The 176,271-nt window shown below is 69.5% G+C and carries 145 protein-coding genes and 20 pseudogenes; 88 read left to right on the plus strand and 77 right to left on the minus strand.

Features of this window, described 5'->3' with window-relative positions; genetic code table 11:
• The 9 genes from ABZ490_RS22110 to ABZ490_RS22150 form a co-directional block, all read left to right on the plus strand.
• Positions 1-169, plus strand: a 169-nt coding sequence (locus ABZ490_RS22110) for a glutamine amidotransferase (protein ID WP_358992809.1), incomplete at its 5' end; no start/stop codon positions are given.
• Positions 169-894, plus strand: a complete 726-nt coding sequence (gene deoD, locus ABZ490_RS22115) for a purine-nucleoside phosphorylase (protein WP_358992534.1) — start codon at positions 169-171, stop codon at positions 892-894. The genes ABZ490_RS22110 and deoD, both read left to right, overlap by 1 nt.
• 109 nt (positions 895-1,003) lie before the next feature.
• Positions 1,004-2,098 (plus strand): BMP family ABC transporter substrate-binding protein, encoded by a 1,095-nt coding sequence (locus ABZ490_RS22120; protein ID WP_358992536.1) that lies wholly within the window; start codon positions 1,004-1,006, stop codon positions 2,096-2,098.
• Positions 2,099-2,124: 26 nt separating this feature from the next.
• Positions 2,125-3,699, plus strand: a complete 1,575-nt coding sequence (locus ABZ490_RS22125; protein WP_358992538.1) for an ABC transporter ATP-binding protein — start codon at positions 2,125-2,127, stop codon at positions 3,697-3,699.
• Positions 3,696-4,886, plus strand: a complete 1,191-nt coding sequence (locus ABZ490_RS22130) for an ABC transporter permease (protein WP_358992540.1) — start codon at positions 3,696-3,698, stop codon at positions 4,884-4,886. Before ABZ490_RS22125 ends, ABZ490_RS22130 begins: the two co-directional genes overlap by 4 nt.
• Complete coding sequence (locus ABZ490_RS22135; protein WP_358992542.1) at positions 4,886-5,821, plus strand: ABC transporter permease; 936 nt, start codon at positions 4,886-4,888, stop codon at positions 5,819-5,821. The genes ABZ490_RS22130 and ABZ490_RS22135 overlap by 1 nt, the downstream gene beginning before the upstream one ends.
• Positions 5,822-5,876: 55 nt before the next feature.
• Positions 5,877-7,046 (plus strand): esterase-like activity of phytase family protein, encoded by a 1,170-nt coding sequence (locus ABZ490_RS22140; protein ID WP_358992544.1) that lies wholly within the window; start codon positions 5,877-5,879, stop codon positions 7,044-7,046.
• A gap of 60 nt (positions 7,047-7,106) precedes the next feature.
• Positions 7,107-9,473: a WD40 repeat domain-containing protein gene (locus tag ABZ490_RS22145; RefSeq protein WP_358992546.1), complete on the plus strand. Its 2,367-nt coding sequence runs from the start codon at positions 7,107-7,109 to the stop codon at positions 9,471-9,473.
• 21 nt (positions 9,474-9,494) lie between these two features.
• Entirely contained in the window at positions 9,495-9,914 is a 420-nt protein-coding gene (locus tag ABZ490_RS22150) for a hypothetical protein (protein ID WP_358992548.1), read from the plus strand.
• A gap of 56 nt (positions 9,915-9,970) precedes the next feature.
• Here ABZ490_RS22150 and ABZ490_RS22155 read toward each other — a convergent pair whose 3' ends face one another.
• A complete protein-coding gene (locus tag ABZ490_RS22155) occupies positions 9,971-10,354 on the minus strand; it encodes a hypothetical protein (RefSeq protein ID WP_358992550.1) in 384 nt (127 codons plus the stop codon).
• 101 nt (positions 10,355-10,455) lie between these two features.
• Positions 10,456-11,010: a hypothetical protein gene (locus ABZ490_RS22160; RefSeq protein WP_358992552.1), complete on the minus strand. Its 555-nt coding sequence runs from the start codon at positions 11,008-11,010 to the stop codon at positions 10,456-10,458.
• Between the two features lie 180 nt (positions 11,011-11,190).
• Between ABZ490_RS22160 and ABZ490_RS22165 the strand changes: the two genes are divergently transcribed.
• Positions 11,191-11,598: a hypothetical protein gene (locus ABZ490_RS22165; RefSeq protein WP_358992554.1), complete on the plus strand. Its 408-nt coding sequence runs from the start codon at positions 11,191-11,193 to the stop codon at positions 11,596-11,598.
• Between the two features lie 174 nt (positions 11,599-11,772).
• On the opposite strand, the gene ABZ490_RS22170 is transcribed toward ABZ490_RS22165, so the two are convergent.
• On the minus strand, positions 11,773-12,723 hold the full coding sequence (locus tag ABZ490_RS22170) for a nitrilase-related carbon-nitrogen hydrolase (protein ID WP_358992556.1): 951 nt from the start codon (positions 12,721-12,723) through the stop codon (positions 11,773-11,775).
• 50 nt (positions 12,724-12,773) lie between these two features.
• Here ABZ490_RS22170 and ABZ490_RS22175 point away from each other — a divergent pair, with 50 nt between their 5' ends.
• A complete protein-coding gene (locus tag ABZ490_RS22175; protein ID WP_358992558.1) occupies positions 12,774-13,787 on the plus strand; it encodes a LysR family transcriptional regulator in 1,014 nt (337 codons plus the stop codon).
• 82 nt (positions 13,788-13,869) lie between these two features.
• A complete protein-coding gene (locus ABZ490_RS22180; RefSeq protein ID WP_358992560.1) occupies positions 13,870-14,388 on the plus strand; it encodes a DUF2716 domain-containing protein in 519 nt (172 codons plus the stop codon).
• A gap of 9 nt (positions 14,389-14,397) precedes the next feature.
• Here the strand turns inward: ABZ490_RS22180 and ABZ490_RS22185 are convergent, their stop codons facing one another.
• The 8 genes and pseudogenes from ABZ490_RS22185 to ABZ490_RS22220 all read right to left on the minus strand — a co-directional run bounded on the left by ABZ490_RS22185 (position 14,398) and on the right by ABZ490_RS22220 (position 22,101).
• Positions 14,398-14,763, minus strand: coding sequence for a transposase (locus ABZ490_RS22185; RefSeq protein WP_358992561.1), 366 nt, complete (start codon positions 14,761-14,763; stop codon positions 14,398-14,400).
• Entirely contained in the window at positions 14,723-16,018 is a 1,296-nt protein-coding gene (locus ABZ490_RS22190) for an ISL3 family transposase (protein ID WP_358992563.1), read from the minus strand. The genes ABZ490_RS22185 and ABZ490_RS22190 overlap by 41 nt, the downstream gene beginning before the upstream one ends.
• 246 nt (positions 16,019-16,264) lie before the next feature.
• Entirely contained in the window at positions 16,265-16,867 is a 603-nt protein-coding gene (locus tag ABZ490_RS22195) for a hypothetical protein (RefSeq protein ID WP_358992565.1), read from the minus strand.
• Entirely contained in the window at positions 16,854-18,437 is a 1,584-nt protein-coding gene (locus ABZ490_RS22200) for a VWA domain-containing protein (protein WP_358992567.1), read from the minus strand. The genes ABZ490_RS22195 and ABZ490_RS22200 overlap by 14 nt, the downstream gene beginning before the upstream one ends.
• Complete coding sequence (locus ABZ490_RS22205; RefSeq protein WP_358992569.1) at positions 18,434-19,609, minus strand: toxic anion resistance protein; 1,176 nt, start codon at positions 19,607-19,609, stop codon at positions 18,434-18,436. Before ABZ490_RS22205 ends, ABZ490_RS22200 begins: the two co-directional genes overlap by 4 nt.
• Positions 19,610-19,624: 15 nt before the next feature.
• On the minus strand, positions 19,625-20,689 hold the full coding sequence (locus ABZ490_RS22210; RefSeq protein WP_358992571.1) for a hypothetical protein: 1,065 nt from the start codon (positions 20,687-20,689) through the stop codon (positions 19,625-19,627).
• Between the two features lie 185 nt (positions 20,690-20,874).
• Positions 20,875-21,231: pseudogene (locus ABZ490_RS22215) on the minus strand (hypothetical protein).
• Positions 21,232-21,456: 225 nt separating this feature from the next.
• Positions 21,457-22,101: a hypothetical protein gene (locus tag ABZ490_RS22220; RefSeq protein ID WP_358992573.1), complete on the minus strand. Its 645-nt coding sequence runs from the start codon at positions 22,099-22,101 to the stop codon at positions 21,457-21,459.
• A gap of 359 nt (positions 22,102-22,460) precedes the next feature.
• Between ABZ490_RS22220 and ABZ490_RS22225 the strand changes: the two genes are divergently transcribed.
• Both ABZ490_RS22225 and ABZ490_RS22230 read left to right on the plus strand, forming a co-directional pair.
• On the plus strand, positions 22,461-23,276 hold the full coding sequence (locus tag ABZ490_RS22225; RefSeq protein ID WP_358992576.1) for a hypothetical protein: 816 nt from the start codon (positions 22,461-22,463) through the stop codon (positions 23,274-23,276).
• A 91-nt stretch (positions 23,277-23,367) separates the two neighbouring features.
• A complete protein-coding gene (locus ABZ490_RS22230) occupies positions 23,368-23,550 on the plus strand; it encodes a hypothetical protein (protein ID WP_358992577.1) in 183 nt (60 codons plus the stop codon).
• A 223-nt stretch (positions 23,551-23,773) separates the two neighbouring features.
• Here the strand turns inward: ABZ490_RS22230 and ABZ490_RS22235 are convergent, their stop codons facing one another.
• Positions 23,774-27,100, minus strand: a complete 3,327-nt coding sequence (locus ABZ490_RS22235; protein ID WP_358992579.1) for a S8 family serine peptidase — start codon at positions 27,098-27,100, stop codon at positions 23,774-23,776.
• 84 nt (positions 27,101-27,184) lie between these two features.
• Between ABZ490_RS22235 and ABZ490_RS22240 the strand changes: the two genes are divergently transcribed.
• On the plus strand, positions 27,185-28,135 hold the full coding sequence (locus tag ABZ490_RS22240) for a LysR family transcriptional regulator (RefSeq protein ID WP_358992581.1): 951 nt from the start codon (positions 27,185-27,187) through the stop codon (positions 28,133-28,135).
• Positions 28,136-28,752: 617 nt separating this feature from the next.
• On the opposite strand, the pseudogene ABZ490_RS22245 reads toward ABZ490_RS22240, so the two are convergent.
• Positions 28,753-28,851, minus strand: a pseudogene (locus ABZ490_RS22245) (helix-turn-helix domain-containing protein); the annotation flags it as partial.
• Between the two features lie 41 nt (positions 28,852-28,892).
• On the opposite strand from ABZ490_RS22245, the gene ABZ490_RS22250 reads away from it, so the two are divergent.
• Positions 28,893-29,825: a LysR family transcriptional regulator gene (locus ABZ490_RS22250; protein WP_358992583.1), complete on the plus strand. Its 933-nt coding sequence runs from the start codon at positions 28,893-28,895 to the stop codon at positions 29,823-29,825.
• 105 nt (positions 29,826-29,930) lie between these two features.
• Positions 29,931-31,091, plus strand: a complete 1,161-nt coding sequence (locus tag ABZ490_RS22255; protein WP_358992585.1) for an NAD-dependent formate dehydrogenase — start codon at positions 29,931-29,933, stop codon at positions 31,089-31,091.
• 745 nt (positions 31,092-31,836) lie between these two features.
• Here the strand turns inward: ABZ490_RS22255 and ABZ490_RS22260 are convergent.
• Complete coding sequence (locus ABZ490_RS22260; protein ID WP_358992587.1) at positions 31,837-32,499, minus strand: TetR-like C-terminal domain-containing protein; 663 nt, start codon at positions 32,497-32,499, stop codon at positions 31,837-31,839.
• Between the two features lie 68 nt (positions 32,500-32,567).
• Here ABZ490_RS22260 and ABZ490_RS22265 point away from each other — a divergent pair, with 68 nt between their 5' ends.
• The 6 genes and pseudogenes from ABZ490_RS22265 to ABZ490_RS22290 all read left to right on the plus strand — a co-directional run bounded on the left by ABZ490_RS22265 (position 32,568) and on the right by ABZ490_RS22290 (position 38,717).
• On the plus strand, positions 32,568-33,902 hold the full coding sequence (locus tag ABZ490_RS22265) for an alpha/beta fold hydrolase (protein ID WP_358992589.1): 1,335 nt from the start codon (positions 32,568-32,570) through the stop codon (positions 33,900-33,902).
• Between the two features lie 102 nt (positions 33,903-34,004).
• A pseudogene (locus ABZ490_RS22270) lies at positions 34,005-34,733 on the plus strand (IS5 family transposase); the annotation flags it as partial.
• 1,250 nt (positions 34,734-35,983) lie between these two features.
• Entirely contained in the window at positions 35,984-36,175 is a 192-nt protein-coding gene (locus ABZ490_RS22275; protein ID WP_358992591.1) for a hypothetical protein, read from the plus strand.
• Positions 36,176-36,208: 33 nt separating this feature from the next.
• A complete protein-coding gene (locus ABZ490_RS22280) occupies positions 36,209-36,799 on the plus strand; it encodes an ATP-binding cassette domain-containing protein (protein ID WP_358992593.1) in 591 nt (196 codons plus the stop codon).
• Positions 36,796-38,106 carry a hypothetical protein gene (locus tag ABZ490_RS22285; protein ID WP_358992595.1) on the plus strand — a complete coding sequence of 437 codons (1,311 nt, stop codon included), beginning with the start codon at positions 36,796-36,798 and terminating at the stop codon, positions 38,104-38,106. The genes ABZ490_RS22280 and ABZ490_RS22285 overlap by 4 nt, the downstream gene beginning before the upstream one ends.
• Positions 38,103-38,717 carry a hypothetical protein gene (locus tag ABZ490_RS22290; RefSeq protein WP_358992597.1) on the plus strand — a complete coding sequence of 205 codons (615 nt, stop codon included), beginning with the start codon at positions 38,103-38,105 and terminating at the stop codon, positions 38,715-38,717. The genes ABZ490_RS22285 and ABZ490_RS22290 overlap by 4 nt, the downstream gene beginning before the upstream one ends.
• A 642-nt stretch (positions 38,718-39,359) precedes the next feature.
• On the opposite strand, the gene ABZ490_RS22295 is transcribed toward ABZ490_RS22290, so the two are convergent.
• Positions 39,360-39,824 carry a hypothetical protein gene (locus ABZ490_RS22295; protein ID WP_358992599.1) on the minus strand — a complete coding sequence of 155 codons (465 nt, stop codon included), beginning with the start codon at positions 39,822-39,824 and terminating at the stop codon, positions 39,360-39,362.
• A gap of 451 nt (positions 39,825-40,275) precedes the next feature.
• Between ABZ490_RS22295 and ABZ490_RS22300 the strand changes: the two genes are divergently transcribed.
• Entirely contained in the window at positions 40,276-40,665 is a 390-nt protein-coding gene (locus tag ABZ490_RS22300; protein ID WP_358992601.1) for a hypothetical protein, read from the plus strand.
• A gap of 806 nt (positions 40,666-41,471) precedes the next feature.
• On the opposite strand, the gene ABZ490_RS22305 is transcribed toward ABZ490_RS22300, so the two are convergent.
• Positions 41,472-42,380: a LysR family transcriptional regulator gene (locus ABZ490_RS22305; protein WP_358992603.1), complete on the minus strand. Its 909-nt coding sequence runs from the start codon at positions 42,378-42,380 to the stop codon at positions 41,472-41,474.
• A 185-nt stretch (positions 42,381-42,565) separates the two neighbouring features.
• Here ABZ490_RS22305 and ABZ490_RS22310 point away from each other — a divergent pair, with 185 nt between their 5' ends.
• Both ABZ490_RS22310 and ABZ490_RS22315 read left to right on the plus strand, forming a co-directional pair.
• Positions 42,566-43,990 carry an amidohydrolase family protein gene (locus tag ABZ490_RS22310; RefSeq protein WP_358992605.1) on the plus strand — a complete coding sequence of 475 codons (1,425 nt, stop codon included), beginning with the start codon at positions 42,566-42,568 and terminating at the stop codon, positions 43,988-43,990.
• A gap of 309 nt (positions 43,991-44,299) precedes the next feature.
• Positions 44,300-44,998, plus strand: coding sequence for a fumarylacetoacetate hydrolase family protein (locus ABZ490_RS22315; protein ID WP_358992606.1), 699 nt, complete (start codon positions 44,300-44,302; stop codon positions 44,996-44,998).
• Between the two features lie 91 nt (positions 44,999-45,089).
• Here ABZ490_RS22315 and ABZ490_RS22320 read toward each other — a convergent pair.
• From ABZ490_RS22320 to ABZ490_RS22380, 13 genes and pseudogenes are all read right to left on the minus strand, one after another.
• A pseudogene (locus ABZ490_RS22320) lies at positions 45,090-45,290 on the minus strand (IS5/IS1182 family transposase); the annotation flags it as partial.
• A 155-nt stretch (positions 45,291-45,445) separates the two neighbouring features.
• Positions 45,446-46,168: a FadR/GntR family transcriptional regulator gene (locus tag ABZ490_RS22325; RefSeq protein ID WP_358992608.1), complete on the minus strand. Its 723-nt coding sequence runs from the start codon at positions 46,166-46,168 to the stop codon at positions 45,446-45,448.
• Complete coding sequence (locus ABZ490_RS22330) at positions 46,159-47,172, minus strand: aldo/keto reductase (RefSeq protein ID WP_358992811.1); 1,014 nt, start codon at positions 47,170-47,172, stop codon at positions 46,159-46,161. The genes ABZ490_RS22325 and ABZ490_RS22330 overlap by 10 nt, the downstream gene beginning before the upstream one ends.
• 69 nt (positions 47,173-47,241) lie before the next feature.
• Positions 47,242-48,312 carry a sugar kinase gene (locus ABZ490_RS22335; RefSeq protein ID WP_358992610.1) on the minus strand — a complete coding sequence of 357 codons (1,071 nt, stop codon included), beginning with the start codon at positions 48,310-48,312 and terminating at the stop codon, positions 47,242-47,244.
• A complete protein-coding gene (eda, locus tag ABZ490_RS22340; RefSeq protein ID WP_358992612.1) occupies positions 48,309-48,938 on the minus strand; it encodes a bifunctional 4-hydroxy-2-oxoglutarate aldolase/2-dehydro-3-deoxy-phosphogluconate aldolase in 630 nt (209 codons plus the stop codon). The genes ABZ490_RS22335 and eda overlap by 4 nt, the downstream gene beginning before the upstream one ends.
• Positions 48,935-49,696 (minus strand): SDR family NAD(P)-dependent oxidoreductase, encoded by a 762-nt coding sequence (locus ABZ490_RS22345; RefSeq protein WP_358992614.1) that lies wholly within the window; start codon positions 49,694-49,696, stop codon positions 48,935-48,937. The genes eda and ABZ490_RS22345 overlap by 4 nt, the downstream gene beginning before the upstream one ends.
• Entirely contained in the window at positions 49,693-50,736 is a 1,044-nt protein-coding gene (locus tag ABZ490_RS22350) for an alcohol dehydrogenase catalytic domain-containing protein (protein ID WP_358992616.1), read from the minus strand. The genes ABZ490_RS22345 and ABZ490_RS22350 overlap by 4 nt, the downstream gene beginning before the upstream one ends.
• A complete protein-coding gene (locus ABZ490_RS22355) occupies positions 50,733-51,170 on the minus strand; it encodes an RbsD/FucU domain-containing protein (RefSeq protein ID WP_358992618.1) in 438 nt (145 codons plus the stop codon). The genes ABZ490_RS22350 and ABZ490_RS22355 overlap by 4 nt, the downstream gene beginning before the upstream one ends.
• A complete protein-coding gene (locus ABZ490_RS22360; RefSeq protein ID WP_358992620.1) occupies positions 51,161-52,048 on the minus strand; it encodes an amidohydrolase family protein in 888 nt (295 codons plus the stop codon). The genes ABZ490_RS22355 and ABZ490_RS22360 overlap by 10 nt, the downstream gene beginning before the upstream one ends.
• Complete coding sequence (locus ABZ490_RS22365) at positions 52,041-53,354, minus strand: L-fuconate dehydratase (protein ID WP_358992622.1); 1,314 nt, start codon at positions 53,352-53,354, stop codon at positions 52,041-52,043. Before ABZ490_RS22365 ends, ABZ490_RS22360 begins: the two co-directional genes overlap by 8 nt.
• Positions 53,355-53,449: 95 nt before the next feature.
• Positions 53,450-54,490 carry an ABC transporter permease gene (locus tag ABZ490_RS22370; RefSeq protein WP_358992624.1) on the minus strand — a complete coding sequence of 347 codons (1,041 nt, stop codon included), beginning with the start codon at positions 54,488-54,490 and terminating at the stop codon, positions 53,450-53,452.
• Complete coding sequence (locus tag ABZ490_RS22375; RefSeq protein ID WP_358992626.1) at positions 54,483-56,045, minus strand: sugar ABC transporter ATP-binding protein; 1,563 nt, start codon at positions 56,043-56,045, stop codon at positions 54,483-54,485. Before ABZ490_RS22375 ends, ABZ490_RS22370 begins: the two co-directional genes overlap by 8 nt.
• A 45-nt stretch (positions 56,046-56,090) precedes the next feature.
• Positions 56,091-57,155, minus strand: coding sequence for a sugar ABC transporter substrate-binding protein (locus ABZ490_RS22380; protein ID WP_358992628.1), 1,065 nt, complete (start codon positions 57,153-57,155; stop codon positions 56,091-56,093).
• A 461-nt stretch (positions 57,156-57,616) separates the two neighbouring features.
• On the opposite strand from ABZ490_RS22380, the gene ABZ490_RS22385 reads away from it, so the two are divergent.
• Complete coding sequence (locus ABZ490_RS22385) at positions 57,617-59,848, plus strand: alpha-L-fucosidase (protein WP_358992630.1); 2,232 nt, start codon at positions 57,617-57,619, stop codon at positions 59,846-59,848.
• A 536-nt stretch (positions 59,849-60,384) separates the two neighbouring features.
• Here ABZ490_RS22385 and ABZ490_RS22390 read toward each other — a convergent pair.
• Genes ABZ490_RS22390 through ABZ490_RS22415 form a run of 6 tightly spaced genes read right to left on the minus strand, consistent with a single transcriptional unit; the run spans position 60,385 to position 66,683 of the window.
• The gene (locus ABZ490_RS22390; protein WP_358992632.1) at positions 60,385-61,887 is read right to left on the minus strand and encodes an aldehyde dehydrogenase family protein; all 1,503 of its coding nucleotides are present in this window, start codon (positions 61,885-61,887) and stop codon (positions 60,385-60,387) included.
• Between the two features lie 4 nt (positions 61,888-61,891).
• Positions 61,892-62,938: a branched-chain amino acid ABC transporter permease gene (locus tag ABZ490_RS22395; protein WP_358992634.1), complete on the minus strand. Its 1,047-nt coding sequence runs from the start codon at positions 62,936-62,938 to the stop codon at positions 61,892-61,894.
• Positions 62,935-63,813, minus strand: a complete 879-nt coding sequence (locus ABZ490_RS22400; RefSeq protein ID WP_358992637.1) for a branched-chain amino acid ABC transporter permease — start codon at positions 63,811-63,813, stop codon at positions 62,935-62,937. Before ABZ490_RS22400 ends, ABZ490_RS22395 begins: the two co-directional genes overlap by 4 nt.
• Complete coding sequence (locus tag ABZ490_RS22405; RefSeq protein WP_358992639.1) at positions 63,810-64,577, minus strand: ABC transporter ATP-binding protein; 768 nt, start codon at positions 64,575-64,577, stop codon at positions 63,810-63,812. The genes ABZ490_RS22400 and ABZ490_RS22405 overlap by 4 nt, the downstream gene beginning before the upstream one ends.
• Complete coding sequence (locus ABZ490_RS22410; protein ID WP_358992641.1) at positions 64,570-65,346, minus strand: ABC transporter ATP-binding protein; 777 nt, start codon at positions 65,344-65,346, stop codon at positions 64,570-64,572. Before ABZ490_RS22410 ends, ABZ490_RS22405 begins: the two co-directional genes overlap by 8 nt.
• The gene (locus ABZ490_RS22415) at positions 65,343-66,683 is read right to left on the minus strand and encodes an ABC transporter substrate-binding protein (protein WP_358992643.1); all 1,341 of its coding nucleotides are present in this window, start codon (positions 66,681-66,683) and stop codon (positions 65,343-65,345) included. The genes ABZ490_RS22410 and ABZ490_RS22415 overlap by 4 nt, the downstream gene beginning before the upstream one ends.
• Before the next feature lie 143 nt (positions 66,684-66,826).
• On the opposite strand from ABZ490_RS22415, the gene ABZ490_RS22420 reads away from it, so the two are divergent.
• From ABZ490_RS22420 to ABZ490_RS22430, 3 genes are all read left to right on the plus strand, one after another.
• On the plus strand, positions 66,827-67,672 hold the full coding sequence (locus ABZ490_RS22420) for an IclR family transcriptional regulator (RefSeq protein WP_358992645.1): 846 nt from the start codon (positions 66,827-66,829) through the stop codon (positions 67,670-67,672).
• A gap of 177 nt (positions 67,673-67,849) precedes the next feature.
• Positions 67,850-68,956 (plus strand): NAD(P)-dependent alcohol dehydrogenase, encoded by a 1,107-nt coding sequence (locus ABZ490_RS22425; RefSeq protein WP_358992647.1) that lies wholly within the window; start codon positions 67,850-67,852, stop codon positions 68,954-68,956.
• A gap of 81 nt (positions 68,957-69,037) precedes the next feature.
• On the plus strand, positions 69,038-70,498 hold the full coding sequence (locus tag ABZ490_RS22430; protein ID WP_358992649.1) for an aldehyde dehydrogenase family protein: 1,461 nt from the start codon (positions 69,038-69,040) through the stop codon (positions 70,496-70,498).
• A gap of 119 nt (positions 70,499-70,617) precedes the next feature.
• On the opposite strand, the pseudogene ABZ490_RS22435 reads toward ABZ490_RS22430, so the two are convergent.
• Positions 70,618-70,971 (minus strand): annotated as a pseudogene (locus ABZ490_RS22435) (transposase); the annotation flags it as partial.
• Positions 70,972-71,057: 86 nt separating this feature from the next.
• On the opposite strand from ABZ490_RS22435, the gene ABZ490_RS22440 reads away from it, so the two are divergent.
• Positions 71,058-72,035: a hypothetical protein gene (locus ABZ490_RS22440; RefSeq protein ID WP_358992651.1), complete on the plus strand. Its 978-nt coding sequence runs from the start codon at positions 71,058-71,060 to the stop codon at positions 72,033-72,035.
• Between the two features lie 210 nt (positions 72,036-72,245).
• A complete protein-coding gene (locus tag ABZ490_RS22445) occupies positions 72,246-72,533 on the plus strand; it encodes a DsbA family protein (RefSeq protein ID WP_358992653.1) in 288 nt (95 codons plus the stop codon).
• Here the strand turns inward: ABZ490_RS22445 and ABZ490_RS22450 are convergent.
• Positions 72,532-72,891 (minus strand): annotated as a pseudogene (locus tag ABZ490_RS22450) (ISL3 family transposase); the annotation flags it as partial. The gene ABZ490_RS22445 and the pseudogene ABZ490_RS22450 sit on opposite strands and share 2 nt — an antisense overlap.
• A 712-nt stretch (positions 72,892-73,603) precedes the next feature.
• On the opposite strand from ABZ490_RS22450, the gene ABZ490_RS22455 reads away from it, so the two are divergent.
• Positions 73,604-74,293 carry a LuxR C-terminal-related transcriptional regulator gene (locus ABZ490_RS22455; RefSeq protein ID WP_358992655.1) on the plus strand — a complete coding sequence of 230 codons (690 nt, stop codon included), beginning with the start codon at positions 73,604-73,606 and terminating at the stop codon, positions 74,291-74,293.
• A gap of 414 nt (positions 74,294-74,707) precedes the next feature.
• Here ABZ490_RS22455 and ABZ490_RS22460 read toward each other — a convergent pair whose 3' ends face one another.
• The 6 genes from ABZ490_RS22460 to ABZ490_RS22485 all read right to left on the minus strand — a co-directional run bounded on the left by ABZ490_RS22460 (position 74,708) and on the right by ABZ490_RS22485 (position 81,111).
• Positions 74,708-77,524: a SpoIIE family protein phosphatase gene (locus ABZ490_RS22460; RefSeq protein WP_358992657.1), complete on the minus strand. Its 2,817-nt coding sequence runs from the start codon at positions 77,522-77,524 to the stop codon at positions 74,708-74,710.
• A gap of 598 nt (positions 77,525-78,122) precedes the next feature.
• Complete coding sequence (locus ABZ490_RS22465; RefSeq protein WP_358992659.1) at positions 78,123-78,344, minus strand: hypothetical protein; 222 nt, start codon at positions 78,342-78,344, stop codon at positions 78,123-78,125.
• Complete coding sequence (locus tag ABZ490_RS22470) at positions 78,341-78,625, minus strand: transposase (protein WP_358992661.1); 285 nt, start codon at positions 78,623-78,625, stop codon at positions 78,341-78,343. Before ABZ490_RS22470 ends, ABZ490_RS22465 begins: the two co-directional genes overlap by 4 nt.
• A gap of 81 nt (positions 78,626-78,706) precedes the next feature.
• Positions 78,707-78,970, minus strand: coding sequence for a hypothetical protein (locus tag ABZ490_RS22475; protein ID WP_358992663.1), 264 nt, complete (start codon positions 78,968-78,970; stop codon positions 78,707-78,709).
• Between the two features lie 38 nt (positions 78,971-79,008).
• Positions 79,009-79,722 carry a type 1 glutamine amidotransferase domain-containing protein gene (locus ABZ490_RS22480; RefSeq protein WP_358992665.1) on the minus strand — a complete coding sequence of 238 codons (714 nt, stop codon included), beginning with the start codon at positions 79,720-79,722 and terminating at the stop codon, positions 79,009-79,011.
• Between the two features lie 816 nt (positions 79,723-80,538).
• A complete protein-coding gene (locus tag ABZ490_RS22485) occupies positions 80,539-81,111 on the minus strand; it encodes an ROK family protein (protein ID WP_358992666.1) in 573 nt (190 codons plus the stop codon).
• A gap of 247 nt (positions 81,112-81,358) precedes the next feature.
• Here ABZ490_RS22485 and ABZ490_RS22490 point away from each other — a divergent pair, with 247 nt between their 5' ends.
• From ABZ490_RS22490 to araD, 4 genes are all read left to right on the plus strand, one after another.
• A complete protein-coding gene (locus tag ABZ490_RS22490; RefSeq protein WP_358992668.1) occupies positions 81,359-83,095 on the plus strand; it encodes a ricin-type beta-trefoil lectin domain protein in 1,737 nt (578 codons plus the stop codon).
• A 1,480-nt stretch (positions 83,096-84,575) separates the two neighbouring features.
• Entirely contained in the window at positions 84,576-86,255 is a 1,680-nt protein-coding gene (araB, locus tag ABZ490_RS22495) for a ribulokinase (RefSeq protein WP_358992670.1), read from the plus strand.
• A gap of 61 nt (positions 86,256-86,316) precedes the next feature.
• Positions 86,317-87,834 carry an L-arabinose isomerase gene (gene araA / locus ABZ490_RS22500; protein WP_358992671.1) on the plus strand — a complete coding sequence of 506 codons (1,518 nt, stop codon included), beginning with the start codon at positions 86,317-86,319 and terminating at the stop codon, positions 87,832-87,834.
• 25 nt (positions 87,835-87,859) lie between these two features.
• Positions 87,860-88,591 (plus strand): L-ribulose-5-phosphate 4-epimerase AraD, encoded by a 732-nt coding sequence (gene araD / locus ABZ490_RS22505; protein WP_358992673.1) that lies wholly within the window; start codon positions 87,860-87,862, stop codon positions 88,589-88,591.
• Between the two features lie 395 nt (positions 88,592-88,986).
• Here araD and ABZ490_RS22510 read toward each other — a convergent pair whose 3' ends face one another.
• Positions 88,987-90,006, minus strand: coding sequence for a LacI family DNA-binding transcriptional regulator (locus ABZ490_RS22510; protein WP_358992675.1), 1,020 nt, complete (start codon positions 90,004-90,006; stop codon positions 88,987-88,989).
• A gap of 328 nt (positions 90,007-90,334) precedes the next feature.
• Between ABZ490_RS22510 and ABZ490_RS22515 the strand changes: the two genes are divergently transcribed.
• The 19 genes and pseudogenes from ABZ490_RS22515 to ABZ490_RS22605 all read left to right on the plus strand — a co-directional run.
• The gene (locus tag ABZ490_RS22515) at positions 90,335-92,239 is read left to right on the plus strand and encodes a beta-L-arabinofuranosidase domain-containing protein (protein WP_358992677.1); all 1,905 of its coding nucleotides are present in this window, start codon (positions 90,335-90,337) and stop codon (positions 92,237-92,239) included.
• A 79-nt stretch (positions 92,240-92,318) separates the two neighbouring features.
• Positions 92,319-93,578 (plus strand): extracellular solute-binding protein, encoded by a 1,260-nt coding sequence (locus tag ABZ490_RS22520; RefSeq protein WP_358992679.1) that lies wholly within the window; start codon positions 92,319-92,321, stop codon positions 93,576-93,578.
• Between the two features lie 115 nt (positions 93,579-93,693).
• Positions 93,694-94,677: a sugar ABC transporter permease gene (locus ABZ490_RS22525; RefSeq protein WP_358992680.1), complete on the plus strand. Its 984-nt coding sequence runs from the start codon at positions 93,694-93,696 to the stop codon at positions 94,675-94,677.
• 53 nt (positions 94,678-94,730) lie between these two features.
• On the plus strand, positions 94,731-95,492 hold the full coding sequence (locus ABZ490_RS22530) for a carbohydrate ABC transporter permease (protein ID WP_358992813.1): 762 nt from the start codon (positions 94,731-94,733) through the stop codon (positions 95,490-95,492).
• Between the two features lie 194 nt (positions 95,493-95,686).
• Entirely contained in the window at positions 95,687-97,456 is a 1,770-nt protein-coding gene (locus ABZ490_RS22535; RefSeq protein ID WP_358992682.1) for an RICIN domain-containing protein, read from the plus strand.
• A 1,203-nt stretch (positions 97,457-98,659) separates the two neighbouring features.
• On the plus strand, positions 98,660-98,809 hold the full coding sequence (locus ABZ490_RS22540; RefSeq protein ID WP_358992684.1) for a hypothetical protein: 150 nt from the start codon (positions 98,660-98,662) through the stop codon (positions 98,807-98,809).
• A gap of 43 nt (positions 98,810-98,852) precedes the next feature.
• Positions 98,853-99,110 carry a hypothetical protein gene (locus ABZ490_RS22545; RefSeq protein ID WP_358992686.1) on the plus strand — a complete coding sequence of 86 codons (258 nt, stop codon included), beginning with the start codon at positions 98,853-98,855 and terminating at the stop codon, positions 99,108-99,110.
• A 1,356-nt stretch (positions 99,111-100,466) separates the two neighbouring features.
• Positions 100,467-101,459 (plus strand): LacI family DNA-binding transcriptional regulator, encoded by a 993-nt coding sequence (locus ABZ490_RS22550; RefSeq protein WP_358992688.1) that lies wholly within the window; start codon positions 100,467-100,469, stop codon positions 101,457-101,459.
• Positions 101,460-101,767: 308 nt separating this feature from the next.
• Positions 101,768-102,934 (plus strand): extracellular solute-binding protein, encoded by a 1,167-nt coding sequence (locus ABZ490_RS22555; protein ID WP_358992690.1) that lies wholly within the window; start codon positions 101,768-101,770, stop codon positions 102,932-102,934.
• A gap of 15 nt (positions 102,935-102,949) precedes the next feature.
• Entirely contained in the window at positions 102,950-104,065 is a 1,116-nt protein-coding gene (locus ABZ490_RS22560; RefSeq protein WP_358992692.1) for an ABC transporter ATP-binding protein, read from the plus strand.
• Positions 104,058-104,972 (plus strand): ABC transporter permease subunit, encoded by a 915-nt coding sequence (locus tag ABZ490_RS22565; RefSeq protein WP_358992694.1) that lies wholly within the window; start codon positions 104,058-104,060, stop codon positions 104,970-104,972. The genes ABZ490_RS22560 and ABZ490_RS22565 overlap by 8 nt, the downstream gene beginning before the upstream one ends.
• Positions 104,972-105,865, plus strand: a complete 894-nt coding sequence (locus tag ABZ490_RS22570; protein ID WP_358992696.1) for an ABC transporter permease subunit — start codon at positions 104,972-104,974, stop codon at positions 105,863-105,865. The genes ABZ490_RS22565 and ABZ490_RS22570 overlap by 1 nt, the downstream gene beginning before the upstream one ends.
• Before the next feature lie 20 nt (positions 105,866-105,885).
• Positions 105,886-107,013 (plus strand): Gfo/Idh/MocA family oxidoreductase, encoded by a 1,128-nt coding sequence (locus tag ABZ490_RS22575; protein ID WP_358992698.1) that lies wholly within the window; start codon positions 105,886-105,888, stop codon positions 107,011-107,013.
• A complete protein-coding gene (locus ABZ490_RS22580) occupies positions 107,006-107,929 on the plus strand; it encodes a PmoA family protein (protein WP_358992700.1) in 924 nt (307 codons plus the stop codon). Before ABZ490_RS22575 ends, ABZ490_RS22580 begins: the two co-directional genes overlap by 8 nt.
• Positions 107,926-108,657, plus strand: a complete 732-nt coding sequence (locus tag ABZ490_RS22585; protein ID WP_358992702.1) for a cupin domain-containing protein — start codon at positions 107,926-107,928, stop codon at positions 108,655-108,657. Before ABZ490_RS22580 ends, ABZ490_RS22585 begins: the two co-directional genes overlap by 4 nt.
• Positions 108,658-108,715: 58 nt before the next feature.
• Positions 108,716-110,140, plus strand: a complete 1,425-nt coding sequence (locus tag ABZ490_RS22590; RefSeq protein ID WP_358992704.1) for an SGNH/GDSL hydrolase family protein — start codon at positions 108,716-108,718, stop codon at positions 110,138-110,140.
• A gap of 235 nt (positions 110,141-110,375) precedes the next feature.
• Complete coding sequence (locus ABZ490_RS22595; protein ID WP_358992706.1) at positions 110,376-112,007, plus strand: right-handed parallel beta-helix repeat-containing protein; 1,632 nt, start codon at positions 110,376-110,378, stop codon at positions 112,005-112,007.
• 528 nt (positions 112,008-112,535) lie between these two features.
• Entirely contained in the window at positions 112,536-115,685 is a 3,150-nt protein-coding gene (locus ABZ490_RS22600; RefSeq protein WP_358992707.1) for a S8 family serine peptidase, read from the plus strand.
• A gap of 786 nt (positions 115,686-116,471) precedes the next feature.
• Positions 116,472-117,265: pseudogene (locus tag ABZ490_RS22605) on the plus strand (hypothetical protein); the annotation flags it as partial.
• Positions 117,266-117,589: 324 nt separating this feature from the next.
• On the opposite strand, the gene ABZ490_RS22610 reads toward ABZ490_RS22605, so the two are convergent.
• The 3 genes and pseudogenes from ABZ490_RS22610 to ABZ490_RS22620 form a co-directional block, all read right to left on the minus strand.
• Entirely contained in the window at positions 117,590-120,103 is a 2,514-nt protein-coding gene (locus ABZ490_RS22610) for an ABC transporter permease (protein WP_358992709.1), read from the minus strand.
• Between the two features lie 145 nt (positions 120,104-120,248).
• Positions 120,249-120,869 carry an SDR family NAD(P)-dependent oxidoreductase gene (locus ABZ490_RS22615; RefSeq protein ID WP_358992711.1) on the minus strand — a complete coding sequence of 207 codons (621 nt, stop codon included), beginning with the start codon at positions 120,867-120,869 and terminating at the stop codon, positions 120,249-120,251.
• A 228-nt stretch (positions 120,870-121,097) separates the two neighbouring features.
• Positions 121,098-121,939 (minus strand): annotated as a pseudogene (locus tag ABZ490_RS22620) (MFS transporter); the annotation flags it as partial.
• A 37-nt stretch (positions 121,940-121,976) separates the two neighbouring features.
• Here ABZ490_RS22620 and ABZ490_RS22625 point away from each other — a divergent pair.
• Positions 121,977-122,111 (plus strand): annotated as a pseudogene (locus ABZ490_RS22625) (IS3 family transposase); the annotation flags it as partial.
• Between the two features lie 235 nt (positions 122,112-122,346).
• Here the strand turns inward: ABZ490_RS22625 and ABZ490_RS22630 are convergent.
• Positions 122,347-122,493, minus strand: a pseudogene (locus ABZ490_RS22630) (IS110 family transposase); the annotation flags it as partial.
• 575 nt (positions 122,494-123,068) lie between these two features.
• Between ABZ490_RS22630 and ABZ490_RS22635 the strand changes: the two are divergent.
• The gene (locus tag ABZ490_RS22635; RefSeq protein WP_358992713.1) at positions 123,069-123,890 is read left to right on the plus strand and encodes a hypothetical protein; all 822 of its coding nucleotides are present in this window, start codon (positions 123,069-123,071) and stop codon (positions 123,888-123,890) included.
• Between the two features lie 304 nt (positions 123,891-124,194).
• On the opposite strand, the gene ABZ490_RS22640 is transcribed toward ABZ490_RS22635, so the two are convergent.
• Together ABZ490_RS22640 and ABZ490_RS22645 are read right to left on the minus strand one after the other, a co-directional pair.
• Positions 124,195-124,389, minus strand: a complete 195-nt coding sequence (locus ABZ490_RS22640; RefSeq protein WP_358992715.1) for a sugar-binding domain-containing protein — start codon at positions 124,387-124,389, stop codon at positions 124,195-124,197.
• A pseudogene (locus ABZ490_RS22645) lies at positions 124,358-124,708 on the minus strand (sugar-binding domain-containing protein); the annotation flags it as partial. The gene ABZ490_RS22640 and the pseudogene ABZ490_RS22645, both read right to left, overlap by 32 nt.
• A gap of 621 nt (positions 124,709-125,329) precedes the next feature.
• Here ABZ490_RS22645 and ABZ490_RS22650 point away from each other — a divergent pair.
• A complete protein-coding gene (locus ABZ490_RS22650; RefSeq protein ID WP_358992717.1) occupies positions 125,330-126,946 on the plus strand; it encodes a GMC family oxidoreductase N-terminal domain-containing protein in 1,617 nt (538 codons plus the stop codon).
• Between the two features lie 306 nt (positions 126,947-127,252).
• On the opposite strand, the gene ABZ490_RS22655 is transcribed toward ABZ490_RS22650, so the two are convergent.
• The 3 genes and pseudogenes from ABZ490_RS22655 to ABZ490_RS22665 all read right to left on the minus strand — a co-directional run bounded on the left by ABZ490_RS22655 (position 127,253) and on the right by ABZ490_RS22665 (position 129,791).
• Positions 127,253-127,639 carry a nuclear transport factor 2 family protein gene (locus ABZ490_RS22655; RefSeq protein WP_358992719.1) on the minus strand — a complete coding sequence of 129 codons (387 nt, stop codon included), beginning with the start codon at positions 127,637-127,639 and terminating at the stop codon, positions 127,253-127,255.
• A 220-nt stretch (positions 127,640-127,859) separates the two neighbouring features.
• Positions 127,860-128,090, minus strand: coding sequence for a hypothetical protein (locus ABZ490_RS22660; RefSeq protein WP_358992721.1), 231 nt, complete (start codon positions 128,088-128,090; stop codon positions 127,860-127,862).
• A 236-nt stretch (positions 128,091-128,326) separates the two neighbouring features.
• Positions 128,327-129,791: pseudogene (locus tag ABZ490_RS22665) on the minus strand (ISL3 family transposase).
• Positions 129,792-130,049: 258 nt separating this feature from the next.
• Here ABZ490_RS22665 and ABZ490_RS22670 point away from each other — a divergent pair.
• The 3 genes from ABZ490_RS22670 (at position 130,050) to ABZ490_RS22680 (ending at position 134,414) form a co-directional block, all read left to right on the plus strand.
• Entirely contained in the window at positions 130,050-132,308 is a 2,259-nt protein-coding gene (locus ABZ490_RS22670) for an MMPL family transporter (protein WP_358992723.1), read from the plus strand.
• Positions 132,309-132,441: 133 nt separating this feature from the next.
• Entirely contained in the window at positions 132,442-133,761 is a 1,320-nt protein-coding gene (locus tag ABZ490_RS22675; protein WP_358992725.1) for a histidine kinase, read from the plus strand.
• Positions 133,758-134,414, plus strand: a complete 657-nt coding sequence (locus ABZ490_RS22680; RefSeq protein WP_358992727.1) for a response regulator transcription factor — start codon at positions 133,758-133,760, stop codon at positions 134,412-134,414. Before ABZ490_RS22675 ends, ABZ490_RS22680 begins: the two co-directional genes overlap by 4 nt.
• A gap of 264 nt (positions 134,415-134,678) precedes the next feature.
• On the opposite strand, the gene ABZ490_RS22685 is transcribed toward ABZ490_RS22680, so the two are convergent.
• Entirely contained in the window at positions 134,679-135,608 is a 930-nt protein-coding gene (locus tag ABZ490_RS22685; protein ID WP_358992729.1) for an alpha/beta hydrolase fold domain-containing protein, read from the minus strand.
• A gap of 481 nt (positions 135,609-136,089) precedes the next feature.
• Between ABZ490_RS22685 and ABZ490_RS22690 the strand changes: the two genes are divergently transcribed.
• Positions 136,090-137,403: a histidine kinase gene (locus ABZ490_RS22690; RefSeq protein ID WP_358992731.1), complete on the plus strand. Its 1,314-nt coding sequence runs from the start codon at positions 136,090-136,092 to the stop codon at positions 137,401-137,403.
• A gap of 235 nt (positions 137,404-137,638) precedes the next feature.
• Here ABZ490_RS22690 and ABZ490_RS22695 read toward each other — a convergent pair whose 3' ends face one another.
• From ABZ490_RS22695 to ABZ490_RS22715, 5 genes and pseudogenes are all read right to left on the minus strand, one after another.
• Positions 137,639-137,860, minus strand: coding sequence for a hypothetical protein (locus ABZ490_RS22695; RefSeq protein WP_358992733.1), 222 nt, complete (start codon positions 137,858-137,860; stop codon positions 137,639-137,641).
• A gap of 108 nt (positions 137,861-137,968) precedes the next feature.
• Positions 137,969-138,175: pseudogene (locus ABZ490_RS22700) on the minus strand (two-component sensor histidine kinase); the annotation flags it as partial.
• A gap of 123 nt (positions 138,176-138,298) precedes the next feature.
• A pseudogene (locus tag ABZ490_RS22705) lies at positions 138,299-138,685 on the minus strand (response regulator transcription factor); the annotation flags it as partial.
• A 537-nt stretch (positions 138,686-139,222) separates the two neighbouring features.
• Positions 139,223-139,567: pseudogene (locus ABZ490_RS22710) on the minus strand (histidine kinase); the annotation flags it as partial.
• A 564-nt stretch (positions 139,568-140,131) separates the two neighbouring features.
• Positions 140,132-140,799 (minus strand): annotated as a pseudogene (locus ABZ490_RS22715) (MMPL family transporter); the annotation flags it as partial.
• A 276-nt stretch (positions 140,800-141,075) separates the two neighbouring features.
• On the opposite strand from ABZ490_RS22715, the gene ABZ490_RS22720 reads away from it, so the two are divergent.
• From ABZ490_RS22720 to ABZ490_RS22740, 5 genes are all read left to right on the plus strand, one after another.
• Positions 141,076-143,340: a LuxR C-terminal-related transcriptional regulator gene (locus tag ABZ490_RS22720; protein WP_358992735.1), complete on the plus strand. Its 2,265-nt coding sequence runs from the start codon at positions 141,076-141,078 to the stop codon at positions 143,338-143,340.
• 371 nt (positions 143,341-143,711) lie between these two features.
• A complete protein-coding gene (locus tag ABZ490_RS22725) occupies positions 143,712-144,629 on the plus strand; it encodes a hypothetical protein (RefSeq protein ID WP_358992737.1) in 918 nt (305 codons plus the stop codon).
• A 71-nt stretch (positions 144,630-144,700) separates the two neighbouring features.
• A complete protein-coding gene (locus ABZ490_RS22730; RefSeq protein ID WP_358992739.1) occupies positions 144,701-145,732 on the plus strand; it encodes a hypothetical protein in 1,032 nt (343 codons plus the stop codon).
• Between the two features lie 380 nt (positions 145,733-146,112).
• Complete coding sequence (locus ABZ490_RS22735; RefSeq protein WP_358992741.1) at positions 146,113-146,679, plus strand: hypothetical protein; 567 nt, start codon at positions 146,113-146,115, stop codon at positions 146,677-146,679.
• A gap of 59 nt (positions 146,680-146,738) precedes the next feature.
• The gene (locus tag ABZ490_RS22740) at positions 146,739-147,416 is read left to right on the plus strand and encodes a class I SAM-dependent methyltransferase (RefSeq protein WP_358992743.1); all 678 of its coding nucleotides are present in this window, start codon (positions 146,739-146,741) and stop codon (positions 147,414-147,416) included.
• Positions 147,417-147,596: 180 nt separating this feature from the next.
• Here the strand turns inward: ABZ490_RS22740 and ABZ490_RS22745 are convergent.
• From ABZ490_RS22745 to ABZ490_RS22755, 3 genes and pseudogenes are all read right to left on the minus strand, one after another.
• A pseudogene (locus tag ABZ490_RS22745) lies at positions 147,597-148,079 on the minus strand (FAD-dependent oxidoreductase); the annotation flags it as partial.
• Between the two features lie 69 nt (positions 148,080-148,148).
• Positions 148,149-148,880 (minus strand): cation transporter, encoded by a 732-nt coding sequence (locus ABZ490_RS22750; protein ID WP_358992745.1) that lies wholly within the window; start codon positions 148,878-148,880, stop codon positions 148,149-148,151.
• On the minus strand, positions 148,880-149,215 hold the full coding sequence (locus tag ABZ490_RS22755) for a metalloregulator ArsR/SmtB family transcription factor (protein ID WP_358992747.1): 336 nt from the start codon (positions 149,213-149,215) through the stop codon (positions 148,880-148,882). The genes ABZ490_RS22750 and ABZ490_RS22755 overlap by 1 nt, the downstream gene beginning before the upstream one ends.
• 111 nt (positions 149,216-149,326) lie before the next feature.
• Here ABZ490_RS22755 and ABZ490_RS22760 point away from each other — a divergent pair, with 111 nt between their 5' ends.
• From ABZ490_RS22760 to ABZ490_RS22770, 3 genes are all read left to right on the plus strand, one after another.
• The gene (locus ABZ490_RS22760) at positions 149,327-149,536 is read left to right on the plus strand and encodes a hypothetical protein (RefSeq protein ID WP_358992749.1); all 210 of its coding nucleotides are present in this window, start codon (positions 149,327-149,329) and stop codon (positions 149,534-149,536) included.
• Positions 149,537-149,632: 96 nt separating this feature from the next.
• On the plus strand, positions 149,633-149,887 hold the full coding sequence (locus ABZ490_RS22765; RefSeq protein WP_358992751.1) for a DUF305 domain-containing protein: 255 nt from the start codon (positions 149,633-149,635) through the stop codon (positions 149,885-149,887).
• A 94-nt stretch (positions 149,888-149,981) separates the two neighbouring features.
• Positions 149,982-150,371: a phosphotyrosine protein phosphatase gene (locus ABZ490_RS22770; RefSeq protein WP_358992753.1), complete on the plus strand. Its 390-nt coding sequence runs from the start codon at positions 149,982-149,984 to the stop codon at positions 150,369-150,371.
• Positions 150,372-150,475: 104 nt separating this feature from the next.
• Here the strand turns inward: ABZ490_RS22770 and ABZ490_RS22775 are convergent.
• The 5 genes and pseudogenes from ABZ490_RS22775 to ABZ490_RS22795 form a co-directional block, all read right to left on the minus strand.
• Positions 150,476-151,360: pseudogene (locus ABZ490_RS22775) on the minus strand (arsenic resistance protein).
• Between the two features lie 205 nt (positions 151,361-151,565).
• On the minus strand, positions 151,566-152,171 hold the full coding sequence (locus tag ABZ490_RS22780; protein WP_358992755.1) for a cadmium resistance transporter: 606 nt from the start codon (positions 152,169-152,171) through the stop codon (positions 151,566-151,568).
• A gap of 98 nt (positions 152,172-152,269) precedes the next feature.
• A complete protein-coding gene (locus ABZ490_RS22785; RefSeq protein ID WP_358992815.1) occupies positions 152,270-152,380 on the minus strand; it encodes a MerR family DNA-binding transcriptional regulator in 111 nt (36 codons plus the stop codon).
• A 250-nt stretch (positions 152,381-152,630) separates the two neighbouring features.
• Positions 152,631-152,867 (minus strand): hypothetical protein, encoded by a 237-nt coding sequence (locus ABZ490_RS22790; RefSeq protein ID WP_358992757.1) that lies wholly within the window; start codon positions 152,865-152,867, stop codon positions 152,631-152,633.
• 51 nt (positions 152,868-152,918) lie between these two features.
• A complete protein-coding gene (locus tag ABZ490_RS22795) occupies positions 152,919-153,080 on the minus strand; it encodes a MerR family DNA-binding transcriptional regulator (protein WP_358992759.1) in 162 nt (53 codons plus the stop codon).
• A 536-nt stretch (positions 153,081-153,616) separates the two neighbouring features.
• Here ABZ490_RS22795 and ABZ490_RS22800 point away from each other — a divergent pair.
• Positions 153,617-153,742, plus strand: a pseudogene (locus ABZ490_RS22800) (DUF305 domain-containing protein); the annotation flags it as partial.
• 19 nt (positions 153,743-153,761) lie between these two features.
• Positions 153,762-153,956 (plus strand): hypothetical protein, encoded by a 195-nt coding sequence (locus ABZ490_RS22805; RefSeq protein WP_358992761.1) that lies wholly within the window; start codon positions 153,762-153,764, stop codon positions 153,954-153,956.
• A 5-nt stretch (positions 153,957-153,961) separates the two neighbouring features.
• On the opposite strand, the gene ABZ490_RS22810 is transcribed toward ABZ490_RS22805, so the two are convergent.
• Positions 153,962-155,902: a copper resistance protein CopC gene (locus tag ABZ490_RS22810; protein WP_358992763.1), complete on the minus strand. Its 1,941-nt coding sequence runs from the start codon at positions 155,900-155,902 to the stop codon at positions 153,962-153,964.
• Positions 155,903-156,016: 114 nt separating this feature from the next.
• Complete coding sequence (locus ABZ490_RS22815) at positions 156,017-157,039, minus strand: cation diffusion facilitator family transporter (RefSeq protein ID WP_358992765.1); 1,023 nt, start codon at positions 157,037-157,039, stop codon at positions 156,017-156,019.
• Positions 157,040-157,300: 261 nt separating this feature from the next.
• Here ABZ490_RS22815 and ABZ490_RS22820 point away from each other — a divergent pair, with 261 nt between their 5' ends.
• The 10 genes from ABZ490_RS22820 (at position 157,301) to ABZ490_RS22865 (ending at position 165,126) form a co-directional block, all read left to right on the plus strand.
• Positions 157,301-157,972 carry a hypothetical protein gene (locus tag ABZ490_RS22820; protein ID WP_358992767.1) on the plus strand — a complete coding sequence of 224 codons (672 nt, stop codon included), beginning with the start codon at positions 157,301-157,303 and terminating at the stop codon, positions 157,970-157,972.
• 87 nt (positions 157,973-158,059) lie between these two features.
• Entirely contained in the window at positions 158,060-158,635 is a 576-nt protein-coding gene (locus ABZ490_RS22825) for a copper resistance CopC family protein (RefSeq protein ID WP_358992769.1), read from the plus strand.
• On the plus strand, positions 158,625-160,703 hold the full coding sequence (locus ABZ490_RS22830; protein WP_358992771.1) for a cytochrome c oxidase assembly protein: 2,079 nt from the start codon (positions 158,625-158,627) through the stop codon (positions 160,701-160,703). The genes ABZ490_RS22825 and ABZ490_RS22830 overlap by 11 nt, the downstream gene beginning before the upstream one ends.
• Positions 160,700-161,368, plus strand: a complete 669-nt coding sequence (locus ABZ490_RS22835; protein WP_358992773.1) for a thioredoxin domain-containing protein — start codon at positions 160,700-160,702, stop codon at positions 161,366-161,368. The genes ABZ490_RS22830 and ABZ490_RS22835 overlap by 4 nt, the downstream gene beginning before the upstream one ends.
• An 18-nt stretch (positions 161,369-161,386) precedes the next feature.
• The gene (locus tag ABZ490_RS22840; protein WP_358992775.1) at positions 161,387-161,911 is read left to right on the plus strand and encodes a carbonic anhydrase; all 525 of its coding nucleotides are present in this window, start codon (positions 161,387-161,389) and stop codon (positions 161,909-161,911) included.
• Positions 161,912-161,931: 20 nt separating this feature from the next.
• Positions 161,932-162,408, plus strand: a complete 477-nt coding sequence (locus ABZ490_RS22845; protein WP_358992777.1) for a DUF3093 domain-containing protein — start codon at positions 161,932-161,934, stop codon at positions 162,406-162,408.
• A 108-nt stretch (positions 162,409-162,516) separates the two neighbouring features.
• A complete protein-coding gene (locus tag ABZ490_RS22850; protein WP_358992779.1) occupies positions 162,517-163,233 on the plus strand; it encodes a hypothetical protein in 717 nt (238 codons plus the stop codon).
• Positions 163,170-163,910: a DUF1775 domain-containing protein gene (locus ABZ490_RS22855; RefSeq protein ID WP_358992781.1), complete on the plus strand. Its 741-nt coding sequence runs from the start codon at positions 163,170-163,172 to the stop codon at positions 163,908-163,910. The genes ABZ490_RS22850 and ABZ490_RS22855 overlap by 64 nt, the downstream gene beginning before the upstream one ends.
• A 225-nt stretch (positions 163,911-164,135) precedes the next feature.
• Entirely contained in the window at positions 164,136-164,366 is a 231-nt protein-coding gene (locus tag ABZ490_RS22860) for a CbtB-domain containing protein (RefSeq protein ID WP_358992783.1), read from the plus strand.
• Between the two features lie 16 nt (positions 164,367-164,382).
• Positions 164,383-165,126, plus strand: coding sequence for a CbtA family protein (locus ABZ490_RS22865; RefSeq protein WP_358992785.1), 744 nt, complete (start codon positions 164,383-164,385; stop codon positions 165,124-165,126).
• A gap of 72 nt (positions 165,127-165,198) precedes the next feature.
• Here the strand turns inward: ABZ490_RS22865 and ABZ490_RS22870 are convergent, their stop codons facing one another.
• Together ABZ490_RS22870 and ABZ490_RS22875 are read right to left on the minus strand one after the other, a co-directional pair.
• A complete protein-coding gene (locus ABZ490_RS22870) occupies positions 165,199-165,630 on the minus strand; it encodes a hypothetical protein (RefSeq protein ID WP_358992787.1) in 432 nt (143 codons plus the stop codon).
• A gap of 247 nt (positions 165,631-165,877) precedes the next feature.
• The gene (locus ABZ490_RS22875) at positions 165,878-166,228 is read right to left on the minus strand and encodes a helix-turn-helix domain-containing protein (protein ID WP_358992789.1); all 351 of its coding nucleotides are present in this window, start codon (positions 166,226-166,228) and stop codon (positions 165,878-165,880) included.
• A gap of 86 nt (positions 166,229-166,314) precedes the next feature.
• Between ABZ490_RS22875 and ABZ490_RS22880 the strand changes: the two genes are divergently transcribed.
• Positions 166,315-166,782, plus strand: coding sequence for an ester cyclase (locus ABZ490_RS22880; RefSeq protein ID WP_358992791.1), 468 nt, complete (start codon positions 166,315-166,317; stop codon positions 166,780-166,782).
• Here ABZ490_RS22880 and ABZ490_RS22885 read toward each other — a convergent pair.
• The 3 genes from ABZ490_RS22885 to ABZ490_RS22895 all read right to left on the minus strand — a co-directional run bounded on the left by ABZ490_RS22885 (position 166,757) and on the right by ABZ490_RS22895 (position 169,734).
• Entirely contained in the window at positions 166,757-167,581 is an 825-nt protein-coding gene (locus ABZ490_RS22885; RefSeq protein ID WP_358992792.1) for a transposase family protein, read from the minus strand. The two genes, ABZ490_RS22880 and ABZ490_RS22885, sit on opposite strands and share 26 nt — an antisense overlap.
• A gap of 431 nt (positions 167,582-168,012) precedes the next feature.
• A complete protein-coding gene (locus tag ABZ490_RS22890) occupies positions 168,013-168,876 on the minus strand; it encodes a MerR family transcriptional regulator (RefSeq protein ID WP_358992794.1) in 864 nt (287 codons plus the stop codon).
• A gap of 102 nt (positions 168,877-168,978) precedes the next feature.
• Positions 168,979-169,734 (minus strand): replication-relaxation family protein, encoded by a 756-nt coding sequence (locus ABZ490_RS22895; protein WP_358992796.1) that lies wholly within the window; start codon positions 169,732-169,734, stop codon positions 168,979-168,981.
• Positions 169,735-171,148: 1,414 nt separating this feature from the next.
• Here ABZ490_RS22895 and ABZ490_RS22900 point away from each other — a divergent pair.
• Positions 171,149-171,544, plus strand: a complete 396-nt coding sequence (locus tag ABZ490_RS22900; protein ID WP_358992798.1) for a peptidoglycan-binding domain-containing protein — start codon at positions 171,149-171,151, stop codon at positions 171,542-171,544.
• A gap of 272 nt (positions 171,545-171,816) precedes the next feature.
• On the opposite strand, the pseudogene ABZ490_RS22905 reads toward ABZ490_RS22900, so the two are convergent.
• From ABZ490_RS22905 to ABZ490_RS22915, 3 genes and pseudogenes are all read right to left on the minus strand, one after another.
• Positions 171,817-172,020: pseudogene (locus ABZ490_RS22905) on the minus strand (hypothetical protein); the annotation flags it as partial.
• A gap of 25 nt (positions 172,021-172,045) precedes the next feature.
• Positions 172,046-172,855, minus strand: coding sequence for a DUF5959 family protein (locus ABZ490_RS22910; protein WP_358992799.1), 810 nt, complete (start codon positions 172,853-172,855; stop codon positions 172,046-172,048).
• Positions 172,756-173,181, minus strand: a complete 426-nt coding sequence (locus tag ABZ490_RS22915) for a DUF4259 domain-containing protein (RefSeq protein WP_358992801.1) — start codon at positions 173,179-173,181, stop codon at positions 172,756-172,758. Before ABZ490_RS22915 ends, ABZ490_RS22910 begins: the two co-directional genes overlap by 100 nt.
• A 166-nt stretch (positions 173,182-173,347) precedes the next feature.
• Here ABZ490_RS22915 and ABZ490_RS22920 point away from each other — a divergent pair, with 166 nt between their 5' ends.
• The 3 genes from ABZ490_RS22920 to ABZ490_RS22930 form a co-directional block, all read left to right on the plus strand.
• Positions 173,348-173,542 carry a hypothetical protein gene (locus ABZ490_RS22920; protein WP_358992803.1) on the plus strand — a complete coding sequence of 65 codons (195 nt, stop codon included), beginning with the start codon at positions 173,348-173,350 and terminating at the stop codon, positions 173,540-173,542.
• Between the two features lie 395 nt (positions 173,543-173,937).
• A complete protein-coding gene (locus tag ABZ490_RS22925; RefSeq protein ID WP_358992804.1) occupies positions 173,938-175,173 on the plus strand; it encodes an IS701 family transposase in 1,236 nt (411 codons plus the stop codon).
• A 170-nt stretch (positions 175,174-175,343) separates the two neighbouring features.
• A partial coding sequence (locus tag ABZ490_RS22930) for an IS701 family transposase (protein ID WP_358992806.1) occupies positions 175,344-176,271 on the plus strand: 928 nt, incomplete at its 3' end.

The raw sequence follows: 176,271 nt of genomic DNA on the forward strand, positions 1-176,271 counted from the left end.
CGGGGCGGGGAGATCCGCGGCCTTCACCTCCGACCTGGCGCCCCACTGGGCCCCGCCGGGCTTCCTCGCGTGGGACTGCTATCCGGTGCTGTGGGACCGGCTGGTCCGCTGGCTGAGCGGAGAGACCCTTCCCGCGGCCGTCTCCGTGCAGGAGAGGCGGGAAGTCTGATGGCCACTCCCCACATCTCCGCCGCCCCGGGCGACTTCGCGCCCCAGGTCCTCATGCCGGGCGATCCGCGCCGGGCCCGTCGCATCGCGCGGGACTTCCTCCAGGATGCCCGGCTGGTCACGGAGGTGCGGGGCATCGAGGGATACACCGGCACCTGGCGAGGGCGGCCACTGTCCGTGCTGGCCTCGGGCATGGGCATGCCCTCCATCACCATCTACGCCACCGAGCTCTTCCGCGTCTACGGCGTGCGTGCCATCGCCCGCGTCGGCACCTGCGGCGGGATCCCGTCCTCGGTGGCACTGCGGGACGTGGTCGTGGCCACCGCCGCACACACCGACTCCGCGATGAGCGCGCAGCGGATCCCCGGTGTGCAACTGAGCCACACGGCGACGTTCGAGCTGGCCGCGGCGGCGAGCCAGGCCGCTGCGGGGCAGGGCGCGGGCGTGCACGTCGGCCCCGTCCTCACCAGCGACCACTTCTATCTCCAGCGACCCGATCTGTTCGAGCGGCTCGCCGCGCACGGGACGCTGGCCGTCGAGATGGAGGCGGCCGGCCTCTACGCGGCCGCTGCCGCCGAGGGCGGCCGGGCCCTGGCCGTGCTGACGGTGACCGACCACGTCCGCCACGAGGAGACGCTCACACCGGAGGAGCGCGAGGCGGAATTCGACCGCGCCCTCGTCATCGCCGCGACGGCACTGACCGCCGCGGCCGAAACAAACTCGTAGCACCGACACGCATAGCCAAAACGTTTTGCATTGCATAGTTTTCGGCCAGCCCCACGCAATTTCCGAAAGTCCCCTCGAAGTCCCCTGGATGAGCAAGGAGTACCGGAACATGAACAAGATCAGAATTCTGGGGGCCGTGACGGCTCTGTCCGTCGTTCTCGTCGGATGCGGTTCCTCCGGCGGATCCGACACCGCGTCGAGCGGCTCGGATTCCGGGAAGCCGAGAATCAAGTTCGTGATCAACGGAACCCTCGGCGACCGCTCCTTCTTCGATTCCGCGTACGCGGGCCTGAAGAAGGCGGAGAGCCTCGGCTACTCACTGAAGGTGGTGGAGCTGGGCAGCGACCGTACGAAGTGGCAGTCCGGGTTCGAGGACGCCGCGTCCGGCGATGACTACGACGTCCTGGCGGCGGGCACCGTGGACACGGCCGGCTTCATATCCAAACTGGCCCCGGAGTACCCGGACAAGAAGTTCTGGCTTTTCGACTCGACCGTGGACTACACGGGCAAGAACGGCTGTTCCAACAAGTGCGCCAATGTGTACTCGGTCACGTTCAAGCAGAACGAGGCCGCCTATCTGGCAGGATTCATCGCCGAGAAGCTCGTGGCCGGGAAATCCCTTCCCGGGGCCGCCGGTGACACCAAGGTCGGTGTGATGGGTGGGGTGAAGATCCCGGTCATCGAGGATTTCGTGGTGGGCTTCAAGGCCGGCTTCCAGGCGGCCGGCGGAAATCCGTCCTCCGGAGTCCTGGTCCAGTACGTCGGCGGTCAGAACCCCTTCGGCGACCCCGCCAAGGGCAAGGAGATCGCCTCGTCCATGTACGAGCAGGGCGCCGCCCTGGTGTGGCCGGTGGCCGGATCCTCGGGCCTGGGCGTGTTCGAGTCCGCCGTGGCCGCCAAGCGGTACACCTTCGGTGTCGACTCCGACCAGTACAAGACCCTCACCGACCCCGCCCAGCAGCAGACCGTGGTCACCTCCATCCTCAAGAACGCGGGCAACGCCCTGTACCTGGCGGCCGAGCAGAACAAGTCGGGCAGCCTCGCCTACGGCAAGCCGGCCGCGGTCGGTCTCACCGAGAACGGCGTGGGCTACGTGGACAACCCCAACTTCGAGAAGTTGGTGCCGGCGGCTCTGCGGACCGAGCTCAAGAACCAGGCGGCGAAGATCGCGTCCGGCGCGGTCACGGTCCCGTCGGCCTTCTGAGAACGACTCCGGCCGGAAGGAGCCTCGTGGACCAGCAGCAACCCCCTCTCGCCCTGGACGTCAGGGGCCTGGGCAAGACGTACCCCAACGGCACCCGGGCCGCGCAGGACATCGACCTGCGGGTGGCCGGGGGCGAGATACGGGCGATCGTCGGACAGAACGGCGCCGGCAAGTCGACGCTGATGAAACTGCTGTACGGGCTGGAACAGCCGTCGAGCGGTGAGATCCGGGTCCGCGGTGAGCGGGTCAGGCTCTCCACTCCCCAGGACGCCATCGCGCTGGGCATCGGCATGGTGCACCAGAACCTGATGCTGGTGCCGTCGTTCACCATCGCCGAGAACGTCGTCCTGGGCGTCGAGCCGGGCCCGGCGGCCCGCGTCGACCGCGCTGCCGCCGCCGAGCGCACCGCGGCCCTCGCCGAGGAGGCCGGACTGTCGGTCGATCCGTACGCCAGGGCCGAGGCGGTGAGCGTCGGCATGCGGCAGCGGGCCGAGATCCTCAAGGCCCTGCACCGGGGCGCCCGGATCCTCATCCTCGACGAGCCCACGGCGGTGCTCACCCCGCAGGAGACCACCGACCTGTTCGAGGCCGTACGCCGGCTCCGTGACGGCGGCATGACCGTGCTGTTCATCTCCCACAAGCTCAAAGAGGTACGGGAGATCAGCGACCGGGTCACCATCATGCGCGCGGGCCGCGTGACCGGCACCGTACGCACGGAGGAGTCCACGCCCGCCCAGCTGGCGTCGATGATGGTGGGCCGCGAGCTGTCCCTGGAGGTCTCCAAGCCGGCTGCCCGTCCCGGCGCGCCGGTGCTGCGGGTGCGCTCCCTCCACTCCGGGCCGGAAGGCGGGCAGCCCCTGCACGACGTCTCCTTCGACGTCGCCGCGGGCGAGATCGTCGGCCTGGCCGGGGTCGAGGGCAACGGGCAGACCGAACTCGTCGAGATCCTCGCCGGACTGCGGCAGCCCACCACCGGATCCGTGACCGTCGAGGACACCGACGTCACCCGGCTCGACGCGGCGGCCCACCGCGCGGCCGGCGTCGCCCACGTCCCCGAGGACCGCCTCGCCAACGGCGCGGCCCTGGACCAGTCCGTCACCGACAACCTGATCGTCGACCGCCACGACCGCCCCCCGCTCGCCCGGCACGGCCGGCTGCACACACGCGGGGCACGGCGGCTGGCCGAGCAGCTGATCCAGCGCTACGCGATCCGGGTCCCGCACCCCGCCGTACCGGTCGGCGCGCTGTCCGGGGGCAACCTGCAGAAGGTGATCGTGGCCCGCGAACTGTCCGCCGGGCCCCGGGTGCTGCTGGCCGCCCAGCTCACGCGGGGCGTCGACATCGGCGCCATGCACTTCATGTACGAACGGCTCATCGAGGCCCGTGACGCGGGCGCGGCGGTGTTCCTCGTCTCCGCCGACCTCGGCGAACTGCTCGCGCTCTCGGACCGGCTCCTGGTCATCAAGGACGGCCGCCTGACCGCCCGGTTCGACGACCCCGCCGACCTCACCGAGGAGCAGGCAGGCCTGTACATGCTCGGCGTCGAACACCATCCGGCCGGGCGGATCGCCCACGGACTCACCCCGGCAGGCACCCCATGACCACCCTTCCCCACAACGCCCCCGACGGCCGGCGCGCCGTCGCCGGGACTCCGCCCGCCGCAGAGCCCCACACGGAGTCCGCCACGGAGTCCGTCGCGGAGCAGGAGGGCCGCCGCGACTTCCTCACCGCCAGGCGGCGCTCGGCGGTGGTGGAGCTGTCGATGACCGTGCTCACCGTCGTCGCGGCCGTCCTGATCGCCTTCCTGGTGGTCCTGGCCACCGGCAAGGACGCCTCCGGCGCCATGAACGCACTGCTCACCGGCCCGCTGGAGCGGACGCCCCGGATCGGCCGCTGGCTGGCCGACGCCACCACCCTCGCCCTGCTCGGCCTGTCCGTCGCCATCCCCTTCCGCGCCCGGCAGATCAGCCTCGGCGCGGAGGCCCAGGTGTACACCGGCGCGCTGGCGGCGGCCCTGGTGGCCATCAACCTCCACCTCCCGCCGGTCCTCGCGGTCCTCGTCCCGCTCGCGGCGGCCGCCCTCGTCGGCGGCGCGCTCGGTGCGGTCCCCGGAGTGATGAAGGCACGGCTCGGAGCCAACGAGATCGTGGCCACCCTCATGCTCAACGCCGTCGTCGTACGCGTCTTCGACTGGCTGCTGACGGACCATCTGAAGGCGCCGTCCAGCGCGGCCGTCCAGTCCGACCCGATCCGCCCCGACTCGGCCCTCCCTCTCCTCACGAACATCTTCGGCGTCCCGCTCGACCAGGCCAACGTCGGCCTGTTCGGCATGCTGGCGATCGCCGCCGCCGTATGGTTCCTGCTCGCCAGGACACCCCTGGGCTACCGCATCCGGATGACCGGCTCGAACCCGTCCTTCGCCCGGTACGGCGGCATCGACGTGCCCCGGACCATCGAGTGGAGCTTCGTCCTCGGCGGCGCCCTGGCCGGGCTCGCGGGTGCGCACCTGGTCCTCGGGATCTACGGCGGCCTGCAGCCGGACATGGCCGGCGGCCTCGCCTTCGAGGGCATCGTCGTCGCCCTGCTCGCCCGCAACAACCCGATCGCCGTGGTCGGCGCCGCGCTCCTGTACTCGTATCTGCGCGTCGGCGGTGACGTCATGGAACAGCAGACGGACGTCGGTTCCGAGACGGTGATCATCATCCAGGCCGTCATCGTCCTCCTGGTCACGGCGCGTGCGCTGCCCGACCTGGTCGAGCGGTACCTCGCGCGGAAGGGGGCCCGCTGATGGGTCCGGTTCTCGACGTCGTGTTCAGCGCCGGGTTCCTCGCCGCGGTGCTGCGCGTCTGCACACCGTACGTCCTGGCCGTTCTGGGCGGTCTGATCGCCGAACGGGCCGGCGTACCCAACATCGCGCTGGAGGGCTCGATGCTGTCGGCCGCCTGCACCGGCGCGCTCGTCGCCGGCTACAGCGGCTCGGTGTGGGCCGGCGCCGCGTGCGGGATCGCGGCGGGCTGCCTGCTCGCACTGCTCCTGGGCGTACTGCACCTGCACCTGGGCGCGGACGCCATCATCGCGGGCATCGGCATCAACCTGCTGGCGTCCGGCGCCACCGCGTACGCCGTGTACGCGCTGCTCGGTGACAAGGGCGGCACCAGCCGGCTGCGCAGCGGCACACTGCCCACGGTCGACCTGCCGCTGCTCGGCGACATCCCGGGCCTCGGCACCGTGATCGGCGGCCAGAACCTCATGACCTGGATCGCCGTCGCGGCGGCCCCGGCGGTCGCATGGCTGCTGCTGCGGACCCGGTTCGGCTTCCATCTTCGCGCGGTCGGCGAGTTCCCGGACGCGGCACGGTCCGTCGGCATCCGCGTCGGCCGGGTGCGGTTCGTGGCGCTGGCGCTCAGCGGCGCCCTCGCCGGAGCGGCCGGGGTGTTCCTCAGCATGGGGGCGGTCTCCTTCTTCGTCACCGACATGACCGCCGGCCGCGGCTACATCGCGCTGGCCGCCGTGTACCTCGGCATGCTCCGCCCCTGGGGCGTGTTCCTGGCCGCACTCGGCTTCGGCGCCGCCGAAGCCCTCGCCGTCCAGCTCGGCAACCTCTCCGTGCCGTCGCAGCTGGTCTCGGCACTCCCGTACGCCTTCACCCTGCTGGCACTTGCGGTATTCGCCCGGCGCCGCCGACGACCTGTCCCCGTGCAGGTGTCTCCCTCCGAAGCCTGACCACACACCGACACCGATGGGGGCCTCGAGGCCCCGTCAAGGAGTACTCACCCTCATGCGCCTGCGCACCGCCCGCGGCCGGTTCGTCGCGTCCCTGCTCGCCCTCGCCACCCTGCCGGCCCTCACCGCGGCCGCACCCGACACCACCGCTCACCTGCCCCGCCTGGACTTCATCGGCGAACAGGATCTGCCGAACGCGCTGTCCTTCCAGGGCACCACCGTCGGCGGACTGTCCGCCATCAGCTACGACGCCACCACCCGCTCCTACTACCTGATCAGCGACGACCGGTCGGCGACCGGCCCGGCCCGCTTCTACACCGCCCGGGCGGACTTCGCGCACGGCCGCCTCAGCGGAGTCGAACTCACCGGCACCCACCCCTGGCTGCGCCCCGACGGCACCGTCTACCCGCCCACCTCCACCCCCGCCGGACAGCCCGCGACCATCGCCCCCGACCCCGAGGGCATCGCCGTCGATCCGCGCGGCGGCGGTCTGGTCTGGACGAGCGAAGGCGAACGTGTCGTCCCGGCCAACGGCCCGGCCGTGCTCGGGGACCCGTCGGTCAGACGGGCGACCGTGACCGGCCAGGACACCGGCGCGCTCCCCCTGCCACCGCAACTGCACATGAACGCGCAGCCCGTCGGCCCCCGCCGCAACCAGACCCTCGAAGGGGTCACCTTCACTCCGGACGGCCGCCGGATCGTCACCGCCATGGAAGATCCCCTCTACCAGGACGGCGACGACCCCACCCCCTCCCACGGCGCCCTGACCCGCCTCACCGTCCACGACGCCCGCACAGGCCGACCGGTGGCGCAGTACGCCTACCCCCTCGAACCGCTCTTCGCCACGCCTCCCACGGGCAGCACCGACACCAACGGAGTCAGCGATCTCGTCGCGCTGGGCCACGACCGTTTCCTGCTGCTGGAACGCGCCTCGATCTTCAGCGCCAACGACTGGAAGGTCCGGATCTACCTCGTCGACCTGCACGGAGCCACCGACGTCCTCGGCCGCGACTCCCTGACGGACGGCCCGGTGACACCGGTCCGCAAGACGCTCGTCACGGACCTGTCCGACGTGCCCGGCCTGCGGCGCGTCGACAACGTCGAAGGCATCACCCTGGGCCCGCGCCTGCCGGACGGCCGTCGCACGGTGCTCCTGGTCTCCGACGACAACTTCTCCTCCCTCCAGACGACCCAGTTCCTCGCCTTCGCCGCCACGGGCATCTGACACAGCACCTCACATGGGTCCGTCGGAACGCGTGTCAGTGCGCCTCTCTACAGTGCTGCCATGTCTGAAGGTCCGACCCCTGATGTCTCCGAGGCTGATTCCGTGGTGATGGATGTGGGGTCGGCCGATCCCGGGTTCTTGGTGCACGCCGATCCAGCGCGGGTGCAGGCGTTGCTGGACGGGGCCCCGGGGCCGACCGGCCGGTTGACGGCGGCGGTGTACCGGGAGTCGGCGCATCTGCACCGGGACGCCGACGCCCGGGTACGCCGCGATCTGCTGGCCCTCGACGCCGCCCGCCACGGGGCGCCCGGGTTGGCGGCTCGCATCGCCTCCGTACCACTGCCGGGCGACGGCGGCCACGAGTGGAAGGTGGCGTGGGCGACCGGTTCGGAGACATCACCCCGCCTCCTCGCCACGCTGACCGGTCACGAGGAAGGGCTGTCGGCCGTGGCGACCGCGACGACGCGGGACGGCCGTGCCGTCGCGGTGACCGGCGGCTACGGGGAGTCCTCCGTGCGGGCCTGGGACCTCGCGACCGGTGAGCAGATCCATGTGTGGTCGCCCCTCGCGGAGGACGTGTGGGTGCTCACCACGACCGAACTGGACGGCTGCCCCGTCGTGGTCGCCGGCACCTACGGAAACACCATCCAGGTAGGCGACTTGGCGGGAGGTCGACCGATCCGCCGGATCGACACCGCGCCCTGTCCCGGGATCCTCTCCGGTCTCGAGAGCCTCCCCGAAGGGATGTGGTACCCGGGAGGGATCTACCTGAACTCCCTGGCCTGCGCGGTGCTCGACGGACGGCCGGTCGTGGTGTCCACCGTCCAGACCGACGACAGCGACACCGACGTCTGCCAGGACTTCCCCGTCGCGGCGGTCCACGACCTGGCGACGGGCCGTCACGTCACTTCGATCCCCACCGGTCACACGGGGGCCGTGCATCTGGCGACGACGATGCTGGAGGGCCGCCCGGTGCTGGTCACCGGGAGCAGCGGCGACACGGAGGCACGGCTGTGGGACCTCGCCACAGGGCGCCCCGCCGGAGAGCCGCTCACCGGTCACACCGAGGGCCTGACCGTGATGGCGACCACGACTCTCGACGGCCGCCCGGTCGCCGTCACCGGCAGTTACGACGGCACCGTGCGGCGCTGGGATCTCGGCACCCGGAAACCCATCGGGGAGGTACTGACAGGACGTACCCGGCACTGGGTCGCGGACCTCGACGTGACGATGCTGGACGGCCGTCCGGTCGTGTGCGCCCTCCTCGACGGAGGCACGGTGTGCGGATGGGACCTGGCCACCGGGCGCCCCGTGGTGGAACCGTTCACCGCCCGCGACGCGGGCGCGCTCGCCGCGACCGTCGTCGAGGGACGTCCTGTCGCGGTCACCGCCATGGAGGACGGGACGGTGCGCTTGTGGGATCTGTCGCCCCAGCCGCCTGCGGGGACCCCGGTCGGCGGACACTTCGGCACGATCAGGAGCACGGCGATCACAAAGGTCGCCGGCCGCCCGGTCGCCCTCACGGGTTGTGCCCACGGGGAGATGCACCGCTGGGACCTGACCACCGGACAGCCGAACGGAACCCCGCTCGTCACGGACGCAGAAAGTGAGGCGGCTGTCCACGCCGTCGCCACGGCAACCGTGAACGGACACCCGACAGCGGTCACCGTCGGCCAGCGATCGGTTCCGTGGGGGGCGCCCAGCGGGACCGTACGCCGATGGGACCTGAACACCGGTGAACCGGTCGGTGCGGCTCCGGTCGCCATCCCGCAGGCGCACACGGTGGCCACCGCGGTCCTCGACGGCCGCCCGCTCGCCGTCACCGGCGGCTTCGACGACGGCTACTCCGGTGAGCTGCGGCGCTGGGACCTGGCGACAGGTCACCAGATCGGTGATCCCCTCGCCGGACACGACGGGTTCGTGCAGGCGGTGGCCACCACGATGCTCGACGGCGGGCCGGTCGCCGTCTCCGGCGGTCAGGACAGCACCGTACGGATATGGGACGTGAGGACCGGCCAACAGATCGGAGCGCCTCTGACCGGTCACACGGGCCGGGTCGAGGCAGTGGCCGCCGCCGTTGTCGCCGGCCGGACGGTCGCCCTCAGCGGCGGTGAGGACAGCAGGGTACGGATGTGGGATCTCGCCGACGGCACGGAACTCCTCCCCGCTCTGACCGGACACACCGGCACCGTGACCGTACTCGCCACCGGCCTGGTCGACGGCCGGCCCGTCGCGGTCAGCGGCGGCGACGACCGCACGGTACGGCTGTGGGACCTCATCACCCGCGAGGAGACCGGCGTCCCGCTCACGTTCCCTGAAACCATCGGCGCCCTGGCGGTGGCACCAGACGGATTGATGGTGTGCTTCGGTTTCGAGGCCGCGTTCCTCACCGGACCGATCTCCCCGCTTGAATCCCCGCTGCAGTGAGATGTCACCAGAAGAAAGGGCATGGCAATGGACGAGGACGAGTGCCTTCACCGCTACGGTCTGCACCCTGTCGGCGTGGGCCTCGACGAGGTGCGCGGGCTGCTCGGAGTGCATATCGGGCTGGAACGGCAGGCTCAAGGCTACGGCGACACCGAGTTGATGAAGTTGTGCTGTGTTCAGCTGTTCAACGCCGGCAGTCTCGACGACGTACTGCTCATCTGGAAGGCCAAGTCCGCCGGCATGGACGCCGACTGCTCGATCGACATCCAGCTGCTGTGCGGAAGGGGACTGGCCAGAACCAAGGCGTACCTCTTGTCGCAGCGCCAACCCGAAGCCGAAGCAGCGCTTCAGCGATTGCTCGACTGCGAGAAGGCCGGCGACTTCGAGGACTTCTCCGTCGAGGCACACTCCGCCCAGTACGCCGACTACTACATGGAGTGAAGATGACGGACGGCGGAATCCCGCGCAGCGGCGGATGCTGATCGGCGCGGCGGCTGTCAGCAAAAGGGGGTGGAACAAAGCGATTCGATCCAGGACACGAAGTCCACGGACTCGACTTCGAAGTCTTCAGGACCCAGGTCGCCCAGATCTGAGGCGAACACGGCGGAGCCCGGACCGTCGGCACGCAGGAGAAACCCGCGGCCACCACTGTCGTCGCCGATGAGAAGGAAACCCGGTGCGTACTGCGCGACTTCGTAGGTGGCATTGCGTTCGCCGATGCACCTGGCCGAGTACACGGTCACACCGGCATCAGTCATCAAGCCGTCCGTCACGTTCCACAACGCCACCAGCGGAGCCGGAAGGCTCAGCGCAATCTCCGCCCGAGCTCGCGCCACATCAGCCGATGCGGTCGCCGTCGACCCGGGAACCGACTCTGTCATGTCGACGTCGCTCCTCCACCCTGGCAGATGCGCAGTTCCCAACCTCGAAGCCCCGGCTGCCACAACAAGCACCGGAACGGACACCCTGCTGGCGACACTGCCTAGGAAGAACGCACGGTGGACATGTCCCCGTCTTCGCGGGCCTCACGGGCCTTGATGTCGGTGGCGAGCCGGGCAGACCACTCGTGTTCAGCGATGACGAGGGCGCCCTCCAGCGCCTCGACGAGCACCGTCCTGCTCACCGACACCACCGTCGGCTCACACCTGGCCTCCGTGCCCCAGGTAACACCGCCTCCATCGCGTACCCGGCAGGCGAGGTGCACCTGGTCCCCATCGGGGAACGCGAACGCGAGCACCTCATCGGTGCACTCGCCCCAATCCAGGAAACGGTAGCTCTCGAGCTCCGCCCCGGCCGCGGATGCCGTTCCCGAACCGGCGTCGTCGGACCACCGGTCCTCGACAAGGCGAAACGCCTTGAGCGGCGAGGTGAACCCCGCCGGCGGCGCGGTCGGCGTGCGAAAGCGACTGAGCTCGTCCTTGAGTTTCTTGACCAGCAGCGGCGGATAGAACGCGTTGTCCCACGTGTTCACATGGAGCCCGCCGACGAAGACGTCGACGCACAGCAGGTACGGTTCGCGTTCGACGTGGAACTCCAAACCGAATCCGGTCCGCGACCCGAACAACGTGGCGACCTCCCCAGCACTGGTGCTACTGCCCCTCTCGCCCAACCCTAGCGATCCACTCCGATACAGGCTGGCCCATGGGGAGACATCACATGTGGTGCGGTGACCTGCCGAGAATGCTCTGTGATCTCTTACTGAGTGGACCGGTGGCCGGTGCTTACTTCGGAATGCAGCGGTCCGCGGGAGGGCCGGCCGATCGACGCGGCGCCCGCCCGGCTCGGTGTGGCGTCGGCCGGCCCTGGCGCGCCGGACTACCGCGCCCTTTTCGTGGAAGTGGGCCTCGGCCAGGGGCGGGACGAGGGGGACTGGCGCCGGGCCGCTCTGCAGGCCTGCGACGCGGCCGACCACGACGAGTGGCACGCGAGAGAACAGGCCCAGCGCGAGTCCGAGGAGCGTGCCGCAGCCGAGCGTGCCGTCTCTGAGCGGCTGCCCGGCATCCTGGTGCCCCTTGACGGCAAGGAGATCATCACCCTGCTCGGCGTGCCTCAAGGTCGCACGATAGGGGCGTCCATGAGCAAGCCGAAGCCGCACTGCGCGCCTGGTCAGCAGAGCAAGGCTTGACCCCCGCCACCGCAGGGCGGGCGGACACTACGTCGCCGGGCGTCCGCCGCACGGCTTTTGCCAGCCGCCACGCCGGCCAGTAGTCATCCCCTTCGGGCGGCTTGCCGATCAGCGAAGTGGACCGTGTGACCGCCCGGCGTGGAGAGCGGAGCCGTCGCGGTTCTGCCGGTGCGGTCAACCGGCGGTGACGGTGGGGTGGGGGGACTCATCGACATGGAGGGTGAAGACGTCGGGGCGGGCGTAGTGGCCGGTGGTGTCGAGGTCGAAGCGGGCGCGGGTGAGGTCGTCGAGGTCGAGTTCCGCGGTCAGGATTCCCTCGCCGTCGCGCAGCGGCCCGGCCAGGACCTCGCCGAGCGGGGAGACGATGACAGAGCCGCCGCCGATCAGGACGGTGTCCGGTTCGTCGCCCTGGACGGGGTGGAGATCGGCCGGCAGGGCGTCGCGCCGCAGGTACTGATTGGCGCTGAGGACGAAACAGCGGCCTTCCAGGGCGATGTGCCGCATGGTGGCCTGCCAGGCGTCGCGGTCGTCGACGGTCGGCGCGCACCACAGATCCACGCCCTTGGCATACATCGCGGTGCGCAGCAGCGGCATGTAGTTCTCCCAGCAGATCGTCGCGCCGATACGGGCGGTGCCGGTGTCGATGACGGGGAGAGTGGATCCGTCGCCCTGCCCCCACAGGTAACGCTCGGCGGCGGTGGGCATCAGCTTGCGGTGCAGGCCCAGGTAGCCGTCGGGGCCGAAGAAGAGCGCGACGCAGTACAGGGTGCCGCCCTGACGTTCGACCGCGCCGACCACGGCGTGGCACCCGAGTTCCCGGGTGAGCGCGGCCAGGGTTTCGATCTCCGGACCGGGGACCTCGATGGCGGCTTGGTGGTAGCGGCGGAAAAGATCGCGGCCGTCCGGGGTGCGGCTGCCGACCGTGATGCCGAAGTCCAGTCCCTTCGGGTAGCCCCCGAGGAACGCCTCGGGAAGGACGACGACTTCGGCACCCCGGCGGGCGGCCTCGCGGATGAGTTCTTCCGCCCGGGCCATTGCGGCCGGAGTGTCGAACAACGGGGCGGCCGCCTGGGCGACGGCGACGGTCACGGTGCGGCGGGACCCATGAGGAGAGGCAGAAGTCATGGCGTCGACGGTAGGAACCCCACATACCATCTGGCAAACTAATCTTTGCGATGATCAACATTTATGAAACCGAATTCAGGAAGGCCGACCTCAACCTGCTGGTCGTCTTCGCCGCCCTGATGCGCGAGCGCAGCGTCACCCGCGCGGCCGCCGCCCTGCACCTGAGCCAGGGCGCCACCAGCGCCGCCCTCGGCCGACTGCGCGGACTCTTCGGTGACGAGCTGTTCACCCGCACCCGCAGCGGCATCGTGCCCACACCGCGCGCCGTCGAACTCGCCCGCCGCATCGAGCCGGCCCTCGGGCTGATCCACGGCGCGGTGACCGACCGGGACCGATTCGACGCGGCCACCGCCCAGCGCACCTTCACTCTGGGCATGTCCGATGATCTGGAAGCGGCGCTGCTGCCTCGCCTGCTGGCCGCCACCGCGGGGCTGCCGGGCATCCGGCTCGCCGTACGGCAGGCCAGCCGCAACACCGTCGCCGACATGATCGACCGCGGTGAGGTCGATCTCGGGGTGGCCGCGGCCCCCGCGCACGGTGCCGACCACCGCAGCCGTGAGCTGTTCGTCTCCGGCTACACCTGCGTGTTCAACCCCCGTCTGCTACCGCTGCAGACCCCGATCACCTGGGACGACTACCTGGCCCACCCGCACCTTCTGATCTCCTACGAGGGCCGGCGCGGCATCGTCGACGACCTCCTCGAAGCACAGGGACTCCACCGCCGGGTGATCGCCTCCACCACCCACTTCGCCGGAGCCGCCCTCCAGCTCGCCACACTGCCCGCCCTGGCCACACTCCCCACCCATGCGGCCACCGTCTATGCCGACACCTTGGGCCTGACAGCCACCGCACCTCCCCTGAAGATGCCCCAGTACACCGTCAGCGCGATCTGGCACGGAACCGCCACCGACGATCCCGCTCACGTCTGGCTCCGCCGCCTCGTCGACGAGGCCACTCGCAGAAACACGCGTTCCGAGGAAGAAGTACACCAGCGCCCCCACGACTGGCGGGCGAGCCTCCCCTCGCTCAACGAGCAACAGAGCGAGGAAGACGAGCGCGCCTGAGGACCTTCAAGGTTCTGTCAGCGATCTCGTGATGCATGCGCATCGAAGGGATCACGCTGGGCCGGCTCGATAGTCTCTGCGGGTGAAGAGCGAGCCTGTAACCGAGCTGCTGGAAGCGGAGTACCGAAGCGTTTGGGACCGCTTCTACGCGGAGTTCGCGTTCCGTCCGAGCGTGAACCCAGCCAAGTGGCCTGCCATCAAGGAGCCGGCGGACTCCGTCACATGGAGTCTCGCGTCGCTGGACGAAGACCCGGGCTATGTGCGTCTGGACCGCCTTGTCGCGGCTGTCGAGCAGGGGCTGACTGCCTGCGTCGAGCCGGAGGCCAGGCTGTTCGCGCTCGACTGGCAGCACATCTCCTTCTCCTTTGCTCCACATCGCGTCGGCGGGCATGGCCAGGAACCATGGCCGCTGAGCCCCTACCCCGACGGCGACTACTACGTCTACCTCTCGGAGGACTTCCGGCTTGGCAGCTTCGGGCACCCCTGGGAGTCGTCGGTGTGCCTGTTCGGCCAGGAGTTTCTGGAGATGGTGGCCGCCGAGGTTGAAGATGTCCTGGGACCACCGCTACGCCGTGGTGGTCGCAGGTTGCCTGGAACGTGATGTCCATTCCTACCCGTGATGCGTGAGAATCCGCGCTCGCAGGAGGGTGAAGGACGCCCGGCCGTACATACTCCTCTTCAGGAGCTTGACTCTGCAGACGTGGCCTTCGACGACTCCGGAGCTGTAGACGAGAGTGAGGCCGGCGGTGACGGCATCGAAGTCCTGTCGGAGAAAGCTGGCGAAGGACCGGATCGGTGCTTGATCACACCGTTCCGCCTGGCGGATCCATTCGCCGAGCAGGTGGCCGCGGCGGTGTCGAACCATATCGGTGAAGGCGCGTGCGAGGTTGCATGCCTGGGTGATATCCGGGCATGCGAGGCGGGCTTGTTCCAGGTCAGCGGATTGGCGAGGCGACAGCGCGTCGCGCCGGCGCATGATCGCTGATGGTCCGCGGATTCGGGATGGGGTTTGGGGTTGGGACGGCCGTGCCGTCGCGCAGGGTCCGTACGTAGCGGGAGAGCGTCGAGTAGCCGCCGCGGAAGTCTTGCTCGCGAATCTGCTGGTACAGCTCTGTGGCGTTGGTGCAGCCGGCTGCGAACTGGGCCTGGAGGTAGGGCTTGAATCGGTCCAGGGGTACGTTGCGCCGGTCGCGGGCGGATGCGAGGAGGACGTCGAGGTCGGTGTCGCGGTAGCGGCGGACGGTCTTGCGGTCCAGGCCGAGACGACGGGCGATCTCACTGATCGGGTAGCCGGTCTGGACCATGCGGCTGATTTCCTCGTGGCGTCGTCGGATGCGGTCCACGATCAGTGTGGCGGGCAGGAGATCGAGGGTGGGCTGCCGCGTCTGCGTGCGCTGTTGGTGTTCGGCGTGTTTGCGCAGGCAGGTTCGGTGCTGATGGCAGACATGTTCGACGGCGAGGGAGAGATTGCGGAGCAGGTGCCACCGGTCGGCCACCTGAGTGGCGTCAGGGGCGGCTTCCTTGATGGCGCGGGTGTATGCGCTGGCTCGGTCTCGGCACACGACCTGGGCGCCGGCATGTCGGCGCAGCCATGCGGCCAGGGTCTCGGAGGTTCGGTCCGGCAGCACGTCGACGACCTGGTGCGTTTCGACGTCGACCAGGATGGTTCCGTAGCGACGGCCCCGGCGGAAGGCGAACTCGTCGACGCCCAGTACTCGCGGGGCCTGGTCCGCGACTGTCGGGGCGCGCAGGTGCCGCAGCAGTCTCATCCGCCCGGCGGGGACGGAGAGTGTCCGGCACAGCCGTGCCCCGGGCCGTCCGCCCAGCTCGGCCGCGATGGCGTGCAGCCAGCGGCGCAGGCCGGTGCTGGCCCGCTGATAAGGCTCGGTCACACCGTCGATCTGCTCAACGAACGTCCGTCGGACGCAGGTTGAGGCATCGCAGAAGAAGCGGCGCACAGTCAGCAGGGCCACTGTCCGTTGACCTGCGACGGGTCGATCGTCCAACCGCCGGTCGTAGCGGCTGTGAACTCGGCGCGACGGGAGACCGCAGTCCGGGCACGATCTCGACAGATGCGTACTGGAGACCTGGAGCAACGTGCGGTCTGCCAGCACCTCCACACGCTCCACTCTCACCCCCGCAGCCCCGGGAAAGAACACGCTCTCGACCGATAAGCACCCATCCCCCATGACCAGGACATTCCCGGCTGAGCGGTGACCGCACCTCGGCATTCACGTGATCGCGGACAGAACCACTTTCAAGAATCGCCATCATCGGCACGGGCCTGCGCGTGTCGGGGCGGAGTGGGTCGGTGTGGTCTTGTCTTGTCTGGGCTGCTGCTGCTGTTCGGGCGGTGCCGCGGCTGCTTGCGGCTGTGGGTCTGTCGTGGTGTTCCCCGTCCGTCCCGACGGGAACCCCGGCCACGTAGGACGGTCCTTCGCCGGTGATCGATACGGCCCCGCGGTCTCCCGGGGCGGCTACTGCGAGCGGTCCTCCAGATAACGCGTGTGGGTTTCCTGGCGTCTGGCCTCTGTTTCCCGCAGCGCGCCCGCCAGTTGCTCCGCCTCCTCCTGGAGCAGGGTCAGCTGGCGTTCCAGATGGCGCTCCGGGGGGTCCTGGCCCGGTGCCAAACGTGTCCACCACCTCGTTCGTACGAAGGTGTCGACCGCCTCGGGAACGTCGTGGCGCACCGCTCTCGACAGGGTGTGGACGCCCTCCGGGTCCTGGGCCAGGATCTCCGCGACCCAGCCGGGCTCGAGGAGGGCGGTCAGCAGGCCGGTGAGTTCGGCGAGGCGGCCCGCGGCGGCCGGGGGCAGGTCGACCTCCGCGAGGTAGGCGCCGAGGCGTTCGAAGTCGCCGCGCACTTCGTCGAGCTGCGCGGACGGGTCCGGGAAGTCGGGCAGCGGGGGCCGCTCCGGCGGGGCGATCAGCGCGCCCGCGCCGTAGAGACCGACGACCACGACCGGCCAGTACGGGCCCGCGACGCCCGTGAAGGTCAGGACCAGGCCGGCCAGTCCCGCCGCGCTGCCGGCGATGTTCTTGCGGGACTCCAGGTATCCGACGAACCTACTGGTAGCCACGGATCTCCTCGAAGGCGCCGTCCAGCGAGCCCTTCTGGGCGTCGAAGAGGCGGCCGCCGGTCAGTTCGGCGATGTGTTCCAGTTCCGCCCGGTCGGAGTCGCCGAAGAGGATGGGGAAGACGGGGATGTCCTGCCGATCGGCGCTGAGGCTCTTGTAGAAGCCGTCGAAGGCGGCGGCCTTCGCGCCCGCCGTGTTCTCGCCGTCCGTCATCAGTACGATCGACGTGAACGCGTCCCGGTCGGCGCCGAGGTGGTCGTACGCCTTCTCCAGCGACGTGTAGATGGCCGTGTCCCCGTCGGCCGACAGCTCCTTGGTGTCCTTGCGGATCGCGGCGAGCCCGGCGTCGGGGTCGGTGGGGCTGACGACGTGCGTCCGTACGCTCTTCACGTCCGATCCGAACGGCATCAGCGTCACCTCCTCGCGGTCCCGGAAGTCGCCGGTCAGGTCGGTGAGGGCGGTCTTGAGGCGGCGCAGCCGGTCGCCCTGCATCGAGCCGGAGGTGTCGAGGACGTACGCCGTCCGGGAGGGGCGGCGCAGGTCGTTCTCATAGGCGTCGAGGAGCCCGTCGGCGACGGACCGGGTCCCGGGGAAGGGCAGTTCGCGCCGACGGGCGGTGTCGAGTCCGGCCGCGGGCGGCACCGAGGCGACGACCGGCCGGCGGTGCGTCTTGGCGGTGATCAGCCGCTGGACGGCCTCCGTGCGCAGCGCGTCGGTCACCCGCTTGACGTTGTCGCGGGTCGTCGCGTCGGTCGCGGCGAGGGAGGAGAGCGGGTAGTCGGCGGTGACGACGCCGTCGGTGGGGCGGATCACGGTCAGCCCGGGGATGCCCTTGAGTACGGACTCGTAGTTGAGGAGCGCGTCGACGTCGCCGCGCCGGGCGTACGCGCTCGCCAGCCAGCCGGACGAACCCGAGGTCAGCTGCTGCCCCTTGAAGAACTCCTTCAGTCTCGGGGTCGCCTTCGCGACATCCGCGTCGGTGAGCGCGGACTGGGCTCCGGAGAGCGCCGAGGCGACCGAGACGAGCGTGGAGAAACCGGAGTTGGAGCGCGCCGGGTCGGTCATGCCGTAGGTGAGTTCGCCGTCCTGGACCGCCTGTTCGATCTGCGACCAGGTGACGTGCTCGGGCTTCCAGCCGAGGGAGCCGACGGTCGCCGTCCGCACGCCGATGGCCACCGGGCTGGACATGATCGGCGTCTCCGACACGATCTTCTTCGCCGCGTCGGGGCGCAACCGCAGATAGTCGTCGGAGGACAGCCACACGGCGTCGTACCTGCCGTCCGTGCCGGGCTTCGCCAGCAGGTTCACGGCGTCGAGGGTGCCCATGTAGGTGGGCCGGATCGTGACGCCGGTGTCCTTGCGGACCTGTTCCAGCACGGGGGTCATGTCGCTCAGCTCGCTGGAGGCGAGGATGCGGAGGGTGCCGGGCCGGGGCGCGGCGGGGTCCTTCTCGTCCCCGTCGGCCACCGCCGAGCAGGCGGTGAGCAGGACGGCGAGGGCGGTCAGCGCGAGGAGGGGCCGAAGGGGCCGAAGGGGACCAAGGGGCCGTAGGGGCCTGGGGGGTCGTCTCATGAGAGGCCGCCTTCCAGCGCGCTGCGGGAGCGGCTGCGGTCCAGGTAGGTGCCGGCCTGCTGGAGTTCGGCCGTCAGGTTCTCGACGGTCACCGCCATGGCCTCGGTCGCCTGCACCTTGTAGGTGTCGATGGCGTCGAGGGTGCGGTAGATCTGCTGGAAGGCGGAGCGCAGGGTCTCGACGCCGACGGCCGGGTCGGCGGCGATGCGCTGGATCTCCCCGCTCTGCGTCGCCAGCATCTCCGCGTTGCCCCGGATGAGGTCCTCGGTGGTGCCGCGCAGGGCGTTGACCTGCTCGATGACCTTCTTCTGGGTGTCGAGCGCGGAGGCCAGCATGACCGAGATGCGCAACGCCGAGACGGTGGTCGTGGCGGCCCGGTCGACGCCCTTGATCAGCTCGTCGTTGTTGCGGCGGACGACGTCCATGGCGAGGTAGCCCTGTGCGCACACCGCGAGCTGGGTGAGCAGGTCCTGGTGCTTCTGCCGGACCGGGAAGAGGACGTCGGCGCGCAGGCTGTCGGCCCGCTCGGGGTCGGTGAGCTCGGTGCCGGAGATCTGCTGCTCGACGGCGGAGTCCAGGGCGTCGGTCAGGACGATGTATTCCTGGAGCTTGCCCATGGTCTCCCAGAGCCGGACCCGCTCGGTCTGCAACGCGGCGTTGTCGCGCCGCAGTTCGTCCTGGCCGCCGCGCAGCGAGCCCACGATCTTGTTCAACGTGCCCTGTGCGGAGGCGTACTTGGCGACGTGGTCGCGGAGCTTGTTGCCGCCGGGGAGCTTGGAGAGGAACCTGCGGCCCTTGCTCGCCGACAGGTCCCGCGGGTCCAGGTCCTCGACCACGCGCCGGAGTTCGACCAGCGAGCCGGCCACCTTCGACTGGGCGTCGCCGCCCTTGTCGGGCAGGCTGCGGACGGTCCGCTCCAGCATGCGGTTGGACTGTGCGGCGGCCGTGCGCATCTCGCCCGCGCCGAGCGCGGTGATCTCGCCGACCTTGCCGACGAACTCGGGCGAGCGGGCGTCGAGGGCGGCGAGTCCGTCGACGTAGGTGGCTGCCTTGGCCGCCATGTCGGTGCGGACGCCGTCGTCCACGGGGACGAGTCCGCCGGCCCGCTCGCGCGGAACGGCGGCGACGGGCTCGGGCGGGGTGAGGGTGAAGTCGTTGTCGGTGCTGCTCATTTGCTGCTGTCCCCCTTATCCGCGCGCCCGTCGCGCCAGCTCGTGCAGCACCGCGGAGGTGGGCACGGGCGCCTGGCGGACGCCGGTCAGTTGCTGCTTGAGGTAGGTGCCGGCCGAGGCGAACTCGGCGGCGACGCCCTGCGGGCGGAACCCGTGCCTGATCTCCAACTTGCGCAACCCCGGGTCGGTGGACAGGAGCTGGGCGAGTCCGGAGCCGTTCTCGGTGAGCGGCACGGCGGTGTGGTCGCTGTTGACGGTGGTGTCCGGGTAGAGGACCACCAGGTCGTCGGGCTGCTGCCCGTCCGCGAGGAGGGAGGCGACCTGCGACTCGTAGACCAGGACGAGCGGGTTGCCGGCGCCGCTGACGAAGTCCCGGAAAGCCGCGTCCGTGCTGGACTGCTGGGCGCCCTGGACGCTGACCAGCTTGTGCAGCAGCGGCGCGGTCCTGTCGACCTCGGCGGTGCTCGCGACGACCTTGCCGCCGTTGGCGACGTAGGAGGCGGCGGCGAGATAGAGCGCGCCGGAGTTGGAGGTCTCCGGGTCGGTGCTGGAGAGGTAGAGGGTGCCGGTCAGCTCCCCGTACCTCCCGGCGCCCTTGAGCTGCTGCCAGGTCCGGTCGGCGCGGGCCGCGTCCAGATAGGCGGCCATCTTCAGGGTGCCGCGGTGCGCGGCGTCCAGGGTGGCCAGGCCGTTGGCCGCGAGCACTCCGGCGGCGCTCTTGTGCGCCACGACGACGAGGGGCGAGTAGAAGGGGCGGGGGAGGGTCCCCTGCACCTTGTACTTGGCCGCGAGCTCGACGGCGGGCGCCTGGCTGCTGGGGAACGCGAGGTCGTAGCCCTTGAGGTTCAACCCTTCCATGGCCCAGGACCCGGAGGTCTCGGCCTTGACGGTGTAGCCCTTGGCGGCGAGGGCCTTCACCACGTCCGGATCCGCGAAGAACTCCGCCTTCTCCGACCCGATCACCGTCCGCACGGTCTTCGTTGCCGTGCCCTTGTCCTCATCGCTGCGACCCGCGACGACGGCGACCACCACACCCGCCATCAGCAGTACCGCGAGGACGATTCCCATGATTCGTCTCACAGGTGGAGCCTGCTCCCGGAACCCCACATTCCCGGGTGTTCCTGGTGAACGGACGGCGACACACCAGCCCCGGCCCTGCAACGCCCCTGCGTAACTCCCCCTGAGGGGCGGGAAGCCGCCGCGGTGCCTGGCGGCCGGTCCGCGCGTCGCTGCGGGTGCACGCGGACCGGGTCCGTTCGGGGGGTTCAGCCGGCCGTGCTCAGTTCCTTCGGTCCCGTCAGGGGGGCCGTGTGCGCTGCCGTGCGCCGGGCCGCCAGGATCGCCGCCGTGGTGTCCGCGCGGGACGCGGCGACCAGGAGGACGCGGCCCGCCAGGGCGATCGCCCGCTCGTGCAACACGGTGAGGCGCGGCTCGGCGGCGGCGGCCGGGCGGACCGGCGTCCGTCCTCCCCGCGCGAGACCTGCTGCGCGAGCCGGGCGGCCGCGGTGTCCAGGTCGGCGGAGGGCGCGGTGGCGGGCAGCGCCGCGAGACGACCTGCGAGCTGGAGGTCCAGCTCCTCCTCGCGAGAACGGTTGGGGGAAGTCCAAGGGCGCGCCGGCCATCGTGGGCAGTGCCCCCCGACCTGCCTGATAAACGCTGCTCTTCCGCCTGCCTCCCTGAGGCTGCCTGGGCCGTCTCCGCGGCGGCGGGCCCGGGCCAGAGCGCTGCCGCCCAGGGCGTAATGAGGCCGGCACAGGTGCCGGACCGCGACGGGTATGCGGCCCGGCACTTGAGTCCCGGAGGGGTGCCGCACCGCAGAGGTGGCACTCAACCGGGGGCACGGGGTGTCAGAAGTGCCGCAGGCGCAGCAGGAACTGGCAGCCGCCGGAGCGTCCGTCGGTGTCGATCTTCACTGTGACCGGAGAGCCGACGAAGGCCGAGTGGGTCACGGGCGAGGCGTCCGAGCACTGGCCTGCCTCACCGTCGGCATAGAGCTGAACGTCGAGGACGATCCTGCCCGTCACGGCGAAAGTGAGGTTGCACCAGCCCGGCTGGCTGTCGGTGTCGATCCTGACCGGTGTCCCGAACACCGGGATCGGCAGCATCGGCACCGGGTTGACACCCAGGTTGTCCCCGCACTGGCCTACGCCGCCGGCGCTCCGGGTGAGTTGATAGCTGATGGAGGAGCCCGCGAGGGTGCCGTCCGGGTCGGTGACGCCGAACGCCAGCTGACAGCCGCCGGGACGGTTGTCGGTGTCGAAGCGGATGGCCTCCGTCCAGTTCGGCGAGGTGGCCCACTGCTCCCCGGTCCTCCCTTCGCACTGACCCGTGCCGTCGGGGTTGAACTGGATGCCGAGCTGCGGTTCGGCGCTCAGCGGGGCGGATTCCGACGCGTACGCCGCGGTACTGGACAGGCCGCCGACCATGAATGCGCCTGCGGCCAGGACGAGGGCCAGCGATCGGAGGCGTCCGGTCATCCGTAATCCGCTCATGCGGGAGTCTCTTCGGAATGTGTGGGCGCGAGGGCTGGGCCCGGCACGCCGCTGTCTGTGCCGGCCGGACGGCACGCCCGGCTGGTCCAGACCACAGTATGGGCTGCTGACACCCCGTCCCCGTCTGCGTGAACACGCCAATCTGCGACGGAAGGCGGGGAACTGCTGTGGGTGGTTGACCAGCGACTCTCCCACCCTGGCCGACCCGCTGGTGGTGGGCAGGCCGGGGCGATTTCCGGGTTCCTCATGATGATCGCTCCCAAGGACCAGAGGCTCGGTGACGACGGGCTGACTCCCGGTCAGTGCAATTTCCGTTATGCCAATTGACACAACATCAAGTCGGCTTCTAGGCTCACGGCATGGAAGAAGAGGTCAGACGCCGGGGCCGGCCGCGGAAGGATCCGGAGCGGCTGGCGCGCTGGATCCCGCCGGACGGCTGGTCGCGGCTGGTCGCCTGGGTCTCGCCGGAGGAGAAGAAGGCGCTGAAGCACGTCGCGGTGGACGCCGGGGTCTCCGTCGCGGACCTGGTGCGGTCGTTGGCGAGTGGCCTGGCCGCGGGGGCGATCACGCACGAGGAACTGGTCGGACAGGTCAGGAGAGGCAGGCGGGTCATGGAGAAGATCCCCACGATGTTCGAGCGGGGCGGCGACTTTCGCGTCGTGGACCGCGCGCGCCCCGAGTGCGCCTGGGTGTTCGCGGGGGAGGGCGCGCCCACCGAGAAGCTGGACGGCACCAATGTCCGCCTGACCATCCGCGGGGGCCACCTGGTTCGGGTGGAGAAGCGGCGCAACCCGGACAAGGCGCAGAAGCAGCAGGGCATCGTCGACGGCTGGTACGTCGACACCGACGAGCACGGCCCCGAGGACAAGTGGATCCTGGCCGCGGCCCGCAGCACCGACGTGACCACCTGGCCGGATGGCGAGCACGCCTGTGAGGCTCTCGGTCCGCGCATCCAGGGCAACCCGCTGAAGCTGGACGGCTGGCTCTGTGTCCCGTTCAACCTGGAGGTGCCGGTCTACGAGGCGGCGCCGCGCAGCTACGAGGGCCTGCGGGAGTTCCTCGCCGAGCTGGAGAGCCGCTACGCGCCGGGCAGCCTGGCGGAGGGGATCGTGTTCCACCACCCCGACGGCCGCCGTGCCAAGATCAAGCGCAAGGACTTCCCCAAGGCGGCCTGACGCCCGCCCGGCCGGTCCACGCGTGCCCGCCCGGGTCTGCGAATCCCCGGCGGGAGGTGACCGGCTTGGCTCGACCCTCGACCCTCGACCCTTGACCGCCGAATCGACGGGTCGGCCATACCTTGTGGCACAGATCCGGGAGAATGAGGATCATGTGGACGGAGATCTGACGACTCGTGGAGACGGCTGCCTGAATGTCGGCTGCGGACTCGCAGCCATCTTCGACCTGCTCATGCTCGGCTGGATCGTGGTGCTCCTGATCCAGCGGATCTGACCGCCGCGGAACGGCTTGATGCGCGGTCCAGCCACTGCCGGCGGATCGCCGACGCGCCGGGGCCTGGACCCATGTGCCGGTGCGCCTCCATGACTTCTGCTCAGCCCGCAGCTCAGGAGTCCATCAGGAGTTCCTGGCGGCGGTCGCGAGCAACTGCTCCACCGCCCGGCCGTACAGATGCCATGGGCGCCCGCTGGGGGGGGCGCCCATGGCACACACGGTCTCAGCGCAGGCTGTACGCGCGGATCACGGTGTAGTCGACCGTGCCCCCGTCGGCCCGGACCGCGCTGGCCCGGAAGGAGACCGAACCCTTGGCGGGGTGGTGCAGCGCCGCCAGCCAGGTGCTGGTTCCGGTTCGGTGGAGGGTGGCCCGATGCCAGGTGGCGCCCTCGTCGTAGGAGACGTCCACGCTGATCCGGCGGGTGGCGGACGGTGTCGAACCCGGCTGGGGCTCGAGGCTGACCGGCACCAGGTACGGCCTGCCGCCGGGCGCGCTGTTGGCCAGGTCGACCGTCGGGGTGAACGAGAACGACGACAGTGGCAGATAGGTCCACTGGTCGGTGCCGACCTCGCCGGACTTGAAGGTCCACGAACCGCTGATCCGCGTCGACGCGTCGAAACCGGTGGCGCGGTCGACGTCATACTCCAGACGGTACGACGACTCGGCAGCAGGGACCGGCCCGCTGGCGTCGTAGAAGTACTTCGGGATCTCCGCCAGTTTCACGCCGTCCCGGTAGAAGCCGACCCGGCCCCTGTCCAGCAGCGAGTAGCCGGTGTGGCCGGAGTCGTCGCCGAACGGTGGGACGTTGAGGAGGACGGTGTTGCCGACCCGGGCGACATAGGTGCGGGCGTTGAACTTCGGTCCCGCCGGGCCGCGTTGCCAGTCGACCGTGTAGCGCTTGCCGGGCCGCCAGGTCGTGTCGTCGTACCAGAACTGGGTTTGGCTCGCGCCGATGATGTCCCAACGGTTGTTCCAGGTCACGCCGCTCGCGCTGTAGTAGATGGTCCGCACGCCGGGCACGTGGTACTGGATCGCCGCCGAGATGGCGCTGCCGCCCTCGGCGGGGAAGCCCCAGTTGTGCATGTAGCCCGTCTGCCCGGTCGGCCACACGCTGTGGTTGCGGGTGGTCACGGTGGCCAGTTCGCTCCGCCGGACGGTGTGCCGGTAGTCGGTGAGGAACCGGCCGCGGACGAAGCCGACGATGTCGTACTCGTACGGCGAGTCGAAGAACGTGCCGTCCGAAGTCGGCTCGGCCCAGCGGCTGGTGACGTCGGAGACCATCGTGCCCTCGTCCGCGGTCACCTCGTCGCCGAGGTCGGCCGTGTACAGCTTGGCGAAGTCGGAGCCGATGATCCTGGTGTCGACCGAGTAGCCGCGAGGCAGCCTGCGGGTCAGTCCGACCGCGGCCAGCTTGGTCCGCGCGGAGGACCTGGGCACGGTGACCGACACCGGGGTGCCCGCGCGAGCGTCCAGGGCGAGGACGCCGTCGTCGTCGTGGCCGACGGTGAACGACGGCTGGACCAGCAGGGTCGAGCTGCCGTCCGGGCTGACCACCTGCGCCTGGATGTGGTAGCGGCCCGGCCGGACCTTCACGGACACGGTTCCCGAGGCGTCGTACGGGAACTGGATGACGTCGAGGTCCAGTCCGACGGCCCAGAGCGCGTAGTCGCTCGCCGGTGCGCCGGTGCGGTCGGTGAGCCTGAAGGTGAGCGTGCGGGTCTCGTGGCCCTTGGTGATGGTCAGGGGTGTCCGGACCGAGACGCCGTCCGCGCCGGACGCCTGGAGGACCCCGGTGAAGGTGCCGGTCGCCGACTGCACGGAGGTGTCCGCGGTCAGTACGGCGTCCGCCGTCGACCCGGCCGGGACGAGCAGCCGTGCCGGGCTGACCGTGAACAGGCCGGCCGGACCGGCCGTCCCGTCCGGGGCCACGGCGGTGGTCGACAGGTCGAGGGTGACCGGCGTGGAGCCGTCGTTGCGGTAGGTGACGGTTCTGGTGACGGGGGTGTCGTCGTCGGCAGGCCAGGCCTGGGTGCCCAGGGCCAGGCTCGACACGCCGGGCACGATGCTCTGCCGTACGGCACGGGCGACGTCGACACGCCCGGCGCCCTGCTGGAACACGGTGAGCGCCGGATTGGGCTGTGCGGCCGACATCAGCGCGGCCTTAAGGTCGGAGCCCGACCAGGTGGGGTGCTGCTGTTTGAGCAGGGCCGCCGCGCCGGCCACGTGCGGGGTGGCCATCGAGGTTCCGCTGAGCTGGGTGTAGCCGGGGGAGTACTGCGGATAGTCCGAGTTCTTGGAGAGCGCCGCGACGATGCCGACGCCCGGTGCGGTGACGTCCGGTTTGATCGCGCCGTCGACGCGCGGGCCGCGGTTGGAGAAGTCGGCCAGGTTGTCCTGCTTGTCGACCGCACCGACCGCGAGGGCCGCGTCGGCCGTGGCCGGGGAGGAGACGGCGCCGTCCTGGCCGTTGTTGCCCGCGGCGACGACGAACAGGGCGCCCGTCTGGGCGGTCAGTCGGTTCACGGCCTCTTCGAGGACGTCGACCCCCGGGAAGTCGGTGCCGCCGAGGCTCATGTTGATCACGTCGGCCTTCGGCGCGGCCCACTCCATGCCGGCCAGGATGGCGGACTCGGCGCAGGTCCGGGTGGAGCAGACCTTCCCGATCAGCAGCTTCGCCCTGGGCGCGACACCCTTGTACTTCCCGTCCGACGCGGCTCCGCTGCCGACGATGGTGGAGGCGACGTGCGTGCCGTGTCCGACCTCGTCGGTGGTGTCGGCCGCGTCGCTGAAGTTCCGCTCCTCAAGGATCCGGTCGGCGACGTCCGGGTGGGTGTCGTCGATCCCGGTGTCCAGGACGGCCACCTTCACGCCGTTTCCGTCGTACCCGGCAGCCCAGGCGGTGGGGGCGCCGATCTGCGGGACGCTCTGGTCGAGTTGGACCTCGCGTCTGCCGTCGAGCCAGACGTGCCGGACGCCGTCGGCCGCCTTGATCTCCTTCCAGAAGGCGCCCGCTTCAGCCTTGCGGACCTCGACGGCCGCCGCGCGCAGAGCGGGCAGCGCGCGGGTGATCCGGGCGGACCGGATCTTCGGCGCGGCCTTCGCCGAGCCGTACGAGACGATCGTGGGAAGCTCGGCGGCGTGCGCGTCGTCGTACCTGTCCCGCACCAGCCCGGTGACGTCGAACAGCCGCAGGTCGACCTGCTTGCTGGAGACCAGGCGGAGGGCGTCGTTGGGGATGACGTACTGGTGGCCGTCGCGCGTGCTCTGGCTGAACCCGATCCGCTCGCGGCCGGGCGCCGGGTCGAGCGAGACGCGGTCGCCGTCGACGTAGACCCGGTCGCCGGTCAGCAGGGTGACCCAGCTGCCCTTCGACGACGTGGCGGGTAACCCAGAGGTCGGCACGGCCGGTGACCCGCCGACGGTCCAGTCGGCCGGGCCAGGGCCGGGCGCGGGGCCCGCTGTCGCGGTGGAGGTCAGGCTGCCGGTCAGGCCTCCGGCCAGCAGGGTGACGGTGAGCGCCGGACCGGTCAGGCGCCGAAGTCTGGACATGAATCTCCCCTCGCAGATGCGTCAGCGAAAGTCTGTGATCCGAACAGCCGTGCAGGTACTCCGAGTTGGCCATAGCATCGCGTTATGGATCTGGAGATCCGCCACCTCCGCGTCGTCTCGGCGATCGCCGAGACGGGAAGCATCAGCCGCGCCTCGGTGCTGCTCGGCCACAGCCAGCCGGCCGTCACCGGGCAGCTGCAACGGATCGAGCGCCTGCTCGGCGGTCCGCTCTTCACCCGCGACGGAAGCGGGGCGACACCGACCGCGCTCGGCGCGATCGTGCTGTCCCACGCGCAACTGATCACCGGCCTCCATGACGACCTGATGCGTGACGTACGACGCCGGGACGCCGACGAGACCGGCCTGACCACGCTCCGCCTCGGTGCCACCGCCGGTCCGATGGCCGCGGCGCTGGTGACGGTCAGCAGACAGCTGCTGCCGGACGCCGAGGTGTCCCTGCACCTCAGCGACTCGGACGAGGCGCTGCTCGAACTGCTGGCCGAATCGCGACTGGAGATCGGGCTGAGCGCCGACTACCCCGGCTACGAGCTGCCCGCGCCGGACGGGCTGACCGAGGCCGTGCTGGTGGTCGAGCCCGTGTTCGTCCTGCTGGCCAAGGACCACCCGCTGGCGGACCGGACCGAGATCCCGCTGGCCGCGCTGGCGGGCGAGCAGTGGCTGCCCGGGGACGGCAAGGACATACGGATGCGGGCGATGTTCCGCGACGCCTGCCGCCGGGCAGGGTTCGCACCCAGGCGGATCCAGCAGACCCACGCCAGCGTGGTCTTCTCACTGATCAGCCAGGGGTACGGGGTCTCGCTCTGCCGCGCGATCACGGTGGAACGCGAGAACGCCGTGGTCCGCCCGCTCGCCGGAGACCCGATGTGGGTCCGCGAACGCCTCCTCTGGTCCGACACCGAACCGGTGGCCCAGCGCGCCCCACGCATCCGCGACGCCCTCCTCGCCGCGTACCGGACCCAGGCCGACGCCGTACCCGCCTACCGCGCTTGGCGCGACCGGCGCGGTCCGTCGTGAGCTTCTTCGCGGCGAAACCCGAGTTGGGGCTGTGTACCGCGCGGCACTCCGACGGGGGGCGGGGGATGGGAGGCGCGCCACAGAGGACCGGGGCGAGGCGCTGTCCGTGCGGGAGCCTGCGGCGGCGGTGGGGATGAGCAGCACCGCGTCGGCCTCTGAACAGGGCCGGCTGTCCGGGTGATCCGCACGGCCTCGTCCGTCGCCGTCCTCGGTGGCCGGAGTCCCGTCCGGCCGCCGCGGCAGGACCAGGGCGGCGAGGCCGGTGACGAACGCCGCCCGTACCGGCCCGGACGCCATGGTCACTCCCGCCGCCGAAGAAGCCCGAGAAACCCCTGACCGCGGTCAGTCTCCGGTGCCGTCCTCGTCGAGCTCTGCGGCGTCCGGGGCACGCGGCGTTCCCGGGCCGCCGCCGGCCGGGACGGAGGCGGTGAAGCTGTACCGAGCGGCGCCGCGCGATCAGATCCCGCTCGAGGCCGTCCAGGAAGAAGAACCGCTCCAGTTCGGGGCGGGTCGGCTCCTCCGTGAACTTCCCGTACGCCTCGGCCTGCTCATCAGTCAGAGGGCTGAAATGCGGTGCCCCGAGGCCGTGCGCCGCCGGAGGACCCTGACCGACCGTCCCGGGTCATCGCCAGCCGCCCGGCATCGGCCCAGCGGCGCACGGTCTCCGGACTCACCCTCAGCAGGCGCGCGGCCTGGCCCATGCTGGACATCGGCACCCTCGAACCCTATCCGTGCCCTCGCCCCTCGGAGGCCGCGCATGCTGCTGCGCCAGCTGGAGTACCTCGTCGCGCTCGCCCGCGAACGCCACTTCGCCCGCGCGGCAGCGGCCTGCTACGTCTCGCAGCCCTCACTGTCCGCCGCGATACGGCGCCTGGAACACGAGCTGGACGTGTCGATCGTGCGACGGGGCAGGAAGTACGAGGGACTGACCCCCGAGGGCGAGGTGGTCCTGGCGTGGGCGCACCGCATTCTCGCCGAACGCGACTCCCTGCAACAGGAGCTGTCCACCCTGAGAGGCGGCCTGACCGGCACGGTGCGCCTCGGCGTCGTACCGACCGCGCTGCCCGTCGCCTCCCTGCTGACGACCCCGTTCTGCGAACGCCATCCATGCGCCGGCGTGACGCTGGAGTCACTGTCGTCGGAAGAGATCAGACACGGCCTCGCCGAGTTCGAGCTGGACGCGGCGATGACCTACCTGGACGACGACACCCTGCGCCAGGTGCGCCGCTTCCCGCTGTACGAGGAGCGGTACGTCCTGCTCACTCCCGTCGACGGCCCGCTCGGCGACTGCGGCACGGCGAGCTGGTCCCAGGCCGCCACGCTGCCCCTGTGCCTGCTCAACTCCCGGATGCGCAACCGGCGCATCATCGACGAGTGCTTCGCCGCCGACGGCGCCACGGCCGCCCCGGCGATCGAGTCGGACAGCGTCGCCGGACTCTACGCCCACCTCCCCGGCGGACGCTGGTCCTGCGTCATCTCGCACGCGTGGCTCCACCTGTTCGGCGTCCCCGACGGGATGCGCGTGGTCCCGCTCGAGGGACCCGCACACGGCCCCCGAGTCGGACTGGTCATCGCCCGCACCGAGCCCACCTCGGTCCTCGCCGACGCCCTGGTGACGGTGGCCCGCGAGGCAGGGGTACGCGACGCCCTGGACGAACTGCTCCACTCCTACCTGGGCGGACGCGGCTGATAGAGGCGGTCTATCCGCCCATAGCGAAGAACGCTTTGACCAGGGCGAACGACCCCGAGGATCGTGAACGGCACCTTCCCGCAACGCCAGTTGAGGAGCCGCGACATGGCCAAGGTGCTCTGCGTCCTGTACGACGACCCCACCGACGGATACCCCACCGAGTACGCCCGCGACGACCTCCCCGCCATCGACCACTACCCCGGCGGCCAGGCCACCCCGACCCCCGAGGCCGTCGACTTCACCCCGGGCCACCTCCTCGGCAGCGTCTCCGGCGAACTCGGCCTGCGCACCTACCTGGAGAAGGCCGGCCACACCCTCGTCGTCACCTCCGACAAGGACGGCGACGGGTCCGTCTTCGACCGCGAGCTGGCCGACGCGGACATCGTCATCTCGCAGCCGTTCTGGCCGGCGTACCTCACGCCGGAGCGCATCGCCGCCGCGAAGAACCTGAAGCTCGCGGTCACGGCGGGCATCGGCTCCGACCACGTCGACCTGGACGCGGCCATCGCCCACGGAGTGACGGTCGCCGAGGTCACGTACTGCAACAGCATCAGCGTCGCCGAACACGTGGTGATGATGACGCTCTCCCTGGTCCGCAACTACCTGCCCTCGCATCAGGTGGTGCTCGACGGCGGCTGGAACATCGCGGACTGCGTGGCCCGCTCGTACGACCTCGAAGGCATGCACGTCGGCACGGTGGCCGCCGGCCGCATCGGCCTCGCCGTGCTGCGGCGCCTCGCGCCCTTCGACGTGAAGCTGCACTACACCGACCGGCACCGGCTGGCAGAGGACGTCGAGCGGGAGCTGGGCCTTGTCTGGCACGAGAGCGCGGCCGACATGGTCCCGCACTGCGACGTCGTCACCATCAACGCGCCCCTCCACCCGGAGACCGAGGGTCTGTTCGGCGACGAGCTGCTCGCGACGATGAAGCGCGGCACCTACCTCATCAACACCGCCCGGGCGAAGATCGCCGACCGGGACGCCATCGACCGCGCCCTGCGCAGCGGCCAGCTCGCCGGGTACGCGGGCGATGTCTGGTATCCGCAGCCCGCCCTTGCCGACCACCCCTGGCGCACCATGCCCCACCACGGCATGACCCCGCACATCTCGGGCTCCTCCCTCTCCGCTCAGGCGCGGTACGCGGCCGGCACCCGGGAGATTCTGGAGTCCTGGTTCGCGGGCCGTCCGATCCGCGACGAGTACCTGATCATCGACGGGGGAGCCCTGGCCGGGACCGGCGCGCACTCGTACTCGGTCACGAAGTGACGGGCTCTACAGCCCTGGCTTGACCGGCAGGGGCCACCCCCGGGCTGTTCTCAGGTCCGGTCGACGTGCACGTTCGTCGGCTTCACCCGGGCTGTGGCCTCCCCCGACCTTGACCAACTCCTGCAGGCTCTCGCACGTCACTTTCGACGCCAGCCGGCGCGCCTCGACAAGGACCTCCATCCGGCGAGGCCATGGTGCTGTGCTTCAGTACGGGGATCGCTGTGGTCCTGGGCCACGTGCGCAGCCGGCCATCGGCACCTGTGGGATGGGGGATCTGGCGCTGGCCGTCGTGGTGACGGTCATCATCGTGCCCGTTCCGGGCTGCTTTCTTCTGGATGCCGGTAGCAAGGTCCCCGGTTCCGACCGGCCTTGGTTCGGTGGTTGCCGTCGTCCCCCGTCACATCTGCGCGCCGGTGAATCTCGCCGATGAGCTGCTGGTCGTCCGAGACGGCGAGGTGATCGACCGCCGACAGGTAACGGCGCGAGGCGCCAATACCTGAGCGAGTTGCGGCTATCCCGGCCAGGTGGTCGATGTTCCGTGGAACCAGGCGCGCCCTCCGCCGAAGGTCGGGACTTCGCGCTGTGGCTTGGGGGCGGCGGTCAAGGTCCCGAATGCTGCGCGAACGGTGTCCGGCTTGACTATGGGCACCATCAATCCGATCACCAGGAAGCCCCGTCTGGCCCATCGCTGCAAGCCCCTGGTTGCCGTTGGCATGCCGGTCCTCACCGACCACGCACCCATGCTTCAGCCAAGATCGGCAGAGTGCGGATATCGGTCCTGATCCTGTCGCCGAGCGAGTTCGGCCTGGCGAACGCTGCGGAACACCTCGGGGGTCGTCCATCCGCGCAGCGTGGCGTGAATCGTCGAGCGGAATGCGGCCTCGGCCGTGGTGGCGTCGAGGGCTCCGGCCAGTTCGAGGGTCACGAGCCCGTGCATGGTTGCCCACATCGACAGGGCGATCGAGGTTGCGTCGCCGGCGAGGACGGACGCCGTCAAGGCGCGATCGATCGCCGCGAGGAGCGGACGGATCGGGTCACTGGCACCGACCTCTCCTGACGGGGCGAAGGGCTGCACACCACCGAACAGGACCGTGTACAGGTGGCTGTGTCCGCGCCCCCAACGACGGTAGGCGACGGCCAGTGCGTAGAGGTCGGCGAGCGGGTCCGCCGCGGAGGTCTGCACCGCCGACAGGTCCTGGAACAGGCCGGCGACGGCTTTGTCGCGCACGGCACCGATCAGCCCGTCCTTGCCGCCGAACAAGGAGTACACCGCCGTCGTCGACGCCTCGGCAGCGGCGGCCACGGCGCGGACCGTGACCGACTCTCGCGGACGGGTGGCGAGCATCTCCGTCGCGCACTCCACGAGCCGTTCTTTGACGACCTCGTCGTTTGTTCTCGGCCTACCCACGGCCAGCAGCCTACCCCCTCTGATAACGTCGTTTTGAAACAGCGTTTTAAAACTGTCGGAGGTCCGCCGTGCCCAAGTCCGCCATACGCCCGGTCCGCTTCACCGGGCGCTTACTGGTGGCCCTGGCCGCCGTCGCGACGCTGGTCGTCTTCTTCCTCGCACTGATCTCCCTCACGGACGGGGCAGGTTCGGGGCTCGCCGCGTGGCTGACGACCCTCGGGGCCGGGACTGTCCTCGCGCTGTGGCGGGGCCGGCGCCGCACCTGGCCGGCGCGACTCGTGCCGTTCCTGCCGGTGGTCGTCGCCGCGGCCCTGACAGCGACGGTCTGCATCCCGACCGTGCCGACGGCCCGGCAGTACCCGCCCGCTCTACCGTTCGTGGCCACGCAGCACTGGAGTCTGGCCACAGGCAGCCGGGTAGCGGTCTACCACTACCCGCCCGCGAACCCCGGCGCCCGGCACCCGATCCCGCTCGTGTACCTCAACGGCGGACCGGTCCGCGGCATCTCACTGCTCGACCACCGGTTCCTGCGACTCCTGGCACGCCAGGGCTACGACATCTACGCCTACGAACAGGCCGGTGGCGGACGAAGCGACCTGCTCCCCATGAGCCAGTACACGATCACCAGGTCGGTCCGCGACCTCGCCGCCTTCGTCGACCGTCTGAACAAGGGCGAGGTCGACATCCTCGGATTCTCCTCAGGCGGGGCCGTGCTCACCCGAGCCCTGGCCGACCCGCGCGTTGCCGCACGCCTGCACCGGGCGATCATCGCTGAGCCCGGCCCCATGGACGGCCCCACCGCACACATCGCCGGGCACAAGGGCCGCGCATCCGCACGGGGGCTCGCGCCGGTCCTGACCGGACCGCGATCGACGCACGTCCCCCGGTACGCCGTGGCGTTCGGCCTCATGCGACTCGGACTCCTCACCCCCGACACCGGACTGATCGGACAGGCCGAGGGCGACAACGCCTTCACCGCTGCAGACCTCGGCACCGACACCGCATCCGCCTACTGCGCGCGCGACGCTCACCGCATCCCCGCCGAGGACACCGCACAGAACTTCTCCTTCAGCCCCGCCGCCAGCCTCCGCATCCAGCGGACGGTCAAGGACTCGCCCTCCATCGCCCCCCAACTGAGGCGCTCCCGGACCCCCGCGATGCTGATGATCGCCGAGTGCTCCTCCCAGGTCCGTCAATGGGAGACCACCGTCCTTGCCAATGACCCCGCCATCCAGCGCACGCAGTACATGCCCGGAGTCGGACACCACATGTGGAACGGCCTCGACGACAACAACGACCGGGCCGTCGCCGTCATCACCGCGTTCCTCCAGGACAAGCCGGCACCCCTGCCGGACTACCCGACCCGCGACGAGATCCCTGCCTTCCTGCGCGACCAAAAGTGAAGACGGTTCAGCCCGTAACCGGCAACGGCGGGCGAAACCTCGAAGCCGCTCCGGCCCTGCGGCAGGTACAGCCAAGCGCGGTCTCTTACAACGTGGTCGCTCATCGAGCCGTTGCTGCCCGAGCCGGCACCGAAGCTGGTCGAGGGGCGGCCGCGGGTGCCGGACCGGCAGGCGCTGTGCGGGATCCGGTTCGTGCGGCACACCGGCATCCAGTGGGCGTACTTGCCCCAGGCGCTGGGCTTCGGTTCGGGGATGACCTGCTGGTGGCGTCTGGCCGCCTGGAACGAGGCCGGCGTCTGGGACCAGCAGCACATGCTGCTGCCGGAGAAGCTGCGGTCGAGGGACGAACTGGACTGGTCCCGGGCGGTGATCGACTCCTCTCACGTCAGGGCTGCCCGGCGGGGCCCAAAGGTGGACCCAGACCGGTCGACCGCGCACGGCTGGGCAGCAAGCACCACCTCATCGTCGACGGGCAGGGCATCCCGCTCGCGGTCTCGCTGAAGGCAACCGCAACGACGTGACCCAGCCTCTGCCCTTGCTCGAAAGATCCCGGCCGTCGCCGGTCGGGCCGGCAGACCGCGCCGACGCTCTGACGCGCTGCTGGCGGGCCGCGGCTACGACCACGACAAGTACCGCCGCCTGCTCTGGCAGCGCGGGATGCGTCCCGTGATCGCGAAGCGAGGTGAACCGCACGGCACTGGCCTGGGCATCTTGCGTTATGTCGTCGAGCTCACGATCGCCTGCCCCCACGGATTCCGCCGCTTGCGCATCCGCTGGGAACGACGCGACGACATCCACGAAGCGTTCCTTGGACTCGGAATCTGCGTGATCACCCACCGCCACGTCCGACAGCTTTGTCAGGGACAGTTATCGCGTTTTGCGTGCCGGGTATCTGCGCAGACCGTCTGGGCTCACGCGGTGCGTTGTGGTCGGTTTGGGCATCCCGGTCCGGGGCGGTCAGGCAAGACGGCGCTGTCAGTGGTGCGCCGTAGGGTGCCGGCATGACGACAGACGGCATGTCCGCGGCTCTGAATCCCATCTACGTCCGGCTCGTTGCGGAGCGCGGAGATGTCCTTGCGCAGGCCCGTGGGGAGGCGGATCGGGTGGGCCGTCTGCTGGAGCAGCTCTACCACCCCTCCGGCATCGCTGAGGTCCAGGACGTCGAGCCAGGCTTCTTCTCTCGTCCTGCCTCACGTCAGGGCCGCCCCCGAGGGTGAGGGCAGGGTTCTTGTCCGGCGGACGGCCGCCTGCGGGGTTGCATGTGCGGCCCCGCGGGGTTCCCCTCTGACCAACAGCTGCAGCGGGACAGGTCCGTCCCACGGCGCGGTTGCCCGAACCCCTGGTGAGCTGTGGGCCGTCGGCTGCCCTGTAGAGAGGGGGAGTGGGCCGCCGCCCCAGGGTTCCGCGCCGGGCCGCGAGAGCGTCCCGGAGTTCCTGTACAGCGCGCTCGTGGTGGTGCTGGGCGGGGATCGCCTGGTACAGGTCCAGGGCGCGGCGGCGGATCAGGCCGGTGCGGTAGTCCGCGGGCAGCGCGGTCAAGGCGGCGACCGTACGGCGGCACGCCTCTTCGCTGTCGCCGTCGTGACGGGTACAGACGGTGCCGCCGATGTTCAGCAGGGTGCGGGTCATGGTGCTGCTCGGCTCGGACTGCGGACAGCGCACCGCGTCTTGGCCCGCAGCGCCAGTCCCGCTGGAGGAGGCACGTACATGCGCGATGGGCGCGGGACCGACCTCGTCTTGCTGACGTCGAGGCCGACGATTCGGCGAACCCCTGCACAGTGAGGGTCGACTTGGCGCCGGATAACGACGCCGACAGCGAGCGCGGGGCCCCGTACGCGAGGCGATGCAGGGCAGTTGCCCACGGTGCGATTCGGGCCGGTCGGCGATTTGGGCGAGCTCGCGCCCGGCGTAAAGCGCTGTTGCTTTCGGCAGCCGCTGAAGCGTCCGAGAACCTGAAGGGACGGTCGCTTCGTCTTCCTGATCGTGAAAGGCATGACAGACCTCGACGAGGCAGAACTCGTGCGTCACGCCGCTGGTGGTGACCAGGCGGCGTTCGACGAGTTGTATCGGAGTACTTCGCCGTGGTCGGCGCCGACGTGCTCCAGGAGACCTACCTGGCGGTCTGGCGTGTGGTGTCGAGTGCGGCGGCCCAGTCCCTGTCCCCGGCACTGCAACGGGGCAGCACTGCCGATTGGGTGGTGGCGGCCGTGGCCCTTGCCGCGATCACACCGCTCGCCGCCGTGCACTTCCGTCGCCTGACCAGTGGCAACTGACCCCCCATCAACAGGATCAACAGGAGAGAACCCATGCGAGCGGTGTGTGCCGCCGAAACGGCTCCAAGCCTTCATCCCCGGCTCGTCCACGCAAGAGGACCGCGTGTCCCGGGCGGCCGGCACCTGGCCGTCGACGGACTCGACTTGACACCGACTGCCGACCTGCGCGAGGTGCGTCGCAAACGGGGGTGTCTGCCGCAGCAGTTCGGCTTTCACCCGCGGTTCACCGTCCGCGAGTTCGTCGCGTACATGGCCTGGCTCAGGGAAATGCCCAGAACCGCGATACCCGACGCCGTGCAACGCGCGATCGATCGGGTGGGTCTCACCACCAGGGCCGACGCCAAGATGAAGACGCTGTCCGGTGGCATGCTGCGCCGGGCCGGCATCGCCCAGGCGATCGTGAACGACCGCGAACAACGTCTCGACTTCCGCGACCTGCTGCGTGACCTCGGCGCCGACAGCTGTGCGCCGGTCTCCACCCACCTCGTCGAGGATGACGTCGCTGCCCGCACCGACGTCATCCTCATGAACGAAGGCCCACGCGTCTTCCGGGGCACCCCCGACTACAGCCCGGCGAAGCGTGGCTACTCCGCACCCCTGCGCCAGCATCGGAGCAACTCATGAACCGCATCGTCGGCATCGAGATCCGGCGCTCAGCCGCCCTCGGCGCCGCGCTCCTGATCACCATCGCCGGCACGATCGTCCTCCAGGCCACCGCGGGACGATGGTCCACAGGGTGGATGGCGCTGGCCATGACGCAGCGCGAATACCTCGCGGTCCTCTCGCCCCTTGCGATGGCCGCCGGCGCCTGGCAGTCCTATCGCGAGCACCGGGCGGACGTCGCCGAACTGCTCGCCGCCGTGCCCCGCCCGAGAGCGCAGCGCATGCTGCCGATCCTGGCCACGATGGCCCTGGCGGTGCTCGTCGCCTACCTGGTCACGCTCCTCGCGGCGGCACCACGGATTGCCGACACGGCGCGCTACCTGCCGCCGGCCGCGTTTGTCGTCGTGGCCGTCGGGCTGGTCGCGATGATCGCCTCGGTCTGGCTCGGGTTGGCCGTCGGACGCCTGGTGCCGGAGCTCGCCACCGCGCCTGCGCTGGCCGTGATCGGCTTCGCGCTACTGATACTCGCGCCCCACGCCCTTCCGGACCGCGGATTCACGGCGGCGTTCTCCCCGGCCATGGGGATGAGCGTGTTCAGCGACTACGACACCGTCGACGGCGGAGTCAGCGCCGCCCAGGCGCTCTGGATGGCCGCGGTCGCGGTGGCCGGCGTCGTGCTCTTCGCCGTCCAAAACCGCAAGTTCGCGTTCGCCGCGCTGGTGCCGCTGGTCATCGGGGCCACGGGCACGGCCCTGGTGGTGCCGACCGGTGATGCCTACGACCGAGGGACGCTCGACCCGGTCGCCCAGGAACTGGTGTGCACCGACGACACCCCGCGGGTCTGCGTCAGCCGGGCGCACGAAGGGCTGCTGCCCGAGGTGACCCCCAAGGCCCGGCAGGCATTGGAACTCCTGACGAAAACATCAGTCGTCGAGGCGCATGAGGACACCTCCACGTTCTCTCCCCCTACGTCACCGAGGTCGAGGGCCGACACCGCGCTGATGGGGATCACGGTCGACAAGCACGGTCACCTCGCCCACCCGGGGCGGCTCGAACCGAACATGCTCACGAGAGTGTTCACCGGCCCTCTCAGCTGCGGAGACAACCGGAACTTCTCGGTTGCCACCGCTGCGGCCTACTGGCTGCTCGACCGGGAGCCGACCGCAGGTCCCGATGGCCTCGAATTCGATGCCCCCGATGCCGTCAAGCTCTGGAAGGAATTGCAGGCACTGCCGCGAGCCGAGGCCGAGGCCCGGGTTGTCGCCGTCTATCAAGCCGCCCAGAAGTGCCAGGACACCACCGACCTCCTGAGCCGAGGTGCCCGATGACAGGGCTGATGCTCTACGTCCGCTCGCGCCAGATGCCGGCGGCGCTCGGCGCGGCCGTCGCGGGCACTGCCGTCGCGTGGCTGCTGGCGACGGCTTTCAGTGGTGAAGGCGAGGTGAGCAGCACCGTGCTCGCCTTGACGGTCCTGGTCCTGGTGGCCGTCGCCACCACCACGCTCGGAGGCCCCGACGACACTCTGGACCGCACGGCGGCGAGGCCGTGGGGATGGCTGCGGATGTCCCACCTGGCCACGGTCCTGGGATGCATACTCATGCTGCTGCTGGCCACTCTGCTCACCGGCACGCGGTTCGGGCCGTTCGGATGTGTCGTCCGCGACGCGGCCGGCCTGCTGGGCCTGACCGCCCTGGGGACGGCCATGGTCGGCACCGCTCGGTCATGGTTCCTGCCTCTCGCGTGGACGCTCGGCGCGGTGGCGTTCCCGGGCATGGGCACCGCGGGGGAGGCGCTGACCTGGCAGACACAGGCCTCCGACAGCCGACCCGCGGCCGTGGTCGCAGCGGTACTCACCGCAGCCGGAACCGCCGCCTACGTCAGCCGAGGCCCACGTACTACAGCAGGAGATCTTGTGACGGAGCCTGTGTGGTGTCGTTGACCGGGCATGATGCTGGGTGTGACGGCTGAGCAGATAGCCGAGTGGGATGCCGAACCATCCGTGTTGAGCGGTTCGTTGGGGATCTTGTTCAGCCGGCCTGAGCCTCGGGTGGTGCTCGCGCTGTTCAGCCGCCCCGGGCTCCAGGTGCGCGCGTCCACGAGCTCGAACAGCTCGTCCCCACGCGCGGTCAGGCAGTCGAATAGGTTCTCCCGGAAACGTGACGCTTGCGCGAACGCTTCCCCGGGGCCGGCGTCAGGTAGCAGAGTCACCTTCACGGCCTTCGTCTCGATCGGTGCACCTTGGCCGGAGCACATGATGAAAAGAAGGCTGCCCCAGCGTCCGGCGAACGCCCAGGTGAGCGGCCTATTTCGAGGCCTATTTCGACCTCGGACCATAGGGCACAAGTTGAGAAGCTGTTTTGAGATGCTGCGCTCTGTGACTGGCGGACCTGCTGATCCCGCGTGCACAGCAGGTCCGCCAGCAGTGCGGTGTGCTCGGTACCGAAGGCGGACGCCCGTAACCACCCGAGTTTGATCCGTACGGGCTACCGATCGTGCCGGGGACGATCCGTACTCATGACTGCAGCGCCCTTGACGGGGCCGAGCCGACTTGCCCGACGCCAACGGCCTCGAGCGACGTGGTTCAGTGGTTTGTGCCCGATGCCCAGACGGCCTGACTGCCGTCGTAGACAACCACGTTGCCGTCGTCTTGGACGACCAGGCGGGAGCCCGGGTGACCGGCTGTGTTGGAGGCCCATACCGGCGTGAGGGAGGCCGTGTAGACGACGAAGTTGCCGTCGCCCTGAAGGGTCGCCGACCAGCCCCGGTTGACGGTATTTGAGGCCCAGCGGGCCCGGTTGAACTCGTCGTAGATGACGAGGTTGCCGTCCGTCTGCATGGTTAACCGCGCCGTGTTGGAGCTGAGCGACTGGCCCCGGCTCAGGGTGAACGGCGCATAGCGAGTCTGGTTTGCCAGTATGGACCGCACCGCTGCCGTACCAGCGGCAGCCGCTTGAGCGTCGTCCGAGGGTGCCGCGCCGGCCTGGCTGCCGAGCGTCAGGGTGGCGATGACGGCGGTTGCGAGAAGTGTGACGACTCTCTTTCTCACGAGCGAACTCCTTGAGTCAGATAGTTCAGCCAACAGTGCCCGGGCTGGGCACCGCCACCGAACTTTGACACCACCGCCGAGCGGAAGAAGTCGCTCCGCACACGGATGACGTGTTTGCATCCCCGCTTTGACCTGAACACCAGAGCCAGCGGGGGGCTTCCACGCAGGCCGGAGCCGCTTCTTCTGGGGCCCGCGCCTGCACCTGGTCCACGCCCTTCAGAGCGGGCCCATCGCCTGCGCCCCGACCGGGGCCAAGGACGACGAACGCGAGACCCTGTAATACGGAGCGGCGGACTCCACGGCGCCACGTCGGGATGCTCCCGCACCATGCCGTCGGTCGTCGCGTAGCGCTGCCGCGAGGGTGCCCACGTCGCTCGTCACAATTCGATCCTGGATACCCTCGCTCTCGTCTCCACAGGCACCCCTTGGACCGCACCACCAGGAGGAACCGGTGTCGTACCCGCAACGGCTCACCCCCGAGGAGAAACTCGCCGACGCGAAGAAGCTGTTGAGCCTCCCGCGTATCGTCGTGATCTGCGGCTCCACCCGCTTCATGGCCGAGATGAACGAGGCCGATCTGCGGGAGACCAAGGCCGGAAGGATTGTTGTCAAACCGGTCTGTGAGATGAAGTCGCCGCACGAACCCTGGTCCGATCCTGTCGAGGCCGAGGCGCTGAAGGTTCGACTCGGCGATCTGCACCGGGCGAAGATCCTGCTCGCTGATGAGGTGCTCGTAGTCGGCGACTACGTCGGAGACAGCACCCGAGCCGAAATCGCCTACGCCCGGTCGCTGGGCAAGCCCGTGCGGTTCACGCACCCCGACGTCGACCCTCACGCCTGACCGCCCGCTGCGGTGGCTTCGGCCGCCACCCACCCCACGCCCTCCGCAGGCATCCCTTGGAGATGATCATCTAGGCCATCGACGTACTCGACCTGCTGGCACGTCCCACCCGTGCGTGCGAAGGACTCCCGCCTACGCGCCGAAGCCTCCTTCATCGTCGGTAACCGCCCAACCTTCGCGACAGCGTGAGACGAGCGATGATGACCGATGGCGAGCTCGGCGCGGCTCTCGCCATCCCACGCTCGACCATGGAATGCCGGCCGAGCGAGCGTGACTGGAACTTGCCGACGCTCGCCCAGCTGGTGACAGCGACGAAGGGGGTGGTGGACGCCCTATGAACGCGGTCATCGTGCGCAGATGTCGTACCGACTCAACGCTGCCATAGGCGACGTCGACCGCCCGCGAGGCTGGGCCCAGAGGTGCCGTGGGCGGCGGTTGCCCCGCCCGCGCAGCCCATGGGTCTGCTGGTGCTGCCGACCGAGCTCCGCGGTGATCCGGCGGGAACTCTGAACGACCTCTCTCGGGCGGACCGGTCGCCCTTGCGGCCCGGTGCGTTGGGTCCGACCGCGGTCCACTCCGCCGCCCGGAAACCGCCTCTCAGGAGACGCGTCGCACAGTGCGTTCTGCTCGGGCCGAACGACTTCCAGCCACTGAACCGGCGCACCCCAAACGTCACATCGGACGTGCCTGCCCCGCCGGGGCCTCAAGAGGCAGTCAGCCCGGACTGTGTCTGTCAGGCCCCCCGCAATCCTCCACCCCGTGGCGACCGGCGACCTGTTGTCCCTGCCCCGGCTCCTCGAAACCGGCTATACCGCCGGTTGCTCCAGGCCCTGCTGTGTGAGGCGGCGGTCAGGCTGCGCGCCCAGGAAGCGGGCGGCCTTCCGGACGGCGGTGACGGCGGGCCGGTCGTCGGCGGCGCGGGTGGCGAGTGCGATCTGCACGGGTGGCCCGTCGAGGGGGACGAAGCGGACGCCGGGGTGCGGGTAGAAGCGCCCGGCGGCATCCGCGTGCAGCGCGAGTCTGCCGGTTGTCGCGACGGCCGCGGGGATGGCGGCGGGGCTGCGCAGGGCGTCGCGGTGGTGGGATCCGTCGGCGGCGGGCCCTGACCAGGCCGCGGTGGCGGAGTTGGGGAAGGCGGTGGGCAGCCAGGCGCTGTCGGTGACGTCGGCCTCGGTCAGGTGGTCCGCTTCGGCGAGCGCGGAGCGGGCGGGGACGACGGCGACCCGCGGCATGGTCAGCGCCTGCTGGAAGACGAGGCCGTCGACGGGGCCGACGTACTGGACGATGCCGACATCGACCTGGTGGCCGCGGATCGCGTCGTACTGGTCGGCGAGGTCCAGCTCGGCGTAGGAGAAGGCGATGCCGGGATCGAGATCGTGCACGGCCCGGAGGAGGTCCGTGCCGCGTTCGGCCAGGCCGAAGCCCAGGACACCGAGCGTGAGGTGCTGAGGGTCGGACGGGCCGTCCGCGTTCCGGTTCGTGAGTGAGTCCAGGGCCGTCAGCAGGGTGCGGGCCTGGGCGATGAGCCGCTCTCCGTCAGGGGTGAGTGTGACGCGGCGGCTGGTGCGGTCGAAGAGCCTGGCACCCAGGTCCTGTTCCAGGCGCTGGATGTGGCGGCCGAAGGGCTGGGGGCTGATGTAGTGGCGCTGGGCCGCCCGGCCGAAGTGCAGTTCCTCGGCCAGGGTCACCGCATAACGCAGGGCCCGGATGTCCATCGCGTACCTCCATGCCTCCCGCTCCGTTTACGTGATCGCGGTGGCCTGCGTCAACCCATTGGCCACGGCCGGTTCAGAACTGATGTGGCTGATGATCCCGGCCCGGACTCTCTGGTGAGGTGAGGCCACGGGAGGCGCGGCCCCCGTGGTTCACACGACGTTCGGATGACAAGGGAGTCACCAGCATGGCCCAGGACCGCATTCTGCTGCGCGGCGGCACCGTCCTCACCATGGACCCGCGACGGGGGACCCTGACGCGAGGCGACGTGCTGATCGAGGACGGGGTGATCGCCGCGGTCGCGCCGGAGCTGGCCGTCGACGAGGCGGAGGTCGTGGACGTGACGGGGCACGTCGTGGCCCCCGGCATGATCGACACCCACCGCCACACCTGGCAGACGCCGCTGCGGGCGCTGTGTGCCGACTGGACCCTGATCGACTACCTCTTCGGCGTCCGGCTCGGTGTCTCGCCCGCCTTCGATCCCGAGGACGTACGCCTGGGCAACCGGCTGGGCGCCCTGGACGCGCTGAACTCGGGCGTCACCACGATCCTGGACTTCTCGCACTGCAACAACACCCCGGAGCACGCCGACGCGGCGATCGCCGGCCTGCGCGAGAGCGGTATCCGCGCGGTCTTCGGCTACGGCTTCTTCGAGTCCAACCCCGCCAAGCCGCCGCACTTCGCCGACCACGCCTCCCGGCTCGCCGATTTCGGGCGCGTCGCCGACACGCACTTCTCCAGCCGTGACGCGCTGGTGACCCTGGGGGCCGCGCTCACCGAGTACGGCACGCTGCCCTTCGACACCACCCGTGCCGAGATCATGGCCGCTCGGGAGCGGGACGCGCTGATCGTCATGCACACCGGCTGTGTATGGTCCCTGCCCGCCGGGGTGGGCGAGCTCGCCGCCGCGGGGCTGCTCGGCCCGGACCAGGTCCACGTGCACTGCAACACCCTCAGCGACCACGAGTGGCAGCTGCTGGCCGACCACGGCGCCAAGCTGTCGATCTCGGTGGAGACCGAACTCAACATGGGCATGGGCCGCCCCGCGTTCGCCGCGGCCCGCCGTCACGGCATCGAGCCGACCCTGTCCTGCGACATCGTCTCCCTCAACACCGGCGACCTGTTCACCCAGACCCGGATGGGACTGGCCTTCCAGCGCTGGGCCGACACCGAGGCGCTCAACCTCGGCGGCGGCGACCCCACCACCGTCTCGATCACCGCCCACGACGCGCTGCGCTGGTCCACCGTCAACGCGGCCGACGCGGTCGGGATGGCGGACCGTATCGGCAGCCTCACACCGGGCAAGCAGGCCGACGTCATCGTGACCGGCGGCCCGGGTCTCTCCCAGCACCCGCACCTGGACCCGGCCGGGACCCTCGTCTTCCAGACCACCCCCGACGACGTACGTCACGTCCTGGTCGCCGGCCGCTTCGCCAAACGCGACGGCCACCTCACCGGCGCCGACCTGCCCGGCCTGCTCACCCAGGCCGACGCCTGCGCCGAGCGCGTCCTCAGCCGTATCGCCGCCTCCGGCAGGCCCCTGCCGGGTACGCCACCGCAGGACTGGGGCGCCATCGTCGCGGCCTCGGCCGAACTGCACCAGGCCCCCTAGCACCGTCACCGACCCCCCGCTCCGGAAAACCCCTCATGCGTTTCGTCACCTACGCCGCTCCCGATGGCGACCGCGTCGGTGTGCTCGATGCCGACGACCTCGTCCACCCGCTGCCACCGGGCGTGCGGCTGATCGACCTGATCGACACCCGCGGCACCTGCGCGGCGCCGCAGAGCACGCCCTCCGCACGCCTCATGTCCCGCTCCCGTACGGCCAGTTGCGGGCTTCGCGCGCTGATCCCGCAACCGCCGACCGTGCGGGACTTCATGACCTTCGAACGGCACGTCGAGAGCGTCGCCCGCCCGCACGGTGGTACGAGGCTCCGGCCTCGACTTCGAGCTGGAGGCCGCCGTCGTCGTCGGACGCGGCGGCCGCGATGTGAGCGTCGACGAGGCCGAGCCGCATATCGCCGGATACGTCCTCATGAACGACTGGTCCGCGCGCGATCCGCAGTTCGCCGAGATGCACGTACGCCTGGGCCCGGCCAAGGGCAAGGACAGCGCGGGCAACGCCTTCGACCTGCGGATGACCGCAGCCGTCGACGGCCGTGTCGTGGGCGAGGACCGGTGGAGCAACATGGCCTTCAGCTACGCCCAGATGATCGCCCACGTCTCACGCGGCACCGAGGTCCGCAACGGCGACATCCTCGGCTCGGGCACCTGCGGCGGCGGCTGCCTCGCCGAACTGTGGGGCCGCGAAGGGCTCGACGCCCACCCGCCGCTCGCCCCCCGGCGACACCGTCACCCTCACCGTCGAACACCCCGGCACCCAGAGCATCCGCGTGACCGAGCAGTCCGCGCGCGCCGTCGGCGACCTGCGGGCCGTCTCCCACCCCGACCACCGAGCACCCCGGACCGGACACCGATGACCACACCGCACCCCACCGCCCCCGGCAGCGTTCAACGGGGCAGCGGGCTGCGAGACTCCCTCACGCCGCAGCTGGCGATGGATCCCGCGGGCGCCGCAAGTCTCGCCCGAGACGGCGTGAACAGCGCGTATCCTCGCTAGGAGCTGCTCGTCGCGCAGGCGCCGGGCGGACCTCGGCCGCCTCGACGCATCTTCCTTGATCAGGAGTTACGCCGATCGTTCTGCCGTCCCCGACAACCCATCGGACCTTGCCCAGGCCCGAGCCGTGCGGCCGGCCGTGTCGGGCGGGATCTTCGGTGTGATGCCGCGCTCGTGCAATCGGCGGCGGTAGAGGTCGTGGTAGTAGCCGCGTCGGCGTAAAACGTGCGGGCTTGGGCCGTGGCCGGCCCCGCTTGCCCCGCACCTGCCCGAGTCTGTCGGTCAGGGGCAGGAGCCGTGGCTGGATCACCTGCTGCTTGGTGCCGGGCCATGCACCGGACCACAACCCCGTCGAGGGCTTTTGGTCACTGTTGTGGTGCAGGGGCGGGGTCGTGTCCGAGGATACCGGCGGCGCAACTGCGCACGGCCCCTCGCGTTGGGCGCGGTGCCTCATCCGCGGGCCATGGCCGTGAGGGGGAGGGTGCCGCCTGAGCGCAGGGTTTCTCTGAGTCCTCGTTCGGTGTTGCTCACATGGAGGAGTGCGGCGGCCTGGCTGAGGGCGGCGTCGCGGGTGGAGAGGGCCCGGAAGATCGCCTCGTGTTCGGCGAGGGTGCGGTCTGCGGCCTGGGCGTCGATCAGTCCGCGCCAGATGCGGGCGCGCAGGGTACGGCCGGAGATGCCTTCCAGGAAGGTGAGGAGTGTTTCGTTGCCGGTGGCGGTGATGACGGCGCGGTGGAAGGCGGCGTCGTGGGTGTTGAGTTGTTCGACGTCGTCGCAGGCCTCGCGCATGGCGTCCAGGTGCCGTTTCACCTCGGCGAGTTGGGCGTCCGAGATTCGGGTGGCGGCCAGGGCTGTCGCCGCCGGTTCCAGCAATCGCCGTACCTCCATGAGGTCCTGCACGGCGGCCGCGTCGCCCTGGAGCAGCTCCACCGCTCCGCCCAGTCCTTCCAGGAGCAGGTGTGGCTGCAGGCTGGTCACGTAGGTGCCGGCGCCTCGCCGGACCTCCAGGACCCGGGCGACGGCCAGCGCCTTGACCGCTTCGCGGGCCAGGTTGCGGGACAGGCCCAGCTGGGCGGCCAGGTCCGGTTCCGGCGGGAGCTTCGAGCCCGGAGGCAGGGTGCCGGTGCGGATCAGTTCACGGATCTGTTCTATGGCCTTGTCCGTCAGAGACACCGTGAATACCTCCCGCCGGCGTGACCTTCGGGCATGTCCGACCTGATCAGGCCCTGAGCGCGGAGGTCGTCCCAGAGATCCTGGGGGATGTGCTGATCTTGGAGTTCCACGTTTCGCACGACTTGCTCCGGAGTCCGCATGCCGAGGGTGACGTTGATGACGGTGGGATGTGTGTGGGGGAAGGCGATCGCGGCTGCGGGCAGGGTGGTCCCGTGTGCCGCGCACACGTCGGCGATGGCCTGGGCGCGGGCGACCAGAGCGGGTGGGGCGTCCTGGTAGTCGTACTTCATGCCCTCGGCGGGCCGGTCCCGGGAGAGCAGCCCTGAGTTGAACACTCCCACCGCCACCACGCTCTTGCCGAGTTCCTGCGCGGCGGGCAGGACGTCGTCCAGCGCCGACTGGTCCAGCAGGGTGTAGCGTCCGGCGAGCATCACGAGGTCGGCGGCGGTCTCGCGCAGGAAGCGGGCGAGCATGGCGGACTGGTTCATGCCGGCGCCGATCGCGCCGATCACGCCCTGGTCGCGCAGCTCGGCCAGGGCGGGCATGGCCTCCTCGGAGGCCTGCCTCCAATGGGCGTCGGGATCGTGCAGATAGACGATGTCAAGGCGGTCAAGGCCGGTGCGTTCCAGGGTGGTCTCGATTGAGCGGAGCACGCCGTCGCGGCTGAAGTCCCACTGTCTGCGCAGGTCGTCGCGGACGACGAAGCCCTCTGGGTCGATTCCGGCCGGCCGCTCGTTGGGGACGAGCAGGCGGCCCACCTTCGAGGAGATGACGTAGGTGTCGCGCGGGCGGTCGCGCAGGGCTGCCCCCAGGCGCCGTTCGGAGAGGCCGAGTCCGTAGTGGGGCGCGGTGTCGAAGTAGCGGATGCCGGCGTCCCAGGCCGTCTCGATCGCGGCCTGCGCGTCGTGCGCGGGGGTGACTCTGTAGAGGTTGCCGATGACGGAGGCCCCGAAGCCGAGTTCGGTCAGCTCGACGGGGGTGTCTCCGATCTTCCGGTGCCCCATGCTGCGATGTCTCAACTGTGCTCCTCGGGACTCTGGGTGGTACGGGTGTCGGGGCCGGGCAGCGGCCGGTCAGCGACGGACGGCGGCCGAACTGCCCGCCATGAGTGCCTCGACCTCGGTGAGTGTGGCCATGGAGACGTCGCCCGGGGTGGTCATGGTGAGTGCCCCGTGAGCTGTCCCGAAGGCGAGGGCCCGTTCCAGGTGCGAGGCCGTCAGCGGGTGCTCTGGCCACGGGGCGCTGCCCGCCAGGAGGCCGTGGATCAGACCGGCGGCGAAGCCGTCGCCGGAGCCGACGCGGTCCAGGACGTGCAGTCCGGGCATGTGGCGGCCGCTGACATATCCGGTTTCGGGCGACCAGGCGGCCGAGGACCAGTCGTTGACGCCCGCCGACGGTACCTCCCGCAGCGTCGTCGACAGCACCGACGCCGAGGGGGCCAGGCCGGCCGCCTGCGCCAGGGCGTCCGGTACCTGGTCGGCACGGACTCGCACCTCACCCGGACGCGCGCCGACCAGGCCGAGGGCGCCCACGACGACGTCGGCGTGGCGGGCGAGCCGGAGGTCGACCTCGCGGGCCCGGTCGGCGCCGCCGCGGTCGGCCCAGAGGCTGGGCCGGTAGTTGGGGTCGTAGGAGACGGTCACACCGTGTCGCCGGGCGGCTGCCATGGCCTCGTCGGCGACATCCACCGTGGTGTCGGACAGGCCGGCGAAGATGCCGCCGGTGTGGAACCAGCGCGGACCCGAGGAGAAGACCGCGTCCCAGTCGACGTCTCCCTTGCGCAGCTGGGACACGGCGGTGTGGGCGCGGTCGCTGACGCCGAGCGCGCCGCGGATGCCGTAGCCGCGCTCGACGAAGTTGAGGCCGTTGCGGGAGGTGCGGCCGATGCCGTCGTCGGGCACCCAGCGGATCAGGGAGGTGTCGACCCCGCCCTGGAGGATCAGGTCCTCGACGAGCCGGCCCACCGGATTGTCGGCGAGGGCGGTCACCACGGCCGTGCGCAGTCCGAAGCAGCGGCGCAGTCCGCGTACGACGTTGTACTCGCCCCCGCCCTCCCAGACCCGGAAGGTGCGGGTGGTGCTGATCCTGCCCTCGCCCGGGTCGAAGCGGAGCATCACCTCGCCCAGGGCCACCACGTCGATCACGGCGTGCTCCTTTCAACGGCCTCAGCGGTGAGCCGACGGATCTCCGCGTACTCGCCCCGCTCCAGGTGCGCGGGCGTGGCCATCCAGCTGCCGCCGACGGCGAGGACCGCCGGGTCGGTGAGGTAGGAGGGCAGCCGCGAGGCGTCGATCCCGCCGGTCGGCACGAACCGCATCCCCGGGAAGGGAGCCGCGAGCGCTCGGAGCGTCCGCAGACCACCCAGCGGCTCGGCGGGAAAGAGCTTGACGGTGTCGAGGCCGGCGCGCAGGGCGCGGATCAGCTCGGTGGCGGTGGCGACACCGGGCACCACGGGCACTCCCAGCGCCCGGCACCGCGCGACGACCTCCTCGTCGTATCCGGGGGAAACGACGAAGGCGGCTCCGGCGTCCACCGCCCGCTCCGCCTGCTCGGTGGTGACGACCGTGCCGGCGCCGACGGTCAGCCCGCCGTGGGCGGCCATCGCCTGGAGTACCTGCTCGGCGTCCGGGGTGCGGAAGGTTACCTCGGCGCACTGGGCGCCGCCCGCCGCGAGCGCATCGGCCAGCGGACCGGCCGTGGCCGGATCGGGAACGGTCAGCACCGGCAGGATCCGGGCGCCGTTCAACACGGAGTCGAAGCCGGCGGTCATCTGCCCAGCCATCCGCCGTCGACGGGCAGGACGGTTCCGTGGACGTAAGCGGCGGCGGCCGAGGCGAGGAAGACGGTGGCGCCCCCGAGGTCGTCGGCGCTGCCCCAGCGTGCGGCCGGAATGCGGTCCAGGATCGCCTTGCTGCGCACGGGGTCGTCCCGCAGCGCCTGGGTGTTGTCGGTGGCGATGTAGCCCGGCGCGATGGCGTTGACGTTGACGCCGTGCGGAGCCCACTCGTTGGCCAGGGCTTTGGTGAGACCCGCGATGCCGTGCTTGGCGGCGGTGTAGCCGGGGACGGTGATGCCGCCCTGGAAGCTGAGCAACGACGCCGTAAAAATGATCTTCCCCTGGCCGCGGGCCACCATTGCCGCGCCCACCGCCCGGGTGAGCGCGAACTGGGCGCCCAGGTTGACCTGCAGGACCAGGTCCCAGTCGTCGTCGGGGTGTTCGGCGGCAGGCGCACGCCGGATCGTCCCCGCGTTGTTGACCAGGATGTCCACCGGCCGCTCGCGTCCGGCGAGGTCCGCGCCCAAGGCCCGTACGGCGTCGGGGTCGGCGAAGTCGGTGCGGACGGCCTCGAAGCTGCGTCCCGCGGCGACGACGTCCTGCTCGACGTCGCTGGCGGACTCCTCCAGCGTGGCGCTGACGCCGATCACGTCCGCGCCGGCCTCGGCGAGTGCACGGGCCATGGCCCGGCCGATGCCCCGTCGAGCGCCGGTGACGACGGCCAGCCGCCCGGTCAGGTCGAAGGGGGTCATGCGAGGGCTCCCGTCGGGTCGTTGCCGCAGTCCACGAGGATCTTCATGACGTCGCCGCCGCCCTGCAGCGCCTCGAAGGCCAAGGGCGCCTCGGCCAGTGGGACGACCTTGCTGATCAGCCGGTCTGCGGGGATCGTCCCGTCGGCGACCAAGGCGACGGCCTTCTCGAAGTCGGCGCGATCGTACAACCGGGCACCGATCAGGGTCAGTTCGCGCCAGAAGAAGCGGTGCAGGTTCACTTCCCGGGGCCGGGGATGGATGGCGACCAGACACAACCGGCCGCGCACCCCCAGCACATCGACCGCCGTGTCCACACCGCCCGCCGCGCCGGAGACCTCAAAGGCGACGTCCGCGCCCGCGTCGCCGGTCCACTCGCCGACCAGCGCGGGCACGTCGTCGTCGGCCGGGTTCCAGGCCGTCAGCCCCAACTCCGCCGCCAGCAGCCTGCGGTGGGCGCTCAGTTCCACGACCCGGACCTCCGCGCCCGCGCCCCGCGCGACCAGCGCGATGAGGATGCCGACGGGGCCGCCGCCGACCACGACGGCCTTCTCGCCGACGCGCACCTGGGCCCGGCCGACGTCGTGCACGGCGACCGCCGTCGGCTCGACGAGGGCGGCCCGGTCCAGAGCGAGGGACTCGGGCAGCCGGACGAGCGTGGCGGCGGGCACGTTCCAGCGCTGCTGCATCGCGCCGGGGGAGTCGATGCCGATGAAATCGAGGTGCTGGCAGATGTATTGATGGCCCTTCAGACACGCCGGGCAGCTGTCGTCCCAGCGCAGGGGCATCACGGTGACCGCGTCCCCGGGCTGCCATCCCTCGACGCCCGGTCCGACGCGGACGATCCGGCCGGACATCTCGTGCCCGAGGACGGCGGGCGTGGTGACCCGGGCGTCCATGTCGCCGTGGAAGATGTGCAGGTCGGTGCCGCAGATGCCGACATATGCGGGGGCCAGCTGCACCTCGCCGGGGCCGGGCGGGGAGGGCTCGGCGGGCGCGGTGTCCAGGGTTCGGGCGGCGAGGTAGTGGACTGCGAGTGTCATCGTGTGGTCAGGGTCCCTTCAGCGCGGACGCCGATGGTCAGCAGCAGGTTGGCGTAGGTGCGGGTGTCGGCGGTGACGACGGCCAGTGCCACGTCGGGCGAGCGGGCGGCGTCGTAGAACGCGAAGCGGCCGAGCATCTCGACGGGGAGGGGCGCCAGCATCGAGCGGTACTCGGCGATGGCGGGCGGCTCCGGCTCGCCCTCGGGCGGCACCATCACGTGAGCCGACTCGACGGGCAGGGCCCGCAGTAGGACGTCGAGCACGGTGGTGACGTCCAGCAGGCCCGGTGCCAGGTTGAGATGGACGGTTCTGGTGCGCGGGCCGGTGGCCGTGCTCGCCGGATAGTGGCCGTCGGCGAGCAGGACGCGGGCGCCGTGACCGGCGCCGGCCAGGGATTGCAGGATGCCGGGGTGGAGCAGTTCGGTCAGGAGCATGACGTCCCCATCCTCAGGCGATAGAAGTCGGTCGCGGTCCCGGCGAGGACCGCTGCGGCTTCGTCGGCCGAGCAGTCGGCCAGGAGCTCCTCGACGGCGGCGGCCCACCGGTTCCAGCCGCCCGCGAGGACACAGACGGGCCAGTCGGAGCCGAACATCAGCCGGTCGGGGCCGAAGGCGGAGAGCAGGACGTCCCACACCGGGCGGATGTCGTCGAGGGACCAGGTCTCCCAGTCGGCCTCGGTGATCAGCCCGGAGACCTTGCAGCGCACCTGCGGGCAACCGGCGAGCGCGCGTACCGCCCGCTCCCAGTCGGTCAGATCGTGTCCGGCGACGGGCGGCTTCCCGGCGTGGTCAAGGACAAGCGGGAGTCCGGGGAAGCGTTGCGCGAGACGGATGGCCTGCGGGAACTGGTGGGCGCGGATGAGCAGGTCGTAGCCGAGCCCGAGTCCCTGCATCACCCCCAATCCCCGCTCGACGTCCGGTCGTTGCAGCCACTCGGGGTCCGATTCGCCCTGGACGATGTGGCGTACCGCCCGCAGGTAACGCCCGCCCGGCCCCGACCGCAGGTCGTCGAGTATGTCCCCCACCGCGGGGGAGGTGAGGTCGGCCCAGCCGACGACCGCGCCGATCAGGGGGTCTTCGGCAGCCAGGGCGAGCAGTTCCTGGGTCTCGGGAACCGAGGTGACGCACTGGACGACCACCGTGCGGGTCAGGGTCCGTCCGGCGACGGTCCGGGTCGCGGAGCTGCGCAGGTCTTCGGGGCCGAAGGTGCGGCGGATGGGCTCGTGGCCGGGTTCGTCCAGCCAGGGCTGGGGACGGTGGCCCAGGTCCCACACATGATGGTGGGAATCGACGAGTCCCGGGGTGTCAGACACGGGCGGACCAGACCGGGCCGTCGGGGTACACGTATTCCTTGATGGAGTCGGGGTGCATCTGGGCACTGAGTCCGGGGAGGGTGGGGGCGAGGTAGTGGCCGTCGGCGATGCGGACGGGGTCGATGAAGTGTTCGTGGAGGTGGTCGACGTATTCGATGACGCGGTCCTCCAGCGTTCCGGAGACGGCGATGTAGTCGAACATCGACAGGTGCTGGACCATCTCGCACAGGCCGACGCCGCCGGCGTGGGGGCAGACCGGGGTGCCGAATTTGGCGGCGAGCAGCAGGATGGCGATGTTCTCGTTGACGCCGCCGACGCGTGCGGAGTCGATCTGGACGATGTCCACCGCGCCGGCCTGGAGGAGTTGCTTGAAGACGACCCGGTTGGCGACGTGTTCGCCGGTGGCGACCTTGATGGGTGTGAGGGCCCGGCGGACGGCGGCGTGGCCGAGGATGTCGTCGGGGGAGGTGGGTTCCTCGATCCAGTACGGGTCGTAGGGGGCGAGGGCGCGCATCCAGTCGATGGCGGGCTGGACGTCCCATCTCTGGTTGGCGTCGACGGCGATGCGGATGGCGTCGCCGACGGTTTCGCGGGCGGTGCGCATGCGCCGTATGTCGTCGTCCAGGTCGGCGCCGACCTTGAGTTTGATCTGGGTGAAGCCGTCGGTGACGGCCTCGCGGGCCAGGCGGGCCAGTTTCTCGTCGGAGTAGCCGAGCCAGCCGGGGGTGGTGGTGTAGGCGGGGTAGCCGTGCTGGAGGAGGTGGGCGATGCGTTCGTTGCGGCCGGGTTCGGCGCGGCGCAGGATCTGCAGCGCGTCCGCGGGGGTGAGGGCGTCGGACAGCCAGCGGAAGTCGACCTGCGCGACCAGTTCCTCGGGGCTCATGTCGGCGAGGAAGCGCCAGACGGGCTTGCCCGCGCGTTTGGCGGCGAGGTCCCAGGCCGCGTTGACGACGGCCCCGGTGGCCATGTGGATGGCGCCCTTCTCCGGTCCCAGCCAGCGCAGTTGGGGGTCGTGGACGAGGGTGCGGGCGAAGTTGCCGAGGTCGCCGCAGACCTCCTCGACGGTCAGACCCACGACGTGGGGGGCGAGGGTGGCGATGGCGGCGGCCTGGGCGTCGTTGCCGCGTCCCGTGGTGAAGGCGAGGGCGTGGCCCTCCAGTCCGTCGGTGGCGTCGGTGCGCAGGACGACGTAGGCGGCGGAGTAGTCGGGCTCGGGGTTCATCGCGTCCGAGCCGTCCAGGTGTTCCGACGTCGGGAACCGCACGTCGAGGACGTCCAGGGCGGTGATGCGGGCAGCAGAGGACATGGCAGCAACTCCTGTGCAGGCAGGGGAGAGCACAGCCCCTGCGACGTGATGGGGGAACGGCGGAGAATCAGCGGCGGCCTCGACGGCCACAGTGTTCACTCCTGGACCTTGCCGCCCGTGATGCGTGAGATGGCCAGGGCGACCAGGATGATGAGGCCGTTCAGGGCGCCGATCCACTGGGCGGGGACTCCGGCCAGGGTGAGCACGTTCTGGATCATGAAGAGCAGGAGGATGCCGCAGAACGCCCCGAACATGGTGCCCTTGCCGCCGTTGAGGCTGATGCCGCCGATGACGGCCGCGGCGAAGACGGTGAAGATGTAGCCGTTGCCCTGCGCGGAGGCGACCGAGGCGAGCCGCCCGGAGAGCAGCAGCCCGGCGACCGCGGCGAGGACACTGCCGGCGACGATGACGATCCACAGCACCCGGTCGGTGCGGATGCCGGCCGCCCTGGCCGCGTCGACGTTGCCGCCGATGGCGTAGAGCGAGCGGCCGAAGCTGGTCCAGCCGAGCACCACGATCGCGATCGCGAACAGCGTCAGGCAGATCCAGATCGAGGCGGGCATGCCGAACCATTCGGTGGTGCCGAGGTAGAGCATCGAGGGCGGGAGCTGGAAGAAGGTCTGGCCGCCGGAGATGCCGGTGAGGATGCCGCGCAGCACGATCAGCATGCCCAGGGTGACGATGAAGCCGTTGAGGCCGAACCGGATGATCAGCAGCGAGTTGACCACGCCGACGAGCGCGCCGACGGCGAGGGTGAGGGGGACGGACCAGGCGCCGGGGAGCAGGCCGAGGCCGTGGCCGGCGCTGCCGATGGTCAGCCAGGCCGCGACACCGGGGGCGAGGCCCATGGTGGACTCCAGCGAGAGGTCCATCTTCTTGACGATCAGGATCATCGTCTGGGCGAGGACCAGCAGCGCCATCTCGGACATGGTCTGCAGGACGTTGATGAGGTTGTCCGTCTGCAGGAACACCGGGTTGACGATCTGCCCGACGACCGCGATCGCGATGATCGCCGGTACGAGGGCGAGGTCACGCAGCCGGGCCAGGGGTATCCGGCCACCGAGCAACGCGGTCCGCTTGGCCTGAGGCTCTGAGGCCTTGGGTGCGGGCGCCTCCGCGAGGGCGGATTCAGGCATGGAGGTCCACTCCTTCCATCGCGGCCACGAGCTCGTGGTCGTGCCAGCCGCGGGCTATCTCTGTCGTCACGCGGCCCTGGAACATCACCAGGACGCGGTCGCACATGCGCAGGTCGTCGAGTTCGTCGGAGGCGATGAGCACTCCGGTCCCGGTGTCCGCGGTCTCCTCGACCTTGCCGAGGAGGAACTCCTTGGAGCGCACGTCCACGCCCGCGGTGGGGTTGATCAGGATCAGCAGCCGGGGGTCGTCGGCCAGGGCGCGGGCCATGACGACCTTCTGCTGGTTGCCGCCGGAGAGGGCGGAGACGGGCAGCTCGGGTCCCGGCGTCTTGATCGCCAGGTTCTCGATCATGCCCTCGGCGAGCCGGTCCCGGCGGCTGCGGCTCAGGAACCCGTTGGGGCCGAGGCGCTTCGGCACCGACAGCGTGGCGTTGTCGGCGATCGACATGTCGGGCACGAAGCCCTGGTGGTGCCGGTCCTGCGGGACGAACCCGGCACCGGCGGCGAGCGCGGCCGGCACACTCCCGGGCCGGGGCCTCCGCCCGGCGATCTCCACGTCTCCGGACGCGGCCGCGCGCAGTCCTACGACGGTCTCGGCGACCTCCGTACGACCACTGCCCGCAGCACCCGCAAGGCCAACGATCTCCCCGGCGCACACCTGGAATGTGACGTCCTCGTAGGAGGCACCGCTCAACCCCGTCAGGGTGAGCGCCGCCGTGGTACCGGTATCGAGAGTGCTCGCCCGTTCCGAGCGCCGGTCGGCCGCCGCCTCGCCGGTCATCGACGCGACGAGCTCCGTGCGAGGCAGTTCGGCAACCGGTGCGGTCACGATGTGCCGGGCGTCGCGGAACACCGTCACCATGTCGCAGATCTCGTAGACCTCCTGCAGATGGTGGCTGATGAACAGGAAGGTCACGCCCTGGCGCTGAAGGTCGCGGATCCGGTCGAAGAGCCGGTTGATCGCAGCACCGTCGAGTTGGGCGGTCGGTTCGTCGAGGATGATGAACCGCGCCCCGAAGGACAGCGCCCGGGCGATCTCCACGAACTGGCGCTGCTCGACGTTGAGATCACCCGCCGAGGTCTGCGGGTCGACGTCGACCGACCAGGTCGCCAGCAGCTCCTGAGCCCGGCGGCGTACGCCCGGCCAGCTGATCAGTCGGTTGCCGCCGCGCTCGTGCCGGTTGAGGAAGAGGTTCTCGGCGACCGTCAGGGTCGGGATGATCGTCGACTTCTGGTAGACACAGGCGACGCGTTGGCGCCAGGCATCCCGGTCCGTAAGCCGTGGGGTGGGCTCGCCACCGAAGGTGACCGTTCCCTGGTCAGGAGCCTGAAGGCCCGTCAGGACCGACACCAGCGTCGATTTGCCGGCCCCGTTGCGGCCGACGAGCGCGTGGGTCTCGCCGGCTCGGATGGTGATCCTGGCACCGTTCAACGCCACCGTCGGACCGAATCGTTTGACTATGCCCGTCGCTTCGACGACGGGCGGGTCCACCAGGACCCGCCCACCGTCCGTCGGGGCGGATGCGGGGGTCACTGCTCGCTCCCCGTCGCTCATCTCAACCGCCTTGTGTTCGTGAGCTGTTGCATTCTGAATGAGGGATCAGCCGAGGTTGTTGCCCCACAGGGAGGTGTCGTCGCTCTTGACGCTGGGCACGCCGCCGTAGGTGCCGCCGTCGGCGGTGACGAGCGGAGCGGAGAGCTGGTCCTCGAGCAGACCCGGACGGACCTGGATGATGGTGCTGTCGTGGTCGGTCCTGCCGGGCTTGAACGTCTTCCCGTCGATCGCGGCCTTGAGGTAGTACAGGGCGTACTTGGCATAGAGGTCAGCAGGCTGCGACACCGTGGCATCGATCTTGCCCTCGGCGATGGACTTCAGCTCCTCGGGGATGCCGTCGTTGGACACGATGAAGACGTGCTTCTCGTCTTTCGGGTCGACCAGCAGGCCCTTCTGCTTGAGCACCTGGAGCGTGCCGGACAGGGCGAAGCTGGACTCCATGTAGACGCCCTTGATGTCCGGGTTGGCGGTCAGGTCGGTCTGGAGCTTCTGCGCGGCGACCGCGCCGTCCCAGTTGGTGGCCTCACCGAGCACCTTGATGTCCGGGTAGTTCTTCTTCATGCAGTCGTTGAACGCCTCGGTGCGGTCCCGGCCGTTGATGGAGTCGAGGCCGCCCTCGAGCATGACGACCTTGCCCTTGCCGTTCAGCTTCGTGCCGAGGAACTGGCAGGCCTTCTCGCCGTAGGCGCGGTTGTCGGCGCGGACGACCATGTAGACCTTGCCGCTGTCGGGGCGGGTGTCGACGGTGACGACCGGGATCTTCTTCGCCTCCAGCTGCGCCAGCGTCGGTGCGATGGCGGCGGTGTCCTGCGGAGCCATCGCGAGGCCCTTGACGCCCTGGCTGATGAACGTCTGCGCGTTGGCGGTCAGCTTGGCGACGTCGTTCTGCGAGTTGGTGGTCTTGAGGGAGAGGCCGAGCTCCTTGGCGTACTCGGGCGTGTACTTGATGTACGAGTTCCAGAAGTCGGTGTCGGAGCGCGGGTAGTCGACGCCGACCAGCGGCGTGCCCGTCGACGATGCCGAGGTGCTGGAGCCGCCGCCGCACGCGCTGAGCAGCGCCAGTGCGGACAGGGCTGAGGCGGTGGAACAGAGGACGGTTCTGAGTCTCATCGGTACTTCCTCGCGCTGGTCCCGTAGCGGGAGACGATTCGCCCCGGCGACATCTGTGCGTCGCCGCGCTGTAGAGATGGGATGTTTATAGCCATGTCTCGGGTTCACCGTCTAGTCCCTCGCTCGACCTTTGATAAAGATGCAGGTAGCGACATGCCCGGGAGTGAGGGGGTGGCGTCACGGGAGGGGAAGCATCCCATCAATCATGTCCATGTCGCGGTGAGTGTTAGCTGTATGGATCGCCGTAGACATGGCATGTCTGAGTGAGTGCAATGCGGATGAAAGGTATGATAAGCGACAAAGTGACGCCCCGTCGGATGTATTCATCCCCGTACACCCGTTGACATCTCCGGGTCACATGGCAGACCTTCATGCGTAACAACCGGCGCTCTGGGCTCCGAGAGCCGCGCCGACCCCTCTCTCCCTGCCTTTCCCCTCTCCTTCCGCATCAGGGATGTCCCATGTCGAGTTCGATCAACAGACGCCACTTCCTGGCCGGTGCCACCTTCGTGGCCGCGGCGGCCGTCGCCGGAGGACTGTTCGGCGCGGGCGGCGCTCAGGCGGCTCCCAGCACCTACACGCCCGACTGGAACTCGGTGGACCAGCACCCGCCGGCCCCGGAGTGGTTCCAGGACGCCAAGTTCGGCATCTACTTCCACTGGGGTGTCTTCAGCGTCCCCGCCTACGAGAGCGAGTGGTACCCGCGCAACATGTACGCGGGCGGCAGCAACGCCAACAAGCACCACATCGCGACCTACGGTCAGCCCTCGGCATGGCCGTACCACAACTTCATCAACGGAGCGCAGGACCTCGCGGGCAACACGGTCAAGTTCGCCCCGAAGCTGAAGTCGGCGGGCGGCAACTTCGACCCCGACGAGTGGGCCCAGCTGTTCGTCGACGCGGGCGCGAAGTTCGCCGGGCCGGTCGCCGAGCACCACGACGGCTTCTCCATGTGGGACAGCCAGGTCAACGAGTGGAACGCGGTCGACAAGGGCCCGGGCCTGAACCTGCTGCAGCTCTTCACCACGGCCATCCGCGCCAAGAACCTCAAGCTGCTCGTGGCCATGCACCACGCCTACAACTACAACGGCTTCTACCAGTACGCACCCGCCCAGACGGACCCCAGCCTCAAGAAGCTCTACGGCCAGCTGGGCGCCACGGCGGAGAACCAGCTCTGGTACGACAAGCTCAAGGAGGTCATCGACCTGGCCCAGCCCGACATCCTCTGGCAGGACTTCAAGCTGGACGCCGTCGACGAGGCACAGCGTCTGAACTTCCTCTCCTACTACTACAACCAGGCCAACAGCTGGGGCAAAGAGGTCGTCGCCACCTACAAGGACGGCATGGACGCCAAGGGCGAGGTCTTCGACTTCGAGCGCGGCGGCCCGGCGGACCTCACCGCCCCGTACTGGCTGACCGACGACAGCATCTCCAGCAGCAGCTGGTGCTACACACAGGGCATCGGCTACTACAGCACCCAGCAGATGCTGCACTCATTCATCGACCGGGTGAGCAAGAACGGCAACGTGCTGCTCAACATCGCGCCGATGGCCGACGGCACCATCCCCCAGGCGCAGAAGGACATCCTGCTCGGCATAGGGGACTACCTGCAGCGCTTCGGTGAGTCGGTGTACTCGACCCGCGCGTGGACCGCGTACGGCGAAGGCCCGACCAAGATGGGCGGCGGCACGTTCACCAACCCGACGGCCGGCACGGCACAGGACATCCGCTTCACCCGCAACAAGGCGAACAACGTCCTGTACGCCACCGTCCTGGGCTGGCCCGGCAGCTCCCTGACGATCAAGACCCTCAGCTCGGACCGGATCAACCTCTCCACGTTGACCTCGGTGAAGCTGCTCGACTCGACCGCCGGTAGCTACATCAGCCTGGCCACACCGACGCAGACCTCCACCGGCCTCACGGTGGCCCTGCCGTCCTCGGCGCCGTTCAGCGCCAACGCCTACGTGCTGAAGCTGACCTTCTCCGGCGAGATCCCCGGCCTCCGCCCCCTCGCCGGTGCCGTGGCCTACCGGGACGTGAACTACGCCGGCGTCAGTGCCGTGCTCACCGTCGGCGACTACACCGCGGACGGACTGACCGCGGCGGGACTGGGCACCCTCGCCCTCTCCTCCCTGCGGCTGGCCCCCGGCTACCAGGTCATCGGCTACTCGGGCGACAACTTCACCGGCACGTCCTGGACGTTCACCGCCGACAACTCGGACCTGCGGGTCACCGGCAACAACGACCAGATCACCTCGCTGAAGGTGCAGTTCAACCCGTCGACCTACGTCCGGATCACGAACGTCACGGACGGCCTGGCCCTGGACAGCGGCGGCAACGTCGCCTCGGGATCCAACCTCAAGCAGTGGACCTGGGACGGCAGCAACAACCTCCAGTGGCAGGCCGTGGAGGTCGGCGGCGGCTACTACAAGCTGGTCAACCGCACCAACGGCATGGTCGCCGACGGCTGGGGCGCCACCGGTAACGGCTCCGCCGCACGTCAGGCAGCCTGGAACGGCGGCACCAACCAGCAGTGGAAGATCACCCACCGGGGCGACGGCCGCTTCTCGATCGCCAACCGCACCACCGGCCTGGTCCTCGACGGCGGCGGCAACGTGGCCTCGGGCTCCATCACCAAGCAGTGGACCTACGGCAGCAGCACCAACCTGCTGTGGACCTTCACCGCTCTCTGATCCTCACACCGGCGCAACCAGCGGCTGCGGTGGTGCGATCCCCATGCACCCCGCAGTCGCCGTACGGCCATGGTCCGGAACCGTCTTCCGCGGGGGAGTCGGGCGGGGACGAACTGTTGATCCGCAGTTCGTCGGACGTGCGCTGGAGGTCATGCAGAACTCGCCACAGGACGAAGAACCGCTGGGGAGGCAACCGGACGCCACGTGTCGCGCGCTCGGACTACCGGGAACGCTTCCCGGACAGCGAATACTTCCGCGCCCTCGACGCCGCCGATGTCCCTGATCAGCACCAGGCCGTACGCCGAGTTGTGCGTACGGAAGCAGACGTAATCCAGAGCGCGCTGACCCGCCGGGTGGTCGTGGATTCGAGCGTAGCCATTCCTTTTGCGGGCCTGCGCAGCCAGTTTTTCAATGTTCGTCGTTCCCGGCGCGACGCGCATCGGCTACAACGACGGCTGGCGGCTCCAGCCGGAAGCGGACCTTCCAACGGCAGCGGCCAACGGTTCCGAGGTCCAGCTGTGGAACTACCGGTCCCGTCAGAACGGGAATTCGCGAGGTTCCCCGCGCAGCGTGATCCAGCGCAGCTCGGTGAATTCCTGCGCCGCGAAACCCGCGCCGAAGCGGCCCCAGCCGCTCTCCTTCACCCCGCCGAAGGGCATGTTCGGCTCGTCGTTGACGGGTTGGTCGTTGACGTGCACGATCCCCGCCTCGAGACGGCGGGCGATGTCCAGTCCACGATGGGCGCTGCTGGTCAGGACGCCCGCGGTGAGCCCGTAGCGGGAGGAGTTGGCGCGCTCCACCGCGTGGTCGGCGTCGTCGACCGTCTCCAGGATCACGACCGGACCGAAGGTCTCATCGAAGGCGAGTTCAGCATCCTCGGGGACGTCGGTCAGGACGGTGGGCGGGTAACACGGGGGCTCGGCCGTGCCCCCGGTCAGCAGGCGGGCGCCCATCGAGACGGCCTCCTCGACGCGGCGGTCCAGGAGGGACAGCGCCCATTTGTTGATCACCGGTCCGACCACGGTGCGTGGATCGCGAGGGTCACCGACGGGCAGCGCCGCCGCCTTCTCGGTGAACAGGCGGGTGAACTCCTCCGCGACCGGCCGCTCGACGTAGATACGGCGGGCGCACATGCACACCTGCCCCTGGTGCACGAACGCGCCGTAGATCGCGGCGTCGACCGCATAGGCCAGGTCGGCGTCGGCGAGGACGAGGAGGGGGTTCTGGCCGCTGAGCTGAAGGACGACGCGCTTGAGGTGGCGGCCGGCCGTCTCGGCGAGGCGGCGGCCGGTGGGTGTGGAGCCGGTGAAATTGACGCGGCGCACCGCGGGATGGGAAAGGAGCGCGTCCGCCATGGCGCCGGCGTCGCCGGGGGCGTGGGTGATCACGTTGAGAACGCCCGGAGGAAGCCCGGCCTCGGCGAAGATTTCCGCCCAGAGAGTGCCGCCGGTGAGGGGGGACTCCTCGGACGGCTTGAGCACGACCGTGTTGCCGAGGGCGATCGGGCCGACGATGCTGCGGCCGGACAGCACCAGGGAGGCGTTCCACGGAGCGATGGCCGCGACGACTCCGACCGGTTGACAGACGGCGAGCGCCCGGGTGCCGGGGATGTCGGAGGGCAGCACCTGTCCGACTGCGGTGTAGGGGAGTCCGGCGGCCTGGCGGAGCAGCGAGACGCTGAAGTTCAGCTGGACCGTCCCGTAGTGGCGGCCGCATCCCGTCTCCCTCGTCAGCAGGCCGATGACTTCCTCGCGACGGCGTTCGAGGATGTCAGCCGCCCGCAGCAGGATCCGCTGTCGCTCGGCCGGCGGCGCTTCGGCCCACCCGGCGAAGGCCGCCTGGGCGGCGTCCACCGCCCGGCGGGCGTCCTCGGCGTCGCCCGCGGCGACCGTCGCCATGACGGACCCTGTCCAGGGGTCGTGGTCGGGGTAGGTTCCTCCGCCCAGCGGCTCGGTCCATTCGCCGCCGATGTGGTGGCGTACCGTGACCGGGAGATCCGGTCGGGCGGCGTCCGCGGCCGTGGGGTCAGGAACGTTCACCTGGTCAAGTCTCCCTTTTCGACGACTGTGGACGGGCTCCCTGTCGCCGCAGATGGTAACCGACGGGTAGCAACTGGACATGGAACCGGTCGTTGAGCAGACTCCACAACCCGCGGGGGAGGAAGAGAGCGAAGGCGACGGCAGTCAGGCCGAGCCCGATGAGGTACCAGGCCCCCTGGTCGGCGAAGAAGTACTGCACGGCGAAGAAGAGGACGGCGCCGATGATCGGTCCCTCGAAGGTGCCGATGCCGCCGACCAGCACCATGAAGATCATGTACGCCGACCACTGCACCCCGAAGATCGACTGGGGTTGGATGAAGAGCGTGTTGGCGAGCGTCAGGGCGCCCGCGGCACCGCATCCGAAGCCGGCCAGGACGAACAGCATGAGCTTGAGCGGCCGGACCCGCACGCCGAGTGAGGCGGCGGCGTCCTCGTCGTCCCGGATCGCCTGCAGTGCCGCTCCGGTGCGGTGGCGCAGCAGAAGGAAGAGCAGGACGAGGAGGAGGACGGCGAAGCCGAGGGTGAGCCAGTAGGTGAAGGCGCGGCGCACCTCGGGGGCGTAGCCGCTCAGCCCTTGGAGGGAGATTCCGGTTCCGCCTCCGAGGCTCTGGTCGAGCATGACGCACAGGGCGATCGCCTCGGCGACGACCCAGGTGCCCACGGCGAACTGGCCGCCGCGCAGTCTCAGGACGAGCGGGGAGAGGAGCGCCGCGAGCACGGCGGAGGCGAGGGCGGCGAGGACGACGGCGAGGTACGGCTGTATGCCGCGCTGGGTGAGGTAGACCGTGCCGTAGGCGCCGAACCCGATGAACGCCTGCTGGCCGACCGAGACGAGCCCGGCGTAACCGGCCAGGGCGTTCCACATGACGGCGAGGATGAGGAAGACCAGCAGGCTGGTGAGCTGCTGGACGACGTTCGCGCCGAGCACCTGGGGAACGGCGAAGAGGGCGATCGCGACGAGGACCAGGGCACTCGAACCTATGCGGGACGCCAGGCCGGCGCGCTGGACGGACCATGCGACGGGCGGGGCGGGGGCGGCTGCTGTGGTCATGCGTGAGCTCTCCGGGTGGCGATGAACCGGCCGCGGGGGCCGGCCAGGATGACGAGGAACACCAGGTGCCCCGCGAGGATCGCGTATTGCGGGTCGATCTGGGCGCCGAGGGTCTGGGCGATGCCGAGGACGACGCCGCCGGTGAGCGTGCCCCACAGGGATCCCAGGCCGCCGATGACGACCGCTTCGAAGGCGAAGACGAGCTGGGTGGGGCCGCTGGAGGCGTCGAAGGTGGAGTGGACGGCGAGGAAGGTGCCGGCCAGGGCGGCGACCGCGACGGCGATCGCGGCGGCTCGGGCGTAGACGGACGCCGCCGGAACGCCCACGAGCGCGGCGGTGTCGGGGTCCTGGGCGGTGGCGCGCATCTCCCGGCCGAGTCCGGTGTGCTGCAGCAGGAACTGCAGTGCGCCGAGGACGGCGACGGCGACGGCGAGGATCAGCACGCCGAGGTAGGGGACGGACAGCTGGTCGGTGATCTTCCAGCTGCCGGTCGACAGCGAGCCCACGGACGGGCCCAGGGAGCGCACGTCCGGGGAGAAGAGCTGCAGCAGGACGTTCTGCAGGACGATGGCGAGTCCGAACGTCGTCAGCAGGGGGGTGAGTTCTCCGCCGCGCAGGCTGCGGGCCAGGACGGTGCGCTGGAGGACGTAGCCGAGGGCGAGCATCAGCGGGAGCACCGCGAGCAGTGCCAGGAACGGTGAGACGCCGGCCCGGTCGGAGATCCACCACACCCCGAACGCACCGAGGACGGCCAGGTCGCCGTGGGCGAGGTTGATGATGCGCATGACGCCGAACAGAAGGGACAGGCCGCAGGCGAAGAGGGCGTACAGGCCGCCGAGGAAGAGGCCTTGGACGAGGGCGTTGATCCAGCTCATGTCCGCTCCGGGGTGGGGTGGGCCGCCGGTGTGCCGACCGGGGCGGAGGCGGCGCCGGGGCGGCCGAGGCCGAAGTAGGCGTCGGTGACCTGATCGCGGGTGGTCTCGCCGACGGAGGCGTCGAGGACGACGCGGCCCTCGAGCATGCAGACCACGCGGTCGGCGACCGCCATCGCGCGGCTGAGGTCCTGCTCGACCAGGACGACGGTGGCGCCGTCGGTGATGAGGGCTGTGAGTGACTGGTAGACGGAGTCGACGGCGACCGGTGCGAGGCCGAGGGAGACCTCATCGACCAGCAGCAGTCTGGGGTTGGTCATCAGGGCGCGGCCTATGGATGTGGCCTGCTGCTGGCCGCCGGACAGGCTGCCCGCCCTTCTGCGGCGGATCGGCCGCAGGAGCGGGAAGGCGTCCAGGACGGTGTCGACGCTCCATGGCCCGGGCCTGGCGCGCCGGCCGGCGACGAGCAGGTTCTCCTCGACGGTGAGGTCGGGGAAGAGCTTGCGGCCCTCGGGAACGAGGGACAGGCCACGCGCCACGCGTCGGTGCGCGGGCAGGCCGGTGATGTCGTTCCCGTCGAAGGTGACGTTTCCCCCGGCGGCCGGATGGGCCCCGGCCACGGTGCGCAACAAGGTCGACTTTCCGGCCCCGTTGGCGCCCACCAGGGCGACGGCCTCCCCGTCGGACACCGTCAGCGACAGGTCCCGTACCGCCGGCAGGAGTCCGTGGCGGGCGTCGAGGTGGGCGACGTGCAGCAGGTCAGCCATGGCTGCCCCTTCCCAGGTAGGCGTCAACGACATGCGCGTCGCGCAGAACCGCCTCGGGCTCGCCCTCGGCGAGGACCCTTCCGGCGTCCATGCACACCAGGCGGTCGATGACCTGCACCAGTACGTGGACGATGTGCTCGATCCACACGATGCTGACGCCTAGCGTCCGCAACTGCTTGATGGTGCCGACGAGTTCGGCCGCCTCGGCGTCGGTGAGGCCGCCGCCGATCTCGTCGAGGAGCAAGACGCTCGGGTCGGTCGCCAGGGAGCGGGCGAGTTCGAGGCGTTTGCGGTGCAGCAGGCCGAGGTTCTCGGCCCGCCGGTTGGCGAGGTTGATCAGACCGCAGAGTTCCAGGACCTCTACACACCGCTGGTGGGCCGCGCGCCGCGGCAGCCGGGTGCCGTACGAGGCGCCCACCAGGACGTTCTCCAGAACGGTCATCCCGCCGAAGGGGCGCGGGATCTGGAACGCCCGCCCGATCCCCTGACGGCACCGCAACTCCGGTCGCATCGACGTGATGTCGTGGCCCTCGAGGTGGATGGTGCCCCGGTCTGGTGTGACCGATCCGGCCAGAGCGTTCAACAGGGTTGTCTTGCCGGCGCCGTTGGGGCCGACGATGCCGACCGCCTCGCCGACACCGACGCGGAAGTCGACGCCGTCCAGGACCCGCAGGTCACCGTAGTTCAGGGTCAGGCCGGCCCCTACGAGGACGGGCTCAGGCCCCTCCGTCCTCATGGGGCCGGCGGCCCGGGTGCCCACGGCGCTCATGAGGTGTAGGGGCGCAGCCGCGCGGCGACGGGCACGTTGGGGTCGCACGAGTTCTCGCACAGGACGAAGTCCAGCTTGTAGGGACTGCCCTTGGCCGCCTGCACCCATTGGCCGCCGAGGATGGGGGTGGCGACGACGTTGGCGTTGGGCCCCTTGCCCCACTGGAGCCTGCCGACCGGGGTCTGCACGTCGAGACCGGCGATGGCCTTGGCGACGGCCTTCTTGTCCCGGGGATCGGTAGCGGCCTGGAGGGCGGCCGCGGCGGCGTCGAACAGGGCGAGGCTGGGGCCGAGTTGCTGGGTCCACTGCTTGCCGGACGACTTCTGGTAGCCGTCGGCGAGGTCCTTGGAGGAGATCTTGGTGAGGGAGGAGCTGTAGGGGAAGGTCGGGGTCCAGTAGGCGCCGCCCGCGATACCGATGCCTATCGAACCGAGGGCCTCGACCTGCGAGGGGAACAGGCCCGTCTTGGCGACCTGCACGATCTTGGGCTTGTAGCCCTGCTGCGCCGCCTGCCGCCAGAAGGTGGCGAAGTCGGAGGGGATGGGGAAGGTGTTGAAGATCTCGCAGTTGTCGGACTTGAACCGGGCGATCTGCGACGAGTAGTCGTTGGTGCCGTCGGTGTAGGCGCCGGGGTCGACGATGTCGTAGCCGTCCTTGCGCAGCAGCGGCCCGAGTGCCTGGCGGATGGCGTTGCCATCGGAGTCGTTGGGCCACATGACGCCGGTCTTCCTGTTCGTCTTCACCTGCGGCCACAGATGCGTGTACGCCTGGTGGAACTGCTCGACGCCGAAGCAGAAGTGGAAGGTGTACCGGAAGGCCTGCTTCTGGGCCGGCTCGGCTCCGCGGCCGAAGTACCAGGCTTCCCAGGGGACGACGGTGGAGATGCACGGGACGCCGGCGGCCTCGCACGCGTCGGAGACCGGGTTGACCGTCTCCGGTGTCGACGTGGTGAGCATCAGATCGATGCCCTCTGCGTTGATCAGGTCGTTGGCCACCTGGGATCCGCGTTGCGGATTGGACTGGCCGTCCTTGTCGATGATCTTGACCGCGTACTTCTTGCCGCCGATGGTCAGGCCGTCGGCGAGCGCTTTGCGGGCCAGGCTGAGCACGTACGCGTCCGGCTCGCCGAAACCGGCCGCGGGGCCGGTGCGCGGGCTGACGAAACCGATCTTCAGTGTGGCCGATCCGCCGCTGTCGCCCTGGTCGCCGCTGCCGACCTTGCAGGCGGCGAGCAGCGGACTTGCCAGGGCGAGTCCGGACATACCGAGTCCCGCCGTGCGCAGAATCTGGCGTCTGCTGGGTTCGGGAGACGGTTCGGACATAGGAGACTTAGGCATGTTTGCCCTCCTGGTGAACCAAAGGTGGGGGGAACGTAGGAGCGGCCGTCACGAAAGTCAACGCGGCGTTCTAATAGCTGAAACATGCGGCGCTACCATGCGGCATGACTTCACGGACACCGTCGTCGGGATCCGACGAGCCCATGACCCCCCTGGCGGCCGAGGACGCCGAGGACCCGGCGAGGCCCCCGAAGGCGGCCGCCGCAGGGTTCTCCCAGTCCCTGGAACGCGGGCTGCTGATCCTCTCGTCGTTCAGCGAGAGCCGCCCCGTACTGGGCATTTCCGACCTGGGCCGGGCGGTCGGCCTGAACCGCAGCACCACCTACCGGTACGTGGCGACGCTCGCCAAGCTCGGCTACCTGCAGCAGGATCCGGAGTCGCGCAAGTACTCCCTCGGGCCCCGGGTCGTCGACCTCGGCTTCGCGGCGATCAACTCCATGGAGATCACCCGTGTCGCCGGACCGTTCCTGCAGGCCCTGTCGGACGAGACCGGCTACACCGTGAGCATGGCCGTGCTCGACGGCCCGGACATCGTGTACGTCGACCGGCGGCGCAGCGGCCGCGCGGGCACCTTCGCCATGGGCCTGCATCTGCACGTCGGCTCACGCCTGCCGGCGTACTGCACCTCGATGGGCAAGGTCCTGCTCGCCCACCAGGAGCCGGCCGTACTGCGCGACCTGGTGGACCGCACGGACCTCGCCCGGCGGGGACCGAAGACGATCACCGCCCGGGAGCAGCTCATGGTGGCGCTGGCCCGGGTCCGGCGCACCGGGTTCGCGCTCAACGACGAGGAACTCGCGCCCGGGCTGCGCTCCCTTGCCGCGCCGGTGCGCGACCGGTCCGGCGCCGTGGTGGCCGCGGTCAATGTCGCGGTGCACCTCACGGTGTGGAACACCTCGGTGGAATCGGTGATGTCGCGACTGGAGGCTCCCCTGCGGCGCACCACGGCGGAGATCTCCACCCGTCTCGGGCACCGGCCGCAGGCCTGACCCGAGAAGTCCAGGCGACTATGTTCGAAATACTGGAACGGTAGTCGCCGCATGTGGAACATCGGACACGCGCTTCATTGACACCGACTCCGGACGGGCGCAAACTCGCGCCGTCGCAGTTTGTGGAATTTTCTTCACCAGGCGAACAGAGTTGTTCCCTGTGCCCAGGAGGCCGCCATGCGTATCCAAGCCGCCGTGTTCGAAAAGCAGGACGGCCCGATCCAGCTCCAGGAGGCCGAGCTGGAAGAGCCGCAGGTGGGTGAGGTCCTCGTACGGATCGTGGCTACCGGCGTCTGCCACACCGACGGCCTGGCGCGTCACGGTGATCTGCCTTTCCCCGCCCCCGGGGTGCTCGGCCACGAAGGTGCCGGTGTCGTGGCGGCGGTGGGTCCGGGCGTCACATCGGTACGGGAGGGCGACCATGTCGTCATTGGCTGGCCCTGGTGCGGCGAGTGCCGCAACTGTCTCGCCGGTGAGCCCCGTTACTGCGCCCGGCTCGGCGAGCTGCTCGTCGGCGGAGTCCGGCCGGGGACCGGGGCCTCGGCCCTGCGCCGCCCGGACGGCAGCCCCGTGCACGGACACTTCTTCGGCCAGTCGTCTTTCGCCACGCACGCGCTGACCCGGGCCAACAGCCTGGTCAAGGCACCGCACGACGTCCCGCTCGACCTGCTCGGCCCCCTCGCCTGCGGGTTGTCCACCGGGGCGGGTGCCGTACTGAACACCCTGCGCCCGCAGACCGGCTCCAGCCTCGTGATCTACGGCACCGGCTCGGTGGGACTGGCCGCCGTCATGGCCGCCCGCAACAGCGGCGCCACGACGATCATCGCGGTCGACCGGCACGCCTCCCGCCTGGAACTGGCGGCCCGGCTCGGCGCCACCCACGCCGTGAACGCCACCGACACCGACCCCGTCGCCGCCGTGCACGACATCTGCGGCGGGCCCGCCGACAACGCCCTGGAGTGCACCGGCATCATCTCCGTCGTACGCCAGGCCGCCGACTCCGTCGGCATGCTCGGCACCTGCGCACTCATCGGCGGCGCCCCGGCCGGAGCCGAATTCACCCTCGACCACCTCACCACCCTGTGGGGCAAGCGGATCGTCGGAGTCCTCGGCGGTGGTGGCCGCAGCACCCCACTCATCGGCGCCCTCATCGAGTTGTACCGCCAGGGCCGCTTCCCCATGGAACGCCTCGTCACCTGGTTCGACTTCGACCAGATCGAGCAGGCGCTGGTGGCCTCGTACGCCGGAGACGTCATCAAGCCGATCGTCCGCATGCCCGCCTGAGACCCGCAGCGCCCCGGTCCGCCGTGCGACCGCAGGTCTCCTGGTCCGCCCTGACTGCTCCGTACCGAAAGTAGCCCTTTCATGTCTCTCACCCGTGAACTCTTCATCGGCGGCAAGGACGTACCCGCCCTCTCCGGCCGCACCGCCGAGGACATCAACCCCTACACCGGCGAGGTCTACGCGACCGTCGCCGCGGCCGGGCCGGAGGACGTGACCCTGGCGGTGGACGCCGCCGACGCGGCGTTCCCCGCATGGGCCGCGCTCGCGCCCTTCGCCCGTCGCGCGATCTTCCTCAAGGCGGCGGATCTGCTGGACGCCCGTGCCGAGCAGGTGGCCGAGATCATGGCCCACGAGGCCGGTGGCACCCGCCCCTGGGCATTCTTCAACGTGGCACTGGCAGCCAACATCCTGCGGGAGGCGGCCGCCGCGATCACCGCTCCGCGCGGTGAGGTGCTCAGCGCGCAGGAGGAAGGCTCGCTGGGCCTGGCCGTGCGGGAACCGCTGGGCGTGGTCGCGGCGTTCGCGCCGTGGAACGCTCCGGTCATCCTCGGTGTCCGGGCCGTGGCCGCGCCGCTCGCCGCCGGCAACACGCTCGTCGTCAAGGCCAGCGAGGACGCGCCGATCGCCTGCGGACTGCTCGTCGCGGACGTGCTGCGTAAGGCGGGACTGCCCGACGGGGTACTCAACGTGGTCACCAACGCCCGCGAGGACGCGGCCGAGATCGCCGAAGCGCTGATCGCCGACCCCCGGGTGCGCGCCGTGAACTTCACCGGTTCCACCGGGGTGGGCCGGATCATCGGCACCCATGCCGCGAACCACCTCAAGCCGGCCGTGCTCGAACTGGGCGGCAAGAACGCGGTGATCGTCCTGGATGACGCGGACGTCGACTACGCCGTCGGCGCCGTCACCTTCAGCGTGTTCATGAACTCCGGGCAGATCTGTATGTCCGGCGACCGCATCCTCGTACACGAATCGCTGGCCGAGGAGTTCACCCGGAAGTTCACCGCCAAGGTCGCCTCCCTCCAGGCCGGGGACCCCACCCATCCGCACACCGTGGTGGGCCCGCTGGTCACGGCCTCCGCCGCACAGCGCGTCGCTGCCTTGGTGCAGGACGCGGTTACCAAGGGCGCCACAGTGCTGACGGGCGGCGGGCGGCCGGAAGGCGCGGTGCACGCGGCGACCGTGCTCACCGGCGTCCCCAAGGAAGCGGACCTGTACTACGCGGAGGCCTTCGGACCGGTCTGCGTCATCGAGACGTTCGGCGACGACGACATGGCCGTGGCCCTCGCCAACGACACCGACCATGGTCTGACCTGCGGCATCATCACCGAGAACGCCACCCACGGGCTGAGCGTCGCCCGTCGCGTCCGGACGGGTATCGTCCACATCAACGACCAGTCCGTGGCCGACGAGCCCCAGGCGCCCTTCGGCGGCGTGAAGGCCTCCGGATACGGTCGGTTCGGCGGACGGTGGGGCATCGAGGCGTTCTCCGACACCCGCTGGGTGACCATCGCGACCCAGCAGGCCCACTATCCTTTCTGATCCGTCCGCCCCGGCACCGGACACAACGCCCGCACCTCACCCCTAGAGGGACGGGCGTTGTCGTGGTCCTGACGGGTCAGACCTGCGGGTTGAAGGTGTCCACCTCGACCGTGCCTCCGTAGGTAAACGGCGACCTGGGCGTTCTCGATCCGGCCGGCGGTGCCGGTGTACTGACGCTGGACTCCGACCGTTCTCATGCCCTTCTTCACGTCCCCGGTCTCGTCGACGACCAGCACCGCATGGTCGTCGTGGAGGTGTTCCACCACGTACTTGCGCACGTCATCGCGTACCTGGTCGGCCTCCCATTTGGCCCGGCCGAGCAGGTGCTGCATACCGTCCGGGGTGGCATCCCCGGCCCACTCGGCGATGGTCCAGCAGTTCTTGCACGGCAGATCCGCCAGCAGACCGAGCACCAGCCGCCCCGCCCGCCGACGGGGCTCGACCCGGCTGAAGCGGCCCGCGATGCGGCCCATCAGACCCGCGAACGCAACCCGCCAACGGGCAGGATCCATGTCGTGGCCCGCGGCAACCGTCTCTACGTTGGTCCACACAGCTCACGATGATCGACAGTGACCGCACACACGCCCGTACCGGCCCCGGTCTGCAATGGTTTCCAGGTTGCCGGAAGTGGCAGCAGGGCAATGCAGTTGCTGCTCTGGGCATGACCGCAGTCATGGACATACTGAGTTCCACGGCTACGGATGGGGGACAGTCGATGGCGGCCCGTGACAGCGAGTGGACGGTACGACGGCTCACCGCGGACTACACCATCGAGTACCAGGGCTCCCACAGCGGCCGAACGTTCCGGCTGCTGCACCGCGTGCGGTCGAACCAGCCCATCGAGGTGCATGAAACCCACGACGGCGAACACTTCTGCGCGGTGCTGGCCCAAAGCGCTCTCCGGCGCCGGTGGCGGCGTGCCGTCCCGGGCTCCTGGCTGGTGACGCGTCAGGTCGACAGAGACGGGCGTCTGGCCAATTCACGGTATCGCCACGAAGCGACGAAGCTCGGCGCAGCCACGGAGTACCTGTTCTTGCGACCGCATTCCACTCTCTCGCAAGAACTCGACGAAGCCGAGGCCCGCCCGATGCCGGAGCAACTGTCGGCCTGTGGATGGACGATGGCTGCTCGTACACCCGATGGCTGGGCGGAGATCTACGAGGGTGACGGGCTGCCTGTCGTCCTTCACCTCGTGGAGGACGGGACTGCCTGGCTGCCGAGAGGGGGGTGGAAACTGGTGGTGTGGGATACAAAGACGAGGGAGCTCGTGTACGAGAAGGGCGGGATGGTGCCGGTGCCGCTTGGGTTGAACAGTCACTCGTACTACTCCGGCGGTCTCGACGACCTGTTGGAGTTGCACCGGCAAGACCGGCCGGACGAGGGCGGATGCACCGGCTCGTACACCTGGCGAATGCCCGACTTTCACTACCACACCTCGGACGGCGCTGTGGTCTGCACCGAATCTGACGGTATGTCTGCGGACAGACGGAACGATCCGTGGCCGTACACGGACGAACCCCTCGGCCCCGGCGACTGACGACGGCAGCCCCGGGTTCGGAAGTGTCGCCCATCCCATTATCTGTGAGTGTCCGCGCGAACAGGCCCGCTTCGAGCCGGCTCTCGCGGCCTTCCGGCACCGCGCTGCCGTCACGGTCGTCTACCGGTTCTGCGAACCGGAGCCGGAGCAAGCCGAAGACAACGTGGGAGCCTTCCTGACCATGCTCAGCAAGAAGTACGGGGTGGCAAGGTGCGGGCCCAGACCGTCGAGGACAACATCCACGCACAGGCCGCTGCCGAAGGTCTCGAGTACCGCGCTCAGGGCCGCGACCACGGCAGCACCTTCAACATGCACCGCCTGCTCCACTTCGCCAAGGAGCACGGCAAGCAGGCAGCTCTGAACGATCGCCTCTATCACGCGAACTACGCCAAGAAGCGTTCCGTCTTCAACGACGCCGAACGGCTCAGGGAACTGGCCTCCGCCGTCGGCCTCGCTGCCGCTGCCGCAGGTGACGTGTTCGCCGACACCTCAGCGTAAGCGGGATGCGCAACAGGGTACGCGGAGCCGTGTGACGCGAGATGCCGCCGCGAGTATCGCCGGCAAGCGTGCCCCGGCCCGGGCAGCTAACTCCTCCAGTAGGGCCTTGACTTGACGCCGCACCCGGCACACGGGCCACCACCCGCCGCCCGTCCATCGGTACGTCGGCCACGGTCCGTCAGTGATAGCCATGCACCCGTCCCGACGGCACCTCGCACACCGGACACGGCGCCATGTCCTGCGGCGCCCTCGCCCGCACCGCGATCCGCTCACCCTCGTCGACCACGTCGTCCATGACCAGCGGGAGCAGGCCCGAAAACACCATCTGGACAAGCTCGTTGACATCCTTTCCACGAATGCCAACGACGCGCCACGACACTCCGGCACCACCGAAAGTGACACAGGACCGAACGGTTGACAGATCCCCCAGTCGTCACCGGACACGAGTTGCGGCTGGGGAAGTGGTGGATCCTGCAGCCGGAGCTCCGTTCTCGGGGCCGCGGAGCTTGCAAGGGTTTTGCCGCTCGTGCGGGGTGGGGCGAGGGGATGTTCGGGCGGGGGGGAAAGAGAGACACACGACGTGCCCGCTCCAGGCAGAGGTAGAGGTAGGACGGTTCGGGCCGCGAGGCCACGGGAGGGACGGAATCGGTCGGGAGCTCAGAACCTCACCCGCTCGGCAGTCTCGATCATCTGCCGGGCGAAATCGCCGGAGCCGAGCGGCTCGACGCCCAGCGTCGCTGCGATGCTCCTGGCTAGATCGCCGATGGGCAGCCGACCGGCGGCCCGGCCTCAGGGCCAGCGGCGCCACATCCAAGCTGTCGGTCCTGTCGGCGTTGCGCAGTGACCTGCCGAACTGTCCGGAGGCAGGGGGTTCCACCGTGAAGCGCACAGCCGAGGGCCGCTGCAGGTCAGGTGAAGACGGACTACTACTTTCGTAGCAAACGGTGCGGTGGTTTTTAGTTCTTTGGTCGCATGGCCGCAAGGCGGGAATGCCATAACTTCTTGGCTACGGCGGAGTGAGTCATCCTGTAAGGCCCCGCCTGTCCCCCCTTCACGCACGTGGAGCTGCAGTGCCCCCTCGCATCGTCACTGGATCGAGTGCTTCTCCAATCACCTTGTCAATCGCGGTGGTCAGTTCTAGTGGTCTTATTCCGCATCACCTTTCGGGGGCTCGTGCCCGACTGGTCACCAATTCGTCCGCGATTCGCACGAACGACGATGTCATTCTTTTTTATGGAAAGGGAATGGCGCGGGAGTTGATGCGCTTCTCCGTCGAACTGGAAGGCATGCTGCCGCCGCTCGCTGTACTGGCGCACTCGTTGGACTGGGGCGATGTGTCCTTGGCTCTCGAGCAAGGGGCCACCACCTATCTGCTGGAGAATCGATATGATTTCCTCCTCGTGGAAGCGCTCCTGTGCACCTCCCGTGGCGCTGGGTTTCTGGACCCTGTGATCGCAGCCTCATTAGTGAGGGCATTTTGCCGTTCATCAAGCGTGACACTGGGTATGGCAAGGTCACGGATCGTGCCCGCGATCGGCCTGGATCACCGCTCGATACTTTCGCCGCGGGAACGCCAGGCCATGGATCTGCTTGCCTCCGGCATGAAAGTTCGCGAGGTCGCGCAGCGGATGTTCCTCACAGAGAAGTCGGTCCGAAACTATCTGAGCCGCATCTACCGCAAGCTGCATGTACGCGGTCAGTCCGAGGCGATTCTGTGCTGGCTGGGATGCCTGGAGGCTCCGATTCCTACTCGTAGGTAGGGTTCAGTCGAAAGGAGCGCCGAGTCGATTGCCGTCCGGGCAGGCTGCTGGCACGACCAGCCGGGCCGCTTGAGCAGCGCGCGGCCACCGTTTCGGGCGAGTGTCGATGGTGGGCATGACCTGCTACAAGCCTGGTGAGCGGCCCCAGTGGGGTCTATGCGGTCCGGGAGTACGCCGGGCGCAAGGACCAGCCGAAGGGTTTCGGCCGGCGCGATTTCCGTAATCTGATCGTCGGGCCCGCATCCAGGTGCAATCACCCCCGGTCACGCCCGGCAGCGGCTCCTTTGGGGAGCTGCTCTTCCAGGTCCCGGCAAGCCTACCGGCCGGCAGGCGCGAGGGCGGGCACGAGGTGTCTCGGGGCGTGGGGCAGCCCCCTTCCTTGCGGCACGACAGCCATGGCCCCGGTGCTCTTGCTCACTCGCCGGGTATCGGAAGGTCCTGTTCGGCCCAGATGCACTTGCCATCCTCAAGGTAACGCGCGCCCCAGCGCCGGGAGAGGGTGGCTATCAGGTGGAGGCCGCGGCCGCCTTCGTCGGTCGATGCGGCCCGGCGGATGCGTGGGGTGGTCAGACTGCCGTCGTACACCTCGCAGATCAGTGATCGGCTGCGCAACAGGCGCAGGGCGATGGGACCTTTGGCATGCCTGATGACGTTGCCGACCATTTCGCTGACGATCAGTTCCGTGGTCATTACCAGATCATCCAGTTCCCATGCGGCCAGTTGCTGGCGGACGTACTCCCGAGCTTGGCCGGCTGCCCGTGGATCGTTGGGAAGGCCGTGGGCGGCGATGTCGTGGGCGGCGGTGCACCGGGCGTGGACGATGAGCAGGGCGGCGTCGTCCTTCGTGTGTTCCTGGAGGGGGAGAAGGGCGGAGACGATTCTGTCGCAAAGATCTTCCAGGCGCTCGTGGCCGCCGTCCTCGCGGCTCGAGTCGAAGTACCTCATCCCTGTCGTCGCCCTGCTCAGAGTCCGCCTGAGTTCGGCAAGCCCTTGATCGATGTCCCGGGCGGCGGACTCCACCAGACCATCGGTCCAGAGCACCACCAGGCTCTCCGCGGGCAGACTCAACAGGTGAGTGCCGAAAGGCGGATTCGCGGCGCCCAGAGGCGGATCGCCGTCCACATCGGGGGAGTGCAGCGTACCGTCGGGATGGGCGATGAGTGGCGGGGGATGGCCAGCCAGTGAGTACGTCAGGGTTCGGGCGACGGGGTCGAACACGGAGTACAGACAGGTCGCATAGGAGTCCTCGCCGAGGTCGCTGACGATGTCGTTGAGGTGGTGGAGAAGTTCGTCCGGGGCGATTTCGAGGTCGGCGAGGGTGCGAACCGCCGTGCGGAGTCGGCCCATGGTGGCGGCTTCGGTGATCCCGTGGCCCATGACGTCGCCGATCACCATGGCGACACGGTCGGCGGACAGCGGGATCACGTCGTACCAGTCCCCGCCCACTTCCGCACCGTGGCCGGCCGGCAGGTAGCGGGCAGCTGCCTGGACGGACGCGAGTCGGGGCAGCTCACGGGGCAGCAGACCGCGCTGGAGTTCCTGTGCGCGGGTGTGCTCCACGTCATACAGCCGGGCCCGCTCGAGAGCCTGGGCGACCAGACCGCTCAGCGCCGTCAGCAGGGTGCGTTCGTCATCAGAGAAGGAGCGTGACCGGGAGAAGGCGACAAAGCAGCAGCCTATGTCCCGACCTGTTGCGATGAGCGGGAGAAGAGCCCAGGCGTTGTTCATCGAGGCGGCAGCCAGGCTGCTCAGCTGGGGAAAGGAATCGATGAATTCCGCGGTCGACTCAAGGAACCGAGGCATGCGCGTGCTGAGCGTCTCGGCGGCGACAAGGTCGATCGCCCTCTTCTCGGTGGCTGCCAGCCGCAAGGCTTCCGGATATCCCGCCGCGCCCGCGATGTGCAGATGGTCGCCGCCGAGGACCTCCACCAACAGCCTGTCGGCCCCGAGTGGTGGCAGAACCCGCTCGGCGACGACCCGCACCACGTCCTCGGAGGTGACGGCTTCGGACAAGGCCGCGGTCAGTTCTTCCATCCGGACGGACCGTTCGGCGGCCCGCGCGGCACCGGAGACATCGCCACCCTCGCGCGGCGCCTCGCCCGCCGCTCCACCCGTGTCCTGAAGGTCCTCGTTCGTCACGTCGACGAGGTGGATGGCCATGCCCCGGCTGGCCCGTGCGGGGACGCAGCGCAGGCGGAAACGCCGGCGTCCGCTCGGCCAAGGCAGCGCGATGCTGAGGGGCCTGCCCTCTTGGGCCGCGCGTCGGCATACGCTTTCCAGGCCGGGTACGGCCCCGACGGGACCGTCCCACAGAACGCCGCCGATCAGTCGGTGGTCCATGCCGAGGACCCGTTCCGCCTCCTCGTTGACGAAGGTGGTGCGCCAGTCCTCGGAGACGGTCAGGAGCCCCTCGCGCATGCTTTGCAGGGTCTGCATTCCGTGGCTGCGCGGGTCCGGGATCCGGCCGGCCCACCACAACGCGCCCACCACCAGGTCAGACGAACCCTGCTTGCCTGGCACAAGGCGTCCGCGTGCCCGTGCCCGGAAGAGCGTGCCGTCGTCCTGCCGCAGAAGGTACTCGGTGTCGTAGCGGGCCCCGAGAGCGATCGCCTTACGGATGTCGGTGATGACCCTCAGCCAGTCGGCGGGGTGACCCCGTGCGCGCGGACCGTGGTCTGCCGGGTCCGCGATCAGTTCGCCGAAGGTGATGGAGCCGCTGCCGACGTCGAATTCCCAGGCGCGGAAGGGAACCGTCCGCAGCAGGCGGTCGAGGGAAGAGGCGAATAAGGGCGGCGCATCGGCCAGCTGTCCCTCGGGCGCTGGGCCGTGTCCGTTCTCCAGTTGCAGAGCGGCCCAGTCCGCCACCTCCTGAAGACTGGCGCGGTGCGGCGGGTCCGGTTCACCTGGCGTCGTAGTGAGGACGGAGAGTGCCCCGATGGGGCCGTCGGAACTGAGCAACGGCACGGAAGCCAGCCCGGAGACCGTGCTCCCCAGCCCGCTGTCGGCTGCCCAGGCGAAGGACCCTGTCCGCATCGCCCGGGTGAACGCCCCGTCCTTGGACAGAGTTGTCCGTGATCCGACGCCCTGCCCGCAAGCGGCCACCACGCGCGGTCGGTCGGCTTCAGGGCCGCGCCAGTGGACGAGACCTCCGGCGCCATCGAGGAAGGTGGCGGCTCGGCGCATGGCGAGACGCAGCACCTGGGCTCCGTCAAGTTCCTCGTCCTGGGCCACGGGCAGACCCAGCCGCACCGGTTTGGTGCCTTCGGTGTGGTTCCCGGGCCCGGTAGCTGTACCCGACACCTTGCCTCCTGCTGTGTCGGTTGCGACCGCGGAGCGGTACCGATCCGAAAGCTGCGGGGAACCCGTCCGCATGTGCCGCTGGCCTTCACCGTAACGCCTGAGGGAACGCCGCGCTGGCCGGGACCGGTCAGCCGATCCTGACACACGGGACACGAGCGCCTCCACGCGGTGAAGGACCCAGTGCGTCGTGCCTTGCACACCAGGGCTCGCGCAGCTCCCGCTTCGCGTTGCTGACCTGCGGCAGCGCGGCCGCCTGGCTCAGGGCGGCGTCGCGGGTGGAGAGGGGCGAAGAGGTGGAAGGCCGCGTCATGGGCATTCAGCGCCTCGACGTTTTCGCTGGCGTCGTGCATGCCATCGAGGCGCCTTTCACTCGGGCCGGCTGTTCGCGAAGAGTGAGACCGCACGGGTTCCGGCGGAAGCCGCGCCGGTCCGGATCAGCTCACGGAACCGATCCAGGCCTCCGCCAGGGACACGACTGGAGCCTGTCCGGCGGATCTTGCTGGTCACGTGGTCGGGGCGGAGAGTGACGTCAACGATACGGGGGTGGGTGAAGGGAAACGCCATCCCCGCGGAGGGTGGGCGGGCTGGTGCCGCGCTGTTGGTAGCTGTACTGCATGCCATTGTGTTCCAGCACTGCGGGGAAGACGTTGTTCAGCGCCGACTCGTGCAGCAGGGCTGGGGTACTAGGCAGCGCCATCACATCGGCGGCGGTCTCGCGCAGGAACCGTGCGAGCATGGCCGACTGGTTCATGCCGGCGCCGAGGGCTTCGACGACTGCCGCTGCCGGACCGTGGCGGGCAGGCGGCGGGCGAGGACATCGGCGCAGAGGGGAATGCGGCCGTGGTTGTTGCGGACCCGGGTGGAGCAGGCGACGGCCGGCGCGTAGCCGATGCCGCGCGCTTCCAGGGCAGTCCGCAACTGCGGATCCTGGCCGTGTGCTTCGTCGCCGGTCACCCAGGAGGCGGTGATGTCGGCGTCCAGCGCGGCGGCGATCATCTCCCAGGCCAGGCAGGGCTTGGTCGCGAACTCCACTCAACTCGGCTACCCCCGCCGCATGGCAATGCTCGGTATCGGTGCACCAAGAGTGCTCGGGCAGGTAGAGGCGGTGGTCGATCAGGGACCGTCCTGGGCGGGTGGCCAGAGCGGAGTCACGACGTCCGGTCGGCCAAGGCCGGTGCCCTCGAGCATGTCCGCGCCATAGCGGAAGAACCCGTCGGGGCTGAAGTCCCACCGTCGGCGCAGCGGCCCGTACGGCACAGCCCTCGCCCTCGACATCTTGCGGTCGGACGTGGGCTGAGCCTGTGGATGCTCAGCTTCCCGGACCTCGTCGCGCGCGACCGGCGCCACGCGGATGCCGACCGGGCTGTCGCCGGTCACGCCGCCCTTCTCGCCGTCCCATATCCCTGCAGGAAGCGTCACGTAGCGGTGGGGTGTCGGACAAGGTGCTGGACCACCGCCTCAGCGACCGCCTTCGCACTGCTTGGGTTCTGTCCGGTGATGAGGCGGCCGTCCTCGACGACGTGGGGGGCGAACGATGTCTCCGCCGTGCTGTAGTGGGCTCCGAGCTCCTTGAGCCGGTCCTCCAGGCTGTACGGGACGGCGTGCGCCCGTTGCGCCAGTTCTTCCTCGCGCCAAGAGAAGCCGGTGACATCCTTGCCCTTTACCAGGGATTCACCGTTGCTCAGTGTGACGTCGAGCAGGCCGCATGCTCCGTGGCAGACGCTCGAGACGATCCGGCCGGTCTCGTGGAACTGCGCGATCAGTGTTTCCAGCGTCCGGCTTTGGTGGAAGTCGAACATCACGCCGTGACCGCCGGTGAGGTAGATGGCGTCGTAGTCGTCGACGCGGACCTGCGTTACGGCGAGGGTGTCCTTGAGCTTGTCCATGAACCGTCGGTCGGTGTACCGCTTGTCGGCGCCCAGCTCGGCGAGCACGTTGTGGGCGAGGCTCTCCGGGTCGAGTGGCACCGGTCCGCCCTCGATGCTGGCGATGGTGAGTTCGAAACCGGCCTGCTCTGCGACGTCGTAGAAGTGGGTCAGTTCACCGAGCCAGAGACCGGTGCGGTACCCGACCTTCTCGTACTCGCCGACGCTGGTGACGATGACGAGAATGCGGTTCGTACGGGCCATGGAGTTCCTCTGTGACGTATGAGTGGCGATGAAAGCAGGGCCTCTCGGCAGGGAACACCTTTCCGGCGTGACCGAGTGAGGGCGCCGACGATGATGCCGCTGGCTGCAGTAACCGCAGCCAGGCCTGCGATGAGCCGCTTGAAGAAGTGCGATTCATCGTTTCGAGGAGAGTTCATGTGAACGTCCTTGGCCGGCAACGGTGTGCATCGAGCCCAGAATGCGTGAGCGTGCTCGGGGACCCGACCTCAATGTAGGGGTGGGTTTCACTGTGCACCCGGTACTCAGGAAGTGAATCGGGGAGCGGCGATTGCTACTGGAGTACTACAGCCCCTCGTCCGGAAGACCCAAGGCCATGCTTGCCGACAACGGCCCGGGGCGGCCTGGTCGAACGCGCGGTCGGCCGCCGCGAGATGGGCGACCTGGTACTTCTACGTCCTCGGCGTCTCCCACACCGAGTGCAGACCGGGCAGGGCGTCCGCCGCCGTACTCGCTCCTGAGGAAGGGCTTGCCGAACGTCTCCGCCCAGCGGCCTGGTTCGCCTTCCAGGAACGCCGCGGCGGTGATGAGCTCGCAGCCGGCGACGTACCAGCTGTAGTGGCGGTTGAGGTAGACGACGTCGAACAGTTCTGTGATGCCCTCGGGGAGAGCGCGGCCCCTTGGCGAGGCACCACATCACCACACAAGTGGTGCACTGCCTTCAGCGCCTGCCACCGCTGCCAGGTCCCCGCGCGCCCCCGCTGCTCCGCCTGGGAGGACGTTCGGGGCCGGGTGCTGGCGGCGTTCACGACGTTCCCCGCGGCGCCGGGGAGCCACCGACTACGTGTTGGCCTGGGCCAGTGTCTCCATCGGGTTCGCGAGGATGGCGGAGAAGGCGAGTTCTGCGGCACCGATGAGAACCGCGTTGTCGCCGAGTACGCCGACGCGGAGCCGCAGGTTCTGGCGGCAGGCTGCGAGAGCATGACTGTTGACGCGGCTGCGGATGTGCGCGGCCGAGGCGAGGAAGACCTCGCGGAGCCTCCCGCCGAAGACCACGGTGCGTGGGTTGAGGATGTTGACCAGGGTGGCGACGCCGATGCCGTGCCAGTCGCCTATGCACTGCAGGGCGGCACGGGCCGTGACGTCGCCCCGGCAGGCCGCTTCGACGACTGCGCGTACGGCTTCGCGGCCGGTTGTCGACGGGTCGCGCTGCGCGGCCTCGAGCAGGGCGCGCTCGCCGCCGAACTTCCGCGGTCCGTATCCGCTCCGGCGACGAAAGTGAAGTGATGTCAGGCGCGCCGGATCGGTGCAGGTGGCGCAAGGTGAGGGAGCGCCGTGACCGGTGCAGTTCGATGCTGGAGGCCGTCGCGCCGGGTATGTGAGCGGCTTTGCCTCGAAGGTCATCATCTGCATCGCAGGTCTTGACTTCGGCCACTTCGGGTCTCAATAGTGTGGGCCAATTAATCAACGGCCCTGACAAATGTCCGGCTTCTGGACGGAGGCCGATGGGGCCAAGGCGGGAAGAGGGACTGCTTCCATGCTTCTCAGACACAGACTCCGCAGCGCAGGTGCGCAGGTCACGGCGCTGACGGTGGCCGCCGTAGGCGGGATGGCGGTTCTCGGGCCGACTCAGGCCCATGCCGCGAGCACGGTGATCGGCGTGACCCTGACGACGTCCGACCTGAGCCAGGCGCTCACCCCGCAGCCGGGCATCACGCTCGGACCGGTGTCCTCGGGAACCGTGAACCTGACGGTGGACGACACCAAGAGCTTCCAGACCATCGACGGCTTCGGCGCCGCCTTCACCGACACCTCGGCGTACCTGCTGCAGAGCAAGCTCAGCGCGGCCACCCGGGACCAGGTGATGCGCGACCTGTTCACCCGCGGCCCGGGCATCGGACTGTCGCTGATGCGGACGCCGATGGGCTCGTCCGACTACACCGCCACGCCCGTGAGCAGTCCCGGCACGTACTCCTACGACGACAACGGCGGCGTCGCCGACCCCACCCTGGCGAACTTCTCCACGGCTCACGACGACGCGTACATCATCCCGATCATCAAGCAGGCCCAGGCGCTCAACCCGTCGATGAAGCTCTTCGCCAACGACTGGAGCCCGCCGGCCTGGATGAAGACGACCAACACCATGTTGGGTACGGGCAACGGCACCCTGCGCTCCGACATGTACGACCCGCTGGCGCAGTACTACGTGAAGTACCTCCAGGAGTACAAGGCGAAGGGCGTCAACGTCTGGGGCATCACCCCGCAGAACGAGCCGACGATCTCCCCCTCGACCTACTCCGCCATGCTGTGGCCCGCGGGGAACGAGGCGACGTTCATCGCCAACAACCTCGCTCCCGCACTGCAGCAGGCCGGGCTCGGTGACACGAAGATCCTCGGTGGGGACGCCGACCACGTGGACGTCAACTACGCCAACACGTTGCTGAACAACCAACCGACCCGCGACGCGATGTACGGCACGGCGTGGCACTGTTACCGCAACGACCTGGGCGGCATGACCACCATCCACAACGCAGCCCCGGACAAGCGGATCTACGAGAGCGAGTGCTCCACCGGGCCGGGCATCGCCCCGATGAACGCAGCTCAGCTCGCCCTGGAGTCCACCTTCAACTGGGCCAACGGCGCCCTGCTGTGGAACCTGGCGCTCGACACAAACGGCGGTCCGAAGATGGGCGTCGGTTGTGACAACTGCACCGGCCTGGTGACCGTCGACCAGGCCACCGGCAAGGCCACGTACACCAACAACTACTACCAGCTGGGCCAGTTCTCGAAGTTCGTCGTCCCCGGCGCGACTCGGATCGGCTACAGCGACGGCGGTGGCATCTGGGCCCAGGCCTACAAGAACCCCGACGGCGGCGAGGTGCTGGCCGCCTACAACAACAACTCGTCCGCCACCACCTTCACCACGACCTGGAACAACGCCGGATCCTTCTCCTACACCCTCCCCTCGCACGCCACGGTCACCTTTACCCAGGGCGCACAGACGGCCGCCGCGCAGATCGTCGGCCAGGGCTCGAACCGCTGCCTCGACGACCGCGGCACCCCGGCCAACGGAGTGCAGCAGTACATCTGGGACTGCGTCTCCGGCAACGCCGGCCAGCAGTACCTGTACTCCGGAAGCCGGGAGTTGCAGATCGCGGGCAAGTGCCTGGGCGCGTACGGCAACGGCACCACGAACGGCACGAAGGTCGTCACCTGGGACTGCAACGGCGGCAGCAGCCAGAAGTGGACGTTCCGCGCGGACGGCAGCGTCGCCAACGACCTGTCCGGTCTCTGCCTTGATGTGACCAACAACGGTACGGCGAACGGGTCCCCCGCGCAGCTGTGGAGCTGCACCGGCAACCCCAACCAGAAGTGGTCCATGGCCTCGGCCGGCTGACGAGGGGCGCGGGTGGGTACCTCCCCGCTCGCCCGCGCCCTCCCTCCGGTTACGAGGATTTTCTGGGCGCGCCAGGCCTCCGAGCCGACGAGGTGGGCCTGCTGAGGGGCGTCCACCCGGGCCTGCTCGTCGAAGCTGGTCAGCTGGTACACGTGCGGCAGATGGCCGGCCAGGCGGATGAGCTTGAGGACGACCAGCAGTTGCTCGGCGCGCAGGTCCCGATCGTCCATGACCACCAGAACCAGCGGGGCCTCCTGCCGCAGGACCGTCGCGGCGATGCGTTGCCGGCCGTGGCGCTGGTGTCCCCGGACGAGCTTGATCAGCTCCGAGGAGTTCAGGTCGAGCAGCCCCGTGAGCTCTCACAGCGCACTGACCGACTGGCTGAGCGCGACCCGAGGAATTGCCTGATCTGGACGGACTTGTTGCAGGCCGGTTGTCGGGACGGGCCCCGTTGCCGGCGACTCCGCCCGCCATCTGCAGGCCGCGGGCGACTGGTCCGAGGGCACCCAGCCGCTCGCTGAGCCTGACACTCGACGGCCGGGCGGCCATCATCGAGGAGCTGCTGTCTACCTTCCCCGCCAGGGCGGACGAGAGTGAGCTCGCGCCGGCATGTATGTGCGATCGCTGGTCTTTGCCGGCTCCGCGTGGAGGAGGCGTCCGCCCTTGTGAAGACCGCACGGAAGTGTGCCAATGCCAGGCCGCCGGATGCCCGAGGTCGTCTGCCTGTTGCGATCGCCTCCCCTGGGTACCTGCCGGCCGGGCTGCGCGGTCATCTGGAAGGTGTGCTCGAGCCGTTGGAGATGCTGCCGACGCCCGGGACAGGCAGGACCGGCGTCCGACATCGTCCTTCGGAGTGATCTGCGTGCCCTCGCGCTGATCAACTCGGGTCGCCGAAGCGTGGCCGCTGCGGTTGTCCGACAGCGAGCGCCTTCTCGAGGAGGGCGCCGCTCTCGCACGTGCCATCGAGCGGCCTGAGGAGGAGATCTCCAGGCCGGCCCAGCTCGGTGGATGGCCGCGATCGCGCGTGTCGTCGCTCGATTGGGTATGACCCGCAGGGCTCTCACCCGCTCATGAGAAAAGGCTTTCTCATTGAGCTGTCAAAGCTGCGTGTTGACGTGGCCGACGCGGGATCCGTGCGGCTGGATCAACTGCCCGGAAAGGACAGTGTGACGGGTGTCACATATCTACTGTTTGTCCAGCTTGCAAGCATCTTATTCTTCCGGAGGGGTCCCGTTGGGGGGCTTGTTCGCAGAGGTGGAGCGTTGGGGGTTTACGTGCAGGGTTTGGCGGGTCAAGATGGCGCAACGACCTGAGCAATCATTTTCTCAACGATGTCGCGCGGCGAGGGTCCGCGCGGCCCTGATGGGGATGTTCGAGGAGGGATGAGCCGCACCGCGGAGCGTTCCGAACGATGGTCGATAGATCGAACAAATGGGTTGCCCGTCGCCTCACAATCATCCGAACACGCTAAGGACGGCCGGTGCACGCAGAGCATGATGAATCGACGAGCCGCGACCTCTGTGTCGTCGGGGTGGACTTCGGCACGCTGTCAGGGCGGGCTGTGGTGGTCCGCGTCCGGGACGGCGCCGAGCTGGGCGTGGCGGAGCACCCGTACCAGCACGCTGTTCTCGACCGGGAACTGCCCGACGGTACGCCGCTGCCCCCCGACTGGGCCCTGCAGGTGCCCTCGGATTACACCGACGTCCTGCGCACCGCCGTACCCGAGGCTGTCGCCCGTGCCGGAGTGCGGCCGGAACAGGTGATCGGCATCGGCACCGACTTCACCGCCTGCACCGTCCTGCCGGCACTCGCCGACGGCACCCCCCTGTGCGAACTCCCCGAGTACACCACCCGCCCGCACGCCTACGTCAAGCTGTGGCGCCACCACGCCGCGCAGGGCCAGGCCGACCGGATCAACGCGCTGGCCGCCGAGCGGAAGGAACCGTGGCTGGGGCGGTACGGCGGAAAGGTCTCCTCGGAATGGGAGTTCGCCAAGGCGCTGCAGGTCCTGGAGGAGGATCCGGAGATCTACCGGCGCACCGAGCGCTGGGTGGAGGCGGCGGACTGGATCGTGTGGCGGCTGTGCGGTGCGTATGTCCGCAACGCCTGCACGGCCGGCTACAAGGGCCTGTACCAGGAGGGGAGTTACCCGTCATCCGACTACCTGGCCGCCCTCCACCCGGACTTCGCCGCCTTCGTCACCGACAAGCTGGACCAGGCTATCGGTCAACTCGGTGAGAAGGCCGGACGGTTGACGGCCGAGGCCGCCGCCTGGACGGGTCTGCCGGAGGGCATCGCAGTCTGCGTGGGCAACGTCGACGCGCATGTGACGGCCCCTGCGGCGGTCGCCGTGGAGCCCGGCCAGATGGTCGCCATCATGGGCACCTCCACCTGCCATGTGATGAGCTCCGACCAGCGCGGTACGGTCCCCGGGATGTGCGGTGTCGTCGATGGCGGCATCCTGCCCGGACTGTGGGGCTACGAGGCCGGACAGAGCGGAGTCGGAGACATCTTCGCCTGGTTCATCCGCACCAGCCTGCCCGCTGAGTACGCCGAGCGCGCTGCGGCCGCCGGCCAGAGCCCGCACGAGTACCTGACGGAACTCGCGGCCGGGCAGCGCGTCGGCGAGCACGGCCTGATCGCCCTGGACTGGCACAGCGGCAACCGGTCGATCCTGGTCGACCACGACCTCAGCGGCGTTCTCTTGGGCCAGAGCCTGTCCACTCGCCCCGAGGACGTCTACCGCGCCCTGCTGGAGGCGACCGCCTTCGGCACCCGCACCATCATCGACGCCTTCGAAACCGCTGCCGTACCGGTACGGGAACTGATCATCGCGGGCGGCCTGACGAAGAACGCCCTGCTCATGCAGATCTATGCCGATGTGACGCGCCGCCCGCTGGGCGTCATCGGCTCCGCACAGGGACCGGCGCTCGGGGCCGCCATGCACGCGGCGGTCGCCGCCGGGGCGTACCCCGACATCCGCGCCGCCGCGCGCGCCATGGGCAAGGTCCGGCGCGGGGTCTACCAGCCCGACCCCGAGCGTGCTGCGTCCTACGAGCGTATGTACGCGGAGTACCGGGTGCTGCACGACTACTTCGGCCGCGGCACCAACGAGGTCATGCACCGTCTGCGCCGTATGCGAGCCGAGGCCTCCTCCTGAGCCTTCGCGCCCGGCAATGCCCTGCCGGCGCGGAACACTTGAACGTCCGAAAGGAATGATGATGAGCACATCAGCCAAGCCGTACGCCGACCAGGAGGTCTGGTTTCTCACCGGCAGCCAGGGCCTGTACGGCGACGACGTCCTGCGTCAGGTGGCCGAGCAGTCGCGGAGCATCGCCAGGATTCTCGGCGACCCCGGAAAGATCCCGGTCCGGATCGTGTGGAAGCCGGTCCTCACCGACGCCGAGTCGATCCGCCGGATGTGCCAGGAGGCGAGTGTCTCCGATGCCTGCGTGGGCGTGATCGCCTGGATGCACACCTTCTCGCCCGCGAAGATGTGGATCGCCGGGCTCGGCGCCCTGGACCGGCCCCTGCTGCACCTGCACACGCAGTACAACCTGTCGCTGCCCTGGCCGAGCATCGACATGGACTTCATGAACCTCAACCAGGCCGCCCACGGCGACCGCGAGTTCGGCCACATCGAGTCCCGCGTCGGCATCGACCGCAAAATTGTCGCAGGTCACGCGACCGACCCGCGCGTCATCCGACGCGTCGCGGCCTGGGCCAGGGCCGCCGCAGGCCGCCACACCTCGCGCAGCCTGCGCCTGGCACGCTTCGGCGACAACATGCGCGACGTCGCCGTTACCGAGGGCGACAAGGTGGAAGCCCAACTGCGGTTCGGGTTCTCCGTCAACACTTACGCCGTCAACGACCTGGTTGCCGTCGTGGACCAAGTCGAGGACAAGGCCGCCACCGCACTCGCCGCAGAGTACGTCGAGTCGTACGACGTCGTCCCGGCACTGCGCCCCGGCGGCGTCCGCCACGACTCGCTGCTCTACGCCGCCCGCCTCGAACTGGGCCTGCGCGCTTTCCTCACCGAGGGCGGCTTCACCGCCTTCACCACCAACTTCGAGGATCTCGGCGGACTGCGCCAACTGCCCGGCATCGCGGTGCAGCGCCTGATGGCCGACGGGTACGGCTTCGGCGGCGAGGGCGACTGGAAGACCTCGGCACTGCTGCGCACGATGAAGGTCATGGGCGCCGACCGTCCCGGTGGCACCAGCTTCATGGAGGACTACACCTACCACCTCGGCCCCGGCACCCCCCGCGTCCTGGGTGCCCACATGCTGGAGGTCTGCCCCTCCATCGCGGCCGACCGCCCCAGCTGCCAGATCCACCCGCTGTCCATCGGCGGCCGCGAGGACCCCGTTCGCCTGGTCTTCGACGCCGCACCCGGCCCCGCGGTCGTCGTCGGCCTCTCCGACCTCGGCGACCGCTTCCGCCTCACCGCCAACGCCGTCGACGTCATCGCCCTCAGCGAGCCGCTGCGCCGCCTGCCGGTCGCCCGGGCCGTCTGGAAGCCGCGCCCGTCCCTGGCGGAGTCCGCGGAGAGCTGGCTGCTCGCCGGCGCCCCGCACCACACCGTCCTCAGCTCGGCCGTCGACATCGAGACACTCACCGACTACGCGGCCATGACCCGCGTCGAACTCCTCAGCATCGACGAGAACACCAGCACCGAGCATTTCGCCAGGGAAGTCCGCTGGAACGCTGCCTACCACCGCCTTGCGCAGGCCCTGTGACCCCCCGCGCCGAAGGAGACGACCGATGAACATGCGCGTCCGCGACGGGCTGCGGCAGGAGGTCCTGGCGGCGAACCTCGCCATCCCGCAGGCCGGCTTGGGGACCCTGACCTGGGGAAACGTCAGCGGGGTCGACCGGAAGGCCGGGGTGTTCGTCATCAAGCCCTCTGGCGTCCGCTACGAGGATCTGACCCTCGACGACCTGGTGACCGTCCGTCTCTCCGACGGCGCGATCGTCGACGGCCATCTGCGCCCCTCCACCGACACCGAGACCCACCGCTGCCTCTACCTGGCATTCCCGTCCATCGGCGGGATCACCCACACCCACTCCACCCACGCCGTCGCCTTCGCCCAGGCCCGCCGTGACCTCCCCGTCCTCGGCACCACACACGCCGACACCTTCAACGGCCCTGTGCCCTGCACGCCTGACCTGACCGCCGAACAGTGCGCGAAGGACTACGAGTACAACACCGGCCACGTCATCGTGGAGATGCTGGAGAGAGACGATCGCAGGGCGAGCCAGGTCCCTGGTGCCCTGGTCGCCAACCACGGCCCCTTCACCTGGGGTCCGTCGGCCCGCAAGTCCCTGGAACACGCGATCATCTGCGAGGCCGTCGCCGACATCGCCCTGCACACGCTGTCCCTCTTCCCGACGGCTCCGCCACCTCCGCACCTCCTGGCCCGGCACTACGACCGCAAACACGGCCCAGACGCCTACTACGGCAACCCGGACCCAGGGCTCACCGCCTCGGTATGACCGGTCGTACCCGCAGCCCCTCCGGGGGTGGGCTTCATCCGACTGGTCGAGGCCTGAAACAGTCCGCCCTTCGTGTGCTCGCGCGTTGCCGGCAGCAGGTCGGACCCGTGGTGGCGACGGGCGGAGGGATCATGACGCCGGACCGCGGGCTGTGTCCCGTTCACGCTCCCGGGGCATGTTCGGGCAGCGCTCCGGAACCCCTGGGCTCTGGCCCTTGCCACGGCGGAAACCACGCCGGAACGGCTCCCGGCAGCGTACGTACGGAAGCAGCCGCGTGGCGTCTCTCGGAAGGACTCACGGATCGGTCGACGGACGCCGGACACGTCTTCCTGCCGTCGGCGTGCGGACCCGCAAACCGGTGTGCCTGCCCGGCCCCGCGGGCTCCTCGCCGCGGCTCAGCTCGATTCGCGTACGACGAGGCGGCAGGGAACCGTGTGCAGCCCCGGTTCCGGTGCGGAGCCGATGGCGTCCAGGAGTCGGAGCGCGGCCTGCCGACCGATCTCGGCGAGGTCCGTGTCAATCGTGGTGAGGGGCGGACGGGAGGCCAGCGCCATGATGTCCCAGTTGTCGTAGCCGACGATGGCCACCTGGCCGGGGACGTTAATGCCGTTCTCGCGCAGGCTGTCGGCGACGCCCCTGGCGATCTGATCGTTGCCGCAGAAGAAGGCGTCCGTGTCCGGCGCGGTACGCAGGACCGCCTCGGCGGCGCGGCGACCCCAGGCCTCGCTCCACTCGCCGAAGTGGACCCGACCGGTCGCGAGCTCCAGCGAGGAGCGTTCGAGCATGTCGACGGTGTGCCGGGCGCGGTCCCGGGAGGCTGCGTGGTGTGCCGGGCCGGTCACATGCGCGATGCGGGTGCGGCCCGTCGCGAGCAGATGCTCGATGGCCAGCTGCGCTCCGCTCCGGTCGTCGGACACGATGGACATGTCGTCCGGGTTGGTGGACGGAGAGAGCGCGTAGACCGTCGGTATCGGATCGATCCCTTTCAGGGGCGGACGTGGGTCGGTGCGGCGGCCGGTGACGATGATGCCGTCCACCCGCCGGTCCACCAGGTTGCTCAGGTGGTGCTGCTCGCGGATGGCGTCGCCACGGGTGTCGCACAGCAGCACGGAGATCTTCCCGGCGCCGAGCGCGTCCTCGGCGCCCAGCAACACAGGAGTGCTGAAGCGGCCGATGCCATCGGTCGTCATCAGCCCGACGGTCCAGCTGCGGCCCGTATGCAGGCTCTGCGCATGCTGGTTGGGTCGGAAGTCGAGCGCCTCGACGGCGGCCAGGACACGCTGGCGCGTCTCGGGCCGCATCCTGCCGCTGCCGTTCAGAGCTTTCGAGGCCGTCCCCACACTGACGCCGGCCAGCTTGGCAACATCGGCGAGCTTCGCCCGCCCGGCTGGGGGAGAACCTGGTACGCCGGTCACGCGCAATCCTTTTCCTAGACGGGGTCGGCATGCCCATCCTGGCACCGTTCGATGCAGCTGACCAGGTCTGACAGTAATTCGGCAAAAACTTGTCGCGAACCCCTTGACTCGCGCCCTCCCGCTACCTACTTTTCCCGGCAGAAAAACGTTTTCTCAAACGGGTTCCAGGGGTGGAACACCGCCAGTGCGCTTCCAGGACGCATGACATCCAACGTGCGCCGGACCTTACCCGTTTCCCCATCTACCTCTTCGGAGAGCCATGCCCCGCCCACGTTTCGCCGTGCCTTCCTCCACGTCCTCGGCCTCGCCCGAAGCGGGGCGCGCCCCCATGGGCCCGGTTCGCCTCGGTCCGGGTGCCAAGGCCGTGCTGGCCCCCGCCGTCGTCGAGGTGAGCGCCGGCTTCTGGGGCACCAGGCGGGAAGTGAACGCGCGCACCTCCATCCCGCAGGGCCCCGGCTTGCTGGAGTCGGCGGGGAACCTGCACAACCTGCGGCTGGTGGCGGGCACCGCCGAGGGCGAGTTCCAGGGCGGGTACCCGTTCGTAGACTCGGACGTCTACAAGTGGCTGGAGGCCGCGGCCTGGCAACTCGCCCAGGGGACTCCTGATGCCGACGGCCCGCTCGCGGCCGAGGTGGAGCGGATCGTCTCCCTCGTCGCGCAGGCGCAGCAGCCCGACGGCTACCTGAACACGTGGTTCCAGTTGCTCAGAGGCGGCGAGCGGTACAAGGACCTGCGCTGGGGCCACGAGCTGTACTGCGCCGGGCACCTGATCCAGGCCGCGGTAGCCCACCACCGGGCCACCGGACGCCCTGAACTCCTCGACGTGGCCGTGAGGTTCGCGGACCATATCGGCAGCGTCTTCGGCCCTGCGGACAGCGGAAAGCCACTCGACGGCATCGACGGTCACCCCGAGGTGGAGACCGCCCTGGTGGAGCTGTACCGGGAGACCGGGGAGCGCCGCTACCTGGACCTGGCCGGCTACTTCGTCGACCGCTTCGGCCATGGACTGCTCGGCGGTGAGGCCTACTGCCAGGACCGCGTCCCGCTGCGCGACGCGAGCAACGTCGAAGGACACGCCGTACGCCAGTTGTACCTGCTGGCCGCCGCGACCGACCTGGCGACCGAGACCGGGGACACGGAACTGCGTGCCGCCGCGGAACGGTTGTGGTCGGCGATGACCGCGACCAAGACCCACCTCACCGGCGGTCTCGGCGCCCATCACGACGAGGAGGACTTCGGCGATCCGTACGAGCTGCCCAACGAGCGGGCGTACTGCGAGACCTGCGCCGCCATCGCTTCGGTCCAGTGGAGTTGGCGTATGGCCCTGCTGACCGGCGAGGCCCGCTACTCGGACCTCATCGAGCGCACCCTGTACAACGGCTTCCTGGCGGGCGTCTCGCTGGACGGCGAGCGCTGGCTGTACGTCAACCCGCTCCAGGTCCGCGACGGGCACACCGATACCGGAGGCGACCAGTCCGCCCGCCGCACCCGCTGGTTCCGCTGCGCCTGCTGCCCGCCCAACGTGATGCGCCTGCTGGCCTCCCTGGAGCACTACCTCGCCAGCGGTGACGCGGGCGGCCTGCAGATCCACCAGTACGTCACGGGCCGCTACACCGCCGACGGCATCACCGTCCGCTGCGAGACCGACTATCCCTGGCAGGGCGTGATCGGACTGACGGTGGAGGATGCCCCGGCGGACCGACCCTGGACCCTCTCGCTGCGCATCCCGCAGTGGGGCGGCGAGTTCCGCGTCCGGTGCGGGGACACGGTGTACGACCAGACGGACACGCCGGTCGGCGACGGCTGGCTGCGGCTCGAGCGCACCTGGGCACCCGGCGACGAGGTCGTCCTCGAACTCGGTCTGGAACCGCGCCTCACGGCCGCCGATCCGCGAGTGGACGCCGTACGCGGCTGCGTGGCGATCGAGTGCGGCCCGCTCGTGTACTGCCTCGAGCAGGTGGACCACCCCGGCGGTGGCCTGGACGACATCGTCCTCGACACCACCCGCTCTCTTGCGGTGCAGCACCGTCCGGACCTGCTCGGCGGAGTCACCACTGTCGTGGCCGCAGGACACCGTCGGCAGATCCCCGACGTCGACTGGTGGCCGTACCGGAACGCGGAGGCCACCGAGGCGCCGCCGGCCGCCGAGCCCCTCGAACTGACCGCGATCCCCTACTTCGCGTGGGCCAACCGTCAGGACGGCAGCATGCGCGTCTGGCTGCCCACCTTCTGAACCCCACGGCTGTCCCCGCACCGCCCTCCTCCCGTTCCGCCCCGCACTCCGTGAAACACCCCAAGACAACGAGGTCATCGTGAGAAACACCCGCCGCACCCTGATCGCCGCCGTCGCCACGATCGGCGCCCTCACCTCCGTCGCCGCCTGCGGCGGCGGTTCCGACTCGTCAGCTTCCGGTTCCGGCTCCGGCAACTCCGGCGGGACGTACACGTTCTGGGACCCGTACCCGCAGTTCGACGCCTCCTCGCCGTGGGTCGAGCTCGTCGCCAAGTGCGGCACCGACGCCGGTGTCACGGTCAAGCGCACCGCCATGGACACCACGGACCTGGGCAACAAGGCGCTGCTCGCCGCCCAGCAGGGCAACGCCCCCGACGTGATGCTCGTCGACAACCCGGTCGTCTCCACGCTGGTGGAGGCCGGGATCCTCAACAAGACCGGCGACCTCGGCCTGAACACCTCGGCGATCCAGAAGAACATCCTCGGCGCGGGCGAGATCGACGGCGCACCCTACGGTGTGCCGATCGGCGCCAACACACTCGCCCTCTACTACAACAAGCAGGTCCTGTCCAAGGCGGGCGTCGACCCCGCGTCGGTCAAGGACTGGGCGTCGCTGACGGCGGCCCTGGAGAAGGTGAAGGCGGCCGGGAAGAAGGGCATCACGTTCTCCGCGATCAACACCGAGGAGGGCAGCTTCCAGTTCCTGCCCTGGTTCTGGGGCGCCGGCGGTGACCTGACCAAGCTGAACTCGGCGAAGGGCGTGGCCGCCCTCGCCCTGTGGAAGCAGTGGGTCGACGAGGGCTACGCTCCCAAGGACGTCCTGCAGAACACCCAGACCACCAGCTGGCAGGAGTTCGCCACCGGCGACTACGCGTTCGGTGAGAACGGCACCTGGCAGCTCGGCAACGCGGACAAGGCCGGTTTCCCGTACGGTGTCATCAGCATCCCGGCGCAGAGCGGCGGCGCGGCGCCGGTGCCGACCGGCGGTGAGTTCGTCACCGTCCCGGTCCAGAAGGACTCCTCCCGGTACGACGTCACCAAGAAGATCGTGACCTGTCTGACCAGTTCCGCCAACCTGCTGTCGACGGACACCACGCTGGCGTACGTCGCCCCCACCGCGGCGGTCCAGGGGGAGCAGGTCAAGGCGAACCCCGAGCTGAAGCCGTGGGTCGACGCGGTGGCCGCGGCGCGCGGTCGCACCAGCGGTGGTCTGGGCACCAAGTACCCGACCATCTCCCAGCCGATGTGGACCGCGGTGCAGTCCGCGCTGTCCGGCGGAAAGAGCCCGCAGACCGCACTGGACGCGGCACAGACGGCCGCCGACAAGGGCGGCAACTGACGCTGGACGCCCTCACGGCACGTCTCGGGGCCCTTCCTTCGAGAACCGCATGGCACTCGCAACCGCCCGGACACCACCACGGCCCCGGGCAGGCCACCCGCATCCAGGAGTTCGCATGACCACCGCCCGCGTCGATCACCGCTCACCGCGGTCACCGATCAAGTTCGCGGCGACCGGCACCGATGACCGGACGGACACGTCGGCACTGCGGCGCGGCCGGCGCCGCAGGAGCCGGCTGACCGCACTGGCGTTCCTCGCGCCGCTGGCCGTCTACCTCGCTGCGTTCTACGTCTATCCGCTGTACCGCAACCTCGACCTGAGCCTGCGCGACTACACCGTCCGGTCGTTCGTGGCGGGCGACGCGCCCTTCTCCGGCCTGGACAACTTCAGAACCGTCCTCGACGATCCCACGTTCGGCCCGGCGATGCGCCACACCCTGGTCTTCACCTTCGTGTCGATCGCGTTCCAGTACGCCGCCGGACTCGCCCTCGCGGTCTTCTTCAACCGCCACTTCCGGCTGGCCGGCACGCTCAGGGCGCTGTTCCTGATCCCCTGGCTGCTGCCGCTGATCGTGTCGGCCTCCACCTGGTCATGGATGTTCAACAGCGAGTCCGGCGTCATCAACTACGCCCTCCACCTGGCGGGCGCGAACTCGGTGAACTGGCTCGACTCCCCGAACTGGGCACTGACCTCGGTGATCATCGCCAACGTCTGGATCGGCATCCCCTTCAACCTGGTCATCCTCTACAGCGGTCTGCAGAACATCCCCGGTGAGCTGTACGAGGCCGCCGCCCTGGACGGGGCGAGCGCCTGGCAGCAGTTCCGCCGGATCACCTTCCCGCTGCTGCGCCCGGTCTCGGCGATCACCCTGCTGCTCGGCCTGGTCTACACCCTCAAGGTCTTCGATCTGATATGGATCATGACCAAGGGCGGCCCCGGTGACGCCTCCTCCACCCTCGCGACCTGGTCCTACCAACTCGGCTTCGGCACCCTGTTGCCCAAGTTCGGCCCCGGTGCGGCGGTCGGCAACATCCTCATCCTCATCGCCCTGGCCTTCGGCCTGCTGTACATCCGCGTCCAGAGGAGGCAGGAAGCGTGAACTCGCCGAAGTCGCGCACCTACACGTTCATCGGTGTGCTGCTCACCGCGCTGATGCTGTTCCCGGTGTACTGGATGCTCAACGTGTCCCTCACCCCGCAGCAGGACATGCGCAAGAGCCCGCCCGACCTGCTCCCCCTGCATCCCACGTTCGAGGGCTATCGAGCCGTGCTGAACGACCAGATGCCCTACCTCGGCACCAGCCTGCTCATCGGCCTGGGCACGGTCGCCCTCACCCTGCTCCTCGCCGCCCCGGCCGGCTTCGCACTGGCCAAGCTCAAGCCCTACGGCGGGGGAGCCCTCCGCCTCGCCCTGCTGGTCGCCCAGATGATCCCCGGCATCGTGATGGCGATGGGCTTCTACGGCATCTTCCTCGACCTCGGTCTGCTGAACTCCTGGTGGGGACTGATCGTCGCGGACTCCACCATCGCCGTGCCGTTCGGCGTCATGATCTTCACGGCGTTCATGTCCGGCATCCCCGGCGAGCTGATCGCCGCGGCCCGTATCGACGGCGCCGGGACCTTCCGCATCTTCTGGTCGGTCGTGGTGCCGGTGAGCCGCAACGCGCTCGTCACGGTCTCGCTCTTCAGCTTCCTGTGGGCCTGGTCGGACTTCGTCTTCGCCAACACGCTCGACGGCGGCGGCGACTGGCGGCCGATCACCCTCGGCATCTACCACTACATCGGCAACAACAACCAGGAATGGAACGCGATCATGGCCACCGCCGTCGTCGCGTCGATCCCCGCGGCGGTCCTGCTCGTCCTCGCACAGAGGTACGTGGCCGCCGGCGTCACCGCGGGCGCGGTCAAGGACTGACCCCCGGTGCCCGCCGCCCGCGGCCCACCGACCCGGCGGGACCGCGCTTTGCCCCTGTCTTGCCCGCACACCACTCAGAGCTGTCACCCGTCATGAGGGCCCGGTTCCCACGTGACCGGTCGGCCCCCGAGCCGCCGCCTCGCCGCACCGTGGCGCGCCACCTGCAAGTCCCCTCCAGCCCAGGAGAGCCGCTGATGTCATACCTGAGCTCCCGCCACCGCCACAGAGGAACCCTCGGCCGCGCGAGCGCCGCCGCCCTCGCCACAGTCCTGGCCACCACCGCCGTCGCTCTCGCGGGTGCGTCCGCACAGGCCACCCCCTCCTCCTCCACCACCCTGGTCGTCAACGCCAACCAGACCCTGCGGCCGGTCACGCACGTCGGCACGGGCAGCCTCTATGGCCTCGCAGACGACAGCACGCCCGCCGACAGCCTGGTCAGCGCGCTGAAGCCGAACACCTTCGTACAGATGGCACCTGGCGGCCACCAGCTGCCCAACGGCGAGCCCGCCCCGGCCGGTGACGCCCTTGTGGTGGCGCCGAAGGCGGCCCGCGCCGGCGCCAAGGTGGTCGCACGAATGCCGGACTGGTACCCGGACTTCCCCTACAAGTGGGTCAGCATGAGCGACTGGCTGTCCGCCGTAGACCAGCAGATCGCCGCAGTGAAGGCATCCGGTGTCACCAACATCTCCGCGTGGGCCATCTGGAACGAGCCCGATCTGAACTGGGACACCACCCACGCCGGCCCCTTCGACGCCGCCTGGAACACGACGTACAAGGAGATCCGCTCCAAGGACACGACCACGCCCATCCAGGGGCCGAGCTTCGGTTCCTACACGCGTGCCAAGATGCAGACGTTCCTCCAGGACGCCATCGCCAACAACGCCGTCCCCGACGTCATGGCCTGGCACGAGCTGCAGACCAGCGCGAGCATCGCCTCGCACATCTCCGACTACCGTGACCTCGAGTCCAGCCTCGGCCTGAGCCCCCGCCCGATCGACATCGAGGAGTACGGTACGCCCGCCCAGATGGGGAACTCCGGGGCCCTCATCGGCTACGCGGCGAAGTTCGAGCGTGCAGGCGTCCGGGACGCCGAACTGGCCTTCTGGAACCACTACGGCACCCTGGGCGACACCCTGACCGACACCGGCGGCTCGCCCAACGGCTCGTACTGGACGTACAAGTGGTACGGCGACATGTCCGGGAGCATGCTCGTGACCACGCCCCCCGCCCAGACCGGCATCGACGGCATGGCCTCCCTCAACGGGCCCGGAAACCAGATCAGCGTCATAGCGGGCGGCTGCGCCGGCTCCTGCGCGGTCACCGTCAACGGGCTGTCGTCACTGTCGGCCTTCGGAAGCACGGTCCACGTGAAGCTGGAGTACAGCCCCGACACCGGCCGCCTCAACGCCTCCTCCGGCCCGATCACCATCTCCGACGCCAGCTACACGGTCTCGAACGGTTCGATCACGGTTCCGGTGACGATGAACGCCTCCGACGGCTACCACCTGGTCATCACCCCCGGCGGCACCAACACCACGCTGGCCGGCCGCTACCAGATCATCAACAAGAACAGCGGCCTCGCCCTGGACACCGTCAACGCGGGCACGGCGCAAGGCACTTCGGTGGTCCAGGCGACGTCGACCACCGGCACCGACCAGAACTGGACCCTCGTGGCCGCCGGCAACGGCCTGTACAAGATCCAGCAGCAGTCCAGCGGTCTGCTCCTGGGCATCACCAACGCGAGCACGGCCGACGGCGGTACGGCCCTGATCTGGGGTGACAACGGTACGGCCGACCACCTCTGGCAGGTCATCCCGGCCCCGGGCGGCTACTACAAGATCGCCAATTACAACAGTGGTCGCCTGCTGGGTGTCAGTAACATGAGCACATCCTCCAACGCCCAGGTCCTGCAGTGGTCGGACAACGGCACCGCCGACCACCTGTGGAGACTCACGTCCCGCTGAGGCGCCAAACCAACGGCCCGGCGTTCGCCCTTCCGGCGGGCGCGGGGCCGCGGTCCCTCCAGCCGGGTGCCTTCGGGCTCGGGCGGGCCCGTGCGCATCCGGCCGCAGGAGGAGTGAGCTGTGGGACAGGCCGAGACGTGCCTCCCGATCGCGGGCCGATAGCCGGCGAAGGGCTTCGTCGTCGGTCGACTCGGCGCTCGCGAGGTTCGCCTGCAGATCCTCGTGCTCGAAGCGGCCGCCGGGGTGACGGCGGCCGAAGTCATCGAGCTCGGTTGAGACACGACAGTAATCATCCGATGTACCTCTTGCCATGACTGGCAGTGCGGCCGTAACGTGCCCGCCACGTCACTGATAGATCCGATGAATGCCTTCAATGGCGAGGAGTGTCATGGTGATGGGGTTTTGCTCCGTGTTCTCGCCGTGGCCTCTGCGCCGGAGCCGTCACTGCATGCAACCGGGACACCTGCGCCTCGGAATCCGCCGGCTCCACTACCTGGACGAGGGTCAACGGCGGGGCCGGTCCATGGTGCTCGCTGCCGGAGTGAAGCGCTACTGGCATCTCCCTGCCGACAGGTGTGTCCCGCAGGAGCTCGATGCGATCCGCGCGGACCAGATCAACGCCACCGTCTCCCCGCCGGGGAGGTGTACGCGAACGTCCACGTCGCTTTGTCACGGCGGCGAGGGCAGTCGGTCCTTCGGTCTGTGGGGCAATGGCGGCTCCAGTGACCTGGTCCGCAGCCGCCTGACCTTGTAGCCAGTCCGTCCGGTGCTCTCCGTGCGGCTGCAGGTGACAGGGCCCGGGCCGCGCGCGGGCGGCATGTTCGGTATGCCGTCCTGCTTCGGCCGACGGTCAGTCGATTGCGCTGAACCCCCTCCACCACCTGGGACGCCTCGTCCCACGACTCCAGGAGTGCTCATGTTCCTTCGTCGGCGCAGAGCCGTCGCCGCCGCGGGGACCGCGCTCGGTGCGCTACTGCTTGCAGTGGTGACTCCGGTGCGCGCGTTCGCCGCATCCCCCACGGTGCTGTACGCCTCCCCTGGTGGAAAGCCTCGCGTCGTCGATGTGCGCCGATATCGACGTCATGCTCCGCGGCGGTACCTTCGCGTTGTCCATCACGTTCGCCCTTGGACCGGCCGACTCCGGGCGGAACGGCCACCGGGTGGTGTGGCAGGCCTTTCCGGGTGAGAAGCCGGTGTCCAGCGGTGCCCAACCAGGCGACCATCGTCAGCGGCGGTGCCTGGCCCAGCGCGGCCCTGTCCATCATCACCACCACCGGGCCCGACGCCGCCTACCAGCCCCTCACCGGCCGGATCGACGACGACAGTCCCGCCGTCACCTACACCGGCTCCTGAGAAGAACAGCGACCAGGGCAACGTGGAGCTCTACATCGATGGCATGGACCAGGGCTCCGTCAGCACCTCGGCCACCGGCCGCCAGGTACAGCAGGTCATCTACAGCGTCCAGAACCTGGCCCCCGGCACCCACACCGTCAAGATCGTCAAGAACAGCGGCACTTACGCCACGCTGGACGCGTTCGAGGTCAGCGGCACCTACAACGACAGCATCGGTGCTATCACCTACACCGGCTCGTGGGGCTACAGCAGCAACCGCGGCTTCGGCGACGACGTCCCTCTGCGAGACCAACTCCGATGAAGGCACCGTCAACGCCTCACCCTCACCAAGGCAGGCGGCACGTATCTGGTCGTCGACCGGTTCGACGTCAGCTGACTACCCCTGGGGACGCCAGGCCCGCTCCGGCCGGCGCGTGCTGTGCCCCGACCGGAGGGGGCCTGGATCCGCGACCGGCCGTAGGGGATCCGCGGCGAAGGCAACGGGCGGAGCGTCCCGCTGGACGGGTCGCAGGCTCGACTCCCGGCAAAAACTTCGGGAGAGCCCCAGCCGTCGACGATGGGAATGGCCGGGCCCGTGAGATACCAGGAGCCCTGACACCCGACGCCTCGTCTCGGGCAGGAGGGCGGCCCTCGGTGACCCCGCAGATGTGGCCACGATTGTTGGAACAACTGACCAGGCGCGCCTGGTCGCGCCGCACGGTGAGACAGCGAACCGCTCTCGGTTGCCTTCGCACCGCCGGCTGACCGAGGCGGCTCGTATCCGGCAGGAACTCGACTGCGACCTCGGAGTGCTGTGCAGGGGGCTCCCGCCTCGCCGCGGCCGAAGAAGCGTTCGCGGCAGGGGCGCAACGGGCCGCCTTCATCCCGGCCGCCGAACATGAGCGTAGGTCGGCAGCCCGCACCGCCAGCCGGACCCCGTCTTCGTCGTCGTACTCCTGACCCTCGCCGCCTCAAGACCGCGGGGGAGCCTTATCGCCGACTGGGCGGCCACCACCGGCAACGGAATAGGCGTCTTCGACGTGGTCTCGGGCAGGGAGCACACCACCGTCGAGCAACGGGGCCTCACCATGACGTCATGCACGCCGGATGGTCGGTTCCTCGTCGTGTCCGACGGCAGCGAGGTGTTTGTGCGGCGACTCGTCGACCGGCGTGCGAGTCCGCTCCGATACGTGGCGGGTGGTCCGACCATCGCGGTGTGGTCGCTCTCTGCCGGTGACGCTCCTCCGGCCGGATCACCGACGGGACGTCACCACGAAGGCCGCGTTCAGTCCCGCAGCCGCCTGCTCGCCGTGGCACGGCAGCCGGGTGGCAGCCACCGCCCACGGCTGCTGGATCGCCGTACACGACACAGTCCTGGCCGACCGCCTGCCGACGGTCCGGTCCCCTGGACACGGGGCCGTACGAACACCGTGACGTCCCCCTCGACGGCCGCAGCCTCGTCCATGAATGTGTGCCATGTGTCCGTTCCGTGAGGTGAACGGCCCGGTTCGAACCGTACCCTCGCTGCAGCAGTAGTCGTGCCTGGGCCGGCGGTGCGTGGGGACCGCCCTATGCTCGGGGCGAGCGGCTGGGCCGAAGCAGGTTCAGCTTCACGCTCAGCGGTGGGAGAAGGGGTTGAAGCGGTGGCATGGCTGGTGGCGCCGAGAAGGCAGGTCCGATGAAGAAGCGGGCAACGATCTGGGAAGTCGCGCAGCGTGCGGGGGTGTCCCATCAGACGGTATCCCGTTACCTGAAGCAGAACGGGGGACTGAGACCGGCGACCAAGGCGAAGATCGACAAGGCTGTAGCCGAGCTCGACTACCGGCCGAACCTCATAGCCCGAACGATGCGCACCAAGCGGTCGGACCGGATCGCGATCGTTCTGCCGGAGCTGACCACTTTCGTACCTGTTCCGCTTCTGCAGGGAGCCTCCGCGGCGGCACATGAAGCCGGCTACACGACCGATGTCGTCGGCCTCGCGGGCGGCGAGGAGCGGCGCGCAGAGGGGGTGCAGGCCCTGCTGGACTCCGGACAAGCCGAGGGCGTGCTCTCGTTCGCCCCGCTGAGTGGTGCCGCGGGCGTGCCGAACCATGAGCGCATCATGGTCGTAGGGGAGTACGACGATCAGATGCACGCGCAGGGCACCTTGGCCGACGGCAGGCCGGCGGAGGCCATCCTGCGCCACCTCGCAGACCTGGGGCATCGCCGGTTCCTGCATGTCGCGGGCTCGCAGGACTGGGCTTCCGCACGCAACCGGCGCGCTGTGTACCTGGAAACACTGGACGAGCTGGGCCTCGAGTCGTATGGAGTGGTGGACGGTGACTGGTCGGTGCGTTCCGGCTATGAAGCCGCCCGGGACCTGCCGCCCGATTCCGGTGTGACGGCGGTGCTGGCCGCGAACGACTACGTCGCCATGGGGGTCATTCGCGGGTTCCAGGACCGCGGTCTTCGCGTGCCCGAGGACGTGAGCGTCTTCGGCTGGGACAACGAGCAGTTCACCGAGTATTTCCGGCCCACGATGTCAACGGTGAAGCTGGACCGGGACACCCTTGGACGCCAGGCCATGCAGGCACTGCTCGCCCGCATCGAGAACCGGTCGGCACCGGATGTTGCCTATGGCAAAGCCTTTGAGCTCGTGCCTCGCGAATCCAGTGGGCCGGCACCTCAATAGCAGCACTTATTCGGCGGAGCGGCTGTGCGGCTGACTTTCCAACAGTATTTGCAATAGCAATAGTGATCGATCATATGCAAGGGGATTGACGCTAAAGGTGATCGATCACTATGTTCGCTTTGCTGCCACGTCACGTCGGCGGGCACCACATTCATCTTCTGATCCCATTCCGTCGGCCGCACAACGTGCGCCGACGCCTTGGTGGCACGTCGACGTGCCGGGGAAGGACAGGCATGAGAAAGCCACGCGCCGGGTCGGGAAGACGCGCTTCGGCCCTGACGGGAGCCGCGGTCGCTGCCCTGACGGCCATGTCGCTCGCATCGTGCAGCGCTCCGGGCCGGTCTTCGTCTTCCTCGTCGGAGTCGCTGACGCCGAAGAAGCCGGCGAAGCCGATCGTCCTGACGATCCTGGACGGCGGCGGTGACCTCACGGGTGGCGGAAAAGCCGCCATCGACGCCTTCGCCAAAGCCAACCCCGACCTCGTCTCGAAGGTCACCTACCAGACCGCCGCAGCCCCGGACGTGGCCGGCAAGGTCAAGGCACAGCAGATCGGTGGTGCTGTGGACATCTCGCTTCTGCTCGGCGGCCCTGACGTGCTGGGGGCGGCCGAGCAGCAGAGCCTGCTGCTGAAGCAGATCCCGACGAACTCCTTATCCCTCCCTGACCTGTCCAGCATCCAGGACACCGCACGGGCCGGCCTGCAGCAGTCGGCCGACGGATACGGCCTGCTGGTCAACTACGACCCCAACGGGCCGTTCATCGACTACAACTCCCGCACGGTCAAGGCCTCCCAGGCCCCCACCACGCCCGAGGCCCTGCTGGCCTGGGCCAAGTCGCACAAGGGCAAGTTCGGGTACGCCCAGCCCGCGGGCTCGGGTTCCGGGCGGGCGTTCATCCAGGCGCTGCCCTACATGCTGGGCGACTCCGACCCCTCGGACCCGGTCAAGGGATGGGACAAGACCTGGAAGTACCTTCAGGGACTCGGCAAGTACGTCACGAGCTACCCGGCCAGCTCCACCCTGCTGGCCCAGCAGTTCGGCACAGGCCAGCTGGACGTCATCCCGACGATCATCGCCCACGACGTCGCCAACCGTAAGACCGGCACCTGGCCCAAGGACACCGGCATCGCCTTGTTCCAGAACCCGAACTGGATCAGCGACGGGCACTTCGCGATGATCCCCAAGGGGGTCGGCGCCGAGACGCTGTACGTCGCCCTCGAGCTGGAGTCCTTCATGGTCCAGCCGGAAGCCCAACGCCGGCGCCTGACGACGGGTGTGCTGACCACGGCCAACAAGGATGTCACGACCGACAATTCCGGTGCCGCGGTCAAGGAGTTCACGCAGAAGTGGGGCCGGCCCGACTTCTTCCCTGAAGCCCTCGGCACCGGCAAGGTGCAGGTGCCGCTGACGCCGGAGAAGATGCAGAAGGCGTTCGACCTGTGGCAGCGCAACGTCGGTTCCAAGGCCGGCGGCTGAACCATGACCATGACGGTGAGCAAGCCCGCCGTGGGTTTCGAGAAGCTCTCGATGCGCGGCGTCACCCGCAGCTACACCAGGTCCGCAGTCCCGGCCCTGTCCCGCCTGGACCTGGATCTGGCGCGCGGCGAGTTCGTCGCCCTGCTGGGGCCCTCGGGGTGTGGCAAGTCGACCGCACTCGCCTGCCTGGCCGGACTGCAGCCCCTGACCAGTGGCTCCATCTGGTGCGACGACGTCCGCCTGGACACCCTGCCGCCGGAGAAGCGCGGTTTCGGCATGGTCTTCCAGAACTACGCCCTGTTCCCTCACATGAGCGTGCAGAAGAACGTCGAGTTCGGGCTGAGCATGCGCCGCGTCCCCAAGTCGCAGCGTCGGGAACGCGCGTTACACGCTCTGAAGCTGGTGCAACTGCATGAGCACGCGGGCAAGTTGCCTTCCCAGCTGTCCGGCGGACAGCAGCAACGCGTCGCCATCGCCCGAGCGCTGGCGATCGAGCCGGAGATCGTCCTCATGGATGAGCCGCTGTCCAATCTGGACGCCGCCTTGCGTATCGAGATGCGCACCGAGATCAAGCGCCTCTATCAGGAACGCGGGCTGACCGTCCTGTATGTGACGCATGACCAGGAGGAGGCTCTTTCGTTGGCCACCCGCCTGGTGGTCCTGCGCAAGGGGGTCCTGGAGCAGACCGGCACCCCGCAAGAGGTCTACACCAATCCTGCCAGCGCGTACGTGGCCGGCTTCATGGGCTACCGCAACCTGTTCTCCGCGAAAGTGGAGAGCGTAGGCCCAGGCAACGACACCAGCGTCCTCGCCCACGGCACGGTTGTGCACGGCACCCGCCGGGCGGCGTCCGGTGTGGCAGCGGGGGCCGAGGTCACCGTGGCCATCCGGCCCGAGGACCTGATCGTGGGGCCCGGCTCGACCGGAAACTCCATCAAGGCCGTGGCCGAAGTCGTGGAGTACCACGGGCGGGAACTGTCGGTGCGGGCACGTACCACCGACAACGACGTGCTGCACCTGAAGACGAACGAGCCGGTCGTCGCCGGGGCCGTCCTCGATCTGGGCGTGGCCCCCGAGCGGGTCCTGGTCTACCCGGGCGACACGGAGCGGACGGTCGCGTCTCATGGCTGATACGTTCCAACAGCCGTTCGGCACCGACACCTCCGGCCATCCGCTCCGGCACCGGCTGGCCGAACGAGGTGTCGACTGGTCGCTGCTCCTGCTCCTGCCGGCCGTGGCGGTCATCGCCGGACTGTTCCTCTACCCGTTCGTCTACGGGGTGATGATCTCCTTCCAGCCGGTGAACGGCGGAGGAGCGTTCGCCAACTACCGCGCCTTCTTCACCGACTCCTACCAGGCCGGGGCGATCGTGAAGACCCTGCGGCTCGCGGTGCCGGTGGCGGTGGTCAGCGTCGGCCTCGCCGCGCCGATCGCCTACCAGAGCCGGCGCGAATTCCGCGGCCGCAAGGTCGTCACGCTGGTACTGATGCTGCCCATCACCTTCGGGAGCATCCTCATCGCCCAGGGCATGATGCGGGTCTTCTCACCCCATGGCTGGGTCAACCTCACCCTCGAAAGGATCGGCCTGCCGCGGGGCACGTTCCTGTTCAACTACCAGGGCACCTTCATCGCCGCGGTCCTGACCACCCTGCCGCTGTCGTTCCTGCTGCTGACAGGGTTCTTCGGAGGCATCGACCCGGCACTGGAGAACGCCGCCGCCACACTGGGCGCCTCGCGTGCCACCCGCTTCTGGAAGATCATCATGCCGTTGGCCATGCCCGGCATCCTCACGGCGCTGATGCTGGCCCTGGTCGAAGCCTTCGCGATCTTCCCCTCGGCGATTCTGATCGGCCAGCCCGACAACGCCACCCACGTCCTGACCATCCCCATCTACCAAGCCGCCTCACAGCGCTCCGACTACACCCAGGCCTCCGCCATCGCCATCGTGCTCACGGCGATCGAGTTGCTCATTCTCGGGCTGATGGTCCTGCTTCGGAACAGCCTGTACAAGGGGCCCGCGGTGGGAGGAAAGGGCTGATGAGCACATTCACCGCCCCCCAGGCGACCGGCCTCGCCGAGCCCGCCGCGTCGACCGATCGCGCCGTCCGGCCCCGTCCCACCGTCACCGCCGTCATCAGCTGGATCGTCGCGGGCCTGTTCATCACTGTCCTTCTCGCCGTGCTCGGCGCGGTCATCGTCGCCGCGCTGGGCAGCAGCTGGGGAGGCAGCTGGCTGCCCCGTGGGTGGACGCTCGACTGGTTCCGGCAGGCCTGGGACACCCCCGGGCTGGCCGACTCCATCAGCGTCACCTTCCAGGTGGCCATCGCCGACGTGCTGTTGGCCCTGGCCATCGGCGTGCCCGCGGGCTACGTCCTGGCCCGCACGTCCTTCCCGGGCCGCTCGGCCGTCACGCTGCTCCTGCTGTTCCCGGCGATCCTGCCGCCCCTGACGTACGCAGTCCAACTCGCGGCGCTGATGTACCGGCTCGGCCTCGGCGGCACGATGACGGCCGTGGTCCTCGTCAACCTGGTACCGATCCTGCCCCTGGTCATCCTGGTCACCGTGCCGTTCGTCGAGCAGATCTCGCCCGACGTGGAGAACGCGGCCAGGGTCTTCGGAGCCGACAATCTGCGGCTCTTCGTGCGCGTGCTCGTGCCTCTGCTGATGCCCGGCATCGTGGCCGCCGGCGTGCTCAGTCTGGTCCGCGTCCTCGGGTCGTTCGAACTGACCTTCTTCGTCAGCAGCGCCAGGACCCAGACGCTGGTGGTCACCATCTTCGGTGCCATGTCCGACCCCGGCGGCCCGCCCGCGGCCCTCACCGCGGCCATGACCGTCTTCTACATGGCCATCGCCCTGGTCGGCGTCGCCATCAGTCTGCGTTTCTCCAACCCCGCTCAAGCCCTGTCCGGCCGCGCGCACGGCGCCGCCTGAGCCTTCGCGAAAGAGCCTTCATGACGCAGCACCACCACCCCACTCGAGTGGCGATCGTCGGCGCCGGGAACATCGCCGAGAGCAGCCACATGCCCGCCATCCAGGCGCAAAACGGCCAGGCCACCGCCGTGGCGGTCGTCGACGTCGACCACCGGCGTGCCGGTGACTTCGCCGCCCGGTGGGACATCCCTGCCGCCTATGTCGAACTGGAACAGATGCTACGGGTGTCGCGCCCCGACCTCGTCATCGTGTGCACACCCCCGGTCGCCCACCGCGAAGCCATCATCACCTGCCTCGACGCCGGCGTCTCCGTGTGGTGCGAGAAGCCCCCCACCCTGTCGGTCGCCGCATACGACGCCATCAGCGCCCACGAACGCGAGGGCGGCCCCTACGTCTCCTACGTCTTCCAGCACCGCTTCGGCTCCTCGGCACGCGCCCTGCGCGAGCACATACGCACCGGCACCCTCGGAGCCCCCCTGGTCGGGATCTGCCACACCCTGTGGTACCGGGACGCCCAGTACTTCGCCGTCCCCTGGCGCGGCAAGTGGGACACCGAGGGCGGCGGCCCCAGCATGGGGCACGGCATCCACCAGATGGACCTCATGCTGTCCCTGATGGGGGAGTGGACGGAGGTCCGCGCCGACATGGGCACGCTCGCCCGCGACGTGGAGACCGAGGACGTCTCCATGGCCGTCGTGCGGTTCGCCAACGGCGCCATGGTGTCCATGGTCAACAGCGTCCTCTCCCCGCGGGAGACCAGCTACCTGCGCTTCGACTTCCCCGAGGCCACGGTCGAGCTCTCGCACCTCTACGGCTACGACAACTCGCACTGGACCTGGACCCCGGCTCCCCACCTGCCCGGCGCCACCGCCGCGGACCTGGGAGCCCCCCTCGACGACGAACCCAGTTCCCACGCCGCCCAGCTGCGCGCGCTGCTGCAGGCCCTGCGCACCGGTCGCCGCCCGGAGGCCGGCGGCCCCGACGGCCGTCGCGTGCTGGCTTTCCTGGCCGCCCTCTACGAATCGGCGGCCACCGGACGCCCCGTCACCCCCGACATGCTCACTCCCGGCAACCCCTTCTACCACTCCATGAGTGGCAGGCCCACGAACACCCGGGACAACGCCGACAAGGAGCAGATCGGTGTCTGACACGCCCTTCCAGATCCGTCACGACGACGCCGCGACCCAGCTGGTCGTCTCCGTGGCGGGCACCGACATCGCCACGTACGTCTACCACCCCGACACCCCCCTCGAGGAATCTCCCAAGCCCTACCTCTACCCGCTCAGGACCCTGTCCGGCGCACCCATGGGCGTGTACCGCCCATGGGACCACCGCTGGCACAAGGGACTGCAGATGACCTGGTCCCACCTGTGTGGAGACAACTTCTGGGGCGGACCCACCTTCGAGCAGGGCGCCCCCGGCCACGGCTACCTCTGGCGCAGCAACCACGGCCGACAACTGCACCGCGGCTTCGACAGAGAGGATCGCAGCGGCGGCGAGGTGTCTGTGGCGGAGGTCCTGGACTGGGTCGCCTCCACGGACGAGGTCTGGATCGGTGAGAAGCGCACTCTGCGCTTCCACAGCGCCGACACCGCGGAGGGGATCTGGGCGCTGGACTTCGCCACCGACCTGACCAACGTCCACCGCGAGTCCTTGGAACTCGGAAGCCCCACCACACACGGGCGCCCCAATGCCGGCTACACGGGCCTGTTCTGGCGCGGCCCGCGCGCCTGGACCGGTGCTGACGTCGTTGCCGCCAACGGCCGCCGCGGTGACGCCGTGATGGGCACGCAGGCGGCGTGGGCGGCTGTCACCAGCGAGCACGACGAGATCGACGGCGGCGCCACGGTACTCGCTTATGCAGGAACGAGCACGGCCGAGATCCCCTTGAAGTGGTTCGCCCGCAGCAGCGTTTTCGCCTGCCTCAACCCGTCTCCCGCCTTCGACACGGAGCTCGAGCTCGAGCCGGGGGAGACGCTCCGCCTCAGCCACTGCTTCGTGTTCATCGACCGCCAGATGGAACGCCGTGAGCTCGAATCGATCGCCGAGAGGTACACGCCGTGAGTGCCCTTCCTGACTTCCCCGGAGCGGTGGGGCTGAGCCGGCTGGAGGTGTATCCGTGGCCCACCGCGGACGCCGAACACGGCGGATCGCCGCACATGCACCTCACCTGCTCGGAGTGCTATGTCGTCGTCAGTGGCCGAGGCCGACTGGAAACACTTGATCACAAAGGCCTTACGAGCACCGCTCTCAGTCCCGGCGACGTCGTCTGGTTCACTCCCGGCACCATCCACCGGGCCATCAACGACGGCGACCTGCGTGTGGTCGTCGTCATGCAGAACAGCGGCCTGCCCGAAGCGGGTGACGCGGTCCTGACGTTCCCGACCGAGTACCTCACTCCCGAGCGTTATCCGAGTGCTGCTTCCCTCCTCGATGCCGACGGCAGGCCCAGCAAGGAACGCGCCCGGACACGCAGAGACCTGGCCATCGACGGGTTCACCGAGCTGGCCCGCCAGTGGCAGCGCGGCAACCGCTCGGCCTTCGAGGACTTCTGCGAGCAGGCCACCCGCATCGTCCGACCCCGCCTTCGATCCTGGGCGGAAACGGTCAACCGCGGCGCCCTGGCAGCCGCTCACGCCACACTCCGGCAGATCGACGCACTGCGCGACGGCGACCACAGTCACCTGCTCAACGCGACCGTCACCGGCATCGCTGAGCCTCCCGAGCAGTCCCTGGGCATGTGCGGCTTCCTGCGCGCATACGACCCGATCCGGCGGGCCACCGACCTGTGACGTCAGTGTTCACCCGCACGGAGGTCCGCGCACATCACCATGAGATGGAGGAGGTCAGATGCATCTGACCGGAGTAGGCGGAAGCACCGGGTTCCATGGACGAACCGGCTTCCTGGCCCTCGGGTTGGCGCTGGTGACGGCCTTCGCTGCGCCGCGTCCCGCGACGGCGGCGGCCGCCGATGGCTCAGACGTGACGCTGGTCAGTGAGACGTTCGACGCTCAGACCGACCCCGCCAACTTCGGGTTTCCCACCGGAGCCGACGTCAACGACGGGGTTCTGAACGTCACGCAGGGCATGAGCAACTACACCACCTCGGTCAAACAGTTCCCGCCATCCGTCCAGAGTGAGAAGACACTCGATCTGCGCTTTGACTGGAAGACGGCGATAGCCGGCAAAGCGATGAAGACGGGCCTCGAAATGCGTGACAATGGCGGACGCCTCGTCTTCGCGATCGCCGCTACCGCCTCCGAACTCCGATACGCGGTGGAGGGGCCCTTGTCGGATTCAGCCTCCGCCGCGGACTCTCTGAACCCTACGTGGATCAAGACCGGCTTCGATCCGAGCAAGTGGTACACCGTGTATCTGCACATGGACTTCAGTCTGGGTAAAGTCCAGTATTCGATCACCAGCAAGGAACCGGCGCCGACAGTGATGGCTTCCGGGACGCGAAGCATCACCGCGACGAATCTCTCCCGGCTCGTCGCCTGCAACTACTACGGAACAGGCCCACAATCGATCGACGGCTTCCGTCTCGTCCGCCCTGCGTATGCCGCCGAGGGGGCTCTTGCCGGCTCGACCGTCTACGCCTTCGGCGACAGCATCGTTTACGGGCACCAATACCCACGCGGCTTCGTCGACTTCGTCGCCGAGCGGGAAGCGATGACGCTGACGAAGTACGCGAAGAACGGTGCCACCGTGGGCCCGGCAGCCGATGCCATCGGCGGGCAGATCATCTCCCAGGTGCAGTCGGCCGGCGCCCAAGCACCTGATTTCGTCGTCTTCGACGGAGGCACGAACGACGAACAGGAAATCCACGACGAGCAGTCGTACGAACTCGGCGCCGTCGGAGGCTCCCACAACCCCGAGACCTTCGACACCAGTACCTACGCGGGGTCGCTGGAAGCCACCATCTACGCCATGAAAGACAAGTGGCCATCCGCCCAGATCGTCTATGTGGCCGTGCACAAGTTGGGCTCACGGGACTGGGACACCCAACTGGCTGTGCGTCAGGTAACCCTCGCGGCAGCTCGCAAGTGGGGGATTGCGGTCGCGGACGTTTTCGCGGACACGGCCCTTGACACGCGTATCGATGGGCAACGTGTGGCCTACACGTTCAACGGACTCGTCAACCGCTACCCCGGCAGCGGGGGTAGCGGCACTCACCCGAACATCGCCGGAATCACCCAGTACTACGTGCCGGTGCTCACTGCCGAACTGGTCCAACTCGAGGACCACCACGCTTCGCCGCACGCGTGGAAGTAGTTGTGGCGCAGGGGTCCTTTCCCGGGCTCCTCGCCCCGCGGACCGGAGCCACCCGCCGGGGTTTCCACGGCACACGTATTCCGCGCCTCCCGCGAACGATCGCGGGGAAGCCGCTGCCTTCTCCACACGAACGACCCGGTCCGCCGGGCCGTCGGAACCGTGACGCAACACCCTCGCTGAAAGGGACGACACGATGAAGATGATCTCAGCACACGCGACACCACTCCAACCGGGGGTGAGAACGCTCTGTGCCCTGACCGGTTTCCTGGCGATCGCCGGAGCGGGAGCGGTCGTTCTGGCCCCCCCTGCTGCGGCCACGGACGGCACCACCTATTACGTGGACTCGACCGCGGGCCACGACGGCGACGACGGCACGACGGAGAACACCGCCTGGAAGACCCTGGAGAAGGTGGGCTCGACGGACTTCACGGCAGGTGACCGCATCCTGCTGAAGGCCGGCTCCACCTGGACCGGGCAGCTGTGGCCCAAGGGATCGGGAACCGCGGCCCAGCCCATCACCATCGCCGCATACGGCTCGGGCCCAAAGCCGGCTATTCAGGGCAACGGCACCGTGCCCGACGCAGTGAAGCTGTGGAACCAGCAGTACTGGGAGATCCGGGACCTCGACGTCAGCAACGAGGCTCCGCCCACCGGGACACCGGGCGCGAAACTCGGGGACTTCCGGGGCATCCGCATCGGCGGCGACAACGGCAGCCAGCTCCGTCACTTCAAGCTTGACGCGCTCGACGTGCACGACGTGACCGGCGAAGTGAACTGGATCGGCGGCAACTCGCCCGACAAGCCCGGCATCCACTACAAGACCGGATGGGACCGCTCGAAGAACACCGGCGGCATCGTCTTCGAGCCGTCCGTCACGGATCAGGCGAACCCGGGCTCCACGGCGACCACTCTGCACGACATCACCCTGCAGAACTCGACGATCAAGAACACCTCGTTCGCAGGCATCGTCGTCAAGCAGTACACCGGCAACGCCGACGGTGCCGTCGAGACCGGCTGGGGCACCCGCACCGGGGTCGATGACCCGAACTTCGCGCCGCACACCGACATCCGGATCAGGAACAACTACATCACCCAGACCGGTACTCCGTACGGCGCGAACGGCATGTACCTCACCGGGGCCCGAGACGTGGTTGTGGAGAACAACGTCGTCGACCACGTAGGCACGTCCGGCATCGAGTCGTACTACACCGACCAGGTGACCATCCAGCGCAACGAGGTCTTCGGCACCTCGGTCAAGGCCGGCGGTCAGGACTCCAACGCCATTGACACCGACTTCGGCACGACCAGGCAGACCGTCCAGTACAACTACGTGGCGGACAACGGCGAAGGCTTCCTCATCTACCAACAGCAATTCGGCGACTCGGTGTTCCGCTACAACATCGCCGTCAACAGTTCCAGGAACCCACTGCACATCGACAGCTCCTCAACGGCCACCGGCCAGGTCTACAACAACGTGTTCTACGACACAGTCGGCTCTGCCGTGTATGCGTCAACGGACGACAAGTACACCCTCACCAACAACATCTTCTACAGCACCAACGGCGCGGCGACGGTGCGCAAGGGAGCCCTTACCTTCGACGGCAACCTGTACTACGGGGTCACGGCACCGAGCGCCGACACGCATGCCATAGTGGGAGACCCCAGGTTCGTCACCGCCGCACCGGGAACGGACGTCACCGGTACGCCACGCACCACCCCCGACCTGTCCCTCGGCTACCGTTACGCCCTGAAGCCGGGTTCGCCGGCCTTGGACACGGGCGCGGCCATCACGAACAACGGCGGCCGCGATTACCGGGGCAACGAGCTGTACAGGCAGGCACCGGACATCGGTGCTCTCGAGCAGTAAGGGCTCGTCCAGGAACAACAGGGAACCGTCTGAGAGTTCCGGCGTGACAAGGCCGGCGGCAGTCGCTCCTTCCACAGGCTGACAGGGCAGCCTACCCGGCGAGAAGCGGACGAGGCCCGGTTCCGCGACCACCGAGTCATCGACCTGATCACCCCGCATGCGTGGCCTGGCGTCGTCCTCGGCGCCGAGTTCCCGGTCGCCACCGGCGGCGACATGACGCCCTTCGGCACCGCGGGACTCACGTCCTCTGGGCGCTTTGGCAGTTGGAGATGTTGAGGCCAAATGCCTCTAGTTCTGTTCAGTTCCGGAAGACAGATTTGACGCGCTCCCCCCACACTCCAAAGAGCTGGTGCCATGCCGATGTTCATGTCACCCGTCGCAAGTTCAGCTCGTGGGCCTGTATGCGAGTCGCGTCGGCCACGGTGCTGTCCGCGACCGTGACGGGGGAGTGGTCCGAGGCACCAAGTCGACCAAAATGGACAAGAGTTGAAACACGGCAACAGGCACGGCAGGTCAACCATCAGGTCCTTGACGGCTCTTCTGACCGTATCCCTGGCTGTCGTCGGCATGGTGGCGCCTGCCCACGCCGACCTCACCGGCAAGACCGCCGACGCAGGCACCCGCATGTACGTGGTGAAGCTCGCCGACCCGCCGGTCGCCACCTACCAGGGCGGCCTGAAGGGTCTGGCGCGCACCGCCCCCTCCCCCGGAGACCGGCTCAAGACGGGCACGAACGCCGTCCGAGCGTATCTGCGGCACTTGGACACCCGCCGCGACGAGATACTCGACGACATCTCCGGCATCAAGAAGGTCTACGACTACAACTACGTCTTCAACGGCTTCGCGGCGCTTCTCACCGCACGTCAGGCGGCGGAATTGTCCGCCACTCCCGGCGTGGTCTCACTGACCCGGGACAAGGCCGATCCCCTGCCCCCGGCACCCGTGCAGTCCACCGCGCAGGAAGCTTCTGGGGGCGCCCGTCACCCGGCAGCCGCCGACGGCGACCGGCCCCGACAGGAGCCATTCGCACGCGACGACGAGAGCCGCCCGGCCCGCGCTACCGGGTTCACCAGTGCGGCCGAAGGCGCGGCGAATGCCGATGCTCCTCCTCCCGACGTCCCGCGCTTCCTGGGACTGAACGGTGAGAACGGTCTCTGGTCCGAACTCGGTGGCCCGGACCGCGCAGGTGAAGGCATCATCATCGGCGTCGTGGACACGGGAGTCGACCCGACGAATCCGATGCTAGCCCCCCTCCACGCGCCCCGCCCCGACGCCGAGGTCATCGCCAAGAAGTGGCACGGCACCTGCGACGAGGGGGACGACCCCGCCCACAAGGTCACCTGCAACAACAAGCTCATCGGCGCCCAGTGGTTCCACAAGGGGGACCGGGAGTTCAGCCAGGGGGACGTACCGTCCCCCTGGGATACGAACAGCCACGGCACGCACACCGCCACCACCGCCGCCGGCAACCACGACACCCCGGTGCAGCTACCCGGATCCGGCGTGCGCGGGAAGGCCGGCGGCATGGCCCCGACCGCCCGGGTGGCCGTATACAAAGCCTGCTGGAACGCCGACGGCTGCTGGTACTCGGACACCACCGCGGCGATCGACAAGGCCGTGGCAGACGGTGTGGACGTCATCAACTACTCCGTCGGCGGATCGCTCGCCAGCTCGACTTCCATGGAGGCGATGTTCAACGCCGCGAAGGCGGGCGTCTTCATCTCCTCGGCAGCCGGCAACGACGGGCCCGACACGGTGGACCAGACCGCGCCGTGGATCACCACCGTCGCCGCCGAGACCCATGACACCGACTACACCTCGACGCTGCTCCTGGGCGACGGCCGCCGCTTCACCAACGTCAGGATGCAGTCCTCGATCCCCGCCGCTCCGTTGGCCAGCGCCGTGGACGCGCGCGAACCGAACGTGGACCCCGCGCGGGCCACGCTGTGCGAGCCGGGCACACTTGACCCCGCCAAGGTGAAGGGCCGGATCGTGATCTGCGACCGGGGCGGGGTGGCCATCTGGGACAAGGGCCGGGAGATCGCCGACGGCGGCGGCGTGGGCATGGCCGTGGCGAACACGCCGACCAGCGCTCAGGAATTCTTCCCGAACGACTACGTCGTGCCCACGGTCCACTTGACCCAGCAGGACGGGAAGAGCGTCAGGGAGTACGCTTCCGAGCCGGGGGCCACCGGCGAGTTCGTCCCCGGCACCACCCGCGTCCGTGCTCCGCAGGTGACCTCGTTCTCCTCCAGCGGCCCCGACCGCTACAGCGGAGGTGACCTGGTCAAGCCGGACATCGCCGCCCCTGGCCGCCTCATCCTGGCAGGTGTCGTGCCTGACGACGAATCAGGGTCCTTTGAACGCTTCCGTTTCCTCGAGGGGACGTCGATGGCGGCCCCGCACATAGCCGGCCTCGCCGCCCTGCTGAAGCAACTGCACCCCGGCTGGTCGCCCATGGAGGTCAAGTCTGCGCTGATGACCACGGCGACGATCACCGACAACGAGAGCAAACCCATCAGCCGGGAGAACGCCGGGACCGCGACCCCGCTCGACTACGGCGCCGGCTCTCCGAGGGCCGCCCTTGCCGCCGACCCGGGCCTGGTCTACGACTCCACGTCCACGGACTGGACCTCGTACCTCTGCGGGCTGAGGCTGCGGCCGACCACGGGGGACGGCGCCGATGCCTGCGCGACCACCCGGCCCATCGACCCCAGCGACCTGAACTACCCGTCCATCGCGGTCGGCGACCTGGCCGCGCGGCAGACGGTCACCCGCACCGTCACCAACGTCGGCACGGACACCGCCACCTACCGCGCGACGCTCCGGACACCGCCCGGCTACAAGGCCCAGGTCACCCCGCAGCGCCTGACCGTGGCCCCGGGTGGCTCGGCGACGTACCGGGTCACCTTCACACGCACCGACGCCGCCTATGGCACCTTCTCCTACGGTTCCCTGACCTGGAGCGACGCCCACAGCCGGCACCGGGTCACCAGCCCGATCGCGCTGCGGTCCGCGCACATCGCCGCACCGTTCGAGATCGCCCTCGAAGGTGAGCGGTCCACGACGCTGACCGTGCGGGCGGACTGGAAGGGCGAACTGACCGCGCGGGCGGAGCTGTACACGTCCGAGACGATCACCGGCACCCTCACCGGCGAGGACCCGTCGAACTTCGCAGCGGACCCGCACACCGGTGACGCCGTGGCGAAGGTCCCGGTCCACGTCCCGGACGGTGCCCCCTTCACCCGGGTCGGGGTCTACGCGGCGGACCACGTGCCCGGCAGCAAGATGTCCCTCTACGCCTTCGACGGGAACGGAGTCAGGATCTTCCCCGGGCCGCAGACCGGCTCGGACGACTACCTCGATCTGCTCCCCGGTGACTATGACGTCTATGTGGTGCAGGAGGACATGCCCAAGGGCATCGACAGCCAGCAGTACACGCTGCGCTTGTGGAAGGTGGGCCAGGAACTCCCGGCCGTTCGCCCCACCGTCGGACCCGCCACAAGTCCCGTCACCCCGGCCACCCTGCGTGGACTGACGGTGACGTTGCCGGATGCGGCGCGAGGTGAGCAGTATGTCGGCATCGTCGAGTACGGCGACGGGTCCCGTCGCGTGGGCTTGACGAGGCTGGCCATCACGGCGTGGCACCCGACGACAGCGGCGAAGGACCGCTCGTGAACCCGGCACGGTTCACGAGCGGTTCGGGTTCAGAGGGCAGGAAAGTCTCCGTGAACGATCAGGATCGTCGTTCCGGGGCGAGCCGACCTCGGCCGTTGACCGATCAGTCGGCGGACCTTCCTGAGCCTCGGCTCATCGGCCCGTCTGTGCCCGGTGGGTGCCGGACCGGCCTGGGCCGCCGTGTCCGCAGCCGGAGTCTGCTGCACGAACTGGTCACCACCGCCCGGTTGCCGGCCCTGGCCCCGCTCAGCACGCCACCATCAAGGTTCTTGCAGAGGCATCAAGTGGGACACACGTCGTGGCACGCACCACGTCCCCGACGTCCCCGGATCCAGGTCGAAGCGCAACGCGCCGCCGACACCCGCCACCGGAGAAACCTCCGTTGTGACGGCATCACGATCGAGGGGACGCCGGGAGAGACACTCGGGCCGGCGGGCGTACGGCCCATGCCCGGCCATGTCCGCTGCGGCTGCAGGATGAGCAGTGGTGCAGAGGTCACTGCACACCTTGTTTCGGCTGACGCGGCCCCGGGGGTTACGGACCCCCCTCTGGGATGTGAGCCGATCAGTGTCCTCAGGCAGGCGGTGCCATGACGGTGACCTTGCCGGGCTAGGTGTTCAGAAGTGGATCGGTGAGGGAGGTCGGGGCTTCGGTGGACAGGATCATCCGGTCGCTCGGGCCGTCGTAGAACGTGTACACGTCGTAGGTCGGCGTCGGGCGCGAGCCGCGTGAGATTGCCCCGGTAGGCTCGCGCAGTGAGCGTGTAGACGCGAACACCGACGATCGCGTAGTTCGTGGACCGGTAGACGCACCCTGGCTATCGCGATCTGGAGTTCGTCCAGCGGTCTGGGTGCGGCCGTCGGCCCGGTCGTCGGCGGGGTGCTGCTCCGTCACTTCCTGGTCAACGTGCCGATCGTGGCGCTCTGCCTGGCGGGGTGGTGGTGCCCGCCCTGAAGGGCATCGCCCGGTCGGTCCTCGGCCTCGGCGGGTGTGGTCTACGGCATCATCGAAGTCGGCAACGGACAGCGGCTCTTCCGGCAGCCCGGGTTCACGGCCGGGAGCATGGTCCTGCTGATCTCGTCCGGGGCGCTGGCCGGACATCTGTTGCGGACCCCGATCCCTCTGGTCGTCGCCCTGCTGTGGGTACAGGGCTTCGGCACGGGCCTGGTGGGGACACCGGTCACCGCCGTGATGATGAGCGGTGTGCCACCGAAACTGTCCGGTGCCGGATCGGCTGTCATCAGCGTCACCCGGCAGGTGGGAGGCACGCTCGGATGGCGATGGCCGGCTCGGTCCTTTCGGCGGTGTACCGGGATCGCATGGCGAACACCCAGCTTCCCGGCACCGCGCGGGGACTGCCGGCGGACGCGGAGGAGCGGGCCCGAACATCGGCCGAGGCGGCCCGCTCCCTGGCCGGATCACTGCGGCTGCCGGAGTTGGCGGCCGCGGCCGACGGCGCCTTCCTGCAAGCGATGTACACGGCCACGGCCTGGAGCGCCGTACTGGCTTTCGCCGGGTGTGTGGTGGCCGCAGTGGGCCTGCGTGCCTGGAACGTCAAGAGCACAAAGGGAGAGGACTGAGGTGACCGACACCCGAGCGGCATCGCCCGAAGCGGCGTGGTCGGTCCTCGTGACCGGCGGGAACAGAGGGACCGGTTGGGCCATGGCCCGCCGCTTCGCCGCGTCGGGAGACCTACCGCGATGACAAGCCACCGGACGGCGACAGCCTCCTCGCGGCCCGGCGCGAAGTGGGGGACTGGGAGCAGGTGCACCGGGCCTTCACGGAGGCGGAGGCCGCGCACGGCCCGGTCACCGTCCTGGTCGCCGACGCGGGCGCCACCAACGACCGGCTGCTGCTGACCATGCGCGAGCAGTGCCGCAGTACACCGAGGAACGCGGGCCCTGTCAGGAACGTGTGCGCGTGGTCCGCCTCCGTGCGCGGCGGGAGGGTTCGGCGGTGTCCCCGGCTCCCGTCAGGTCCAGGACGGCTCCCTGACCGGCCACGGGAGTTCCGGAGCCGCCGCCCTCGTCCGTGTCGGGCTTGAGGTCACGGCGGGCCAGCCACCGGTCGATACCCACGTTGATCAACAGGCACACGGCGCCCCAGCCGACGATCGTCGCCAGGTGGCCGCCGATGCCTGCGCCGTCGAAGTAGACCGCGGCGCGGACCAGGTCGACCGCGGCGGGCAGGGGCAGCACGTCGTTCAGGCCGCGGAAGAACTCGGGGACCATGTAGAGGGAGATGGCCCCGCCGGAGGCAGGGACCCCCATCATCAGGGCGATCACCAGCACGGGAATGACACCGGCGATACCAAGGGTGCGAGTGAACACCGCGGTGAAAAGCGAGATGCTGAAGATCGTCAGTGCTCCGAAGCCGACCATCGCCCAGCCGTGGCCGTTGATCGCGCCGATCAGGACGTCGAACAGCACCCACAGCCACACGGCCATGCCCACCGCCCAGCCTGCGATCATCGGCAGGAGCTGACGCAGCCGCTTGATCTCTGGCGCGCCGCCGCGCAGCGCCGCCATGACCACGAAGCCGGACATGACCCACGACATGGCCGCGTACATGCTGTTGCTGCCGTTGGAGTCGGAGGCGTTCAGCGGCTTGATATCGGTCGTTTCCAGCTGGGTTTTCTGGCTCTGGGCGATCTGCTGGAACATCGCCCGCAGTGCGTTGTGCTGGCCGACTCCCGCCGCCGACGAGGTGTAGAGCTTCGGCTCACCGCCCTTGGCGGTGGGCAGCACGTACACGCCGACGACCTCGCGCTCGCGGATCTGGTCGGTCGCGCGGGCGAGGGAGGTGCTGGTGGTCAGGGAAACCAGGTCGCCCAGGCCCTTCTGAAGACCCTCGGTCGCCTGCTCGGCTTGCTCCTGAGAAGCGCCGACGACCACGACGGGCATGTCGCGAATCTCCGGCTGGTGCAGGGAGGCGCTCATCATGCCGACGACGACGGTGAGGATGGCCAGCGGGAAAGCGGCCACCGCGAAGTACCGGAGCCGCTTGGGGCGCACCGGGCCACCGGACATGGCGGGCCGAGGGGCGTCGGGGTTGTCGGACTCCTGGGCGTCCGCGAGGGCGGCCCCCTTGCGGCGCCCCAGCAGGAGGGTGATTGCGAGGGCGGCGACCATCCAGATGGCGAGTGTCAGCAGGTGCTTGCCCACTCCCCGGCCGTCGAAGTAGATGACCGACCGAAGTGCCTCACCCGCGGCCGGCAACGGCAGCACGTCGTGCAGGAAGCCGAAGAAATCGGGCATCGCGTGGATCGGCATGGCGAGGTTCGAGGAGGGCACGCCGAAGACGACCCACAGCAGCATGCCGGGCAGCAGCGCGAGCCCGCCCAGGACCCTGGCGAACAGCAGCTGACCGATACCCACGGCTCCTGTCGCCAGCATGCCGATCCCGACGAACGCCAAATAGTGACCGTCGACTGCCCCCACGATCGGCCCCAGGATCAGCCATGTCACTGTGCTGGTCAACACTGCCCAGCCGGCCAGCAGCGGCAGGAATCTGCGCAGGGCGAGCAACTGGGGTGCCGCCGTCATCATCCCGCTCAGCGGTACGTACCCGACCATGATCATGCCGATCGCAGCGAGCAGCACGGCGATGCCCGCGCTGTCCCCTGAGGGCAGCGGCGCGACGTCCTGGGCCTTGGCCGTCCAGCCGTGGCCCGCCGCCACCGGGGCCAGGATCTGTCTGACCGCTCCCGCCTGCGAGGCACCGGCTGCCTGGGCGGTGTAGACGGTCGCCTCGGTGGAGCCGTCCGCGGGAATCAGCAGTACACCGGCGACGTCGCGGTCCTTGAGCAGGTTGAGCGCCTCCCTGCGGTCGCCGACCAGTCGGGGGTCGGCGGCGCCGTCCTGAACGGACTTCAGCTCGTTGACGACGGACTCGGCCACGGCCCCCGAGCCGACCACGCCGACTGGCATGTCCCGGGTCTTCGGTGAGTGCATCGTGCCCATGTAGGTCGCGTACATCATCGTGACCATGAGAAAGGGGATGAGGAAGAGAAAAACCCGCTTCGCGATCTCCCGTTTCCGGTCCGCGTCGGGTGAATCCGGCTCGCGCCCGCTCACCTCGGCGACGGGGGTCGGCGTTTCCATGATGTGCTCCTGACGGGCGTGGTCGAGCGCAAGGCGCAGTTGTTGATGCAGGTTGATGCACAGAGAAAGCCGCGTCCGGGTGAGCGTCGTGTCGCTCATGTCGGCCACGGAGGATGGAGGAGCTGCCGCCGGTGGACACGCAGCAGGCACAGCAAGAAATTGTGGTGAGGGCCAAAGGTCGATTCCCGAACTCGTCGAGGCGTTCGGTCTCGCGTCCGTTTCAGGAACGGCCAGCCACTGGGCGCCGGAGCGGTGGAACGCGTCATGGACGATCTGAAGCAGTTGAACTCCGACATGGCAGGGATGACCGGTCACCCGTGGCCCCGGGTTCGCCGGGTTCCCGTGCGCTGAGCGGACCCGCTGGGCGTCATCGTGCTGATTGGTCCGAAGGCGGTTCCTTGGACGCCGTGGGGAATCGCGGTCACTTCCGGAGTCCACCGGAAACGGCCGACAGGCGTCGTCATCCGGGGCACTGAGCCTGCGGGCAGTTGGTCGCGATACATGCCGCGTCAGCACTCGGCGATGACGGCGAGCAGGGCCTTGACGCGGGCCTGCGCTCGCTCGGCGACGTCGCCGCCGAGGGCGACATGGACCGGTCGGCCTCGATGGCGCCGATCGCCGGCTCCGCGACCTCGCGCGGAGTGAGTTTCGCGCCGCAGCGTACGGCGACGTTCTGCACCGATGCGGGAGCGCCGCCCCGCAGATCGATATCGAGCGTCTCGGTCAGCCCCACGACCGCGTGCATGGTGGTGGTGTACGGCGTGAGGTCGGGAAGGGGAGCGGGACCTCCGGAGGATGCGGTGTTGAGGAAATGGCCCGTGCCCTGCTCGATGAGCAGGGGAGCGAAGGCCTTGACACCGTGGACGACTCCGAGCACCTTGACGCCGATCATCAACTCCCAAGTGCGCGCCTCTTGTTCCCGGACGGGAGCAGGAGTGGAGACGACGCCGGCGTTGTTGCAGACCAGGTCCGCTCGCCCGTACGCGGCGATGGTCCGGTCGGCGAGGGCTTCGGCGAGGCCGTAGCCTGTTCTGCTGGCCCCTCCGGTGATGACGGCGACCTGCCCATTCTTGATGCGCATGCGTGCTCCTGTCTTAATCTGGGGCTGGCAAAACCGCGGTGATGAGCGCTTCGAATTCGGGCATCACAACGGATTGCAAACCACTCTGTCGCTTCGCGGGTGGCGCGCAACGGAGCGCATCGAGCTACGAGTGGGAGTCTTTCGGGGTCCATCCCACTATAGGAATGGTTTGCCGGTTTCCCCCGTTCTCCAGAGGTGAATCGGAAGACGGCGATTGCTACTGCAGTACTACTGGCCCTCATCCGAAAGATTGGGGTCCGAAAGCCGAATACCTGCACCAGGCGTCATGAGGTGGTCTTTGCGGGCTTCGACGGTTTGGCCGGTGCGTGTGCCGGGCTGCTGGCGGGGCAGGAAGGCGGCGAGCGCGCAGCACAGCGCGCCGGGCGCCGGCGCCGATGGCCAGGACGGTCCTGAAGCCGTTCTCCGACGGAAGGGCGCGGCCCGCGAAGGCGGTGGGCATCTGCGCCAGGACCACGCCGACGACAGCGCCGGAGAAAGAGGTGCCGAGGGAACGCATCAGGGTGTTGAGGCTGTTGGCGGCGGCGGTCTCGGACACCGGTACGGCGCCCATGATGAGCGCGGGCATGGCGCCGTACGCCAGCCCCATCCCTTCGCCGACCATGCAACCGACCACGACCAGCTGCCAATCTCGGACATCGGCACGATGCCGATCCCGTAGCCGGCGGCCACGGCCAGCGCGCCGATCACCAGAGTGACCTTGGGGCCGCGTGTCTTGGTGATGCGCGCGGAGAGCGGGGCCGTGGCCATCATCACCAGGCCCGTCGGCGCCGTGGCCAGACCGACGGTCAACAGGTCCTTGACCATGCCGTAGCCGGTCTGCTCAGGCAGTTGCAGCAGCTGCGGCATGACCAGGGACAGCGCGAGCATCGAGAAGCCGATGGCGACGGACACGAGGTTGGCGAACAGCAGCTGGGGACGGGCGGTGGTACGCAGATCGACCAGCGGCACGCTGACGCGCAGTTCGAAACGTCCCCGCAGGAGCAGCACGATCGCCGCGGCGACGAACAGGCCTAGGGGGCAGTGCTGCTCCAGCCCCAGTCGGCTCCCTTGGGTCCGCCAGGCCGAGGCCGACCATGGCCAACGCGACACCACAGCGACATGGGGTCGCAATATGTGTCGATTCGCTACACCGACCGGTCGGCCGACATCGGCGCCTCCGCATCTGCCGGTTCCGTCGCGGACTCGCATGACAACGCCATGGCCGAGGCGCTGAACGGCATTGAAACAAGATCGCCGGACTCTACGAAACTCGGGGCAGCTCAAACTGTGGTCGGCCATCAAAGCATGCGAGCTCGCCAACTTTGCCGCAGGCCACCTCGCCGACGTCGCCGATGCAGCCGAGCGCGGCATCCACCGAATCTGCTCCAGCGAACAACTCGCATGGTCCTTCCTCACCCACACCGACCCAACAATCCACCTCCAAGCATCACAGAACCAGCGAAAAACGCAGTAGGCACGGGATCACGACGTCGAGGGTGCCGGCGCCCGGGACCGCGACGGTCTGCTCGTCGAGCGCGTCGAAGACCTCGTCGATCAGCCGCTGGGCCATGCGCGGAGCCTTGGGTCGGATCACCTCAGCGAGCGTGCGGCGACCGGCTTTCCGGTGCGGGGTCGGCTCGACACCGGTCGTGGAAACAGAACCGCGTCGTGATCCACCTCAGTTCCTGAACACAGACCGAACGGAGTGGTCAGGCTGAAAGTCGTCCGTCGGCCCTGGATGAACATCAGGAGCTCGGCCGACAACGGCCACGGAACGGCGACGCGACACTTCTCCCGCACATTACATCCCATGTTTGCGACGTGAAGATCCTCGTGTCGACCTTCGGGTCCACCCTGCTGCGAGCCGCCTGATGGCTTTTCACCTGCTCGAATCCGACATGCAGGCGACCGTGATTGACTGTTTTGCGGCATATCGTCCGATCTGCTGCCGTCGCGTGGTGGTACCCAGCGCGTCGCAATGGCGAATGATTGATCCCATGAATCGGCATTGCTGATCAATCGTTTCGCTCTCTAGTATCGCCGGTGCCCAGAGGCGATGAACCTGTCCTACGCGGCGCACAACCGTACAGGCGGCGCTCCGACCTCACGCGGCCGCGGCGCGGGGTAGATCACCGACGCGACACTGACGTCGCGTTCACTTTTCCTGGACGAGCACTGGAAGAGCAGGGGAATCCGTACGTGATTTCACGCACCACCATCAAACGCGCCGCAGTGGCGGGAGCGACGAGCCTGGCGTCGGTCCTGGCGTTCGTGTCGCCGGCCGACGCCGCGACCAACCTCAGAGGCATCGAACCGTTCAACACCGACAAACTCCTCATGACCATCTGCAACGGCCGGAACGACTGGCCCACCTACTGGTGGCTCAACATCCAGACGGGTGAGGTCATGGAGGACGGCCTCCATGGCATCCCGGGCGAGAGCATCCCGTACCCCTGGGAACGCTTCGAGGGCTACTGCAGCTACCCGCAGTCGTCCAGCTGGACCTGGACCGGAGCCGAGAAGCAGGTCAGCAACACCCTGGTCAACTGCAGCTCCGGTTCCCAACTGAGCCAGAACCTTCAGCTCAATGGCAGTACGACCAGCACGACCACCAACAGCGTCACCGGCTCGGCGAAGATCGAGTGGGGCATCATCGAGAAGGTCCTCTCGGTCGAGGCCGGTGCCAGCTACACCCGTAGCTGGTCGTACGCGAAGTCCTCGGGCTGGTCCACGACCACCGGCATCACCGTCCCGCCGAAGCGGGTGGGCTGGATGGCGCTCCGCCCGCTCATGCGCACCGTGCGCAGCAACCCCGTCTTCCACGTCACCCGCTACTCGTGGGGTGCGCCGGGTACCCACAAGCAGGTCGACTCCTACTCCTGGCGCGGCCGTGGCTACAACGAGATCACGTCCTACGGCGCCTACTACGACGCTGTGGGCAACGTGCTCAACCCCGACGGCACGCCGAAGGGCCAATACGTGGCCCGCGATCGTGCGGTGAACAGCTCCGACCGCTGCTGACACCGCCTGACGAACCCGGGCCGTTCCCGGCGAGCGGATCTCGCCGGGAACAACCGCGCGGGAGGGGCGGCTTCAGGCGCGATGGTTGCCGCCGAGCGAACGGCGCCGGGAGGTGAATCAGATCCGCGCCGCGCCTGCATCGACTCCTGGAACCTCAACCCGAAACCAACTCGAACTGACAAGAACCGGATCACGGGGCACTAGGCCGAAAGATGCCGCGTTCGTTCGGCCGTCGTCCCCATTGTGCGGATTCGGGATGTGGGGGGCGAGGCCGGGCGGCCGAGGATTCGCCCCACCGTCGAGGTCAGGGTTCGTCGAGCAGGCGCCGAGCCGTCGTGATGTCGGTGATCAGCACGGTGATCCAGCAGCCGCGTACGGCGGCGCGTACGGCCGTGTACTTGCGCTCGCCCGCCGCAGGCGGCGGCGATGCGGCGCGGGACCGTACGCAGTTGGTCGACAGAGATGCCGATCGTCCGCTCGCCCAGGCCCGCGTCGACATGGAAGCACTGGCAGATGTCGCCCACCGCGTCCAGGGCGCGCAGTCGGGCGATCTCCTCTTCGGCTACCGCGTTGCCGCTGAGGTGGAGCAAGGGCGACGGTTCGAGGCTTCCGATGCCCACCAGGACAGCACTGGGCTGCTGCCATGCCTCGCTGACCTCCAACACTGCCGGATCCTGCCGCAGAGAGAGGCGGGCCCGCGCGGAGCCGACGAGGCTCGACGCGCGGACGAAGAGCGGGGTGGCGTAGGTGAGTTCGGCGAGTCGGGCGGTGAGACGGGTCGCCTGCACCTGACTCTGAGGGTCGCCGATACCGCCCATGAGCTGGACGACCTGGGGGCACCCGGTGATCTGGCGGGCTGCATTGTCTCGATGGCGGCGAGCAGAGTCTTGCTCCAGGTCGAGACCCCCGATCAGGTCGCCGAGGGAAAGGCGGTCTCCACGTAGCTCGCGGCCGCCGATCCGAGGGCGCGCAGCGGCGTGCGGGAGTGTTCCGGCAAGTCCTCGCTGTCGAGGAAGTCGCGATGCCACCCCGCTGCCGGACTGGCTCGATCACCTCGCGGCCTCCCGCCTTCCCGCACCGGCCAGCCCGGCCAGTGCGCTCCGCGAGGACCTGGCGGCGGTCGTGCAGGACATCACCACCCCGCTCGCCTCCGGTGTCAACGAGGGCCGCATCACCGACCTGGCAGAAGCGGCTGATGGCCGGACGCGCGGGCGTCCCGCCGCTCCGCCACCGCGGCATCTTCATAATGATCCTGTCCGTTTTTGACTGCGCCTAGGCCAATTTTCACAATGCGGTCGGCCACAGTCCGGATAGCCTTCTGAATGCGCGACCGGATGCGGACGCGTTGGCACCCGCCGAACTCTCGCAGTGTGAACTGCTTCGCCTGTTTCGCCCAGTGGCGAAGCCCGGAGAGAACGGCGATGTTCTCTGGAGCGCATATGACCAATGCGGATACGAATGTCGCTGATTACGTGATCGTCGGTGCCGGAGCGGCGGGTCCCGTACTCGCCGCAAGACTGAGCGAGAACCCGGAAGTCACGGTCGTTCTCCTCGAAGCGGGAGGGGAGAATACCGATGACAGGGGACGCATGCAGGGCGCGTTCTTCCTGCTATGGGGCGGCGAAGCCGACTGGGGCTACGCGACCACCGCACAACCCGAGCTGAACGGGCGGCAGATCTACGTCCCCCGGGGCCGGGTGATGGGCGGCTCCACCGCCATCAACGTGGGCGCCTGGCTGCGCGGCTCCCAGGCCGACTACGACGGCTGGGCCGGCCTCGTCGGCGACAAGGGCTGGGCGTTCGAGAACGCGCTCCGCGTCTTCCGCCAGATCGAGGACACCGACCGGGGGCCCTCCGAATGGCGTGGGAGCGGTGGTCCCGTCGGCATGGCCGACCTGCCCGCCCCCACCGCGCTGGCCGACACGCTCCTTGAGGGCTTCACCGAGGCGGGCTACGGCCCGCGCGGCGATGTCGACGCTGAATCACCGTATGTCGCGGACCGCTACCAGACGATCTTCCCCGAAGGATATCGCCAGACGATCGCGGACGCCTACCTCGGTGAGGACGTCCGGTCACGCCCGAACCTCACGATCATCACCCGGGCGTTCGCGCGACGCGTCTCCTTTGACGGCACCCGGGCCACCGGAGTGGTCTACCGGAAGGACGGGCGCGACCACGAGGTCTCCGCGACCCGGGAGGTCGTCCTGTCGGCCGGCGCGATCAACACTCCGCAGTTGCTGATGCTGTCGGGCGTCGGCCCTGCCGGGCACCTGCGCGAGCACGGCATCGACGTGGTCGCCGATGCGCCGGGAGTTGGCGAGAACCTCCAGGACCACCTGTTCGCGCCGGTGCGTGGTGTCGCCCGGCCAGGCGTCGAGGGCTCGTACCCCGCCAATACGGACGAGGCGACGCTCGCCGAGTGGCGGGCCGGCCGGACCGGCCCTGCAGCCTACTGGCAGCAGAACGGCGTCGGCTTCGTGGCCACGACTCCCGGCCTCCCCGGCCCCGACTTCGAGCTGATGTTCCAGTACAACCCGGACCTGGGCGACGGAACCCTCTTCAGCGGCGAGGACATCGCGGGCCGCAGCGGATACACGATCGCGGCCATCCTGCTGCAGCCCCGCAGCCGCGGCACGGTCCGGCTGGCGTCCACCGACCCCGAGGAGCACCCCGTCATCGACCCCCGGTATCTCAGCCATCCCGAGGACCTGGCCACGTTCGTCCGGGGACTCCGGGCCTCCCACAAGATCACCCAGTCGCCCTCCCTGGCCCCGTACACGGAGCAGGTGCATCCACCCGTCGATGCCTCGGACGAGGTGTACGAGAAGCTCGTACGCGACGACGCCACCACCGCCTTCCACCCAGTGGGGACGGCGAAAATGGGCGACTCGTCAGACCCCTTCGCAGTGACCGACCCGCAGCTGCGCGTGCGCGGAGTGCAAGGGCTGCGGATCGCGGACGCATCGGTGTTCCCCACCATCATCCGCGGACACACCATGGCCCCGACGGTGTTCGTGGCCGAACGCGCGGCGGAGCTCCTGCGTACGGCGCAGTGAGCCCGAACTGACGGGATCCCGTCCGGCGGGCCGTTCGGGCTCAGGAGATGCCGGACGGCAACACCTGTCCGACGGCGGCGCGAGACTTACTTCACTGCGAAATCGTGGATTTCACGTCGTGAAAAGGCACTGGGTGGTCGAGCGGAGCATTGGTGATCGAGCTCGTCGAGTCGCCCCAGACCCGGTGGCGCGCGATCACCGCACCCCACCTCGTCGCCCCGGTCCCGCGGTGGCACCCGCTTACGGGACGGTCATCTCATCGAACGCCCCGACGACCGGCCGGCAGCCGCCAGGTACTACCGACCGTCAGAACATCGTGTTGTCGTTCTTGGAACTGGGGGGAATGACCTGAAGCACATCCCAGTGCTCGACGATCTTTCCATCAGCGTCGAAGCGGAAGATGTCGATGCCTGCATATTCTTCCTCCGGCCACACCTGATGGCAGTGCAGGATGACGTGGTCGCCCTCGGCGAAGGCGCGCTTGAACTCCACGCGCTTCCCGGGGTATCCGGCGGCCATCCGCTCGAAATAGTCGATGAAAGCCTGCTTGCCGTCGGCCACCTCCGGGTTGTGCTGGATGTACGTGGCGCCCACGTACCTCTCCAGGGCCTCCGCGGGACGGCACTGATTGAACATCAGGTCGTAGAACGCCTTGGCTGTGGCTTTGTTGCGTTCGAGATCAGCATCGGACATGACGAGCACTATAGGCGGCTCCGCAAGCGCACCCACGACATGAGCGGGTTCGTGGTGCTGCCGCGCAGGTGGGTGGTGGAGAGAACGCTGAGCCGGCTGATGCGCTCGCGCCGCCCGGTGCGCGAACACGAGACGCTGCCCGCCAAGCACGAGGCCATGGTGCCGTGGTCGATGGCCATGCTCATGAGCGGCCGCCTGGCCGGGCGCCGGCCGGGCGCCTTCAGCCGGCCGACGCCCCGAGCGGCGTGCACACCCCCGGCCGAATCTGGAGCGCCCAGCCCCGTCCCACCAGGCGTTGCGCCATCGACCGCAGCCCCTCGACCTTGGCCGGGACCGCCTGAAGGCCCGGGGCCGCGGCCAGCTGCTGGCACCGCTTACCCTCCCGGGCCGCATCCGACTCCAGCACGGACATGATCTGCTGGTAGTCCGGAGGCAGGACTGTCGCCGTCATGCCTGCGGCCCGTCTGGGCATCACCGGCGCCGCGACCGCGAAAGGCGGCTCCGCCAGCACCTCAGCCACGGCCACACGGGCATCCGCCAAGCGCTGAAGTGCCGCCCGGCCTCCTCGCGCAACCGTGCCACCTCTTCCCGGATCTCCTTCATAGCCGAGGTGATCGGTGATCTCACCTTTAAAGGGTGGATTCCAAGACCCGCCTGGTCGGCTACTGCGCAACCCGCCCTGCCCGATCAGCTGCAACCCCTTCGACCGGGCCCGCTCCACCGCGTCGCGACCAGGAGGATGCGGTGGCGGAGCAGGGCGAACCCGGCACGGCCCTGCATCTGCCTCGTGATCCGCTTGGTTCGTGTGTTGACGCCCTCGGTGCGGCCGTTGTGGTACGGGGTGGTGAGTCCGGCGTCGGCGGCGCGGTCGAGGTCCAAGCCGTTCACGAAGGGGCGCAGGTGCGGCAGGTCGGCGGCGCGCACCGTGGTGATCCAGTCGGTGAGCGTGGCGTCGTTGCCCTCCGCCGGCGTCAGTAGCTGGGCGAACTCGCCGGTGAGGCGGGCGAGTTCGGTCCTCTCGGGGCCGGCTTGGGTGAGGTGCCGCAGTAGTGCGATGTCCTTGTCGCGCAGGTTCTCGGGGCGGGTGAGTAGGAGGTGGGCGAAGCGCTGCGGGGTGGTGACCGGCTTGTCGCCCTCGGCGCGGCCCTGGGTGATACGGCGGTAGAGCAGGTTGAGGCTCGCGGTATGGCCCAGTTCCTCGATCTCCCGGAAGAGCTGGAGGACGGGGACGGACGGGTCTTCCGCGCGGCGGGCGCGCAGGTGGTCGCGGTAGGGGGCGACGAGCCTGGGCTTGTGGCGAGGTGCACGGCGGTCGCCGGTGGGCTCCTTCCTACGGGCGTACCGCTTGACGGTGTTCAGAGCGACATCGAGGCGGCGGGCGCATTCGAGCAGGCCCACACCCTCGCCGAGCAGCTGGTGGACCTGCTGCCAACGCTCGCGCGAAGTCTGCTCACGTATTGCTTCCGGGCCGGGCGGTGTTCACGGCGGTGGCCCAGCGGGCGGCGTGGGAGCGGACCTCGGCCAGGACCTTGCCGCACAGATTGCTCCACAGATGCCACCTGTAGCTGACCTGCACCGCTTCGGGCAGGCCCTGGCGGATCGCCTTGCCGTAAGAGCCGGAGCCGTCCTGGCAGACGCACTCGGCCCCGGGATGCTCGCGCAGCCACGCGACCAGAGTCTGGGCGGTACGGTCGGGCAGGACGTCGATCCGCTCGCCGCCCTCGGCGTCGATGATCACGGTGGCGCAGCGGTGCCGGCGCTTGAGGGCGAAGTCATCGACGCCGAGCACGCGCGGGACGCGCAGCGGCGGCAGCGCTCTGCGTATGAGCATGCGCAGCGCGGTCGAGCGGGAGATCGCGCAGGCAAGCACATGGGAGAGGCGGGCGCCCGCCCGGCCCGCTAACTCCTTAGCCAGGCAGCCGAGTTGGTCGGCCAGGCGGTTGGCGCGACGCTGGTAGCGCTTCACGACATCAGGAACCTGCTCACGGAACGTATCCGCGACCACCCGCCCGTGGAAGCCGTGCACCCGTCCCGTCGGCTGCCCGCACGCTGGGCACGGCACCGGATCGTCCCGGGTCCGCGCCGACACCCGGATGACTTCGCCCTCGTCCGTCACGCTCTCGACGACGAGGGCGGACAGCCCCGAAAACACCACACCGACAAAGGGGGCCGGACAGCGTGTGTAGCCAGGGGCGGCAAGCGGCCCCGGGCCTGGCAGGACGCTGTCGTGCCGAAGTTCTCCGCGTGCTTTGGGAGGAGGGCGGCCACTACTGGAGTAGGAGGCGGCAGCGGCGTATTCGCTTCCCCGGTGCCGTAAGCGGCCGGATTTGAGCGCCTAGCGTGAGAACCGGGTCAAGCAGACCCCAGTTCTCGTCAATCCGTCCCGTTGTTCCCAAGTGGGAGTACTTCTGTGGCCACCTTCCTCTACAGAGTCGGCCGGTTCGCCTTCAGACGACGACGCCTCATGGTGATGCTGTGGATCGCCGTTCTGGCGGTGGTCGGCATTGGCTCCGCGAGTGTGTCCGGCGCAACGTCGGACCAGTTCACGATTCCCGGCACCCAGTCGCAGAAGGCGCTCGACCTGCTCGACAAGGAGTTTCCGGAGGCGTCTGCCTTGGGTGCCACCGCCCGAGTCGTCTTCGAGGCCCCCGACGGGCAGAAGCTGACGTCCGGGGCGAACAGGACTGAGGTCGAGTCGCTGATCGCCGACCTCAAGAAGGCTCCCCAGGTGGCGAGCGTCAGCGACCCGTACCCCGGTCGTCTGATGAGTCGGGACGGCAGCATCACCTACGCCCAAGTGACGTACAGGGTTGCCCAGGCCGACGTCACCGCCGAGGCGCGGGACGCCCTGCACGCCGTCGCCGACAAGGGCGAGAAGGCGGGTCTGGCGGTGAGCCTGGGCGGCAACGCGGTCAACGAGAAGGAGGGGGCCAATGCTGGCGAGCTGATCGGTCTCGCGGTGGCCGCCGTGGCGCTGGTGATCACTTTCGGCTCGCTGCTCGCCGCCGGTCTGCCGCTGCTGACCGCCCTACTGGGCGTTGTCATCGCGATCCTGTCGATCACCGTCGCGACCGCGATCTGGGACATGAGCTCCTCGGCGTCGACGCTCGCGCTGATGCTGGGGTTGGCGGTCGCCATCGACTACGCCCTGTTCATCGTCTCCCGCTACCGCAGCGAGATCAGGGCGGGCCACGAGCCGGAGGACGCCTGCGGGCGAGCCCTGGGGACGGCCGGATCAGCGGTCGTGTTCGCCGGTCTGACCGTGGTGATCGCGCTGGCCGGCCTCGGCGTCGTCGGCATCCGGCTGCTGACGGACCTGGGCCTGGCGGCGTCGTTCGCGGTCGTCGTGGCCGTGGTCGTTGCCCTGACCCTGCTGCCCGCGTTGCTGGGCTTCGCGGGGACGCGCATCATGAAGGGCAACCTCCAGACCAAGCGCATGCGGGCGCTGGAGCGCGGCGAGGGCGAGTCGATGGGTGTGCGCTGGGTGGGGCACGTCATCCGCCACCCGTGGCGGGCGCTTGTGGTCTCGGTCGCCGTGCTCGGTGTGCTGGCCATCCCGGCTCTGTCGATGCGCCTGGGCATGCCGGACGACAGCACGGCTCCCGCGGGCAGTACCCAGCGGGTCGCGTACGACACTCTGAGCAAGGGATTCGGCCCGGGCTACAACGGCCCGCTCACGGTCGTCGTGGACGCCCGGGACAGCAAGGCCCCCCAGGCCGCCGCCGAGCAGGCGGTCACCGCGCTGGGCAAGCTGCCTGATGTCGCTTCTGTGAGCCCGGCCGTGTTCAACACCTCGGGCGACGTGGCCCTGATCCGGGCTGTCCCCAAGAGCTCCCCGAACAGCCAGGAGACGGTGGACCTGGTCGGGGAGATCCGTGACACCACCGCCCCGGCCGTGCTGAAGGGCACGGACGCGGAGGTCGTGATCACCGGTACGACAGCCCTGAACATCGACGTCTCCGACAAGCTCGGCGACGCTCTCGTGCCCTACCTCGTGGTGGTCGTAGGCCTGGCGCTGATCCTGCTCCTGCTCGTGTTCCGCTCCATCCTGGTACCGGTCAAGGCGACGCTGGGCTTCCTGCTCAGTGTGGTGGCGACCCTGGGCGTCCTGGTCGCGGTCTTCCAGTGGGGCTGGCTCAAGGACGTCTTCGGCGTCGACACCACCGCGCCCATCGTGAGCGTGATGCCGATCTTCATGATCGGCGTGGTCTTCGGCCTCGCCATGGACTACCAGGTCTTCCTCGTCACCCGGATGCGGGAGGAGTACGTCCACGGTGCCGAGCCCACGGAGGCGGTGGTCGCGGGCTTCCGGCACGGCGCCCGTGTGGTGACGGCCGCGGCGATCATCATGATCTCCGTCTTCGCCGGATTCCTGCTCGCCGACGCCGCACTGATCAAGTCCATCGGTCTGGGTCTCGCCTCGGCTGTCCTCTTCGACGCCTTCGTGGTCCGTATGACGATCGTGCCCGCGGTCATGGCACTGCTGGGCCGCCGGGCCTGGGTACTGCCTCAGTGGCTGGACCGAATCCTGCCCAACGTCGATGTCGAGGGCGAGAAACTGCGGCACGTCCTGGACGGGCCGACCGACACGACAGGGCCCGACGGGGAACCCGGGCGCGGAAGTGCTGAGGACAGGCTGCTCGCGCCTGCCCGTTGGGGCCAGGACTGACCACCGCGCCGCATACAGTGGCCCGGCGTAAGTGATCCCACGGCAGTGGGAGCCCCTTTCAGACGCCGTCCGTCGGTCCTTGCTCCCCCCAAGGGCCGACGGACGGTCAGCCGGTACCTCGGAGACACACGCCGTGACCTCAGCATCGAAAAACTCCCCAGCCGAACCCGGCACCCTGCTCGGCAGCTCCGAGGACCGCACGGTGGTCCGGGTCCTGACTCTGCTGGTCTCCCTGGGCCGGGCGGACCAGGCCTACCCCCATGTCAGGAGGTGGGGGATACCGATCCTGTGCACCGTGCTCGGTCTCCAGCCCCTGATGGAATACCCCGGCCCGGGGCCCACGCTCCCGGTCTCACTGGGCCTGCTGGCCGGAATCACCGTCCCGCTGCTGTGGCGCCAGAGCCGTCCTGTTCTGGTGTTCACAGTCGTCACGGGCTTCTCCGTGGCGGAGGCCGCCTGTGGCGTGCTGACCAACGCGCACTTCCTCGCCCAGCTGATCATGCTGTACAACCTGGCGCGCTTCGCAACGCCCCTCGCTCTGGCAGGGGCCGTTTCGGCCGTCGTACCCCAGACGGTGATCACCATGCTCGCCTTCTCCTCCGACGTACAGCTCAAGCGCATCACCACCGCCCTGGCTCTGGCCGTCATGCTGTCGCTGTGCATGCTCGCGATGGCGGGACTCGGGCTGGGCGGCCGGGTGGCACGCCTGTACATCACCGCCCTGCAGGACCGGGCGGTACGGCTGGTGGTGGAGCGCGACCAGCGGGCCCGGCTCGCGGAAGCGGCGGAGCGCGCCCGCATCTCCCGGGAGATGCACGACATCCTCGGCCACACCCTCGGTGTCATGGTCGGTCTCGCCGACGGTGCGTCCGGACTGGCCGAGGCCAACCCCAAGCGCGGTGCCGAGACACTGCTGATCATCGCCGACAGCGGCCGCGGTGCCCTGGCGGAGCTGCGTCGGCTCCTCGGCACTCTCCGCGAGCGGGGCACCGCGTCCTGCGACTCCCGGCTGGCACCCCAGCCCGGCCTGACCGACCTCGACGCCCTCCTGGAAAGGGTCCGGGCCGCCGGCCCCGCCGTTACCCTGCACACCGAAGGGGAACTCGTCGGCCTGCCCGCAGGACTCCAGCTCACCGTCTACCGCATCGTCCAGGAAGCACTGACCAACACTCTCAAGCACGCCACCCTCGTGACAACGGTCGACGTGACCGTAGTGGCGACCTCCCACGCGGTGCGTGTCACTGTCGAAGACAGTGGCCCTGCGTGTCCCCGGCGCAAGCGCCCTCACTACGACGGGGGACAGGGGCTCCTCGGTATGCGCGAGCGCGCCCTGCTCTACCAGGGGACCGTGACTGCCGGCCCGAACTCCCGGGGCGGCTGGAGCGTCCGAGCGGAACTGCACCTCCTCCCACCCACCGACACGCCTACGCCTACGGAGAAGCACCCGGCATGACCACTGTCCTCATCGTCGACGACCAGGCCCTGCAACGCCTCGGCTTCAGCATGCTCATGGAACAGCACCCCGACCTGACCGTCGTCGGCGAAGCCACGCACGGCGCCGAAGCGGTACGTATGACGGCCGAACTCCACCCGGACGTCGTCCTGATGGACGTACGCATGCCCGGCATGGACGGCATCGAGGCGACCCGCCGCATCGTCACCTCCGGTGGCCGCTCCCGCGTGCTGGTCATGACCACCTTCGACCTGGACGAATACGCCTACGACGCCCTGCGCGCCGGAGCCAGCGGTTTCCTCCTCAAGGACGCCCTGCCCGAAGAACTCCTCGCCGGTATTCGCGCGGTCGCGGCGGGGGACGCGGTGATCTCACCCGGGCTGACCCGCAAACTCATCGACGCCTTCACCACTCGCCTGCCCGGCCACACCCCCGAGCAGGCGCGCCAGCTGGAAGCCCTCACCGAGCGTGAGATCGAGGTTCTCACCGCGGTCGCCACCGGATGCAGCAATGCTGAGGTCGCCGAACACCTGCACCTGGCCGAGACCACCGTGAAGTCCCACGTCAGCCGCATCCTCGCCAAGATCGGTGCCCGGGACCGGGTCCAGGCGGTCATCTTCGCCTACGACGTGGGGCTCGTCCGGCCGGCATGAGCAACCGGCGCGGTCTGGTTCACGAAGCCGGAATAGGGCCGTGGTCGCCGGATCCGGCCCTGCGCGATCGGGGTGCTCTCGGAGCTGGGGGACGATACGAGAAAGACACCGACTGCTGCCAAAGCGCCCGAGACCGAGGTCGTCGACGATTTCCCGTTCAGGTGGGCACGGGGTCCGGAACCTGACCCCCGCACATCAGTGGGGTACCAGCCAGAAGCAGTCGGCTGGTACCCCACTCGTCGATTCCGGTCGGGCGGTACGCGATCAGCCGGAGTGCACCGCCTGACGCATGTGCTGGGCCATCAGGCCGTAGACCCCTCTGGCCGTTTCGGCGTCGTTCTGGTCGTAGCCGTGGTCAGCCCCCGGCACGTCGATGTGGCCGCAGAGCGCCCCGACGCCACGCAGCCGCTCGGCGTAGCGAGTGCCCTCGGCACGGAGGAGGTCGTGTTCCGGCGTAATGACGAAGGCCGGGGCGATGCCGGTCAGGTCGGCGGTGTCGGAGGGATGGGCGGGGGAGGCCAGGGGATCGCTGCGCACCGTCGGGTCCGGCACGTAGGAGGTGTCGAAGATGTCCGCCATCCATGGGCGCAGTAGCGGCTTGGCGATGACCGAGCGCTTCTCTCTCGCACCGGTGACGAGGTCCAGAGGGGGATAGTGCAGGATCTGGAGGGCGATGGAGGGACCTCCCCTTTCCAGTGCCTGACGGGCCACTGCCGCCGCGAGGGCACCTCCGGCGCTCTGCCCGCCCACCGTGAGGAGGCTGCCGTCCCAGCCGTGTTCGGCGCCGTGTCCGGCCACCCACTCGACGACCTCGTAAGCCTGGTGAGGCGGCGCGGGAAACGGGTGCTGCGGCGCGACGACGTAATCCACGTTCACCACCACCGCACCCGCTTCGGCCACGAGGAATCGACACAGCGGGTCGTCCAGCTCCACAGGCGGCAGGACGAATCCGCCACCGTGGAAGTTCACGTGGACCGGCGGCAGAGGCGCGCCGTCGGGACGGTCGGGGACGTACACCACGGCGCGGGACGGGGCGATGGAGGTCGGGACGATCAGCTCGTGTGTGTTCCGGGGATACTCCGGATAACGTTTGTACAGGGAGGATGTGACGTGTCGGTCCGACAGCAGGGCGTTCAGACGCTGCATCACTTTGGCGGCGGGAAAGGCCAGCGCCGGCCGGGCCAGGAGAGACATGACAGCTCCGTTCGGTGGGATGGTACGCCGGGCTCGCCGCTTCGAGGGGCGGTCACCAGCGCAACCCCCTGCTCTGCCGGCCCCGCCCGTGGTGCCCTGTGGCGTGTGTCCAGGCTAGTTGTCTCTTACGGGGCGAGCAGGGCACCCGAGAACCGAAAACGACGGGCCTGACTGGTACTTGAGTAGGAGTGGTCCGGTCCGAAAGGACAGGTGGGCGCTGCGGCGCTCGGAGTGTGTCCCTTCGGAGGAAGACGCCCCCTACCGTGGTAGTAACCGCCGTCCTGGTTTTGGGTTCTCCGGTGCTGTGCGTTGTCGAGGCGACGCCTTTAACGTGACATATGGGCTGCGCGATGGCCCCTCCGCACTTCTTCCGCGACGAGAACGGATCGCGGGCGTGAGCCGCTTCCTGTCAGCCGCCGTCCCCAGGTCCTTTCCACTCAGGGGTGGCGGACGGTCCGCATGCATTCCGGAGACGCATCCAGTGACCACCACCTTCTCGAAGGTCCGCCCGGTGGAACCCAGTAGTCTTCTGGGCGGCCCGGAGCATCGCACAGTAGTGCGGCTGCTGGCCTGGCTGATATCGATACAGCGAGCCGGCCAAGAGCACCCCCGGTTCAGGCAGTGGGCGGCGCCACTGGTGTGCGCGGCTCTCGCTGTCCCGGGTCTTGTGGACAGTGCCGCCGGGGCCGATCCGGGTTTCCCGGTAGCGCTCACGGTGATGATCGGGTTCACTGTCCCGCTGCTCGCGCGGGAGCGTCATCCCTTCCTGGTCTTCGCCGTCATCACGGCCTTCTCCATGGCGGAGGCCGTCTCCGGGGTTCTCACCTACGCTCATTTCGTCGCGCAACTGATCATGCTGTACAACCTTGCCCGGTTCGCACCGCCGGTCCAGTTGGCCGTCGCCGTTGCGATCACCGTCCCCCAGACCATCGTGACGATCATGACGTTCGCGCCGGACAGGCGTATCGAACGGATCGACAGCCCCCTGGCGGTGACCACCGACCTGGTGCTCTGCATCCTCGCAATGGCCGGCCTGGGGCTGGCAGGCCGGGTGGCGCGCTCGTACATCGCCGCCCTGGAGGACCAGGCCGTGCGTCTGGAGGTGGAGCGCGACCAGCGGGCCCGCCTCACGGAGGCCAGGGAGCGGGCACGCATCTCCCGGGAGATGCACGACATCCTCGGCCACACCCTTGCCGTCGTGGTCGGTCTGGCCGACGGTGCGGCAGGGCTGGCCGAGACCAAGCCGAAGCAGACCGCGGACACACTGCGGATCATCGCTGACAGCGGACGCGGCGCCCTGGCCGACCTTCGCCTGCTCCTCACCAAGATTCGCGAGGAGGGACCTCATGAGACGCCCTTTCGCCCCCAGCCGGGTATCAGTGATCTCGATGCGCTGCTGAAACGGGCCCGTGCGGCCGGTCCCGACGTCGGCCTCCATACGGCCGGTGACCTCACCGGCCTGCCCGCAGGGCTGCAACTCGCCCTGTACCGCATAGTCCAGGAAGCCCTGACGAACACCCTCAAGCACGCCGTCTCCGACACCACCGTCCGTGTCTCCTTGATCGCGGAGAAGGATGCCGTACACGTCACTGTCGAGGATACGGGTCCAATCGCCATCGAACGGGATCCTTCTTGGGAAGGCGGCGGTCAGGGCCTTCTGGGCATGCGTGAACGCGCCGCGCTCTACCAAGGGACGGTCACCGCCGGTCCCAACTCCGAAGGCGGCTGGAGTGTTCGAGCCATTCTTCTTCCTACCCCGCCCACGAACACGGCCGCAGACACACACCCGGCATGACCTCCGCCGACTCGGCGGCACGCACGCCTGAACTCGCTACAGCCAGCGGTCGAGTCGTCAGCCTTCCGGAGGGACGTGGCCTCCGCTCCCAAGGCCGAGGCCACGTCCGCCGGTGCCCCCTGCCCGTTCACCACTGAAGCCGACACCGCGTGCCGCCTCGACGCTTCGGCGCAACTACGAGTGCGTGACTCGACTGTGGTTCGAAGGTGTTCGCAGACGGCTTGTACTGCGGCGATCAGCCTGTGGACCCGCCTCTTCGCGGGCGGGAGTCCTCGCCACTGGGCTTCTTGCAGGCAGTGATGACCGCCGGCTCGCTGCTGTCGTCACCACCGCCGTCCGGGCCTACGAAGGCGAGGTCGGCGATCACGGCGAGGCTGGCCGCGCTGAACCGGCCGACCAGGTCGTCGTGGCGGCACGTAATGATCGCCGAGCCACTCGCGGTGGGGCGGAGCTCCACCGCAGCCCCCTGACATCGGCCCGGCCGATGACGAGCAGCCCGTTCCGTCCGTATTCAGCCGACCAGCGGCGACTCATTCGGTAGACGGCGCGGCCGCGGTGAGGTGCGTCATGTCTCGGCTTGGGTGGGGGCTCGGGGAAGGCGTAGCGGGAAGCATGCTCCGAAGGTTCGGGGCGAGGTTGGGGTGCCTCGCTGGCGGTGGGCCAGATCGCGGGCGATGGCGATGGCGATGGCGAGGCCCGGGCCGGTGCCGCCGTGGTCGCGGGAGCGGGCGTCGTCTACTCGGACGAAGCGTTCGAAGATGCGCTCGGTGTCCGCGACGATCACTGGGGAACCGCGAACCGTAGACGCTGCGGGGTGAGCCCAGCAGCTCGTCGAGGTCGGTTTCGCGGAAGCGGCGCACGGTCTTGCGGTCCGGGTTTAGACGGTGGGCAATGGGATGCCGGGGGAGATGACGGAGTCGCCGGCGGCCACGGCGCGGATGCCGACGACGAGTTCGTCGGGGCGGGCGTCCTTGAGGAAGAAGCCGCTGGCTCCGGCGCGCAGCGCTGCGTAGGCGTATGCGTCGAGGCCGAAGGTGGTCAGGACGAGGACGCGGGAGCGGCCGCCCGATTCGGCGCTGCGGCAGGTGGCCTCGATGCCGTCCGTGCCGGGCATCCGGACGTCCATGAGTGGGACGTCGGGGCGGAGTTCGGCCGTGAGGCGGACGGCCTCGTTTCCGTGGGTGGCCTCTCCGGCGACGGTCATGTCGGGCTGGGCCTGAAGGAGCATGCGGAAGCCGAGGCGCTGGAGGGTCTGGTCGTCGATGATGAGGACGGTGGTCATGCGAGCGGCTTCTCCGGGTTCTCCCGCCGCCCGGCGGGCGGGGCGGCGGTGGTGGGGACGAGACGGCCGTGGACGCTCCAGCCTCCGCGCGGGTTCAGGCCGGAGGTGACCTCGCCCTGGTAGAGGGCGGCGCGTTCGCGCATGCCGACCAGGCCCCTGCCGCCGCCGGTCCGTGTGGCGCGGGGCGGTCCGGTGTCGTCGACGGTGACGCGGACGGCGTCGGCGTCCGCGGTGAGGGTGATGGTGACGGTGGTGTCGGGGGGCCGTGTGCTTGAGGGTGTGGGTGAGGGCCTCCTGCACGATGCGGTAGACGGCGAGCCGGAGGCCCTGGGAGAGAGCGGTGAGGTTGCCCTCCGTGCGCAGGGTGACGGCGGGGCCGGCGGTCCGGAGGAGTTCCACGAGGGCGTCGAGGTCGCCGATGCCTGGATGCGGGGCGAGTGGGGCCTCCCCGTACGGGGTGTCGTCGGCGCCGATCACCGCGAGCGGCCGGCGCAGCTCGCCGAGGGCGTCGCGGCCGCTGTCGGCGATGATGCGCAGGGTGTCCGTGCCGTGCTGCGGCTTGGTCTCGGACAGGGCGGCGGCGCCGTCGGCGAGGCCGACGACGGCGGCGAGGGTGTGGCCGAGGATGTCGTGCATCTCGCGGGAGGCCCGGGCGCGTTCCTGGGCGGCGGCCGGCCGGGCCTGCTGCTCACGGTCCTTGTCCAGAGCGGCGATGACGGTGTTGACCAGGCGTCCCGCGAGGCCGAGGCCGGCGAAGGCGCCCATGGCGCTGATGGCCAGAAGGGCGACCACCTCGGGGCGGGTGACGTAGTGGAGCTGACCGTCGGCGTAGTAGACCGTGGTCCAGGCGATGATCTGCGCACAGGTGATGCCGTAGGCCATGGCCAGCCGGCGGGGGCTGCCGCGACGGCCGACGTTGTACAGGGCCACGGCGCGCGGCGTCCGCGCCGCTGAACGTGTCCAGGGCGATGGCCGCCACGGACACCGCGGTGGTGGCGAGGAAGACGGGCATGGGCCGGCGCTCGCGCCAGAGCATCGGCACGGCGAAGGCGAGCGTCAGTGCGATCTGGACCGGCCACCGTGCGGTGTTGGCGGGGTTGAGCAGGGAGGGGACGCCCAGGGCGGCGCACAGGACCGGGACGCCCCAGCGGCGTACCCAGGGGTGGGCGTGGTCGGCCGGCCGCCAGCGGGTCAGCCGGGTGATGATCGAGACGATCACCCGCTGCTCGGGGTCGCCGGTCAGCGGCACGAGGATCGGGGACCGCCGGTCGGTTCAGGCGGCCGGTGCGGACGGTGCGGTCACGGGTGTGCGCCCTTCGAGGGGCAGGAGGGGCCGCCCGCCGGTCCCGGGGGGAGCGGACCGGCGGGCGGGGCTGGGGGAGACGGTTGGTTGACGAGGGGCCGTCGAGGTGTGGATCGTACGGCTGTCGCGGCGGCCAGCGATCGCTAGACCTGCCGTGTCACCGGGGTGGACGTCGACTCCTTCTCCGACGACTCCCAGGCCTCCAGGGCGTGTCGCAGCTTCTCACCCTCCACGTCCACGTCCGGCATCACCCGGTCCAGCCACGTCGGCAGTGCCCACGCCTTCCGGCCGATGAGTGCCATCACGGCCGGCACGATGGTCATGCGCACCACGAACGCGTCGCAGAGGACGGCGGAGGCGAGCCCCAGCCCGATCGACTTCACCAGTGCCACGTCGTCGAGGAGGAATCCGGCGAACACCGAGATCATGATGACGGCGGCGGCGGTGACGACCCGGCCCCGTGCCTGAAGCCGGCGACGATCGCCTCCACCGGTTCGGCCCCGTGGACGTACTCCTCGCGCATCCGGGTCACGAGGAACACCTCGTAGTCCATGGTGAGTCCGAAGACGGCACCGATCAGCAGGATGGGCAGGACGCTGACGATCGGCGCGGTCTGGTCGATGCCGAAGACGTCCTTCAGCCAGCCCCACTGGAACACCGCGACCAGCACGCCCAGGGTGGCGACCACGCTGAGCAGGAAGCCCAGCGCTGCCTTCAGCGCGACGATGGCCAGGTAGGGGGTCATCGCGTCGCCCAGCTTCTGCGACACGTCGATGTTCACGGCGGTCGTGCCCGTGAGCCGAAGCCCGGCTTGCCCGCACGGTGATCGGCTGCCTCGCGCTCTGGAAACGTCTCCCTGGCCTCCAGGTGGGCAGCATGGGCTAGAATGCCCGAAAGGTGATGATTATCCCGTGTGGATAACGAGGTCGCGACAGCCGAGTAGTTCGCCCGGTGGGTGCCGGGCGGGGACAGATCAGAGCGGTAGAGGCATGAGCGATCCGGGGCCCGTGGTGCTGCGAGGCGGGCGCGGCCTGACCGGTTCCCATGGTACCGGGCCGGCTTTTCGGAGCCGAGGGGAGACGGGCGGATGACCGTCGCGCAGGATGCGAGTCTGCCCGCACCTCTCACCTCCTTCGTGGGCAGAGGACGCGAACTGGTGAAGATCCGCCGCCTGCTCGGAGAAGTGCGTCTGGTGACGCTCACCGGAACCGGCGGCGTGGGCAAGACCCGGCTCGCGCTGGAAGCGGCCGCAGCCTCGATGAGAGCGTTCCCGGGCGGGGTGTGGCTGGTGGATCTGGCCCCGGTACGGGAGCCGGCGGCGGCGCCCGGAGCGGTGGCGGCCGCGCTGGGGGCGCCGGACCGGGGCAGCCTGTCGGTTCCGGCGCAGCTCGCGGGCCACCTTGCCGGGCACCGGGGGCTGATGGTGCTGGACAACTGCGAACACCTGGTGCCCGCCTGCGCCGAGCTGGCACGGACCCTGCTGTCCGTGGTTCCGGAGCTGCACATCCTGGCGACCAGCCGAGAGACGCTGGGCGTCACTGGCGAGCACATCTTCGACGTCGCCCCCCTGCCGCCGCAGGACGCGATCGAGCTGTTGCGGGAGCGGGCCGTCGCGGTGCGCTCGGACTTCCAGGTCACCGACGCCAACCGGGCCGCGGTCGGCCGGCTGTGCGCCGACCTGGACGGGGTCCCGCTGGCGATCGAACTGGCCGCGTCCCGGCTGCGGACCCTCACGGTCGGACAGGTGACGGACCGGCTCGAGGACCGCTTCACCCTGCTCACCGGAGGCTGCCGGGCCGCCCGCCCGCATCAGCGCACGCTGCGCGCGGCGATCGACTGGAGCTGGGACCTGTGCACCGAGACCGAGCGGCTCCTGTGGAGCCGGCTGTCGGTCTTCGCCGGCGGCTTCACCCTGGACGCCGTCGAAGGCGTATGCGCGGGCGACGACATCGCCCCGGGCGAGGTACTGGACCTACTGCACCGGCTGATCACCCAGTCCGTCGTCCTGATCACCGACACGGAGGGCCTGCCGCGCTATCGGCTGCTGGAGACCATCCGGCAGTACGGGTGGGAGCGGCTCACAGCGGCCGGTGACGAGGGACGACTGGTGCTGCGCCACCGTGACTTCTGCCTCGACCTCGCGCAGAGCATCGACGGCCGCTGGTTCGGCCCGGGCCAGGCGGAGGACCTGGCACGATTGCGCGCCGACCACGCCAACCTGCTGGCGGCCCTGGATCGCGAGGGCGATCCCCGGGTGCGGCTCACGCTGGCCTCGGCACTGCGCTACCACTGGTGTGCGGGCGGCTTCCTCGGCGAGGGCCGCCGCCAGTTCGACCGGGCGCTGGCTGCGGCGCCGGAGCGCACCCCGGTCCGGGCCCGGGCGTTGACCTTCGCCGCATGGGTGGCGCAGGCGCAGGGCGATCCGACGACGGCCGAACGGTGGCTGGACGAGGCCGACGCACTGGGCGAGCAGTTGGACGAGCCGGCGGTGCGTGCCTGGGTGCGGGGCCTTCGCGGCCTGACGGCGCAGTACCGGGGGCGGATCGAGGAGGCCGTGTCCGGTTACGAAGGGGCCGTGGCCGCTTTCACGGCGCTGGGCGACGAGCGCGAAGCGGGTTCCTGGCTGTCCGCGGTGGCCCAGGCCCAGGCCTATGCCGGACACGCCCGTGCGGTGGAGACGGGCCGCAAGGCCGTCGCCGTCGCGGAGGCGCACGGGGAGCGGTGGGGCCGCGCGCACGTGCTGAGGGCGCTGGGCTACCGGGCCTGGGTCTGCGGCGATGTGGAAACGGCCGGTGCGCTGACCCGGGACGCGCTGGAATGCATGCGGGGCTTCGACGACTATGCGGCGCTCGGGCTGACTCTGGAGCATCTCGCCTGGGTGACCGCATCCGCCGGCGAACACCTGCGGGCGGGGCGGCTGCTGGGCGCCGCGGGAACTCTGTGGCGGCACCTCGGCACCTCCGTGTCCGCCTTCTTCCCGCAGGTGATCGGCCATCACCAGCGGTGTGAGGAGACGGTCGTCGGCGCCGTGGGCCGGGCGGCGTACGCCAGGGCGCTCGCCGAAGGCAGCCGCCACGCCACTCCGGTCCAGGCCGTCGACCTCGCCTTGAGCGTCGCCGGTGAACCGGTGACCCCAGCCGCCCCCGGCCGACTGACCGGCCGGGAGAGGGAGGTCGCCGAGTTGGTGGCCAAGGGCCTGAGCAACAAGCAGATCGCCGCGACCTTCGGCCGATCCCCGCGCACGGTCGACAACCACGTGCAGAACATCCTCGCCAAGCTCGGCTTCGCCGGCCGCTCCCAGATCGCCACCTGGTGGACGGCGAACCAGCCCCCACCGAGCGGCACTGAGTAGAACTACCCATGGCCCCGGCCGGGCCGCTGCCTCGATCATCTCGGTATGGATCACATGGAGTCCGGAGTTCGCCTGATGAGGGCTGCGGACATTCCGCAGTGCGCACAGGTGCCTTCGGAGCCCGGCACCTCGATGCGGAATTCGACTCCGGCGTCATAGCAGGGCCCGCACTCGCGGCCCTTGGCCCCATGTTCCTTCCGTCATGCCTGTTGAAGCGGTCCGCCGTGCCCTGGCACATCGCACGTACGAGAGCACGGAGACCTCCCGGACCAGTCGTCGGCCGGGGCTCTGCACTACCCCCTCGCACCCACACCAGAGGACACATGACCAAGAAACTCTCGGCACACGCACGGAGAAAGAAGAGAGCGGCCATGTCCGCGACCGCGGCCTTCCTGGCGGTCGCCACCGTGATCGCGCTGTTCCAGCTCTTCCTGTCGAGTGCACCCGTGCAGGCCGCGGGGGCCGACCCATCGCCGGCCAGCTGCCCGGGCGGCACCAGTTCGGGCAGCTCGAGCAGTAACACCTGCCCCATCCTGCACAACAATCAGCTGCTCAGCGAGAGGCCCTATCCCGCGAACGTCTATCGCGGAGACTCCCGAAACCCGTACGAGATCTTCACCGGTGGCTTCAGGTCCCGTGGGTCGAACAACGACCTCGTGTCGCACGTCCAGGGTGACCGGAACTACAACAGCAACTACGTTTCGACGTCCGGAACGCTCTCCGTGGCGGAGACGTTCGCGCGGAGTCAGGGGATGGTCTCCCTGTCGAACCTGGCAGCCCAATCGAACTGCACTCCGGGCGGCAGAAGATTCTACCTGGCCATTCCGATCATCGGCGGTTTCCTTTCGGAATTCTGCGAGAACGGAAATGTCACCGCGGACACCTTCGTCTACGTGATCGATCCCCGATGGGCACGAACCGCGGTGTACGTACCCGACCAGATCCGCAACAACGTGAATCTCTACAACCACTACCGCAGTCAGGACGAGTGGGCGTACGTCCACGAGATCCCGAACTACGCGATCGTCGGCGTTCGCGTCTACACGCTGACCGCGCGGGCTTACCGGGGCACTCTCGAACTGCAGGCCCAACCGCCTCTGGTCTACAGCCGTTTCCTCTCGAACCCCAATCATCTGTGGAACCGCATCGGCTCCTACGACCCGCAACACGACTCCGCAGCCCACTGGAACGGGAACTCGGCTCTGAACATCCCCCCGAGCACCGTGGTCGACGGGGTGGTCCGCCGTCAGGGCTGCATCACCTTCGACCGGTGCCAGGGCGGAGGCTGATCGCGATGTTCCGCATCGGTGAGAACCACCGCACAAGCGAGAAGACCCGCCCACGAGACGAAGGCACGCGCATGTCGAAGTACGACCCGCCAGGGCTGACGGCCCGGTCGGCGGCCCCCCTGCCGCGCCGGCTGAGCGTCGGTCTGGCCGCACCCCTGGCCCTGCTGGTCGCCGGCGCGCTGCTCACCGCCGCTCCGGCACAGGCGACCGACGACGCCGGGCCTCCGCCCGACTGGGAGCAGGTACAGGAACTGGCCGCCTACAACGGTGCCATGCAGGCGTTCGAGGACCCCGAGATCGGGCCGGTGATCATCTTCGCGTCGGACTACGCCGGGGACATCGACGACCTCCGGCACCCGTCCGACTGGACCGACTCCGCAGGGAACACGCCGAGCAGTTGGCCCACTCCCACGACCGCGCGCAGCGTCCTGTTCACCGCCGAGCAGATCACCGCCCTGGAGGACGCGGTCCATGAGGCGATACAGCCCGACGGCGACACGACCTACAACGTGACGGTCCACTACGACGCGATGAGCGACCGGGTGACGGCCGAGACCGATGCCCCGTCCTCGGTGACCGGTCCCCTGGCCGACGAATACGCCGGCCGGCTCGTGATCGACACGTCCACGGACGTCGGCCCGACGCCGCGAGCATGCCCCGCGCCGGACGGCCCCACGCCGACCGGCGACATCTCCGACCCGCTCACCCAGCTGCAGGAGCTGGCCGCCTACAACTGCGCACTCGCGTACTTCGAGGACCCCGAGATCGGGCCGGTGATCATCTTCCCGAAGGACCGCACCGGGGACATCGACGATCTGCGGCAGCCGGCCGACTGGACGGACTCCGCCGGGAACGCGCCGAGCGGTTGGCCCACCCCCACCACCGCGCGCAGCGACCTGTTCGCCGCCGACGACGTCGAGCAGATCACCGAGGCGGTCTACGCGCAGCTCGCGCCCGACGCCGACCAGACCTACGACGTGTACACGTTCTACGACGGTCCGACCGACCGGATGATCCTGTCCACCGACGCCCCGGCCTCCCTCACCGATCCGCTTCTGAACACCTACCCCGGCAAGATCACCCTCATGGCACCGCCTGCCTGAGGACACTGATCGGCTCCCGTCCAAAAGGGGGTCCGGAACCCCCGGGCCCCCTCTCCAGGCGTGTTGCCGGTCCAGCGGCTCCACCGGGGAGTGTCGGTACGGCACATCAACCTCCTGGACCGCCACTTGTTCAACATCCGGACCGGCCCGCCCGGCCAGGACCTGCGCCTCTTCCGCACCCGGAGGACATTTACAAGTGAGTGATGCGTATCACATCGATTAAGTCGTCTCCAGGTGATGATTTCTTCACTTGTGCCCCGGCCGTTGTGGGTGACGGGCCTGCCTCCATGGCAGCCGGCCGGGTGCGGTGACGGCCGACGGGCAGACGGACCCGTACTTTGCTCAGAACCGGGACGCCCGCTGCGCGTCGGCGTCAGCTGGTGGAGGCGTACTCCGTGGTGGCCGGCGCCCAGGACGAGCCCGGCATGCTCGACGAGGGCAGCCAACTCGCCGCCGAGCAGGACCTCACCAACATCGACTGGATCGAGGGCGACTCCACCACCGTGCCCGGCATGGACCTGGCCCCGGTGCTGACCGTGATGGGCGCGGCCTTCCACTGGATGGACCGCGACCGGACCCTGCGCGACCTCGATCAGCTCGTCGAAGCAGACGGGGCCGTCGTCCTCAGCTCCGGCGGGGCCCCCGGCGACGTCGAGCCCGCCCCCTGGCTCCAGATCATCGCCGACTTTCGCACCCACTGCCTCGGGCCGAGCGCCGAGCCGGGCCGGCGCTTACTCCCACCCCAAGGACCGCCACCAGGACGTGCTGGCCCGCAGCCCGTTCTCCCACATCGGCACCGCCCGCTGGGACCGCACGGTCACCCGCACCCTGGACGAGGTCATCGTTATGTGGCCTGTCAAGGTGTCGCAGTTCGCCGGCGTTGGCGGCATAGCCGTTGCTCGACCCGGCGGGCCGCCGTGATCTCCCGTTTCGAAGTTCATCGTTGACACGGCTCGCGCGTCCGCAGCTCTGATCCCCCTGGTCCGCGCCATCGAGAGGTCCTGGCATGTCGTCGTACGTCCCGAGCGAGTTGTTCGCTTCCACCGCCCCCTTCTACCACTACCGGCCTGGGTACGCGCCGGAGCTCTATGAGCAGCTCCGCGGTCTTCTCGGCCTGGACGGCACGCAACGTGTGCTGGATCTCGGCACGGGCCCAGGCGTTCTGGCGCTCCCGCTGTCCCGGATGGTGCGGGAGGTCGTGGCGGTGGATCCTGCGCCCGGCATGTTGGAAGAGGCGCGGAAGACGGCTGCGGCGCAGGGCGTCGCCAATGTCCGTTGGGTGCTGGGCGATTCGACGCAGCTGATGCGGCTGGACATCGGGGTGGTCACGCTGGCGGTCATGGGTGCTGCCTTCCATTGGACCGACCGCGATCAGGTCCTGCGTGACCTCGACCGGCTGGTCGTCGCGGAAGGCGCGGTGGCGCTTGCCAGCGGTGGGGCCCCCGGTTCTGTGGAGCCACCGGAGTGGAACGACGTCATCACCGCCGTGCGCACCAAGTACCTTGTCTCCGAGCGGCGGGCCGGTTCGGGCACGTACCGCCATCCCAAGGGGAGCCACCAGGAGGTCTTGGCTCGCTCGCCGTTCAGCAATGTGCAGTCGTACCGATGGGATCTGACGGTGCCGAGCACACTCGACCAGCTGGTGCTGCGCCAGTATTCCTTCAGCTACAGCAGCCCCGCTTAGCTCGGTGATGCCCGGCCTGACTTCGAGCAGGAGTTGCGCGGTGCGCTTCGTGAGTGGAACCCCGAGAGCGTCTTCGAAGAGGTTGTCCGCACGGAGCTGATCATGGGCCGGCGGGGATAGCCGGGCTGCCGTCGGCGCCACAGAAGCGGCTGCGGGCGCTGGGCACCGACGGCAGGGCCGTCAGACGTCGGCGAGGGCGGCCAGGTAGCGTTCAGCGTCGAGCGCGGCCTGGCAGCCGCTGGCGGTGATGGCCTGGCGATAGGAGCGGTCGACGACGTCTCCGGCGGCGAGGACACCAGAGACGTTCGTGCGGGTGGATGGCGCGTCGACCGTGAGACAGCCCTCGTCGTCCAGGTCCGGCTGGCCCGTGAACAGCTCGGTGCGCGGGTCGTGGCCGATCGCCATGAACAGTCCCGTCGCGTTCAACTCGTGTGTGGCGCCAGTGACGACGTCCCGTAGGACGATCCCTCCAGGCATGCCGTTCTTCTCCGTGATCTCGGCGATCTCACGGTCGTGGGCGAAGGAGATCTTGCCGTCGGCGAAGGCGCGGTTCTGCATGATCTGGGAGGCGCGCAGGGTCGAGCGCCGGTGGACGACGGTGACGGAGCGGGTGAAGCGGGTGAAGAAGGTGGCCTCCCCTATGGCGGTTTCGTCGCCCTCGACGCCGAAGCGAGCGTGGCGGAGCCGTATCAGGGTGCGCAGCCGCGTACACGGCGGTCCGGGCTCAGCCGGTCATCGACTGCTCGCTTGCTGTTTCGGGTCGCAGCACGTGCAGCCGGGACTGCAGCCGCAGCCGTCCGTTTCCGCTTCGGCGATGTTCACAACCGGCAGGGCGCAGCAGGAGTCGCCCCGCCACGCTTCCCGGCCCTCCTTCACCGCGACGGCGGCGATCACCAGGGCGGCGATCGGGTCGGCCCATGACCAGCCGAACAGGGAGTTGGCCAGCAGGCCGACGAGGAGGACGGCCGAGAGGTAGGTGCACAGCAGGGTCTGCTTGGAGTCGGCGACGGCCGAGGCGGAGCCGAGTTCGTGACCGGCGCGACGCTGGGCGGCGGACAGGAACGGCATGACCGCCAGGGAGAGGGCGGCGAGCACGATACCCACAGTGGAGTGTTGGGCTTCGCCGGTGCCGGCCAGAGCGCGGACGGAGTCGACCGTGACGTAGGCGGCGAGGGCGAAGAAGGAGATCGCGATGATCCGCAGTGTGGTCTTCTCCCGTGCCTCACGCACGGAGTGCTCGCGGGCGGAGAACTGCCAGGCGACCGCCGTGGCGGAGGAGACCTCGATGACCGAATCCAGACCGAAGCCGATCAGCGCGGTGGAGGAGGCGATCGTGCCCGCGGTGATCGCGACGATCGCCTCGATGACGTTGTAGGTGATGGTGGCGGCGACCAGCAGCCGTATGCGCCGCGCCAGTTGAGTGCGGCGGTGCGGGGAGGGGCTGAGGGATATCGCCGTGGCCATCAGCAGCAGCCCTTCTCGTCGGCGTCCGGGCAGGTGCGGTCGGCCTCGACGGCGAGGACGGCGTCGCGCAGGTTGTCCAGGGCGTGGCCGAGGCGGGCGTCGGCCAGTTCGTAGCGCACGCGCCTGCCCTCGGGGACGGCGACCACGATGCCGCAGTCCCGCAGGCAGGTGAGGTGGTTGGAGAGGCGGGTGCGGGAGATCTCCAGCTTGTCGGCGAGGTCGGCCGGGTGGGCCGGGGCCTCGCGCAGGGCGAGGAGGATGCGGCAGCGGATGGGGTCGGCGAGCGCGCGGCCGAAACGGGCCAGGGCGTCGATGTCTGAGGCGATGGACAGCACGCCTCAACGGTACATGTGATCCTGGATTCAGGACATCGTGGATTCAGGATCGGCCGCACGTTCGATCGTCCTCTCCGTGGCTCTACCGCGCTTTGGCTACGATCTCCCGCGATGAGGAACCGGCACGAGCACTTCCGGGACAGCGCGGGCCGTGCGGTCCCGCTGCTCGCGCTGCGCTGTGCCGCTCTGCTGGCCGTGCTGATGCGGGTGCTCCCGGTGTGCACCCATACCTCGCCCGGCGCCCGTCTTCCGGCACCCGTTGTTTCCGGGTTCGCCGTCACGGGAGCCGGGCGCCGCGTGCAAGGGAGGGAGGCGGCATGAGGGACGCAGCCGGGGCGAGCGGTTACCGCCGCCCCACGGCCTCTGCCGGCCCTGATCGCCGCGGGGGTCGTCCTCGCGCTCGTCGCCGCTCCCGTCTTGTGGTGGCGGACGGCGGAGGGCACCGCTCGGGCGTCCACGCCCGGCACGACGTCCGCGGAGGCCGGGTTCTCCCATGACATGGCGGTGCACCACCAGCAGGCGGTGGAGATGTCGTTCATCGTCCGCGACCGCGCCGACGACGAGGAGGTCCGCACCCTCGTCTACGACGTCATCAAGGGGGCCGGCCGAGATACGGCCGAAATGGATGGCAGCGCGCCCCTGGGAGGGGTGACCGGGGCTTCCGGGCGGTGACATCGGTGAGGTCTGCCGGTGACACGGGAGTCGAGCGCAGCACGCCCGCGCAGGCCAAGGGGTTGATGCCCAAGCCCGTCCCGAGGTGCTGTTCGTGTGCGTGCAGAACGCCGGACGCATCCAGACGGCCGCCGCCCTGATCGCCCACCACGGCCAGGGCCGCGTCCATGTCCGCTCGGCCGGCTCCCAGCCCGCAGTCGAACTGGAGACCGAGGTCGTCGCCGTGCAGAGCGAACTCGGCCTGGACCTGTCCACCGCGTTCCCCAAGCCGCTGACCGACGACGTGGTCCGGGCCGCCGATGTGGTGATCACGATGGGCTGCGGGGACGCCTGCCCCGTCTTCCCCGGCAAGAAGTACCTCGACGGGGCCCTGGAAGACCCGGCCGGGCAGGGCGTCGATGCCGCCGTCCGCCTGATCCGCGACGAGATCGAGACCCGCATCCGCGTCCCGATCAGCGAGATCGCTCCCGCCGGGCCGGCCTGACGCGCAGGCTCGCCCGGTGACCACCCCCCCGCCAGACGGCGATTACCGGGCGAGGCCCGTGAAGGAGCGGTTCCCGGAGGGCGCAGTGGCGCGGCGAGCAGCGGCTACGGCCGGTTCTGATGGGGACGAGGGTGGGCAGGAGCGGCCGGAAGCGGCCGGGGTACGGCCCGTACGTAGACGATCATGCCGATCACTTCGACGAGGGTCTGGGTGACCACGACGACGGCGGCGACGGCCAACGAGTCGAGTAGGGCGAGGGGGAGGGGGAGGGGGAGGGGGAGGACGACGAGGGAATTGCGGGTCGCGCCGGTGAAGACGATGGCCCACCCGCCGGGGGCGTCGAGGCTGAAGAGGCGGGCGACGGCGTATCCGGCGAAGGCCATCACTAGCAGGAACAGGACGTAGAAGGGCACCACGCGGGCCATGTCCGCCAGGCTGTCGCCGAGCTGGGGGACCTGGGAGGCCACCACGGTCGGCAGGGTCGCTGCCATCAGCGGGACCATGGTGGTCCCCATCGCGTCGGCGGCCTTCCGCCCGGCAGGGCGGCGGGCAGCCCAGCCTTGGGAACAGGAAGACGGGCAGCAGGATCATCTGGGCCAGCAGGGGCAGAGGGGTCGCGGCCAGCAGGCGTCGGCTGCTGCCGCCGGCGAGATCGGAGAAGACGATGACGTAGTCGACGCACGGCGTCAGCAGGACCAGGAGCACGCCCAGGCGGACGGCTTGGTCGACGGGCAGGAACGGGACCATGGCCGCCACGAGAAGCGGCACCACCACGAAGTTGACCATCAGGGCCGCAGTCAGGAACCGGCCCGCGCGCAGCGAGCGGAGCAGCTCGGCGGCGGGCACCTGCAACAACGTGACGTAGAGCAGCACGGCGAGCACTGGGTTGATCGTGTGCTCCAGGCCCGGCCCGGCTTCGGGGCCACCCGGCCGACCGGACCGCCGGCCACCGGCGGGCCGATGTAGACGGCGACCTGGTGGCGTTCCATGGCTTCGGCCAGGCCGGACGACTGCGAAAACGTGCGTGCTCCTTGCTCACAGGGACAGGCGAGACGAGAGGGAAAGCGCCGGAGGGCGGGGTCCGGCCCGGAGGGTGTGGACGGTGCCGCGGGTTCTGCGGGGATCCTGCTGAGGGCTGGCGACGAGTGGGGGAGGCATCTGGCCGCCGTCGGGATTCGAACGGGCCCGGCCGCCTCATAGGCCGAAGGCGCCGCCTTCGATGAGGATGAGCAGGCCGATGGTGATGAGGACCAGGGGCAGCAGGACGTGGCCCCAGCGGGCGAGGGCCTTGGCGATGACGGGGCGGGTGGCGAAGAACCGTCCGGCGAGGCACCACACTGCCACCAGGAGGAGGAACACTGCGGCGTAGACGGCCATCCCGCCGGTGCCGGCGGTGGCGAAGACGGGGACGTAGACGCCGATGTTGTCGCCGCCGTTGGCGAAGGTGACCGCGGCGACCTCCAGTGGGCCGGGGCCGCCTTCCTTGGTCTGTGCTTCCTCTTCGTCCGCGCCGCCGTCGCGGTGGTCTTTCCACGCCTGCCAGGCGGCTTTGAGGCCGAGCGTGAGGGGGAGCAGGCCGAGGTACGGGATGGCGGACTCGGGCAGGAAGGTGGCGCCGAAGGCGGCGGCCACGGCGACGGCGAGAATCGCGGTGAATCCCAGGTACTGGCCGAGGACGATTCGGCGGGTGGAGCCCGGGTACCCGGCGCCCTTGGCGAAGAACAGCGCCAGGATCAGGATGTCGTCGATGTTCGTGACGGCGAACAGTCCTGCTGCCTGCCCGATGATGCCCAGGTCCACGTGCAGATGCCCTCTCCTTCGACGCTGCTGACTCCGGCGACGCTACCGGGCGCCTGCACCACCCCTCGCACGGGCCTGAAACCCAGTGCTGGCGCACCTCATGAACACCCGTCCGGGGTCTGGTCGGCGGGCAGCAGCCCTGCGCTCTCGCGGAAGCGCAGGGTGGTCGCCGGGACACCGCTGCGCTCGGCGAGCTGGGAGATCCGCATCGTGCGCACCCCACGACCGTGAACCCGGTCTTCGGCGCGCATGAGCAGGAGCCGCGGCGCTGGCCGAGCCACCGGGTCCCGGCGGCGAGTACGGCCGGGACGACGGCGATCGCGGGCAGCCAGCCCACCACCAACTCCTTCGCCCGCGCCGACGACTCCGGCCGCGACCAGGACCGGGAGTGCGCAACAGGCCACGCAGGCCAGCGCGGCCAGGCCCCCGAGGGCCTTCGGCGCCCGGCGGGAGCGGGGGTCAGCAGCAGGGTCCGGCAGGACGGTTCTCCTCGGCGAGGTCGGTGGAGGGGATGGGGCAGCAGGCGCTGGACGCGCAGACGGTCAGGTCGTCGCGACCCGCCTCGACGGCCGCGGCCAGGGCGGTGCTGATGGTGGTCAGGTCGGCGATCTTCGCGTCGACCTCGACGAGCTTCGCGGCGGCCCGCTCCTGGAGCCCGGCGACGGGACGGCCGTGCCGGTGACGGCCCGCCTCCACGCAGCTCGGCGACCTCCTCCAGAGTCAACCCGAGCCGCTGGGCAGCCTTGATCACCCCCGCAGCGTGGTCACCGCCTCCCCGCCGTACAGGCGGTGGCCGCCGTTGCCGCGTTCCGGTTCGGCCGGCAGCCCGCGTCGCTCGTAGGAGCGCAGGGTCTGGATGTTCACCCCGGCCGCCTCGGCGACCTGACCGCTGCGCAGACCTGCGCTCACCGCTGCCCCTGAGCGGTGGTCCGCGCGGCCAGAGCCTGAAGGACCGCCTCGTGTTCCTGGTCCACCGCGATGTCCAGACCGATCAGGTCCTCGCCCGGGGCGACGGTGAAGGAGAAGGGTGAAGGAGAAGAACGAGCAGCAGCCGCCCTCCCGCTCCGCCAGGTCCCGCACCCGCTCCTCGACGCCGGGACTGTCGGCCAGGTCCAGGCGTAGACGCAGCGGTCCGGGCCGCGACAGCGAGGCCGGCCGCTCGGAGAACAACCCGTCCCACTCCGCGACCCGCAGGGGTCGCTCCTCGGTGGGCAGCGTGCCGGAATTCGCCATCCACGCCAGATCACTCATCGCACTCACTCCCGTCGTCGTGTCCCCGAGGGGGAACACCTCCAACGGCAAACCTGACGGGGACCAGATCGCCAGAGACCGGACACCCGGGTGAAGGTGAAGGGTGCCGAGGGACTGATCGCCCTCCTCTGTCGTCGAACGCCGTATCTCGGCTGACCGTCATCAAGTCCTCCGGCGAGGCGCCGATGACGTGGATGGACCACGGCTCGACGTACGAGGCGAAGGACGGCTCCCTCATGCCCGGGATGGCCACCGATACGCGGCTCGGCGCCCTGCGGAATGCCGAGGGCGGGGACGCGGAGATGCTCTACCTCCGGTTGATGACCGCGCATCACCAGGGTGGGATCGGTCACGCGGCTGGCGCAGACCATCGTGGACGGGCAGCGGGCCGAGATCGACCTGACGGCCGACATGCTGCAAGCGCGCGGCGCGGCGGACCGACGGCCCGGCATCACCGACGGCAGGCTGGGGTCCTCGTCCTCGTTCTTCGAGTCTGCTCGGGGTGCGGGGCCCTCGGCCTGGCGCCGGTGGTGAAGGGGTCAGCTGATGGTGGTGCTCTTCGTGGTGGTGGACTGGTCGACATCCGTGACGCGGACGGTCACCCCTACCTTCCACTTCCCGGCCGCGGGGAGCTGAAGGTTGCCGGTCTGCCAGTAGCCGCCCCGGTCCTCGAGTTCGGCGTCGAGCGGGCCCACGCTGCCGTCGGCGCTGGTGAAGGTGATCCGCAGTTCCGGAATGGCGATGTAGCCGCCGTCGGGGCCGTAGACGAGGGCCTGGAGTTCGTTGCGGCCCACGCTCGCGGGGCTGAGCGTGAGCACGACTTCGCCGCTGCCGTTCTTCGCGCCGGTGTCGAAGGGCACGGTGAGGCTGACGGTGTTCGGCTGGGCCGCGACCACGGCCGGGCCCGTCGCCGCGGCGGCCTCGGTGCGCGCGGGGGTGGTCTCGGTCAGGACGGTGGTGACGGCGAGGACCGCGAGTGCGAGAGCGGCTTCGAACGTGACCGAGCGCCGCAGGCGGTGCCGGGGGGAGGGTCCGTCCTGCCCGGCACCGGCATGGGTGGTTGCCGTGTCCCCCGGGCAGCCGGATTCCGGAGAGCCGGATTCCGGGGAGCTCTCGCGGGAGGTGGGCACCGGGAGGACGCGGTCGGCGTCCACCCGCGCCGGGTCCGGCGTCGCCACGGCCGCGACGGCCAGGGCGGGTTCCCGGTCCGCGGGTGCCTCGGCCGGTTCCCGCAGGCGGGAGGTCCAGCGACGGGAGTACGACGCCGCCGCCAGCATGACCGCCACGACGGCTGTCTTGACCAGCAGGAGCGTGCCGAAGCGGCTGGAGAGAAGCGCGTCGAAGGAGCCGACCAGCCGCCAGGACTGGTAGAGGCCGGTGGCGGCGAGGACGGCCACCGAGACGAAGGCGAGGCGGGAGAAGCGGGAGACCGCCTCGGCCGGCGCCTCCTCGCCCTCGCGGGTCCGGAACAGCACGGTGACCAGCGCGGTCAGTCCGCCCAGCCACAGGGCCACGGCCAGCAGGTGCAGCGCGTCCATGGGGAGGGCCATTGCGGTCTGTGCTCCGGCGGCGGCGTGTCCGGTGAGGGCCCAGGTGTAGGCGAGCGCCGCCGCGATCACCGCACCGGCCGCGATCAGCGCGGGGCGGCGCCTGCCGGGCGAGGAGGACTCCCCGCCCGCCGTGTCCTTCCCGGCGCCTGCCACCACGACCAGGAAGAGCCCGCCGCCGACGAGCAGCAGGAGGCGGACGACGAGGGCGCTGCCCGCCTCGGTGCCGAGGGTGTCGCGCAGGGCGGCCGGGTCGACGGCCTGGCCGAGGCCCTCGCCGGTGGTGTACGGGGCGCGCAGCGCCAGGAGGGCGAGGCCGGTCAGCAGCAGGGTCGTCCAGCCGGCCAGGAGCAGGCGCCGCGTGCGGCGCAGCCGGGCACCGGACGGCCAGCACACGAGGAGGAAGGCCGCGGTGCCGGTCATCAGGACGTAGCCCAGGTAGGCGACGAAGCGGACCCCGGAGTACAGGTTGCCGGCCAGCCCCTCGCCGGGCGCGGTGTCGGGGACGACGGCCTTCGTCGGCGACGGCTTGCCCACGGAGAACACGAACGCCTCGCCGATGGGGTGGCTGTCGGCCGACACCGCCTTCCACGACACGGTGTACGTGCCCTGCTCCAGGTCGGCGGGCAGGGCGACCCGGGCGGTGGCGGAGTCGGCGCCGGCGTGTTCGGTGACGCCCACGTCGACCCGCCGGCCGTCGGGGTCGAGGACCTTGATCGAGTCCTCGAACAGGCTCATCGCCTCGGTGAAGGTCATGGTGACCTCGGTGGGCGCGGTCTTCAGCACACCGCTCTCGGCAGGAGTCGTGGAGCGCACCTTGGCATGGGCGGCGGCGGGACCGGCGCCGGCGAGCAGCAGTCCGAGGACCGCCCCCACCAGCAGGACCACGGCTCCCGTCCGGTGGCGCGGACGGGAGGCGGCGAACGTACTCATGGACCGGTCTCCTCGGGGTCGGTGGGCGCGCTGTGTCCCGCCTTTGTCCTACGGCTGTTCCCTGTCCTACGGCTGTCCCCGCGCCGTTGTTCAGTCCTCGGCGACCACCCGGGCTCAGTGGGCGTGCGGTTCGTCCCGGTGGACGGGGCCGTGCAGTTCCTCACAGTGGGCCGGATCCCCTGCCGCTTCCCCGTGCGGTGTGACCTGGAGGACCGGGTCGGGCACGTGGTCGACCTGGAGCGTGGTGTGGGTGATCCCGTAGTCGTGGCGCAGCAGCTCCTCCAAGTCCCGGCGGACTGCGTGGCAGTCGCCGCCGGGCTCGACCAGGACGTGCGCGGAGAGCGCGGCCTGGCCGGAGGTGATCTGCCAGACGTGCAGGTCGTGGACCTCGACGACGTCGGCCTGGGCGACGAGCCGGTCACCGACGGCGTCCGGGTCGACGTCGGCGGGCGCGGCCTCCAGGAAGATCCGGCCCGACTCGCGCAGCAGCCCGTACCCGGCCTTCACCATCAGCACGACGACGACGAGCGTGGCGATGGGGTCGGCGCGGTCGAAGCCCGTCAGGACGACGATCAGCGCGGCGACGGCGGTGCCGATGAAGGCGAACAGGTCGTTGAGGACGTGCTGGTAGGCGCCCTCGACGTTGAGCGAGGAACGGTTCGCCTTCGACAGGCACCAGGCGGCGGCGACATTGACGACGATCCCGGCAAGCGCGGTGCCCAGCATCAACCCGCCCTCGACCTCCGGCGGCGAGATCAGCCGTCGTACCGCCTCGTACGCCAGCCAGGCGCCCAGCAGGAGCAGGGTGAGGCCGTTGGCCTGGGCGGACAGGATCTCGGCGCGCTTGAGGCCGTAGGTGTATCCGCCGCGGGCCGGCCGGGCGGCGAGCCGCATCGCGATCAGCGCGAGCACGATCGAGGCGGCGTCGGTGAGCATGTGCGCCGCGTCGGAGATCAGAGCCAGGGAGCCGGCGACGACACCGACGACGACCTCGATCGCCATGAATGCGGTGATCAGGCTCAGCGCCAGCCCCAGCCAGCGGCGGTCGGCGTCCGCGGACACCCCGTGGGAGTGCCCGGCGTGCCCGCCGGCACCGTGCGCGTGCCCCGGCTCGTGGCCGTGCGCGTGATCGCTCATGGCGTATGCCTCCCCCTTGCGACGGATGTTCCGCCCGCAGTGAAACGCATGCCTGCCGACTTCTCCAAAGGCTGCACCGGTGACCGTTGTCATGTCCGTTAATACGTCTCTGACCTGCGGAGATTCGTCGAGGGTCGGACGGGGGTGGAGCCGGTCTCCCGCCGGGCAGCCCGGGCGTGAAGGGTCCGCGCGGGACTCGGTACGCTTCCAGGGCACCCCCGTCCGCGCCCGCTTCGGCGGGACGTCCAGAAGGCATCAGTGATGCGTCCGCTCTCCCCGCCGCCCTCCGCCGCTCCGGCGTCCGGTGTGCTGCGTGGTCTGCGGGCCGGGGTGCTGGCCGTGCTGTGTGTGCTGCTGCCGCTGGCCGGCCACGCGCTGACCCGGGGGCACGCCCCGCGCTGGGCGGTCGTGGCGGCGATGGCGCTGGTCGCCGTCCCCGCCGGGCTGGCCCTGACGCGCAGGCGGCTCACCGACGGTCAGCTGATCGGGGTCCTGGGAGCGGCCCAACTCGCCTGTCACACCGTCTACTCGCTGCCCGGTGTGTGCGCGGCCGTGCCCTCCGGGGGCAACGGCTTCGACGCGGTCTCCCGGCTGGTCCGGCACGACGCCGTCGCGGGACCGCCTACCGGTGTTCTGCTGACCGGGCATCTCGTCACGCTGCTTCTCACGGTCCGGCTGCTGGGCGTCACCGAGCGGCTGCTGTGGCAGTCGAAGCCGCTGCTCGCGACCGTTCGGCGGCTTCTGGTCTTCCTGTGGCCGCTGCTCGGCCGTGCCCATGGGACCGGCCCGCAGATCACCGCCGTCGAGAGCACGTCGCCGCCACGGTCGGCCGCGCTGGTGCGGATCAACGAGGGCCGGGCGCCGCCGCGTCGCGCGCACGGCACCTTCGTCCTTCTCCGGCCGATGCCTGTCGGCGGTCCCTGCCTGCCCTGACGGGAGGCGGGAGAACCGGCCCGGCTGCGACCGGTTCCTCCCGTCCCGGCGGCCCTGCCGCCGGGAGACAGCAGAGAGTCCCGCCCCATGCATGTCCTCCATCGGCGTGCCGCTTTCGCGACGGCACGCGTCCTCGTCGTACCCGCCGCACTCGCGGCGCTGACGGCCACCGCGCCACAAGCCGCGGCCCACACCGAACTCGGCACCACCAGCCCGAAAGCGGACGCGACGCTCGCCGCACCGCCCGCACACGTCACGCTGACGTTCACCGACCCGATGACCCAGAAGTACGCCAAGGTCGCCGTGACCGCGGCGGACGGCACATCGGCGGCGAGCGGTGCGGTGGAGGTCGACGGGAGCACCGTCACGCTCCCGCTGACGGCCGATGTTCCATCGGGCCGCTACACGGTGGGCTACCGGGTCGTGTCCGCCGACGGGCACCCGGTCTCCGGCTCCTACACCTTCACCGTACGAAGCGCGAGCACACCCGGCACCACGACTTCGCCCCCGCCGAAGGCCGTACCCACGTCGGCCGCTGCTCGGGCGGAAGCAGACCAGGACTCCTCCGGCAGTGCCGTGCTGATCGGCACCGGCGCGCTCGTGGCAACCGGCACCGCAGGACTTGTCCTGGCCCGGCGGAAGCGCCTGCGCCATGACAGCTGAAGCCGGACACGACCCGAGCCGGCGGCCGACCCGCCTGCCCCTGCCCCTGCCCCTGCCCCTGCCCCTGCTCCTCGCCGCAGCCGTGGGCACCGCCCTCGCCGTCGGGACGGCCGCCCTCTGGGCGGGCGACGGTACGCGGACCGGAGTACCGGGGATCGAGGACGCCGGGGCGCTCACCTCCTGGGGGCTTCCCATGGCCCGGATCCTCACCGATGCGGCGGCCGTGGCCACCGTGGGCGCCCTGCTGCTGGTGGCCGTGCTGCTCCCCGGCGGGCGCGCACTGAGCCCGGTCCAGCTCCGCTACCTGAACTGGGCGGCCCTGGCGGCCGGAACCTGGGCCCTCGCGTCGGCCGTCGCCCTGGTGTTCACGCTGTCCGATCTGTTCGCCCAGCCGGTCGGTGACGTCATGTCGGCCGCGATGCTGGCGGACTTCGTCGCCACCGATGCCCAGGGCCGCTCCTACGCGCTCATGATCGCGGCGGCCGGTGTGATCGTCACGGTGTGCGTCGGCGCCACGACCGCACTGTGGGCCCGCCTGGCCCTCGTGCTCGCCCTGGCCGGGCTCCTCCCGCCCGCCTTCGGCGGGCACTCCGCGGCCGCCGGCAACCACGACGCCGCCGTGACCAGCCTGGCCCTGCACCTGGTCGGCGTCGCGGTCTGGTTCGGCGGGCTGGTCTTCGTGCTGGTGGCCGTCGCCCGCCGCGAGGACCGGGCCGCCGACGCCGTGCGGCGCTTCAGCCCCCTCGCCGGGTGGGCCCTGCTCGCGGTCGCCGCCAGCGGCCTGGTCAACGCGGCCGTCCGGCTGCCCTCCCCGACAGAGGTGTTCACCAGCGCGTACGGGCTGATGATCCTCGCCAAGGCGGCGGCGCTCGCCGCGCTGGCCTGGATGGGGCGGTGGCATCGCCGACGCACGCTTCCGGCCCTCAGCGCGGGCCGCGGCGGCGCGTTCGTCCGGCTCGCCGCCGGTGAACTGCTCCTGATGGCGGCGGCGATGGGGCTGGCGGTCGCCCTGTCCCGTACCCCGGCACCCGGCGCGGGCGAGGCGTCGGTCTCACCGGCTGAGGAACTGCTGGGCTTCCCGATCCCGCCGCCGCTCGGTGACTTCCCCTGGACCCCGCTGTTCACCCGGTGGCACTTCGACCCGCTGTTCGCCTTCGGCACGGCCACCGCCGCCCTGCTCTACCTGGCGGGTGTACGGAAACTGCGGGCCCGGGGCGACAAGTGGCCCGTCGGCCGCACGATTTCGTGGCTGCTGGGCCTGGCGGTGACCGTCCTCGCGACCATGAGCGGGCTCGCCACCTACGGCAAGGTCCTGTTCAGCGTGCACATGGGCCAGCACATGATCCTCGCCATGACGGTGCCGATCCTGCTGGTCCTCGGCGCCCCGGCCACCCTCGCGCTGCGCGCCCTGCCCGCCGCTCCGAAGGGAGAACCGGACGGCCCGCGCGAGCTGCTCCTCAGGCTGCTCCACAGCCGCTACGTGAAGGTGATCTCCCACCCGGTGGTGGCGTGCGTGCTCTTCGTCGGCAGCGCGTTCGCCGTGTACTACACCTCGCTGTTCGAGACGCTGATGCGCAGTCACCTCGGGCATCTGTTCATGCTGGTGCACTTCCTGGCGGTGGGGCTGCTGTTCTTCTGGGTGATCATCGGCATCGACCCCGGTCCGCGTCGCCCGCCCCACCTGGGCCGGCTCTTCGCGCTGATCCTGACGATGCCGTTCCACTCCTGGTTCAGCATCTCGCTGATGAGCTCCAGCGAGCTGATCGGAGAGGGCTGGTGGTCGCTGCTGGACCGGCCCTGGATCGAGTTTCCGATGGACGACCAGTACAACGCCGGTGCCATCGCCTGGGCCACCGGCGACATTCCCGTCCTGATCACCACGCTCATCCTGGCCGTCCAGTGGGTCCGCTCCGACCAGCGCGAGGCCCGCCGTATCGACCGGAAGATCGACCGCGGTGACGCGGGCGACCCCCTCGCCGCCTACAACGCCTATCTGGCGAGCCTGCACGCCCGCGACCGACGCCCCGCCCGCCCGGCCACCGGGCCCGCCCCCTCCGAGGAATCATGAGCAAGCTCAAGAGGAACCTGATCGCCGCCGCCGTCCTGCTGGCGGGCTTCGCTGCCGCGTTCGGCTCCTACCTCCTGCTGGCCCCGGACAGCCGGGGCAGCGGCGGCCTGGACGTTCAGCCCGCCGCCGAGGCGATGCCCGTTCGCGGCGACAGTCACCGCCTGACCGCCCCCAAGAAGAGCGAACTGACGATCGTCGAGTTCCTCGACTTCGAGTGCGAGGGGTGCGGCGCGATGTACCCGGTCGTGGAGAAGCTGCGGGAGGAGTACGGCGACCGCGTCACCTTCGTCGCCCGCTACTTCCCCATGCCGGGTCACCGCAACGGCGAACTCGCCGCCCGCACCGCCCAGGCCGCCGCCCAGCAGGGCGAGTTCGAGGCGATGTACAACAGGCTCTTCACCACCCAGGAGGAGTGGGGCGAGTCGCAGGAGTCGAAGCAGGACGTCTTCCGCGGCTACGCGAAGGAACTCGGCCTGGACATGAGGAAGTTCGACGCCGCGCTCGCCGACCCGGACGTGGCCACGCGCGTCCGGAACGACCAGAGCGACGGACTCGGTCTCGGCGTCCAGGGCACCCCGACCTTCTTCCTCGACGGAACGAAAATCGCCACGCCCACCTCCTACGAGGCGTTCAAGGCACTCATCCACGCCCGGCTGTCCGGCTGACCGGAAAGGACGGAGTCCATGCAGTACCTCATCGACCAGGCCCGGGTCTTCCGCGCCCGCGCGGCGGCCCACGGTCTGGACCTCGGCCTCCAGGCGGAACCCGCCAGACCTCGCGCGCTGTTCGTCTCCTGCTCGGACGCCCGGCTCGTGCCTGCCCTGCTCACCGGCAGCAGACCCGGCGACCTGTTCGAACTGCGCACCTACGGCGGGCTGATCCCCGACTTCAGTCCCGACGAGGTGACCGGGGAGGCCAGGACCGTCGAGTACGCCGTCCGCGACCTGAGTGTCCGCGACGTCATCGTGTGCGGCCACTCCCGCTGCGGGCTCGTGGACGCGGCGGTGTCCGGCTACGACGAACCGACCCTCACCACGGCCGGCGGCCAGTGGCACGCCCTGGCCCAGCTCGACCGGCTCAGCGCGTACCCGTGCGTCGCACCTCGGCTGGCCGACAGCTCCCTGCGCCTGCATGCCTGGTTCTACGAGACCGACACCGGCGCCGTTCTATGTCACGACCCGCGCGCCAGCGCCTTCCTCCCGCTGTGAACACCCCCCACAACCCCGACATGTACGACAAGGTAACCACCGTGACCACCGTCCAGGCACCCGCCTACGACGAACGCCTGACCGCCCCCAAGATGTGGTGGGTCCTCGCCGTCCTCTTCGGCTTCTCCCTGGCCCTGGTCTTCCTGCCGTACGGCTCACTCGCCGGCCTGATCGCCCTGCTGGCAGGCACCGGTCTGGGCGGGTTCATGGTCGGCGCCCAGGGGTCGGAGAGGATCCGGGTCGCCGCAGGCCTGCTGATCGTCGGCGACGCGCGCATTCCGCTGACCGCGCTCGGCGAGCCCGAGGTCCTCGAAGGCGAGGAGGCACGGGCGTGGCGGACGTACAAGGCGGACCTGCGCGCGTTCATGATGATGCGCAGCTTCATCACCACCGCGGTCCGCGTCGAGATCGTCGACCCCGACGACCCCACCCCGTACGTCTACCTCTCCACGCGCACGCCTGACCGGCTCGCCGAAGCGATCCGCGGCTCCGCCTGACAGATACGAGAGCCGGAAAGGAGGGATCGGCGGACCGTGACAGGTGATCACGTGAGGCGACACGACGGCCCGGCCGCGGGTGAGCGGCCAGGCCGTACGCAGGCGTGCGTGCGAGCCGGTCTGTTCGCTCTCGTCGGCAGCGTGCTCGCGGCCCTCGGTCACCACGCGGGCGCCGAGGGCGCGGTGCCGTGGCGGCTGGTGACCGCCTTCGCCCTCGGGCAGTTCGCTCTGGTCCGGCCGGTCGCCCGCCACCGGCTGTCACCGGCCGCGGTCACGGTATGCACGCTCGCCGCGCAGGGTTCGCTGCATCTCGCGCTGACCTGGGCGGGCGGCAGCCACCATCCCGCAGGACACTCCGCGGCCGGCCATGCCGCCATGGCCGACGGTGACGGACACGCATGGCATCAAGCCTCGGTATCGATGACGGCCGCCCACGTGGCCGCCGCTCTGGGAGCCGGCTGGCTTCTCCACCGTGCGGACGCGGCCGTGGCGGCGGCCCTGACCGCAGCCCGTCTCCTGCACGGGGCGGCGGCCGCCGTCGTGGCCCGGGTGCTGCCGCCCGTCCGTACGGTCACACTCGCGGCAGCACCCTCACCCCAGCCGGACGTCTGCTTCGCACTCCCCAGGCCGGCAGGGGCCTCCACCATGGAACACGCGCTGGTGCGCAGGGGACCACCGGGACGCATCCACGTCCCGCACTGTCCCTTCACCCGGGCTACGGCTTCGGCCCGCTGCCCGGTTCCACCAGCCAGGAGTTCTCCATGCCCACGTACTGCCGTGCCTCCGCCGCACGCCGTGTCGCTCTCGTCGGTGCCGCCGCGCTGACGGCCACCCTCGCCCTGGCCGGGCCGGCCTTCGCTCACGCGGAGGTCGAGGCCGACAAGGCCCAGGCGCTCGCCCAGAACGTCACCCTCAGCTTCGTCTCCGAGGCCGAGTCCGCCAGCGCCGGCTTCACCGAACTGCGCGTCGTCCTGCCCGAGGGCATCGCGCCGGGCGACGTGACCCTGGCCGAGGCGCCCAAGGGCTGGAAACTGGAGGCCACCAGTGACGGCTACACCGTCGGCGGCCCCGCCCTGAAGCCCGGCGTCGACGCCGAGCACGAGATCAAGGTCCGCCGGCTGCCGGACGCCAAGGAGATCGCCTTCAAGACCGTCGAGACCTACAGCGACGGCGAGATCTCCCGCTGGATCGAGCTGTCCGACGGAGGCGCTGAACCCGAACAGCCCGCGCCGGTCCTGAAGATGAAGGCGGCGGCTGCGGGCGCCACGCCCGTCGGTGCCAGCCCCTCGGCCAGCCCGACGCCGACCCCGGCCGCGTCCGAGGCCACGTCGAGCGCCCCCGCCACCCCGGAGGCCACGGACAAGGCCGTGAAGGAGGCCGCGGACGAGGACGAAGGTTCCTCCACGGGCCTGGTGATCGGAAGCGGAGCCGTCGCGCTGCTCGCCCTCGGCGGCGGCGCGTGGTGGCTGGCCCAGCGGCGAAAGTCCGCGACGGAGAACTGACCGTCATGCTCGGGGTGGTACACGTTACGTTGGTCGATCCTTACCCTGCCCTTACCGCCCAGGGTGAAAGGACGACGGCGCCACGGAAGTCCGGTTCAAGCCCGGCACGGTCGCGCCACTGTGTGCCACCCCCTCCGCCGTGGAGGTGGTGGTGAGTCAGACCCCACGCCGTCGTCGCGGGCTCCACACGATCGCGGGACGCGTTGTTCCCGAGGAGGTCTCGCCATGGCGCAGTCCACTGCCGCCCCCACCCCCGTCGCCCAGCCTGCCGTCACCCCGCTGCCGCTGAAGGCGATCGCCCCGTGGGCGGTCTTCTTCGGCGTCCTGATGCTGGTCCTGCTGTACTTCGACCGGGGCCTCGGCGCCGAGCAGGGGGCCACCGCCGTCGTCTCCGGGGAGGGCGTGCACGAGTGTGCGCACGACGCCCGCCATCTGCTCGGTTTCCCCTGCCACTGAGACGGGCGGGACGACGATGAATTCCGCTGTAGTGCGTGGGTTGTTGGTACGCGGCATGGTCGCGGGGCTCGGCGCCGCCGTGCCCGCCCTGGTCTTCGCCCACTTGGTCGGGGAGGGACCGGTGGACGCGGCGATCGCGTTCGAGTCGGCCGGTTCCCACGAGCACGGTGAGGAACTGGTCAGCAGGACCGTGCAGTCGACCGCCGGCCTGGCCACCGGCATGCTGGTCTTCGTGGTCGCGGTCGGCGGGATCGCCGCCCTCGTCTTCTGCTTCGCGCTGGGCCGCGTCGGCCGGTTCTCGGCATGGGCCACTGCCGCGTTGACCTCTCTGGCCGCCTTCGTCCTCGTGTACCTGGTACCGATGCTGAAGTACCCGCCGAACCCGCCCGCGGTCGGCAACCCCGACACGATCGGACAGCGCACCGCGCTGTTCTTCCTGATGATCGTGCTCACCGTGCTGCTGGGCATCGGGGCGGTCCTGCTCGGCCGCCGCCTCGCACCAGGTCGGGGCAATGGGAACGCCTCCGTCCTCGCCGGTCTGGCCTTCGCGGCGGCCGTGACTGTCGCGATGGTGTTCCTGCCGTCCGGTGACAACGTCCCCAAGGGTTTCCCGGCCGTGGATCTGTGGGAGTTCCGGCTCGTGTCGCTCGGCATCCAGGCGGTGCTGTGGACCGGGTTCGGGCTGTTCTTTGGGTACTTGGCCGACCGTGTCCTCGAACCGGGGCCGATGGCGAGCCGCGTTCCCGCGCCCGCTGCATGATCGGCCAAGGCCCGCGGCTGGGACCCGCAGGGGGCCGCTCCCTGCGGGTCCCAGCCGCAGGCCCGTCTGCGGTCAGGAGGCGGCGCTGGGGCCCGTTCCGGACATGTGGACGATCTCGCCGCCGACCGTGGGGCGGAACCGTTTGAGCAGGTCGAGTTCGGCGCTGATCACCCAGCGGGTGCCCACCAGGAAGTCGGCCTGGTACTCGGTCGCCTTCGCCAGCCATGTCTGCTGGTACTGCTCCTCGGGAAACGTGGTGATGAGGTAGTCGGTCGTCTCGGTGTGGCACAGGCCCTGGCGCATGTCGTCGGCCTCGACGCGGATCTTGGCCTTGCACTCGATCAGGCCCGCGATGACCTCCACCTTGGCGGGGGCGACGACCTGGGCCTCGACGGCGGCTATCTCCGGGGTCTTCGACGCCTTGCTCCCGGCTGCCGGATCGCCGTCGCCTCCGCCGCAGGCCGCGGTCAGCGCCAGGCTCCCCGCGACTGCGGCTCCGCGCATCAGACGGCCGGCGTAACGGGTGCGGCTCGGGCGTGATCGCGGTCGCGGCTGGGGCACGTCACTGGCTCCGTATCCGGGCTGGGGCTGCCCGTGTGTTCGGACAGCCGGTCGACTGGGGGTACGGGTGAGCACCGGTGTGTGTTCAGTGCCTGTTCCTGAAGGGGCATGGCGACAGGGCTTCGGCACAGTCGTGCGATTTCCGGTTCGTGATCACGGGACACCGAAGAGCGCGAAGGGGCGTTTCGGATCACCGGTCCGTGAGGCGGAAGGAGCCGGTGCGGGGAAGGTCTTGTTCGGCCCAGGCGGCCATGGCGTCGAAGACGGCCTGAAGTCGTGTGCCTTCCGGGGTGAGCTGGTACTCCACCCGGGGTGGGATCTCCGGGTAGGCGGTGCGGGTGACCAGTCCGGTGAGTACGAATCGACGCAGCCGTGAGGACAAGGTCTTGGGGCTGATCCCCGGTAGTGCGGCGCGCAACTCGGTGAAGCGTTTCGGGCCGGTGAGCAGCTCCCGCACGATCAGCGTCGCCCAGGGCCCGTCCAGCACGGTGAGGAACCGTGCGATCGGACATTCCGGCAGTGGGTGCTCCAGATCACTCATGCTCTCCCCATTAGTTCATTTGAGGGAACTGGTTCCCTTAGGGAACTGTAGCCGGGGCAGACAGCACCAGGCACCTGGAGGACCTCATGAGCGCGATCACTACGGCCAACACCGCAAGCGAGATGGTGCGCTCGGCGACGAGCACCGCGTTGCGGGTCGCGGCGCGCGAGCTGGAGCTCTACGACACAGGCGACGTCGCCGGGGCGGACGAGGTGTTCGCCGTGGATGTGATCGACCACAACCCCGCTTCCGACGCAGCCTCGGGCATCGACGGCATGCGTGCGTCCATCGCCGCGGTCCGCGACGGATTCACCGAGACGCAGCACCGGATCCTTTTCCAGCAGGAGCTTCCCGGCGGCTGGGTGGTCCTCCACTGGCGGATGACGGCGACCCACACCAGCGACGCCTTCGGGTTCCCCGCCAGTGGCAACCCGGTCGACATCAACGGCCAGGACATCATGCGTATTGCCGACGGCAAGATCACCGAGATCTACCACGTCGAAGAACTGCTCAAGCTCACCCATCAGATCAGCACCGGCGCACAGTCGGCCTGAAGATCGAGCTCTTCTCGGAACAACGCCTGCCCCCCACCCGGTGCGTAAAGGCGGGAACGGTTAAGAACCCACGCAGGTCAGGTCTGTGGTGGGAAGGTGGAGTTCGGCCCAACCTTCCGCAGCCGGGGCTGAAGGTGGTGGTCACCACCTTCAGGCGCTCAGTCGCGCTGCGCTTCGCGGGGGCGGGCTGTCCGCTCCGGCGAAAGGTCCGGCGAGTGATGCGCCTGGTCATGGGCGTGATCGCACACGCTGCGTGCAGGCCGCGCTGGCCCGGCATCCCGCGGCGACGGCCGTGACCACGACTGCGCTGACCTTGACGGCCGTCGGCGGCACACGCCGACTGCACGGCCGCCGGACCGCGTAGCGGTGCGCCAGCGCTGGCCCGGAGCGGTTCGCGCCGCAGCCAGCAGGCTAACGAGCTGAGACAGGAAGCGCAGCCAGGCCGTGGACGGTGCCAACAGCCGCACAAGCAGGGCGCGTAGGAGCTGGGTGGCAGGGGCGGGGTCAGTGTGGAGCTTGGCGGGAAGCCCGTGACGATCACGGGGTCGTGTAGGTCGTTGTCCAGGCCGCGGAAGGCGAGGTTCGCCAGCGCACCGAGGTCGGCGGCGCGCAGGTGGGCCAGGATGTGGTCGTGGCGGGCGGCGGTGTTGTCGTGGGTGCGGCCCGGCCGGGCGGCGGATATCCAAATCAGGCGGCCCCTTGCGTCGGTGAGGGCGAGGAAGTGCAGGCCGTGGTGGCGATGTTTGGCGGAGTAGTTCTTGCGGTCGGCGTCGCGGTGCGGGGATGAAGGTGCCGTCAATCAGGACCACTTCGCCACCCTGTCGGGCGATCTTCTTGCATGCGCGGTACAGGCGCGGGGCCTGTGCGGCGAGCAGTCCGATCGCCTCGTCGCGCCAGTGTCGGACGGTGGACTCGGAGACGTTGTTGCCGCCGGCCATGTCGGCTGGGCGCCGGTCGTGGCGCAGTACGGCCAGGACGATCACCTCGATCCGTCCGGGCGGCAGGATCTGCCACCGGGACCGGATCGCCTTCAGATGGCGCCGCAGCAGATCGGCGAGGTGTTGACGGTGCGCGTGAACAGCGGCAGCCGGCACTGGCAGACAAGCGGGCAGCTGTCCTCGGCGTGCTCTTCGGCTCTCTTCACACAGTGCCCAACGGCCGCCGAGGGCACCGTGGTTACGTTCGCACAGCACCACTGCGGACTGCTCGTGTCGGGCTGGCCCTGGGCGCCTACGCCGGTCGGCAGGTCTGTGGGGTGTCGCTGTCCTGATCGGCCGGGTGGAGCAGTTCGATGACGTATTCCTCGTACCGGACACGGGCCGGCGAGAAGTCGTACGGCATCTTGCCGATGGCCTCCAGTGCGCTCGTCGCCTCGGCTTCTTCCTCGCCGGCGTGCTCGTCGTGCTGGTCCAGGAGGTCGTCGAGGGCCTCGTCCAGGCCGGATCTGTCGATGGTGGCTGCCAAGGCGGTCTCATGAGCACACCGCTGGGCGGCCAGGTCTTCGATGCGGGGGTCGTCGGGGGACATGGTGTCGTCCAGGGCCGACTCGGCCTCGGCCAGGCGGTCCTCCTCGGCCCGCAGCCCGGGGTGGGTGGCCAGGACGATGAACCGGTCGGACTGGACGGCGGCGCCCACCGGGCCGAAGACACGCTCCGTGACCAGGAGGGTATCGAGATCGGTCGAGCGCAGGGCTCCGGGCGGCAGATCGCGCAGGCGGCCGCTGACCAGCGGTGAGAGCAGGCCCAGGGGGCTGCCCGCCTCGCGGAGGCGGTGCACGGCGGTCCGCTGGGCTTCGATGGCGGCCGCCTTGGACGCGAGGGTTTCCTCCAGCCGGGCCAGGGACTGCTCGATGCCGGTGGTGCCCTCAAAGCTGGCCCGGATGTCGTCCAGGGAGATACCCGCATCAGCCATCTTGCGGATCCACAGCAGGCGGATCATGTCGTCGTATCCGTAGCGGCGGCGGTCATCACTGCCACGTTCCGGCTCGGCGAGAAGCCCGATGGCGTGGTAGTGGCGGATGGCGCGGGGCGTGGTCCCGGCGAACGCGGCGGCATCGCCGATCTTGACCCGGCGGGCAATCGGAGGAAGGGGCATGCGAAGGAACCTCTCAATGTCGTGCTCGCCGCCTACTGGACCACATGCCGCTACGGCACATGCAAACCCCGCTGCCGTGGGCGTGCCGGTCGCCCCTCCCCATCAAGGTCGCACGGACCGCTGCACGGGTCCGCGCGGGAGACGCAGGTGCCGTTCTTCACCGAGGCCGAAGCCGGAGAGTGGGCCACCACGGGCAAGAAGGGCGTGTCCAACGGCGGGCCCAGCCCGGTGAAGCTGCACCCGCCGCCCGCCGCCCGCCGCCCGCCGCCCGCCGCCCGCCGATGCCTGGAGCCTCGCCCCGACCCCGGCCGCCGCGCCCGGCGAGCTCGTGGCCGGCACCATGGCGGCGCTGACGCCGACGACCCCGGCCCCGGTCGACGACCAGACGGTGCGGCTCCGCCACAGGAGCGCGTCGGGGATGACAGCCTCGCCGCTCCCGATCGGGTGGTGCATCTCGGGGATCCAGTCCAGCGGCTCACACAGCTCCCCGCAGCGGCGGGCGTCCTCGAGGAAGACGAACGCCATCTCCGTCACGGTCAGCATGTGGCCGGCCTTCAGTCGCATCGCGGTCGGATCGCACACGGTCCTGGAGGGCCGACGCCCGCGCACCTCGGGCCACTCACAGGCGAGCCACACGTCGTACGAGGTCGGGACCCACACCCGGGTCCGCCCGGCCTGCGGCAGGGTGATGCGGTCGACCAACCCCTCCTCCCGCAGCCGGGCCAGCCGCCGCCGGGTCTGCTCGATCCGCACCTCGGGGGCGGTCACCCGGTGCATCTGCTCGGTGGTCGCCATCCGGTACTGCGCCGGCACGCCCAACGCCAGCCGGTCCCCGCTGCCCACGTCCACGCCGATCATCACGGCTCCGCTCGCCTCCCTGCTGGTGCGACGCCGTCCTGCCCGGCGCCGCGCGTACCGGTCACAGCAGCAGCCGGCCCCGACCAGAGCCCCGACCACGAAGACCCGACCACGGTCACGAAGCGACAACACCTCCGTGGACCAGGCCCACATCCCCGCCGACAACCGCCCGCGCCCTCTGCCGCGCTCGTCCGTGAATCCGCAGGTCACCACGCTGACCCTCCCGTGGTCGGGAGGCCGACATCCCGTCTACGCCCCCGATTCCACGCCCCACAGCAGGAAGAAAAGAGAAGTGGGTGGGCGGGACAGGCCGCGGGCGGCGGGCGAGGGGATCGGGCGCCGCCGGTGTTCCTCGCGCGCGACGGCGGGGCGCGCGCGACGACGGACGGACAAGCCGCCATGAAGGCGTCGTGGGGAGCGCAGCTGGTCCTCCGGGCCGGGCCGACTTCAGCACGCGGTCGGATATCCGGCACCACAGCAGCTGCGACGACCTTCACCCGCTGCGCCACGACGAAGGGGCGGGCTGCCGGTGTTGGCAGCCCGCCCCTCCGTCGTGGCTTCTGTCCGTCAGGCCAATGGCACGCCGCTGTCGGCGTGGACGACGGTTCCGTCGGCCGGCTTCACGTAGGGCCGCATCTGCGCGTACGGGATGCGCTGCTCTCGCTCTACCCGCCGCAGCTCATCGACTCGGACCCAGAACTGCGGGGGAGGGGCGCCGGGGGCGAGCACGTGAGGGAGCCGAGTGGCCCAGTTCTCGCCTCGCGTGACGAACATGCGCCGGTCACCGGGGAGCTCGATGCCCCAGCTGTGATGGCAATCGGCTGGTCTCCGGTGTTGACCGCCTCCATGCTGACGAAATCGTCGCCCAGGTCCTGACTGCCGTCGGGCAGTTCGTAGACCGGGATGGCGTAGGAGAGGAGACCCTGACGAGGACCCGGGGGCCTATGGGCGCGGGCAGGTAGCTCGCGATGTGGAAGCGGCTCTCTTGCTGGTTGGGGTCTCCGACCTCCAGAGCGGCGGGGCCGTTGAAGGTGTTGCCGACCACGCCCTGGCGGGCCGCGAACGCCTGCTTGCCGAGACTCCCCACTCGGTTGAACACCAGGCCAAATGGGGCGACGAGTGGCGCTGGTCGTTTTCGAAGGTTCTCATCACCGGCCGTCCGCCTCACGGCGCCTCCCAGCGGGGGACAAAGTCGCACGCCAGTGTCGTCCGGCCCACGAGGAGAGCGCGACTCATGCCAGGGCCATTTCCTAGCCCTCTGACTTCCAGCGCCTGTGTCTTTAAACAGCCTGGTTCCTTGTGTACCTCCCTGCCATCGTTGCCCCACCGGAATGCATCTGGACAAGGGGGAAAATTAGTGATCCGAGACATCGCAAGAAGACGAAGGACGGCGAAGCCCAAACTGGTCGCTGTCGTGACATCCGGAATCCTTGGTGCCTCGCTCCTCGCCCTCTCACCTACGACCGCGGAGGCTGCACCCGCCGCGGCCGCGGCGACCTGCGGTGAGACCTGGAAGCATGTTGGCTCCCTGTACTACCTGTACACCGGGCACAGCGACACCAACACGATCAACACGGAGAGAGGGCAGAGCGGCGAGCGCGTCATCGAAGTGCAGTGCCTGCTCACCTATTGGGCCAACAGGGTCGGTGACAACAAGTACAGCCCGAAGGGCGTAGACGGGCAATTCGGCGCCAACACGGAGAACGCTGTGATCAACGCGCAGAAGGCCTGCTTCTCGGACTCCAGTCAGTGGGACGGTGAAGTGGGGCCGAACACGTGGCCCTGCCTGAGGCGCTGGTCGACGACCTGAGCGCTACTCGCCCTCGCGCGACCGCCGGCGCACTGACTCGCGCCTGCCGACCCGCCGAGCCCGCCCTGGCTCGGCGGGTCGCGCTGCCCGCGAGCCTGTTCCACCGCAACAACTCGGTCTTCGACCCGTTCATTGCAGCCAAGCTCAGGCACGCCGGCCGTCAGGTGTTACTCAAGGCGCCGAGCGCACGCCGCCCAACCAGGTGTGAGCGCTGCCCCCGGCCGGTCAGGTCAGCTCGGCCAGAATGGCTGACACGGCGTTGTACGTATCGCGGACACCGTCGACCTTGCCCAGGCGGTGCCGGCCGCGACCAGCAGCACCCGGTCGTCCAAAGGCAGGCCCCATGGCCGACCCCGCCGGACCACGTCTGCTCCGTCGCGACGAAGTGCAGTTACCAGTTTGCGGAAACAGCGCGGGCTCAGCCCGGTGAACGGTGCCATCCAAGACGACTCAGACGCCGTGATCACTCCAGTCACACGAGATCATCTCACCCCGTGAGCTCTATGAGGGAGCTGATACAGCCGCACGGACACGATCCAACCGCAGACGGTTTTCCTCCAGCCACTCCGAGGCGACGTCGATCGGTACACGCACCGCAATCTGTGTCGACGGCGAGTCGTGCACAGTCACCTCCACCGGGTCATCGGGAACCACGGCCACCCAGGCGCTGCGGCCACCGGCCGGCCACTCGGCCCCATCCTCAGCCTCAAGGGCGTCGAGGCAACGTTCCCACTCGTCCAGATCCTCCTGCGATACCTGTAGACCGACCCGCCCGTTGACGAAGTTGCTCTTCAGAACGATCTCGGCTGGGTAGTACCACTCTTCGCCCATCGTCAGAGGCGCACCGCATCTCACTTCAACGGCAACGCTTTGGCCCCTATCTGCGAACCGGAAGAGCTCGAGCGTCTGCGCTCCGTCAACCACAGTTGCCTCTTGAACACTTGATGGACCAGGTCGTCCTTGATCCTCTCTCACGCACCGGCCAGGACGACAGCCACGGGCCGGAAAGCTCGCCCAGACTGGGTCCTCGAAGTCAGCTTCGGGGCAAGCCTGAGTAACAGCTGCGCGTACGTCGTCGCGCCGGCCGACTGGGGCCGGGGTGTAGTCGGCGGGGATCTCGTGCACAGAGGTGACGTTGGCGGGTAGACGCATGAGAAGGACGTCCCAGCTCATAGTGACCTTCCGGGTGGCACGGGTGCGGGTCGGGTGGGTCAGATCAAGTTGAGCTGTTCTCCCGATGGCTGTGGCAAGAGCACGTTCTGCAGGCGGCGGATGTTCGCGCGCCAGGGCCCGCCATCCGACTCGGCCCATAGGTCCATCAGCTCGGACGGTTCGGTCATGATGCGGTCGAGAGCCTGAAGGGCGAGATCGCGCAGGCCAGTGAGATCCGGGAGGGGCTCTTCCGGCCCATAGATTGGATCGGCCGGTTCGCCCCCGGGGCACTGCGCCGCGACGAGCGCGCTCGCCGCTACGGCTACCTCGGATTCGGGAGCCTCGAGGTAGGCCGCGGTGTCGATCACACGTGTGAGAGCACTGCGGACGAAACCCTCACGTTCGCCTGCAGCTACCTCATCAAGGTCACCGCCAAAGTCCGCTGCGGTGTCGTTGTCGAAGGCGCCGACGTCCCAAGTACCCATGGTCTCTCCTGATCACGATGTTGACCGGGGCATCCTGACAGAAGCCAGTGACAGAAGCCGGGGGGCCCGAGCGGGTTTTCAGCTGCATGTGACTGGTCGAGACAGATGTCGCCTGGCCTCGATGGCCGTCACCCGTGTCGCTTCAGCGGGCTGCCATCGTGCTCAGATGGCCCATGACATCGTGTTCTTCCTTGCCGCCGCCGACGAGACCGCTGCTGCGACGCGCCTGCGCGGACCTGGTGAGGCCTTTGAGTCTGTGACCTGCCCTTTCATTGAGCCGGACAGCGCCATCGCCGAGTGGGACATGTACTTCCAGAAGCCTTCGGCCGAGGCCCCACCGGTCGATCAGCTCTTTGGGTAGGCGTGGCCAGAGTGGGTCACCGCCCCCTTGAACGATGGCGTTGAGGTGTTCGCTCTGCCGAGGCGACTTACCCGAGCACTGGCCAACGCGACTCCGCCGAACTCGAAGAGCTCGCAGGCCGCTGGACCACGCGTCTCCGATCCGAGGACGGAGACGACATGACCGACGATGACCTGCTGGCAGTCCTGCAAGGCGTTGCCTGCCTGTAGGAGGCATCGAAGCTGCAGTGGGCGCGGAAGGTCAGCCACCGCTCCGACTCCACCCGGCTGCGGCCGGTGCAGACACGGTTGACCGGTGGTTTGAGGTTGTCGTAACGGACGTGCCGGGTCGGCACTCCTCTAGTAGTGCTTCGTTACGTCGAGTGATCTTGCCTGGTGGTGGGCATCCCTGGTGGTGTGAAGCTGGGGGAAGTGGAGCGGCTCCGCGGCGAGTTGGCGGAGTTCGTTGCCGATGTGTTGGGGTCGGTGCCGCGGCGGGATCAGCGGCGGTGGGGTGAGTGTTATCTGCGGGGTCTGATGCTGGACGGCAGGCGCAAGTCGATCCAGCCGATGGCCGAGCGGCTGCCGGACGGCAATATGCAGGCTCTGCAGCAGTTCGTGAACCAGTCGCCGTGGGATCCGCTGCCGGTGCGGCGGCGGATCGCCGAGCGGTTGTGCGAGGTGGTCCGCCCCGAGGTGTGGGTCATCGACGACGTGTCGTTTCCCAAGTGCGGCACAACGTCGGTCGGGGTGGCCCGCCAGTACTGCGGAGCGGTCGGCAAACGGGCGAACTGCCAGGTCGCGGTCAGCGTCCATGCCGCCACCGACACGGCATCGTGTCCGCTGGAGTGGCAGTTGTATCTGCCGCGGGAATGGACGGACGAACCGGACCGCTGCCGCAGGGCCCAGGTGCCCGCGGGCACGGTCCACCAGGAGAAGTGGCGCCTGGCGCTCGGACTGCTCGACCGGCTGGCCGGGCAGGGGCAAAAGGCGCCGGTCTTGGTCGCTGATGCCGGCTACGGCGTCAGCACCCCCTTCCGTCTGGGCCTGGAGGTCCGCGGACTGGCCTACGTGCTGGCACTGACCGGCAAGGAGGTGGCCCACCCGGAGGAGGCTGAGCCGCACCGGCCTGCCTACGGCGGTCTGGGACCGCCGACCCTGCCGCGTTACCGGACCCCGCCCCGGGCCCTGCCCTTGCACGCAGCCCGGATCCCCGCGGACACACTCGCCGAGGTCACCTGGAGGCAGGGCAGCAAGGGACGGATGACCTCACGGTTCGCCGTGCTCACCGTGCGTCTGGCGGGCAAGCAGTCCCTGGCCGCCGCCCAGGGGGCCGGCGGCGGCCACTACCAGTGGGACGGTGTTCTGCCCGCCCGCACCGTGCTGCTGGAATGGCCTGACGGGCAGCAGGCACCGACCGGCTACTGGGTCTCGAACCTGCCCGCCTCCACACCCGTGGAGGAGCTCGTGAGGTGGGCGAAGATGCGCTGGCGGATCGAGCACGACTACCGCGAGCTCAAGCACGGCCTGGGCCTGGACCACTTCGAGGGCCGCACCTGGCGCGGCTGGCACCACCACGTCACCCTCGTCACCGCCGCCCAGGCCTTCCTCACCCTGCGACGGCTCGACCCAAAAGCCCAGACGTCGGCCTGACCCTCTACCAGGTCCTCGACGCCCTCCAAGACCTGCTGAGGTGTTGGGCCGGCACCTGCACCACCTGCGGACGCCCCCTCGCCAGAAGCAGAGCCAGAACCTAACGAAGCACTACTAGTAGTGCTTCGTTACGTTGAGTGATCTCGGCTGATCCTGGGCAGCTTCCCGAAGTGAGGTTGGGGGAAGTGGACCGACTCCGTGGCGAGTTGGCGGAGTTCGTTGGCGATGTGTTCGGGTCGTTGCCCCGGCGGGGTCAGCGGCGGTGGGGCGAGTGTTATCTGCGGGGCCTGATGCTCGACGGCCGGCGCAAGTCGGTCCAGCCGATGGCCGAGCGGCTGCCGGACGGCAACATGCAGGCCCTGCAGCAGTTCGTGAACCAGTCGCCGTGGGATCCGCTGCCGGTAAGGCAGCGGATCGCCGAGCGGCTGTCCGAAGTTGTCAGGCCCGAGGTGTGGGTGATCGACGACGTGTCGTTCCCCAAGTGTGGCAAGGCGTCGGTCGGGGTGGCCCGCCAGTACTGCGGAGCGGTCGGCAAGCGGGCGAACTGCCAGGTCGCGGTCAGTGTCCATGCCGCCACCGACACCGCCTCGTGCCCGCTGCAGTGGCAGTTGTATCTGCCGCGCGAGTGGACGGACGAACCGGACCGGTGCCGCAGGGCAGGAGTCCCCGACGACGTGGTGCACCAGGAGAAGTGGCGTCTCGCGCTCGGCCTGCTGGACACACTCGCCAAGTGGCAGTTGAAGGCGCCGGTCGTGGTCGCCGATGCCGGCTACGGCGTCAGCACCCCGTTTCGGCTCGGTCTCCAGGAGCGAGGACTGTTCTATGTCCTGGCGCTGAGCGGGAAGGAAGTCGCCCATCTGCAGGATGTCGAGCCGCACCAGCCGGCCTACGGCGGGCACGGACCACGCACCCTTCCCCGCTACCGCACCCCGCCGCGAGCCGTCTGTGTCCTCGCAGCGCAGGCGGGTGCGGAGCGGTTCACCGAGGTGACCTGGAGGCGGGGTGTCGGCGTACGGACTTTCCTCCCCAGTTACGTACAGACGAACGTCCCCAGCTGTCAGGCCACTTCGCTCTCGCGCTCGATGGCCTTGAGGCGGT

Origin of the sequence: Streptomyces sp. NPDC005811 (assembly GCF_040630405.1) — a bacterium.
In the GTDB taxonomy this organism is placed as follows: domain Bacteria; phylum Actinomycetota; class Actinomycetes; order Streptomycetales; family Streptomycetaceae; genus Streptomyces.

What these genes read in the sequence shown, in the direction of transcription:
- deoD (WP_358992534.1), top strand. Translation starts at nt 169, where the DNA reads ATGGCCACTCCCCACATCTCCGCCGCCCCGGGCGACTTCGCGCCCCAG.
- ABZ490_RS22120 (WP_358992536.1), top strand. Translation starts at nt 1,004, where the DNA reads ATGAACAAGATCAGAATTCTGGGGGCCGTGACGGCTCTGTCCGTCGTT.
- ABZ490_RS22130 (WP_358992540.1), top strand. Translation starts at nt 3,696, where the DNA reads ATGACCACCCTTCCCCACAACGCCCCCGACGGCCGGCGCGCCGTCGCC.
- ABZ490_RS22135 (WP_358992542.1), top strand. Translation starts at nt 4,886, where the DNA reads ATGGGTCCGGTTCTCGACGTCGTGTTCAGCGCCGGGTTCCTCGCCGCG.
- ABZ490_RS22140 (WP_358992544.1), top strand. Translation starts at nt 5,877, where the DNA reads ATGCGCCTGCGCACCGCCCGCGGCCGGTTCGTCGCGTCCCTGCTCGCC.
- ABZ490_RS22145 (WP_358992546.1), top strand. Translation starts at nt 7,107, where the DNA reads ATGTCTGAAGGTCCGACCCCTGATGTCTCCGAGGCTGATTCCGTGGTG.
- ABZ490_RS22150 (WP_358992548.1), top strand. Translation starts at nt 9,495, where the DNA reads ATGGCAATGGACGAGGACGAGTGCCTTCACCGCTACGGTCTGCACCCT.
- ABZ490_RS22155 (WP_358992550.1), bottom strand. Translation starts at nt 10,354, where the DNA reads ATGACAGAGTCGGTTCCCGGGTCGACGGCGACCGCATCGGCTGATGTG.
- ABZ490_RS22170 (WP_358992556.1), bottom strand. Translation starts at nt 12,723, where the DNA reads ATGACTTCTGCCTCTCCTCATGGGTCCCGCCGCACCGTGACCGTCGCC.
- ABZ490_RS22175 (WP_358992558.1), top strand. Translation starts at nt 12,774, where the DNA reads ATGATCAACATTTATGAAACCGAATTCAGGAAGGCCGACCTCAACCTG.
- ABZ490_RS22185 (WP_358992561.1), bottom strand. Translation starts at nt 14,763, where the DNA reads ATGCGCCGGCGCGACGCGCTGTCGCCTCGCCAATCCGCTGACCTGGAA.
- ABZ490_RS22190 (WP_358992563.1), bottom strand. Translation starts at nt 16,018, where the DNA reads ATGCCGAGGTGCGGTCACCGCTCAGCCGGGAATGTCCTGGTCATGGGG.
- ABZ490_RS22200 (WP_358992567.1), bottom strand. Translation starts at nt 18,437, where the DNA reads ATGAGACGACCCCCCAGGCCCCTACGGCCCCTTGGTCCCCTTCGGCCC.
- ABZ490_RS22205 (WP_358992569.1), bottom strand. Translation starts at nt 19,609, where the DNA reads ATGAGCAGCACCGACAACGACTTCACCCTCACCCCGCCCGAGCCCGTC.
- ABZ490_RS22220 (WP_358992573.1), bottom strand. Translation starts at nt 22,101, where the DNA reads ATGAGCGGATTACGGATGACCGGACGCCTCCGATCGCTGGCCCTCGTC.
- ABZ490_RS22225 (WP_358992576.1), top strand. Translation starts at nt 22,461, where the DNA reads ATGGAAGAAGAGGTCAGACGCCGGGGCCGGCCGCGGAAGGATCCGGAG.
- ABZ490_RS22235 (WP_358992579.1), bottom strand. Translation starts at nt 27,100, where the DNA reads ATGTCCAGACTTCGGCGCCTGACCGGTCCGGCGCTCACCGTCACCCTG.
- ABZ490_RS22240 (WP_358992581.1), top strand. Translation starts at nt 27,185, where the DNA reads ATGGATCTGGAGATCCGCCACCTCCGCGTCGTCTCGGCGATCGCCGAG.
- ABZ490_RS22250 (WP_358992583.1), top strand. Translation starts at nt 28,893, where the DNA reads ATGCTGCTGCGCCAGCTGGAGTACCTCGTCGCGCTCGCCCGCGAACGC.
- ABZ490_RS22255 (WP_358992585.1), top strand. Translation starts at nt 29,931, where the DNA reads ATGGCCAAGGTGCTCTGCGTCCTGTACGACGACCCCACCGACGGATAC.
- ABZ490_RS22280 (WP_358992593.1), top strand. Translation starts at nt 36,209, where the DNA reads ATGCGAGCGGTGTGTGCCGCCGAAACGGCTCCAAGCCTTCATCCCCGG.
- ABZ490_RS22285 (WP_358992595.1), top strand. Translation starts at nt 36,796, where the DNA reads ATGAACCGCATCGTCGGCATCGAGATCCGGCGCTCAGCCGCCCTCGGC.
- ABZ490_RS22290 (WP_358992597.1), top strand. Translation starts at nt 38,103, where the DNA reads ATGACAGGGCTGATGCTCTACGTCCGCTCGCGCCAGATGCCGGCGGCG.
- ABZ490_RS22305 (WP_358992603.1), bottom strand. Translation starts at nt 42,380, where the DNA reads ATGGACATCCGGGCCCTGCGTTATGCGGTGACCCTGGCCGAGGAACTG.
- ABZ490_RS22310 (WP_358992605.1), top strand. Translation starts at nt 42,566, where the DNA reads ATGGCCCAGGACCGCATTCTGCTGCGCGGCGGCACCGTCCTCACCATG.
- ABZ490_RS22330 (WP_358992811.1), bottom strand. Translation starts at nt 47,172, where the DNA reads ATGGGGCACCGGAAGATCGGAGACACCCCCGTCGAGCTGACCGAACTC.
- eda (WP_358992612.1), bottom strand. Translation starts at nt 48,938, where the DNA reads ATGACCGCCGGCTTCGACTCCGTGTTGAACGGCGCCCGGATCCTGCCG.
- ABZ490_RS22345 (WP_358992614.1), bottom strand. Translation starts at nt 49,696, where the DNA reads ATGACCCCCTTCGACCTGACCGGGCGGCTGGCCGTCGTCACCGGCGCT.
- ABZ490_RS22350 (WP_358992616.1), bottom strand. Translation starts at nt 50,736, where the DNA reads ATGACACTCGCAGTCCACTACCTCGCCGCCCGAACCCTGGACACCGCG.
- ABZ490_RS22355 (WP_358992618.1), bottom strand. Translation starts at nt 51,170, where the DNA reads ATGCTCCTGACCGAACTGCTCCACCCCGGCATCCTGCAATCCCTGGCC.
- ABZ490_RS22365 (WP_358992622.1), bottom strand. Translation starts at nt 53,354, where the DNA reads ATGTCCTCTGCTGCCCGCATCACCGCCCTGGACGTCCTCGACGTGCGG.
- ABZ490_RS22370 (WP_358992624.1), bottom strand. Translation starts at nt 54,490, where the DNA reads ATGCCTGAATCCGCCCTCGCGGAGGCGCCCGCACCCAAGGCCTCAGAG.
- ABZ490_RS22375 (WP_358992626.1), bottom strand. Translation starts at nt 56,045, where the DNA reads ATGAGCGACGGGGAGCGAGCAGTGACCCCCGCATCCGCCCCGACGGAC.
- ABZ490_RS22380 (WP_358992628.1), bottom strand. Translation starts at nt 57,155, where the DNA reads ATGAGACTCAGAACCGTCCTCTGTTCCACCGCCTCAGCCCTGTCCGCA.
- ABZ490_RS22385 (WP_358992630.1), top strand. Translation starts at nt 57,617, where the DNA reads ATGTCGAGTTCGATCAACAGACGCCACTTCCTGGCCGGTGCCACCTTC.
- ABZ490_RS22395 (WP_358992634.1), bottom strand. Translation starts at nt 62,938, where the DNA reads ATGACCACAGCAGCCGCCCCCGCCCCGCCCGTCGCATGGTCCGTCCAG.
- ABZ490_RS22400 (WP_358992637.1), bottom strand. Translation starts at nt 63,813, where the DNA reads ATGAGCTGGATCAACGCCCTCGTCCAAGGCCTCTTCCTCGGCGGCCTG.
- ABZ490_RS22405 (WP_358992639.1), bottom strand. Translation starts at nt 64,577, where the DNA reads ATGGCTGACCTGCTGCACGTCGCCCACCTCGACGCCCGCCACGGACTC.
- ABZ490_RS22410 (WP_358992641.1), bottom strand. Translation starts at nt 65,346, where the DNA reads ATGAGCGCCGTGGGCACCCGGGCCGCCGGCCCCATGAGGACGGAGGGG.
- ABZ490_RS22415 (WP_358992643.1), bottom strand. Translation starts at nt 66,683, where the DNA reads ATGCCTAAGTCTCCTATGTCCGAACCGTCTCCCGAACCCAGCAGACGC.
- ABZ490_RS22420 (WP_358992645.1), top strand. Translation starts at nt 66,827, where the DNA reads ATGACCCCCCTGGCGGCCGAGGACGCCGAGGACCCGGCGAGGCCCCCG.
- ABZ490_RS22425 (WP_358992647.1), top strand. Translation starts at nt 67,850, where the DNA reads ATGCGTATCCAAGCCGCCGTGTTCGAAAAGCAGGACGGCCCGATCCAG.
- ABZ490_RS22430 (WP_358992649.1), top strand. Translation starts at nt 69,038, where the DNA reads ATGTCTCTCACCCGTGAACTCTTCATCGGCGGCAAGGACGTACCCGCC.
- ABZ490_RS22440 (WP_358992651.1), top strand. Translation starts at nt 71,058, where the DNA reads ATGATCGACAGTGACCGCACACACGCCCGTACCGGCCCCGGTCTGCAA.
- ABZ490_RS22465 (WP_358992659.1), bottom strand. Translation starts at nt 78,344, where the DNA reads ATGAACCAGTCGGCCATGCTCGCACGGTTCCTGCGCGAGACCGCCGCC.
- ABZ490_RS22480 (WP_358992665.1), bottom strand. Translation starts at nt 79,722, where the DNA reads ATGGCCCGTACGAACCGCATTCTCGTCATCGTCACCAGCGTCGGCGAG.
- ABZ490_RS22485 (WP_358992666.1), bottom strand. Translation starts at nt 81,111, where the DNA reads ATGCAGATGATGACCTTCGAGGCAAAGCCGCTCACATACCCGGCGCGA.
- araA (WP_358992671.1), top strand. Translation starts at nt 86,317, where the DNA reads ATGAGCACATCAGCCAAGCCGTACGCCGACCAGGAGGTCTGGTTTCTC.
- araD (WP_358992673.1), top strand. Translation starts at nt 87,860, where the DNA reads ATGAACATGCGCGTCCGCGACGGGCTGCGGCAGGAGGTCCTGGCGGCG.
- ABZ490_RS22515 (WP_358992677.1), top strand. Translation starts at nt 90,335, where the DNA reads ATGGGCCCGGTTCGCCTCGGTCCGGGTGCCAAGGCCGTGCTGGCCCCC.
- ABZ490_RS22525 (WP_358992680.1), top strand. Translation starts at nt 93,694, where the DNA reads ATGACCACCGCCCGCGTCGATCACCGCTCACCGCGGTCACCGATCAAG.
- ABZ490_RS22530 (WP_358992813.1), top strand. Translation starts at nt 94,731, where the DNA reads ATGCTGTTCCCGGTGTACTGGATGCTCAACGTGTCCCTCACCCCGCAG.
- ABZ490_RS22535 (WP_358992682.1), top strand. Translation starts at nt 95,687, where the DNA reads ATGTCATACCTGAGCTCCCGCCACCGCCACAGAGGAACCCTCGGCCGC.
- ABZ490_RS22545 (WP_358992686.1), top strand. Translation starts at nt 98,853, where the DNA reads ATGGACCAGGGCTCCGTCAGCACCTCGGCCACCGGCCGCCAGGTACAG.
- ABZ490_RS22550 (WP_358992688.1), top strand. Translation starts at nt 100,467, where the DNA reads ATGAAGAAGCGGGCAACGATCTGGGAAGTCGCGCAGCGTGCGGGGGTG.
- ABZ490_RS22555 (WP_358992690.1), top strand. Translation starts at nt 101,768, where the DNA reads ATGTCGCTCGCATCGTGCAGCGCTCCGGGCCGGTCTTCGTCTTCCTCG.
- ABZ490_RS22565 (WP_358992694.1), top strand. Translation starts at nt 104,058, where the DNA reads ATGGCTGATACGTTCCAACAGCCGTTCGGCACCGACACCTCCGGCCAT.
- ABZ490_RS22570 (WP_358992696.1), top strand. Translation starts at nt 104,972, where the DNA reads ATGAGCACATTCACCGCCCCCCAGGCGACCGGCCTCGCCGAGCCCGCC.
- ABZ490_RS22575 (WP_358992698.1), top strand. Translation starts at nt 105,886, where the DNA reads ATGACGCAGCACCACCACCCCACTCGAGTGGCGATCGTCGGCGCCGGG.
- ABZ490_RS22590 (WP_358992704.1), top strand. Translation starts at nt 108,716, where the DNA reads ATGCATCTGACCGGAGTAGGCGGAAGCACCGGGTTCCATGGACGAACC.
- ABZ490_RS22615 (WP_358992711.1), bottom strand. Translation starts at nt 120,869, where the DNA reads ATGCGCATCAAGAATGGGCAGGTCGCCGTCATCACCGGAGGGGCCAGC.
- ABZ490_RS22640 (WP_358992715.1), bottom strand. Translation starts at nt 124,389, where the DNA reads ATGTCGACGCGGGCCTGGGCGAGCGGACGATCGGCATCTCTGTCGACC.
- ABZ490_RS22650 (WP_358992717.1), top strand. Translation starts at nt 125,330, where the DNA reads ATGACCAATGCGGATACGAATGTCGCTGATTACGTGATCGTCGGTGCC.
- ABZ490_RS22655 (WP_358992719.1), bottom strand. Translation starts at nt 127,639, where the DNA reads ATGTCCGATGCTGATCTCGAACGCAACAAAGCCACAGCCAAGGCGTTC.
- ABZ490_RS22660 (WP_358992721.1), bottom strand. Translation starts at nt 128,090, where the DNA reads ATGACGGCGACAGTCCTGCCTCCGGACTACCAGCAGATCATGTCCGTG.
- ABZ490_RS22680 (WP_358992727.1), top strand. Translation starts at nt 133,758, where the DNA reads ATGACCACTGTCCTCATCGTCGACGACCAGGCCCTGCAACGCCTCGGC.
- ABZ490_RS22685 (WP_358992729.1), bottom strand. Translation starts at nt 135,608, where the DNA reads ATGTCTCTCCTGGCCCGGCCGGCGCTGGCCTTTCCCGCCGCCAAAGTG.
- ABZ490_RS22720 (WP_358992735.1), top strand. Translation starts at nt 141,076, where the DNA reads ATGACCGTCGCGCAGGATGCGAGTCTGCCCGCACCTCTCACCTCCTTC.
- ABZ490_RS22725 (WP_358992737.1), top strand. Translation starts at nt 143,712, where the DNA reads ATGTCCGCGACCGCGGCCTTCCTGGCGGTCGCCACCGTGATCGCGCTG.
- ABZ490_RS22730 (WP_358992739.1), top strand. Translation starts at nt 144,701, where the DNA reads ATGTCGAAGTACGACCCGCCAGGGCTGACGGCCCGGTCGGCGGCCCCC.
- ABZ490_RS22740 (WP_358992743.1), top strand. Translation starts at nt 146,739, where the DNA reads ATGTCGTCGTACGTCCCGAGCGAGTTGTTCGCTTCCACCGCCCCCTTC.
- ABZ490_RS22750 (WP_358992745.1), bottom strand. Translation starts at nt 148,880, where the DNA reads ATGGCCACGGCGATATCCCTCAGCCCCTCCCCGCACCGCCGCACTCAA.
- ABZ490_RS22760 (WP_358992749.1), top strand. Translation starts at nt 149,327, where the DNA reads ATGAGGAACCGGCACGAGCACTTCCGGGACAGCGCGGGCCGTGCGGTC.
- ABZ490_RS22785 (WP_358992815.1), bottom strand. Translation starts at nt 152,380, where the DNA reads ATGCGGATCTCCCAGCTCGCCGAGCGCAGCGGTGTCCCGGCGACCACC.
- ABZ490_RS22810 (WP_358992763.1), bottom strand. Translation starts at nt 155,902, where the DNA reads ATGAGTACGTTCGCCGCCTCCCGTCCGCGCCACCGGACGGGAGCCGTG.
- ABZ490_RS22815 (WP_358992765.1), bottom strand. Translation starts at nt 157,039, where the DNA reads ATGAGCGATCACGCGCACGGCCACGAGCCGGGGCACGCGCACGGTGCC.
- ABZ490_RS22820 (WP_358992767.1), top strand. Translation starts at nt 157,301, where the DNA reads ATGCGTCCGCTCTCCCCGCCGCCCTCCGCCGCTCCGGCGTCCGGTGTG.
- ABZ490_RS22825 (WP_358992769.1), top strand. Translation starts at nt 158,060, where the DNA reads ATGCATGTCCTCCATCGGCGTGCCGCTTTCGCGACGGCACGCGTCCTC.
- ABZ490_RS22830 (WP_358992771.1), top strand. Translation starts at nt 158,625, where the DNA reads ATGACAGCTGAAGCCGGACACGACCCGAGCCGGCGGCCGACCCGCCTG.
- ABZ490_RS22835 (WP_358992773.1), top strand. Translation starts at nt 160,700, where the DNA reads ATGAGCAAGCTCAAGAGGAACCTGATCGCCGCCGCCGTCCTGCTGGCG.
- ABZ490_RS22840 (WP_358992775.1), top strand. Translation starts at nt 161,387, where the DNA reads ATGCAGTACCTCATCGACCAGGCCCGGGTCTTCCGCGCCCGCGCGGCG.
- ABZ490_RS22845 (WP_358992777.1), top strand. Translation starts at nt 161,932, where the DNA reads ATGTACGACAAGGTAACCACCGTGACCACCGTCCAGGCACCCGCCTAC.
- ABZ490_RS22855 (WP_358992781.1), top strand. Translation starts at nt 163,170, where the DNA reads ATGCCCACGTACTGCCGTGCCTCCGCCGCACGCCGTGTCGCTCTCGTC.
- ABZ490_RS22860 (WP_358992783.1), top strand. Translation starts at nt 164,136, where the DNA reads ATGGCGCAGTCCACTGCCGCCCCCACCCCCGTCGCCCAGCCTGCCGTC.
- ABZ490_RS22865 (WP_358992785.1), top strand. Translation starts at nt 164,383, where the DNA reads ATGAATTCCGCTGTAGTGCGTGGGTTGTTGGTACGCGGCATGGTCGCG.
- ABZ490_RS22870 (WP_358992787.1), bottom strand. Translation starts at nt 165,630, where the DNA reads ATGCGCGGAGCCGCAGTCGCGGGGAGCCTGGCGCTGACCGCGGCCTGC.
- ABZ490_RS22875 (WP_358992789.1), bottom strand. Translation starts at nt 166,228, where the DNA reads ATGAGTGATCTGGAGCACCCACTGCCGGAATGTCCGATCGCACGGTTC.
- ABZ490_RS22880 (WP_358992791.1), top strand. Translation starts at nt 166,315, where the DNA reads ATGAGCGCGATCACTACGGCCAACACCGCAAGCGAGATGGTGCGCTCG.
- ABZ490_RS22890 (WP_358992794.1), bottom strand. Translation starts at nt 168,876, where the DNA reads ATGCCCCTTCCTCCGATTGCCCGCCGGGTCAAGATCGGCGATGCCGCC.
- ABZ490_RS22895 (WP_358992796.1), bottom strand. Translation starts at nt 169,734, where the DNA reads ATGATCGGCGTGGACGTGGGCAGCGGGGACCGGCTGGCGTTGGGCGTG.
- ABZ490_RS22910 (WP_358992799.1), bottom strand. Translation starts at nt 172,855, where the DNA reads ATGGGCCGAGTCGGATGGCGGGCCCTGGCGCGCGAACATCCGCCGCCT.
- ABZ490_RS22915 (WP_358992801.1), bottom strand. Translation starts at nt 173,181, where the DNA reads ATGGGTACTTGGGACGTCGGCGCCTTCGACAACGACACCGCAGCGGAC.
- ABZ490_RS22920 (WP_358992803.1), top strand. Translation starts at nt 173,348, where the DNA reads ATGGCCCATGACATCGTGTTCTTCCTTGCCGCCGCCGACGAGACCGCT.